Source organism: Microbacterium sp. NPDC077184 (assembly GCF_040687055.1).
Lineage (GTDB): Bacteria > Actinomycetota > Actinomycetes > Actinomycetales > Microbacteriaceae > Microbacterium.
Genome location: NZ_JBFBMM010000001.1, coordinates 171,812 through 401,958, shown reverse-complemented (window position 1 = coordinate 401,958; position 230,147 = coordinate 171,812). Strand labels below are relative to the sequence as shown.

Annotated in this window: 211 protein-coding genes, 4 tRNA genes and 2 pseudogenes (2 of these 217 running past the window's edge); 89 read left to right on the top strand and 128 right to left on the bottom strand. The window is 70.2% G+C overall.

Translation table 11 applies throughout. The annotated features are described in order from the left end of the window. The 5 genes from AB0O93_RS01835 to AB0O93_RS01815 all read right to left on the bottom strand — a co-directional run. Positions 1–718, bottom strand: the 5' end (the start) of a protein-coding gene (locus tag AB0O93_RS01835; protein WP_363339952.1) for a dipeptide/oligopeptide/nickel ABC transporter permease/ATP-binding protein. 962 nt of this gene lie to the left of the window's left edge; the window shows 718 of its 1,680 coding nt (coding positions 1–718); its start codon is at positions 716–718; its stop codon lies off the left edge, out of view. Next, positions 711–1,718 (bottom strand): ABC transporter permease, encoded by a 1,008-nt coding sequence (locus AB0O93_RS01830; protein WP_363339950.1) that lies wholly within the window; start codon positions 1,716–1,718, stop codon positions 711–713. The genes AB0O93_RS01835 and AB0O93_RS01830 overlap by 8 nt, the downstream gene beginning before the upstream one ends. A 2-nt stretch (positions 1,719–1,720) precedes the next feature. Beyond that, on the bottom strand, positions 1,721–3,148 hold the full coding sequence (locus AB0O93_RS01825) for an amidase (RefSeq protein WP_363339948.1): 1,428 nt from the start codon (positions 3,146–3,148) through the stop codon (positions 1,721–1,723). 66 nt (positions 3,149–3,214) lie between these two features. After that, positions 3,215–4,765 (bottom strand): ABC transporter substrate-binding protein, encoded by a 1,551-nt coding sequence (locus tag AB0O93_RS01820; RefSeq protein ID WP_363339946.1) that lies wholly within the window; start codon positions 4,763–4,765, stop codon positions 3,215–3,217. 33 nt (positions 4,766–4,798) lie between these two features. Continuing rightward, the gene (locus AB0O93_RS01815; protein ID WP_363339944.1) at positions 4,799–5,245 is read right to left on the bottom strand and encodes a DUF3237 family protein; all 447 of its coding nucleotides are present in this window, start codon (positions 5,243–5,245) and stop codon (positions 4,799–4,801) included. Positions 5,246–5,411: 166 nt separating this feature from the next. On the opposite strand from AB0O93_RS01815, the gene AB0O93_RS01810 reads away from it, so the two are divergent. Beyond that, positions 5,412–6,095, top strand: coding sequence for a TetR/AcrR family transcriptional regulator (locus AB0O93_RS01810; protein WP_363339942.1), 684 nt, complete (start codon positions 5,412–5,414; stop codon positions 6,093–6,095). Between the two features lie 24 nt (positions 6,096–6,119). Here the strand turns inward: AB0O93_RS01810 and AB0O93_RS01805 are convergent, their stop codons facing one another. Together AB0O93_RS01805 and AB0O93_RS01800 are read right to left on the bottom strand one after the other, a co-directional pair. Then, entirely contained in the window at positions 6,120–6,881 is a 762-nt protein-coding gene (locus AB0O93_RS01805) for a sulfite exporter TauE/SafE family protein (RefSeq protein WP_363339940.1), read from the bottom strand. A 42-nt stretch (positions 6,882–6,923) separates the two neighbouring features. Further along, positions 6,924–7,709, bottom strand: coding sequence for a DUF2510 domain-containing protein (locus AB0O93_RS01800; RefSeq protein WP_363339939.1), 786 nt, complete (start codon positions 7,707–7,709; stop codon positions 6,924–6,926). Positions 7,710–7,784: 75 nt separating this feature from the next. Here AB0O93_RS01800 and AB0O93_RS01795 point away from each other — a divergent pair, with 75 nt between their 5' ends. Further along, a complete protein-coding gene (locus AB0O93_RS01795) occupies positions 7,785–8,615 on the top strand; it encodes an oxidoreductase (RefSeq protein WP_363339937.1) in 831 nt (276 codons plus the stop codon). Here AB0O93_RS01795 and AB0O93_RS01790 read toward each other — a convergent pair. The 6 genes from AB0O93_RS01790 to AB0O93_RS01765 all read right to left on the bottom strand — a co-directional run bounded on the left by AB0O93_RS01790 (position 8,581) and on the right by AB0O93_RS01765 (position 13,830). Then, on the bottom strand, positions 8,581–10,065 hold the full coding sequence (locus AB0O93_RS01790; protein ID WP_363339935.1) for a PepSY domain-containing protein: 1,485 nt from the start codon (positions 10,063–10,065) through the stop codon (positions 8,581–8,583). The genes AB0O93_RS01795 and AB0O93_RS01790 overlap by 35 nt on opposite strands. Continuing rightward, the gene (locus tag AB0O93_RS01785) at positions 10,062–11,312 is read right to left on the bottom strand and encodes a Dyp-type peroxidase (RefSeq protein ID WP_363339933.1); all 1,251 of its coding nucleotides are present in this window, start codon (positions 11,310–11,312) and stop codon (positions 10,062–10,064) included. Before AB0O93_RS01785 ends, AB0O93_RS01790 begins: the two co-directional genes overlap by 4 nt. Next, positions 11,312–11,869 carry a copper chaperone PCu(A)C gene (locus tag AB0O93_RS01780; RefSeq protein ID WP_363339931.1) on the bottom strand — a complete coding sequence of 186 codons (558 nt, stop codon included), beginning with the start codon at positions 11,867–11,869 and terminating at the stop codon, positions 11,312–11,314. The genes AB0O93_RS01785 and AB0O93_RS01780 overlap by 1 nt, the downstream gene beginning before the upstream one ends. After that, the gene (locus AB0O93_RS01775) at positions 11,866–12,483 is read right to left on the bottom strand and encodes a copper resistance CopC family protein (RefSeq protein WP_363339929.1); all 618 of its coding nucleotides are present in this window, start codon (positions 12,481–12,483) and stop codon (positions 11,866–11,868) included. Before AB0O93_RS01775 ends, AB0O93_RS01780 begins: the two co-directional genes overlap by 4 nt. A 100-nt stretch (positions 12,484–12,583) precedes the next feature. Further along, positions 12,584–13,222 (bottom strand): hypothetical protein, encoded by a 639-nt coding sequence (locus AB0O93_RS01770; RefSeq protein ID WP_363339927.1) that lies wholly within the window; start codon positions 13,220–13,222, stop codon positions 12,584–12,586. 35 nt (positions 13,223–13,257) lie between these two features. Continuing rightward, positions 13,258–13,830: a TetR/AcrR family transcriptional regulator C-terminal domain-containing protein gene (locus AB0O93_RS01765; protein ID WP_363339925.1), complete on the bottom strand. Its 573-nt coding sequence runs from the start codon at positions 13,828–13,830 to the stop codon at positions 13,258–13,260. A gap of 152 nt (positions 13,831–13,982) precedes the next feature. Here AB0O93_RS01765 and AB0O93_RS01760 point away from each other — a divergent pair. From AB0O93_RS01760 to AB0O93_RS01745, 4 genes and pseudogenes are all read left to right on the top strand, one after another. Then, a pseudogene (locus tag AB0O93_RS01760) lies at positions 13,983–15,656 on the top strand (amidase); the annotation flags it as partial. A 347-nt stretch (positions 15,657–16,003) separates the two neighbouring features. Beyond that, the gene (locus tag AB0O93_RS01755) at positions 16,004–18,934 is read left to right on the top strand and encodes an aminotransferase (protein ID WP_363339923.1); all 2,931 of its coding nucleotides are present in this window, start codon (positions 16,004–16,006) and stop codon (positions 18,932–18,934) included. A gap of 32 nt (positions 18,935–18,966) precedes the next feature. Further along, complete coding sequence (locus tag AB0O93_RS01750; RefSeq protein ID WP_363340966.1) at positions 18,967–19,986, top strand: agmatine deiminase family protein; 1,020 nt, start codon at positions 18,967–18,969, stop codon at positions 19,984–19,986. Positions 19,987–20,029: 43 nt separating this feature from the next. Beyond that, positions 20,030–20,788 carry a LysM domain-containing protein gene (locus tag AB0O93_RS01745; RefSeq protein ID WP_363339921.1) on the top strand — a complete coding sequence of 253 codons (759 nt, stop codon included), beginning with the start codon at positions 20,030–20,032 and terminating at the stop codon, positions 20,786–20,788. 356 nt (positions 20,789–21,144) lie between these two features. On the opposite strand, the gene AB0O93_RS01740 is transcribed toward AB0O93_RS01745, so the two are convergent. The 4 genes from AB0O93_RS01740 to AB0O93_RS01725 all read right to left on the bottom strand — a co-directional run bounded on the left by AB0O93_RS01740 (position 21,145) and on the right by AB0O93_RS01725 (position 23,701). After that, positions 21,145–21,218 (bottom strand) — tRNA-Met (locus AB0O93_RS01740). Positions 21,219–21,252: 34 nt separating this feature from the next. After that, positions 21,253–21,324: transfer RNA gene (locus tag AB0O93_RS01735), tRNA-Thr, on the bottom strand. A 63-nt stretch (positions 21,325–21,387) separates the two neighbouring features. Then, positions 21,388–22,626, bottom strand: a complete 1,239-nt coding sequence (locus tag AB0O93_RS01730; protein WP_363339919.1) for a peptidoglycan DD-metalloendopeptidase family protein — start codon at positions 22,624–22,626, stop codon at positions 21,388–21,390. Between the two features lie 280 nt (positions 22,627–22,906). Next, positions 22,907–23,701, bottom strand: a complete 795-nt coding sequence (locus AB0O93_RS01725; RefSeq protein WP_363339917.1) for an inositol monophosphatase family protein — start codon at positions 23,699–23,701, stop codon at positions 22,907–22,909. A 51-nt stretch (positions 23,702–23,752) separates the two neighbouring features. On the opposite strand from AB0O93_RS01725, the gene AB0O93_RS01720 reads away from it, so the two are divergent. Next, a complete protein-coding gene (locus AB0O93_RS01720; RefSeq protein WP_363339915.1) occupies positions 23,753–25,354 on the top strand; it encodes an NAD(P)/FAD-dependent oxidoreductase in 1,602 nt (533 codons plus the stop codon). Positions 25,355–25,366: 12 nt separating this feature from the next. On the opposite strand, the gene AB0O93_RS01715 is transcribed toward AB0O93_RS01720, so the two are convergent. Then, entirely contained in the window at positions 25,367–26,695 is a 1,329-nt protein-coding gene (locus tag AB0O93_RS01715; RefSeq protein WP_363339913.1) for a DUF2304 domain-containing protein, read from the bottom strand. A gap of 97 nt (positions 26,696–26,792) precedes the next feature. Between AB0O93_RS01715 and AB0O93_RS01710 the strand changes: the two genes are divergently transcribed. Continuing rightward, entirely contained in the window at positions 26,793–27,929 is a 1,137-nt protein-coding gene (locus AB0O93_RS01710; protein WP_363339911.1) for a calcium/sodium antiporter, read from the top strand. Between the two features lie 139 nt (positions 27,930–28,068). On the opposite strand, the gene AB0O93_RS01705 is transcribed toward AB0O93_RS01710, so the two are convergent. The 7 genes from AB0O93_RS01705 to AB0O93_RS01675 all read right to left on the bottom strand — a co-directional run bounded on the left by AB0O93_RS01705 (position 28,069) and on the right by AB0O93_RS01675 (position 35,563). Beyond that, positions 28,069–28,153 (bottom strand) — tRNA-Tyr (locus tag AB0O93_RS01705). A 98-nt stretch (positions 28,154–28,251) separates the two neighbouring features. Then, entirely contained in the window at positions 28,252–29,169 is a 918-nt protein-coding gene (locus AB0O93_RS01700; RefSeq protein WP_363339909.1) for a PfkB family carbohydrate kinase, read from the bottom strand. Then, positions 29,166–29,666, bottom strand: a complete 501-nt coding sequence (locus tag AB0O93_RS01695; protein WP_053548131.1) for an FBP domain-containing protein — start codon at positions 29,664–29,666, stop codon at positions 29,166–29,168. Before AB0O93_RS01695 ends, AB0O93_RS01700 begins: the two co-directional genes overlap by 4 nt. 70 nt (positions 29,667–29,736) lie before the next feature. Then, complete coding sequence (locus AB0O93_RS01690) at positions 29,737–31,638, bottom strand: alpha-amylase family glycosyl hydrolase (RefSeq protein ID WP_363339906.1); 1,902 nt, start codon at positions 31,636–31,638, stop codon at positions 29,737–29,739. Beyond that, on the bottom strand, positions 31,635–32,609 hold the full coding sequence (locus AB0O93_RS01685; RefSeq protein WP_363339904.1) for a sugar ABC transporter permease: 975 nt from the start codon (positions 32,607–32,609) through the stop codon (positions 31,635–31,637). The genes AB0O93_RS01690 and AB0O93_RS01685 overlap by 4 nt, the downstream gene beginning before the upstream one ends. Further along, positions 32,609–34,216: an ABC transporter permease subunit gene (locus AB0O93_RS01680; protein ID WP_363339902.1), complete on the bottom strand. Its 1,608-nt coding sequence runs from the start codon at positions 34,214–34,216 to the stop codon at positions 32,609–32,611. Before AB0O93_RS01680 ends, AB0O93_RS01685 begins: the two co-directional genes overlap by 1 nt. Positions 34,217–34,306: 90 nt before the next feature. Next, on the bottom strand, positions 34,307–35,563 hold the full coding sequence (locus AB0O93_RS01675) for a maltose ABC transporter substrate-binding protein (protein ID WP_363339900.1): 1,257 nt from the start codon (positions 35,561–35,563) through the stop codon (positions 34,307–34,309). 280 nt (positions 35,564–35,843) lie between these two features. Between AB0O93_RS01675 and AB0O93_RS01670 the strand changes: the two genes are divergently transcribed. Then, on the top strand, positions 35,844–36,332 hold the full coding sequence (locus AB0O93_RS01670; protein ID WP_363339898.1) for a YajQ family cyclic di-GMP-binding protein: 489 nt from the start codon (positions 35,844–35,846) through the stop codon (positions 36,330–36,332). 7 nt (positions 36,333–36,339) lie between these two features. Continuing rightward, on the top strand, positions 36,340–37,569 hold the full coding sequence (locus AB0O93_RS01665) for a GAF domain-containing sensor histidine kinase (protein ID WP_363339896.1): 1,230 nt from the start codon (positions 36,340–36,342) through the stop codon (positions 37,567–37,569). Here AB0O93_RS01665 and AB0O93_RS01660 read toward each other — a convergent pair. Beyond that, complete coding sequence (locus tag AB0O93_RS01660) at positions 37,563–39,086, bottom strand: SulP family inorganic anion transporter (RefSeq protein WP_363339895.1); 1,524 nt, start codon at positions 39,084–39,086, stop codon at positions 37,563–37,565. The genes AB0O93_RS01665 and AB0O93_RS01660 overlap by 7 nt on opposite strands. 166 nt (positions 39,087–39,252) lie before the next feature. Between AB0O93_RS01660 and AB0O93_RS01655 the strand changes: the two genes are divergently transcribed. Further along, positions 39,253–39,621 carry a MerR family transcriptional regulator gene (locus AB0O93_RS01655; RefSeq protein WP_363339893.1) on the top strand — a complete coding sequence of 123 codons (369 nt, stop codon included), beginning with the start codon at positions 39,253–39,255 and terminating at the stop codon, positions 39,619–39,621. A gap of 11 nt (positions 39,622–39,632) precedes the next feature. Here AB0O93_RS01655 and AB0O93_RS01650 read toward each other — a convergent pair whose 3' ends face one another. Genes AB0O93_RS01650 through AB0O93_RS01625 form a run of 6 tightly spaced genes read right to left on the bottom strand, consistent with a single transcriptional unit; the run spans position 39,633 to position 44,785 of the window. Next, on the bottom strand, positions 39,633–39,932 hold the full coding sequence (locus tag AB0O93_RS01650) for a hypothetical protein (protein WP_363339891.1): 300 nt from the start codon (positions 39,930–39,932) through the stop codon (positions 39,633–39,635). A gap of 9 nt (positions 39,933–39,941) precedes the next feature. Beyond that, complete coding sequence (locus tag AB0O93_RS01645) at positions 39,942–40,970, bottom strand: alpha/beta hydrolase (protein ID WP_363339890.1); 1,029 nt, start codon at positions 40,968–40,970, stop codon at positions 39,942–39,944. Positions 40,971–40,979: 9 nt separating this feature from the next. Further along, positions 40,980–42,353, bottom strand: a complete 1,374-nt coding sequence (locus tag AB0O93_RS01640) for an FAD-dependent oxidoreductase (protein ID WP_363339888.1) — start codon at positions 42,351–42,353, stop codon at positions 40,980–40,982. Between the two features lie 17 nt (positions 42,354–42,370). Further along, a complete protein-coding gene (locus AB0O93_RS01635) occupies positions 42,371–43,423 on the bottom strand; it encodes a polyprenyl synthetase family protein (RefSeq protein ID WP_363339886.1) in 1,053 nt (350 codons plus the stop codon). A 9-nt stretch (positions 43,424–43,432) separates the two neighbouring features. Then, positions 43,433–44,227: a demethylmenaquinone methyltransferase gene (locus AB0O93_RS01630; protein WP_363339884.1), complete on the bottom strand. Its 795-nt coding sequence runs from the start codon at positions 44,225–44,227 to the stop codon at positions 43,433–43,435. Between the two features lie 9 nt (positions 44,228–44,236). Then, a complete protein-coding gene (locus tag AB0O93_RS01625; RefSeq protein WP_363339882.1) occupies positions 44,237–44,785 on the bottom strand; it encodes a DUF402 domain-containing protein in 549 nt (182 codons plus the stop codon). Between the two features lie 67 nt (positions 44,786–44,852). Between AB0O93_RS01625 and AB0O93_RS01620 the strand changes: the two genes are divergently transcribed. The 10 genes from AB0O93_RS01620 to AB0O93_RS01575 all read left to right on the top strand — a co-directional run bounded on the left by AB0O93_RS01620 (position 44,853) and on the right by AB0O93_RS01575 (position 56,825). Continuing rightward, positions 44,853–46,169 carry an isochorismate synthase gene (locus AB0O93_RS01620; protein ID WP_363339880.1) on the top strand — a complete coding sequence of 439 codons (1,317 nt, stop codon included), beginning with the start codon at positions 44,853–44,855 and terminating at the stop codon, positions 46,167–46,169. A 242-nt stretch (positions 46,170–46,411) separates the two neighbouring features. Continuing rightward, positions 46,412–46,501, top strand: coding sequence for a potassium-transporting ATPase subunit F (locus AB0O93_RS01615; protein WP_363339878.1), 90 nt, complete (start codon positions 46,412–46,414; stop codon positions 46,499–46,501). Position 46,502: 1 nt separating this feature from the next. Further along, positions 46,503–48,185, top strand: a complete 1,683-nt coding sequence (kdpA, locus tag AB0O93_RS01610; protein WP_363339876.1) for a potassium-transporting ATPase subunit KdpA — start codon at positions 46,503–46,505, stop codon at positions 48,183–48,185. 2 nt (positions 48,186–48,187) lie between these two features. Then, a complete protein-coding gene (gene kdpB / locus AB0O93_RS01605) occupies positions 48,188–50,344 on the top strand; it encodes a potassium-transporting ATPase subunit KdpB (protein ID WP_363339874.1) in 2,157 nt (718 codons plus the stop codon). Between the two features lie 21 nt (positions 50,345–50,365). Further along, positions 50,366–50,971: a potassium-transporting ATPase subunit KdpC gene (gene kdpC, locus AB0O93_RS01600; RefSeq protein WP_363339872.1), complete on the top strand. Its 606-nt coding sequence runs from the start codon at positions 50,366–50,368 to the stop codon at positions 50,969–50,971. A 10-nt stretch (positions 50,972–50,981) separates the two neighbouring features. Then, positions 50,982–53,507 carry a DUF4118 domain-containing protein gene (locus AB0O93_RS01595; protein WP_363339870.1) on the top strand — a complete coding sequence of 842 codons (2,526 nt, stop codon included), beginning with the start codon at positions 50,982–50,984 and terminating at the stop codon, positions 53,505–53,507. Continuing rightward, positions 53,504–54,181 carry a response regulator transcription factor gene (locus AB0O93_RS01590; RefSeq protein ID WP_363339868.1) on the top strand — a complete coding sequence of 226 codons (678 nt, stop codon included), beginning with the start codon at positions 53,504–53,506 and terminating at the stop codon, positions 54,179–54,181. Before AB0O93_RS01595 ends, AB0O93_RS01590 begins: the two co-directional genes overlap by 4 nt. Positions 54,182–54,238: 57 nt before the next feature. After that, positions 54,239–55,483, top strand: a complete 1,245-nt coding sequence (locus tag AB0O93_RS01585; protein ID WP_363339866.1) for an amidohydrolase family protein — start codon at positions 54,239–54,241, stop codon at positions 55,481–55,483. After that, positions 55,480–55,809 carry a TIGR04076 family protein gene (locus AB0O93_RS01580; protein ID WP_363339864.1) on the top strand — a complete coding sequence of 110 codons (330 nt, stop codon included), beginning with the start codon at positions 55,480–55,482 and terminating at the stop codon, positions 55,807–55,809. Before AB0O93_RS01585 ends, AB0O93_RS01580 begins: the two co-directional genes overlap by 4 nt. Further along, positions 55,806–56,825, top strand: a complete 1,020-nt coding sequence (locus AB0O93_RS01575) for an LLM class flavin-dependent oxidoreductase (protein WP_363339862.1) — start codon at positions 55,806–55,808, stop codon at positions 56,823–56,825. Before AB0O93_RS01580 ends, AB0O93_RS01575 begins: the two co-directional genes overlap by 4 nt. A 32-nt stretch (positions 56,826–56,857) precedes the next feature. Here the strand turns inward: AB0O93_RS01575 and AB0O93_RS01570 are convergent, their stop codons facing one another. From AB0O93_RS01570 to AB0O93_RS01555, 4 genes are read right to left on the bottom strand one after another with little or no spacing between them, the layout of a single operon-like run. Continuing rightward, positions 56,858–58,543: a DUF885 domain-containing protein gene (locus AB0O93_RS01570; protein WP_363339859.1), complete on the bottom strand. Its 1,686-nt coding sequence runs from the start codon at positions 58,541–58,543 to the stop codon at positions 56,858–56,860. Between the two features lie 42 nt (positions 58,544–58,585). Continuing rightward, complete coding sequence (locus AB0O93_RS01565; RefSeq protein WP_363339857.1) at positions 58,586–59,449, bottom strand: polyphosphate kinase 2 family protein; 864 nt, start codon at positions 59,447–59,449, stop codon at positions 58,586–58,588. Positions 59,450–59,467: 18 nt separating this feature from the next. Then, the gene (gene menD, locus AB0O93_RS01560; RefSeq protein ID WP_363339855.1) at positions 59,468–61,345 is read right to left on the bottom strand and encodes a 2-succinyl-5-enolpyruvyl-6-hydroxy-3-cyclohexene-1-carboxylic-acid synthase; all 1,878 of its coding nucleotides are present in this window, start codon (positions 61,343–61,345) and stop codon (positions 59,468–59,470) included. Then, complete coding sequence (locus AB0O93_RS01555) at positions 61,284–61,748, bottom strand: PLD nuclease N-terminal domain-containing protein (RefSeq protein ID WP_363339853.1); 465 nt, start codon at positions 61,746–61,748, stop codon at positions 61,284–61,286. The genes menD and AB0O93_RS01555 overlap by 62 nt, the downstream gene beginning before the upstream one ends. 65 nt (positions 61,749–61,813) lie before the next feature. Here AB0O93_RS01555 and AB0O93_RS01550 point away from each other — a divergent pair, with 65 nt between their 5' ends. Continuing rightward, positions 61,814–62,170: a DUF4229 domain-containing protein gene (locus AB0O93_RS01550; protein WP_363339851.1), complete on the top strand. Its 357-nt coding sequence runs from the start codon at positions 61,814–61,816 to the stop codon at positions 62,168–62,170. On the opposite strand, the gene AB0O93_RS01545 is transcribed toward AB0O93_RS01550, so the two are convergent. The 5 genes from AB0O93_RS01545 to AB0O93_RS01525 form a co-directional block, all read right to left on the bottom strand. Beyond that, on the bottom strand, positions 62,117–63,094 hold the full coding sequence (locus tag AB0O93_RS01545) for a 1,4-dihydroxy-2-naphthoate polyprenyltransferase (protein ID WP_363339849.1): 978 nt from the start codon (positions 63,092–63,094) through the stop codon (positions 62,117–62,119). The two genes, AB0O93_RS01550 and AB0O93_RS01545, sit on opposite strands and share 54 nt — an antisense overlap. Before the next feature lie 86 nt (positions 63,095–63,180). Then, complete coding sequence (locus AB0O93_RS01540) at positions 63,181–64,335, bottom strand: AMP-binding protein (RefSeq protein WP_363339847.1); 1,155 nt, start codon at positions 64,333–64,335, stop codon at positions 63,181–63,183. Between the two features lie 349 nt (positions 64,336–64,684). Next, positions 64,685–65,593: a 1,4-dihydroxy-2-naphthoyl-CoA synthase gene (locus tag AB0O93_RS01535; protein ID WP_363339845.1), complete on the bottom strand. Its 909-nt coding sequence runs from the start codon at positions 65,591–65,593 to the stop codon at positions 64,685–64,687. Positions 65,594–65,634: 41 nt separating this feature from the next. Continuing rightward, positions 65,635–66,342 (bottom strand): SUMF1/EgtB/PvdO family nonheme iron enzyme, encoded by a 708-nt coding sequence (locus tag AB0O93_RS01530; RefSeq protein ID WP_363339843.1) that lies wholly within the window; start codon positions 66,340–66,342, stop codon positions 65,635–65,637. Positions 66,343–66,378: 36 nt separating this feature from the next. Further along, entirely contained in the window at positions 66,379–66,792 is a 414-nt protein-coding gene (locus AB0O93_RS01525) for a glucose-6-phosphate dehydrogenase (protein WP_363339841.1), read from the bottom strand. A 108-nt stretch (positions 66,793–66,900) separates the two neighbouring features. On the opposite strand from AB0O93_RS01525, the gene AB0O93_RS01520 reads away from it, so the two are divergent. Together AB0O93_RS01520 and AB0O93_RS01515 are read left to right on the top strand one after the other, a co-directional pair. After that, positions 66,901–67,122 carry a hypothetical protein gene (locus AB0O93_RS01520; RefSeq protein WP_363339839.1) on the top strand — a complete coding sequence of 74 codons (222 nt, stop codon included), beginning with the start codon at positions 66,901–66,903 and terminating at the stop codon, positions 67,120–67,122. Between the two features lie 137 nt (positions 67,123–67,259). Further along, positions 67,260–67,643, top strand: a complete 384-nt coding sequence (locus AB0O93_RS01515; RefSeq protein WP_363339837.1) for a hypothetical protein — start codon at positions 67,260–67,262, stop codon at positions 67,641–67,643. A gap of 195 nt (positions 67,644–67,838) precedes the next feature. Here AB0O93_RS01515 and AB0O93_RS01510 read toward each other — a convergent pair whose 3' ends face one another. From AB0O93_RS01510 to AB0O93_RS01500, 3 genes are read right to left on the bottom strand one after another with little or no spacing between them, the layout of a single operon-like run. Further along, positions 67,839–68,639, bottom strand: a complete 801-nt coding sequence (locus AB0O93_RS01510) for an LLM class F420-dependent oxidoreductase (protein WP_363339835.1) — start codon at positions 68,637–68,639, stop codon at positions 67,839–67,841. 59 nt (positions 68,640–68,698) lie between these two features. After that, positions 68,699–69,673 (bottom strand): permease prefix domain 1-containing protein, encoded by a 975-nt coding sequence (locus AB0O93_RS01505; RefSeq protein ID WP_363339833.1) that lies wholly within the window; start codon positions 69,671–69,673, stop codon positions 68,699–68,701. 1 nt (position 69,674) lies between these two features. Beyond that, positions 69,675–70,010 carry a helix-turn-helix transcriptional regulator gene (locus tag AB0O93_RS01500; RefSeq protein WP_363339831.1) on the bottom strand — a complete coding sequence of 112 codons (336 nt, stop codon included), beginning with the start codon at positions 70,008–70,010 and terminating at the stop codon, positions 69,675–69,677. Positions 70,011–70,088: 78 nt separating this feature from the next. Here AB0O93_RS01500 and AB0O93_RS01495 point away from each other — a divergent pair, with 78 nt between their 5' ends. Next, a complete protein-coding gene (locus AB0O93_RS01495; protein ID WP_363339829.1) occupies positions 70,089–71,078 on the top strand; it encodes an o-succinylbenzoate synthase in 990 nt (329 codons plus the stop codon). A 6-nt stretch (positions 71,079–71,084) separates the two neighbouring features. Here AB0O93_RS01495 and AB0O93_RS01490 read toward each other — a convergent pair whose 3' ends face one another. Next, complete coding sequence (locus AB0O93_RS01490) at positions 71,085–71,729, bottom strand: helix-turn-helix domain-containing protein (protein ID WP_363339827.1); 645 nt, start codon at positions 71,727–71,729, stop codon at positions 71,085–71,087. A 151-nt stretch (positions 71,730–71,880) separates the two neighbouring features. Between AB0O93_RS01490 and AB0O93_RS01485 the strand changes: the two genes are divergently transcribed. From AB0O93_RS01485 to AB0O93_RS01475, 3 genes are all read left to right on the top strand, one after another. After that, complete coding sequence (locus AB0O93_RS01485; protein ID WP_363339825.1) at positions 71,881–74,640, top strand: MMPL family transporter; 2,760 nt, start codon at positions 71,881–71,883, stop codon at positions 74,638–74,640. Then, on the top strand, positions 74,637–76,766 hold the full coding sequence (locus tag AB0O93_RS01480) for a YhgE/Pip family protein (protein WP_363339823.1): 2,130 nt from the start codon (positions 74,637–74,639) through the stop codon (positions 76,764–76,766). The genes AB0O93_RS01485 and AB0O93_RS01480 overlap by 4 nt, the downstream gene beginning before the upstream one ends. A 77-nt stretch (positions 76,767–76,843) precedes the next feature. Beyond that, on the top strand, positions 76,844–77,488 hold the full coding sequence (locus tag AB0O93_RS01475) for a methyltransferase domain-containing protein (RefSeq protein WP_363339822.1): 645 nt from the start codon (positions 76,844–76,846) through the stop codon (positions 77,486–77,488). A 9-nt stretch (positions 77,489–77,497) separates the two neighbouring features. Here the strand turns inward: AB0O93_RS01475 and ccsB are convergent, their stop codons facing one another. Genes ccsB through AB0O93_RS01445 form a run of 6 tightly spaced genes read right to left on the bottom strand, consistent with a single transcriptional unit; the run spans position 77,498 to position 83,407 of the window. After that, positions 77,498–78,580, bottom strand: coding sequence for a c-type cytochrome biogenesis protein CcsB (gene ccsB, locus AB0O93_RS01470; RefSeq protein ID WP_363339820.1), 1,083 nt, complete (start codon positions 78,578–78,580; stop codon positions 77,498–77,500). 10 nt (positions 78,581–78,590) lie between these two features. Continuing rightward, positions 78,591–80,330: a cytochrome c biogenesis protein ResB gene (locus tag AB0O93_RS01465; protein ID WP_363339818.1), complete on the bottom strand. Its 1,740-nt coding sequence runs from the start codon at positions 80,328–80,330 to the stop codon at positions 78,591–78,593. Beyond that, on the bottom strand, positions 80,311–81,156 hold the full coding sequence (locus AB0O93_RS01460; RefSeq protein WP_363339816.1) for a cytochrome c biogenesis protein CcdA: 846 nt from the start codon (positions 81,154–81,156) through the stop codon (positions 80,311–80,313). The genes AB0O93_RS01465 and AB0O93_RS01460 overlap by 20 nt, the downstream gene beginning before the upstream one ends. Continuing rightward, entirely contained in the window at positions 81,153–81,758 is a 606-nt protein-coding gene (locus AB0O93_RS01455; protein WP_053548166.1) for a TlpA disulfide reductase family protein, read from the bottom strand. The genes AB0O93_RS01460 and AB0O93_RS01455 overlap by 4 nt, the downstream gene beginning before the upstream one ends. Further along, positions 81,758–82,387 carry a histidine phosphatase family protein gene (locus AB0O93_RS01450; RefSeq protein WP_363339814.1) on the bottom strand — a complete coding sequence of 210 codons (630 nt, stop codon included), beginning with the start codon at positions 82,385–82,387 and terminating at the stop codon, positions 81,758–81,760. The genes AB0O93_RS01455 and AB0O93_RS01450 overlap by 1 nt, the downstream gene beginning before the upstream one ends. Positions 82,388–82,396: 9 nt before the next feature. Next, positions 82,397–83,407 (bottom strand): DUF368 domain-containing protein, encoded by a 1,011-nt coding sequence (locus AB0O93_RS01445; protein WP_363339812.1) that lies wholly within the window; start codon positions 83,405–83,407, stop codon positions 82,397–82,399. 69 nt (positions 83,408–83,476) lie between these two features. On the opposite strand from AB0O93_RS01445, the gene aspS reads away from it, so the two are divergent. Further along, entirely contained in the window at positions 83,477–84,817 is a 1,341-nt protein-coding gene (aspS, locus tag AB0O93_RS01440; protein ID WP_363339810.1) for an aspartate--tRNA(Asn) ligase, read from the top strand. Between the two features lie 21 nt (positions 84,818–84,838). Here the strand turns inward: aspS and AB0O93_RS01435 are convergent, their stop codons facing one another. From AB0O93_RS01435 to AB0O93_RS01415, 5 genes are all read right to left on the bottom strand, one after another. Continuing rightward, positions 84,839–85,090, bottom strand: coding sequence for a glutaredoxin family protein (locus AB0O93_RS01435; RefSeq protein ID WP_363339808.1), 252 nt, complete (start codon positions 85,088–85,090; stop codon positions 84,839–84,841). Next, a complete protein-coding gene (locus AB0O93_RS01430) occupies positions 85,087–85,383 on the bottom strand; it encodes a rhodanese-like domain-containing protein (protein WP_363339806.1) in 297 nt (98 codons plus the stop codon). The genes AB0O93_RS01435 and AB0O93_RS01430 overlap by 4 nt, the downstream gene beginning before the upstream one ends. 113 nt (positions 85,384–85,496) lie before the next feature. Then, positions 85,497–85,595: an AURKAIP1/COX24 domain-containing protein gene (locus AB0O93_RS01425; RefSeq protein ID WP_003792170.1), complete on the bottom strand. Its 99-nt coding sequence runs from the start codon at positions 85,593–85,595 to the stop codon at positions 85,497–85,499. An 82-nt stretch (positions 85,596–85,677) separates the two neighbouring features. Next, on the bottom strand, positions 85,678–85,869 hold the full coding sequence (locus AB0O93_RS01420) for a helix-turn-helix domain-containing protein (RefSeq protein ID WP_053548174.1): 192 nt from the start codon (positions 85,867–85,869) through the stop codon (positions 85,678–85,680). Between the two features lie 101 nt (positions 85,870–85,970). Beyond that, a complete protein-coding gene (locus AB0O93_RS01415; protein ID WP_363339804.1) occupies positions 85,971–86,378 on the bottom strand; it encodes a metalloregulator ArsR/SmtB family transcription factor in 408 nt (135 codons plus the stop codon). A 69-nt stretch (positions 86,379–86,447) separates the two neighbouring features. On the opposite strand from AB0O93_RS01415, the gene AB0O93_RS01410 reads away from it, so the two are divergent. Next, positions 86,448–87,887, top strand: a complete 1,440-nt coding sequence (locus tag AB0O93_RS01410; protein WP_363339802.1) for a potassium transporter TrkG — start codon at positions 86,448–86,450, stop codon at positions 87,885–87,887. Further along, positions 87,880–88,551, top strand: a complete 672-nt coding sequence (locus AB0O93_RS01405; protein ID WP_053548177.1) for a TrkA family potassium uptake protein — start codon at positions 87,880–87,882, stop codon at positions 88,549–88,551. Before AB0O93_RS01410 ends, AB0O93_RS01405 begins: the two co-directional genes overlap by 8 nt. A 10-nt stretch (positions 88,552–88,561) precedes the next feature. Here AB0O93_RS01405 and AB0O93_RS01400 read toward each other — a convergent pair whose 3' ends face one another. Then, complete coding sequence (locus tag AB0O93_RS01400; protein WP_363339799.1) at positions 88,562–89,257, bottom strand: TrkA family potassium uptake protein; 696 nt, start codon at positions 89,255–89,257, stop codon at positions 88,562–88,564. Continuing rightward, a complete protein-coding gene (locus AB0O93_RS01395) occupies positions 89,250–90,614 on the bottom strand; it encodes a potassium transporter TrkG (RefSeq protein ID WP_363339797.1) in 1,365 nt (454 codons plus the stop codon). Before AB0O93_RS01395 ends, AB0O93_RS01400 begins: the two co-directional genes overlap by 8 nt. 171 nt (positions 90,615–90,785) lie before the next feature. Here AB0O93_RS01395 and AB0O93_RS01390 point away from each other — a divergent pair, with 171 nt between their 5' ends. Next, positions 90,786–95,135 carry a family 43 glycosylhydrolase gene (locus AB0O93_RS01390; protein ID WP_363339795.1) on the top strand — a complete coding sequence of 1,450 codons (4,350 nt, stop codon included), beginning with the start codon at positions 90,786–90,788 and terminating at the stop codon, positions 95,133–95,135. A 99-nt stretch (positions 95,136–95,234) separates the two neighbouring features. On the opposite strand, the gene proC is transcribed toward AB0O93_RS01390, so the two are convergent. Continuing rightward, positions 95,235–96,083: a pyrroline-5-carboxylate reductase gene (gene proC / locus AB0O93_RS01385; RefSeq protein WP_363339793.1), complete on the bottom strand. Its 849-nt coding sequence runs from the start codon at positions 96,081–96,083 to the stop codon at positions 95,235–95,237. Between the two features lie 133 nt (positions 96,084–96,216). Between proC and AB0O93_RS01380 the strand changes: the two genes are divergently transcribed. Next, complete coding sequence (locus AB0O93_RS01380) at positions 96,217–97,329, top strand: alpha/beta hydrolase (protein WP_363339791.1); 1,113 nt, start codon at positions 96,217–96,219, stop codon at positions 97,327–97,329. Positions 97,330–97,383: 54 nt separating this feature from the next. After that, a complete protein-coding gene (locus AB0O93_RS01375) occupies positions 97,384–98,313 on the top strand; it encodes a TIGR03560 family F420-dependent LLM class oxidoreductase (RefSeq protein WP_363339789.1) in 930 nt (309 codons plus the stop codon). A gap of 30 nt (positions 98,314–98,343) precedes the next feature. Here the strand turns inward: AB0O93_RS01375 and tadA are convergent, their stop codons facing one another. Continuing rightward, on the bottom strand, positions 98,344–98,805 hold the full coding sequence (gene tadA, locus AB0O93_RS01370) for a tRNA adenosine(34) deaminase TadA (protein WP_363339787.1): 462 nt from the start codon (positions 98,803–98,805) through the stop codon (positions 98,344–98,346). A 78-nt stretch (positions 98,806–98,883) separates the two neighbouring features. Here tadA and upp point away from each other — a divergent pair, with 78 nt between their 5' ends. Continuing rightward, on the top strand, positions 98,884–99,516 hold the full coding sequence (upp, locus tag AB0O93_RS01365) for a uracil phosphoribosyltransferase (protein ID WP_053548181.1): 633 nt from the start codon (positions 98,884–98,886) through the stop codon (positions 99,514–99,516). A 249-nt stretch (positions 99,517–99,765) separates the two neighbouring features. Here upp and AB0O93_RS01360 read toward each other — a convergent pair whose 3' ends face one another. Continuing rightward, positions 99,766–100,089, bottom strand: coding sequence for a DUF3467 domain-containing protein (locus tag AB0O93_RS01360; RefSeq protein WP_363339785.1), 324 nt, complete (start codon positions 100,087–100,089; stop codon positions 99,766–99,768). A 40-nt stretch (positions 100,090–100,129) separates the two neighbouring features. Beyond that, positions 100,130–103,612 carry a TM0106 family RecB-like putative nuclease gene (locus AB0O93_RS01355; protein ID WP_363339783.1) on the bottom strand — a complete coding sequence of 1,161 codons (3,483 nt, stop codon included), beginning with the start codon at positions 103,610–103,612 and terminating at the stop codon, positions 100,130–100,132. A 101-nt stretch (positions 103,613–103,713) separates the two neighbouring features. Between AB0O93_RS01355 and AB0O93_RS01350 the strand changes: the two genes are divergently transcribed. Further along, positions 103,714–104,325, top strand: a complete 612-nt coding sequence (locus tag AB0O93_RS01350; RefSeq protein WP_363339781.1) for a rhomboid family intramembrane serine protease — start codon at positions 103,714–103,716, stop codon at positions 104,323–104,325. Between the two features lie 16 nt (positions 104,326–104,341). Here the strand turns inward: AB0O93_RS01350 and AB0O93_RS01345 are convergent, their stop codons facing one another. After that, complete coding sequence (locus tag AB0O93_RS01345) at positions 104,342–105,424, bottom strand: FUSC family protein (RefSeq protein ID WP_363339779.1); 1,083 nt, start codon at positions 105,422–105,424, stop codon at positions 104,342–104,344. Positions 105,425–105,543: 119 nt separating this feature from the next. Here AB0O93_RS01345 and AB0O93_RS01340 point away from each other — a divergent pair, with 119 nt between their 5' ends. Both AB0O93_RS01340 and AB0O93_RS01335 read left to right on the top strand, forming a co-directional pair. Beyond that, positions 105,544–105,939 carry a hypothetical protein gene (locus AB0O93_RS01340; protein ID WP_363339777.1) on the top strand — a complete coding sequence of 132 codons (396 nt, stop codon included), beginning with the start codon at positions 105,544–105,546 and terminating at the stop codon, positions 105,937–105,939. Between the two features lie 54 nt (positions 105,940–105,993). Beyond that, positions 105,994–106,362, top strand: coding sequence for a hypothetical protein (locus tag AB0O93_RS01335; RefSeq protein WP_363339776.1), 369 nt, complete (start codon positions 105,994–105,996; stop codon positions 106,360–106,362). 94 nt (positions 106,363–106,456) lie between these two features. On the opposite strand, the gene AB0O93_RS01330 is transcribed toward AB0O93_RS01335, so the two are convergent. Continuing rightward, on the bottom strand, positions 106,457–107,062 hold the full coding sequence (locus AB0O93_RS01330) for a hypothetical protein (RefSeq protein ID WP_363339773.1): 606 nt from the start codon (positions 107,060–107,062) through the stop codon (positions 106,457–106,459). Between the two features lie 42 nt (positions 107,063–107,104). Here AB0O93_RS01330 and AB0O93_RS01325 point away from each other — a divergent pair, with 42 nt between their 5' ends. Further along, a complete protein-coding gene (locus AB0O93_RS01325) occupies positions 107,105–107,509 on the top strand; it encodes a hypothetical protein (RefSeq protein ID WP_363339771.1) in 405 nt (134 codons plus the stop codon). Between the two features lie 18 nt (positions 107,510–107,527). Here the strand turns inward: AB0O93_RS01325 and AB0O93_RS01320 are convergent, their stop codons facing one another. Together AB0O93_RS01320 and AB0O93_RS01315 are read right to left on the bottom strand one after the other, a co-directional pair. Continuing rightward, a complete protein-coding gene (locus AB0O93_RS01320) occupies positions 107,528–108,199 on the bottom strand; it encodes an HAD family hydrolase (RefSeq protein WP_363339769.1) in 672 nt (223 codons plus the stop codon). Between the two features lie 113 nt (positions 108,200–108,312). Then, positions 108,313–109,131 carry a YrhB domain-containing protein gene (locus tag AB0O93_RS01315; RefSeq protein WP_363339767.1) on the bottom strand — a complete coding sequence of 273 codons (819 nt, stop codon included), beginning with the start codon at positions 109,129–109,131 and terminating at the stop codon, positions 108,313–108,315. Positions 109,132–109,205: 74 nt separating this feature from the next. Between AB0O93_RS01315 and AB0O93_RS01310 the strand changes: the two genes are divergently transcribed. Both AB0O93_RS01310 and AB0O93_RS01305 read left to right on the top strand, forming a co-directional pair. Continuing rightward, a complete protein-coding gene (locus tag AB0O93_RS01310) occupies positions 109,206–109,622 on the top strand; it encodes a pyridoxamine 5'-phosphate oxidase family protein (RefSeq protein WP_363339765.1) in 417 nt (138 codons plus the stop codon). Positions 109,623–109,659: 37 nt separating this feature from the next. After that, a complete protein-coding gene (locus tag AB0O93_RS01305; RefSeq protein WP_363339764.1) occupies positions 109,660–110,145 on the top strand; it encodes a tetratricopeptide repeat protein in 486 nt (161 codons plus the stop codon). 3 nt (positions 110,146–110,148) lie between these two features. Here the strand turns inward: AB0O93_RS01305 and yidC are convergent, their stop codons facing one another. From yidC to AB0O93_RS01290, 3 genes are all read right to left on the bottom strand, one after another. Beyond that, complete coding sequence (gene yidC, locus AB0O93_RS01300) at positions 110,149–110,901, bottom strand: membrane protein insertase YidC (protein WP_363339762.1); 753 nt, start codon at positions 110,899–110,901, stop codon at positions 110,149–110,151. 98 nt (positions 110,902–110,999) lie between these two features. Further along, positions 111,000–111,437 carry a DUF6412 domain-containing protein gene (locus AB0O93_RS01295; protein ID WP_363339760.1) on the bottom strand — a complete coding sequence of 146 codons (438 nt, stop codon included), beginning with the start codon at positions 111,435–111,437 and terminating at the stop codon, positions 111,000–111,002. A 20-nt stretch (positions 111,438–111,457) separates the two neighbouring features. Next, on the bottom strand, positions 111,458–111,616 hold the full coding sequence (locus tag AB0O93_RS01290; protein WP_363339758.1) for a hypothetical protein: 159 nt from the start codon (positions 111,614–111,616) through the stop codon (positions 111,458–111,460). 231 nt (positions 111,617–111,847) lie between these two features. Here AB0O93_RS01290 and AB0O93_RS01285 point away from each other — a divergent pair, with 231 nt between their 5' ends. Continuing rightward, the gene (locus AB0O93_RS01285) at positions 111,848–112,150 is read left to right on the top strand and encodes a hypothetical protein (RefSeq protein ID WP_363339756.1); all 303 of its coding nucleotides are present in this window, start codon (positions 111,848–111,850) and stop codon (positions 112,148–112,150) included. Positions 112,151–112,226: 76 nt separating this feature from the next. Beyond that, a complete protein-coding gene (locus AB0O93_RS01280; RefSeq protein ID WP_363339755.1) occupies positions 112,227–112,811 on the top strand; it encodes a TetR/AcrR family transcriptional regulator in 585 nt (194 codons plus the stop codon). A gap of 51 nt (positions 112,812–112,862) precedes the next feature. Here AB0O93_RS01280 and AB0O93_RS01275 read toward each other — a convergent pair whose 3' ends face one another. Further along, positions 112,863–113,513 carry a hypothetical protein gene (locus AB0O93_RS01275; RefSeq protein WP_363339753.1) on the bottom strand — a complete coding sequence of 217 codons (651 nt, stop codon included), beginning with the start codon at positions 113,511–113,513 and terminating at the stop codon, positions 112,863–112,865. A gap of 159 nt (positions 113,514–113,672) precedes the next feature. Between AB0O93_RS01275 and AB0O93_RS01270 the strand changes: the two genes are divergently transcribed. Beyond that, a complete protein-coding gene (locus tag AB0O93_RS01270; RefSeq protein ID WP_053548193.1) occupies positions 113,673–113,882 on the top strand; it encodes a hypothetical protein in 210 nt (69 codons plus the stop codon). Between the two features lie 68 nt (positions 113,883–113,950). After that, a complete protein-coding gene (locus tag AB0O93_RS01265) occupies positions 113,951–116,029 on the top strand; it encodes an NAD(+) synthase (protein WP_363339751.1) in 2,079 nt (692 codons plus the stop codon). 15 nt (positions 116,030–116,044) lie between these two features. On the opposite strand, the gene AB0O93_RS01260 is transcribed toward AB0O93_RS01265, so the two are convergent. Then, positions 116,045–116,632 (bottom strand): hypothetical protein, encoded by a 588-nt coding sequence (locus tag AB0O93_RS01260; protein WP_363339749.1) that lies wholly within the window; start codon positions 116,630–116,632, stop codon positions 116,045–116,047. A gap of 64 nt (positions 116,633–116,696) precedes the next feature. Between AB0O93_RS01260 and AB0O93_RS01255 the strand changes: the two genes are divergently transcribed. Continuing rightward, the gene (locus AB0O93_RS01255) at positions 116,697–117,254 is read left to right on the top strand and encodes a nucleoside phosphorylase (RefSeq protein WP_363339748.1); all 558 of its coding nucleotides are present in this window, start codon (positions 116,697–116,699) and stop codon (positions 117,252–117,254) included. A gap of 85 nt (positions 117,255–117,339) precedes the next feature. Here the strand turns inward: AB0O93_RS01255 and AB0O93_RS01250 are convergent, their stop codons facing one another. Beyond that, positions 117,340–117,762 (bottom strand): hypothetical protein, encoded by a 423-nt coding sequence (locus AB0O93_RS01250; RefSeq protein WP_363339746.1) that lies wholly within the window; start codon positions 117,760–117,762, stop codon positions 117,340–117,342. 65 nt (positions 117,763–117,827) lie between these two features. Beyond that, positions 117,828–118,997 (bottom strand): phosphotransferase, encoded by a 1,170-nt coding sequence (locus tag AB0O93_RS01245; protein WP_363339745.1) that lies wholly within the window; start codon positions 118,995–118,997, stop codon positions 117,828–117,830. A gap of 91 nt (positions 118,998–119,088) precedes the next feature. Here AB0O93_RS01245 and AB0O93_RS01240 point away from each other — a divergent pair, with 91 nt between their 5' ends. Then, the gene (locus tag AB0O93_RS01240; protein WP_363339743.1) at positions 119,089–120,621 is read left to right on the top strand and encodes a HAMP domain-containing sensor histidine kinase; all 1,533 of its coding nucleotides are present in this window, start codon (positions 119,089–119,091) and stop codon (positions 120,619–120,621) included. A gap of 10 nt (positions 120,622–120,631) precedes the next feature. Next, positions 120,632–121,288, top strand: coding sequence for a response regulator transcription factor (locus tag AB0O93_RS01235; protein ID WP_363339741.1), 657 nt, complete (start codon positions 120,632–120,634; stop codon positions 121,286–121,288). 3 nt (positions 121,289–121,291) lie between these two features. On the opposite strand, the gene AB0O93_RS01230 is transcribed toward AB0O93_RS01235, so the two are convergent. From AB0O93_RS01230 to AB0O93_RS01190, 9 genes are all read right to left on the bottom strand, one after another. After that, complete coding sequence (locus AB0O93_RS01230) at positions 121,292–121,468, bottom strand: hypothetical protein (protein WP_363339739.1); 177 nt, start codon at positions 121,466–121,468, stop codon at positions 121,292–121,294. A 10-nt stretch (positions 121,469–121,478) separates the two neighbouring features. Next, positions 121,479–124,535 (bottom strand): SMC family ATPase, encoded by a 3,057-nt coding sequence (locus AB0O93_RS01225; RefSeq protein WP_363339736.1) that lies wholly within the window; start codon positions 124,533–124,535, stop codon positions 121,479–121,481. Continuing rightward, complete coding sequence (locus AB0O93_RS01220; protein WP_363339734.1) at positions 124,532–125,686, bottom strand: exonuclease SbcCD subunit D; 1,155 nt, start codon at positions 125,684–125,686, stop codon at positions 124,532–124,534. The genes AB0O93_RS01225 and AB0O93_RS01220 overlap by 4 nt, the downstream gene beginning before the upstream one ends. A gap of 68 nt (positions 125,687–125,754) precedes the next feature. Further along, entirely contained in the window at positions 125,755–127,251 is a 1,497-nt protein-coding gene (locus AB0O93_RS01215) for an MFS transporter (RefSeq protein ID WP_363339732.1), read from the bottom strand. A gap of 225 nt (positions 127,252–127,476) precedes the next feature. After that, positions 127,477–128,865, bottom strand: a complete 1,389-nt coding sequence (locus AB0O93_RS01210) for a DUF222 domain-containing protein (protein ID WP_363339730.1) — start codon at positions 128,863–128,865, stop codon at positions 127,477–127,479. 122 nt (positions 128,866–128,987) lie between these two features. Then, positions 128,988–129,587: a cadmium resistance transporter gene (locus tag AB0O93_RS01205; protein ID WP_053548203.1), complete on the bottom strand. Its 600-nt coding sequence runs from the start codon at positions 129,585–129,587 to the stop codon at positions 128,988–128,990. Continuing rightward, a complete protein-coding gene (locus AB0O93_RS01200) occupies positions 129,584–130,135 on the bottom strand; it encodes a signal peptidase II (RefSeq protein ID WP_082334722.1) in 552 nt (183 codons plus the stop codon). The genes AB0O93_RS01205 and AB0O93_RS01200 overlap by 4 nt, the downstream gene beginning before the upstream one ends. Next, on the bottom strand, positions 130,132–132,036 hold the full coding sequence (locus tag AB0O93_RS01195; protein ID WP_363339727.1) for a cation-translocating P-type ATPase: 1,905 nt from the start codon (positions 132,034–132,036) through the stop codon (positions 130,132–130,134). Before AB0O93_RS01195 ends, AB0O93_RS01200 begins: the two co-directional genes overlap by 4 nt. Then, positions 132,033–132,392 carry a metalloregulator ArsR/SmtB family transcription factor gene (locus tag AB0O93_RS01190; protein ID WP_363339725.1) on the bottom strand — a complete coding sequence of 120 codons (360 nt, stop codon included), beginning with the start codon at positions 132,390–132,392 and terminating at the stop codon, positions 132,033–132,035. The genes AB0O93_RS01195 and AB0O93_RS01190 overlap by 4 nt, the downstream gene beginning before the upstream one ends. A gap of 217 nt (positions 132,393–132,609) precedes the next feature. Between AB0O93_RS01190 and AB0O93_RS01185 the strand changes: the two genes are divergently transcribed. The 11 genes from AB0O93_RS01185 to AB0O93_RS01135 all read left to right on the top strand — a co-directional run bounded on the left by AB0O93_RS01185 (position 132,610) and on the right by AB0O93_RS01135 (position 140,584). Next, entirely contained in the window at positions 132,610–132,891 is a 282-nt protein-coding gene (locus tag AB0O93_RS01185; protein WP_053548254.1) for a metal-sensitive transcriptional regulator, read from the top strand. Between the two features lie 32 nt (positions 132,892–132,923). Further along, a complete protein-coding gene (locus tag AB0O93_RS01180) occupies positions 132,924–133,247 on the top strand; it encodes a cation transporter (protein ID WP_155048972.1) in 324 nt (107 codons plus the stop codon). A 56-nt stretch (positions 133,248–133,303) separates the two neighbouring features. Next, entirely contained in the window at positions 133,304–135,433 is a 2,130-nt protein-coding gene (locus AB0O93_RS01175; RefSeq protein WP_053548205.1) for a heavy metal translocating P-type ATPase, read from the top strand. Between the two features lie 62 nt (positions 135,434–135,495). Beyond that, complete coding sequence (locus tag AB0O93_RS01170; protein WP_053548206.1) at positions 135,496–135,927, top strand: DUF6153 family protein; 432 nt, start codon at positions 135,496–135,498, stop codon at positions 135,925–135,927. Positions 135,928–136,017: 90 nt separating this feature from the next. Then, on the top strand, positions 136,018–136,626 hold the full coding sequence (locus tag AB0O93_RS01165) for a DUF305 domain-containing protein (protein WP_053548207.1): 609 nt from the start codon (positions 136,018–136,020) through the stop codon (positions 136,624–136,626). A gap of 145 nt (positions 136,627–136,771) precedes the next feature. Continuing rightward, complete coding sequence (locus tag AB0O93_RS01160) at positions 136,772–137,611, top strand: F510_1955 family glycosylhydrolase (protein ID WP_053548208.1); 840 nt, start codon at positions 136,772–136,774, stop codon at positions 137,609–137,611. A 153-nt stretch (positions 137,612–137,764) separates the two neighbouring features. Continuing rightward, positions 137,765–138,025 carry a hypothetical protein gene (locus AB0O93_RS01155; protein WP_053548209.1) on the top strand — a complete coding sequence of 87 codons (261 nt, stop codon included), beginning with the start codon at positions 137,765–137,767 and terminating at the stop codon, positions 138,023–138,025. A 117-nt stretch (positions 138,026–138,142) separates the two neighbouring features. Beyond that, a complete protein-coding gene (locus AB0O93_RS01150; RefSeq protein ID WP_053548210.1) occupies positions 138,143–138,544 on the top strand; it encodes a four-helix bundle copper-binding protein in 402 nt (133 codons plus the stop codon). A 57-nt stretch (positions 138,545–138,601) separates the two neighbouring features. Then, complete coding sequence (locus AB0O93_RS01145; protein ID WP_188700523.1) at positions 138,602–139,198, top strand: DUF305 domain-containing protein; 597 nt, start codon at positions 138,602–138,604, stop codon at positions 139,196–139,198. 242 nt (positions 139,199–139,440) lie between these two features. Then, entirely contained in the window at positions 139,441–140,001 is a 561-nt protein-coding gene (locus tag AB0O93_RS01140; protein ID WP_363339720.1) for a hypothetical protein, read from the top strand. Positions 140,002–140,020: 19 nt separating this feature from the next. Further along, positions 140,021–140,584 carry an alpha/beta fold hydrolase gene (locus AB0O93_RS01135; protein WP_363339718.1) on the top strand — a complete coding sequence of 188 codons (564 nt, stop codon included), beginning with the start codon at positions 140,021–140,023 and terminating at the stop codon, positions 140,582–140,584. Here the strand turns inward: AB0O93_RS01135 and AB0O93_RS01130 are convergent. The 5 genes from AB0O93_RS01130 to AB0O93_RS01110 form a co-directional block, all read right to left on the bottom strand. Next, positions 140,542–140,928, bottom strand: coding sequence for a hypothetical protein (locus AB0O93_RS01130; RefSeq protein ID WP_363339716.1), 387 nt, complete (start codon positions 140,926–140,928; stop codon positions 140,542–140,544). The genes AB0O93_RS01135 and AB0O93_RS01130 overlap by 43 nt on opposite strands. A 71-nt stretch (positions 140,929–140,999) precedes the next feature. After that, entirely contained in the window at positions 141,000–141,431 is a 432-nt protein-coding gene (locus AB0O93_RS01125) for a DUF1622 domain-containing protein (RefSeq protein ID WP_301134737.1), read from the bottom strand. A gap of 26 nt (positions 141,432–141,457) precedes the next feature. Beyond that, on the bottom strand, positions 141,458–141,757 hold the full coding sequence (locus tag AB0O93_RS01120; protein WP_363339714.1) for a GNAT family N-acetyltransferase: 300 nt from the start codon (positions 141,755–141,757) through the stop codon (positions 141,458–141,460). 69 nt (positions 141,758–141,826) lie between these two features. After that, positions 141,827–143,272, bottom strand: coding sequence for a GH1 family beta-glucosidase (locus AB0O93_RS01115; protein ID WP_363339712.1), 1,446 nt, complete (start codon positions 143,270–143,272; stop codon positions 141,827–141,829). After that, positions 143,269–143,727: an alpha-D-xyloside xylohydrolase gene (locus AB0O93_RS01110; protein WP_363339710.1), complete on the bottom strand. Its 459-nt coding sequence runs from the start codon at positions 143,725–143,727 to the stop codon at positions 143,269–143,271. The genes AB0O93_RS01115 and AB0O93_RS01110 overlap by 4 nt, the downstream gene beginning before the upstream one ends. Positions 143,728–144,218: 491 nt before the next feature. Between AB0O93_RS01110 and AB0O93_RS01105 the strand changes: the two genes are divergently transcribed. The 10 genes from AB0O93_RS01105 to mgtE all read left to right on the top strand — a co-directional run bounded on the left by AB0O93_RS01105 (position 144,219) and on the right by mgtE (position 152,903). Next, positions 144,219–145,016, top strand: a complete 798-nt coding sequence (locus tag AB0O93_RS01105) for a winged helix-turn-helix domain-containing protein (protein ID WP_363339708.1) — start codon at positions 144,219–144,221, stop codon at positions 145,014–145,016. A gap of 150 nt (positions 145,017–145,166) precedes the next feature. Then, positions 145,167–146,165: a DNA-3-methyladenine glycosylase 2 family protein gene (locus AB0O93_RS01100; RefSeq protein ID WP_363339706.1), complete on the top strand. Its 999-nt coding sequence runs from the start codon at positions 145,167–145,169 to the stop codon at positions 146,163–146,165. Between the two features lie 115 nt (positions 146,166–146,280). Then, on the top strand, positions 146,281–146,679 hold the full coding sequence (locus tag AB0O93_RS01095; RefSeq protein WP_363339705.1) for an STAS/SEC14 domain-containing protein: 399 nt from the start codon (positions 146,281–146,283) through the stop codon (positions 146,677–146,679). 144 nt (positions 146,680–146,823) lie between these two features. Next, positions 146,824–148,356, top strand: coding sequence for an amidase (locus AB0O93_RS01090; RefSeq protein ID WP_363339703.1), 1,533 nt, complete (start codon positions 146,824–146,826; stop codon positions 148,354–148,356). Positions 148,357–148,373: 17 nt separating this feature from the next. Then, the gene (locus AB0O93_RS01085) at positions 148,374–148,742 is read left to right on the top strand and encodes a metalloregulator ArsR/SmtB family transcription factor (protein ID WP_363339701.1); all 369 of its coding nucleotides are present in this window, start codon (positions 148,374–148,376) and stop codon (positions 148,740–148,742) included. A gap of 200 nt (positions 148,743–148,942) precedes the next feature. Continuing rightward, entirely contained in the window at positions 148,943–150,178 is a 1,236-nt protein-coding gene (locus AB0O93_RS01080; RefSeq protein ID WP_363339699.1) for an ABC transporter substrate-binding protein, read from the top strand. Between the two features lie 60 nt (positions 150,179–150,238). Beyond that, positions 150,239–150,463, top strand: a complete 225-nt coding sequence (locus tag AB0O93_RS01075; protein WP_363339697.1) for a hypothetical protein — start codon at positions 150,239–150,241, stop codon at positions 150,461–150,463. A gap of 23 nt (positions 150,464–150,486) precedes the next feature. Further along, positions 150,487–151,248 (top strand): SDR family oxidoreductase, encoded by a 762-nt coding sequence (locus AB0O93_RS01070; protein WP_363339695.1) that lies wholly within the window; start codon positions 150,487–150,489, stop codon positions 151,246–151,248. A gap of 132 nt (positions 151,249–151,380) precedes the next feature. Next, complete coding sequence (locus AB0O93_RS01065; RefSeq protein ID WP_363339693.1) at positions 151,381–151,536, top strand: hypothetical protein; 156 nt, start codon at positions 151,381–151,383, stop codon at positions 151,534–151,536. An 8-nt stretch (positions 151,537–151,544) separates the two neighbouring features. Further along, complete coding sequence (mgtE, locus tag AB0O93_RS01060) at positions 151,545–152,903, top strand: magnesium transporter (RefSeq protein ID WP_363339692.1); 1,359 nt, start codon at positions 151,545–151,547, stop codon at positions 152,901–152,903. 4 nt (positions 152,904–152,907) lie between these two features. On the opposite strand, the gene AB0O93_RS01055 is transcribed toward mgtE, so the two are convergent. After that, positions 152,908–153,741 carry an aldo/keto reductase gene (locus tag AB0O93_RS01055; RefSeq protein ID WP_363339690.1) on the bottom strand — a complete coding sequence of 278 codons (834 nt, stop codon included), beginning with the start codon at positions 153,739–153,741 and terminating at the stop codon, positions 152,908–152,910. A gap of 6 nt (positions 153,742–153,747) precedes the next feature. On the opposite strand from AB0O93_RS01055, the gene panC reads away from it, so the two are divergent. Next, a complete protein-coding gene (gene panC / locus AB0O93_RS01050) occupies positions 153,748–154,683 on the top strand; it encodes a pantoate--beta-alanine ligase (RefSeq protein ID WP_363339688.1) in 936 nt (311 codons plus the stop codon). A 13-nt stretch (positions 154,684–154,696) separates the two neighbouring features. Here panC and AB0O93_RS01045 read toward each other — a convergent pair whose 3' ends face one another. The 3 genes from AB0O93_RS01045 to AB0O93_RS01035 form a co-directional block, all read right to left on the bottom strand. Then, a complete protein-coding gene (locus AB0O93_RS01045) occupies positions 154,697–155,491 on the bottom strand; it encodes an SDR family oxidoreductase (RefSeq protein ID WP_363339686.1) in 795 nt (264 codons plus the stop codon). Beyond that, positions 155,488–156,357, bottom strand: a complete 870-nt coding sequence (gene panB / locus AB0O93_RS01040; RefSeq protein ID WP_363339684.1) for a 3-methyl-2-oxobutanoate hydroxymethyltransferase — start codon at positions 156,355–156,357, stop codon at positions 155,488–155,490. The genes AB0O93_RS01045 and panB overlap by 4 nt, the downstream gene beginning before the upstream one ends. Before the next feature lie 108 nt (positions 156,358–156,465). After that, entirely contained in the window at positions 156,466–157,293 is an 828-nt protein-coding gene (locus AB0O93_RS01035; protein ID WP_363339682.1) for a Cof-type HAD-IIB family hydrolase, read from the bottom strand. 61 nt (positions 157,294–157,354) lie between these two features. On the opposite strand from AB0O93_RS01035, the gene pgi reads away from it, so the two are divergent. Both pgi and AB0O93_RS01025 read left to right on the top strand, forming a co-directional pair. Then, complete coding sequence (gene pgi, locus AB0O93_RS01030) at positions 157,355–159,034, top strand: glucose-6-phosphate isomerase (protein WP_363339680.1); 1,680 nt, start codon at positions 157,355–157,357, stop codon at positions 159,032–159,034. A gap of 24 nt (positions 159,035–159,058) precedes the next feature. Then, positions 159,059–159,730, top strand: a complete 672-nt coding sequence (locus AB0O93_RS01025; protein ID WP_363339678.1) for an NAD(P)-binding domain-containing protein — start codon at positions 159,059–159,061, stop codon at positions 159,728–159,730. A 62-nt stretch (positions 159,731–159,792) separates the two neighbouring features. Here AB0O93_RS01025 and AB0O93_RS01020 read toward each other — a convergent pair whose 3' ends face one another. The 4 genes from AB0O93_RS01020 to AB0O93_RS01005 all read right to left on the bottom strand — a co-directional run bounded on the left by AB0O93_RS01020 (position 159,793) and on the right by AB0O93_RS01005 (position 161,709). Further along, positions 159,793–159,963, bottom strand: coding sequence for a CsbD family protein (locus tag AB0O93_RS01020; protein ID WP_363339676.1), 171 nt, complete (start codon positions 159,961–159,963; stop codon positions 159,793–159,795). A gap of 158 nt (positions 159,964–160,121) precedes the next feature. Next, positions 160,122–160,547 carry a GIY-YIG nuclease family protein gene (locus AB0O93_RS01015; protein ID WP_363339674.1) on the bottom strand — a complete coding sequence of 142 codons (426 nt, stop codon included), beginning with the start codon at positions 160,545–160,547 and terminating at the stop codon, positions 160,122–160,124. Between the two features lie 33 nt (positions 160,548–160,580). After that, positions 160,581–160,856, bottom strand: coding sequence for an HD domain-containing protein (locus tag AB0O93_RS01010; RefSeq protein WP_363339672.1), 276 nt, complete (start codon positions 160,854–160,856; stop codon positions 160,581–160,583). A 244-nt stretch (positions 160,857–161,100) separates the two neighbouring features. Further along, complete coding sequence (locus tag AB0O93_RS01005; RefSeq protein WP_363339670.1) at positions 161,101–161,709, bottom strand: helix-turn-helix domain-containing protein; 609 nt, start codon at positions 161,707–161,709, stop codon at positions 161,101–161,103. A gap of 62 nt (positions 161,710–161,771) precedes the next feature. Between AB0O93_RS01005 and AB0O93_RS01000 the strand changes: the two genes are divergently transcribed. Then, positions 161,772–162,389 (top strand): GNAT family N-acetyltransferase, encoded by a 618-nt coding sequence (locus AB0O93_RS01000; protein WP_363339668.1) that lies wholly within the window; start codon positions 161,772–161,774, stop codon positions 162,387–162,389. Here the strand turns inward: AB0O93_RS01000 and AB0O93_RS00995 are convergent. Further along, a complete protein-coding gene (locus AB0O93_RS00995; RefSeq protein ID WP_363339666.1) occupies positions 162,377–162,793 on the bottom strand; it encodes a helix-turn-helix domain-containing protein in 417 nt (138 codons plus the stop codon). The two genes, AB0O93_RS01000 and AB0O93_RS00995, sit on opposite strands and share 13 nt — an antisense overlap. Before the next feature lie 106 nt (positions 162,794–162,899). Between AB0O93_RS00995 and AB0O93_RS00990 the strand changes: the two genes are divergently transcribed. After that, a complete protein-coding gene (locus AB0O93_RS00990) occupies positions 162,900–163,769 on the top strand; it encodes an SDR family oxidoreductase (protein WP_363339664.1) in 870 nt (289 codons plus the stop codon). A 20-nt stretch (positions 163,770–163,789) separates the two neighbouring features. Here AB0O93_RS00990 and AB0O93_RS00985 read toward each other — a convergent pair whose 3' ends face one another. Then, a complete protein-coding gene (locus tag AB0O93_RS00985; protein ID WP_363339662.1) occupies positions 163,790–165,508 on the bottom strand; it encodes a long-chain-fatty-acid--CoA ligase in 1,719 nt (572 codons plus the stop codon). Between the two features lie 305 nt (positions 165,509–165,813). Here AB0O93_RS00985 and AB0O93_RS00980 point away from each other — a divergent pair, with 305 nt between their 5' ends. The 3 genes from AB0O93_RS00980 (at position 165,814) to AB0O93_RS00970 (ending at position 170,935) form a co-directional block, all read left to right on the top strand. Further along, a complete protein-coding gene (locus tag AB0O93_RS00980) occupies positions 165,814–168,768 on the top strand; it encodes an endo-1,4-beta-xylanase (RefSeq protein ID WP_363339660.1) in 2,955 nt (984 codons plus the stop codon). Positions 168,769–169,047: 279 nt separating this feature from the next. Continuing rightward, positions 169,048–169,884, top strand: coding sequence for a helix-turn-helix transcriptional regulator (locus tag AB0O93_RS00975; RefSeq protein WP_363339658.1), 837 nt, complete (start codon positions 169,048–169,050; stop codon positions 169,882–169,884). Positions 169,885–170,011: 127 nt separating this feature from the next. After that, positions 170,012–170,935, top strand: a complete 924-nt coding sequence (locus tag AB0O93_RS00970) for an SDR family oxidoreductase (RefSeq protein ID WP_363339656.1) — start codon at positions 170,012–170,014, stop codon at positions 170,933–170,935. A gap of 74 nt (positions 170,936–171,009) precedes the next feature. On the opposite strand, the gene AB0O93_RS00965 is transcribed toward AB0O93_RS00970, so the two are convergent. Next, positions 171,010–171,441 carry an SRPBCC family protein gene (locus AB0O93_RS00965; RefSeq protein WP_363339654.1) on the bottom strand — a complete coding sequence of 144 codons (432 nt, stop codon included), beginning with the start codon at positions 171,439–171,441 and terminating at the stop codon, positions 171,010–171,012. Between the two features lie 115 nt (positions 171,442–171,556). Between AB0O93_RS00965 and AB0O93_RS00960 the strand changes: the two genes are divergently transcribed. The 4 genes from AB0O93_RS00960 to AB0O93_RS00945 all read left to right on the top strand — a co-directional run bounded on the left by AB0O93_RS00960 (position 171,557) and on the right by AB0O93_RS00945 (position 175,660). Then, a complete protein-coding gene (locus AB0O93_RS00960) occupies positions 171,557–172,456 on the top strand; it encodes an SDR family oxidoreductase (protein WP_363339652.1) in 900 nt (299 codons plus the stop codon). After that, positions 172,453–173,829, top strand: a complete 1,377-nt coding sequence (locus tag AB0O93_RS00955; protein WP_363339650.1) for an alpha/beta hydrolase — start codon at positions 172,453–172,455, stop codon at positions 173,827–173,829. The genes AB0O93_RS00960 and AB0O93_RS00955 overlap by 4 nt, the downstream gene beginning before the upstream one ends. Further along, on the top strand, positions 173,826–175,379 hold the full coding sequence (locus AB0O93_RS00950; protein ID WP_363339648.1) for a GMC family oxidoreductase: 1,554 nt from the start codon (positions 173,826–173,828) through the stop codon (positions 175,377–175,379). The genes AB0O93_RS00955 and AB0O93_RS00950 overlap by 4 nt, the downstream gene beginning before the upstream one ends. Positions 175,380–175,519: 140 nt before the next feature. Beyond that, complete coding sequence (locus AB0O93_RS00945) at positions 175,520–175,660, top strand: Vmc-like lipoprotein signal peptide domain-containing protein (protein ID WP_363340964.1); 141 nt, start codon at positions 175,520–175,522, stop codon at positions 175,658–175,660. A 62-nt stretch (positions 175,661–175,722) separates the two neighbouring features. Here AB0O93_RS00945 and AB0O93_RS00940 read toward each other — a convergent pair. Next, a pseudogene (locus AB0O93_RS00940) lies at positions 175,723–177,195 on the bottom strand (glycoside hydrolase family 15 protein); the annotation flags it as partial. 151 nt (positions 177,196–177,346) lie between these two features. Here AB0O93_RS00940 and AB0O93_RS00935 point away from each other — a divergent pair. Together AB0O93_RS00935 and AB0O93_RS00930 are read left to right on the top strand one after the other, a co-directional pair. Continuing rightward, positions 177,347–178,732 carry a DUF222 domain-containing protein gene (locus tag AB0O93_RS00935; RefSeq protein ID WP_363339646.1) on the top strand — a complete coding sequence of 462 codons (1,386 nt, stop codon included), beginning with the start codon at positions 177,347–177,349 and terminating at the stop codon, positions 178,730–178,732. A gap of 116 nt (positions 178,733–178,848) precedes the next feature. Next, the gene (locus AB0O93_RS00930) at positions 178,849–179,730 is read left to right on the top strand and encodes an SDR family oxidoreductase (protein WP_363340962.1); all 882 of its coding nucleotides are present in this window, start codon (positions 178,849–178,851) and stop codon (positions 179,728–179,730) included. 58 nt (positions 179,731–179,788) lie between these two features. Here the strand turns inward: AB0O93_RS00930 and AB0O93_RS00925 are convergent, their stop codons facing one another. Together AB0O93_RS00925 and AB0O93_RS00920 are read right to left on the bottom strand one after the other, a co-directional pair. Beyond that, the gene (locus AB0O93_RS00925) at positions 179,789–183,283 is read right to left on the bottom strand and encodes an alpha-L-fucosidase (protein ID WP_363339644.1); all 3,495 of its coding nucleotides are present in this window, start codon (positions 183,281–183,283) and stop codon (positions 179,789–179,791) included. A 321-nt stretch (positions 183,284–183,604) separates the two neighbouring features. Beyond that, complete coding sequence (locus AB0O93_RS00920) at positions 183,605–185,455, bottom strand: DUF2207 domain-containing protein (RefSeq protein ID WP_363339642.1); 1,851 nt, start codon at positions 185,453–185,455, stop codon at positions 183,605–183,607. Between the two features lie 45 nt (positions 185,456–185,500). Here AB0O93_RS00920 and AB0O93_RS00915 point away from each other — a divergent pair, with 45 nt between their 5' ends. Continuing rightward, on the top strand, positions 185,501–185,938 hold the full coding sequence (locus AB0O93_RS00915; protein WP_363339640.1) for a MarR family transcriptional regulator: 438 nt from the start codon (positions 185,501–185,503) through the stop codon (positions 185,936–185,938). Between the two features lie 70 nt (positions 185,939–186,008). On the opposite strand, the gene AB0O93_RS00910 is transcribed toward AB0O93_RS00915, so the two are convergent. Next, positions 186,009–186,464, bottom strand: a complete 456-nt coding sequence (locus tag AB0O93_RS00910; protein WP_363339638.1) for an Hsp20/alpha crystallin family protein — start codon at positions 186,462–186,464, stop codon at positions 186,009–186,011. 326 nt (positions 186,465–186,790) lie between these two features. Here AB0O93_RS00910 and AB0O93_RS00905 point away from each other — a divergent pair, with 326 nt between their 5' ends. Further along, entirely contained in the window at positions 186,791–187,777 is a 987-nt protein-coding gene (locus AB0O93_RS00905) for a hypothetical protein (protein ID WP_363339636.1), read from the top strand. A gap of 102 nt (positions 187,778–187,879) precedes the next feature. On the opposite strand, the gene AB0O93_RS00900 is transcribed toward AB0O93_RS00905, so the two are convergent. The 5 genes from AB0O93_RS00900 to AB0O93_RS00880 form a co-directional block, all read right to left on the bottom strand. After that, the gene (locus tag AB0O93_RS00900; protein WP_363339634.1) at positions 187,880–189,379 is read right to left on the bottom strand and encodes an L-serine ammonia-lyase, iron-sulfur-dependent, subunit alpha; all 1,500 of its coding nucleotides are present in this window, start codon (positions 189,377–189,379) and stop codon (positions 187,880–187,882) included. 67 nt (positions 189,380–189,446) lie between these two features. Beyond that, a complete protein-coding gene (locus AB0O93_RS00895; protein WP_363339631.1) occupies positions 189,447–191,132 on the bottom strand; it encodes a glycoside hydrolase family 13 protein in 1,686 nt (561 codons plus the stop codon). Positions 191,133–191,218: 86 nt separating this feature from the next. Continuing rightward, a complete protein-coding gene (locus tag AB0O93_RS00890) occupies positions 191,219–192,127 on the bottom strand; it encodes a carbohydrate ABC transporter permease (RefSeq protein WP_363340960.1) in 909 nt (302 codons plus the stop codon). Between the two features lie 8 nt (positions 192,128–192,135). After that, positions 192,136–193,062 (bottom strand): sugar ABC transporter permease, encoded by a 927-nt coding sequence (locus AB0O93_RS00885; protein WP_363339629.1) that lies wholly within the window; start codon positions 193,060–193,062, stop codon positions 192,136–192,138. A 32-nt stretch (positions 193,063–193,094) separates the two neighbouring features. Further along, on the bottom strand, positions 193,095–194,339 hold the full coding sequence (locus AB0O93_RS00880) for an extracellular solute-binding protein (RefSeq protein ID WP_363340958.1): 1,245 nt from the start codon (positions 194,337–194,339) through the stop codon (positions 193,095–193,097). A 140-nt stretch (positions 194,340–194,479) separates the two neighbouring features. Here AB0O93_RS00880 and AB0O93_RS00875 point away from each other — a divergent pair, with 140 nt between their 5' ends. Beyond that, positions 194,480–195,706 (top strand): ROK family protein, encoded by a 1,227-nt coding sequence (locus AB0O93_RS00875; RefSeq protein WP_363339626.1) that lies wholly within the window; start codon positions 194,480–194,482, stop codon positions 195,704–195,706. 21 nt (positions 195,707–195,727) lie between these two features. Next, positions 195,728–197,638 (top strand): alpha-amylase family protein, encoded by a 1,911-nt coding sequence (locus tag AB0O93_RS00870; protein WP_363339624.1) that lies wholly within the window; start codon positions 195,728–195,730, stop codon positions 197,636–197,638. Between the two features lie 15 nt (positions 197,639–197,653). Here AB0O93_RS00870 and AB0O93_RS00865 read toward each other — a convergent pair whose 3' ends face one another. Together AB0O93_RS00865 and AB0O93_RS00860 are read right to left on the bottom strand one after the other, a co-directional pair. Then, positions 197,654–199,570, bottom strand: coding sequence for a beta-L-arabinofuranosidase domain-containing protein (locus tag AB0O93_RS00865; protein ID WP_363339622.1), 1,917 nt, complete (start codon positions 199,568–199,570; stop codon positions 197,654–197,656). Between the two features lie 37 nt (positions 199,571–199,607). Further along, a complete protein-coding gene (locus AB0O93_RS00860) occupies positions 199,608–201,752 on the bottom strand; it encodes an MMPL family transporter (protein WP_363339620.1) in 2,145 nt (714 codons plus the stop codon). A gap of 121 nt (positions 201,753–201,873) precedes the next feature. On the opposite strand from AB0O93_RS00860, the gene AB0O93_RS00855 reads away from it, so the two are divergent. Beyond that, positions 201,874–202,368 carry a MarR family transcriptional regulator gene (locus AB0O93_RS00855; protein WP_363339618.1) on the top strand — a complete coding sequence of 165 codons (495 nt, stop codon included), beginning with the start codon at positions 201,874–201,876 and terminating at the stop codon, positions 202,366–202,368. Between the two features lie 75 nt (positions 202,369–202,443). Here the strand turns inward: AB0O93_RS00855 and AB0O93_RS00850 are convergent. Both AB0O93_RS00850 and AB0O93_RS00845 read right to left on the bottom strand, forming a co-directional pair. Continuing rightward, a tRNA-Arg gene (locus AB0O93_RS00850) sits at positions 202,444–202,516 on the bottom strand. A gap of 71 nt (positions 202,517–202,587) precedes the next feature. Next, positions 202,588–203,166 (bottom strand): asparagine synthase, encoded by a 579-nt coding sequence (locus AB0O93_RS00845; protein ID WP_363339616.1) that lies wholly within the window; start codon positions 203,164–203,166, stop codon positions 202,588–202,590. A 173-nt stretch (positions 203,167–203,339) separates the two neighbouring features. Between AB0O93_RS00845 and AB0O93_RS00840 the strand changes: the two genes are divergently transcribed. Further along, positions 203,340–203,546, top strand: a complete 207-nt coding sequence (locus AB0O93_RS00840) for a hypothetical protein (protein WP_363339614.1) — start codon at positions 203,340–203,342, stop codon at positions 203,544–203,546. Positions 203,547–203,848: 302 nt separating this feature from the next. Here AB0O93_RS00840 and AB0O93_RS00835 read toward each other — a convergent pair whose 3' ends face one another. The 17 genes from AB0O93_RS00835 to AB0O93_RS00755 all read right to left on the bottom strand — a co-directional run. Then, positions 203,849–204,799, bottom strand: a complete 951-nt coding sequence (locus AB0O93_RS00835; protein WP_363339612.1) for an aldose 1-epimerase family protein — start codon at positions 204,797–204,799, stop codon at positions 203,849–203,851. A 107-nt stretch (positions 204,800–204,906) separates the two neighbouring features. Continuing rightward, the gene (locus AB0O93_RS00830) at positions 204,907–207,879 is read right to left on the bottom strand and encodes an immunoglobulin-like domain-containing protein (RefSeq protein WP_363339610.1); all 2,973 of its coding nucleotides are present in this window, start codon (positions 207,877–207,879) and stop codon (positions 204,907–204,909) included. A gap of 71 nt (positions 207,880–207,950) precedes the next feature. Then, positions 207,951–209,462, bottom strand: coding sequence for an L-arabinose isomerase (araA, locus tag AB0O93_RS00825; RefSeq protein WP_363339608.1), 1,512 nt, complete (start codon positions 209,460–209,462; stop codon positions 207,951–207,953). Positions 209,463–209,498: 36 nt separating this feature from the next. After that, positions 209,499–211,097, bottom strand: a complete 1,599-nt coding sequence (locus AB0O93_RS00820; RefSeq protein WP_363339606.1) for an FGGY-family carbohydrate kinase — start codon at positions 211,095–211,097, stop codon at positions 209,499–209,501. After that, a complete protein-coding gene (locus tag AB0O93_RS00815) occupies positions 211,094–211,813 on the bottom strand; it encodes an L-ribulose-5-phosphate 4-epimerase (RefSeq protein WP_363339604.1) in 720 nt (239 codons plus the stop codon). Before AB0O93_RS00815 ends, AB0O93_RS00820 begins: the two co-directional genes overlap by 4 nt. A gap of 38 nt (positions 211,814–211,851) precedes the next feature. Beyond that, positions 211,852–212,895, bottom strand: coding sequence for a sugar ABC transporter permease (locus AB0O93_RS00810; RefSeq protein ID WP_363339602.1), 1,044 nt, complete (start codon positions 212,893–212,895; stop codon positions 211,852–211,854). Further along, a complete protein-coding gene (locus tag AB0O93_RS00805; protein ID WP_363339600.1) occupies positions 212,892–213,929 on the bottom strand; it encodes an ABC transporter permease in 1,038 nt (345 codons plus the stop codon). Before AB0O93_RS00805 ends, AB0O93_RS00810 begins: the two co-directional genes overlap by 4 nt. 1 nt (position 213,930) lies before the next feature. Then, complete coding sequence (locus tag AB0O93_RS00800) at positions 213,931–215,502, bottom strand: sugar ABC transporter ATP-binding protein (protein WP_363339598.1); 1,572 nt, start codon at positions 215,500–215,502, stop codon at positions 213,931–213,933. 117 nt (positions 215,503–215,619) lie between these two features. Then, the gene (locus AB0O93_RS00795) at positions 215,620–216,636 is read right to left on the bottom strand and encodes an ABC transporter substrate-binding protein (protein ID WP_363339596.1); all 1,017 of its coding nucleotides are present in this window, start codon (positions 216,634–216,636) and stop codon (positions 215,620–215,622) included. A gap of 167 nt (positions 216,637–216,803) precedes the next feature. Continuing rightward, positions 216,804–217,823 (bottom strand): LacI family DNA-binding transcriptional regulator, encoded by a 1,020-nt coding sequence (locus AB0O93_RS00790; RefSeq protein ID WP_363339594.1) that lies wholly within the window; start codon positions 217,821–217,823, stop codon positions 216,804–216,806. Positions 217,824–217,867: 44 nt separating this feature from the next. After that, complete coding sequence (locus AB0O93_RS00785; protein ID WP_272877634.1) at positions 217,868–218,173, bottom strand: hypothetical protein; 306 nt, start codon at positions 218,171–218,173, stop codon at positions 217,868–217,870. An 8-nt stretch (positions 218,174–218,181) separates the two neighbouring features. Further along, a complete protein-coding gene (locus tag AB0O93_RS00780; RefSeq protein WP_363339592.1) occupies positions 218,182–219,282 on the bottom strand; it encodes a DUF916 domain-containing protein in 1,101 nt (366 codons plus the stop codon). Between the two features lie 106 nt (positions 219,283–219,388). Further along, the gene (locus tag AB0O93_RS00775; protein ID WP_363339590.1) at positions 219,389–220,027 is read right to left on the bottom strand and encodes a hypothetical protein; all 639 of its coding nucleotides are present in this window, start codon (positions 220,025–220,027) and stop codon (positions 219,389–219,391) included. 201 nt (positions 220,028–220,228) lie between these two features. Continuing rightward, positions 220,229–222,655, bottom strand: a complete 2,427-nt coding sequence (locus AB0O93_RS00770; RefSeq protein ID WP_363339588.1) for a family 43 glycosylhydrolase — start codon at positions 222,653–222,655, stop codon at positions 220,229–220,231. A gap of 49 nt (positions 222,656–222,704) precedes the next feature. Continuing rightward, positions 222,705–225,629 (bottom strand): family 43 glycosylhydrolase, encoded by a 2,925-nt coding sequence (locus AB0O93_RS00765; RefSeq protein WP_363339586.1) that lies wholly within the window; start codon positions 225,627–225,629, stop codon positions 222,705–222,707. A 121-nt stretch (positions 225,630–225,750) separates the two neighbouring features. Continuing rightward, entirely contained in the window at positions 225,751–228,660 is a 2,910-nt protein-coding gene (locus tag AB0O93_RS00760) for an immunoglobulin-like domain-containing protein (RefSeq protein WP_363339584.1), read from the bottom strand. A 303-nt stretch (positions 228,661–228,963) separates the two neighbouring features. Beyond that, positions 228,964–230,147: the 3' end of a family 43 glycosylhydrolase gene (locus AB0O93_RS00755; RefSeq protein WP_363339582.1), read on the bottom strand. Its footprint extends 2,329 nt past the window's final position; 1,184 of the gene's 3,513 nt are visible here — the last part of the coding sequence; its start codon lies beyond the right edge, outside the window; the stop codon is at positions 228,964–228,966.

The window sequence follows — 230,147 nt, the reverse complement described above, 5'->3', positions numbered from 1 at the left end:
GCTGGCTGTAGATCTGCGGCAGCGCCTCGTTCAGGAGGCGTCCCCAGTCGTAGTCCGGGCTCTGCACACCGAGTCCGACGAAGGAGAGGCTGGAGATCTCCAGCAGGGACAGGGCGAAGCTCGAGGCGATGAGGACGAGGAGCGGTCCGCCGATGTTCGGGAGCAGGTGCCGCCCGAACAGCAGCGGCGCCGGGACGCCGAGCAGGCGCGCGGTCCCGACGTAGTCCTTGTGCGCGATCGCGGCGGTCATGTTCGAAGTGATGCGCGCGAAGGAGGGGATGCCGGCGACGCCGATCGCGACGACCGCCGACCACGCCCCCGCGCCGAGGATGGCCGCGATGACGAGGGCGAGGACGAGGGAGGGGAAGGCGACCGTGGAATCGATCACGCGGAGGACCGCGTCGCGCAGGCGCCGCGGTCCGACCCAGATGAGCCCGCCGATGAGGACGCCCGCGGTCACCGCGACCGCGGTGGCGCCGAGCGACATCAGCAGCGTCAGCCGAGTGGCCACGAGCGTCCGCGCGAGGATGTCGCGGCCGAGCTCGTCGGTGCCCAGCGGATGATCCGCGGACGGCGCCGCACGGGTGTCTGAGGTGAGGGTGTTCGCGGCATCGGAGAGGAAGAGCGGGGCGAGCACGGCGATCACGACGAGGACCGCGAGCATGCTCACCCCGGCGACGAGGGATGCCGGGATGTGGCGACGGCGCGGTTCAGACATGTGCGGGTCCTCCGAGGGTGCGCGGATCGATGAGCCCGAGCACGACGTCGATGAGCAGATTGATGAGGATCGCGATGACGCCGATCGTGAGGATGATCCCCTGGATGACCGGATAGTCCTTGAAGATGATCGCCTGGACCACTTCGCTGCCGAGACCGGGGATGCTGAAGACGGTCTCGATGATGATCGCGCCCCCGAGGAGCCCCGCGAGGATCAGGCCGGTCAGGGTGAGGGTGCTCGCCATGAGGTTCGGCAGCGCATGGCGGACATAGAGTCGCGCCGAACGGAGCCGGCGGCCGCGCGCGGTCCGCATGTAGTCCTGATGGAGGACCGAGTAGGTCTCCTGGCGCACCACCCGCGCGACGGCGAAGGTGGGTCCGAGCGCGAGCGCGGCGATCGGAAGGACGAACCATCCCGGCGCCGTGACCCCGCCCGGCGGCAGCAGGCGCCACCAGATGGAGACGACGACGATGAGGAGGGTCGCCGCGACGTAGGCGGGAAAGGACGCGAGAAATCCGGCGAGCACGCCGAAGCCGACCGCGAGACCCGGACGACGTCCGCCCCGGGTCAGGACGCCGATCGTCATGCCGAGCGGGATCGAGACGACGACCACGACCGCGATCGCCCCGAACGCCAGGGCCGCCGTGTACGGCAGCTTCGTGACGATGGTGGTGAGCACGGGCGTGGAGTAGCGGAAGCTGTCGCCCAGATCGAACGCGGCGAGCGACTGGAGATAGATCGCGAACTGCTGCCACAGCGGCAGATCGAGGTTGAGCCTCTCGCGGAGCGCGGCCACGGCATCCGGTGTCGCGTCGGTCCCGAGGATCGCGACCGCCGGATCGCCCGGGATGAGCGGGACGATGAGGAAGGTCATCAGCACCAGCAGGGCGAGGGAGAGCAGGAGGCCGCCGCCCCGACGCAGCGCGAACGAACCCCACGTCGTCCGGTGCCACCGCATGCGCGGTCGCGCCTGCGTCGGGGCGGCGAGTTCGATGGTCATCATCACACCGCCGGAGCCGCCGCGAGCGGTGCGTGCTGTCCGGCCCAGTCGAAGGCGGGCTCGACCTCGGCGGCGACGCGGATGAGCGTGGCCTCGTCGAACGGCGCCCCGACGAGCTGCGCACCCTGCGGCAGCCCGTCGGCGGTCCGGTGCACCGGGAGGGAGACGGCCGGAAGACCGGCGATGTTGACCCAGCTGGTGAACGAGATCGTGCGTCCCTCGGTCAGGCGCGGCCCGTCCGGGTGGTCGTTCGCCTCGTCGTAGACCTCCCCGACGCGCGGCGTCGTCGTCGCGGTGGTGGGCGTGAGGAGGAGATCGAAGTCGCTCCCCCACTGCCCGACGACCTGGCGCGTCTCCCACTGGAGCTGGTTGGCGAGGGCGACGTACTGACCGGCGTGGAAGCTCGTCGCGCGGTCGAAGCGGTAGCGGATGTACGGGTCGAGGTCGTCCGCGCGCGCGTGATCGAACGGCGTCCCCCACACCGAGGCGCTGATGACGAGGTCGGCGAATCCTCGCAGGGACGCCGGGGAGTAGAGGAAGGGCGAGACGGGCACGATGTCGTGGCCGAGGTGCGCGAGGGCGTCGGCGAGGACCCGCGCGGCGGTGACGCATTCGGGATCCACCTCGAGGCCGGTGGGCGGGGTCAGCAGGAGTCCGATGCGCAGGCGGGGCTGCGGCGCGCCGACCTCCTCTCGATACGGGCGCGCGGGCGTCGGTGCCGAGTACCACGCCAGAGGGTCGAACCCGCTGAGGACGTCGAGCATGGCTGCGGCGTCGACCACCGTGCGCGTGACCGCCCCCTCCGTGGTCGACTGCTCCCACCCGCGGACGTCGTTGGGAACGCGCCCTCGGCTGGGCTTGAGTCCCACGAGTCCGGTCGCCGACGACGGGACGCGGATCGATCCGCCGCCGTCCGACGCGTGCGCGGCGGGGGCGAGCCCTGCGGCCACGGCCGCGGTGGCGCCGCCGGATGACCCGCCGGAGGTGTGGTCGAGGTTCCACGGGTTGCGCGTCTTCCCCCACCGGCGGTTCTCCGACACCGTCAGAGGTCCGAACTCCGGGCTGTTGGTCCGCCCGAACAGCACGAATCCGGCATCCTCGATCAGATCGACGGTGACCTCGTTCGCGGGCGCGGGATCAGGGTCGATCGCCAGCGACGACGCCGTGTAGGGCTGGCCCTCGACGGGAGTGAGGTCTTTGATCGGAAGCGGCACGCCTTCGAACGGCCGAGCCGTGCCGTCGGCGAGGCGACGATCGGCCTCCCGCGCGCGACGGAGGACGTCATCGCGGTCCATCCAGACGATGGCGTTGACGAGCGGGTTCACGGCATCCACCCGGTCGAGGTAGAACTGCGCGGTTTCGATCGCCGAGACCTGGCGCGTGCGCAGCAGCTCGGCGAGATCGGTGACGGTGAGGAAGGGGTGCAACATGTCGCTCCGAGGAGTTCGGGCCCCTGGCGGCCGGGGATGAGCGCCGGCCGCCAGGGACGAGGGGGATCAGCCGGCGATGCGGAAGATCGGGTCGTCGAGGGCGCCACCGAGCATCTGCACGGTGAAGCCGGGTCGCTGGACGTAGATGAATGCGTCGTTGATGAGGGGGAAGGCGTCGACGCGTTCGAAGAGCGCGTCGGCGGCGGCGTTCAGCGCGGCGCACTGGGCGTCGGCATCCGTGGCGACGAGGGCCTCGGCGAGAGCAGCCTCGGCGTCGGGGTTGACCACGCCGCCGACGTTGCCGCCTCCATCGAAGATCTGCGGGCCGGTGAACGCCGTCAGGGGACTGACGAGCGATCCGAGGAAGTTGAGATCGGCGAACATCGTGACGTCCCACGCCCCGGGTTCGGTGAAGACCGTGGACACCCACGTGCCGACATCCGTGTTCGTCAGCTCGACCTCGGCTCCGGCGGCGCGCAGCGCTTCGGCGAGATACTCGTTGCCCGCACCGTTGGGTCCGGCGATGGTCGGGCCGACGAGTCGGATCGAGACTCCCTCGAGGGCGGATGCCGCAGCCTCCGGGTCGTGGGCCGGGATGGTCGGGTTCTCCGTCGGGACGCACGGCGTCTCGCTGGACACGAGCGTCGTCGCGATCTCCCCCGTCCCGAGTGACGTGACGCTCTCGAACATCTCCCTGTCGATCGCCTGCGCGGCCGCGCGCCGCAGGGATTCGTCCGCGAAGACGCTCCCCTCGCGCTCGTTGAAGAGGAGGTAGAAGTCGGAGAAGCGGTTCACCGCGACGTCGTACCCCTCCATGCCGTCGAAGCGCTCGATGGTCTGCGCCTGGATCTTCGCGATGTCCAGCTGATCGCCGAGCACCAGGTTCGCCGTCGCGGTGGAGTCCGGCGACACCACGTATTCGAGGGTCGCGGCGGGGGTGCCCTCCACCGGCGTGCTCCATTCCGGCCACGCCGCGTAGTCCTCGCGGAGCGTGTACTCGTAGCGGACGCCCGGCTCGTAGGAGCCGAGCACGTACGGGCCGGACTCGCTGCCCTCGGCCGTACCCGCGGCGAGCGCCTCGGGGTCGGCGAGGCCGGCGGGACACACGATCCCGGTCGTCGCGATGGTCAGGCCCGTCACGAGGAAGGGCCACGGGTTCTCCAGATCGATCGTCACAGTGCCCGCCGCGTCGTCGGCGGTGATGACGGGGGTGTTCGGGCCGAAGACCTGGGGCACCACGATCGAACCGGTCTCGGGACGGGCGAAGTACTCCAGAGAGTCCTTGACGATCGTCGGGGTGATCGCTGTCCCGTCCGCGCACGTCGCATCGGTCCGGATGGTGAAGACGGCCTGCGTCGGCGTCTCGGTCCACTCGGTCGCGAGTCCGGGGACCAGTCCCCCGGCATCCTTTCGCACGAGGGTGTCGTACGAGGTGCGCGCGAGGACGTAGTCGGGAAGAGACTGGGTGAGGGTGGGGTCGAACGACGCGGGGATGTCGATGGTCGTTCGGATGGTGTCCGTGGTGGTGCCGGGACTGTCCCCACCACCGGCGCAGGCGGTGAGTGCGAGGGCCGCGGCCGCGAGTGCTGCGGCCGGGACCAGGTGTCGACGGTTCATGATTGCCTCTCGGGTGTTCGGGTCGGGTGCGGGTCAGGACAGGACTTCGAAGACGTCGATGACGGTCGCGCCGTCGCGCGCGTCGGCGCGACCGATGAAGACGGAGCGCGTCAACCACTGAAGGGATGCCGCCGTCGTGCGGAAGACCGGCGTCGTGAGGAAGTAGCGCATCTCCTTCGAGCTCCCGGTCTCCCCCTCGAGGTGGCGGAGGATGCCGACGTTCACGACGTCGACGACGTGCCCCTCGAGGGTGCGGAACAGGTATCGGGCCTCCACGCGATAGGCATCGTCGGCGCGGGTGAGGCACCAGTCCCCTCCGCCGGGGATGATCTCACCGGTCACGTCCCCCTCCACAGTGCCCCCGGTGATCGGGATGAATTCGAGCAGCTCGGGTCCCCGCTGCTCCAGCGGCAGGTATTCGCCGACGAGTGCGGTGATGCGGAACGCGAAGCGCAGCGCGGGTGGGGCGGTGGACGTCATCAGTTCCCTCTGTTCTCGTGGACGCACCATTGCGTTGGAGAAGACTATGAACCCTAGTGAACGCCATAGTCAACGTGGTTCACTAAGTTGTAACACACCGAACACACGAACGGAATGGGCCGCGAGGATTCCGCGACACGATGGGAAGGGCGAGAGGATGGGCACCGTGATCGAGAGCCGAGAACGTCAACGACGCAAGCGGGGGTCCCTGTCCGCCGAGGAGATCGTCGACGCAGCGCTGAGGATCCTCGACGATCAGGGCGAGGACTCGCTGACGTTCGCGCGACTGGGAACGACGCTCGGGTCGGCGCCGACCGCCGTGTATCGGCACTTCGCGAGTCGAGACGATCTCCTCAACGCCCTCGGAGACAGACTCGACGCGATCTCCCTCGCCGGATACGCACCCACCGACGAGTGGCGCACCGACCTCGAAGATCTGGCCTGGCGTGCATGGCGCGTGGCCATCGCGCACCCCGCCGCAAGCGCTCTGGCGATGTCCCGCATCACCAACGGCGTGAACGAGCTGCGCGCCGTCGACGCGATCCTCCGCGCCCTGGAGCGGGCGGGCATCCGTGGGCGCGAGGCGGTCCTGCAGTACCAGGTCTACGCGAACATCGTCGTCGGTTCCGCCGCCGGCCACGGCGCGCGCCTCTCCGGCCGCGGAGAGCCGCGCACACCGGAAGGCTGGGTGCAGGCGTACACCCCCACCGACCCGACACTGTACCCGTACGCCGAAGCCCTCAAGAGCGAACTGCGCCTGATCGACTACGAGACGGTCTTCGCCAAGCACATCGAGATGTACCTCGATGCACTCGCCGTCCTGGCCGACCGCGCGGACGCGGCGGACTGATCCGGCCGCGCGACGACCTCGAGGTCAGCGGGCGCTCTTCCGACCCCGGATCGCCTTCATCGCCATCTGGACGGCGATGAAGACCAGGAAGGCGGCGAACAGGATGTTGCCGACCTGAGGGTCGACCCGCACGGCGATCCATGCGCCGAGGGCGGTCGTGGTGATCGCGGCGAGACCGACGATCCCGGCGGCGACGAGATCGATGTTGTGCCGGCGGATGTTGCCGATCGTGCCGGAGATGGCGGTCGGGATCATCATGAGCAGGGACGTCCCTTTGGCCACGAGATCGCTCGTGCCGAAGAGGAAGATCAGCGCCGGCACGACGATGATGCCGCCACCCACGCCGAGGAGTCCCGCGAGCACTCCGGTCACGAGACCCAGCGCGATGAGCCCGAGGCCCGTCCACCAGGTGAGCTCCAGGACGGCATCCCGCGAGGGGATGACGATGAACAGCATCACGATGACGACGCCGAGGAAGCCCACGAAGCCCCACCGCAGGACGGTCTGCGAGAGCTTCGCGAGGAGGGCGGTTCCGATCTGCGCGCCGATCACCGCGCCGCCGGCGAGGATCAGCGCGGGGATCCATGCGACCGAGTCGTTGAGCGCGTAGGAGATCACCCCCACGGATGCCGTGGGCACGATCGCGCCGAGGGACGTGCCCGCAGCCAGCCGCTGATCGAATCCGAGGACGAGGACCAGCAGCGGCACGATGACCGTGCCCCCGCCGACGCCGAACAACCCGGACATGAGGCCGGCGAGGAGCCCGACCCCGATGCACGTGATCACGTAGCGCGCCCCGCGGGCGCGCGTCACCTCTTCCGCCACCGGTTACTCGAGGAAGTCGATCGCCCAGCCGCCGTCGGCGGGGACGAGGGTGTAGAGGAACACGTTGTCGTAGGTGACCGCCTCGTCGAGGGGGTTCCCCTCTTCGTCGAAGAAGCTCTCGAAGGTCTCCGTGGTGGTGACGAGGATCTGCTCCGCGTCGCCCTCGATGGAGGTGACCTCGATGCGGTAGTCCTCGACGGATGCCGAGAACTCGCTCGCGGTCGCCTCGAACGTGGCGCAGTCCCCCAGGCCGCCGGCGGTGCGGAAAGACTCGGTGGTGCTCGCGAGGAACAGGTCGCAGTCCACGTTCTGCCACGCATCGTCGTAGTCCATGACGACCTCGACCGCGGCCTGCTCGTCGTCGCCGGCCGGAGCGCCGCTGCCACCGGACCCGCCGGAGGATCCCGACGTCGCGGCGTTGACCAGCAGCAGCGGGATGAGGACCGCCGCGGCGATGACCACGCCGAGCATCACGACACCGAGGACGACCCAGAGGATCCAGAGCTTCGACTTCGGCTGCGTGGCCGCGGAGAACCCGCCGCCTCCGCCGGAGTACCCCTCGGGGAGCGCGGCGCCGTCGACGGGCTGCGGGTCGAAGCCCACCGTCTGCAGCGAGGCGTCGGTCGCATCGGCGCTCGCGGGCGTCGCGTCATCGGGCGCCGGCGGGGTGGCACCGTCCGCCGCGCCCTCGGCGTCGGGCTCGGCGACGTGGGTGGTCCACTGCGTGCCGTCCCACCAGCGCAGCGCGCCGTTTCCGTCGTCGTACCAGCCGGGAGGGGTCGCAGTCATGATCGCAACCCTATCCCTCAGCCGCCCTCGACCCCACCCGATCCCACCCCGGAGAATTCGTGATGAACTGGGGCGATGTCAGACAAGACCCGCCCCGTCGTCCTCATCACCGGCGCGTCCTCCGGAATCGGCTACGCCACCGCCCTCGCGCTGATCGCGCGCGGCTGGGTGGTCTACGCCGCTGCGCGTCGGGTGGACCGGATGGCGCACCTCGCCGCATCCGGGTGCGAGGTGCTCGAGATGGACGTCACCGACGACGCCTCGATGCAGGCGGGTGTCGATCGGATCGTGCATCAGCAGGGGCGCATCGACGTGCTCGTCAACAACGCCGGATACGGCTCGTACGGTGCTCTGGAGGACGTCCCGATCGAGGAGGCACGTCGCCAGTTCGAGGTGAACGTGTTCGGCCTGGCCCGGCTGACGCAGCTGGTGCTCCCGACGATGCGCGCGCTCGGTCGCGGACGCATCGTGAACATCTCCTCCGTCGGCGGCCGCATCTACGAGCCGATCGGCAGCTGGTACCACGCGACCAAGTTCGCGGTGGAGGGGCTGTCCGACTCGCTGCGCCTCGAGCTCGCACCGCACGGCATCGACGTCGTCATCATCCAGCCCGGGCCCATCCGCACCGAGTGGAACGCGATCTCGCGCGAGAGTGCGCTCGAGCGCTCCGGTGACGGCCCCTACGCCGCGCAGGCCGCAGCCCTCGTGGCGAACTATGAGAACGTCGACTCGTCCCCGCTGTCCGGCACCGCCGAGGGCGTCGCCCGCACGATCGTGAAGGCCGTCACCGTGCGCTATCCGCGCTCGCGCTACGCCACCCCCGCCTCGGCGAAGGTCATCGTCGGGCTCCGGCGCCTGCTCCCCGACGTCCTCATGGACGGGATGCTGTCGCGTCTGGCGACGTAGCCGTCGCAGCCGCGCGGGCGCGTCGAGACCGCACCGCGCCGATCGCCACGTCGATCACGACGAACGCCGCCAGGGTGACCCCGATGAGGGGCAGCCACACGCCGATCGCGAGCGCCGCGATTCCGACCGCGCCGATGCCCCACCACGGCGCCCCGCGCAGCGCACCACGGGCGGGCGGTGACCCGACGAGAGCGTCGCTCCGCGTCGGGCGACGCTTCCACCACATCGCGTAGCCGAGGACGACGAGCGCGGCGATCCCGAGGGCGAGGGCGAACATCACGACCTGGTTCAGCAGCCCGAACATCGTGCCCATGTGGATGGCGATCCCCCACGTCGCGAGCTTGGCGGCAAGCGAATAGTCGGCGAAGTCGACGCGGTCGACGACCTCCATCGTGGTGCCGTCGATCGCGACGGCGTCCATCTGCGTCGGGTACCCGCGCTGGATCTCCCGCACGGTCCACGCGGTGCCCGCTTCGGCAGGCGGCGTGATCTGCACGAGTCCGGTATCGACATTCACCCGCTGGGCGATCGCGAGCACGGCGTCGAACGTCGCCGGGTTCGCCTCGCCCGTCGGCGCAGCGGCCGGACCGTCGTGGCCGGCGTGATCATCACCGGCGGAGGCACCGGCGTCCGCGTCGAGCACGGTGTTCACGCTCGGCGTGCCCCAATCCAGAGCCGTCCGCGCCTGCGAGACGTTCGCCCCGCCGTAGGTCGACCACGTGATCCCGGTCGCGGCGAGGAACAGCGCGCCGACGGCCACCCAGACGCCGATCGAGGTGTGCCAGCTGAACAGACGCCGGTAGCCCTTCGCGCGGGTGTTCGGGCGCAGCATGTCGCGCCGCGATCGGGCTCTGCGCGCGCGGATGACCCACAGCCCCACGCCCGCCAGCACGACGACACCGAGCCACGATGCGGCCAGCTCGCTGTACAGGCGCCCGGCATCCCCGAGATGAAGGCTCCGGTGGGTGTTGCTGATCCATGTGCGCAGCGGAAGGGAACCGCTCGTGCCGTAGACGATCTCGTCGCCGCGGATCTCGGCGGTGCCGGGGTCGACGAACACCGCGCGGGACTCGCTCGCTCCCAATCCCTCCTGGGTGAACATCACCCGCGTGGTGTCGCCGGGCTCGGGCGCGGGGCGGACGGCGGAGAGGACCGCGCCGTCACCGTCGCCGCTCGCGGCGAGGTGAGCCTCGGCCGCCTCGATCTGCGCCGCGAGCGGCACGGTCGTGGCCGTCACCGGTGCACGCAGCTCGCGCGCATAAACGGCCTGCTCGATCGTCGGCGACAGCGCGTAGAGCGCACCGCTGAGCGCTGCGATGAGGATGAACGGGCCGACGAGGATGCCGGCGTAGAAGTGCAGACGCAGGAGCAGCTGCCCGAACCAGCCGGAGCGGGAGCGCGGTCGGGGCGCCTGCGCGGGACGAGGGGGTCTGTCGAGGGTGGAGGTCATGAGGTTCTTCCGATGAGAAGGGTGTCGCCGATGAATCCGCCCTCGGAGCAGCCCGGGGGCACCGCGAAGACCGCGGATCCGATCGGCGTGGTCCACTCGTTGAGGAGGTCGAGTTCGTCGAGGCGCCGCTGGAGGGGGACGAACTGCGCCCCGACGTCGGCTTGGAACGAGACGAAGACGAGGCCCGCGTTGGAGATCGCGCCGGAGACGGGTGTGTCGTCGTAGTTGTACGCGCGCCGGAAGATCCGCTCGCGCGGGTCGTCGCTGCGCGAGCGCCGCACGTGCGAGAACTCCGGGATCACCGGGAACCCGATCGCCGTGGTGGCCTCGAAGTCCGGTTCGTCGAACTCGTCGGTCCCCGTCAGAGGCGCACCGGTGGACTGGAACCGCCCCAGGGACTGGTCGCGTCCCGGACGGTCGAGGCGATCCCAGGTGTCGAGGTCCATGGCGATGCGCCGGACGACGAGCCCGGTGCCACCGTCGAGCCAGCCCTGCCCGCGGGTCCAGACGACCTCGTCGAAGTCCGCCGTCCCCGGTTGCGGGTTGGAGGTACCGTCCACCTGGCCGAACAGGTTCCGCATCGTGGTCCCGGCACGCACCGAGCCGTGCGCGCGCCGAAAGCCCTGCTGGGTCCAGCGGAGCTCTGCGAAGGTGCGCGCATCCTTCAGCAGCATGCGCGAGGCGTGTGCGACGGTCAGCGGGTCGTCGGCGGCGACCTGGATCAGCAGATCGCCGTCGCTGTATGCGGACTCGAGCCGATCGATTCCGAACGCCGGGAGCGGAGCGAGCCACGCGGGCGCGGCCCCTCCCGCGCGCCGCACGAGCTCGGGACCGAAGCCGAAGGTGACCGTCAGCCGGGCGGGTGCGACCGCGAGCTCCGGCTCGGAGTCGGCGAGGGCCGGCTGCCCCTGCGTCATGCGCGCCGCGTCATCGCTCAGGATGCGCATCATGCGGGTGAGCGCGTCGCGGTCGGTCTCGGGGCGGAGGTCGAGGGCGAGGAAGACGCCGTGGGCCTGGGCGTCCGTGTCGATGCCGGCCTGATGCGCGCCGTGGAAGGGCACCGTCACGTCGCCGTTCAACGGCACGGATGCCGGGGGTGCGGGCTCAGCCGCCCGGGCGGCGCCGAGCGCCGCGTCGACGCCGATCGCGGTGGCGGCGCCCACGCCGGCGACAGCTCCTCCGAGGAGGAACTGCCGCCGGGTGGCGCCGCTGCGATCGGGTCGTTGCCGCCGATCGCGCGGCGACATCAGTGGTCCATGTCCGAGTGCTCGTCCATGTCCATGTCCATGTCCATGTCGCCCTCGTAGTTCTCGTTCGCACCGGCGTAGTCCTTCACCGGAGCGGCGAACTCGAGGGTGCTGTCGTCCGAGAACGTGAGAGTGAAGGTGGTCTCCGCACCCGCCGTCAGCGGGTCGGTGAGATCCATCAGCATGATGTGGTCACCGCCGGGCGAGAGCAGGAGACTCCCGTCGGCGGGGATGACGAATCCGCCTTCGATCTCGCGCATGACCATCTGTCCGCTCTCGTTCTCGACGGTCTCGTGGAGCTCGAGCATCGACGAGGCGGGCGAGGAGACCGAGACGACGGTGATGTCGGCATCCGAGTCGTTGGTCAGTTCGCCGAAGGCGGCGGACATCCCGGTCTCGGCGGACTTGACCCAGGCGTCGCTGATCGAGACCGCCTCGGCCGCGGGGAGCGACGTCTCGGCAGGAGATTCCGCCGGGGTCGTGGCGCAGCCGGCCAGGGCGAAGAGGGAGACGGTGAGGAGCGCGCCGAGACGGACGCGGGTGGTGCGGGTGTTCACAGGGTGTGCCTTTCGGAGGTGTCGGCGGTGTCTTTCCGCCGACGGAGGAAGTGGATGCCGGCGAGGAGGGCGACGGCCGCAGCCGCACCCCCGCCACCGAGGAGGGCGACGCGTGCGGCCCCTCCGCTGTCCTGTGTGCCCTGACTGTCCTGCGTGTCCTGCGCTCGTGGCGAGTCCGACGCCGGGGGCGGCGTGGCAGCCTCCGACGGCGTCCGTTCGTACGGTTCGGCGTCGCCCACGGTGAAGGGGATGACCCCGGAGATCGGATGCCCGTCCGAGGACACCACCCGCCAACGGATCTCATACCCGCCGGTCGGCATCCCCGCGGGAAGCGGCACCGAGACCGTGGTCCCGTCGACCACCGGCTCCTCTTGGACCCAGTCGTCGCGGGTCGCGTCGGCGACGATCACCATCGCCCCGAGCTCCATCACCTCGGCGGAGTACTCCAGGGTGAGGGCGGCCGGAGCGCTGTCGAGGCGCTCTCCGGCGGCGGGATCGCTGCCGGTGAGTTGATCGTGGGCGGCTGCGGGCGCGGCCGGAGCGAGGAGGACGACGAGTGCCGTCGCCATCCCGAGCGCTGCCGCGCGCAACCGCGTCGTCGTGACCGATGACACGGGGAAACCTTTCGCACATGCACCCCTGCGGGTGCGCAGAACATCGACGCGCGCACCACGGCACGCGGTCGCACCGACGTTCCGGCGGAACGCGGTGGTGTCAGAGCACGGTGGCGACAGGGGGTCCGCGACGGCGGACGGCGGAGAGGACGACGTCGGCGACCGCGCCGAGCGGGGCTGCGGCGGCGATCGCGGGCGTGCGCGTCGGGGCGACGGGCACGAAGACCAGGGCGACCAGAACGAGGCGGCGCGCCCACCGGGCGACATCCGCCGCGGTCTGGCGGAGGATCGCGCACGCGCGCTCGCCGCGGTGGAGCGCGGCGATGGTGACGACGGCCGCCAGCGCGTGCAGCACCCACATGATCGCGTCGCCGTGCAGCATCGCCCCCGTGACGGCGGGCTCGGCGGCCGACAGCGCCGAGGTCATGCCGCTGTGGTCATGCCCGTGGGCGTGGGTCGTCGCGGCTGCGCCGACACCCGCGACGGGGGCCGCCCCGAGCACGAAGAGGACGTGGAAGAGGGCCTGACTCAGCACCACGGCGAGACTCAAGCGCCAGACCGACAGACGACGGCCGACGAGGAGGGTGCTCGCGGCGGCCGCGAGGACCAGCGGGAGGAGGATGCCGAGCCACCCGGGCATCGCTCCACCGGCGGCGACGTGCGAGAGGAGGGCGACGAAGGTCGCGACTCCGGCGGCGAGCAATCCGCGAGAGACGCGGGACGCTCGGGACGGACGCATACCCCCAATCTGCCACTCGCGGCGAGCGCGCGCGGTCAGCTGCCGGGGTTCGTCCCCGGTCGCGCCGACGCGATCAGCATCCGGAGGCCCATCTCGAACGCACGCGTGGCGATCGGATCGGTGGGGTCCTCGTCGGCGAGCGTCGCGAAGGCGGCGGAGAAGGCGGGGAGGTCGGCTTCCTGTCCGCGTGGATCGAACACGATCGCCGGGCCCGACATGTCCAGCACGCTCCCGAGGATGAACGACTCGAACGCCGTGAGCAACGGGAGGATGTCGCGATCCGACCATCCGACCGCGCGCGCCGCGACGGCGAAGTCCTCGTACTCCGCCAGGAGCACGGGCGCCTTGACCGCGTTGGTCATCAGGAGCGGCACCACGCGTGGATGCCCGGCGAACGCGTGCCGGTAGGACCGCGCCCACTCCCGGAGGCCCTCCTCCCACGCCATCTCGCGCAGCGGCCGCGAGTCGATCCGCGCCGACACCAGCGAGCGGACGTCCTCGATCATGGCCGCGAGGTTCGGAACATGGTTGTAGAGGGACGTGGGATTCACGCCGAGCTTCGTCGCCACCCGGCGGATGCTCGCGCCCTCGACGCCGTGACGGTCCACGAGGGCGAGCGCCGTCTGCGCGATCAGCTCGCGGCTGAGCAGCGGGCGGGGCGGTCTGGCGATGACGGACTCCTCGAGGTCGCGGCCGAGCTTACGCGTCGTCTCGAAAACGGTGTGGCGGCGCGGAAAACATACGGTGTATGTTTACCCCCATGATCGCACCTCTGCCGACGGTCGTCGAGGCGTCCCTCGCCGAGCTGAGTGCCGCCCTCCGGCGCGGCGCGGCCACGAGCGTCGAGCTCGTCGCCCGCTACCTCAACCGAATCGCGTTCTACGACCGATCAGGGATCGCGCTGACCTCCGTCATCGTGCTGAACCCCGGGGCCTTCGCCGAAGCGCGGGCCGCCGACGAGCGTCAGGCGCGCGGCGAATCCCGCGGCATCCTGGACGGCATCCCCTTCACCGCGAAGGACAGCTACTGCGTGGCGGGCCTCCCGGTCGCCTCCGGTTCCCCCGCCTTCGCCGACCTCATCGCCCAGGACGACGCGTTCGCGGTCGCGCGTCTGCGCGAGGCGGGCGCCGTGTTCCTGGGCCTGACGAACATGCCCCCGATGGCGGCGGGCGGCATGCAGCGAGGGCTCTACGGGCGCGCGGAATCCCCCTACAACGCCGAGTACCTCACCTCCGCCTTCGGCTCGGGGTCGTCGAACGGATCGGGCACGGCCACTGCCGCGAGCTTCGCGGCATTCGGCCTCGGCGAGGAGACTTGGTCGTCGGGCCGCGCCCCGGCCTCGCACAACGCGCTGACGGCGTACACCCCGTCGCGCGGCATGATCTCGGTGCGCGGCAACTGGCCGCTCGTTCCGACAATGGACGTGGTCGTCCCACATGCTCGCACGATCGAGGACCTCGCGCACATCCTCGACGCCGTGGTCGTCGACGACCCGATCACCGACGGCGACCTGTGGCGGTCGCAGCCGTGGATCCCGCTGCCGGCGCCGTCGGATGTCCGTCCGCCCTCGTTCGCCGAGCTCCCCGCCGCCGACCTCACCGGCATCCGCCTCGCCGTCCCCCGCATCTACGTCAACGCCGACCGCGACACCGCGCTCCCGATCGACACCCGGCCCTCCGTGATGGCGCTCTGGGAGGGCCTGCGTGCCCAGCTCGAGGGCGCGGGCGCCGAGGTGGTCGAGGTGGATCTCCCCGCCGTGGACAGGTACGAGAAGCTCCGCGCCGACAGCCGCGACATGGTCGACCGGGGTTTCGTGCCGCGGGAGTTCCTCGCCGACGAGGTGGGCGCGCTCTCGGTGTGGGCGTTCGACGCCTTCCTCCGCCTGAACGGCGATCCTCGCCTGAACCGCCTCGCCGACGTCGACGCGGCGAAGATCTTCCCCCACCCCACCGGCGCCCTCCCGGACCGCTACGGGATCTTCCCCTTCGACATCGCCTACGACCTCGGCGACTACGTCGACGCCGCGCGGTCCGGGGTACGCACCCCGCCCGAGATCCCGAGTGTCGAGCAGGGACTCCGCGGCCTGGAGCACACGCGCGCGGTCGACCTCGAGGAGTGGATGGCGGCGGAAGGGTTCGACGCCGTGATCTTCCCGACCCAGTCCGACGTCGGTCCCGCCGACGCCGACGTGAACGAGGCGTCCGCCGACGTCGCGTGGCGGAACGGTGTCTGGGTCTCCAACGGCAACCTCGTCCCGCGCCACCTGGGCATCCCGACGGTCACCGTGCCGATGGGGACGTTGGCGGACACCGGGATGCCGGTCGGCGTCACCCTCGCCGGCCCCGCCTACGCCGACGCGCGTCTGCTGCAGCTCGCCGCAGCCGTCACGGCGCTCGGGGCACGTCGCACCTCACCGCCGCGCACGCCGGTGCTCCCGGACGAAGCGGTCTTCCCCGCCGGGATGCCCGTCGCCACGAGCGGACTCGACATCCGTCTCGATTCGGTCCGGGTCGACCGGGACGTCGATCACACGGTGGTGTCCTTCTCCGGCACCCTCAGCGGCGCCACCGCCGCGGATGTGATCGCGTACGTCGACGGCGTCCGGGCGGCGGTGACCGTGGACGGCGAGCGCATCACGGGCTCGCATCCCCTCGACCCCGACGCGCATACCGTCGCGTTCAGCGAATGGCTACCTCCCTTCGGACCGCTCGTCGTCCTCGTCGCCCGCGACGCCGACGGTGCCGTTGCGGGGGCGTTCGGATCGACGGAAGGCGCACCGCTGTGACCGACACCACCCCGGCATCCGCCGCGCCGTTCGACTACTTCGCGCACGTCGAGCTGCCGACGCCCTCGCTCGGCGACGACGAGGTGCGGCGCCTGTTCACCCAGGCATTCGGCGTCGAAATCGACCTCCGCTCGCTCGGCAGCCAGCAGGACCAGAACTTCCGGGTCTTCGCGCGCGGCTCGGACGAGCCGCTCGGGGTGCTGAAGATCAGCAACCCCGCCTTCAGCGAGGCCGAGATCGACCTCCAGGACCGTGCCGCGGCCCGCGTCGCCGTCCACGACCCGACGCTCCGCGTCCCCCGGATCGTCGCCGGGCCCCGCGGCCCGATGAGCGCCTGGTGGGACTCCTCGCGCGGCCGCGTCCACGCGCGGGTGCTCGAGAACATCGCCGGATCGACCCTGATGGGCTCGGGCTACCTCTCCCCCGCCGTCGTCGGACGCCTGGGCGAGCTGGCCGCGCGGGTGAGCGTCGCCCTCGACGGCTTCACCCACCCCGCGACGTCCCGGGTGCTGCAGTGGGACGCGCGGCACGCCCTCCGCGTCATCGACGCGCTCCTCCCCGGCGAGACCGACGAGGCCGTGCGGGAAACCCTGCGGGCGGCGACGACGGATGCCGCGGCGGCGCTGACCCCGATCGCCGACCGGCTCCCGGTGCAGGCCGGACACTTCGACATCACGGACGACAACGTGCTGCGGCCTGAGCCGGGGGCGCTTCCGGATGCCGTCATCGACTTCGGCGACGTGACCGCATCGTGGCGGGTCGGCGAGATCGCCACCACCGTCTCCTCGGTCCTCCACCACGACGGCGCCGATGCGCTGTCGCCCCTCCCGGCCCTTCGGGCGTTCCACGTCCGTCGGCCGCTCACCTCCGACGAGATCGCCGCGGTGTGGCCGCTCGTCGTGCTCCGCGGTGTCGTCCTCGTGCTGAGCGGACGGGCGCAGGTGCGCATCGACGACGCCAACGACTACGCGGCGAGCGCCCTCGATCGCGAATACCGGATCTTCGAGACCGCGACGGCGGTGCCGATCCCCGTCATGACGGCGGCGATCCGCGCCGCGCTCGGGGAGGCGCCCGATGAGGAGGCGCCCGATGGCGGCGTCGCAGATCGCGGCTGGCACGGTACACCGCTGGTGGCCCTCACCGGGGAGGTCGCGATCCTCGACGCGGGGACCATGTCGGAGCTGAACGACGAGGGCGCGTGGCTCGACGAGGGTGCGCTCGACCGTGCCGCGGTGGCGGCGCTCGATGCGGGCGCCACGTGCAGCGTGCTCCCGGCGTGGGAGGCGGTGCTCACCGGCGCGTCCCCGCGCACCCCCTCGGCCCCCGCGACCGTGCCGACCGGCGCGACGATCTGGCTGGCCGAGCCGACCCCGCTCACCGCGGCGGCTGCGGAAGGCGCGACCGTCGCCGCCGGCACGCTCACCTGGACCGACGGACGGGAGACGGTGACGATCACCGGCCTCCCCGCCGACGCGACAGCGGCAGAACTTCCCGCGCGGACGCGCCTGTTCGCCCGCCGATTCCGTTCGGGTACCCGGCAGCCGCCGGCGCGCGTCGTCCCGGCCCTCGCGTCCGCCTGGCGGGCGGTCACGGGTGATGTCGCTCCGGCGCTCGGCCTTCCCGAAAGCGCGGCGCCGCGGCATCCGTCCGGTGATCTGCTCGCGCGCCGATACCGGGTCGTCGCCGACGTGCAGGAGCACTACTACACCGCACCCCCGCAGATCGAGCGCGGGTGGCGCGAATACCTCGTCGACATCGACGGACGCGTGTACCTCGACATGGTCAACAACGTCGCGTCGGTCGGGCACGCCCACCCGCGGGTGGTGGCGGCGGCGACGCGGCAGATGCACCTGCTGAACACCAACTCACGCTTCCACTACCGCGGCATCACCGAGTACGGCGAGAAGCTCGCCGCGACCCTCCCCGACGAGCTCGACACGGTGTTCTTCGTCAACTCCGGATCCGAGGCGGTGGACCTCGCGCTGCGCCTCGCGATGGCCGCGACCGGCCGCCGCGACGTCGTCGCGATGCGCGAGGCGTACCACGGGTGGACATTCGCGAGCGATGCCGTCTCGACCTCGATCGCCGACAATCCGTTCGCGCTCGAGACGCGACCCGACTGGGTGCACACGGTCGCCGCCGCGAACTCGTACCGCGGCGAGCACCGGGATGCGGATGCCGCGCGGTACGCACCGGAAGCCGTCGCCGACATCGATCGGATGGTGGCGGACGGGGTCCTCCCCGCCGGGTTCGTCTGCGAGACGTACTTCGGCAACGCCGGCGGCGTCGCGCTGCCCGCCGGCTACCTGCGGGAGGTGTACGCGGCGGTGCGCCGGCACGGCGGCCTCGCGATCGCCGACGAGGTCCAGGTCGGCTTCGGGCGGCTGGGGCGCTGGTTCTGGGGCTTCCAGGAGCAGGGGGTGGTCCCCGACATCGTCGCCGTGGCGAAGTCGATCGGTGCCGGGCATCCGCTCGGAGCGGTCATCACCCGCCGCGAGATCGCCGAGCGCTATCGCACGCAGGGCTACTTCTTCTCCTCCACGGGGGGCTCGCCGGTCTCCGCCGCGATCGGCGGTGCCGTGCTCGACGTCATCCAGCAGGAGGGACTGCAGGACAACGCCCGCGACGTGGGAGCGCACCTCGCCGCACGTCTGGAAGACCTGGGGACACGGCATCCGATCATCGGTCGTGTCCACGGATCAGGCCTGTATCTCGGCGTCGAGTTCGTGCGGGACCGGGAGACCCGGGAACCCGCCACCGCCGAGACCGCCGCGATCTGCGACCGGCTGCTCGAGCTGGGTGTGATCATGCAGCCCACCGGCGACCACCAGAACGTCCTGAAGATCAAACCCCCGCTGTGCGTGACGAAGGACTCCGTCGACTTCTTCGCCGACGCGCTCGCCCGAACATTGGAGACCGGATGGTGACCTCGCGCCCCCTCGACACCCCGAACTGGCGGATGCCGGCCGAGACGGATCCGCACGAGCGGACGTGGATGGCCTTCCCCCGCGAGGGCTTCACGCTCGGTGAGGACGCACGGGAGCGCGAGGAGGGCTACGCCGCGTGGACGGCGGTCGCGCATGCGATCGTCGAGTTCGAGCCGGTGACGATGGTGGTCGACCCGACCGAGATGGCCCGCGCGCGGCGGATGCTGAGCGGCGAGGTCGAGATCATCGAAGCGCCGATCGACGAGTTCTGGATGCGCGACATGGGCCCGACGTTCGTCGTCGACGACGCGCGCCCCGGAACCCTCGGCGCGGTCGACTGGATCTTCAACGGCTGGGGGGCACCGAACTGGGCCGAATGGCGGAAGTCCGCCCTCATCGGCCGTTTCGTCGGCGAGCACCTCGGTATCGAGGTCATCGACTCGCTGCTGGTGAACGAGGGCGGCGGCATCCACGTGGACGGTGCGGGCACGGTGCTCCTGACCGAGACGGTGCAGCTCGATCCGCGCCGGAACCCGTTCGCCGACAGGGCGCGGGTCGAATCCGAGATGGCCCGGACGATCGGCGCGACCGACGCGATCTGGCTCTCCCGCGGCCTCACCCGCGACTACGACGACATGGGCACGAACGGTCACGTCGACATCGTCGCCACCCTCACCTCCCCCGATCACGTCCTGCTGCACGAGCAGCAGGATCCCGACCACCCCGATTTCGCGGTGTCGCGGCAGATCCGCGGCGAGCTGGAGGCGGCGTTCGCCGCCCGGGGTCGGGATGTCACCATCACCGGGCTCCCCGCCCCGGCCACCCTGCGGGACGACTCGGGGTGGGTCGATTGGAGCTACGTCAACCATCTCGCCGTCAACGGCGGTGTGATCGCCTGCGGATTCGGGGAGGACGCCGGCGACGCCCGTGCCCGCGACATCCTCGCCGCCGCCTACCCCGGTCGCCGCGTCGTGACCGTCGACGCGCGCCCGCTCTTCGACCGCGGCGGCGGCATCCACTGCATCACCCAGCAGCAGCCCGCCGTCGGCTGATCACCACTCGCGGGAAAACGGCATCCGTGGGAGGCTCGGTCCGATGGACCGGGCACAGAAGATCACGATCGCCGTCTCGGCGATGGTCGTCGCGGGCCTTATGGTGCTCGCCGCTCCGCCCGTGATGGACGCCGCGGGATGGGCGGCTGCCCGCCTCGCGTCGGTCGGTGCCGAGCCCGCGGCATCCCCCAGCCCGTCGGAGGGTGGAACGCTCGACGGCACGGAGCCCGGGACGGCGGCCGAGGAACTCGTGAGCGTGGGGAACGGCACCTCCATCCCCGCGGGAGGCCCGGGCGACTGCGACGAGGCCGCCTGGATCCATATGGGCGAGATGAACGCCTGGCTGTACGGCGAGCTCGCCGATCAGGGCGTCCGAGAGTTCGCCGCCGGTGAAGCCGGGCTGGACGAGGAGGGGCGCGTGGTGACGTACACAGTCGCGCCCGGCGACGCGCTGTACGCGATCAGCGACCGATTCTGCATCGCGAACCCGCACGCCATCGACACGCTCAACCACACCAGGATGATCCAGCCGGGGGACGTCCTTCTCCTGCGCCCGAACAAGGCACTGCCGTGGATCCCGTATTTCAGCCCGCCCCACGCGCCCGCGGGATATCAGCAGATCCCTTATCAGAATGCCGTGGAGGCGATGAGTGCGGCCGCGCAGGCCGGCGACATCGCCGCGATGCGCCGCATCTTCGAGGACGACCTCGCCGCCCTGTTCCCGAACCCCGACCACGCGAACGTCGTCGCCCGCGCGCTGGAGCTGGACAGGCTCGACGTCCTCCGCCACATGTTCGCGTAGCCGGCGCCGCACCGGGACCCGTCCCGCGCCGCCGGCGATCCCGAGCCGAACTCCGCACATCCGGGCCCGAACCCGCCCCGAGGCCCCGAAACCGGCCCGCGGCGCGCGGATCGAAGGAGTTCGGTACGCGGCGGGCAGCACAGGAGCCGCCTCATGGGTTCGGCGACAGGAGGCCCGGCCCGACCCCGGGCTCGCCGGAACCGCGGGCCCAACTCCGCAAACCCGGGCCCGAACCCGCCCCGAGGCCCCGAAACCGGCCCGCGGCGCGCGGATCGGAGGAGTTCGGTACGCGACGGGCGGCGCACGAGCCGCCCTGGAAACGAAAGAAGCGCCCCTCGGGGGGGGCGCTTTTCCTGTAGCGGGAGCGGGGCTTGAACCCGCGACCTCACGATTATGAGTCGTGCGCTCTCACCAACTGAGCTACCCCGCCGCGACGCATTCCGCCGGTCGGACGAGATGCTGCGAGCCCCGAGTCAGGATTGAACTGACGACCCCTTCCTTACCATGGAAGTGCTCTGCCACTGAGCTATCGGGGCATGTCACCTGCGCGCAGGCAACTCCACGAGGATACCAGAATCACGGCATCCTGCTGAATCGGCTCAGCCTCCCGCGTGCTCGCGCAACCAGGGAAGCGGATCGATCGCGGTCGTGCCGTTCATGAGGATCTCGAAGTGCAGGTGCGCACCGAACGAACGCCCGGTGTTGCCCGTCAGACCGATGATCGTGCCCGCCGTGACGGTGTCCCCGGGCTCGACCTGGAGCGAGTCGTACTGCATGTGCGCGTAGTGGCTCGAGACCAGCTGGCCGTCGATCTCGTGATCGATGATGACATGCACCCCGTAGGCGCCGCCGGCACTGGTGGCCACGCGGACGACACCGTCGGTGATCGCCTGAATGGGCGCACCGTCACCGGGGACGAAGTCGAGTCCCTCGTGCATGCTGCCCGACCGCATCCCGAAGCCGTAGCTGATGGACACGCCCACGGGGAAGGGCCACTGGATCTCGCCGTTGGGATCGTTGTAGAAGAAGTTCGAGAAGTTCTGGATGCCGGACTCGGAAGCCAACTCCGCGATCGTCTGCGTGGAGTAGCTCTCCGTGCGCTCCAACGAGTCGTTCTCGGCGGTGGACGGCGCGACGTAGGCCTGGATCTCGTCGGGGTCGATCGCGCTCGAGGACACCGTCATGTTCGCCGGGGCGACGGCGGACGTCGGGGTCGACGCCGCGGCGACCGCCTCGGCCGGGGTGGTCATACCGACCGCCATCAACCCCACGATGCCGAACACGCCGACGGAGAACGATGCCGTGGCCACGCGACGGAACGCCGAACGTCCGGAACGACGGCCCCGGGTCGGCACGACATGCGCGCCGGTGATGGTGAGCGGCGTCGAGCCAGCGGTCGCGGCGGCGGCGACGGGGGTTTCGCCGGTGAAGCAGAAGAGGCGCGCGGCCCGCTCGAACTCGTCCTCGACGGGACCGTCAGCCGGGGCATCCGCGTCGACGAGAGACTCAGCCGCGGCGGAATCCACGACGCTCTCCAGGAGCTCCGGATCGACGGCCGCAGGGTCGTGCGCGGTCGTCTGGGCGGCGGGTGCGGGGACCTCGTCGACGACGAGCTGCTCGACGGCGGGCTCGGACGTCCGCCTGGCGCGGCGCGCGCGCCGTGTCAGGGCGGGCTCGGCCTGGCGCTCGGGCACGGGCGCCGGAGTCGCGGGCTCGTCCTGGACGGCATCCGCCGGTTCCGCCGCGTGAGGGGCGACGTCGTCGACCGGGGCGACGTCGAGCTCGATGAGCACCGCGTCGCCGGGGAGCGAGACGGATGCCGTGGACTCGGCGGTCACGGCGCGACGACGCTCCGCGCGGGAGGGGACCGGAACGGCCGCGTCGGGGGTCGCAGGTGCCGCGGGGAGTCGGCGGGAGCGCCGCGTGGGCGCGGGCTCAGCCTGGGGTGAATCGAGGGGCAAACGAAAGGCTCTCAGTCGTGTCGCAGGCGCGACGGAGGTCATCTCAGATGGGGGGATGTCGTTTCGTTCCGCACGGGCACGGAAGGATAACGATCGGGTAAACACTACCCCCGGCGACCTGGGAATGCGATGTACACACGCCCGATCGCGCAGCCGCTCACGGCAGCAGCGCGGCCGCGAACAGGCGGTCGTAGAGCTCCGGTGCCGCCGCGACATTCAGGACACGCCCCGCCGCGTCGGCGTCACCGCGACCGAAGCGGCCCCCGGCCTCCCGGACGATGAGGGCACCGGCCGCGTGGTCCCACGGCTGCAGTCCGCGTTCGAAGTAGCCGTCGAGGCGCCCGGCGGCGACGTACGACAGATCGAGCGATGCCGCGCCGGCACGCCGGAGGTCCCGCGCGAGGGGCAGCACACGGCCCACCGCGGCGAGGTCGCCGGCGTGGGTGGACGGGTCGTAGCCGAAGCCGGTGGCGATGAGGCCGCCCGCATCCGTGACCTCCGCCACCCGCAGGCGCGCACCGTCGAGGTACGCCCCGCCCTGCCGGACGGCGTGGAACATCTCGTCGACCGCGGGCGCGTACACCGCGGCGGCCACGGCCTCCCATCGGTCGGGGTCGGGCTCACCCGCGACGACGGCGATGCTCACCGCGTACTGCGGCATACCGTACGCGTAGTTGACGGTGCCGTCGATGGGATCGACGACCCACGTCAGGCCGCTCTCGCCGACCTCCGCCCCCGTCTCCTCGCCGAGGAACCCGTCTCCGGGCGCCTCAGCGCCCAGTCGGCTGCGGACGAGCGCCTCGACTTCCCGGTCGGCCTCGGTGACGATGTCGGCGAGCGCGGACTTCGTCGCGGCGATCGCCACGCCCTCGGTGCGGCGCCGGAGCGCGAGAGCACCCGCCTCCCGCGCGATGTCGAGGGCGAGGTCGTGCAGATCGCGATCGGATGCCATGCCTCCACGCTACTGCGGGCGCGCGGTGGACCCCGGCGCTAGCGTGGGTCCATGACAGGCGGATTCGGCCACACCCACGATGTCGTCATCATCGGCGGCGGACACAACGCACTGACGGCCGCGGCGTATCTCGCCCGCGCGGGGCACAGCGTGGTGGTCCTCGAACGGCTCGCGCATGCCGGCGGCGCCGCGGTCTCGGAGCAGCCCTGGGCGGGGGTGGAGGCGCGGCTGTCGCGCTATTCCTACCTCGTGAGCCTCCTCCCCCGACGGATCATCGACGACCTGGGGCTCGCCCTCACGCTGAAGCGACGGCGCTACTCGTCCTACACGCCGGATCCGCTCGATCCCACACGCGGCATCCTCATCGACACGCAGGATGCCGCTGCCACCGCGTCCTCGTTCGCGCGCGTCACGGGGTCTGCCACGGAGGCCGAGCGGCACGCACGGTTCGGGGCGCGACTGGGTCCGTTCGCCGCATCCGTCTTCCCGACGATGACCGAGCCGCTCCGGCGACGTTCCGAGATCGCCCACCGCGTGACGGATGCCGCCCTGTGGGAGGGGATCGTGGAGCGACCGCTCGGCGAGTTCCTGCGGGCGTCCTACGACAGCGACATCGCCCGCGGGATCGCTTTGACGGACGGGCTGATCGGCACGTTCGCGGCATCCGATGGTCCCGGTCTCCGGCAGAACCGGTGCTTCCTCTACCACGTGATCGGCGGCGGCACCGGCGATTGGGACGTGCCCGTCGGTGGCATGGGGCAGGTCACGGACGCGCTGGAGCGGGCGGCCCGCGGAGCCGGTGCGGAGATCCGCACGCGCGCCGAGGTGGTCTCGGTCACTCCCGAGGGGGAGGTCGAGATCGCCGGGGAGCACCCTCGAACCGTCCGCGGACGGCTGGTGCTCAGCGGGGTCGGCCCGAGTGTCCTCGCGGCACTCCTCCGCGCGGGTGGGGCGCCGACGACGGATGCCGCCTCAGCGCCGTCCCCGGAGGGCGCGCAGGTGAAGGTCAACATGCTGCTGCGGCGCCTTCCGCGTCTGCGGGACGCCACGGTCGCCCCCGAGGCCGCGTTCGCGGGGACGTTCCACATCAATGAGACGCTGAGCCAGCTCGATGCGGCGCACGCGCGGGCGTCGGGTGGAGAGATCCCCGATCCGCTGCCGGCGGAGATCTACTGCCATTCGCTCACCGATCCGTCGATCCTCGGACCGGAGCTGCGCGCATCGGGGGCGCACACGCTGACCCTGTTCGGTCTGCACGTGCCGCACCGACTCGTGGCGGGACGCGATCGCGACACCGCGCGACGCGACCTGCTGGCCGCGGCGGAGCGATCTCTGGACGCGGTGCTGGCAGAGCCCATCGCGGACTGCGTCTTCGAGGCCCCGGACGGATCACCGTGCGTCGAGGCGAAGACCACCGCGGACCTCGAGGCGGGCCTCGGCATGACCGGTGGCGACATCTTCCACGGCGACCTCTCGTGGCCGTGGGCCGAAGACGACGAGGCCCTCGACACCCCCGCGGAACGATGGGGTGTCGCCACCGCCCACGACCGGATCCTGGTGTGCGGCTCCGCATCGCGTCGCGGCGGCGCCGTCAGCGGCCTCGGTGGCCACAGCGCGGCGCACGCAGCCCTCGAGATCCTCGCGGGCCGCTGACCGGCGGTCAGGTCAGCCGCGCGGCGGCAGCGGAGGCGGCGGCGGGAAGCCGTCGTACCCGGTTGCCGGCGGCGGGGTGTGCGCGGGAGCCTCCGGTGCGGGCGCCTCGGGCGGGGGCGGAGGCGATACGGGCGCGAACACGTGCGCGCCCGGGCTCGGGTGGCCGGTCTGGTAGGCGGCGAAGTCGGGCGAGCCGTCGGGCATCATCGGCAGCGGCGTGACCCCGTCGGCGAACATCGGCCACGGCAGCAGTTCCGACTCAGCGGATGCCGCGGGGGCGGCGGCCGGGGCGGAGGTCGGAGTCGATTCGGCCGGGGCGGACTCGGTCGGGGCGGGCTCGGACGAGGGTCCCGCGTCGGGTGCGGGTTGCTCCCCCGCCGCCTGCGCGGCCGCGGCCTGCGCCTGCTGGACCGCGGCGTGGGTCACGACGGAGCGGGCCGGATGCGGCTGCTCCCCCTGGGGCGCCGGCGGCACGGCATCCGTTCCCGCGGTCTGGTCGACCGGGGTGGCACCCGCCGGTCCACGATAGGGCTCGGGAGCCGCCGGGAGTTGCGCCGAGAACGACGGAGCGGCGGGCGCGGACGGCGCACCGGCGTAGGCCGCGCCCGCGGCGGGTGCACCGTACCCACCGGGCGCCCCGAACCCGGCGCCGTACGCCGGACCGCCGGGGTAGCCCGGCGCGGGCGCCGCGGCGACGCGCCGCGGCCTGCGCGGCGCGAACAGGGCGTTCACGAGCGGGAGAAGAGCGGTGCCGACGGCGCCGAGGATCGCCGTGGCCACCACGATGCGCCAGTAGATGTCGGCGAAGTCGACCCATTCCGAGAGCATGAGCGGGATGATCAGCAGCACCGCCAGGAGCGCGACGAGGCCGATGGTCGTGAACGCCACGATCTGCGTGAATCGCGTCACGTACCGCTCGAGCGCCTTCAGGTAGAGGCGCACGTGGAGGAGGGCGAGCTGGAGGATCAGCACGATGAAGAGGAACTGCAGGAAACGCCCGACCCCGCTCCACGAGTAGCGCTCGGGCATCCAGATCATCACGGCTCCGATGAGGAGGGTGACGATCCAGGTGGCCATGCTCGCCAGCGCGAACCACGCGGGACGGCGCGGGGCGAGGTGCGCGTCGAGGATCGCGACCCCCGCGAAGCCCGCCAGCAGCAGGATCGTGAGGAACGCCCGTCCGACGATGCCGTTCTGCTCGCCGATGAGGACCCACACGACGCAGACGAGCGCCGCGGCGATGAGCGCACCGATGGCGACCCAGATCGCCGCACGCAGCAGCGGGGAGGTCTGGGCGTCGGCGCGCGAGGGCTCGAGCACCTGCTGATCGGGCTGCGACATGGTCCGTCCTCTCGTCCGCGGGCCGCGACCCGCCGTCCCATCCTGACATGCGTGCTTCTCGGCGGCGACCCGCTCTTCCCGCCCCTAGAATCGCGACGTGGAGCTCCTCGACATCGGCCGGGTCCTGCTCGGATTGATCCTGCTCATCGGCGGCGGCGAGGTGCTGGTGCGCGGCGCCTCGACCCTGGCGACGAGACTCGGCATCCCCCCTCTCGTGGTGGGGCTCGTGATCGTGTCGGCGGCGACGAGCGCACCCGAGCTGGCGGTGACGATCGGCTCCGTCATCGACGAGGAACCGGGCCTCGCCGTCGGCAACGTCGTCGGCAGCAACATCGCCAACGTGCTGCTGATCCTCGGCCTCTCGGCGCTCTTCCTGCCGCTGGCGGTCAAGCGCCGCCTGGTGAAGTTCGACCTCCCGGTGATGGTCGGGATCAGCCTCCTGTTCCTCGTCCTCGCCCTCGACGGCGAGATCACGCAGATCGACGGGGTGATCCTCTTCGCCGCCGCCGTCGCTCACGTCGTGCTGAGCTTCACGATGAGCAAGAAGGACCCGGATGCCGCACCCGACGATGCCGCGGGAGCCACCGATCGCCTGGCGACCGGCCCGGTGCGGACACGGCGGGCCCCGGCATCCGGAGTCCTGTCGTACCTGATCCCGATCATCCTCATCCTCGCCGGCATCGGGCTGCTCGTGTTCGGAGCCGACCTGCTCGTGACCGGAGCCGTGGCGATCGCGACCGGGTTCGGCGTCTCGAGCCTGGTGATCGGCCTCACCGTCGTCGCGATCGGCACCTCCCTCCCGGAGCTCGCGACCTCGATCGCGGCCGTACGCCGCGGCGAGCGCGACCTGGCCGTCGGCAACATCGTCGGCAGCAACATCTTCAACATCGGGGTCGTGCTGGGCCTCCCCGCGATCTTCTTCCCCGCCGGCATCCCCGTGCCGGATGCCGCGATCTCGCTCGACGTCCCGCTGATGATCGCCGCCGCGGTCGCGCTCGTGCCGATCGCGTTCACCGGGTTCACCGTCGCGCGGTGGGAGGGGGCGGTGTTCGTCGCCCTCTACGTCGCGTACACGGCGTACCTGATCCTCGCCGCGGTGGAGCACGACGCCCTGCGCGGCTTCTCGATCGTGATGCTCTTCTTCGTGCTCCCGCTCCTCGCGGTCACCCTCATCGCCGTGACGGCCTACGAGGTGGGCCTCCGCCGAGGCCGCCGCGAGGCCCCCGCCCCCTGACCCGCTGCGTTCCGCGACACCCGGGCTTCAGTGGCGCCTTCACGCGGGTCGTCGGCCCGCGCACCCGCGTCAAGGCGCCACTGAAGCCCGTGAGGAGGGGGGAACGACGAAGGGCCCCGCGATGCGGAGCCCTTCGAAATGGTGGCGAGTGAGGGATTCGAACCCCCGAATGCTGAGCAGTCTGATTTACAGTCAGATCCCTTTGGCCGCTTGGGTAACTCGCCGGGTGCGCACCCGCCCGGCTTGTACAGTCGACCGGAGGCGCGATCACCGATCCTACTCTCCCGAGGCCGCTCTCGGGAAATCGGATGCGGTGCGGGGATCAGGTGCCGATGGCGTCGAGGTCGGTGTCCTCCAGCGCGGACGGCAGACGCAGCAGAGCCCCCTCGAACCGGCAGGTCGCCGCGGCGGCATCCATCGCCTTCTCGAGCACCTCACCCCACTCCTCCTCGGACTGCGGACGCCCGTGCGCGAGCGACGCAAGGGTCGACGCGAACGCGGCATCCCCCGCGCCCATCGTGTCGACGATCCGGCCCGGAAGGCTCGAGATCGGCCGCGTCGCGGTGACACCCGCCGCCTCGACCGACGCTCCGGCGGCGCCCTGGGTCGCGAGCACCGAGTGTGTCCCGAGCTCCAGGAGCCGGGTCCGCAGCGCGTCCAGCGGCTCCCCGTACAGCAGCGTCGCGTCGTCCTCGCCGACCTTCACGAGCGCGGCGTCGGCGGCAAGCGCCTCGAAACCGCGGACGAACGCGGCGCGGTCGTGCATCATGCCCTCGCGCGGGTTCGGATCGATCGCCAGCGGAGTCCCGGATGCCGCGACCGCCTCCGCGAACTCCCGGGTCTGCTCCGAGTCGTCGAACGCGAAGCAGCTGACGGCCACAAGGGCGGCATCCGCCATCGCGGAGCGCTCCGCGTCACCGAAGCGGATGCGGCGCTTCTGCGACGCTTCGTTGAAGACGTAGGTGGGCTCGCCGCCGCCGGATCGCGTGCTGACGGCGCGGGCGGTGCCGAGGAGAGACGGCGTCGCGACCAGGTCGACGCCGTAGTCGGCGAGGTACGCACGGATCCGAGAGCCGGGCTCGTCGTCCCCGACCATCGCGAGGAGCGTGGTGGGCACGCCGAGTCGCGACAGCCCCACGGCCACATTCAGCGCCGCGCCTCCCACGAACTCGCGCACGCCCGTGTCGTCGCGCAGCTCGTCGATCAGCGCGTCTCCGACGACGACGATCCGTTCCGTCATGCCCTGCTCCCCACACTCTCCAGCACTCGTCCGACGAAGGTCTCGGTGCGCCGACGCGTTCCGTCGATGCGCATGTCCACGCTCGCCCGCATCTCGCTCGGCGCGAGCGGCGCGGCAAGTCGCACGTTCTCGTGACACGACAGGTCGGCGCACATGTACGTTCCCACACTGTCTCCACGTTCGCCCGCAGCGCCCGCGCGCCGCGCGGAGAACATCACCACCTGATCGGCCGGCTGCATCGTGTGGCAGAGGTTGCACATCGCCGAGCGCGCGTGCGAGCTGCCCTCCGCGGCCCGCAGCACGATGCCGCGCGGCTCGTCGTCGATCTCGACGAAGAGGTATCCCCGACCGCGGGTGCGGGGGTCGCGCCACGCCAGGAAGTCCAGGTGGAACCAGTCGAGCAGCACGAAATCGGTCGGCAGGGCGACGATCCGCAGCTCATCGGGGGTGGCGTTGACGAAATGGGAACGCACGTCGTCTTCGGTCAGTGGGCGCATGGCACCTCCTCGCCCGACCCAGTCTACGAACCTCCCCGCGCCCCGGCGTCCGCGCCTTCCACCCGCAACGTCACCCGCCGGACGGCACCCGCACCCCGGGTAGAGCCCACGCGGCGAAGACCGGACCGCGGGCGGCGATCGTCACGACGTCGGATGCCGCGTCCAGCGCGGCCGTCCCGTACAGCGCCTGCGCCTGTTCGACATCCGGCACCGCGTCCGCCGGCACGGTCATCTCCACGTCGCCGCGCGCGGCGAGGACGAGGATGCACTCCTCGGCGGCCTCCCGGACGAAGAGCACCGCGTCCTCGTCCACGTGCACCCACCGCAGTCCGCCACCGGCGAGTGCGGGGTGCGCGCGGCGGAGGTGCACGAGGTCGCGGTACAGCCCCATGCGTGCGGCGACCTCGGGCTCGTCCTCGGTGCCCCACGGCATCGGCGTGCGACTGGCCTCGCCGTCGACCCCGACCGCGCCGAACTCGTCACCGGCGTAGACGACCGGAAGGCCGGGGAGCGTCATCGACAGCCCGACCGCAAGGGGAATCGTCCCCTCCCCCGCGTGCGTGGCGAAGCGCGCGGTGTCGTGGGTGTCGAGGGGCTGCATGGTGCCGAGCCGCACCCGCCAGGGGACGCCTGCCGCGAACCGCGTGACGGAATCGACGAACTGCGCCGCGGTGTAGCGCGGGATGCCGCCGATCGGCTGGCCGAAGAACCACGGCTCGGTGACCTCGTCGCCCTCGGCGTTCCGGTACGCCGTCGGCCGCGGATCGCTCAGCCACGCCCACAGCGGCCGGGTGAACGAGGGGTAGGTCATCGCGCCGTGCCACCCGTCGCCCTGCAGGTCGCTCACGGCGTCGTTCGTCGACTCCCCCAGCAGCAGGGTGTCGGGGTTGATCGCGATCATCGTCTCGCGCAGGAGCTGCCGCACCTCGGCGTTGAGATCGATGTCGCCGAGCCTCCCGGTCATGTTCGCGACGTCGATCCGCCAGCCGTCGGTGTTGTAGGGCGGCTTCAACCAGGTCGCGACGACCGAGTCGGGTCCGGAGATGAACCGTTCGCGGAGCTTCTCCGAGGCCCAGTTGAACTTCGGCAGCGTCGGATACCCGAGCCACGAGACGTATTCGGTGTTGCCCTCATCGGTGAAGTAGTAGAACTCCTCCGCGGGTGCTGCCGGCGTGCCGTACGCGGAGAGGAACCACTCGTGCCGGTCTCCGGAGTGGTTGCTGGTCAGATCTCCGATGACGCGGATGCCGCGGGCATGGGCCTCCTCGATGAGACGGACGTACGCGTCGTCTCCGCCGAGGAGCGGGTCGACCGTCAGGAAGCTCGACGCGTCGTAGCGGTGGTTCGAGGCGGCGGGGAAGACGGGGGTCAGGTACAGCAGGTTCACGCCCAGGTCGACGAGGTGGTCGAGCTTCTCGATGACGCCGGGAAGATCGCCTCCGTAGAGCTGCTGCGACCGCCCGGGGGCGAGGACGTCCACCGGGTCGTCCCAGGATGCCGGGATCGCCCACTCCGGCGTCGGGTGGGCGTCGGCCTCGGACGACCGGGCGAAGCGGTCGGGGAAGACCTGGTACATCACCGCGTCGTACATCCACTCCGGCGGCGCGGGGTGCGCCACGAGGGCGAAGTCCTCGGCGTCGAGCGTCTCGATCTCGTGGAGACCGGCCTGGTTCAGCCAGAACACGCGACCGTCGTCCCGACGGATCATGAAGCGGTAGCCGTGGCGCGGGTTGGCCACGGCGATCTCGGCCTCCCACCAGTCCCATCCCTCTCGGGCACCGAGGAGAACGGCATCCGTCCACGCCGGCTCGTGGTCCGGGTTCGATCGCGCGCGGACGATCGCGGCGCGTCCCCACGCGTGCGGGATCCGCATCCGCACCCGCACGGTCTCTCCGAGCGCGGGCGCGAGGGTCGACACGTACAGGGGCGATCCGTCGTGATGCGGGATCAGCAGGGATGCGGCATCCGTCACTTGACGCTGCCGGAGACCAGCCCGCCCGCGATGTAGCGCTGCGACAGCAGGAAGAGCACCATCACCGGGAGCGCCGCGAGGATCGCGCCCGCCGAGAACACACCCCAGTTCTGCGACTGGAAGCCCGACACGAGCTGGAACAGGCCGATCGCGACGGTCTGCGTGGCCGGATCGGTGAGGATGACGCTCGCGATGGCGAACTCGCCGATGATGCCGATGAAGGTGAGCAGGCCCACGACGATGAGGATCGGGGTGACCAGCGGCAGCATGATCGTGAAGAACACCCGCGCGTGGCCGGCGCCGTCGATCTTCGCCGCCTCGTCGATCGCCGACGGGACGGTGTTGAAGAATCCGTACATGAGGAAGGTGTTCACGCCCAGCGCGCCACCGAGGTACACCATGATGAGGCCCGCGTGGGTGCCGAGACCGATCGCCGGGAAGACGTCGCTGATCTGGATCATCAGGAGGAAGATCGCGGTGATCGCCAGGAGCTGCGGGAACATCTGCAGCACCAGCAGCGTCATCAGCCCGAACCGGCGCCCGCGGAAGCGCATGCGTGAGAACGCATATGCGCCGAGCGCGCACAGGAGCACCGTGACGACGCTGGTGACGATCGCGATGATCAGCGAGTTCACGTACCACGTGCCGTACGGGATCGCCGGATCGGTGAAGAGGCGCTCGTAGTTGCGCGGCGAGATCGCCGAGAACAGCTGGTTCGAGCCCGTCAGGGTGCCGATCGGGTTGAGGGATGCCGAGACGATGTACAGCAGCGGGAAGAGCGCGAAGGCGATCGCGATCCACGCCACGACGTGACGCCACCCCTTGTCGGCGAACCACCGGCGGAACGACTGGCGCCGGCGCGTCGGGGTGGGCGGCTGGTCGTCGGCGGGCAGGCCCGCGACGCCGCCGATGCGGCTGACGACCCCGACGCGGGCGGCGTCGGGAACGGACTGGTCGATGCGCTCGCTCATCAGTTCAGGTCCTCCAGTGCCTTGGTCTGCCGGAAGCTGATCACGGCGACGACGGTGACGATGATGAAGATCAGGATCGACAGCGCCGACGCGAGACCGAGGTCACGTCCTCCGCCGCCGCCGAAGGCGACCTTGTAGACCATCGTGATCATGATGTCCGTCGCACCGATGTCCAGCGTGGTGTCGGTGAAGCGGGGGTTTCCTCGCGTGAGCATGTAGATCACGCCGAAGTTGTTGAAGTTGTACGCGAAGGTGGCGATCAGCAGCGGCGCGACGGCGACGAACAGGAGCGGGAGCTTCACGGAGCGGAAGATCCGCCACGCGCCGGCGCCGTCCATCTTCCCGGCCTCGACGATGTCCTCCGGCAGCGACTGCAGGGCGCCCGTGCTCACGAGGAACATGTACCCGTATCCGAGCCACATGTTCACCACGAGCACGCTCAATCTCGCGAGCCACGGATCGGCGAGCCAGGGTATCGATGCACCGCCGAGGAGGATCTGGTTGATGAACCCGAACTCCTGGTTGAGCATGCCCGCCCAGACGAGACCCGTCAGGTACGCGGGGAAGGCGTAGGGCAGGATCACGAGGATCCGGTAGTACTTCTTCCCCTTGAGGGTCGGGTGGTTCAGGGCGACGGCGAGGAAGAGGCCGAGCGCGAAGCAGAGGAACGTCGAGCCCGCCGCGAAGACGAACGTCCATATCGTCACGCGCAGGAGCGGGTCGCGGATCTGATCGTTGGTGAAGGCGTAGGCGAAGTTGTCCCAGCCGATGACGACCCGCCAGCCGGGCGTCAGGATCGAACCGTCCTCGGCGCGGAAGTTGCCCTCGCCGTCGTCGACGTAGACGAGCCCGGTGTCGGTGTTGGTGAAGGTGTCGGCGACCTCGTCGTACTCGAGGTTCGAGGTGAAGATGAACGCGCGCTGACCGTCGGAGGTGCGCAGCGTCCCGTCGTTGATGTCGTCCGAGACCGGGACGTTCAGGGCCAGGACCTCGTCCTGGAAGCGGATCACCTGGTTGAGGTTCAGCTCGTCCCACCCGGAGGGGGCGGCGGTGACGTCCTCCAGCGGCTGCTCGTTCGTTCCGAAGGCGAGCGTTCCGCCCGGCTCGGCCACGAGAAGACCGAACTGGTCCGCCTGACGGAACACCTGCACGGTGTACTCGGGCGAGTCGGGCACGCGCGCCTGCGACGTGCTGATGATCTGGGCGACCGCGTCGTCCTTGGTGCTGTTGTGCTGGTCGCCGGCGTTGGTGAAGGCGATGTAGCCGGTGTAGAAGATGACGAAGACCTGGAAGATCGCCAGGAACGCCAGGCCCGGCGTGAGGTACTTGCCGGGGAGGAGCCCCGGACGCAGGTAGATCACATTCACCGCGATGACGACGAGCGTCAGGATGCCCGCGGCCACCCAGTCACCCGTGGCGATGAGGACCCACACGGCGAAGACGGTGAGGGCGTCGATGACGCCGAGGAGGACGACCTTCACCACGAGGGCGAGGATGCCGCCCGAGGTGAGGCGTCGCGACGGGGTGTGGAACGGGTTGTCACCCCACGGTCCGGAGGACGTGGTGCCGGACCGGCCGGCGGTTGTGGCGGGCTTGGCGTCGACCATCGATGGACGCTCCTTCATCGCAGTGTCGGGCTACAGAGTAGGGGCGGGTGGGGTTCGAGCAGAACCCCACCCGCCCTGTGACGGCAGGACTCAGCCGTCGATCTTGGTCTGGATGTTCGTCGCAGCGGTCTCCCAGACCTCCTGCGGGTCACCCTCGCCCTTGATGAGCTGGAGCTCGGCGTTGCCCCAGTCCGACCACACGGCACCCATCTCGGGGATCGCGGGCATCGGGGCACCGGTCTGGCCGATGGCGCCGAAGGCGGCGACGTCGGGGTCGGATGCCGCGGCGCTCTCGTACGCGGCGGTCAGTGCCGGCGGACGGCCGCCGACCTCGAACAGTGCGAGCTGCGCCTCTTCGGTGCTGAGGTAGTTGACGATGAAGTTCGTCGCGGCCAGCGCGTTGGCGGACTTGCTGGAGAGGAAGAAGCCGTTGACGCCGATGAACGGACGGGCCTCTTCGCCACCGGCGCTGGGCAGCGGGTCGATGACGTAGTTGATGCCGGCCTCGGCGATCGCGGGGGTGTTCCACGGCCCGGTCAGGTAGTAGGGCGACTCGCCGGCGAGGAAGAACTCGCGGGCGCGGTCTCCGTCGATGTTGGCGTTGAGGATGCCCTCGGCGCCCCACTGCTTCAGCGCGGTGGCGAACTCGACACCCGCCTCGTCACCGAGGACGAGGTTGGAGGAGTCGTAGCTGCCGTCGGCGTTCTGAGCGAACACCTGCGAACCGAACGAGGTCTGCAGCGGGTACAGGTGGTAGGGGTCGCCCTGCTCGGGCGACAGGCCCACGAGGAACGGGTAGGTGGTGCCGGCCTCGCGACCCTTCGCGATGACCTCGTCGAAGGTCTCGCTCGGCTCGGAGACGAGATCCGCGTTGCGGACGAGCGCGACGTTCTCGATCGAGTACGGGACGCCGTAGACGTTGCCGTCGTAGGTCATGGCCTGGATGGCCGACTCCGCGAAGCCCGAGGCGACGTCGCCGAGCTCGAGCGGGGCCACGACACCCGCGGCCACGTAGGCGCCGAGCTTGTCGTGGGGGCTGACGATGACGTCGGGGCCCTTGCCGGTGGGAACCTGCGAGATGAAGTCCTGGTCGACGGTGGCGAAGTCCTTGGTCACCAGCTCGACCTCGATGCCGGTGTCCTCGGTGAAGGATGCCGCGACGCCCTCCAGTGCGGGCTTGCGCTCGATGTCGACCCAGACGGTGATCGCGTTCGCGTCGCCGCTGCCCTCACCGGTGTCGCCGCCGTCGGCCGTGTCGCCGCCGCCGCTCGCGCAGCCGCTGAGCACGAGCGCGCTGCTCGCCACCAGCGCGCCGAGTGCGAGCACGCTCTTCCTGTTCACCTTCATCGGTGTGCCTCTCTTGAAGTGCTGATTCGTGGAGAACCGGCTTCTGCCGGCGCTGAGCACCGAGAAGACCGTTCTTCTGCTCGCCGTGATGCAAGCGCTTACATTGTCACCCGACACCCCCGATCCCGCAACTGCGGATTTCGGATCGATATCTCGCCGTGATCTGCAGGGTGTACTGGAACCGCTTGCAGATGAGACGCGGTGTCAGATGTGCGCGCTCACTTCCGCGCGATGCCGCGACCTCGGCGTCGATGCGGCCTCCCCCGGTAGACTCCCCGGCATGGCTGATTCCTCGTTCGACATCGTCTCCAAGGTGGACCGGCAAGAGGCGGACAACGCCCTGAACCAGGCGCGCAAGGAGGTCGAGCAGCGCTACGACTTCAAGGGCACGGACGCCTCGATCGCGTGGAGCGGCGAGTCGATCCTCATCAAGGCCAACAGCGAAGAGCGGGCCCAGGCGGTCCTCGACGTCTTCCAGACCAAGCTCATCAAGCGCGGCATCTCCCTGAAGAGCCTCGAGTCGGGTGAGCCCGTCGCGAGCGGTCGCGAGTACCGCATCGTGTCGACCCTGAAGGAAGGCATCTCGCAGGAGAACGCCAAGAAGATCGGCAAGCTCATCCGCGATGAGGGGCCGAAGTCCGTCAAGTCGCAGATCCAGGGCGACGAGCTCCGGGTGCAGTCCAAGAGCCGCGATGACCTGCAGGAGGTCATCCGCCTCCTCAAGGCCGCCGATCTCGACGTCGACCTGCAGTTCCTCAACTACCGCTGAGTCGTCGATGACATCCGTCGACGAGGCGATCCGTCGCGAGGCGATCGCGGACTACGGCGTGATCGGCGAGGCGCCCGCATCGAGCCTCGAAGGTCTCCTCCGGATCGCCGCGACCGTCTGCCGTGTCGACAAGGCGGTCGTCAACATCATCGACGACCGCTTCCAGCATCAGATCGCCGCCCACGGCTTCGACGCCGCGGTATGCGCCCGCGAGGACTCGATGTGCGCGGCGGTGTACCTCTCCGGGCAGCAGATCGTGCTGCCGGACGCCCGCGACGACGAACGCTTCACCGACAACCCCTTCGTCACCGGCGAACTCGGTCGGGTGCGCTTCTACGCGTCGAGCCCGTTGCGCACCCCGGACGGCGTCATCATCGGCACGCTCTGCGTCTTCGATGAGGACGTCGCGGAGCTGGATGCCGCACAGCGGTCGACGATGGACATCCTGGCCGGTCAGGTCGTCGACGTCCTCGAGCTGCGTCGTGCGGGCCGCGAACTGCGCTCCTCGAACGACCGGCTGAGCACGTTCGCCGGCCAGGTCAGCCACGACCTGCGCAATCCCCTCACCGCGCTCGTCGGCTACATCGAACTCGCCAGCGACAGCCTCGAGGTCGACGAAGCCGCGCAGGCCGTCACCTCCCTCGCTCGCGCGGAGGCCGCGGCCGGCCGCATGACGGACCTCGTCGGCGACCTGCTCTCCTACGCCCGGATCGGCGGCGCCGCGCGCCACTTCGGCCCGGTCTCGATCCGCGAGGCCGTCGTCGCCGCCGTCGACGATCTCGACACGGCGCTGCGCGAACGCGGAGCCCGCGTGAGCCTCGCCGTCGAGGGCACCGCGTTCGGCGACGCGACCCTCATCCGCCTCGTCCTGCAGAATCTCATCGCCAACGCCGTGAAGTTCACCGCCGCTGCCGGGATCCCGCCGATGATCGAGGTCAGCACGACGCGCACCGACAACGCGCTCGTCATCCGTGTCGAAGACAACGGCCCCGGTATCCCGGAGGACGAGCGGGGGCGCGTGGTGGGCCTGATGGAGCGCGGCGCCGGCGCGCAGGGCGTCGAGGGTCTCGGCCTCGGGCTGTCCGTGTGCCGCCGCATCGCGCAGGAGCACGGCGGACGCCTCGGGATCGACGCCTCCCCCGCGGGTGGCGCCGCCGTCTGGGTGACGCTGCCGCTCCTGGAGGGTCACGCGGCGGCCGCCACCACCCCGGCCGACGGAGTCGCATCCGGTCAGTGACCGGCGCCGAGCCCTCCGGACAGCCGCGCGTGCAGCTGGGTCGTGGCGTCGTTCATCCCCTCGAGGACGACCTCCTTGCCGCGCTGGCGGTACTTCGTCACCACGGCGTCGAGAGCCGCGACCGTGGAGGCGTCCCACACGTGCGAGCGTGACATGTCGATCACGATCCGGTCGGGATCGCCCGCGTAATCGAACAGCGTCGTCAGGTCGTTGCTGGAGGCGAAGAAGAGTTCACCCTCGACCTCGTACCGCACGATCGGCTCCGCCGCAGAGTCGTCCACCGTCCGCTGCACGCGGACGAAGTGGGCGACGCGACGGGCGAAGAGGACCATCGCTGCCAGCACCCCGACGCCCACGCCGATGGCGAGGTTGTGCGTCCACACCGTGAACACGACGGTGATGACCATCACGGCGGTCTCGCTCTTCGGCATCCGTCGCAGCGTCGACAGGCGGACGCTGTGCCAGTCGAACGTCGCGACGGAGACGATGATCATGACGGCCACGAGCGCGGCCATCGGGATGATCGCCACGATGTCGCCGAGGACGAGCACGAGGATCAGCAGGAAGACGCCGGCGAGGAACGTCGAGATGCGCGTGCGTGCGCCGGATGCCTTCACGTTGATCATGGTCTGGCCGATCATCGCGCACCCGCCCATGCCGCCGAAGAGGCCGGAGAGGATGTTCGCACCGCCCTGACCGAAGGCCTCCCGGGTCTTCCGCGAGTGGGTGTCGGTGATGTCGTCGACGAGCTTGGCGGTCATGAGCGACTCGAGGAGCCCGACGACAGCCACGGCGAGCGCGTACGGCGCGATGATCTGCAGCGTCTCCCACGTCAGGGGGACGTTCGGGATGAAGAGGAACGGAAGACTCTCCGGCAGGTCCCCCTGGTCCCCGACCGTCGGGATGTTCATCGCCAACACCACCGCGGCCGCCGTGAGCAGCACGATCGCCACGAGCGGTGCGGGGACGACCTTCGTCCAGCGCGGCATCAGGTACATGATCAGCAGGCCCGCCACGACCATCGGATACACCAGCCACGGGACGCCGATGAGCTGCGGGAACTGCGAGGTGAAGATGAGGATCGCGAGCGCGTTGACGAAGCCGACCATGACGCTGCGCGGAATGAAGCGCATGAGCTTCGCGATGCCGAGCGCGGCCATGACGACCTGGATGAGCCCGCCGAGGATCACGGTGGCGATGAGGTAGTCCACCCCGTACTCGCGCGCGACGGGGGCGATCACGAGCGCGATGGCACCGGTGGCGGCGGTGATCATGGCGGGGCGTCCGCCGAGGAAGGAGATCGCGACGGCCATCACGAACGAGGAGAACAGGCCGAGGCGCGGATCGACGCCGGCGATGATCGAGAACGCGATCGCCTCGGGGATGAGGGCGATCGCCACGACGAGACCGGCGAGCGCCTCGCGGGTGAGCAGCCGCGGGCTTCGCAGCGCCTGCATCACGGTGGGTTCGATGCGATACCGGCTCGGCGGATCGGGGACGGGGACGACACGGGTCATGGACGCTCCAGGGTGGAGGGCGGGATCGCGACGGCGATCGAGGAAGGACGCGACGATGCGTCGGGACCGCGAGCGCGGTCGGAGACAATGGGAGGATGCCGCAGAGCGCGGCACGCGAAGACTCTACCGTAACGTGAGGTTTACGGCGAGTCGGACGAGGAGTCCCATGGATGCCGAGCACCGCCACATCGGCGACGTCGCCGAGGAGACGTCGCTGTCGTTGCGGACGCTACGGCACTACGACGAGATCGGACTCATCGTGCCCTCCGCGCGGACCGAGGGCGGCTTCCGTCTCTACACCGACGCCGATGTCGCCCGGATCATGGTCGTGCGCCGCATGAAGCCGCTCGGGTACTCGCTGGAAGAGATGCGCGACGTCCTCGCCGTCTTGGATCGTCTGGCCGAGGACGCCGCCGACGACGGCGCCCGCACCCGCCTCGACGAGATCCGCACCGAGGCGACCGAACGCAAGTCGCAGCTCGAGGCGAAGGTCGCCATGGCCGACGAGTTCCTCACCCAGCTCGCCTCGAGCTGAGACGGGACGCCTCAGCGCGCCGCCGTGTCCCAGTCGACCTCGATCGCGTCCTCCTGGGAGGGCGAGATGCGCGCGGCGTGCACGTCGCCGGGCTTCGGCCATCGGCTCTTCGGGAACACCGCCTCCGTGGAGACCGTGCGCGGCGGGATGCCGGCCGCTTCGGCGCGGAGTTCGACGCGGCACTCCTGGTAGCGCGCCCGCCCCTCGGGCTCGGACACCGAGACGACGGTCACGCGGCCGCGGACGGCATCGGCCATCGGATCCTTCGTGGCCTTCTCCAGCCACTGCGCCATCTCGTCCCACTCGTCCACGCGGCCAGCCTAGTGCGGTGGGGCGGGCATCCCCTGCGGCGCTCGGCGGCGGGCGGCGCCGTCGACGAGCCACTCCCGCAGGCCCCGGTAGGCCTCGGCGCGGGCGGGTGCCGCCGAGAGGAAGACGTCGTGGAGGGCGCCGTCCACGCGGCGGAGGGTGACGTCCCTGCCGACGCGCGTGGCGGCACGGGCGATCTCGTCGACCACGAGGACGGAGTCGGAGGTCAGCGCCTGCTCGGACCACGACAGCGGTGAACTCGAGCGCGCCGAGAGGAGGACGAGGGTGGGACAGCCCGTCTCGATCCCCGCGGCGACGGTGGCGTGCCCGCGCACCACCGCTCGGAGCCACCCGGGGTGCGTCGGGAAGCCGCGCTCGGGCCGCCACGCGGCGGTGATCGCCTCTCCGGGGAGCGCGCCGATCTCGCGCTGCGCGCGCGTGTAGAAACCGAGGTCGACCTCCGGGTGCGCGCCCAGCGGATCCCAGCGTGCCCGCGCCTCGATGAGCGGCAGGAGAGCCTGACGCGCGAACGGCCCCGTCTGCAGCTCCAGCCACGGGCTGTTCAGCACGAGGGCGTCGGCGAATCCCGGATGCCGGGCGGCCCAGAGGGTGAGGGTCAGGCCCCCGGTGGAATGACCGAGGAGGACCAGCCGACGCCGGCGCGGGGCATCCGACGCCGGATCGTGACCGATCGCCGTCAAGGCCGCCGCGATGTCCTCGTCGTAGACGGTGAGGTCGGTGACGTACCCGGGGACCTGCCCCTCGCGGAGGCTCCGCCCGTACGCGCGGAGGTCGAGGGCATGGAAGCGGGCGCCGAGGTCGCACCAGAAGCGTGCGAGCTCGATCTGGAAGAAGCAGTCCGACCAGCCGTGGACGTACAGGACGTCGACATCGCGGAGCGCCCCGACCAGCGAGGCCCAGGCCGAGGGCTCCCGACGCACCAGCGTCGCGACGACCTCACCGTCGGAATCCCTCCCAAGGGGAAGGGTCCGCTGCGCGAACGGAGGCCCGAGGACGTCGGGCCTCCATTCAGCGGTCATCGCCGAAGGCTACTCGCCGCGCGAGACGGTCACCATCTCGTCGCGCGGGACGACCTTGATGCGCGCGCGCCCGTGCGGTGCGCCCAGGGCGATCTCGTGCTGGTCGAGCCGGTGCCAGCCCTCGAGGTCGGTCCAGGCCACGCCGCGCTCAGCGAGGAGGGCGGGGATCGCCTCATCCGACGGGTCGACGGGCTGCCACCACGACGCCTGGTCGTTGATGATGTGGCGGACGGTCTCCATCGCGTCGGACTTCGTGTGCCCGATGAGGCCCACCGGCCCGCGTTTGATCCATCCGGTCGCGTAGACACCGGGCACACGCTCGTTGGAATCCTTGTGCAGGACCTGGCCCTCGTGGTTCGGGATCACGCCGTGGCGCTTGTCGAAGGGCACGCCCGGCAGGGGCGACCCGAAGTAGCCCACCGCGCGGTAGATCGCCTGGATCGGGACTTCGCGCAGCTCCCCCGTGCCGACCACGCCGCCCTCGCCGTCGGGGCGCGTGCGCTCGTACACGAACGCGGTCGCACGCCCCTCGGCATCCGTCTTCACTTCGACGGGCTTGGCCCAGAAGTGCAGGTGCAGACGACGGGATGCCGTGCCTCCGGCGTTGTTGACCGAGTCGCGCTGGCGCCACTGCTGCAGCACCCGGTCGATGACCATGACCTGCTTGTTGCTGGCGATGGCGGCCTTGGACGCCTCGTCGTAGTCGAAGTCCTCGTCGTAGACGACCATGTCGACGTCGCGGAGCTCGCCGAGCTCGCGCAGCTCCAGCGGCGTGAACTTCACCTGGGCGGGTCCGCGCCGGCCGAACACGTGGACGTCCGTCACGGGGCTGGCCTTCAGACCCTCGTAGACGTTCTCGGGGATCTCAGTGGGCAGGAGGTCGTCGGCGTGCTTGGCGAGCATGCGCGAGACGTCGAGCGCGACGTTGCCGTTGCCGATGACGGCGACGGACTGCGCGTCCAGCGGCCATTCGCGTGGGACGTCCGGGTGGCCGTCGAACCAGCTGACGAAGTCGGCGGCTCCGTAGGAGCCCTTCGCGTCGATGCCGGGGATGTCGAGATCGGCGTCGCGGATCGCGCCGGTGGCGAAGATCACGGCGTTGTAGTGCTTCTTCAGGTCGTCGAGGGTCAGGTCCTCGCCGAAGCGCACGTTGCCGAAGATGCGGATGTCGCCGCGGTCGAGCACTTCCCGCAGCGCCGTGATGATGCCCTTGATGCGCGGGTGGTCGGGGGCGACCCCGTACCGGACCAGGCCGTACGGCGCGGGGAGCTGGTCGAACAGGTCGATCGACACGTCGAACGTGCGCTCGGCCTTCAGGATGATGTCGGCGGCGTAGATGCCTGCGGGGCCCGCCCCGACGATGGCCAGCCTGAGCTTGGTCAAGGAATGTCCTCCTGGAATCAGCGGGAGCGGTCGGCGACGGCGCGCGCGAACCGGGTGAGAGCCTCGCGGACCGCGCCGTCCGGCAGCGGTTCGAGGGCGTCGATGGCCTCCTGCGAGTACGAGCCCGCGAGGTCGCGGGTGGCCTGGGTGGCTTCGTGATCGCGGAGACGGGCGAGGGCGTGATCGAGGATCGCGGGATCGGCGCCGTCGGCGATCCGGGCGACGCCGTCGTCGATCTCTTCGCGCAGGCCCACCGAGTCCGCGTCGGTGCGGCGGGTGAGGACGAGGTACGGCATGGTGGGCACCCCTGCGCGCAGGTCGGTGCCGGGCACCTTCCCGGTCTCGGCGGGGTCGGCGGCGAGGTCGATCACGTCGTCGAGCAGCTGGAAGGCGACACCCGCCTTCTCGCCGAAGACCGCCAGCGGCTGCTCGAACTCCTCCGGGCCGTTGGCGAAGATGTTGCCCACCTGAGCGGATGCCGCGATCAGCGACCCGGTCTTGTCGGCGAGGACGTCGAGGGAGAACTGCACCGGATCGTCGCCCTCGGCGGGCCCGACCGTCTCGCGCATCTGACCGAGGACGAGACGCTCGAACGTGTCGGCCTGGATCCGGATCGCACGCTCGCCGTAGCGGGCCATGATCTGGCTCGCACGCGCGAAGAGCAGGTCGCCGGCGAGGATCGCGACGCTGTTGCCCCACACCTCGTGCGCGGCCGGGACGCCGCGGCGCTTGTCCGCGTCGTCCATGACGTCGTCGTGGTACAGCGAGCCGAGGTGGGTGAGCTCGAGCGCGGCCGCGCCTTCGACGACGGCGTCCGTCGTCCCGTCACCGAGCTGGGCGGTGAGGAGCGCGAGCATCGGCCGCACCCGCTTGCCGCCGGCCTCGTAGAGGTAGCGGCTGACGGCATCGACGACCGGCTGCGCCATGCGCAGCTCGTCACCGAGGGCGGCGTCGACGCGGAGCATGCCCTCATCGACCGTGGCGAGGAGCCGACGCGAACGGGCGCCGGCGAAGATGCGGTCGGTGAGGCCCAGCTTGCCGAGACGCGAATCGGACGCGGAGGGGGTCACCTGATCAGCCTACCGGGGTGCGGGGGCACCCTCGGCGGCGGAGCCGGAGGCGCGCGAGCGGACGGGCTTGACGCCGCGGTGGAGCGCGACGATCCCGAAGGACAGGTTGCGGTAGGCGACGTCCCCCCATCCCGCGGCGCGCATCCACGCCGCCAGCGTCGGCTGGTCGGGCCAGTCGCGGATCGACTCGTTGAGGTAGTCGTACGCGTCGGCGTTCGAGCTGACCGTCTTCGCGACGACCGGCAGGACGCGGTCGTTGTAGAACCGGTAGAGACCGGCGAAGGCCCGCGACGGCGGGTGCGAGAACTCGCACACCACGATCCGACCGCCGGGCTTGGTCACCCGCAGAAGTTCGGCGAGCGCCTTCTTCGGATCGTTGACGTTGCGCAGACCGAACGACATCGTGACCGCGTCGAACTCCTCGTCGGCGAACGGCAGGTCGGTGGCGTCGGCGTGGACGAAGGACAGATTCCGGATGCCGCCGCCCGGCGCGTCCGGTCCGTGCCGGCGCCGTCCCTCGGCGATCATCCCGGGCGAGAAGTCCGCGGCGACGACCTCCGCACCGCTGCGGGCGAGGGAGACCGAGGAGGCTCCGGTGCCGGCGGCGAGGTCGAGGATCCGCTCCCCCGGGCGCGGCGACACCGCGCGCGTGGTGGCGACCCGCCACAGCCGGTCGTTGCCCATGCTCAGCACCGTGTTCGTCCGGTCGTAGCCGCGCGCGACGCCGTCGAACATGCCGCTGACGCTCGCCGGGTCCTTGCCCAGATCGGCGCGGCGGGGCTGGTTCGCGGGGGTGTCGGTCACCCGTCGAGTCTAGGCGGCGCCCAGCGCCGCGAGGCGCTCGAGCCAGGCGTCCGCCGTGGCCTCGTCGAAGGGGGCTTCGGCCGCGCGCACCTTCCGCTCCAGGTCGACCGCGAGCGCCTCGAGGTGCGCGACGATGTCGGCGGGGTACCCGTAGTGGACGCGGTGCTCGTCCCACTCGTCGCGATCGTCGATGTAGATCCCGCCCACGGCGCGATCGACGACGTCGAGGTCCATGTCGATACCGGTCGGCTCGCCGCCGCGGAAGGTGACATCCCACCCGAGGTCGATGTAGGTGTGGGTGCGGTCCGGCCGAGCGTTACGGGTGAAGGCGTAGTCCCCGGTCGGGGGCAGCAGAGTGACGTTGTCGAACTCGGTGCGGTTGTCGCGCCCCGGACGGAAGCTGCGCCACCCCGCGCGCTGGCCGACCCAGTCGCCCCAGCGGTCGCTGCCGAGGTACACGCAGTCGTGCACCCAGTGCTCCCTGCCGTCCCACTTGCGCCAACGGAAGAGGATGCGCGACCCCACGGTGGGCCGGTCCGGCAGGGTGTTCTCGCTCACCCGCAGAGTCTAAGCCGCGGGGTCCGGGCGCGGATCCGCGGGGCGCGGCGGGCCATAGGCTGGGAAGGTGATCGAAACCTCCGGTGCGCCGTGGTTCGTGGCGCAGACGCAGGAGATCGACCCGATCGACGATCCCCTCCTCTTCGCCGACCCGGCGTCCCCCCTGGCGTGGCTCCGCCGCGGTGACGGCATCGTCGGCGTCGGCGGGATGGTCGCCGGATACGAGACCGGCGCCGGGGCGGGCACTCCCTTCGGGAGGTCCGAACCGACCGACCGACCGACGCCCGCCGAGGCCTGGCGCGACATCGTCGCCCGCAGCGAGGTCGACGATCCGCTCGGCATCCCCGGCACCGGGCTCGTGGCCTTCGGAGCGCTCGCGTTCGATGCGCGTTCGACCTCGACGAGCCGCCTCATCGTGCCGCGGGCGATCGTGGGGCGCCGGGACGGCCGCGCCTGGATCACCCGCATCCGGAACACCCGGACCGATCCCGTCGACGACACCCCGTTCCCCGTGTCGCGCCCGTACGGTCCGTACTGGTCGGCGACGCTCGGTCCGGGCGCGATGAACCCGGTCGCCTATCAGGAGGCGGTGCGCGCGGCCCTCGCCGCGATCGACGCGGGGACCGTCGAGAAGGTCGTCCTCGCGCGCGACCTCGTCGGCACCGTCCCCGCCGGCGCCGACCTCCGCCGCCTCGTCCGGGCCCTCTCGGGCAGCTACCCCGACACGTGGGCGTTCGCCGTCGACGGTCTCGTCGGCGCCAGCCCGGAAACCCTCGTCACCGTCTCCCGCGGCCGCATGACGGCGCGCGTGCTGGCCGGCACCGCCGCACGCGGAGCGGATGCCGCCGCCGATGCGCGGGCGGTGGCCGCCCTCGCGGCGAGCACGAAGGACCTCGAGGAGCACCGGTTCGCCGTCCAGAGTGTGTTGACCGCCGTCGATCCCTTCACGCAGGAGGTCGACGCGGGCACCGGGCCCTTCACCCTGGAACTGCCGAACGTGTGGCACCTCGCCACCGACATCTCCGGCGCGGTCCGCGGGTCCGCATCCGCCCTCGATCTCGTCGCGGCACTGCACCCGACGGCCGCCGTCGCCGGGACCCCGACGGATGCCGCGGTCGACCTCATCCGGCGCCTGGAGCCCTTCGATCGCGGTCGCTACGCCGGTCCCGTCGGGTGGGTCGACGGCAACGGCGACGGGGAATGGGCGATCGCCCTCCGCTGCGCGCAGATCGGATCCGAGCCCGCGCGCCGGTTCGCGGAGTACAGCGACACGATGCCGGTGACGGCCCACGCGGGCGCGGGGATCGTGGCGGGGAGCGACCCCGAGGCCGAGATGCTCGAAACGCGTGTGAAGTTCCGCCCCATCGTGGACGCGCTCGCCTGACCGAGCCGGGCGTTCGGCAACCGTAGGCATCGCCGGCATGGCCGTAGGGAAACCGTAAGGAAGCCGGGAGCCCGCGCCGCGACGGTGTTGTGTCGTCTCCTGTGCCGCACCGGCATGCATCCCGGATCTCCACGGGGTGCCGCACCCGCCGCAGGAGTAACCGTGCTCGATGTCCTCTACATCTCACTGACGATCGCGCTGTTCGCGCTGGTCGGCCTGGTCGCGAAGGGGGGCGAGCGAGGATGATCGTCTTCAGCGTCCTCGCCGCGATCCTCGCCGTCGCCGCGATCATCTACCTCGTCATCGCCCTGGTGAAGCCGGAGCGATTCTGACATGACCGCTGAAACCGTTTGGTTCGGCGTCCTCCAGGCCGCCACCGTCCTGCTCATCCTCGCCCTGATCTATCGCCCCCTCGGCGACTACATCGCGCGGATCTACACGTCCTCGAAGGACCTCGCCGTCGAGCGCGGCGTCTATCGGATCATCGGCGTGGACCCCCGCGCGGAACAGACCTGGCAGGCCTACCTGCGCGGCGTGCTCGTCTTCTCCGTCGTCGGCGTGCTGATCGTCTACACGCTGCAGCGGGTGCAGGCTCTGCTCCCGCTCTCGCTGGGGCTCCCCCCGGTCCCCGAAGGACTGGCCTTCAACACCGCCGTGTCGTTCGTGACGAACACGAACTGGCAGGCGTACTCCCCTGAACTCACCCTCGGCTACACCGCGCAGCTGGCCGGCCTCGCGGTCCAGAACTTCGTCTCGGCGGCCGTCGGGATCGCCGTGGCCGTCGCGCTGGTGCGTGGATTCGCCGCGCGCGGCACAGGGCTCCTCGGGAACTTCTGGGTGGATCTGGTCCGCGGTGTCGGGCGACTGCTCCTGCCCCTGTCGATCGTCGCCGCGCTCGCCTTGCTGGTCGGGGGTGTCGTGCAGAACGTCAACGGCTTCGTGGAGGTCACGACCCTCGGCGGCGGCACGCAGACGATTCCGGGCGGCCCGGTGGCCTCCCAGGAGGCGATCAAGGAACTCGGCACGAACGGGGGCGGCTTCTTCAACGCCAACTCGGCACACCCCTTCGAGAATCCCGCCCCGTGGACGAGCGTCCTGCAGATCCTGATGCTGCTCGCCATTCCCGTGGCGCTCCCCCGGGCCTTCGGGCGCATGGTCGGCGACAACCGCCAGGGATACGCGATCCTCGGCGCCATGGCGACGATCGCCGTCGTGTCCATCGCGGCCGGCTCCTGGCTGGAGGCACTGGGTGGGGGAACCGCACCGGAACTCGCCGGCGGACCGCTCGAGGGCAAGGAGGTGCGGTTCGGCATCCTCGGATCGACCCTGTACGCCGGGGCGACCACGCTCACCTCGACCGGCGCGGTCAACTCCATGCACGACAGCTACACGGCACTCGGCGGCATGTTCCCGCTGCTCGACATGATGCTCGGCGAGGTCGCCCCCGGTGGGGTCGGATCGGGACTCTACGGGATGCTGATCCTGGCGGTGCTGGCGGTGTTCGTCGGCGGCCTGCTCGTGGGCCGCAGCCCCGAGTACCTCGGCAAGCGGATCACGCCCCGGGAGATCACGCTCGCCAGCCTCTACATCCTCGTCACGCCCACCCTGGTGCTCACGGGCACGGCCCTGAGCTTCGGGATCCCCGCCATCGCCTCCGACGTCGAAGCGGTGTCGATCTGGAATCCAGGCGTGCACGGCATGACCGAAGTGCTCTACGCCTTCACGTCGGCCTCCAACAACAACGGCTCGGCCTTCGCGGGGCTCACCGCGAACACCCCGTGGCTGAACACCGCGCTCGGCGTGGCGATGGTCCTCGGCCGGTTCCTGCCCATGGTCCTCGTATTGGCCCTGGCCGGCTCGCTGGCCCGCCAGCAGCCCGCCCCCGTCACGGCGGGCACGCTGCCCACGAACCGGCCGCAGTTCACCGGCCTCCTCGTGGGAGTGACGGTCATCGTCACCGCTCTCACCTCTTTCCCCGTTCTCGCGCTGGGTCCCCTGGCGGAAGGGCTCGTCTAGTCATGTCATCCACCTCTTCTCTCACCGACACCGCACCGGACACCTCGTCGGCGCCGCGCACGACCCGGGTGTTCGATGGCGCGCAGCTGCGTGCTGCCGTCCCCGGCGCCTTGCGCAAGCTGAACCCTGCCGCCCTGTGGCGCAACCCCGTCATGCTCCTCGTGTGGGTCGGGGCGGCACTGACGAGCGCGATCGCCGTCGCCGAGCCGTTCCTCGGCGGACCCGAGCCGTCGGCGGGCACCGCCGTGCCCTCCGGCTTCACCTGGGGCATCGCAGTCTGGCTGTGGCTGACCGTCCTGTTCGCCAACCTCGCCGAGTCGGTCGCGGAGGGGCGCGGCAAGGCGCAGGCGGCGAGCCTCCGCAAGACTCGGACGAGCACCCTGGCCGCCCGGGTGGGTTCCTACGACGCCGCCACGGATGCCGCGGCCGAACGCGCCGACACCACGCAGGTGCCTTCCGCGGAGCTCCAGCTCGGAGACGTGGTGGTGGTCGCCGCGGGCGAGCTGATCCCCGGGGACGGAGACATCGTCTGGGGCATCGCGACCGTCGACGAGTCAGCGATCACGGGCGAGTCCGCCCCGGTGGTCCGGGAGTCCGGCGGCGACCGCAGCGCCGTCACCGGCGGTACCCGCGTCCTCAGCGACCGGATCGTGGTGCGCATCACCTCGCAGCCCGGTCAGACCTTCGTCGACCGCATGATCGCCCTGGTCGAGGGTGCGAGCCGGCAGAAGACGCCGAACGAGATCGCCCTGGGGATTCTCCTCTCGAGCCTCTCGATCGTCTTCGTCGTGGTCGTGCTGACCCTCAACCCGATCGCCTCCTACGCGGCGGCTCCCGCGAGCATCCCCGTTCTGATCGCGCTGCTCATCTGCCTCATCCCCACCACGATCGGCGCGCTGCTCTCGGCGATCGGCATCGCGGGAATGGATCGCCTCGTGCAGCGCAACGTCCTGGCCATGTCGGGCCGCGCCGTCGAGGCGGCGGGCGACGTCACGACGCTCCTGCTCGACAAGACCGGAACCATCACCTACGGCAACCGGCGCGCGACCGATTTCGTCCGCCTCGACGATGTCGATCAGGTCGAGCTCACGAGGTTCGCCGCGCTGTCCTCGCTCGCCGATCCCACCCCCGAGGGCACCTCGGTCGTCGAGCTCGCCGCTGCACGAGGCGTCGTTCCGGAACGGATCCCGGATGCCGTGTTCGAGCCCTTCACGGCGCAGACCCGGATGAGCGGTCTCGATCTCCCCGACGGCACCCTCGTGCGCAAAGGCGCGGGGTCCGCGGTGCTCGCGTGGCTCGAGACCAGCGGCGTCCAGGTCGCCACGCAGACCCGCGCGCAGCTGCTCTCGCACACGGACGCGATCGCAGGCTCGGGTGGGACGCCGCTCGTCGTCGCAACCCTCTCGCCCGACGGAATCGGGCGGATCCTCGGGGTGATCCACCTCAAAGACGTCGTCAAGGAGGGTCTGCGCGAACGATTCCAGGAGCTGCGCGAAATGGGGATCCGCACGGTGATGATCACCGGCGACAACCCTCTCACGGCCAAGGCCATCGCCGCCGAAGCCGGTGTGGACGACTACCTCGCCGAAGCGACGCCGGAGGACAAGCTGGCACTCATCACGCGGGAGCAGCAGGGCGGCAACCTCGTGGCGATGACCGGAGACGGGACGAACGATGCGCCCGCTCTGGCGCAGGCCGACGTCGGGGTGGCGATGAACACCGGCACCTCCGCCGCCAAGGAAGCCGGGAACATGGTCGACCTGGACAGCGACCCGACGAAGCTCATCGACATCGTGCGGATCGGGAAACAGCTGCTCATCACGCGCGGCGCTCTGACGACGTTCTCCCTCGCGAACGACATCGCCAAGTACTTCGCGATCATCCCCGCGATGTTCCTCGGCGTCTTCCCCGGGCTCGCCGCGCTCAACATCATGCAGCTCAGCTCGCCTGCGTCCGCGGTGACGAGCGCGATCATCTTCAACGCACTGGTGATCGTCGTCCTGATCCCCCTCGCTCTGCGCGGGGTCGCCTACCGGCCGGCGAGCGCCTCCCGCATCCTCAGCCGCAATCTCCTCGTCTACGGACTCGGCGGCGTCATCGCCCCCTTCATCGGCATCAAGCTCATCGACCTCGTCGTGAGCCTCATCCCGGGCTTCTGAGCTCGAAAGGACAGTCTTCCCATGCGCAATCCCCTCCTGCGTCCTCTCGGCGTCGCCGTGCGCGCCATGATCGTGTTCACCGTCGTCCTGGGGCTGGGGTACACCCTGCTGATCACGGGCGTCGGGCAACTGGTCGCCCCCGCTCAGGCGAACGGATCTCTCATCCGCGACGAGTCAGGAGACATCGTCGGCTCGACCCTGATCGGTCAGTCCTTCACGGATGCCGATGGGCTCCCGCTCCCGGAGTACTTCCAGTCCCGGCCGTCCGCGGCCGGCGACGGGTACGACGGCGGCGCGTCCTCCGGATCGAACTGGGGGCCGGAGAACGCCGACCTCGTCTCCGCCATCGAGGAGCGTCGCATCGCGATCGCGGACTTCGAGGGCGTGGACCCCGAGGAGATCCCCGCCGACGCGCTCACCGCTTCGGCTTCCGGCCTCGACCCGCACATCAGCCCCGCGTACGCGCTGCTGCAGGTCCCGCGCGTGGCCGCCGCGCGGGACATCCCGGCGGCGGAGGTGCGCGCGCTGGTCGAGTCTAGAATCCAGTCGAGAGACCTGGGATACCTCGGGGATCCCCGGGTGAACGTCCTCGAGCTCAACCTGGCTCTGGACGCGGTCGAGGACTGAGGGGACGACGATGAAGCGGGGGCAGCTGCGGGTTCTGCTCGGTGCCGCACCCGGCGTCGGCAAGACCTACGAGATGCTGCAGGAGGGGCGCCGGCTGCAGGAGCAGGGCAGAGACGTCGTGATCGGCATCCTGGAGACCCACGGGCGCGCCGCGACCGCGGCGCAGGCGGAGGGCCTCTCGATCCTGCCTCGTGCCGTCCATGCGCACCGGGGCGTGGAGCTCAGCGAGCTCGACGTCGACGGTCTCCTCCACCGCCGCCCGCAGGTGGCTCTCGTCGACGAGCTCGCGCACACCAACGCCCCCGGTTCGCGGCATCCGAAGCGCTGGCAGGACGTCGAGGAGATCCTGGATGCCGGGATCGACGTGATCACGACCGTCAACGTCCAGCACATCGAGTCCCTGCGTGACGTCGTCGAGCAGATCACCGGCACCTCCCAGCGCGAGACGATCCCCGACGCCGTCGTCCGTGGTGCCGATGAGATCGAGGTCGTCGACATCGCACCGCCGTCGCTGCGGGAACGTCTCTCGGCGGGCCTGGTCTATCCCCCCGAGCGGATCGACGCGGCCCTGTCGAACTACTTCCGACTGGGGAACCTCACCGCGCTCCGCGAGATCGCGCTCCTCTGGCTGGCCGATGAGGTCGACAGCGCGCTGAAGCTGTACCGCACCGAGCACCGCATCGAGGGCACGTGGCCGGCGCGCGAGCGGGTGGTGGTGGCGCTGACGGGCGGACCGGAGGGTGAGACGCTCATCCGGCGCGGCGCCCGCATCGCCGCGCGGTCCTCCGGGGGCGAGGTCGTCGCCGTCCACGTCTCGGCGCAGGACGGCCTACGCGCCTCCGCACCCGGTGCCCTCGCCGCGCAGCGCGCGCTCGTGGAGTCCCTGGGCGGCACGTACCACCAGGTCGTCGGAAACGACGTCCCGCGGACCCTGGTGGAGTTCGCCCGATCCGTGCACGCCACCCAGCTGGTGATCGGGGTGAGCCGCCGCAGTCGTCTGCAGGCGGCTCTCGCCGGTCCCGGGATCGGCGCCACCGTCATCCGCGAGTCCGGCGACATCGACGTGCACATCGTCACGCACGCCGCGGCCGGAGGACGCCTGACACTTCCGTCGCTCTCCGGCGGTGCGCTGAGCCGCCGTCGGGTGGTCCTCGGCTTCGTCGTCGCCCTCCTCGGCGGACCGCTGATGACCTGGCTGCTGTACTCGTCCCGCAGCACCGAGTCGATCACCTCCGACGTCCTCGCCTTCCAGCTCCTGGTCGTGGTGGTCGCGCTCGTCGGCGGAATCTGGCCCGCCTTCTTCGCCGCGGTGCTCTCCGGGCTGACGCTGGACTTCTTCTTCGTCGCGCCGCAGTTCACGGTGCAGATCGCCGACCCGCTCCACCTCTGGGCGCTGCTGTTGTACGTGATCATCGCGGCGCTGGTCAGCTACATCGTCGACCAGGCGGCGCGGCGCGCGCGGCTCGCACGGCGCGCCGCGGCCGAGGCCGAACTGCTCGCCACGGTGGCGGGCAGCATCCTGCGCGGGGAGAACGCCGTCGTCGCGCTGGTGAGCCGCGCCCGAGAAGCCTTCGGGATGACCGGCGTGCGCCTGGTCGCCGCGGACGGCGAGGTGCTGGCCACAGACGGCGAACCCGTGCCCGACGATCGCGCACTACGCCTCCCCGTCGGCGGGAGCGCGCGCCCCCGGGCGTTCCTGGAGCTGCACGGCGGCGAACTGCGGAGCTCCGAGCGACGTCTGCTGGAGGTGATCGTGGCTCAGCTCGGCGCCGCCCTGGAGCACAGCGACCTCGCCGAGACCGCCCGCGAGGCGGACGCGCTGGCCGAGACGGACGAGGTGCGCACGGCGCTGCTGTCCGCCGTGAGCCATGATCTGCGACGACCGCTGTCCGCGGCCGTCGCCGCCGTGGGCGGACTCCGCGCGGCCGGAGTGACCCTCAGCGCGGAGGACCGACGCGACCTGCTCGCCACCGCGGACGAGTCCCTCGCCACGCTATCGACGCTCGTGACCGACCTGCTGGACGTCAGTCGTGTCGAGGCCGGAGTCCTCGCCGTGTCGTTGCGGCCGGTGGACGCCGCCGACGTGATCCTCTCCGCGATCGACGAGCTCGGCGCCGGTCCCGAACGGGTCGAGCTCGCCCTGGACCCGGAGCTCCCGCTGATCACCGCGGACGCGGTCCTCCTCCAGCGGGTGATCGTGAATCTCCTCTCCAACGCGCTGCGTCATTCCCCGCCCTCGCGGCACGTCCGTGTCAGCACGAGCCATCTGGGCGGCAGCGCCGAGATCCGCATCGTCGATCGGGGCGCGGGCGTCTCGCCCGAACGATGGGACGACATCTTCGCGCCGTTCCAGCGACTCGGCGACGTCGACAACACCACCGGGCTCGGGTTGGGGCTGGCCCTCTCCCGCGGCTTCACCCGTGGCATGGGCGGCACACTGCGTCCCGAAGACACCCCCGGTGGCGGCCTGACGATGGTCGTCGCGCTCCCCGTCGCCGCGGCGGCCGCTGATGCTTCGTCGGCGTTGATCCGATGAAGATCCTGGTCGCCGACGACGATCCTCAGCTGGTGCGGGCGCTGCGGATCACCCTCTCCGCGCACGGGTACGACGTCGTGGCCGCGCCCGACGGCGCCGCGGCGGTGACGCTGGCTGCGCAGGCCCATCCCGACATCGTGCTCCTCGATCTCGGAATGCCGCGCCTGGACGGCGTCGAGGTGATCCACGCCCTCCGCGGGTGGACCTCCGCCCCGATCATCGTCGTGTCCGGACGGACGGGCTCGGCCGACAAGGTGGAGGCTCTGGATGCCGGCGCCGACGACTACGTCACCAAGCCGTTCCAGATCGACGAACTCCTCGCGCGCCTGCGCGCCCTCAGCCGCCGGACGGGCGCCGGGCCGGATGCTCCCGTGGTGACCTTCGGCGACGTCGCGATCGACCTCGCCACGAAGTCGGTGACCCGAGGCGGACAGCGCGTGCACCTGACACCCACGGAGTGGCGGATGCTGGAATTCCTGGCGCGGAACCCCGGAGCCCTGGTCACGCGTCAGACACTGCTGAAGGAGATCTGGGCCAGCGATCAGGTGAGTGATTCAGGGTACCTGCGGCTGTACATGTCGCAGCTGCGGAAGAAGCTCGAACCGGACCCCGCGCAGCCGCGCCACCTTCTCACCGAGTCCGGCATGGGATACCGGCTCGTCCGCGACGCCTGAGAGCGCCTAGCCTGGCACGGTGCGCCACCCCACCCTTCTCCCGATGACCGTGCCGGCATGAGCGGGCCGGTCCCCTCCCTGGCCCTCCGCGGCGACGCGGTGCTGACGAATCTCCGCCTCGTCGACGGCATCCGCCCGACACCGCAGGACGGGCTGGCGATCGTGATCGAGGCGGGGCGCGTCACGCGCATCGAGCCCGACACACTGTCGAGGACGGACGCCGGAACCGCTGTGCACGACCTCGGTGGCGCGGTGGTGATGCCGGGTCTGATCAACATGCACACCCACTTCTCGCTGTCGCTTCCCGGGCCGGGAGGGGACGCGGTGAGCGCGCTCGACCCGCACGAACTCGCGCTGTACATGGCCGACGGCGCGCGGCGCACCCTCCTCTCGGGCGTCACGACCGTCCGGTGCGTGTCCGAGAAGGGCGGGGCCGACTTCGCCCTCCGCCGCGCGATCGAGGCCGGCCACGTCGCGGGCCCGCGCATCTTCACCGCCGGGCGGGGGCTGTGCTGCACCGGAGGACACGGGCACGACACCGACGACACCCTCGAGTGCGACGGAGCGGATGCCGTCACCCGCGGCGTCCGGAGCCAGATCGCCGCCGGCGCCGACCTCGTCAAGCTGATGATCTCCGGCGGCATCGCCGGGGAGAACGAGCAGATCACGACGCCGCAGCTCACGCGGGAGGAAATGGCGGCGGCGATCTCGACGGCCCACGCATGGGGACGCAAGGTCACCGCGCACGCCGGTCCCGCGGCGATCATCGCCGAGGCGGTGGAGCTGGGACTCGATTGCGTCGAGCACGGCTACGAGCTGACCCCGGAGGTCGCCGCCCTCATGGCCGCGCACGACACGGCGCTCGTGCCGACCCTCGTGGTCACGCGGGCGAAGGCGTTCTTCGACGACCTCGGCGTGCCGGAGTGGATGCAGCAGCGCTCGCTCGAGGCGGGTCCTCGCCATCTGGACTCGTACCGGTACGCCCTCGACGCCGGCGTCGAGGTGCTCCTCGGCAGCGACATGCCTCCGTTCTGGGACTTCGAGGGCACGAGCGCCGTCGTCCGCGAGCTCGAGCACATGCAGGCCGGCGGCCTTCCCGCCCCGGACGTCGTCCGCGCCGCCACCTCCGCTCCCGCGCGCTGGCTCGGCGCCGCCGACCTCGGCATCCTCGCTCCCGGCGCGTGCGCCGATCTCGTCGCCATGCCCGACGACCCGACGACCGACATCTCGGCGCTCCGCGGGATCGACCTGGTGATGCGCGGCGGCGTGATCGTCCGCGACGACGCGGGGCGCACCCGATGAGCGCGGAAGAAGACGACCGGACGGAGCTGTACGACCTGCGCGTCGTCGTGGACCGTATCGAGGGCCGTTCGGTGTGCGGCATGAAGGTCGGCGATCACATCGACCTCGTCGAGAGCAGCCGCCTGTGCCTCCCGGACGGCGGCCACTTCTGCCTCTACGCCCTCCAGGCCGTTCTGCCGCTGCTCCCCGCCAAGCAGCGACGCCTTCCGCCGGGTGATTGGCTGGAACGCGACGACCTCGTCGCGTGCCCCGACCCGGAGGAACGCCTCATCATGCGGATCGAGCGCACCGGCATCCGTTCGATCCCCACCGAGGACCTCACGTGAGCGCCGGCGGCCGGCGCGAGCCCGTGCGGTTCTCCCTCGGCCTGCAGACCGACAAGGCCCCCGGCGACTACGCCGCGCTCGCCCGCCTCGCCGAGGACCTCGGGTTCGACGGCGTGAGCGTCTTCTCGGACCTCCTCTACCAGCCGCCGATCGCGGCCCTCCTCGAGATGGCGCAGGCGACGACGCGCATCCGTCTCGGGTGCGCGTGCTGGAACCCGTTCACCCTGCACCCGTACGAGATCGCCGGACAGTTCGCCGCGGTGGATGCCGCGTCCGCCGGCCGGGCCTACCTCGGCCTCGCACGCGGATCGTGGCTGGAGGCGATCGGGGTGGAGGCCTCGCGCCCGATCGCGGCCCTCCGCGAGGCCACCGGAATGATCCAGGCGCTGCTGTCGGGATCGGGCGACGGGTACGCCGGCGAGATCTTCCGGCTGCAGCCCGGTGTGCGGCTGCGCTACCCCGTCGTCCGCGAGCGCGCACCGATCCTGATCGGATCGTGGGGGCCGCTGGGCTCGGCGCTCGCGGGAGAGATCGCCGACGAGATCAAGGTCGGCGGCACCGCGAACCCCGCAATGGTCGGCGTCGTCCGCGGGCGCCTCCGCCGCGGCCTGGAGCGGGCCGGTCGCCCGGACGGGGCCGTCGGAGTCGTCGTGGGCGCCGTGACCGTCATCGATCGCGACGGCGACGCCGCACGCGCCCTCGCCCGGCGCGAGGTGGCGATGTACCTCGACGTGATCGCCGCGCTCGATCCGACCGTCGATCTTCCCGACGACCTGCTGCCCGGGATCCGTGCCCGCCTCGCGGACGGCGCCGAGGAGGCGGCGGGGAGGCTCATCCCCCGCGACGTGCTGGATCTCTTCGCGTTCTCGGGGACGCCCGACGACATCGCGGCTCAGGCGCGGCTCCTCATGGATGCCGGGGTCGACCGGATCGAGTTCGGAACGCCGCACGCGCGCGTCCCCGCCGAGGGCATCGCCCTCCTCGGGCGCGAGGTGCTCCCGCGCCTCCGCGACTGAGGGCGCGGGCGCGCTCCGCGCCGACGGCGGCGTCAGCCCAGGAGACGCTCGCGGAGCGGCTCGAGTCCCATGGGGCCGAGGCCCAGCGCGTCACGGTGGAAGGCGCGGAGCGAGAAGTCCGCACCGTCCGCCGCTTCGCGCGCGGTGCGGGCCTGCACCCACAGCCGCGCGCCGACCTTGAACGCGAGGGCCTGCCCCGGCCAGCCGAGGTAGCGGTCCACTTCGAACCCGGCGAGGTGCGGTTCGACCAGGGCGAGGTCGACCAGCATCCGTCGGGCGAGGTCCGGGGTCCACGGCTGCGGCGGGACGACCGCCCCGTCCGGGACCGCCCAGCCGGTGTGCAGGCCGATGTCGGCGACGATCCGCACCGACCGCCAGATCTGCCCGAGCACGAGCCCGAGGCGTTCCGCCGGGTCGCGGACGAGGCCGAGCTCGTCGGAGAGCTGTTCGGCGTAGTGCGCCCATCCCTCGGCGTATCCGTGGATGTGGCAGAGGTGCCGCTGCCACGGGTGCAGGTCGGGGTCGGAGGCGGTGACGACGAACTGGAGGTGGTGCCCCGGAAGACCCTCGTGGTGGACGCTCGTGACCTCCTGCCACGACGCGGCCACCGGCACCCCGCTCGGGATCGTCCAGACGATGCGGCTCGGCGCAGAACCGTCCGGCGGCGCGGGCGTGTAGTAGACCACGCCGTCCGTCGCCTCGGCGACGACGCACTCCACGCGACGGATGCCGGCGGGGAGGGCGAAGGCGTCCTCCAGCGCCGCCGTCGTCTCGTCGACCCGACGGGTGAGCCAGTCGCGGATGGCGTCCACCCCCTCGAGCCGGTAGCGCGAGTCGGCGTCGAGCAAGGCGGCGGCCGCGCGCACCGGATCGTCGCCGTCGGCGCCGAGCGCGCGGGCGAGCGTGCGAGCCTCGTCCGTCAGACGCGCGAGCTCGGCCCAGCCGTACGCGTACGTGTCGGCGAGGTCGATCCGGGCGCCCAGCATCGCCGCGGCGAGATCGGGGTAGACCTCCTCCCCCACGCCGTCCTGCTCCGGCGCGACGGCGCGGAGATCGCCGCGGAGGGCGGACACGAGGTCGGCGAGCGCGCCGTTCGTCTCGTCGGCGGCGGCGCGGACGCGCGCCCGCGTGACGTCGTCGACGCCCGGCGCGATCGGCACGCCGCCGAACCAGTCCGCGTCGATCCAGCGGTCGAGCTGGCCGGCGAGGGTGTCGAGCTGCCGGATCGGCGCGACGCCGCTGCCGGTGAAACGGTCGGCCTCCTCGCGCGCCCACCGGAGGGCGGCGAGGTACTGTCGGACGGCGACGGGCGCGGCCTCCAGGCGCGCGAGCAGGGCCTCACCCGCGGCATCCGGCGTCAGCGTCAGCCCCTCGATCGCGTAACGGACCAGGTGCACCGGTGTGGCGAGTCCGGCGACGAGCCGCGGGGTGAAGCCGGTGTCGAAGAGGAGGCGCTCGCGTTCGAGACGCTCGCGCAGCGCGGCGCGGAGCGCCTTGTCTCCGGCATCCGTCGGCAGGGCGTCGAGTCGCCGCACGGTCTCGCCCTGCAGGTCGTGCCGGCGCTGCAGCCACTCGGGCGAGAGATCGGGAAGCGCGGGGCCGTCCTGCCGGCCGAGCGCCTGCGCGGCATCCGGTTCGTGGCGGGCGAGCTCGGCGACGTAGCCGTCGGCGATCCGATGGACCGGATCCGCGGGGTGGGGCTGGGGGGGCTGGGGCACCGACTCAGCCTACGAGCCGTCCGCCGTCGAACCGGGTGCGGGTCAGCTGGCGGCGAGCCGCGCCTTCTCGGCTTCGACGTCGAAGGACGCCGCCGGCCACTGCGGATCGATGCGCTCGAGCACGTCGAGGAGGAGTGCCTGCACGGCCAGTCGCGCGTACCACTTCCGATCCGCGGGCACGACGTGCCAGGGGGCGTGCGGGGTGGACGTACGGTCGAGGACGACCTGGTATGCGCCCATGTAGTCGTCCCAGAGCCTCCTCTCGTCGATGTCGCCGGGGTTGAACTTCCAGTGCTTGTCGGGCCGCTCGAGCCGTTCGGTGAGACGCTCGCGCTGCTCGTCCTTCGAGATGTGGAGCATGACCTTCACGAGGTGGACGCCGGCGTCGGTGATGCGGCGCTCGAAGTCGTTGATGGCGTCGTAGCGGCGCTCGATCTCGTCGGGCGTCGCGAGGCTCCGGACCCGGCCGATGAGGACGTCCTCGTAGTGCGAGCGGTCGAAGACCCCGATGTAGCCGGCGCGCGGCACTTCGCGCTCGATCCGCCACAGGAAGTCGTGCTCGAGCTCCTCGGGTGTGGGCTTCTTGAACGCCTTCAGGTGGATGCCCTGGGGGTCGGTCGCGCCGATGACGTGGCGGACGATCCCGCCCTTGCCCGCCGTGTCCATCGCCTGGAGGACGAGGAGCACCGCGGGCGAATCCGGATTCTCACGGCTCTGGGCGTACAGCCGCTCCTGCAGCTCGTCGAACTCCTCCGCGCCCGCGGCGAGGTCGTCCTGGGCGTCGGACTTCGTCTGGCCGTACCCGGGGGTCGAGCGGGTGTCCACGTCCGCGAGGACGAACCCGTCCCGCACCCGGAGGAGGTCGCCGAGGTCGCCGTCGCTGTGTGTCTGACTCTTCGCCGTCATCGCCCCATCCTGTCCGGTTCAGCGCGCGAGGGGAACCTCGATGATCTGCCGACCGCCCACCGGCGAGGTGAGCACCTGGTCGAGCTCGGCGCGGGTCGTCACCCGCCGGTACTCCCACCCGTAGGCGAGGGCGAGCTGCTCGAAGCGGACCGAGTGCGGGGTGTACAGCACGCGGTCCATCGCCTCGTCATCGGCGACGGCGGCGACTTCGAGCGAGTCGAAGATCGTCCCCCCGGCGTCGTTGCCGACGATCACCTGGAGGCGCGGCTCGTCCTCCGCGGGCGGGAGGAGGAGGGCACCGACGTCATGGAGGGCGGCCAGATCGCCGAGCAGAAGCCGGGTGACGCCGGGCGCACCGCCGCGCTGGCTCGCGGCGGCCACACCGAAGGCCGTGGCGATCGTGCCGTCGATCCCGGCGAGGCCGCGGTTGGCGTGGACGGCGACCTTCTTGCCCCCGAGGACGGCGTCGGCGACGCGCACGAGGCGGGACGAGCCGAACACGAGGCGATCGTGCGGCCACGACGCGCGCCAGACGGCGTCGACCAGGATCTCGCGGTCCACGCGGTGGCGGGCGACGGCGAGCTCGGCCGACAGCGCGCCGAGGCGCTCGGACGGGACGGTCGAAGCGAGCGCGTCGGCGTCCGGGGCGGGGGGCGCGAGATCGACGGCGGCGTCGCGGGAGGCGCGGATCCACGCCCCGAGCCACTCGCGGTCGATCTCTCCCGCGGCGACCGCCACGGCATCCGCCGCCGCGGTCGTGCCGTTGAGGTTCAGCGGCTCGCCGGGGCCGCGGAGGGCGATGACCTCCACCGAAGTGTCGGAGAGGAGGCGCGCCACCTCGCGGCTGAGGGTCGGGTGCCCGAGGACGACGGCGCGCTGGATACGACCGCCGAGGGCGGGATCCGACAGCAGGGTCCGATACGCGTGCACGAGATTGCGTCCGAACCGTGCGCCGCTGACGATCTCCGCGATCAGCGGCCATCCGCCGAGATGGGCGAGATGCTCGGCATCCGCTCCGGCGTCGGCGCCGGCGATCACGACGGTCCGCGGGCCGCGCCCGAGCATGCAGGGGGTGGCGTCGGGGTCGCCGGGGAGGTCGGACACGCCGATGCCCCCGCCGCCCTGGTACAGCGCTCCGGAGCCGTCGGGGTCGGCGTCGGCCGCGTCGTCGTCGGGGGCGGTCGACCCACCGGTGTCGGAACCGGCCGGCGGCTCGTCGGCAGGAGCGAGCCAGGCGGGGAGGGCCCCGGCGAGGGGCTCGCGGTACGGGAGGTTGAGGTGAACGGGCCCGGCCGAGCGGAGTCCCACCCCGAGCGCGGCATCGATCGCCTCGTCCGCGAGACGGCGCAGCATGAGCGTCTGCGGGCCGTCACCGTTCGGGTCGGTCTCGTCCGGGGTCGGCACGTCGGTCTCCAGCCGCACGCTCGGGGCCAACATCCCCGGCTGCCGCGTGGTCTGGTTGGCGCCGACCCCCCGCAGCTCCGGCGGGCGATCGGCCGTGAGCAGCAGCATCGGGATGCCGGCATGGTGCGCCTCGAGGGCGGCGGGGAGGAGGTTCGCGACGGCGGTGCCGGAGGTGCAGAGGACGGCGGCGGGGATCCCGGTCTCGCGTCCGATGCCGAGGGCGGTGAACCCCGCGACCCGCTCGTCGATCCGGACGTGGAGGGCGATCCGGCCCGCGCGCTCGAGTTGGGCCGCCACGAGGGCGAGAGCCTGCGAGCGCGACCCGGGGCTGAGGACGACGTGGGTGACGCCCCGCTCGACGAGGCGCAGAAGGAGAGCGGCGGCCGCGTCGGTGGCCGGGGAGGCGGACTCCCGGGAAACGCCGCTCACGTCAGCCGCGGGCGCCGCGCTGGCCGCGCGCGTCGTCGTCGCCGTCCGCGGCGGGCGGCACATCGGTGGTTCCCGCACCGGTGGTGCCCGTGGCCCCCGTGGCGCCGGTCGTGCCGGCATCCGCTTCCGGGCGCCGCCAGCGGGGATCGTCGTCCTCCGCGTCGAGCTGCGCGAGCTCTTCTTCGAGTCGGCGGATGCGCTCGTCCTGGTCGCTGATCGAGCCGATCCGACCGAGGAAATCGGGGTCGTCGTCCGGGGCGCGAGAGGGACGAGCGGACGATGGGCGCGTGCGGCCGACCACGAACCACAGGATGCCACCGAGGACGGGGATGATCACGACGATCAGGATCCATATCGGCTTGCTCACGCCGCGATGGCGGGTGGGCGGCTGGAGGGCGCAATCGACGATGCTGTACACCCAGAACAGCGTGGCCACCAGCGCTCCGATGAGGAGTACCCTCGTCATCCCTCCATCCTAGGCGTCCCGTCGGACGCGGGGGCGGCGTCGTGACCGAACCGTAGGATGGCAGGGTGAAAGCGCGCTCTGTGATCCTCTACACGGTGCTGCGGCTGGCGGCGTTCCTGGTGCCGTTCGGCATCCTCATGCTCCTGCCGATCATGCGTGAGTACTACCTGCTCGCCGCGATCTTCGCCGCCCTCATCGGCCTCAGCCTGTCGATGCTGTTCCTGCGTCGTCCGCTCGAGGAGGTCACCGCCGGCCTCGCCGAGCGGCGATCCCGCGCGCGCGATCGCGTCAGCGACGAGGAGGCGGAGGATGCCGCGGCATCGGCATCCGCTCCGGCTCCGGCATCCGCCCCGGCTCCGGCTCCGGCGTCAGCCGACGAAGGCCCAGAAGAGGAATCCGGCGTACGCGATCGAGGTCAGTGAGCACAGGCCCAGCGCGACGATGAGCTCTCGCGGGTCTCGGTAGGTCCAGACGATGAGGATCGCCGGGAGCGCCGCCAGCAGCACCAGCAGGGTCAGCCACGCGATCGGGTAGAACAGCGCGAGGAAGACCGCGATCACGAACGGGATCAGCACGAAGATCGTGAAAAGCCAGCGCGTGGCGGTACGGCCGATGCGGACCGACAGGGTGCGCTTGCCCGCGGCGCGGTCCTGATCGAGGTCGCGCAGGTTGTTCGCCAGCAGCACCGCGCAGGCGAGGAAGCCGGCCGCGATCGCCCCGAACCAGGCCTCCTGCGGCAGGGCGAGGGCCTGCACCCAGGTCGTGCCGAGGGTCGCGACGAGGCCGAAGAAGACGAAGACGAAGAGCTCGCCGAGCCCGGCGTATCCGTAGGGGCGCTTCCCGCCGGTGTAGAACCATGCGGCCGCGATCGCCGCGGCGCCGACCGCGAGGAGCCACCACTGCTCGGTGCGGATGGTGATCGCGAGCCCCGCGACGGCGGCGATGCCGAAGAAGACCAGGGCGACCGTGAGGACGGTGCGGGGCTTCGCCTTCCCGGCGCCGGTCAGGCGGGCCGGCCCCACGCGGACGTCGTCGGTGCCGCGGATGCCGTCGCTGTAGTCGTTGGCGTAGTTCACGCCGATCTGCAGGGCGACCGCCACCACGAGGCACAGCAGCGCGATGACCCAGCGGAGCGAGTCGAGGACGAGCATCGCCGCGCCGGTGCCGATGACGACGGGGGCGACAGCGAGGGGCAGGGTGCGCAGACGTGCCGCGCCGATCCAGTCGCGGGGCCCCGCGGGCCGGACCGGTTCGCGGACGACCGGCGCGACCTTCTGCGGGTTGCCGCGGGATCCGCGTCGGTTCTTGGACGGGTGCGAGCGCTTCTTGCCGGAGGTGCGTGCCACGAGGGGACATCTTACGAGGAGCGGGGCACCGGTGGGGCACGCGGATGCGGGCGGGTGTGGGCGGGCGCTGCGGCTCCGGCGCGGGCTCAGTGGAGGGCGAGTACGGCGCGGCGGATCGCCTCGCGGTCGGGCTTCCCCGACGGGAGCTCGGCGATCTCGTCCACCAGCACCAGGCGCGCCGGACGCGCATGCCGGCCGACCTCGCTGGCGACCATGTCGCGGGCGCGGGCGAGCTGATCCGCCTCGCTCCGCCGCAGCGCCTCCCCGCGCGGCACCACGATGACCGATGCTTCGCCCCAGCGGTCATCCGGGACACCCACCACGACGGCATCCTGCAGTCCTGTCACGGCGCGGACGGCCTGCTCGACGCGGTCCAGCGAGATGTTGACCCCGCCGGAGACGATGACGTTGTCGATGCGGCCCTGCACGCGCAGGATGTCGTCCTCGATGAGCCCGGCGTCCCCGGTGCGGTACCACCGGGTGCCGTCCGGGTCGGTGGCGAAGACCGCGCGTGTGCGATCGGGCTCACCGAGGTAGCCGGACGCGAGCACCGGCCCGCTGAGCTGCACCTCGCCGTCGCGGATGCGCATCGCCACGCCCCGCAGGGGACGTCCGTCGTACACGCATCCGCCGCTGGTCTCGGTCGATCCGTAGGTGCGGACGATGCGGACCCCGGCCTCCTCGGCGCGTTCGCGAAGCGCGGCCGGGAGCGCCTGCCCGCCGATGAGGATGCGCTCGAACGACCCGAGAGCGGCGGCGACGGCGTGATCGTCGACGGCCGCGTCGAGGAGGCGCTGCAGCTGAGCCGGAACCAGCGATGTGAAGGTCGGGGTGCGCGCCCCGCCCTCGGACGACGCCATCATGAGCGCTGCCGCGGCGAAGGCCTGCGGCGAGAACGAACCCGAGATCACGGCGGGTTCCCGCCCGGCGACGATCGAGCGCACGAGCACCTGGATACCGGCGACGTAGGTGGCCGGGAGCGCGAGGAGCCACGCGCCCTCGCCGATGCGGTCGGCGGTCGCGAGGGCGGAGCTGATGAGGGCGTCCCGTCCGAGGACGACGCTCTTCGGGACGCCCGTGGAGCCGGACGTGGTGACGACCACCGCTGTCCCGGCCGGAACGTCGTCCGGCGGGTCGCCGACGAGCCCGACCCCGAGGGCCGGTCCCGGGCCGTGGATCGCGGCCTTCAGCGCACGGAGGATGTCGCGCGGGTCGTCCCCCACCGCCGCCTCGAGCCTCACGGCCGGCCCGCCCCGCGGTTCACCGGGCGCGTGGGCGCGGGCGCGGTCGCCCCGCCCGCCCGTGCCGAACTCCTCAACCCCGCCCCGAAACCGGGCGACACGCCGCGCGTGCCTCCCTCACGCCCCCGGATCGGAGGAGTTCGGCCCGCCGCCTCCGGCCGCCACCCGCCCCGCATCAGACCCGCCGGGGGCGACGTCGTCGCCGGGCGCGTGGGCGCGGTCGCCCCGCCCGCCGGTACCGAACTCCTCAACCCCGCCCGGAAACCGAGCGACACGCCGCGCGCGCCGCCCTCACGCCCCCGGATCGGAGGAGTTCGGCCCGCCGCCTCCGGCCGCCACCCGCCCCGCATCAGTAGTGCCAGGGGTACGGCGACCAGTCCGGGTCGCGTTTTTCGAGGAAGGAGTCGCGCCCCTCGACGGCCTCGTCGGTGCCGTAGGCCAGCCGCGTCGCCTCGCCGGCGAACACCTGCTGGCCGACCATCCCGTCGTCGACGGCGTTGAAGGCGAACTTCAGCATGCGGATCGCCGTCGGCGACTTCGTCAGGATCGTCCGCGCCATCGCGATCGCCTCCCGCTCGAGATCGGCGTGCGGAACCACACGGTTCACCGCGCCCATCTCGTACGCGCGCTCAGCGGAGTACTCCTCGGCGAGGAAGAAGACCTCGCGGGCGAACTTCTGCCCGATCTGGCGTGCGAAGTACGCGGACCCGTATCCGGCGTCGAACGAGCCGACGTCGGCATCCGTCTGCTTGAAGCGTCCGTGCTCGGCGCTCGCGATCGACATGTCGCACACGACATGCAGCGAGTGCCCTCCCCCGGCGGCCCAGCCCGGGATGACGGCGATGACGACCTTCGGCATGAACCGGATGAGCCGCTGCACCTCGAGGATGTGGAGGCGGCCGGCGCGCGCGGCATCCGGTGCCACCGCGTCATCGGCGGCGTAGGTGTAGCCGTCGCGGCCGCGGATGCGCTGATCGCCGCCCGAGCAGAACGCCCAGCCGCCGTCCTTCGGGCTCGGACCGTTTCCGGTGAGGAGGACGACCCCGATCTTCGGATCCTGACGTGCGATGTCGAGGGCGCGGAACAGCTCGTCGACGGTGTGCGGGCGGAAGGCGTTCCGCACCTCGGGACGGTCGAATGCGATGCGCGCGATGCGGCCGTCGAGCGACACGTGCGACGTGATGTCGGTGTATCCGCCGTCGGGGGCGCCGGGGGCCGGCATCCAGGAACTCTCGTCGAACAGGTCCGATACGCTCACCCGCCCAGACTACGCGCGCACCGATGCGCGCGGCCGGGCGGTCACTCCAGCGCGCGGTCGCGGTCTTCTCGGACCGACCAGCCCTGCGCCGCGTCGACCGCGTCGAACCCGCCTCGGGCGACGCGGAAGCCGACGTCGGGGTATCCCTCGCGCGGAGCGTCGCCGCGTCGGGTCGCCGCACGCGCGCTGCCGGCGTCATCGGCGAACGACCCGCCGCGGAGCACCCGCACCGCGCGATGCTGCGCCGGGTCGAAGAGATCCCAGCACCACTCCCAGACGTTCCCGAGCGTGTCGAAGAGACCGAAGAGGTTCGGATGCCGCGCCCCGACCTCTTGCGGTGCGCTGACCCCGTCGGCCGCCGTCCACGCGATTTCGCGAAGCGGTCCGTAGTGGGCGCCGGTGGATCCGGCGCGGCAGGCGTACTCCCACTCGGCCTCGGTGGGGAGCCGGTAGCCGTCGGAGTCGACATGCCACGTCACGTCTTCACCGTCGAACGTGTAGGCCGCGTCGAGCCCTTCCCACTCGGACAGGGCGTTGCAGAAACGGATCGCACGCAGCCAGCTCACCCCGACGGCGGGGCGGCGCGGGTGCGCCGCGGACTCGCCGATGACCTCCGCGAGCTGCTCCTCGGTGACGGGATACACGCCCAGCTCGAAGGCGTCGAGGGCGACGCGACGCCGGGGTCGCCCGCGGGCGGCGGCGAGGTCGATCGTTCCGGCGGGGATGCGCGCGAGCTCGACGTCGCTCACGCGGTCAGCCTCGCGTCAGGGTGCGCCGGCGTCGGCTCACGCCGCCGACCAGCCGCACATGCCGCACTCGCCGGCCGCCGAGACCTCGACGAAGCAGTTCGGGCACATCGCGCGCACGCGGTCGAAGTCCTGCGTGCGGCGCGGGGCGACGGTGCGCTCGGCGCGCGGCGCGGCCGGAGCACGGCGCGCGCGGACGGGGGCGGCGGCTGCGGGCGCGGGAGCCTTCACCGGCAGCGGCGGAACGTGCCGGATGCAGTAGAAGCGCACGAACCCGTCGTGGTTCTTCGGATGCCGGTGCTTGACCGCCCACAGCTCATCCCGCTCGCGCAGCGGCGAGTCGGTACCGCACGCGAAGCATTTGGTCGGCTCGCCGGGGATGACGTCGGAGACAAGAACCGGGATGTCGTACTCGAGTCCGTCCCGCCAATCGGCCGATGCGACGATCTTCATGAGTGCCTTCCGCTCTGCGCTCCCGGGGGCGAGCGCACCTTCCACGGTAAGCGACGATCCGCCCGCGCGGGTACCGGGGCACCGTCCCGGACTCGCTACGGTCGACGGGTGGGTGCGCGGCAGATCTCCGTGGAGACGGTCATCTCCGCGGACATGGATGCCGTCTGGACGGCGACGCAGGATCCGATCGCGCACGTGCGCTGGGATCTGCGGTTCTCGCGGATCGTCCCGACCGGGACGACGACGGACGGCGCGGTGACGTTCGACTGCATGCTCGCCGGCCCGGTGCCGCCGCACTTGCTCCCCCGTCGCCACGAGATACGCCCCTGAACCGGCGCTTTGCTGGATCGGCCGTGAAACCCTGGTGAGATCTGCGGTGTGTCGGCCCTCCCCGCGGCGTTTCGGGGCGATTTCTCCCGCGTTTTTCACAAGGGAACGCGGGAGACCGCATGGCTAGGGTGGGCGGCATGACCTCACCGAGGACTTCGGTCGCGGCCTCGACGGACCGCCGGCTGCACGCGATGGTCGCCGCGGTCATCGTGATCGCCGCGGTCGGGCTCGGCATCCTGTGGCTGGTGGTGGTGCCGATCGGCCCCGAGGCCTGCGCGTTGAGCATGCCCGGCCCGAGGCACTGCTTGAGCGACCGCGTGTCCGCCGCGCAGGAGGGAACCGCGGTGGTCGCCCTCTGCGCGATCGTCTCGGTCGCGCTGCCGCCGGTCGTGGCGCGATCGCGCCCCCGAGCGGCCCGCGTCATGGCCGGCGTCGGGCTGGTGCTCACCTCGGCGACCGCGGGCGGCGCCCTGTTCTCCTCCGCCTGGATCCCCGCCCCGGCCTTCGCCCACCTGACCTGACCGTTCATGTGTCGCGTGTTGCGGGTGCCGCGGCGTCCGCCCCGCAGGACGCGACAAGTGAACCGGGGGGATGCCGGACGCCTCGTCAAACGCTGGGGAGATTTGCGGCGTGTCGGGGCTCGCGGGGCCCGTTCTGGGCGATATCTCCCGCGTTTTTCACGCTGCGCGCGGCCCCGGCACGGGCCCCCGGCCGGGTCAGGCGTTCTTCGCGTCGCGCCAGCGGAGCCACGAGCGCACGACGTCGTAGTCCCACTCCGGACCCGAGAAACCGAGCGTGAACAACCGGGTCCCCGCGGCGTACAGAGCGTCGGCGTCGGCCTCGCTCCGGTCGCGCAGTTCGTTCGAGACGATGAGGCCCGAGGTGTCGCGCCCCTCCTTCTCGGACCACCGGGCGATGACGTCGAGCTTGTGCGCGACCTCGTCGGGCGCGACGAAGCTGTGCCAGATGTCGGCGTGGCGGGCGACGAGCCGGAGGGTCTTCTGCTCCCCCTTGCCGCCGATCATCACGGGGATCTCCCGCGTCGGGGTGGGGTTCAGCGCGGCCCAGCGCTTCTCGATCCGCGCGAGGCCCTCGGCGAGGTCGTCGAGGCGCGAGCCGGCGGTACCGAACTCGTATCCGTACTCCTCGTAGTCGCGCGCGAACCAGCCCGAGCCCGTTCCGAAGATGAAGCGTCCCGTACCGGTCCCGTGCGCGGAGATGTGGTCGATCGTCCGGGCCATGTCGGCCTGCAGGTCGGGGTTCCGGTACGAGTTGCAGTTCACGAGCGCCCCGAACTCGACCCGCTCGGTCTGCTCCGCCCACGCGGCGAGCATCGTCCACGACTCGAAGTGCGCACCGTCGGGTTCGCCGAACAGCGGGAAGAAGTGATCCCAGTTGAACAGGATGTCGACCCCCATCTCCTCCAGGCGTGCCACGGCATCGCGCAGCTGCGGGTAGGTGACGTGCTGGGGCTGAAGCTGCACGCCGAGGCGCACGGGGGTGTCGAGCTGAGGCATGCCGCAAGCCTAGAACGCGGACCGCGGGCTGGACCCGCGCGCGGGGCGATCTCGGCGGGTCACCGCGCGAGCATCGCCCCGCCGCGTCCGCGACGCGCTTTGAGGAAGGCATCGACGGTGTCCCATCCCGCGACCACGACGATCCCGAACCCGAAGATCACCGAGAGGATGCCGGCGACGTCGCCGCCCCTGTCCCCGATGACCGCGGGGAAGAACGCGGCATTCAACAGGCGCCCCTCGGCGAGGAGCCACCCCGCCACGGCGACGAACGCCGCGTTCAGGACGAGGTTCACCACGGCGAGAGCCGCGGTCCAGCGACCGGCGAGGTACACGACCATCGTGAGTGCGGCCTCCGCGACGGCGAGGACCACGAGTCCGATGAACCACGTGGGCCAGAGACCGGGGTCGAGGAAGGAGAGCCCCCGCTCGGACGGCACGAATCCGATTGCGAGGTCCCACAGCACGAGCCCGACTCCGAGGGCGAGGAAGACCAGCTGTCCCACCATGTCGCCGAAGCCCGCCCCGCGCTGATGCGGCTCGGGCAGCCGGTCGAGGGTCCACTCTCCGAATCCCGCGTCGGCGGGTCGCGGGACCGTACGCTCGAACAGCGCGAAGACCAGCACCGTCCAGAATCCGAGGTGCACGGTGACCTGGAGCAGCGTCACCACGACGGAACCGACGATCTCGCCGAAAGCCGCCCCGCTCAGGGTCTGCGCAAGCGCGACACCGAGGGCGGCGCACGGCAGCACGATCGCGAGCAGGAGCTTGAGCAGCCGCCACCACGAGAAGAAGTACCGCGGCCCGATGAGGAACGCGGGGCGATCGGCGTACTCCGCGGCGAGGCGGTCGGGGTCGCCGAGGGCGGTGAGGACGGCGCGCTCCGCCTCCGCCGGATCGACCCCGCCCTCGACGCGCGCCTCGATCTGGTCGGCGATCGAACTCCGCAACTCTGCGGAGAGATCATCCCGCTGCCGCTCGGGCACGCTCCGGACGGTGGCGTCGATGTACCTGTCGGTGAGAGTGACCTCGGTCATCTCAGTCCTCCTCGGGTAGGGCCGCGATCGACGATGCGATCGCCGCGAAATCTCTCGTGAGTGCGGCGGCCAGCCGCTCTCCGCTCACGGTGGTGCGGTAGAACTTCCGCGGTCGCGCCTCGTCGGTGTTCCAGACGCTCGTCAGGTGCCCCTGCTTCTCCAGCCGGCGCAGGAGCGGATAAAGGGTGTTCGCATCGGTGTCGAACCCTCGGGTCTGCAGGTCTTCGAGCAGGCCGTACCCGTACCCGTCGGCGCGCAGGAGGCGGAGGCATGCGAGCACGACCGTGCCCCGACGCAGTTCCTGCACGTGCGTCTCGAGCGCCTCGGTGTCATTCACGTTTCACACGTTACCGTGCAATACACACTATTGTCTATAGCGCATCGATGTTCGCCCGCCCTGTGTCAGGATGACGACGTGACGGCCATTCCCCCCCTCGCCGACCTCCTCGCCTCCGCCCACGTCGTGGCCCTGCCCCTCGCGACGCGCTTCCGCGGAATAGAGGTGCGCGAGGCCGTGCTCCTCGAAGGTCCCGAGGGTTGGACGGAGTTCTCCCCGTTCGTCGAGTACGACGACGCCGAGGCGGCGAACTGGCTCGCCGGCGCGATCGACTTCGGCTGGATGCCGGCGCCCCGGGCCCTCCGCACCGACATCCCCGTGAACGCCACCGTCCCCGCCGTCCGCGCCGAGCGGGTCGCGGAGGTCCTCGCCCGCTTCGACGGATGCCGCACCGCCAAGGTCAAGGTCGCCGAGGCCGGTCAGCGCCTGGGCGACGACGTCGCGCGGGTGCGGGCCGTCCGCGAGGCCCTCGGGCCGGAGGGCCGGATCCGCGTGGACGCGAACGCCGGCTGGAACGTCGACGAGGCCGAGCACGCCGTGCATGCGCTCGCCGAGTTCGACCTGGAGTACGTCGAACAGCCGTGCGCGAGCGTGGACGAGCTCGCGGAGCTGCGGCGCCGCATCCGCTACATGGACATCCCGATCGCCGCCGACGAGAGCGTCCGCAAGGCCGAGGATCCGATCGCGGTCGCACGGGCGGGCGCCGCCGACATCCTCGTGGTGAAGGCCCAGCCGCTCGGCGGCATCCGCCGCGCACTCGCGGTGATCGAGGAGGCGGGCCTTCCCGCCGTCGTCTCGAGCGCACTCGACACCTCCGTCGGGCTGTCGATGGGCGCGGCGCTGGCCGCCGCCCTCCCGGACCTCGACTTCGACTGCGGACTCGGCACCGCCTCACTCCTCACCGCGGATGTCGCGATTGCGCCTCTCCGTCCGAGCGGCGGCGTGATCCCCGCGGCCCGCGTGGCCGCCGATCCCGCGCTGCTCGCGCGCCACGCGGCTTCGCCGGAGCGCACCGCGTGGTGGCGGGCGCGCCTCACTCGGACCCACGCCGTCCTCGCGCAGGTCTGAGCCGCGTCAGACCGTCGGCCCAGCTTCGAGGAGCAGCTGCGCCACGCGCGCGACCTCCTCGTTGGAGCGACGGCAGAGCTCGTCCTGGTCGGCTCCGGCCATCACCGCACGCACCGATGCGCTCTCCCACGCCGTGATCAGCATCCGTGCGGCATGCTCCGGTTCCAGACGGAAGCGGAGCGCATCGCCGTCGGCGATCTCGGCGATGATCTGCGCGACGCCGGCGACCATCTCATCCTCCTGCGCGAGGTAGGCCGCGGCGAGTTCCGGCGAGCGCAGCGCGTGGATGCGGATCTCGCTCATGAGCAGCACACCGGCGCGGTCCTCATTCGAGGTGTCGACGATCCGCCCGACCACCTCGAGGGCCCGCCCGGAAGCCTCTGCGAGCACGCCCTCGCGCTGCAGCTCGGCCACGCGCTCCCGCACCACGCCCACGCGTTCGCGCGCCACTTCGCCGGCGAGATCGAGGAAGAGCTCTTCCTTCGTCTCGTAGTTCGAGTAGAAGGCACCTCGCGTGAACCCCGCGCGTTCGCAGATCGCCTCGACGGATGCCGCGTCCAGGCCCACCTCGGCGAACGTCTGCGCGGCGGCATCGCGGAGCTTCTGCCTGGTCGCCTCACGGCGGGGCGACGTGGTGGCGACATCCGTCATGGTTCCTCCGGTCTCGATCCTCACACGACGCACTCAGGTTGGCCCGGGGTGCAGCGCCCTACGATACACTCATGTATCCGATACAGCGCTGTATCGACATCCCGAGCTTTCACCCCCGAACCCGAAACCTGAACCCTGAGCCGGAGGCGCTGTGTCCACCGTTCTGTATGCCCTCGGGCGCTGGTCCTATCGTCACCCCTGGCGCGTCCTGGCGAGCTGGCTGCTGATCCTGGTCCTGAGCGGCGGGGGCGCCGTGCTGTTCAACCAGGGCACCGACAACTCCTTCTCGATCCCGGGAACGGAGGCCGAGGCGGGCCTCGAGCAGCTGAACCGCACCTTCCCGGAGGTGAGCGGCACGAGCGCGCAGATCGTGGTGGTCGCGGCCGAGGGTGACTCGATCGTGAACGAGCCCTACCGCGGCGCGATCGAGGATGCCGTGGCAGACCTCGGCGACCTCGATGGCGTGCTGGGTGTCACCGACCCGTTCGACGAGCTCGTCACCGGACTCGTGAACGAGGACGAGACCGCAGCGATCATCCGCCTCCAGTTCGAGGGCCAGGCCACCGAGGTCTCCGTGGAATCGACCCGGGCCCTCGAGCAGATCTCCGACGACCTCGCCGCCGCGCTCCCCGACGGCTCGCAGGTCGCCCTCGGCGGCGACCTCTTCGCCACCTCCGTGCCCGGACTCACCATCACCGAGGTCGTCGGCGTCATCATCGCCCTCCTCGTGCTGATGGTGACCTTCCGCTCGTTCCTCGTCGCGGGCCTGCCGCTTGCGACCGCGATCATCGGCGTCGGCATCTCGATGGCCCTGATCCTCCTGGCGACCCTCGTCGCGACCGTGTCGTCGACCACCCCGCTCCTCGCCCTCATGCTGGGTCTCGCGGTGGGCATCGACTACGCCCTGTTCATCGTCGCCCGGCACCAGGACCAGGTGCGCGCCGGCATGGACCCGGAGGAGTCCGTCGCGCGCGCCACGGGCACCGCCGGATCCGCGGTCGTCTTCGCCGGCGTCACGGTGCTCATCGCCCTCATCGGCCTGTCGTTCGCCAACATCCCCTTCCTCACGACGATGGGCATCGCGGCATCCGTCGCCGTCGCCATCGCCGTCGCGGTCGCCATCACCCTCACCCCCGCCCTCCTCGGTTTCGTCCGCGGGCGGGTCGTCGGGTGGAAGCGACGGACGCCGCGCCGCACGCGTCGCGTGCACAAGACGAACCGGTGGGTGATGACCGTCACCCGGCATCCGCTCGTCACGACGATCGCGGTGGTCCTGGGTCTCGGCATCCTCGCCATCCCGTCGACGAGCCTCGCCCTCGCCCTCCCGAACGGCGGCGTGCAGCCGGAGGGCACCGCCGTCCGCGAGAGCTACGATCTCGCCGCCGAGGAGTTCGGCCCCGGCTTCAACGGACCGCTCATCATGACGGGCACGATCGTCACCTCCACCGACCCGCTCGGGCTGATGGAGGATCTCGCCGCCGAGGTCGAGAAGGTGCCCGGCGTGAAGGAGGTCGCCCTCGCCACCCCGAACGCGACCGCCGACACGGGCATCATCCAGATCGTCCCCACGACCGCACCCGACGACCCGGCGACCGCCGACCTGGTCCGCGCCCTCCGCGACCTGGCCCCCGAGCTCGCCGACGAATACGGCGTCGATCTCGTCGTCACCGGCTTCACCGCCGTCGCGATCGACATCTCCGACCGCCTCGGCGCCGCGCTCCTCCCCTTCGGGATCTTCGTGGTCGGGCTGTCGTTCATTCTGCTGATGATCGTGTTCCGCTCCATCGCGGTGCCGCTGACGGCCGCCCTCGGCTACCTGCTGTCGGTCGTCGCCGCGTTCGGCATCGTCGCGGCGGTCTTCGAGTGGGGCTGGTTCGCCGATCTCCTCCACGTCGGCCGCGTGGGCCCGGTCATCAGCTTCATGCCGATCATCCTCATGGGTGTGCTCTTCGGGCTCGCCATGGACTACCAGGTCTTCCTCGTCTCCCGGATGCGGGAGGACTACGTCCACGCCCTCCGCGCGCGCCGCGGCCGCGCTCCCCGCGAGACCGCGATCGGCGCGGTGCGCTCCGGCTTCACCGCCTCCGCGCGCGTGGTGACCGCCGCGGCGCTGATCATGTTCGCCGTCTTCGCCGCGTTCGTCCCGGAGGGCGACTCGTCGATCAAGCCGATCGCTCTGGGACTCGCCGCCGGCATCGCGCTCGATGCGTTCGTGGTGCGGATGACGCTGATCCCGGCGCTCATGACCCTGCTCGGCGACAAGGCGTGGTGGATGCCGCGCTGGCTCGACCGGATCCTCCCGCACTTCGACATCGAGGGCGAGGCCGTCGAGCGCGAGCTCTCGCTCACCGACTGGCCGGAGCGAAACACCACCGCCACGGTGGTCGCCGACGGTCTCGGCGTCGCGGATGACGGTCGCCCCGTCTACACCGGCGCGAGCTTCCGCCTCGAGCCCGGCGAGGACCTCGTCGTGACCGCGGAGGCCCCGATCACCGCTCGGGCGTTGCTCCTCACCGTCGCCGGACGTCTCGCCCCGACGGACGGACGCCTCCGGGTGGCCGGCCACCTGCTCCCCGAGCGGGCGGCATGGGTCCGCGCCCACGTCGGCGTCGCCCTCCTCCGCGACGCGGAGGATCCGGTGGGCGAGATCGCCCGCGCCATGCGGGGACGCACCTCCGTGGTCGTCATCGACGGCCTCGATTCCCTGCCCCCGGGCCCGCACCTCGACCGGGTCGCCGCGCTGCTGCGCGACGCCGCCGGCATCTCCTTCGTGATCTCGGCGCGCGACACCCGCTTCGCCACGGCGCTCCTGAACGACGCCGGTCGCCGCGGAGCCACGATCCTCGACCTCTCGTCCGCCGGTTCCACCGCCCGCACGGCACCGCGCGATCTGAACGGAGTCCTCGCATGACCCTGCCCCTCGAACGCGCCCGCTCCCGCAGGCCCGTCACCTGGCTGACCGTCATCGGCGTCATGCTGCTGCCGGTCGTGATCGGCGGCATCCTCGTCGCCGCGCTCTACAACCCCACCGAGCGGCTCGACGCCATCACCGCCGCGGTCGTCAACGACGACGAACCGGTCACGATCGACGACCAGCTCGTCCCGCTCGGTCGCCAGCTGACGTCGGGACTTGTCGAGGGCTCGGATGAGCTCGACAGCAACCTCACCTGGGTCATCACGAACGACGAGGACGCCGCGTCCGGGCTCGTCGACGGCGAGTATGCCGCGGTCATCACGATCCCCGAGAACTTCTCCGCCGCCGCCACGTCGACCCAGCCGGGCGAGACGCCGCAGCGCGCGGTGATCGAGGTGCAGACGCCGCCGGACAGCCGTCTCGTCGACGACGCGATCACCGCCCAGGTCGCCCAGGCCGCCGCGGCGGCGACCGGCCAGCAGCTGTCGGAGATCTACCTCGAGAACGTCTTCCTCGGCTTCACGACGCTCGGCGACCAGCTGGGCGATGCCGCCGACGGCGCCGGAGAGCTCGCCGACGGTGCGGGCGACGCCGCCGACGGCGCGATCTCCCTCGCCGACGGCATCGCCGAGCTCGCGAGCGGCGCCGGCCAGCTGGCCGGGGCGGCGAACCAGATCGGTGGCGGGGCCTCCGAGATCGCGACCGGCGCGGGCGGCCTCGCCGACGGCGCCGGACAGCTCGCGAACGGCGCCGCGCTCTCGGCATCCGGCCTGCAGGAGCTCTCGACCGGCGCGAGCGATCTCGCCGCCGGGATGGTCCCGCTGAACAACGGGCTGACGCAGATTGCCGACGGGATCGCCGCGTCTCCGCAGCTGCCGTCGGAGGTCGTGGACGCGGCGAACCAGCTCGCGGCCAACAGCGCCGCCATCCAGCAGACGCTCGAGGCGAGTGTCGCGGAGCTGGAGCAGGCCGCGGCCGACTGCGCGGCATCCGGAACCGCGCCGGAGATCTGCGCGGCGCTGGACCAGGCGTCCCTCCGCGCGCAGGAAGCCCTCCCCGAAGCGATCGCGATCCTCGGGCAGTCCGACCAGATCGCCGCCGGTGTCGAGGGCATCGCGGCCCTCCCCCAGGTCGGGGCGAGCCTGCAGCAGATCGCCGGCGGATACGGGGCCATCACCGGCGGCATCAACGACCTCGCCGCCGGCGCGAACGACGCCGCGGGCGGACTCCAGCAGCTCTCGGGCGGCGCCCAGGAGCTCTCGTCCGGCGCCGGTGCGCTCGCCTCGGGAGCGGACACCTTCGCATCCGGCGCGAACGAGTGGGCCTACGGCGCGCAGACGTGGGCCGCGGGTGCGCGCACGGCAGCCACCGGAGCGGGTGACCTCGGCGACGGCGTCGGCCAGCTCGCCGACGGAACCGACACCCTGGCATCGGGTCTCGCCGAGGCAGCCGATGCCCTGCCCAGCTACACCGACAGCGAGGCGACCGATCTGGCCTCCGTGGTCGCCGACCCGGTCAGCGCGGAGGGCACCGGCACGTCGCTGTTCGGTGCCGCCGCGGTGCCTCTCCTGGCGACGCTCGCCCTGTGGTTCGGCGGTGTCGGCACGTTCATCGCCCTTCAGGCGGTGTCGCGTCGCGCGCTGACCTCTCGCGCACCCTCGGCGCTCCTCGCCGGACGCCAGTTCCTCCCGGCCGCCGGGATCGGCGCGGTGCAGGGCTTCCTGGTCGCCACGGTCGTCCAGACCGCCGCCTCGTACACGTGGGGCGAGTGGGCGGTGTTCGCGGGCGTGTGCGTCGTCGCCGGCATCGCCTTCGCCGCGGTCAACCAGGCCCTCGTCGCCGTCTTCGGGGGCGCCGGTCGCTGGGTCGCCGCGCTCGTGGGCGTCCTCGCCGTCGCCACCGGCATCGTCTCGACGATCCCGGGAGTGCTGGCGGATGTCGCGAGCCTCCTCCCGACGGCTCCCGCTTACGCCGCGATGCTGTCGGCCCTCACCCCCGCCGAGGGCCTCGGTGCCGGGATCGCGGGTCTGGTGATCTGGGCGGTCCTCGCCTTCACCGCCAGCACCCTCGCCGTGGTCCGCAAGCGCACCACATCCGCCCGCGCGGTCCTCGCCGAGGCGTAGCCCGCACGCGCTGAACGAGAAGAGGGCCCCGGGCGTCACGCTCGGGGCCCTCTCTCCTTCACCCGTAGGCTCCGCTCATGGACGAACACCGCGATGCGACCCGCACCGCCTACGACTCCCTCGCGGTCGCCTACGCATCGGCTCTGCCCGATCTGTCCTACGAGGCTCCGCTCGATCGCGCGATGATCGCTGAGGTCACGCGTGACCTCCCGGAGGGAGCGTCGCTCCTCGACGCCGGCTGCGGCACGGGCCGTCTCCTCGCACACCTGCGCGAGCAGCGCCCGACGCTCCGCCTCGTCGGCGTCGATCTCTCGGACGGGATGCTGGCAGAGGCCTCGCGGGCGACCTCCGACGTCGAGCTTGTGCGCGCCGATCTGGCCGCCCTCCCGTTCGAGGATGCCCGTTTCGACGCGGTGGTCGCGTGGTACTCCGTGATCCACACGCCGACCGACGGTTTGGATGAGATCTTCCGTGAGCTCGCGCGGGTGTCGATCCCGGGCGCCGTCATCCTCGTCGCGTTCCAGGTGGGGTCAGGCGAACGAACCGTTCGTCGGGCCTACGGTCGCGAGGTGTCCCTGACCGCGCACCTTCACGGGCCGTCGGACGTCGAATCCGTGCTGGACAGTGTCGGCTTCCAGCGGGAGACGAGCCTCATCCGCGCCCCATGGGCGACCGAGACGCACCGCCAGGCGATCCTGCTGTCGCGCAAGCGGACCAGCTGACGCCAGAACTCAGCTGAGGCCGGAGTAGGCGTGCAGGCCCTTGAAGAACATGTTCACGATCGTGAAGTTGAACAGCACGGCGGTGAAGCCGATGATCGACAGCCACGCCGACCGCGAGCCGCGCCAACCGCGGGTCGCACGGGCGTGGATGTAGCCGGCGTAAAGGACCCAGATGACGAAGGTCCAGACTTCCTTCGTGTCGAAGCCCCAGTAGCGGCCCCACGCGTCGTTGGCCCAGATGGACCCGGCGATGAGCGTGAAGGTCCAGAAGATGAACCCGACGATCGCGAACCGGTAGGCGAGGGACTCCAGCGCGTCCGCGCTCGGGAGCGTCCGAAGGAAGCGCGGCCCGGTCGACACGGCTCCGTCCGAGCCCACGGCACCGACCGCGGCGATCGCGCGACGCTCGCGCCGACCCTGCATGAGCTGCAGCACCGACAGGCCGAAGGCGAGGGCGAACAGCGCGGTCGCGAGGGTGGCGACGAAGACGTGGATGACGAGCCACACGCTCTTCAGCGGATCGGCGAGCGGGACGACCTCGACGTAGAACGACAGCGTCGCGCCGCCGAGGAGCAGCACCGTCATCCCGGTGATGAGGGAACCGAGGAAGCGCAGGTCGAAACGGAAGAGCACCGTGAGGTACACCGCAACGATGAGGAGGGTACCGGTGAGGGCGAACTCGTACATGTTCGACCACGGCACGCGCTCGGCGGCGACGCCGCGCCCGATGGTGGCGGCGAGGTGGAAGAGGAACCCGATGACGGTGAGCACGGTCCCGAGACGCGCCCACAGCTGCTTGGTCCGCGCCGAGACGGGAGCGTTCAGCGCCTTCTCGGCCGCCTGCTGGCTCTCCCGCACCTGCGCGAGGGTCTCCCCACCGGATGCCGCACCCGCCGACGCGGACGCCACACCGGCGCCGACGAGCTCACGCGCGCGTTCGCTCTCGCGGACGCGCGCGTCCTGCATCTCGATCGCGACGGCCGAGCGGCGCGCGAGGTCGATCGCGTACGCGATGAAGGCCAGGGCGTAGACGGCGATCGCCGTCCACACGAGGAGCACCGAGATCGAGTCGAGAGCGAGGGCGTCGGGCATGGTTCCCAGTCTACGTGCGGGTCGGAGCACCCTCTCCGGCGGAGAGGGACTGCCCGTGGGTGTCGGCGAACTGGTCCACGGCCTGGTTCAGACCGGGGTCCTCGCCGCGGGCGAGGCCGGCGTACTGCACGGTGACGCGGTCGCCGTCGATGGTCGCCTTCACCCACATGCGCCGGCGCGGGACGAACAGGGCGGCGAGCAGCCCGCCGGTGGCGAGCATCGCGAAGATCAGCACCCACGTCGCCGCGGCATCCCGGTGGATCGAGAGCGACACGTACCGCTTGACGGACTCCTCGTACCCCACCGCGTCCTCGGGCGCCTCGGATTCGAAGGTGACCGATCCCCGGCCGCCCGGGAGCTCGGCGGTCTGCCCCGGCGCGAGCTCGAGGGTCGGCGCCTCCGCCCCGGCGTCGCGACCGGCGATCGGGGTCATGTCCGACGGGTCGAGGGTGTACACCGAGCGGGGGGTGCCGTCGTCGATCCCGAGATCACCCTCGTAGACCTCGAGCGTCACGACGGGGTTGATCAGTGCGGGGTAGCTGGAGGTGAACGCGCCCGAAGCCAGCTGCACCTGGGTCGGATAGAAGAAGCCGACCATGCCGAGCTGCTCCGGCATCCCGTCGGGCACCTTGATGACCCCGAGCGAGGTCATGAAGCTGTCCTGCGGCAGGAACGGCACCGGCTCGGAGAAGACGACGTCGCCCTCGCCGTTGCGGATCGTGATGGTCGGCGCGTAACCGTTGCCCATCAGGTAGATCCGGTCGCCGTCGATGTCGAGCGGCTCGTTGACGCGCACTTCCGCGGGCTGGGTGGCCTCCCCCGGACGCTCGGTGGTGAGGTTCGCGACGAAGTCGCCAGCCTGACCCGCGCCCGGCTCGCCGAGCGGCTGATAGGTGACGTCGAAACGGTCGAGCGTGAGCGCGTAAGGGGCGAGCGCCTCCTCGTCGACGAACCGGCCGGGGTTGAACGAGGTGTAGTCGAGGAGTGTGTTGACGAACGAGCGGCCCTCGATGATGACCGTCTGCCCGGTATAGGTGAAGCCCCCGCCGAGGCCGACAGCGATCAAGACGCCGACGAGCGCGCCGTGGAAGACGAGGTTGCCGGTTTCGCGCAGGTAGCCACGCTCGGCCGAGACCGACACACTCCCCCGTGCGTCGTTCCGTTCGACGCGGTAGCCTGCGCGCCGCAGCTGACGCGTGGCGCTGTCGACGGCCGCCTCGGCGCGGGCCGCGGCATCCGTTCCCTCGGGCACCTCGATGGTCTCGGACCGGAACGCCGCCAGACGCTCCAAGCGCGCGGGCGTGCGCGGCGGGCGAGAGCGGAGCGCCTTCCAGTGATGCTTCGTGCGCGGAATGACGCAACCGATGAGCGAGATGAACAGCAGGATGTAGATCGCCGAGAACCACGGCGACGTGTACACGTCGAACAGGCTCAGGTCGTCCAGGATCGGGGCGAGATCCGGGTTGTCGGCGAAGTACTGCGTGACGCCGTTGGGGTCGGCCCCGCGCTGCGGCACCAGCGAACCCGGGACCGCGGCGATGGCGAGGAGGAGGAGGAGGAGCAGGGCCGTCCGCATCGACGTGAGCTGTCGCCAGCCCCAGCGGAGCCACCCGACGACGCCGAGACGCGGCTGGGTGATGTCGTCACCGTCGGATGCCGCGCTGTCGGCGTGGTCCGAGGGGCGACCCTCGAGCGTCTCGCGACGGCCGTCGAGGTCGGCGCCGTCGAGGTCAGATCGGGAGCGGGACACTGAGGAACACCCCCTGTAGCTGCGCCATGAGCGCGGTCCAGACCCCGGTCACCATGAGCAGGCCGAGGACGATGAGCAGGCCGCCGCCGAGGAGGTTCACGGTGCGGATGTGACGGCGGAGGAACGACACCGACCGCGTCGCCCAGCCGAAGCCGAGGGCCAGCAGCACGAACGGGATGCCGAGCCCGAGCGAATAGGCGAGGCCGAGCACCGCGCCGCGCGCGACCGAGCCGGAGTCGAACGACATCCCGAGGATCACCGCGAGGGTCGGCCCGATGCAGGGCGTCCACCCGATGCCGAGCGCGATCCCGAGGAGCGGCGCCCCCGCGAGTCCCACTCCCCCGCGCACCTGCGGACGCAGTGTGCGCTGGGCCATCCCGAACACGCCGATGAAGACGAGTCCGAGGGCGATGATGACGACGCCGAGGATGCGGGTGATGACGTCCTGGTACTCAATGAGGAAGCGCCCGAGCGTGCCGCCGAGCATCGCGATGCTGACGAAGACCAGCGTGAATCCGGCGATGAAGAGCACCACGCCCCACAGCAGCCGCCCGCGCGAGCCGTCGGCCTCGGGGGTGACCGTGCCGGGCGATCCCGCCGCTTCGGCGCCGGGCGCGGCATGGGTCGCGGCATCTGTCGCTCCGGAGCCCGTGCCGACGGCGATCCGGGCCCGCGGACGCGGGGCGACGGCGCCGCCGAGGAAGCCGAGGTACCCCGGCACGAGCGGGAGGACGCAGGGCGAGAGGAACGAGACGAGCCCGGCGAGGACGGCGATCGGAATCGCGAGCAGCAGGGTGCCGTCGGCGACGATCGCGGCGATGTTCACGCTTCGTCCCGGGTGTCGCGGACGAGGGTCTCGAGGATCGACGCGTCGCTGATCTGTCCGATGAGGCGCGCGGCGACCCGGCCGTCACGATCGAGGACGAGGGTGACCGGCACCGCGTTCAGCGGCGTCTCGCCCGCGAACGCGAGTTTGATGGAGCCGTCGACGGTGGTGAGCGCGCTCGGGTACTCGATGCCGTAGGTCTCGGCGAAGGCCTGGGACGCCTCGGCGCCGTCGTAGAGGTTCACGCCGAGGAAGTCGACGCCGTCGTCGCGGAAGCTCTCGTGCACCTCGGCGAGCTCGGGGGCCTCGACCCGGCACGGCGCGCAGGCGGCGTACCAGAAGTTCACGACGAGCACGTCGCCCGCGTAGTCGGCGCTCGTCGCGGTCTCGCCGTTGTCGAGCACCGCCTCGAACTCGATCGGGTTGGTCCGTTCGGCCTCGGGGATCTCGACGACGCGGAATCCGTCGGCGGCGATGAAGCCCTTGTTGTCACCCTCGCGGTACTGCTCGGCCAGGGGATCGCTCGTGCAGGCGGCGAGTCCCGCCGCGAGCGTCAGGGCGAGAACGGATGCCGCCGCCCGCCGCCACCGGTTCGTCGTCATCACACCGCTCCCACATCGACCGCGCCCGCGGTGGACGCGGGCTCGGCGTACGACACCTCGGTCCACTGTCCGGGACCGCCTTCGAAACTCGTCACGCTCGACAGCGCGCAGCGTCGCCGCCGCGGATCGTGCCGGAGCGGCTCGCCCTCCACCCACAGGTGGGTGATCCAGATCGGCAGCTGGTGGGAGACGATCACCACGTCGCCGCCGTCGGCGTCGTTCCAGGCATCCGTCATCGCCGCGTCCATGCGGGAGACGACCTTCGCATACGGCTCGCCCCACGACGGCAGGGCGGGACGGCTGAGGTGCCGCCAGTTCAGCGGGTTCATCATCGCCCGCTTCATGCGGCGGCCCTCGAAGACGTTGGTCGGCTCGATCACGCGCTCATCGACGCGCGGCGCGATTCCGAAGGTCGCGGTGAACGGCTCCGCCGACTCGCGGGTGCGCTGCAGCGGCGAGCAGACCAGCGTCGTCACGGGGCGGTCGAGCTCCTTCACCCAGGCCGCGGCATCCGCCGCCATGCGGCGTCCGTCCTCGCTCAGGCCGAATCCGGGAAGGCGACCGTAGAGCACGCGCCCGGGATTGAAGACCTCCCCGTGGCGTACGAGATGGAGGCGTTCGGCGGGCACGCGTCCAGTCTACGTCGGCGTGTTCTGGGGGTCGCCTGAGCGGACGGCATCCGTGCGCCTCTGGAGACCCCGCTCGACGAAGAGGAGTGCGACGACCGCCGCGGCACCGACCAGCGCGAGGAGGATGGGGCCGGCGACCGGGTCATACGGGACGACCAGCTCGCCGACGCCGTGGTCCTCGCCGGGCGGGAGCGCCTGCCAGGGCCAGAGGGCGCGGAGCGAGCCGAGCATGAGGCCGGCCATCGCGAGCAGTGTGAAGCGGCGGTAGTTCTCCAACATCCACTTCATGACGCGGACGATCGTCACAAGGCCCACGAGCGCGCCCAGCGCGAACACGGCGAGGTACCCCCAGTCGCGGTCGGCCACGGCGCGCAGCGTCGGCGAGTACAGCCCGATCGCGAGGAGGAAGAAGGATCCCGAGACACCGGGGACGACGAGCGCGCACACGGCGATCGCGGCGGCGATGAACACCAGCCAGACCGGGGGGTCGACCACGAGCCCCCCGCCGGCGAAGTCGATCGAGGCGTAAGCGACGAAGGCGGAGCCGAGGAACACGATGATGCCGCGTGCGTGCGAAGCGACCGTGCGCCGGACCCGTGGGATCAGCTGCAGCGGCACGACGATGCTCGCCGCGACGAGGCCGAAGAAGAGACCGCGCGACAGCTCGGCATTCCCCGAGACGAAGGCTTCGACGAACCCGGCGAGGGTCAGCACCGTCGCCGCCATACCGCCGACGACGGGGATGATGAGCCACAGGTCGACCGCGCGCATCTCGGCGACGAACCCGGCGCGACGGTCGGGTCCGAAGACGAGCCGCTTCACCGCCGACACGACGTGCGCGGCGGCGTCGATGAGGCGCTCGTAGACGCCGGTGATGAGCGCGACGGTTCCGCCGGAGATCCCCGGGATCAGCTCCGCCATCCCGATGAGCGCACCGCGGAGGGCGTTCAGCAGGACAGTGGGGAGGGCGACCAGGAAGGAAGGGGAGGTCCGAGGCGGCGTCGCAGCAGGCGTCGTCATGCGTCCAGGGTACGGCCTGCGCCTGCGCGGACCGGGCGCGCGGCATCCGCACACGTAGACTGTGGCCTCGTGAGTGAACGCGTTCTGGTCAAGCAGCTGCAGTCGCGGGCCGATGGCCCGGTGTCCGTGTCGGGATGGGTCGAGACCGTCCGCGACCAGAAGAAGGTGCAGTTCGTCATCCTGCGCGATGAGACCGGCGCCGTACAGCTGGTCAATCCGGCGACGCGGCCGGCCGAGGACGGCACTGAACAGGATGCCGCAGCTCTCGCCCTCACCGACATCATCTCGAACCTCGCGACGGGGACCTTCCTCACCGTCCAGGGCGAGCTCAAGCACGATGAGCGCGTGAAGCTCGGCGGCGTCGAGATCAAGATCGGCGGACTCGACATCGCCGCCGCGGCCCTCCCCGAGACCCCGATCGCGGCCGACTCGGGCCTGGACAAGCGCATGGACTGGCGCTTCCTCGACCTGCGTCAGCGTCGCAACAACCTCATCTTCCGCGTGCAGACGACTCTCGAGCACGCGATGCGCTCGTATTGGATCGAGCGCGACTACATCGAGGTACACTCCCCCAAGCTCATGGCGAGCCCCTCGGAGTCCAACGCCGAGCTGTTCGAGGTGCCCTACTTCGAGGAGAAGACGGCCTACCTCGCGCAGAGCCCGCAGTTCTTCAAGCAGATGGCGCAGGTCGCCGGCTTCGGGAAGATCTTCGAGATCGCCCCCGCCTTCCGCGCGGACCCCTCGTTCACCTCGCGTCACGCGACGGAGTTCACCTCCATCGACGCCGAGATCAGCTGGGTCGAGTCGCACGAGGACGTCGCGCGCATGCAGGAGGAGCTCCTGCAGACCGCCATCCGCGCGGTGAAGGACAAGCACGGCGACGAGATCCAGGAGCTCTTCGGGCTCGAGGTCGTCGTCCCCGAGGTCCCCTTCCCCCGCATCCCCCTCGCCGAGGCGCGCGAGATCGTCGCCGCCCGCGGGTACGACATCCCGCGCACCGACGGCGACCTCGACCCCGAGGGCGAGCGCCAGATCGCCGCGCACGTGCAGGAGACCTTCGGTCACCAGTTCGTCTTCATCACCGACTACCACCCCGAGATCCGCGCGTTCTACCACATGCGCGACGAGGAGACCGGGCTGACGAAGTCGTACGACCTGCTCTTCAACGGCGTCGAGATCACCACGGGCGCGCAGCGCGAGCACCGCGTGGACGTCCTCATCGAGCAGGCCAAGGAGAAGGGTCTCGACCCCGAGCACCTGGACTTCTACCTCGACTTCTTCCGCTATGGCGCCCCGCCGCACGGCGGATTCGGCATGGGCCTCGCCCGCGTGCTGATGCTGCTGCTGGGCCAGGACTCGATCCGCGAGGTCACCTACCTCTTCCGCGGACCGACGCGCCTCGCGCCCTGACGCCCGCCGGGCGGACGCCGGTCAGCCGGCGTCTTCGAGGGCGGCGCGCAGGCGGTCCGGCGAGACGCGCCAGTGCGCGTGGAGGCGATCATCGATCAGCACGACGGGGATCTTCTCCCACCACTGCGCGTAGAGCGCGGGATCGTCGTGGATCGACAGTTCGACGATCTCGACGTCGTTCTCATCGAGGTCGGAGACGACGGTCTCGACGACCTCCCGCGCCACGTCGCAGAGGTGGCAGTCGGGCTTGCCGATGAGGGTGACAGTGGTCACGGCCGGTCGAGGGGGTAGCCCTCTGCGGCCCACCCGTTGGTGCCGCCCTCGACGTTGGTCGCGTCGTGGCCCCGTGCCTCCAGCGCCTCCACGACCCGCGCGGAGCGTCCGCCCATCGCGCAGATGACGTCGAAGGGACCTTCCGGCAGCTCGTCGAGATGCTCCCCGATCGTCGACATCGGCAGGTTCACCGCGCCGGGGACGTGACCTGCGGCGTATTCGTCGGTCTCGCGGACGTCGATGAGCGGGGTGTCGACCCGCTCGCGCAGCTGCTGGACGGTGATGGATTTCATCGTGTGCTCCCGGAGAGACAGAGGACGCGGGCGACAGGAACGTGCTGAGGGGACAGACACGAAGCGCCCCACTGATGGCGGATGCCGATCGGGGGCGCTTGGTGCGATGCCGCTTACTTCTTGTTGCGGCGCTGGTGGCGAGTCTTCCGAAGCAGCTTGCGGTGCTTCTTCTTCGCCATGCGCTTGCGGCGCTTCTTGATGACTGAACCCACGGGAAACCTCACTAAGTCAGGGGTCTGGACGTGTGTCGATCACGTCCGGGAACGGGCAGATGGAAAAATGCCTCGGATCAGTCTAGCCGACGTCGGCGATCGGCCGCTGCAAGGCCTCTGTGACCGCGGCCTCGGGCACGCGATACGAGCGTCCGAAGCGCACGGCGGGCAACTCCCCCGAGTGGACGAGTCGATACACCGTCATCTTCGATACGCGCATGATGTCCGCGACTTCGGCGACGGTGAGAAAGCGCACGTCGGGCATGTCCGCCATCACCGATTCCCTTTCCCCAGGATTGTTCACCACACTCTAGGGGCTGGGTGGGACGCGTGTAAACACGCGTGACCCGTGTGACGCGAGGGCGCGGGAAGCGCTCAGCGACCGTTCCGCTTCCACCACGCGTTCTCCCACGCGTGCTTGGCGGATGCCGCCGCTCGACCGACCACGTCGGCGGCGTGCGCGGCCGAATCCGGGAGTCCGGCGACGGTCTCCTCATCGGCGGCGGCGACGTCGTCCAGGAACGGCACGAGCCACTCGTCGACCTCGTCCAGCGGACCGGCGGACAGGCTGTAGAAGCGGTGCTGCCCCTCTTCGCGAACGGACACCAGGTGCGCCTCACGCAGCACCTTGAGGTGCTTGGACACCGTCGGCTGGCTCGCGCCGAGCTCCTGCACGATCTGCGAGACGCTCGTCCCGCGCTCGCCCGCACTCGAGCGATCGAGCAGAATCTGCAGGATGTCGCGGCGCGTGCCGTCCGCGATCACGTCGAAGATGTCCGCCATGACCCCAGCGTAGTCGCGCCCCGGGGCGGAGTACCATGACGCACGGCCGAACGTCGGAAGGGGCGGTGGATGGCGAAGAGATCGTCGGGCTCCGGCGGCACCCGGACGCCGCTGACCCTTCGGCGCCTGTGGGACGGATTCCGCCACCTGACGACCTCCTCGCCCTCCCGCTTCGCCGTCCTCGTCTTCGCCTCGCTGATCCTGCTCTTCACGGGCCTGCTCTCGCTCCCGGCCGCCACGACCACCGGTCAGTCCGCGCCACTGGTCGACGCCGTGTTCATGGCCGTCTCCACGATCTGCGTGACCGGCCTCACGACCGTCGACGTCGCGACCTTCTTCTCCCCCCTGGGGAAGGTCTTCATCTTCATCGGTGTGAACATCGGCGGCATGGGCGTGCTGACCCTCGCCTCGATCCTCGGCCTCGTGATCTCCAAGCGCCTCGGACTCCGCGCGAAGCTCATCGCCGCGAGCGACAGCAACCCGCTGCGGACCCACGGCGGACCGGTGAACGAGGGACAGACGGTGCGCCTCGGCGAGGTGGGTCAACTCCTGCGCACGGTCGCGCTGTCGACGCTCCTGATCGAGCTGATCCTCGCGGTCCTTCTCTACCCGTCCCTGATCTTCGCCGGGATCGCGCCGCTCGATGCCCTGTGGGAGGCGCCGTTCTACGCGGCGATGGCGTTCACCAACACCGGATTCACCCCGAATCCGGGAGGCCTCGTGCCGTTCGCCGACGACTATTTCCTCCTCACCGTCCTCATGGCCGGCGTGTTCCTCGGCAGCATCGGCTTCCCCGTCATCTACGCCCTGTGGAAGAACGTGTGGCACGTCCGCCTGTGGCCGCTGCACACGAAGCTCACGCTCATCACGACCGTCGCGCTGTTCTTCGCCGGCGCGGCCGCGTTCCTCGCTCTGGAGTACAACAACCCCGCCACGTTCGGCTCGATGAATGCCGGAGACACCACCTTCCAGGCGTTCTTCCTCTCCGCCATGACACGCTCCGGCGGGTTCTCCGTCGTCGAGGTCGGCGAACTCTACGGCTCTTCGCTCGTCGTGGGGAGCATGCTGATGTTCGTCGGCGGCGGATCGGCTTCCACCGCCGGAGGCATCAAGGTGACGACCCTCGCCGTCCTCGCTCTCGCGGTGCTGTCGGAGGCGAAGGGCCGTCCCTCCGTGCAGGCGTTCGGTCGCCGTATCCCGAGCGACGTCCAGCGCGTCGCGCTCTCGGTCGTCGCGTGGGGCGCGACGATCGTGGCGCTGTCGACGATCATCGTGGCCCAGATCAGTCAGGAGCCGGTCTCCGACGTGCTCTTCGACGTCATCTCCGCCTTCGGCACCGTGGGCCTGTCGACGGGCCTGACGGCGTCGGCGCCCGAGGCCGCGCAATACGTCCTGGCCGCGACCATCTTCATGGGTCGCATTGGTACAGTGACACTCGCCGCGGCGGTGGCCGCGACGAGTCGTTCGCAGCTGTACTCGCTGCCCGTGGAGAGGCCCATCGTTGGTTGAGCGGATCAGAAGCGACGCCCCCGTCCTCGTGATCGGCCTGGGGCGCTTCGGCGCCGCCTGCGCCGGCGAGCTCGACCGACTCGAGCGCGAGGTGCTCGCGATCGACGAGAGCCTCGAACTCGTGCAGAAGTGGTCGGACCGGGTCACCCACACCGTCCAGGCCGACGCGCGCAACATCGACGCACTCAAACAGATCGGTGCGCAGGATTTCCAGGTCGCCGTGGTTGCGGTCGGATCCCTCATCGAGGCATCCGTCCTCATCACAGCCAACCTCGTCGACCTCAAGGTCCCGCAGATCTGGGCGAAGGCGGTCTCCCAGTCGCACGGCAAGATCCTCGCCCGCGTGGGCGCGAACCACGTCATCTATCCCGAGCGCGAGGCCGGCGAGCGCGTCGCGCACCTCGTGAGCGGACGGATGCTGGACTTCATCCGCTTCGACGACGATTTCGTGCTGGCCAAGATGTACCCGCCGAAGTTCATCCGCGGCGTCGGCCTGAACGAGTCCGGCGTCCGCACGAAGTACCACGTCACCGTGGTCGGCGTGAAGAGCCCGGGCCGGCCGTTCCGCTACGCCGAAGCGAACACGGTGGTCACCAACCACGACCTCATCATCGTGTCGGGCACGAACTCCGACATCGAGCGCTTCGCCGCCCTCGACCGCTGAGCGGACGGCGTCAGCGCAACTGCGCGAAGGCCTCCACCTGGGCGGTGGGCCCGACGATGAGGATGGTGTCGCCGTCGTTCACGACGGTCTGGTTGTCGGCGTTCCGCCACTGCTCCTCGAGGGTCCTGTACGCCGTGATCGTGATGCCGTGGGACTTCCGGATGCCGGTCTGCCCGAGCGGGATTCCGCGGATGATCTGCGGGGGCGCGATCTTGGCCATGGCGTAGCCGCGCTCGACCTCGAGGTAGTCCATCGCGGCGCCCCGGACGAGATGCGCCACGCGGCGCCCCATGTCCTTCTCCGGGAAGATCACGTGGTGCACACCCAACTGCTCGAGGATGCGTCCGTGCTGCTCGCCGATGGCTTTGGCCCAGATGACGGGGACGTTCAGGTGCAGCAGGACCGACGCGGTCAGGATCGACGCTTGGACGTCGTCGCCGATCGCCACGACGACGCGGTCGAACTGATCGACCGCGAGCTGACGGAGCACTTCCTCCTTCGTCGCGTCGGCGCGCACGACCTGGGTCAGCGTGCCGTTGAACGACTGGACGATCTCTTCGTTCGCATCGATGCCGAGGACCTCGGTGCCGGACGCCATGAGCTCCTCGGCGAGGGCGCTGCCGAATCGGCCGAGACCGATCACCGCGACCGAGTCGGCCTCCGCGATGCGTCGGGACTTCTCGGAGAACACAGAGAACTTAGCCAATGGCGGGCCTCTCCTTCGGGAGTTCGTAGAGGATTCGACGCTGCTTCAGGGCGAGCGCGGAGCCCAGGGTGAGCGGGCCGATCCGGCCGAGGAACATGAGCGCGGCGAGGATGACCTCGGCGGCCGGCGGCAACTCGTAGGTGATGCCGGTCGACAGACCCACCGTGCCGAACGCCGACACCGCCTCGAAGAGCACCCGGTCGAAGGGGTAGCCGGTGACGAGCATGAGCGCGATGGTCGCCGCCATCACCGCTCCCATCGCCATAAGGACGACGGCGATCGCCTGGCGGTGCACCGCGCGCGACAGGCGCTTGCCGAAGATGTTCACGGCGCCCTCGCCGCGGAGCTCGGTGATGAGGATGAACAGCAGCACCGCGAACGTGGTGACCTTGATGCCACCCGCGGTGCCCGCGGGGCCGCCGCCGATGAACATCAGCACGTCCATGCCGACCCAGGTCTCGTCGCGCATCTGCCCGATGTCGACCGAGTTGAAGCCGGCGGTGCGGGTCTGCACCGAATGGAAGAAGCCGATCAGGATTCGGGAGGCCGGGTCGTAGGCGCCGAGGGTGGCGGGGTTGTCCCATTCGAGCACGGTGATGTACACCGAGCCGCCGAGGAGCAGCATCACCGTCATCACGAGGACCAGGCGGGTGTTCATCGTCCACCGCCGCGGCACCCGCCACTCCGTGCGCAGCTGCATGATGACCGGGAAACCGAGGCCGCCGAGGATGATCGCGGCGCAGATGGGGAGGCAGATCCACGGGTCGGCCGCGAAGGGGATGAGGTTGTCGCTGAACAGGGCGAACCCGGCGTTGTTGAACGACGACACCGCGTGGAAGAGCCCGTTCCATGCCGCTCGCAGCGGATCGAATCCGTACCCCCAGGCGAAGCGGGCGGTGAGCAGCACCGCGACGACCGCCTCGATCAGCAGGGAGATGGTCAGGATGCCACGCACGACGCGACGGACATCGGCCGATCCGACGGCATCCGTCTCCGCCGCGGTGTTCAGTCGCGAGCGGACGCTGACCCGGCGCACGATCACGAGCCCGATGAGAGTCGCGAACACCATGATGCCGAGGCCGCCGAGCTGAATGAGGACCAGGATGACGGCGAGACCGAACCCGCTCCAATGCGTGGCGGTGTCGAGGGTCACGAGGCCGGTGACGCAGACGGCCGAGACCGCGGTGAACAGCGCGTCGACCAGGTCGGTCGGGCGGCGGTCGGCGGCGGAGATCGGGAGGGCGAGGAGCGCGGTCCCGACGAGGACGGCGGAGGCGAAGCCGAAGACGACGGCCTGGGCGGGATGCAGTCGGAGAACGCGCCGCCGGCGCGTGCCGGCGACGACGCGAGGAAGCACGATCGAGAACACTACGCCTGTTTCCGCCGCGCGCAAGAGGCGATGCGCGCGGAGGTCGCGTGCGCGGTAACAACTCTTGCGACGATCGAACTGTGAGCGATAACATCGCTCCGGACCGGCCAACGACGGCCGCTGACGCCCGCCCGGGGGTCGGATGCGGAAGGACATGCGATGACGCAACCACGCTGGAGAAGAACGTTCGCGGGAATCACCGCGATCGCACTCAGCCTGACCGGAGCGGTGGTGGCGGCCCAGCCCGCTGCGGCTGCCCCCGATGACGGGCTGCTGCTGCACTATGCCCTGAACGACACCGCGGGGACGACCGCGGTGGACGCTTCGGGGAACGGCAACGACGGCACGTACGTCGGTGGCCCCACCTTGACCGGCGCCGAGGGCGTTCGGCTCGACGGCAGCGACGACCACGTCAAGCTGCCGGACAACATCCTGACGGGGCTGAACTCCGTCACCGTCAGCGCCGAGGTCCTCATCCGCCCGGAGCAGGCGACCCCGTACTTCATCTGGGGCCTCGGCACCCCGGCGACCTCCAACTCGGGGAACGGCTACCTGTTCACCACCGGCAACGCCTACCGCGGAACGATCTCCCCCAACAACTGGCAGGGCGAGCAGAACGCCACGAGCGGTCAGAACCTGCAGCGCGGCGTCTGGAAGACGCTGACCTACACGCTCGACGACGACACGAACACCGCCCGCCTGTACCTCGACGGCGTGCAGGTCGCGCAGAACACCAACGTCACGATCACGCCCGGCTCCCTCGGCGGCGGTGTGACGACCGCCAACTACATCGGCCGCTCCAACTACGACGCCGACCGGCGCCTCGCCGGCAGCGTCCGCGATTTCCGCATCTACGACACCGCGCTCAGCGCCGCCGATGTCGCCTCGCTCCACCCCGACGACGCCACCAAGCTGGCACGGGATGCCGCGGCGATCTCCCTCGGCGACGTCTCGGGCCTGACCGCGAACCTCACACTCCCCACCACGGGTGTGAACGGCGCGAGCATCGCGTGGGCCACGAGCGACGCCGGTGTGATCAGCGCCACGGGTGCGGTCACCCGCCCCGCGAGCGGTCAGCCGAACGCCACGGCCACCCTCACGGCCACCCTCACCCGCGGCGGCGCGACCGAGACCCGTTCCTTCGACGTGACCGTTCGCGCCATGCCGGGTGACGACGCGCTCGCGCAGGAGGACCTCGATGCGATCGAGATCCCGAACGCCGACGACGTCCGGGGGAACATCACGCTCCCCGCGACCGGCTCGGTCAACGGCACCACGATCGCCTGGTCCGCCTCTCCCGCGGGTGTCATCACCACCACGGAGCAGGACGGCAAGGCCGCCGGCGTCGTGACGCGCGGAGCCGAGGACACCACGGTGACCCTCACCGCGACGGTGCCGAACACCAACGCCACGCGCCAGATCCCGGTCACGGTCGTCGCTGCCCCCGAAGGCCTCGACACCGACTACACCGCCGGATACCTGTGGACGCACTTCGCCGCGGAAGGCGGGTACGAGAAGATCTTCTTCGGCCACAGCGAAGACGGCCTGCAGTGGTCGAAGCTCAACGACAACGAGCCGATCCTCGCCAACCTCGGCGGCGACCTCGGCGTGCGCGACCCGCACCTGATCCGCTCCCCCGAGGGCGACAAGTACTGGATCATCGGCACCGACCTCCACGCGGAGGGCGGCGGCCCCGGCGGGTCCGGCTGGGACCAGCTGAACGCGAGCCAGAACATCGTGGTGTGGGAGTCCACCGACCTGGTGAACTGGAGCGACCAGCGCATCGTGTTCGCAGGCTTCGAGCACGCCGGCAACGTCTGGGCGCCTGAGGCGATCTACAACGAGGAGACCGGCGAGTACTACGTGTACTGGTCCGCGCGTGATCAGCGCGAGAACAACACGCCCGACTGGGCGCTGCGCGTCTACCTCACCAAGACCCGCGACTTCGTGACCTTCACCGAGCCCCAGGTCTGGGCATCCCTCAACGAGCAAGGCGACGGACAGCCGGGCACGAACATCATCGACTCGTCGATCGCAAAGGAGGGCGACACCTACTACCGGTTCTCCACGTCGGACTGGTGGACGGTCATCGACACCGCCCCGAGCCTCGACGGCCCGTGGACCACGGTGGTCGCACGCGACGAGGCCGCGCAGTTCGGTCTGCGCACCCGCATGGAAGGTCACACCGTCTACCAGCTGCCCGACGGACGATGGGCGATCATGGGCGACGACGGCGGCTACTACGGCCACATCGCCGACACGCTCGAGAGTCTCGAGTTCCGTCAGCTGAGCGTGGGCACCGGCCCCCACCAGTACTCGTTCGACCAGCGTTTCCGCCACGGTTCGGTGCTGCGCCTGTCGGCGGCGGAGGAGGCGCGCCTCCTCGAGGCGTACGGCGACTCTCCGGTCGACCCGGAGGAGCCGGAAGAGCCTCAGGAGGGCCCGATCGCGGAGTACACCTTCGACGACGGAACTCTGACGGACTCCGTCGGGGATGCCGACCTCACCGCCTTCGGCACGGCCGCCGTCGGCACCGAGGCCACCCAGGGCAGTGCACTGCGTCTGACCGGGGCCTCCGGCGGATACGCCGCCTTCCCGACCGGGTTCTTCGACGGTCGGAGCACGATGACGGTGTCGATGGACATCCGTTCCGAGCGGACGAGCGGGAACTTCTTCACCTTCGCCTTCGGAAAGGACACCACGGACTACTACTTCCTCCGCGTCCGCGGCGGCGATGTGCGCAGCGCCATCACCACCGAATCGTGGCAGAACGAGTCCGCGGCCACGGGCAACGTGGCGTCCGGAGAATGGCACCGGTACGACGTGGTGTTCGAGGGCACCACGATGATCCTCTACATCGACGGCGTGAAGGCGGGCGAGAACACGTCCCTCAGCACCACCGTCGGCGGCCTGGGTGACGACCTGCTCGGATACCTCGGGCGGTCGATGTTCAGCGGCGACGCTTTCTTCCAGGGCTGGTACGACAACGTCCGGGTCTACAACCGGGCGCTGTCCTCCACCGAGATCCTGGCGAACGCCGGGGTCGACGACCAGCTCATCGACGTGTCGCTCAGCGACCCGTCGGCGCTGAAGATCGCTCCGATCGCGAACAGCGCCGCGCGCACGGTGGTGCTGCCGGTCAACCGGGGCACGGACCTCACCGCGCTCGCGCCGACCTTCACCACGGTGGAGGGCGTGACGGTCTCGCCCGCCAGCGGAACGACGGTGGACCTCTCCTCGCCGGTCACCTACACCCTCACCACCGGCGGTGGCGAGACGGTGACCTGGACCATCGAGGCCCGCGAGATGAAGAGCCCGATCCTTCCGGGCCTGTACGCCGACCCGAACATCGCGGTGTTCGGCGACACGTACTACATCTACGCGACCTCCGACGGCTTCCCCGGCTGGGGCGGCAAGGAGTTCTACGTCTGGAAGTCGAAGAACCTCGTGGACTGGGAGCGCTCGGAAGAGCCGTTCCTGACCCTCGACGGGGATAACGGCAACGTGCCGTGGGCCACCGGCAACGCGTGGGCGCCGACGATCATCGAGCGGGACGGGAAGTACTACTTCTACTTCTCGGGTCACAACCCGACCTACAACCGCAAGACGCTCGGTGTCGCCGTCGCTGACAGCCCGGAGGGTCCGTTCGTCGCGCAGCCGCTCCCGATGATCGTCAACAACGAGGCGGTGACCTCGGGCCAGGCGATCGACCCGGCGGCGTTCCACGACCCGGTGAGCGGTAAGTGGTACCTCGGCTGGGGTAACGGCAGCCCGGTCCTCGCCGAGCTGAACGACGACATGGTGTCGATCAAGCCCGGCACCTACCAGCGGATCAACGGTCTGACCGACTTCCGCGAAGGGGTGTTCTTCAACTACCGCAACGGTCTGTACCACCTGACCTACGCGATCGACGACACCGGGTCGGAGAACTACCGCGTCGGCTACGCCACCGCCACGAGCATGAACGGCCCGTGGACCTACCGCGGCGTGATCCTCGAGAAGGACCTGTCCCTCGGCATCAAGGGACCGGGCCACAGCTCGATCATCAACGTCCCCGGCACGGACGACTGGTACATCGCCTACCACCGGTTCGCGATGCCCGGCGGCAACGGCAACAACCGCGAGACGACGATCGACAAGCTCGAGTTCGATGAGAACGGGCTGATGAAGAAGGTCATCCCGACCCTCGAGAGCGTCGACCCGCAGACGGTGCCGCCGGTCGCCCCGGCCGGACCCGAGGTGGATACCGAGGTGACCACCCGGTGCCTGGCAGGCAAGGTCCTCCTGTCGGTCAAGGTGACGAGTGCCGAGACCCAGCCCGTCGCGGTGCGGATCCAGACCGCGTTCGGTTCGAAGACGTTGACCCTCGCGGCCGGAAAGGCGTCGGCGTACGCATTCACCACCCGCATGGCGAACGTCGAGCCGACCACGGTGACGGTGACCGCCACCGACGGTGACGATGTCAGCGCGACCGAGGAGGTGAGCGTCGGAGCGCGCTCCTGCAGCTGATCGCGGACTGACACCCGACTGATCCCCCCCACACAGCGGAACGGCCGTCGACGCACTCGCGTCGGCGGCCGTTCCGCTGTTCTCGATGCGGGCGGAGCCTCAGGCGCCGGCGGCGAGCTCCTTCGCGCGCGCGAGGGCGGCATCCGTCGCCCGCCCGAAGATCTCGGCGAGGTCGGCGTCCTGCAACACCGCCACCGCGCGTTCGGTCGTGCCCTTCGGGCTGGTCACGCGGCGACGGAGCTCGGCGGGATCCTCCCCCGTGGCATCGAGGAGAGCGGCGGCGCCGATGAAGGTCTGCTCGGCCATGAGCCGCGCGTCGGCCTCACCGAAGCCCTTCGCCACCGCGGCCTTCGTCAGCTCTTCGACGAGCAGGAAGACGTAGGCGGGACCCGAACCCGAGATGGTCGACAGCGCGTCGATCTGCTCTTCGCCCACCTCGATGACCGCGCCGCACGTCTCGAACACCGCCCGCACGGTCGCGACATCCTCCGGCGTCGCCCCCGATCCGGGCGCGAGTCCGGTCACGGCCTTGCCGACGACGGCGGGGGTGTTCGGCATCGACCGCAGCACGACGGCACCGGCCGGGAGATGCGCCTCGAACGTGGCGATCGTGACGCCGGCGGCGAGGCTCACAACGCGTGCGCCGGGACGAAGGTGCGGCGCGATCTCATCCAGGAGGTCGGGCACCATCCCCGGCTTCACTCCGATGAGGACGATGTCGGCGGATGCCGCGGCCCGGGCGTTCCCCTCGGGCTCGGTCTCCAGAGCAATGCTCTCCAGACCGACGGAGGCCGAGGCTGCGGCATCCGTCAGCGCCTCGGCCTTCGCGCTTGTGCGGTTGGTGACCGTCACGCGGGACGCTCGCCCCGAGGCGAGCAGCCCCTGGAGGATCGCACCCCCCATCGAGCCGGCACCGAGGATCGCGATCGAGGGAAGGGAATCAGCCATTCCCTCATCGTAGGAGGGCCGGTACGCCGCAGCACGGTGGCGCCGCGGGGCGCGCACTGCGGGCACAGGCACCGAGGGTTATAGTCGAAAACGCCGCGGCGTCGACGCCCGGCGCGGCAGACCGGAGGATCGCATGACCCTGTTCGACGGCATCACGTCTCGCATCGTCGACACCGACCGCCTGACCGTGAACATCCTGGAGCGGGCCGGCGACGACCCGCAGACACCGCCGGACCGCACGGTCGTGTTCGTCCACGGGAATGTGTCCTCCGCGCTGTTCTGGCAAGAGATCATGCAGGACCTCCCGAGCGACCTGCGTGCCGTCGCGGTCGACCTGCGCGGCTTCGGCGGTTCGGAGCACGCGCCCGTCGACGCCACGCGCGGCGTCCGCGACTTCAGCGACGATCTGCACGCGACCCTCGAGGCGCTCGGCATCCCGGTCGCGCATCTGGTCGGCTGGTCGATGGGCGGCGGCGTGGTCATGCAGTACGCCCTCGACCACCCGGTGCTGAGCCTTACCCTGCAGTCGCCCGTGTCGCCCTACGGCTTCGGCGGCACCCGCCGCGACGGCTCACGTCTCACCGACGACGATGCCGGCTGTGGTGGTGGCGGTGCGAACCCCGACTTCGTCCAGCGCCTCATCGACCACGACACCTCCGACGATGCGCAGACGTCGCCCCGGAGCGTCTTCCGCGCCGGCTACGTCGCCTCGGACTACACCACCGAGCACGAAGACGTGTGGGTCGCGTCGATGCTCACCACCTCCACCGCCGACGGGAACTACCCCGGCGATGCGGTACCGAGTGACAACTGGCCGGGCTTCGCCGCCGGCCGCCACGGCGTGCTGAACACGATGGCCCCGCAGTACTTCGACGTGTCGGGGATCGTCGACCTGGCCGAGAAGCCCCCGATCCTGTGGATCCACGGCACCGCGGACGCGATCGTCTCGGACGCGTCGTTCTACGACCTCAACTACCTCGGGCAGCTCGGCATCGTCCCCGGCTGGCCCGGAGAGGAGGTCGCCCCCGCGCAGGAGATGGTGTCGCAGACCCGAGATGTCCTCGGCCGCTACGCCGCGGGCGGCGGAACGGTCACCGAGGTCGCCGTCGAGGGCGCGGGTCACTCCGCGCACCTGGAGCGTCCCGCGGTGTTCCGCCACGCGCTGCTCGAGATCATCGGCTACGTCGGCGCGCCTGCCGACCCCGCACCGCCGACCGAGGCGATCATCATCCGCTCCGCCGACTGAGGCGTTACGCGGCGGTCGCCACGGCGACGTCGCCGCGGCGGGCAGAGTAGACGCATGGAGTACTGCGTCTTCACCGAGCCCCATCTCGGCGCCACCTACGACGACCAGCTCGCCTACGCGCGCGCCGCGGAGACGCACGGGTTCACCGGCTACTTCCGCTCGGACCACTACGTCACGGGCGGCGGCCGCGACGGGATGCCGGGGCCGACCGACGCCTGGATCACCCTTGCCGGGCTCGCGCGCGAGACCTCGACGATCCGGCTGGGCACGCTGGTGTCGCCGGTGACCTTTCGACTCCCGGGACCCCTTGCGATCCAGGTCGCGCAGGTGGACCGGATGTCGGGCGGCCGCGTAGAGCTCGGGCTCGGCGCCGGGTGGTTCGCCCGCGAGCACGAGGCCTACGGCATCCCGTTCCCGTCGCGCCGGTTCGACTTGCTCGAGGAGCAGCTGGAGATCGTGACCGGCCTGTGGCGGACTCCGGTGGGCGAGTCGTACAGGTTCGAGGGCGGCGAGTATCGCCTGATCGATGCCCCGGCACTGCCGAAGCCGGTGCAGGATGCCGTGCCGATCATCGTCGGCGGCGGCGGACCGCGCCGCACGCCCGACCTGGTGGCGCGGTACGCCTCGGAGTACAACCTCGGCTTCCCGGAGGACCACGAGATCGCCCCCCGCATCGCGAATCTGCTCGCGGCGTGCGAGCGGGCTGGACGCGATCCCGGAACCGTGAAGCTGTCCATCGCCATGTCGACGATCGCGGGTCCCGACGATGCGACCGTCGCCCGGCGCGCGGCGCGGATCGACCGAACGCTGGAGCAGGTGCGCGACGGCGTGAACATCGTCGGCGGACCTGACGAGATCGCCGAGCGGATCGAGGTGTACCGGTCGTTCGGGATCGAGCGGGTGTACTTCCAGCTGCTGGATCTGCAGGACGTCGATCACGTCCACTACCTCGGCGGCGAGGTGCTCCCCCACCTGCCGCGCTGAGGTGGGGGCGGCCGGCGACGCGGACCTCGCTCAGCGCTGGGCGTCGAAGAAGCCGCGGAGCTGCGCGGCGGCCTCGTCGGCCTCGACGCCGGCGACGACCTCGACCCGGTGCGGGAGGCGGCGGTCGCGGAGCACGTCGTAGACAGAGCCGGCGGCACCCGCCTTGTCATCCCACGCACCGTAGACGACACGAGAGACGCGAGCCTGAAGGATCGCCCCCGCGCACATGAGGCACGGCTCGAGGGTCACGACCAGCGTGCAGCCGGCGAGGTTCCACGATCCGATCGCCCGCGCCGCAGCGCGAAGCGCGACGACCTCGGCGTGCGCGGTCGGGTCGGCCGTCGCCTCGCGGAGGTTGCGCCCCTCGCCGATGACCGTGCCCGCGGCATCCGTCACCACCGCCCCGACGGGGACGTCGTCGTGCCCGGCGGCCTCTGCGGCGAGCTCGCGCGCGCGGCGCATGGCTGCGCGGTCGGTCTCGGCGACGATCATGTGCCGAGGATACGCGGCGGTGACGGTCCCGCCGGATCTCGCCTCGGCAGCGGGGCTCGACGCATTACCCTGGGGACTATGCGCCTGCACGTCGCGGACCACCCGCTCATCACCCACAAGCTCACGGTCCTGCGGGACGCCGCGACCCCGTCGCCGGTCTTCCGCCAGCTGACCGAGGAGCTCGTGACGCTCCTCGCCTACGAGGCGACCCGCAACGTCCGCGTCGCGCCGCTGGAGATCCAGACCCCCGTGACCACCACGGTCGGCGTCAAGATCGACGACCCGCGTCCGCTCGTCGTACCGATCCTGCGCGCCGGCCTCGGCATGCTCGAGGGCATGGTGAAGCTCATCCCGACCGCCGAGGTCGGCTTCCTCGGGATGGTGCGCAACGAAGAGACCCTCGAGCCCTCGACCTACGCCGAGCGTCTTCCGGACGACCTCAGCGACCGTCAGTGCTTCGTGCTCGACCCGATGCTCGCCACCGGCGGCTCGCTCGGCGCAGCGATCGACTTCCTCTTCCAGCGCGGCGCGAAGGACATCACCGCGATCTGCCTCCTCGGCGCACCCGAGGGGGTCGCAGCGATCGAGAAGCAGGTCGACGGACGCGATGTGACCCTCGTGCTCGGCGCGATGGATGAGCGTCTGGACGAGAACGGCTACATCGTCCCCGGTCTCGGTGACGCGGGCGACCGCCTCTACGGCACCGTCTGAGCCGGGCGGCGCGCGTCGGCGCCTGCCCGCCTCCGTTCGGGTGGCACTCGCGGCCCCCTCACGCGCGCCGAAGCGGCGACGACCGCCACCCGAACGCGCGCACCCGCCGGATACACGACGTGCGGCATCCGCCCCTCGCCGAACGGATGCCGCACTTGCGCCGTGAAGACGCTTGGTCAGCGTACGCAGGGCCCCCGACGCGCAGAACGGGGTTGACACGGAGCCGGTCGGAGGGCTAGCCGATACCGCTCACGCGGTGGGGAGATCGCCGGACGGCGGCATCCGTCGACCGGTCTCGCGCTCCCAGATTTCGAGCTGCTGCGTGAGGGCTTTCGCGAGTTCGAACACCTGCTCCGGGGGAATCCGGATGCGGCTCACGACGCGCGCCGGGACCACCGTCATCGCCTCGCCGGTGTCGGGATGAGTCTCGTCACGCAGAGGCTGCGCGAGGGTGAGGAAGTCCATCACGAAGACGTTGGGGGTGTGCCAGACGTTGGCGAAGTCGGCGAAGGCTCCGCCGATCAGATCCTGCGGCAGGTCGATCTCGAACTGCTTCGGTGCATCGTCCGCCATGCCGCCCCCTCGGTGTCGTTGGCGCGAGTCTACGCGCCGGTCATGCGCGCCCGACCAGTCGCGCGAATCCGCTGAGACGGGCGACGCCCTCGGGGGTGCGCGGGAGGTCGTCGAGCAGTCCCGGCGAGTACACGAGGTAGGCGGTGTGCATCGCGCGCGAGATGGCGACGTTGAGACGGTTGCGGAGGAGGAGGAACTCCAGTCCGCGCGGAGCGTCTCTCCCGGAGGATGCCGCGAGCGACACGATCGCGACCGCCGCCTCCTGCCCCTGGAACTTGTCGACGGTGCCGACGGGGATGTCGCCGAATCCGGCGGCGGTGAGCGCCTCTTCGACGAGCACCTGCTGGGCGTTGTAAGGGGTGACGACGATGATGTCCTTCGCCGTGAGGGGGCGAGCCGCCGTCGGCGTCGCGCCCCCCGACTCGTCGATGTCGATCCCCGTCCACGCGCGGCCGATGAGGTCGCGGACGATCTCCGCGACGCGAGCGGCCTCCTCGGGTGACCGGGTGGCGTTGCCGGTGTGACGGAGGGCCACCGGGTGGAGCCCGGGTGCCACGCCGTCGAGTGCGCGCATCGCCGTGGCCGGCTGCGCGGCGAGCTCACCGCGGTACGACAGCTCCGACACGGAGCGGGCGACGGCGGGGTGCATGCGCCACGACCGGGCGAGGAAGTAGCCGAAGGCGGGCGGGATGACGTCGGCGCCGTCCATGACCCAGCCGAGCGCGGAGGTGTCGACGGGTTCGGGATGGGTGCCCTGGCTCACCTGCGGCAGCTGCTGCGGGTCGCCGAGAAGCAGCAGGCGCGAGGAGGCGAGCGAGACGGCGATGGTGGAGGCCAGCGAGAACTGGCCGGCCTCGTCGATGACGAGGAGGTCGAGACTCCCCCGTGGGATGCGGCCTTCGTGGGCGAAGTCCCACGCGGTGCCGCCGACGACGAAGCCGGATGCCGCGTGCTCGCCGGCGAAGGCGGCGACGCCGTTCTTCGGGATGGGCGTGAAGCGCACACGATCGGCATCCTCCGGCTTCTTCAGCGCCTTGCCGACCCGCTGCGGCGGCGCTCCCGCCGCGACGATCCGGTCGAGCATGTGCTCGACGACGGCGTGCGACTGGGCGACCACGCCGACCTTGTAGCCGTGGTCGGCGACGAGGCGGGCGATGACGTGCGAACCGACGAACGTCTTCCCTGTCCCCGGAGGGCCCTGCACGGCGAGGTAGCTGCGGTCGAGGTCGAGGAGGGCGGCGGCGATGTCGGCGACGTCGTCTCCGGTCTGCGGCGGGAGCCCGCCCGACCGGGTGCGCGGCGGACGACGGAGCAGGATGTCGGTCGCCGGGTCGTACGGCAGCTTCGGCGCGGCGGCGACCAGGGCGTCGGCCCACGCATCGATCGCGGTCTGCTGGTTCATCGCCCGTGGCGGAGCGGCCGGAGTCAGGGCGATCGGAAGCTCTGCCCACGTCTCGCCGTCGATGGCGGTCTCTTCGACGATCGCGCCGTCGTCGAGGGTCTCGATGACGGCCACGCGGTGGTCGGCGTGGATCCAGCGGGGCTTGTCGGCGAAGGGGAACGATACGGGCAGTTCGTAGAGGGCGAAGGGCTCGTTGCCTTCGCTGATACGGGTGCCGGGGGCGAGTTCGCCGCGCAGCTCGAGGCGGCGACGGAGGGTGCGCTTGCCCTCCTCCTGATGCCAGTCGGCGACGACGCGGCAGCGGGAGGAGTCGAGCGTGACGACGTCGCGCGTCTCTTCCCAGAGCGAGGCGGGTTCGCGCAGGCGCAGGAAATGGGTGGCCCAGAACGACTTCGCTTCGCGCGGGTAGTAGTCGATCGCGGCGGCACCGAGGCGGAGCGCCCGCGCCTCGGCAGAGTCGGGGTCGCGCTCGGCGGCGAGGGCGTTGAGGCGGTCGGCGCGGTCGGAGGGCGTGTACCCGTTCTCGTCCGGGTCGGGGTTCGGCGTGGGGCGGAGCTGTGCGTCGCGGGCGCGGTCGACGAGCCAGTCACGCAGGCGCAGTGTCGAGACGCAGTCGTATCGGTTGTAGTCGGCGAGGTCGTCGAGGATGCGAGCGGCCTCGGCGGCGGCATCCGGTCCGTCCTGTTGGAGGGCGCGCGCCTGGACGTACCTGACGATCGAGTCGTCGCCCTTCTGGACGTCGCTGGTGCGCACGTCGTCGCCCATGTAGAGGGGCTCGAGCTTCTTGATCGAGTAGGAGCGGGAGCCCACGCGCAGGGCACGCCGGACGATCGGGTAGAGGTCGACGAAGACGCCGTCGCGCAGAAGCCGGTCGACGTCGGCTTCGCGTACGCCGTAGCGGGCGGCCATGGCGAGCAGGTGCGTGGGCTCGTAGGGGGCGTAATGGTAGATGTGCAGGTCGGGGTGGGTCTGACGGCGCAGGGCCACCATGTCGAGGAAGCGTTCGAGCGCCTCCTTCTCTTCGGCGAAGGAGTGCGCCCAGAGCGCCGAGTACTGCTCGCTCAGGTCGATCCAGCCGAAGAGGTAGTCGATGCCCCAGACGGTGCCTTCGCCTTCGGTGTAGAGCGGGTCGCCTTCGAAGTCGAAGAAGATGTCGCCCTGGCTCGGACGCGGGAGAGCTGCGAGCGCCTGCGGCTGGACGACTTCGTACTGCGGGATGTCGGGCGGCGAGCTCAGCTGCAGCGTCGCCTGGGTGCGCAGCAGCGCGACGGTGTCGGGGTTCATCCCCGCCGGAGCCGTATCGAGCCGGGCGAGGTCGTCGATGGTCTCGACGCCGGCGGCGCGGAGTCGCTCGCGCTGGACGAGCCGCATCCCGGCGACGAGGAGGAGGTCGCCGGCGGCGACGACCTCGAGGTCGCAGGTGGCGCAGCGTCCGCAGGCGACGACTCCGAGGTCGCCGCGCGGGTCGCCCCACGCGAGGGGGTCGCCGGTGGCCCCGAGGTCGAGTCGGCGATCGGCGATGAGGGCCTGCAGGCGGTCGCGGCGCAGCTGGAAGACCGGGAGGAGGTCGTCGATCTCATGGGTGCTGGTGGTGCCGTCGCCGAGGAGCAGCTCGACCCGGTCGGAGCGCGGGATGCCGAGCCGGTCGAGCTGAACGACGTATGCCGCGAGCTGCATCAACGCGGTGACGCGCGCGTGGCGGGCGAGTTTGGTGTCTTGCACGACCCACGCGCCGGCGTCGTCGCGGACGAGGAAATCGGCGAACCCCACGAAGTCGTGCGTCGCGAACGTCGCCTGGTAGATGACGTCGGCGTCGGAGTTCAGCGCCGCATCGGTCAGGCGCACCGCTTCGGCGAGCGCCACGGCGTCGGAGGAGCGGGTCTCGGGGATCTCAACGACCCCGTCGCCGTACTGCTCGCGGTAGCGGGCGAGCACGCGAAGCTCGTGCTCGCCGCCGAGCTCCCCCGCACGGCGCAGGGTCGGGTCGTCGGGCTCGTCGACGGGGGCGACGCGACCGAGCTTCGCGTCGATGGCCCGCAGCCACGCGAACTCGCATTCGGCAGCCGCCTTCAGGTCGCTCGCGCTCCAGACGATCCGCCCCTCGTCCTCGATGTACCGCAACGTGCCCTTCCCGACCGCCCGCCGCTCGGACCGTCCCCCCGACCCTAACCGGGGGCGCCGACGTCGCCCGGCCGGGGGCGCACAGATGCGACGATGTGACCATGCACTCGACCTCCGCTCCGCCGCGATCGCGGAGCGACTGGGGCCTGCGCGTCCTCCAGCCGCTGATCCTGCTCGCCGCAATGTGGGTCATCCAAGTTCTGGACGCGGTGCTGCCCGGCAGCTGGGTCACTGCCTTCGGCATCCAGTCGTGGGTCGTCGACGGCCTCGACGGCATCCTGCTCTCGCACGGCCTGCACACCGGATGGCCGCACCTGCTTGCCAATACGATCCCCTTCGTCGTTCTCGGGGTGATCGTCGCTCTCGACGGCATCGGCCGGTTCTGGGCGGTGACCGCCATCGCAGGGGTGATCGCGGGTGTCGGCACCTGGCTCTTCAACGCGCCCGGCACCGTCACGGTGGGGGCTTCCGGTCTGGTCTTCGGCTACTTCGGCTACATCTTCGCCCGCGCGTTCGTCGCCCGATCCCTTGGCCACGGCATCCTGTACGCGCTGATCGCCGTGGCGGTGGTCGCCGTGTACGGCGGCAGCATGCTGGCCGGCATCTTCCGCGCCGCGGACGGCATCTCGTGGCAGGCGCACCTCTTCGGTGCGATCGGAGGCGCGGTCGCGGCACTCATCCTCCGCCCCGCGCGCCCCGCGGAGAGGTCCTGAGCGGATACCCCGGCGGTCAGACGAAAGGTCGCGTCGCGTCGTTGATCCGCCGGAGGCACAGATCGATCGCGGCAGCGGCGGCCGTCTCGCGGAACAGGCCGGAGTCGGGCACGACGATGCCGGCTTCGTAGGCATCGAGGGCGCGCGAGGCCGCCTCCAGGCGTGATGGAGCATCGGGGTGCCCCACAGGCGTCGCCACGAGATCCGACACCTGTGTGATCGCGTGCGCGAGGGCCTCGCGATCCGACGGAGCGAGCGCGGGGTCGGCATCCTGCACGTCGACGAGGAGATCGACCAGCTCGTGCGCGAGATACCCCAACCGCTCCATCGCCGCCATCCGGCGCACGTTCTCGTCGCGTTCGTCGATGTGGCGCCGCCGACGCGGGTTGGCGCGGGCGCTCTCCTCCGCCTCCCTGACCTCCTCGCTGACGGTGGCGCTGACCTCGTCGACACGAGCCAATGCCGGGGCGAGCCCGTCGCGGTCGACGTCGCCGCGCGCGAGCGCATCGGCCGCCTCGTCGAGAAGGGTCGTCAACTCGTCCCGCAGGAGCGACAGCTGCTCGCCGGCGCGCCGGATGTAGAGCGGCGGGACCACGAGCAGGTTCACCGCGATCCCGATGACGATGCCGAACGCGACGGTGCCGAGATACGAGACGGAGAAGCCCTCGGGATCGCCGCCCGCCGCGAGCAGCACGAACAGCCCGGCGAGTGCGACCCAGTCGCCACCCGTCCCCAGGAAGCGCCACCCTCCGAGGAGCACCGCAACACCGATCACCACGCCGAGCACGAGCCCTCCGGGAACGCCGGCACGGAGCGCGGCGACGCCGCACAGGCTGAGCGCGATGCCGAGCGCGAGTCCCATGAGCACCTCGCCGCCGACGCGCGCGGACCGTGCCACGGTCGGGTGCATCGTCACGAGGGCGCCGAGGGCGCCGTAGTAGGAGTACTGGTCCTCGGCGAACGGGATCATCGGCGCCAGGTACCAGGCGAGCACCGCCGCGACGGCGGTCTTCACGGCGAGAAGCAGCCGCGGTTGCGCAGCAAGGCGCGCGGCGTAGGTCACGGCGCCTCGCACGCGGGGGACGCGGGTTTCAGGCACGACGTGATCATGACATGAGCCGCCGTGCGCGGCCATCCCGTGGCGGGTGCGACGGATGCCGCGGTTCATCCCGGGATCGCGCTGATCGATCATCGGATCAGGTCACTACGATCACTGCCATGGCCCCGCGCGTGATCGTCGACCCGACGACCTTCGTGGAGGTCGAAGTGCCGCCGTTCGCCTCCGACGAGCGGGCGCTTCGACGCTCTCGCCGAGCCGCGAACGGCGAGCTGGGCTGGCTTCGACTGGAGCCCGACTTCGGGTGCATCCTTCCTTTGTGGAGCCGCGACGGGCAGGCGAGTGAACTGGCCGAAGAACTTCTTCCGGCGGGGCTCCGCACCGACCTCGTGGCATGGCAGCGGGAGTGGGAGTTTAGCTACATCTATCCCCGCGGATGGTCGGCCGAAGACGCGCGCATCACCTGGTCGCGTCATGGCGAGGAGCTGTACACGCGCCTTCTCGAGGAGGTCTGGGACGATTACGAGGTCGAGCCCGGGTTCCGGCGGCTGACGTGACGGCGACGGGGTGCGCAGTGGCGCGGTCAGTCCCGCCCTCATAGGCTCCCGTACATGACCGAGACGCACACCGCAGCACCCGCCGTCTCGCAGCCGAGACTCCCGTTCGGCTCGCTGACGGATGGAATCGTCCTCGTCATGGGCGTCCTCGTCGTGCCGTTCACCATCGCGGCCGTGTTCGGAGTCTCGAACACGGCGCCGGATGCCGCAGCCTACGTGCGGATGGCGTTCGCCGAGGTCATCGCCTCGACGGTCGCGATCATGACCGTCCTCGGTCTTGCCGTGCATCGGATTGTCTGGCGCCGCCCCTCGCGGTCGATCACCCGCCTCGCGTTGATCGCCGTCCTCGTCACCTGGTGGCAGGTCGGCGCAATCATCGCCGCGGCAGCCACGCTCGTCGACAGGCTCGCATCGCTCGGCTGATGGGTGAGTTTCGCGTGCGAGCAGGCGCCGCGCGATGTCGTCACGGCTCGTCCCGGACTGCTCCATCCGAACGGCCCACCCGTGGAGTCGCTCGCTAGGCGGAACCGTCGAGCGTCCCGGCCTCGATCCATTCATTGATTCTGCCGCAGGCGGCTTCGACCGCCTCGAATGATCCCGTGGTCACACCCAGCGGAAAGGGTCGCGCGTGATCGCTCGGGAAGAGCCAGATCGCCGCAGGGGCGGCAACCGTTCCCTGCCCGGAGAAGAATCCATCGCGGAAGCGCATCTGGGCAGGCCCCGACATGGCGGACCTCACGGCGCCTCGCTCGTATCTCCGCGTCCGCCACCACGACTCGACGACGACGGCTTCTTCGGTCAGTGTCACGCCGTAGCGGCGGGAACGAAGGACAGCCGACCAGACGATGGGCATGACGAAGACCATGGCGATGAGGAAGAGGAAGAACGGCCGCACGGGGGTATCGGCGCTGAAGGTGACGCTGACGCCGTCTCTGACGATCGAGTCCGCGATGAAGAGAATGCAGACTGTCGCCACTCCGCCGACTCCTGCTGCGGCGCGTCGCATTCGGGTCCGCTGGAAGGCCCCGATCTCGGCGATCGGACCGAGGGTCTCGGCGGCGAGGGAACGGCCCTCCTGAGCCTCCGCCGTGACACGCCCCGCTCCCGCGGGCCCGCCTGGCACGCCATCCTGCGGATCGGCGGACGATCCCTCTTCCTGCTCGTCATGGCGCTGGTGCTGGCCGTGTCGCTCACCCTCAGTGTCGGCGGAGCGATGAGCGCGAACGAGGAGGTCATCTGGGGGACGTTCTACGAACGCTACTGCGAGCCCAAGCCTCGCGGCGGATGCCGCAGCGTCGGCACCTGGATCAGCGACGACGGAAGCATCCGCAAGACCGGAATCCACCTCGACGGATGGCCCGGTGACGGCGGCACCGTCCGTGCCGGCTACCGCCCGACCGGCTTCAACAACGACGACCAGAACAACGTCGTCCATGTCGAGTCGCTCGCGCACGGATGGATCTGGTTCCCCTGGATCATGACCGTGTACGTGATCGGCGTCATCGTCTATTACCTTGCGAAATGGTGGCCCGGTCTCTTCGCATCGGTGCTGCGAAAACGGCGTCGATGACGATCTCTCGTCGAGCACTCAACCCGCGTCCGATGACGGACGGGCCAGCGGAGTCGCCTCCAGTCCGGCGTGCAGCTCGGGCAGTGATTCGAAGACGGCGACGGCACCGGCGTCCTGCAGCTCCGCCCTGGAGAATCCTCCCGTTCGGATGCCGATCGAGGGGACATCGATGCGCCCGGCCGCGATGACGTCCCAGACGGAGTCACCGATCATGACGGCGGACGCGCCGTTCACGCGCGAGAGCGCTGTCTGCACGAGATCGGGCTGCGGTTTGCTCGCCTCGACGTCGTCGGACGTGGTCCGGGCGTCTGTGATGTCCTTGCCGCCGATGAGATCGAGGAATTGATCGACGTGCTCGGCTTTGCCGGAACTGGCGAGCACCAGCCGGAAGCCCCGCCGCTTCACCTCCACAAGCAGTTCTCGCGCGCCCTCCAGTGGGCGGATCTCGTCGATCATGGGGGCGAATTCTTCGGTCCACGCGTCCCGCAACGCGTCGCCGTGGGCGGCCTCGGTCTCCTCATCGGCGACGTGCGCGACGAGCTGGTCACCTCCCATACCGATCGCGCGGTGGATACGCCAGATCGGCAGAGTGATGTCGAAGCGGCGGAACGCGCGGTACCAGGCGAGCGCGTGCTGATAGTTGGTGTCGACCAGAGTGCCGTCGACGTCGAAGATCGCTGTGTCGGCCATGCTCGAGTGTCACCCGCGCCGCGGGATCCGCGTATCGGGTTGCGCTTCCGCCACGACTCTGCTGACTCCCACGGAGCCGCCCGAGCCTCGTCACCCCGGTGCCGAACAAAACCTCAGCGCAGCGCGTCGTACCGGATGAGGGGTGTGCCCGCGGGCGAGGAGAACGACGCGTCGATGTCGTCCAGAGATGCACGAACGAACGGCAGGAACCGCTCGCGATACCCGCTTCGCAGGAAGACCGCATCGCGGCCGTCCCAGCGGAGGGCGGGATGACCATCGAACTCTCCCGACTCCACGTCGCTCAGCGGATGCCGCGGCTCGTACGCGCCGGGGTACGGGGGCCGCACGAGCTGAATGAGGAGCATCTTCCGCGCGTCAACCTCGTGACTGAAAAGCGCCTCGTCGCGAAAGGTTCCGCGATTCCACCACCGAAACACCCACCCCTCGCCGTGCGGCTCGATGAGATAGCCGACCTCCATGTCCGACCAGCCGGTGGCGCCTTCTTGGATGAACGGAAGCAGCATCCCCTGCGACCGCGCGTGACGCTGCAGAAGTCGGCCGTCGGCGCCGGCGGGGTCGACCACGTCGAATACGTTGGCGTCACCGGCGAATCGGCGCGCGCGCCAACGCTCGAACGTCTCGACGTCGTCGAGCACACTCCACCCCGGGGCCTCGTCGGTGCCGTAGTAGGCGAGCGGCGACGAACTCGTCGCCCAGACTTCGCCCGATTCTCCGTCGACGATGTACGGACCGCCTCCCACCAGCATGGTCAGCTCATCGCCGGTGTCAAGGAACGCGCGTGACTGCGTGGAGACCGTGAACCCCCACGGTCGCTCCTCCACGCGCTCGTGCGCTTCCTCACCCTCCTCGAACCTGGCGCGCGTCCACTGATCGACGACATCGCGGGGAACGCGGACCTCGAAGCCTGCCATCCGAAAAGGGTACCCAGCTCGTCGCGGCGCTGTTCTGAGCCACGGCCCCACCAGGGAATGCGAGACTGTCGCCCGTGACCCACTTCACGACATCCGATCGAGAGCTTCTATCGCGTCCCCTGCAGGCGATGATCACCGTCGCACCGAAGGGTGATCGGTGGCCCGCACCGCGGCCGGTGTGGTTCGAACTGACGGATGCCGACGAGATCCAGCTCTTCTCGTTCGCGTCGACGCCGCGGGTGGCGCGGGTGCGCGAGACTCCGCGGGCCTCGATCGTCGTGACCGCACCCGTGGGCGAGCCCGAGCAGTGGGTCTCGATCGAAGGGGCCGTGACGGTGCACGATGACGGCGCGTTCGACCTCGCCGACCGGCTGGCGCGGCTGTACTACGCGGGTGAGCCGGAGAAGCTCGCCGTCTTGGACGAGTGGCGCGACGCCGATCTGGTGCGCCTCGTGATCACGCCCGAACGCGTGCAGCGGTACTCGATCTGACCGTGTCCCTGCACTGCACGCTGGAGGGGGTTCAGGCATGAGCGCGGATGCCGAGTGGAACTCCCGGGTCGCGAGGTTCTGGGAGTCGTTCGACGACACCAGACCGCAGGAGATGCTGGCCGCCATGCGGGCGCTCGTCGACGAGCGACCCGAGGGGGACGCGCGGGCGCTGGCCGAGTGGGGCGGCGTCCACGATGCGCTCGATCTCGGCGCCGACGCCGTAGGTCCGTATCGCCGCGCGCTGGCGGCCGGCCTCGACACGGAGGAGCAGCATCGGGTCACGCTCCAGCTCGCGAGCACGCTGCGGAATCTCGGCCAGATCGACGAAGCGATCGCATTGCTCGCGCACCTCGATGCACCCGAACTCGGGGATGCGCCCGCGGCGTTCCTCGCTCTCGCGCTGCACAGCTCGGGTCGCCCGAACGAGGCGCTGCGGGTGACCCTGACGGCGCTCGCTCCGCACCTGCCGGCGTACGGCCGCGCGGCGACCGCGTATGCCGCAGAGCTCCCGACCGACGTCTGACTCTCACCCACTCACCGGTCCCGCCGGGAACCGCCGCCGCAGCACGATCCGCTGCACGAGCGTCCACGCGACGGTGACCACGAGGTAGAGCGCCGCGGCGAGGGGCACGAGGATCGCGACGACGGCCGTTCCGAACTGCAGGAAACCCGCCATCCGCGCCACGCTTTCGACGCCCGGCCCGGCGTCGGACACACCGACGACGGGCCGGAACACCCGACGCGTCACTTCGGCGACCACGACGATCACCAGCAGCAGGATGCCGAACACGAGCGCCGTCGCGCCGGTCGCCGTTCCGCCCGCGATCGAACCGACCAGACTCGCGCCGAGCGGCACGCCGAGGAGCTGATCGGTGAGCAGCGCATTCGGGTGCCCCGCGATCACCGGATACAGGAACAGCGCGTAGACGACGCCGACGATCGGTGCCTGGATCAGCACCGGTGCGCAGCCCGCCAGCGGCGAGGTCTTCTCGTCGGCGTAGAGCTTCATCGTCTCGCGCGACATCCGCTCGCGGTCGTTCTTGTAGCGGCGCTGCAGCGCCTGCAGCTTCGGCGCGAGCCGGGCGCGCGTCTGCTCGGCCTTGGCTTGGGCGATACCGGCGGGGATGAGGACCGTGCGCACCAGCAGCGTCAGCACGATGACGGCGAGCGCGGCGGATGCCGAGCCCGCGAGCGGGTGGAGGAGGTCGGCGAGGCCCATGAGCAGCGCGTACGCCGCGTCGAGGACGGCCGCGATGGGAGGGAAGGAGAGGAGGTCCACAGAGGTGTCCGTTCGTCGATGAGGAGGGTCGCGGAACGGCCACGACAGTCATCGACGAAGACAGAGATCGCCCAGAGGAGGGCGGAGGGCGTCGAGTGCTACGCGGCCGAAGCCGCGACACCCGGTGCACGGGAACGGGGGTGCCCCGCGGCATCCGGATCGCTCTGCGCCACCACGACGGAGACGTCGATGGCGCGCGCCGCTCCGTCGAGCGACAACCCTCGAGGAGGAAGCGACGCGGTCGTCAGGAGAAGGGCGACGAGGAGAACGGATGCCGCAACCAGCGCCCAGACCGCCGAGGAGTCCGATGAACTCAGCGCGATCGCACCCGACAGCGACAGGAGCACGGAGAAGAAGGACATCACGGCGTCGACCACGGCGCGGCTCCTCCCTCCGGTTGCGCCCACGGTAGCACCGGCGGTCGACTGGCCGCAGGCGTAGCGGTCGTTGCCGCAGGCGTAGCGGTCGTTGCCGCGGGCGTCGTCGCATACGCGCTTCTGGCGAAGGATCGTTCGCCCACCCGATGAACGACCCATGGGCGGGAACGCGAGGCGACCTATTCCAGCTGGGTCTGAGTGGTCCTGCGGTCACCGGAATCGATCATGTAGCCGGTGAACGCGAAGAAGCCGAGCGCCAAGGTGATCGTCACGACGAAGAATCCGAGGACGATCAGCCACGCCGTACGACCGTCCCGTGACGTGGGAGCGACGCTCATCCGCCGAGCATATCCGCGAGCTCCCGGCGGGCTTTCCGTTGATCGACTCTCGTAGGAAAGCCCGCCGGTGCGTTCCGCGCAGTGAACCCGCCGAGCCGATTCGGGCATCGACGTCCGTGACTCCGCAGGCACCCTTGGCTATTCGAGGTCCGTTGTACGGCACGCGCAGGAGGCGGCCGCTGCCGTCACGACACCAGGCCGACGGCGCGAAGGACGGGGACCAGGACGGGGGTGCCGGCGATCTCGCCGAAGCCGCCCGCGGAGCCGATCGAGAGGATCGAGCCGAAAGAGCCGATCGACAGCAGCGAACCCGCCGAGCCTATCGAGAAGGCGGAGGCGAAGGACCCCGCCGATGCGAAAGACAGGCCGCTGAGGAATGACAGCACGGAGGCGCCGCTCGCGGCTGATCCCGCACTGAAGAGCGACCCGAAGGATGCCGTCGAGAACAGAGACCATCGCGATCGACTGCTGGTGGCGTCGAAGCGAGCAGGCAGTGAGGCGACGAATGCGGACAAGATGACCTCCCGTGGTTGATTGCTTGACAGTGTCAAGTCGCACCATCATGATGAATGCGCTTGACACTGTCAAGCCCCTTCGAGAAGATCGCCTCATGTCTGCTTCATCCGCCCCTTCCACGCGTCGGACGCTCCTCAGCGCTGCCCTCGACGAACTCGCCGATCACGGGCACGCCGGGGTCGGCCTGCGCGCGGTCGCGCGCCGAGCAGGCGTATCCCACGCTGCGCCCGCGCACTTCTTCGGTGACCGCGCGGGCTTGCTCACCGCCGTGGCCGTCGAGGGTTTCACGGATCTCACTGCTGCTCTCGTTGCGGTCGACGCGAAGGATCCCGCCGAGAAGGTCGCGGCGCTGGGGCGGACCTACGTCGCTTTCGGCAGTCGGTATCCCGCGCTGATGGAGCTGATGTTCCGCAGCACCGAACTGCACCCCGACGACCCCGACCTCCGAGCATCTCGGCAGAGCGCCATCGGCATCCTGGCCACAGCGGTCGCGCAGACAGGCGCGGAAGACGTGCGCGAAGTGACCCTCATCAGCTGGGCACTCGTCCACGGCCTCGTCGTGCTGTCCCGCGAGGGCGTGATCGCCCCGTTGATCGGGCCGAATGCCGATGATCTCACGGTCGCGTCGAGCCTCGTCGACCGCTACGTCACTGGTCTGCTGGCGTCATCCGTCGACTGAACGGGTGCGCCGAGAAGCGTCAGCTTCGGGCAATAGGCAGTCCATGCTCTCTCAGGCCGAGCGGTAGACATCCACGCTGTCGCTGCGAAGACGAGCCGCGAGCACCAGGGCGAGGATGCCGAGACCGAGGGTTCGCGCGAGGAATCCGACGGCGCCGAGTAGCAGTGCCACTTCGGCGAAGGCCTGTGCGCCCGATGAGCCGGCCGCCGCGAAGAGGATTTGCGGAACGACCGCGGCCACGACCGAGACGATGAGTGCCCAGAGCGGTGCCCACCTCCACGGCGCCGGGACCACGGCGGCGCGCGCGATCTGCAGGGACGCCAGCAACGCCGCGGCGAGCGATACGAGGAGGTTCACGAAGAACACGGCGGTCAGGATGGTCTCGGCCTCCCGATACGCGTCGAGGCCCGCGTCGAACGTCGCGGCGTCCATGGTCGGCAGGATCGGCTGAATAGCCCGCACGAGGAGCGGCAACAGCGCGACGACGGCAAGCGCGGCGACGCCGAGCGGCCTCCGCGCCACGACGCTGGCCGCTCGAGACAACCCGATCGCGAACAGCAGGACCGCGGCCGCGAAGACGACGTCGACCAGGATTCCGATGACCGGACCAAGACCGGGGACGGAAAACTGCAGCATTCCGAGCATGCCGCACAACACGAGCCCGGTGCCGCCGATCATGAAGGTCCGGCGTCGCTGTCGCATCCTTCGACCCTAACGATGACCCGCGGGGCACCCTGACGAAAGGGCATCGGAATCTACACGTCGCTTTGTTGTAACGCCAGAGGAATACCATCCGTTCTGGCGGCTCTATTCTGAGCTTCCCGAACCGATTCCTGCCCACCGAGAGGAGGTGACTGCGCCGTGACCACACCGCAGTTCGAGGCCGGCGTCTGGGAGCGCTACGCGACCGAGTTCGCCCTGGCCCTCGGAGACACCCCGACCCGCATCCGCGCGATACGCGAGGCGTACTTCGTGCACGGGTTCGACGTCGACCTCATTGAAGAACTGAGCGGCTTCCCGATCTGGCGGATCCGCCAGGCGATCCAAGCCGGCCTCACCCGCAGCGACTGAGTCCCCCGCGCCGGCCCTCTCCCACAGGGGCGCGCGCCCGGCGGACGCTCCCTGACAGACTGGGATCCATGAGCCTGCCGTTCGAGAGCGCCTACCGGCACGGGTTCGCCCGGATCGCCGCCTGCACTCTGCCCGTGGCGATCGCCGACCCCGCGACCAACGCCGACGCGATCCTCGACGCCGCCCGTCGCTGCCACGACGAGTCCGTCGCCGTCGCGGTCTTCCCGGAGCTGTCGCTCACCGGGTACGCGATCGAGGACCTCGTGATGCAGGACGCCCTCCTCGATGCCGTTGTCGCCGCGGTCGAACGTCTCGTCGCGACATCCGCGGATCTCATGCCGGTGCTCGTCGTCGGCGCTCCGCTCCGCCATCGCAACCGCCTCTACAACTGCGCTCTCGTCATCCATCGCGGACGGCTCCTCGGCATCGCCCCGAAGTCGTATCTGCCGACCTACCGCGAGTTCTACGAGCGTCGCTGGTACGCGCCGGGCGACGACCAGCGAGGCCAGCAGATCCGCGTCGGCGCACTCGAGGCGCCCTTCGGCCCCGACCTCCTCTTCGAGGCATCCGACGTGCCGGGTCTCGTCGTGCATGCCGAGGTGTGCGAGGACGTCTGGGTCCCGGTTCCGCCGTCCTCGCTCGCCGCTCTCGCCGGGGCGAGCGTGCTGGTGAATCTCTCCGGCAGCCCCATCACCATCGCGCGCGCCGACGACCGCAAAGACCTGTGCCAGTCGCAGTCGCTCCGTTGCCTCGCCGCCTACGCGTACGCCGCGGCGGGTCAGGGCGAGTCCACGAACGACGTGTCGTGGGACGGGCAGACGATGATCTACGAGGCCGGGGCCCTCCTCGCCGAGACCGAGCGCTTCCCCGACGGGCCGCGGATCTCGATCGCCGACGTCGACCTCGACCGCCTCCGCCAGGACCGCCTGCGGCAGGGCACGTTCGACGACAACCGGCGGACGATGACGGATGCCGCGCCCCACCGCTCGATCCCGTTCACGCTCGCCCCGCCCGCGACCGATATCGGCCTCCGGCGTCCGCTCGACCGCTTCCCGTTCGTCCCCGACGACCCCGCGCGGCTCGCACAGGACTGCTACGAGGCGTTCAACATCCAGGTCTCGGGGCTCGTGCAGCGCCTGCAGGCGATCGGCAACCCGCACCCGGTGATCGGTGTCAGCGGCGGGCTCGACTCCACCCACGCCCTCCTCGTCGTCGCGCGGGCGATGGATCGCCTCGGCCGGCCGCGCAGCGACATCCTCGCCTACACGATGCCCGGATTCGCCACGAGCGACCACACGAAGTCCAACGCCATCTCCCTCGCCGAGGCGATCGGCGCCTCGATCGAGACGATCGACATCCGCCCGGCGGCGACCGAGATCCTCCGCGGCATCGACCACCCGTTCGCGGGCGGCGAGCCGGTGTACGACGTGACGTTCGAGAACGTGCAGGCCGGCATCCGCACCGACTTCCTGTTCCGGCTGGCGAACCAGACGAACGGCATCGTGATCGGCACGTCCGACCTCTCCGAGCTCGCCCTGGGCTGGGCGACCTACGGCGTCGGCGACCAGATGAGCCACTACGCGGTGAACCCCGGTGTGCCGAAGACCCTGATCCAGCACCTCATCCGCTGGGTGATCGCGCACCGCGGCGGCAGCGACGGGGCCGCCGAGCTCAGCGACCGCGCCCGCGAGGTGCTGCAGTCCGTGCTCGACACCGAGATCTCGCCCGAGCTCGTGCCCGCAGGCCAAGACGGCAAGATGCAGTCGACCGAAGACCGCATCGGGCCCTACGCGCTGCACGATCTGACGCTCTTCCACGTGCTGCGTTTCGGCTTCCGCCCGTCCAAGATCGCGTTTGTCGCGTGGCATGCCTGGCGGGACGCGGATGCCGGCGCCTGGCCCCCCGGATTCCCCGACGCCGATCGATACGCCTACGCCCTGCCCGAGATCGTCCGCTGGCTGCGGGTGTTTCTGCGACGCTACTTCGCGTTCGCGCAGTTCAAGCGGTCGGCGATCCCGAACGGCCCCAAGGTCTCCCCCGCCGGGTCGCTCTCACCGCGCGGAGACTGGCGCGCACCGTCGGACGGCAACGCCCGGGTGTGGCTCGAGGAGCTCCGGTCGGCGCTCCCCGACCTGGTCGAGGACTGACCCGGGCGGCACCGCTCAGTCCTCGTCGGATGCCGGGCGAGCCGTCGCGAGGGTGATGACCCACCCGTCCCGCGACAGGTCGACGACGTCGTAGCGCGCCCGGCGGTCGGGGATCCAGCCGCGCCGGCCCCCGGCATGCAGTCGGACGTGCTCCGCCGCGACCCGCGTGCCTCGCCCGTCCGCGTCGCGCACGGCCTGCACACGGGTCCAGTGCCGGACGAGGGCAGCGGTGTCGTCCTCATTGAAGAGGTGCGAGTGGCGACGAATCTCGGCGAGCGTCTCCGGGTCGGGCTGGGCGTCGCGAAGATCGAGCCCGAAGATCCGGCCCGCGTCGCCGACGGCCACGACCGTCGCCGCGCGGAAGCTGATGTTGCGGATCGTGAGGGGCACGACCTCGCCGTCGATCTCGGCGATGAGTTGGGTGTGGAACCCGAACGAGCCCGGCGCCTCACGGTTGATGAGAACGTCCCGCTCATCCACCCCCAGGCGTGCAGCGACGATCTCGCGAGCAAGCGCCCGCTTGCGATCGTGGGCTTCGACCTTCGGATCCCATCCCAGGCGGGCGTCGATCCCCACGGGGGCATCCAGGGCGATTGATGACATGGGCGTTCCTCCTCGCGAACCCATCCTGCCCCAGAACCCCGGGCCCGCAGAGGACAATGGGAGGGTGAAGTTACTCGTTGCCGCCCTTGATGCCGAACTGTCCGCCTTCCCCGACGAGATCCCCGGCTTCGACCGGCTCGTCACCGGCCCCGGGAAGCTCCAGGCCACCTACGCGCTCACCCGCGCACTGGATGCCGGCGACTACGACGAGATCGTCGTCGTCGGAACGGCCGGCGCGATCGATCCGCGCATCGACTACGGCGTGTACGAGATCTCCGCAGCCGTCCAGCACGATGTCACCGACATCGACGGGATCGTGGGCCAGCACGTGTCCCTCCCTCAGCGCCTGGAGACCGCCGGGGGCGACGCGGTGATCGCGACCGGCGACCACTTCGTCGACGACGTCGAGGCGGTCGGGGTGATCCGGCCGCTCGGTGCAGGTCTGGTCGACATGGAGACCTACGCCTACATCTGGGTCGCCAGCCACTTCGAGGTGCCGATCCGCGTCTTCAAAGCGGTCTCGGACCGCGCGCAGGACGACGCGATCACCGACTGGCGCACCGCCGTGACCGCGTGCAGCGCCCAGCTGTATTCGCACCTCAGCGAGACGCACCCGCACTGACGTCGGACGCGTCTCCCACGCGCAGACAACCGAAAACCCCGGAGCCTTCGCGGGCTCCGGGGTTCCGGTGGGGGTCAGGTGAGCGTCAGTTCGACGCGGCCGAGGGGGCCGAGGCCGGCGACGGGACGGATGCCGGGGTGGGCGGCGTCATGGGCGACGGCGGCGTCACGGGCGAGGGCGGGCTCACGGGCGACGGGGGCGTCACGGGCGACGGGACACTCTGCGGAGTCACCGGCGACGGCGAGCTCTGCGGGGTCGGTGCGCTCATCGTCGGCGACGGGGTCGGCGAGGGCGACGACTGGATGGAGGCCGACGTGAGGGTCGCGCGGATCTGCACGGTGTCGCCGAGCTGACCGGAGGTGCCCTGGATCGAGCCGCCCGGAACCACGGTTCCGTCGGTGGTGCGCATGGTCATGTTGGCGGCGGTGGCGGCGGCCGCACCGCCGGCGATCGTGAGTCCCAGGGCGCCGGCGACGCCGTAGGCGATCCACTTCTTCTTGGTGTTCATGATGCTGTCCTTTCTCTGCCGCAGTCCGGGGGGAACCGGCGGTGATTCCACTCTGGGGGTCTTCGCTAAGGCGTATCGAAGCCGTCCATGAGACCGTCCTTAGGTACGTCCTCATCCGCCAGCAGGGCATCCGCGGTCGTCAGCAGCACGTCGCGTCGCGCGACGTCGTCGAGATCATCCGCCCCCAGGGCGTGACCCCACAGGTGCACCGCGACGCGCTCGCGCACGTGGGCCGTCGGGTCGTCCCAGCGCTCGAGCGCCGCGACACCGACCGCGTACGCCCATCCGCCGCGCGCCCCGGGATCGAGGGCGGCGCTCGCCAGGGCGTGCGAGATGAACGCGGCACTGTCGTCAGCGGCGGCCCCGCGGCCGGCGGTGTCGACGTCGATGACGCCCGACATCCGTCCGGCGTCGTCGAGGAAGAGCTGCCCGAAATGCAGATCACCGTGGATGACGGTGCGTTCCCCGCCATCCCCGACAACGGGCCTCACGCGTGCCGCATCGGCCCGCAGGCGCTCGGCCGCCCCGGGCGCGAGACGGGCGGCCAGCCGCGAGGTGTACCACTCGGCACGTTCGGGGAGCTCGGACCGCGCGCGGTTCTCCAGCGGCGCGCCCGCCATGATCGCACGCCACCGGTCGACCTCATCGAGGAGGGCGGATGCCGGCGGCGTGACGTCCACGGCGGCGCGCCCCGGCGCCTGCGGGAGCACGAGGAGCCCGGCGTCGGCCCACGCCTCGATCTGGGGAACGTGCAGCGCGGCATCCGCGAGGCGCGCGTGCAGCCCCACGATGCGCTCGACCCGCTCGGGACGGATGACTTTCACCCAGCGGATACCGTCGTCGCAGACGACGCGGAACACCGCGCGCCGGCCCGGTCGGTACGCCACGAGATCGGGCGGATCGACCACCTCGCGGCCGATGCGGTGAAGGAGGGTCCGCGCGGCGTCGCCGAACGCGACGGCGGCGAGGGCGGGGAGGTGCGGATCCTGTGGGTGCAGCCAGATCCGTTCCTCCGGGGCCTCCGGGGTTCCGGTGGCAAGACCCGTCTCCTGCGCGACGCGGCGCCCGGATGTGTCGACGAAATAGGTCACGGCGTGACCGTCGGCGCCGACGACCTCGAACCCGGTCACGGTGCCGGCACCGAGGGGTTCGCGGGTGCGGAGAGCGACGGGCACGGCATCCGGAATCTCCAGCGCCTCGCGCAGGAGCATCTCATCGGGCAGCGGGGCGAGCACCCTTCGATTCCAGCACGCGGGCGAGCCCGATGGGATGAGACCTCTCTTAGGCTTGCCCGCCCCGCGGACACGCGGCTCCATACTGAATGGCGTGACGCGCACGAAGACCGCACGCCGCCGGCGTCTGCCGGCGTTCTCCGTGCGCACGCGTCTCATCGCCGTCATCACGATCGTCGCCGCGCTGGGGGTGACCGCCGTCGGCTTCGCGGTGTTCCTGCAGGAACGCGCGCGCACGCTGCAACAGGTCGACGCGCTCCTGCAGGGCGGCCTCGACACCGCCCGCTTCCTCGTCGAGCAGGGCGACCCCCGGGCGGGCACGTGGGAGTCGACCTCGGAGGCCCTCGCGGCCGTCGTGCAGCGGACCGCGCCGGATGACAACACCGGCACCGTCGGCCTTCTCAACGGCGCCCCGCGGCTGGTTCCGGGCGTCGCGCTGGACGTCGACCTGCTGACTCAGCCGGGGTTCATCCTCCACGCCGAGGAGGTGACCGCCGACGGCGACCCCGTGATCGGCACCTACGCCGAGAACGGTGTCGTCTGGCGGTACCTCGCGACCCCGATTGCGGTCGGAGACGGCGACGACGGAACGTTCGTGCTCGCCTACGACCTCAATGCCGAGCTCGCGGAGGTCCAGCAGTCGGCGCAGGTCTGGGTGATCGCCTCGGCCATCACGATCGCCGTCATCGCCGGGGCCGCCGCGCTCGTGACGACCCGCCTCCTCCGCCCCATCCGGCAGATGCGCGACACCGCCGAACGCGTCTCCGGGCAGTCGGTGTCCGAGCGCATTCCGATCCAGGGGCGCGATGACGTCTCCGAGCTCGCCGAGACGATGAACGCCATGCTCGACCGCATCGACGATGCCCTCGAGTCTCAGCGGCGCCTCCTCAGCGACGTCGGTCACGAGCTGAAGACGCCGCTGACGATCGTGCGCGGAAACCTCGAGGTGCTCGATCCCGACGATCCCCGCGATGTGCGCGAGACCCGGGCGCTGGTCGTCGATGAGGTCGAGCGCATGGAGCGGCTCGTGCAGGATCTCGCGGCCTCGGCCGCGCTCCACGGACCTGCCCCGGTGAAGCCCGAGGAGGTCGACGCCGCCGATCTCGTGCGGCAGATCATCCGCAAGAGCGAGGGCATCACCGGCGCCACCGTCGAGACGGGTCCGATCGCGGAGGTCGTCACCGCCCTCGATCCGGCCCGCATCACCCAGGCGGCGCTGCAGCTCGCGCAGAACGCGGTCACCCACGGCGGGGGTCGCGTTGTGATCTCCAGCGCTGTCGTCGACGACCGCTGGGAGCTGTCGGTGCGCGATTTCGGACCGGGTGTCCCCGAGGCCGAGAAGGAGCGCGTGTTCGACCGGTTCCACCGCGGCCCCGACACGGATGCCGCGGGTAGCGGCCTCGGGCTGAACATCGTCCAGGTCATCACGCGTGCCCACGGCGGCACCGCGCGGGTGACCGATGCGCTCGGCGGCGGTGCGGTGTTCACCATCTCGATTCCCCTCTCGACGAGCCGCCTCAGCGTGCCGGAGGGCCTCGTCATCCCGCCCCGCCCCGATCTGCCCCTCTCGCCGCCCTCATCGTCTCCGACCCCGCCCGCATCCGTCTCCGCCCCCGCGTCGCCCTGAAAGAGCATCCATGGCATCGATCCTCATCGCCGAAGACGAGGCCCGGATCTCGGGCTTCATCGACAAGGGCCTGCGATCCGCGGGCTTCGCCACCCGCGTGGCCGCGACCGGACCCGACGCGCTGGATCTGGCGCTGACCGGCGAGTTCGACCTCCTCGTCCTCGACGTGAACCTCCCCGGTATGGACGGCTTCGCCGTCCTCGAGCACCTTCGCGGGTCGGGATCGCGGATGCCGGTGATCATGCTGACCGCCCGCGTCGAGCTCGAGGACACCGTCGCGGGCCTCGAGGGCGGCGCGGACGACTACCTCGGCAAGCCCTTCCGTTTCGACGAGCTCGTGGCGCGCATCCGTCTGCGGATGCGCCGGGACGACGCCACGCCGAAGGACGAGCTCGTGCACGGCGACATCGCCCTCGACATCCGCACCCGTCGCGCGCACGTGGCGGGGCAATCGGTGGAGCTGTCGGCGCGCGAGTTCGCCCTCGCGGAGGAGTTCGTGCGGCATGCCGGGCAGGTGCTCAGCCGCGAGCAACTGCTCAGTCGCGTGTGGGGCTACGACTTCGACCCGGGCTCGAACGTCGCCGACGTGTACGTCGGATATCTCCGCCAGAAGCTCGGCAGCGACGTCATCGAGACGGTGCGCGGCGTCGGCTACCGCATGACCTGAGGGTCATTCGCGGCGGGAGAACACCCCGCGGATGACGAAGAAGACGATCGCCGCGACGATGGCGACGATCACGAGTTTGCCGATGAACCACAGCACGGAGAAGAGCACGTCGACGAGCACCCACGCGATGATGACGGCCACGATGACCCCGACGATCGTCCACAGCGTGCTCTTGTTCATGCGTTCGAGCCTAGCCGGGGGTCGGAACGGCGACGTCTTGACGGATGACGCTCGGCCCCTGCGCGGAGGCCTCGACGAGCAGCTGCGCGGGGATCTGCTCCTTCATCGCGGCGACGTGGCTGATGAGGCCGACGGTGCGACCGCCCTGACGCAGCTCGTCAAGGGTGCGCATCGCGAGGTCGAGGGTTTCGTCGTCGAGTGACCCGAAGCCCTCGTCGATGAACAGGGTGTCCAGCCTCACACCGCCGGCGCGGGCGGTGACGACCTCGGCGAGCCCCAGCGCGAGGGCGAGCGAGGCGAGGAACGTCTCCCCACCGGAGAGCGACGACGCCGGGCGCGGTCGTCCCGTGTGCGCGTCGAGGATCTGGAGCCCGAGACCGGATGCCGCGCCGCGCGCCGCGAGCGCGTCGCTGTGCTGCAGGCGATACCGGCCCGCGGACATCTCGTCGAGGCGCAGGTTGGCTGCGGCGACGATCTCTTCGAGCTCGGCGGCGAGGACGAAGGACTCCAGCGTCATCCGGTGCGTGTTCGGCGCGCGCCCCGCGACCGTGTGGGCGAGGCGCGTGACGGCGGCGGCTTCGGCCGCGAGGTCGCCGATCTTCCGTTGCGCATCCTCGGCACGTTCAGCGAGTTCGCGGAGATGCGCCGCGCGCTGCGCGGCTCGGGAGGCGGCATCCAGCGCCGCACTCCACGCGTCCCGCGCCGCGGCGGCCGTGGCCGCGGCGGCGTCGACGTCGACCGGCTCGTCGGCGATGCCGGCGAGCTTCAGTTCCCACTCGCGGACGCGGTCGCGCTCCGTCCGGAGAGCCACCTCGTGGTCGGTGATGCGGGACTCGAGTTGCGCACGCGCTGCACGGTCGCGAAGAGCAGCGGCCGCGTCGACCGGGCCGTCGAAGCGTGTCGATTCCAGCGCCGCCGCGGTGAGCGCGATCGCTTCGTCCCGCGCCGCGTGGGCGCGCGCGCTCTCGTCGCGGGCGCGGCGGAGGGCCTCGGCCGCCGCTCGCCGGGTTTCGGCGGCCTCCTGACAGGCGGCGACGGTCGCATAATCCCCTCGGGCTCGGTCGACGGTCTGCTCGGCCGCACCGATCTCCGCGCGGAGGGATGCCGCCCGCTCGCGTTCCGCCGACAGCCGCAGCCGTACCTGGTCGCGTTCGGCGGCGACCTCGGTCACGGTCTCGGCCAAGCGGGAGCGTCGGGCGACGAGCTCGTCGCGACGGGCGGCGGCGGCGTCCGCGGCGGCGGCGGCGGCGCGGGCCTCGGTGAGCGCCGCGGTCAGCGCCTCCTCGGTCTCGCCTCCGGAACGCTCGCGCATCGCGGCGACCCGGTCACGCGCTTCGTTCGCGTGTCGTGCCGCCTGCTGTTCGGCGGTCGCCGCGGCATCCCGCGCGCGCTCGGCCGCGTGCATCTCGTCGTCGGTGACCGGCTCGCCGTCGTGACGCGCGGGTGCAGGGTGTTCGGTGGAACCGCACACGTCGCACGGCTCTCCGGGGGCGAGCGCGGCGGCGAGCTCCCCGGCATAACCTGCGAGTCGGCGACGCAGCAGGTCGGTGACCGCGGTGCGTGCGCTGTCGTGCTCCGTCGTGCGCGCAAGGTACAGCGCTTCGGCGTCACGGAGCCCCGCCTCCTCCCGGATGACCTCCTGCGCGGCGGTGCGGCGCGACTCGAGGTCGGCCACCCGCTGGAGGGCGGCGTCTCGTCCTCCAGCGGCGTCGCGAGCGACCGCCAGGTCGTGATCAAGGGCGGCGAGTTCGAGCGGCACGGCGGCAGCCTGCGCCTCGAGCTCCGCCTGCGCGGCCTCGGACGCCGCGATGCGCGCCTGGGTGCCCTCGAGTTCGCCCCGCCACCGCTCGAGGTCGCGCTCGGCATCGCGGGCGGCTTCGGCGACGGCGGCCGTCGCTGCCGCGGCGTCGATGATCGCGACGAGGTCGTCGGCGTCCGGCTCGTGCGGGTGGTCGGCCTCGATCGCGACGACGACGGTCTGCCACTGCGCGAGGGCGCGCTCTTCCGTCGCCAGCGCGCTCGACAGCGCGATCTCCGCGGCCGCCTCCGCCTCGAGCACCGGTCGGAGTTCTTCCGCTTCGCGCGCGGCGTCGAGGATGCTGCGGTCGGCGTCGACAGCGGGCTGCTCCGCTTCGCGCGCGGCGAGCGCGTCACGCGCGCGGGCGCGTGCGGTCTGCGCGTCGCGCAGGGCGACGAGGTCGGTGTGGGCGCGGTCGGCGGCCCGATGGGTCGCCTCGGCCTCGTCGCTCTCGCGCCGGAGGCTGTCGGCCCGGTAGGCGGCGCGCTGGACTCCGCGGGCGACCGCGGCGATGCGATCCTCGAGCGACGTTCCCGCACCGGCGTCGACGGCTGCCGCCCCGGGGTCGGTCGCCTCCGCGTCGATTCCTTCGAGTCCATCGGCCGCGAGCATGGCCTCGGCTTCGGCGAGGAGCATCTGCACGCCCTCGCCGGCCGACGTGACGTGCGCCTCGGCGGCACGACGCCGTTCGTCGAGCGCGGTCTGGTAGCCCTCGTAGGTGCGCGTGCCGAACAGGCGACGCAGGAGGCGCTGGCGGTCGTCGTTCTTGGCGAGGAGGAACTCCGCGAAGCGGTTCTGCGCGAGGAGGATGACCTGGAGGAACTGCTGCTGGTTGAGGCCGAGGATCTCGTCGAGGTCGCGCGCGACGTCGACCGGACGTGCGGCGCGACCGACCCACTCGCCGTCGATCCACTCGTCGAGCTGGGCGCGGTGGGGTTCCGTGGTCATCCCGGTGCCGCGCTGCTTGGGCCGGTCGTACTCCGGAGAGCGGGTCACGCGCCAGCGGGTGTCACCGGCGGTGAACTCCACGACCACCCGAGTGGGGTCGGCGGGGTCGCAGTGGTCGCTCCGCAACCGCCGCTCGGAACCCTCGTACCGCGGGACACCGCCGTAGAGCCCGAAACACACACCGTCGAGCACGCTCGACTTGCCCGCGCCGGTGCGACCGGCGATGAGGAAGATCCCGTCGGTCTCGAAGGCGTCGAAGTCGACGATCTGGGTGTTGCGGAACGGACCGAAGCCGGTCAGCTCGAGCCGATGCAGCTTCACGAGCGAGCCTCGGTCAGGGCGTGGTCGTCGAGGACGTCGCGGATGAGTTCCCGCTCGCGCTCGTCGGCCCCCTCGCCCTCGCGGACGTGAACCAGGAAAGCGTCGATGAGCTCGGCATCCGACCGGGCATGACGGACGCGCTGGGCGTAGGAGCGCTCGTCGCTGACCCGCGGGGCGTCGGGGGTGTGCATGACCGTCGCGCAGTGGGGGAAGCGCTGCTGCAGACGCCGCATCGGGTCGATCTGAGGAGTGGTGTCGGTGTACTGCGCGCAGACCCACGCGTCTTCGGCATCCGCGAACCGCTCATCGGTGAGGAGATCGTCAAGGGCCCCGCGCACCGTCACGAGGCGGCGAGGGACCGGCAGCTCGAGCCACTCCGCCTTCTCGAACCCGTTCTCGTCGAGGTCGACGAGCCAGGAGCCGCGCGGCTTGTCCTGCTCGCCGAAGCTGTAGTGGAGCGGCGCACCCGCGTACCGCACGCGCTCGGCAAGCGTCTGGCGGCCGTGGATGTGGCCGAGGGCGACGTAGTCGAGGTCGTCGAAGACCGACACCGGCACCACGTCGAGGCTGCCCTGGCGGATCTCGCGCTCGACTCCGGGGGTCGCCTCGACGCCGGCGGCGAAGCAGTGCGACATCACGACCGCGCGGCCGCCGCGCGCGGTGTGGTCGGCGCGGATCAGTGACACCGCGTGGGTAAGCGCGTCGTGCTGGGAGCGCATCGGCACCCCGGGCCACACGTGACGCACCAGCGCCGGCTCGAGGTACGGGATGCCGTAAACATGCACGGGTCCGGCCGCGTCGTCGATCGTGACCGGGGTGCCGACCGCGGCCGGGTCGGTGAGGACGAGGATGCCGTCGCGCAACAGTGCCGACTGGAAGCCGAGCCGCGCCGCGGAGTCGTGATTGCCGCTCGTGACGACGACCGTCGCGCCCGTCTCGCGGAGGGCGAGGAGGGTGTCGCTCAGGACCGGGTAGCAGGCCGCGGACGGCGCGGCGGAGTCGAAGACGTCACCGGCGACCAGCACGAGGTCGACGTCGTTCTCGCGCACCTGCGCGACGAGACGCTCGAGCACCCCGCGCAGCGCCTCCAGCGTCGAGTGCCCGTGGAACGAGCGCCCGATGTGCCAGTCGGAGGTGTGCAGGATGCGCATGCTTCCACGGTAGACGCGCCCTCCGACATCGTCGGTCCGGCAGGCCGCGTCGGTGTGGGCTGCGTCGTTCAGGACACGGCGGGCTCGGCATCAGTTTCGCGGCGGCGGGAGAAGATGTCGAGGATGCCGAGCACGAGGGCGATGAGGAGGAACAGCACGACCGCCCCCATGCCGAACGCGTACGCGTCATGATAGGTCGACAGGGTCGGGGTGCCGTTGCCGACCTCGCGGTAGATCGTCGAATAGAACAGCGAGAGGCCGACGGCCGTGCCGATCGCGGATCCGATCCGCTGGCCGAGCTGGCCGACGGATCCGGCGAGACCGCCGTCGCGGACGGGGATGTCGGCGAGGGCGAGTGTCTGGTTCGGGGCGATGACGAGGCCCCCGCCGAGACCGCCGACGGCCATGACCCCCGCCATCGCGTACGGCGCGATCTCGGGAGGAAGGAAGAACGCCACCGCGGTGAGCGCGATCACCGCCACGAGGATGATCGCCAGACCGATGACGACGAGCGGGCGCCCGAATCGGTTCACGAGGTTGCCGCCGACCCAGGATCCGACCGCGCTGATGACGGCGAATCCGATGCCGACCATGCCGGCGAAGACGGGTTCGAGGCCGAGGCCGAGCTGGAGGAACAGAGTGGTGAGGAGGAACAGCGCCGGCGCGGCGGTGAAGTACGACGCGGCGATGAGGGTGCCGTTGCGATAGGACGCGATGCGGAAGAGCCCGAAGGGCACGAGCGGCGCGCGACCGCTTGCGGCGTACCGGCGCTCCCACAGGAAGAAGAGCACCCCGAAGACGGCGAAGAGCGCGAGTGCCCACCATCGCGCCGGGTTGTCGTCGGGCGAGCCGGTCGTGAAGAGGAACGGCCACATCAGCGAGATGACGACGATGGCGAAGAGGAAGACGCCGACCGGGTCGAGCTCGATGCGCGTGCCGTCGCGTTTGCGGACGCTGGGAAGCACCCAGATCGCCAGTCCGATCGCAGCGAGGCACAGCGGCACGTTCATCCAGAAGATCCAGCGCCAGCCGTCTTCGGGGCCGCCGAGGGCGATCAGGAGTCCTCCGAGGGTCGGACCGAATGCCGTGGAGATGCCGATGGTGGCGCCGAAGAGGCCGAATGCCCGCCCGCGCTCTTTGCCCTGGAACAGCTGCTGGATCGTGCCGATGACCTGCGGCATCTGGATGCCCGCGGCGATGCCCTGCACCAGTCGCCCGATCATGAGCGTCGTCGGATCGGGCGCGAGGGCGCACATCGCGCTTGCGAGCGTGAAGAGGGCCAGGCCGATGATGAACAGGCCGCGACGCGACCACTGGTCGCCGATGCGGCCGAACGGCACGAGCGCCAGACCGAAGGTCAGCACGTAGCCCGAGACCACCAGTTGCAGAGCCGTCGGAGATGCGCCGAGGGAGGCCTCGATCGAGGGGACGGCGACGTTGACCTTCGTCAGGTCGAGGATCGTGATGGCAGCGACGGAGACGCACACCCAGAATGCCCGCCATCGCTGGGGGTTTGTCAGCGGAAGCGACAGGGTCGAGGGGGCGGTGGAGGCGGACGGGGACATCGGGTCCAACCTAGACCCGTTCGACGAGGTGGGGATCGGATGCCGCCCTCATCGACGAGCATGCCCGACGGTCGCCGCCGGCGCAGCGCCCGTCCTTATCGGGATTCGGATCGCTGGCACTCACCGTTGATCTCGATGTCTCCGATCGGCGGCGCGACCGACGTCCGTGATCGGCTCTGGTCGTCGGGTCGTCGGCGCGAGGCCTTGAGAGATTGAAGCTTCGCGTCAGAAGGGTGCAGGGTCGGGCGGCGGTGCGCCGCCGCTCCCCTCCGGGGGTGGTGCCCCACCTCCCGACGGCATGAATCTCACCAGCGGTGCCGGTGGGTGGTCGATGTAGACCCTCCCCGTCGGTGAGGTCCATTCCAGGACTCCGCCGCCGAGTTGCTGGACACCCCACGAGGTGAATTGCTTCATCGAATGGTGCCGTTGACATAAGTGGCAGAGGTTTCGGATGTCGGTGGGGCCGCCGAGGGCGAAATCGAGGGTGTGGTCCAGCTCGCAGCGGATCGCGGGGCGTCGGCATCCGGGGAACCGGCAGTGTCGGTCGCGGGCCTTCAAGAATCGCGCCATCGAGGCGGTGCGCCGGTACGAGTCGGTGAACAGCACCTGCCCCGACACGGGGTGCACGACCATCCGCTCCCACGAGGCAACAGCCCCGGCGAGAGCGCGCGCGGTGGCGGGGTCGATCGGGGACGAGCCGACGAGGTCGACGGTGGTGGTGTCGTTCGCGGGGTCATCGTCTTTCCCCAGAAGAGCGAGGGCGGGGACGACGACCTGGACTTTCGCGCGGATCATCCCGAGGGTGCCGTTTCCGTCGCCGTCGATGGTGGGGTCTGCCAGGGGTGAGCCTGTGACGAGCATGTCGCAGAAGATGTCCGCACGGAGCTGGTCCCGCGTCCGACAGTCCGGCGTCGCGTCGGTGTCCGCGTCGGCGTCCGCCCCGCCGTCGCCGGGTGTGTTGCGGGCGTCGATGATCGAGGAGGCCTGCTCGTTGAGGCGGTCGCTGATTCCTTCCGCAAGCAGGGTCGGGAGGGTCGCGACGAGTTCCGACATCCCATCCGGCAACGGCGTGACACTCACCCGACGTTCCTCGCGAGCCTTCGCGTGCCGCTCCGCGAGCGTCCGCGGGTGCAACTCCTGCGCGAGGTGGTCGAGGCGGTCCTTCACACGCCCGACGGCTTGACCCACACACAGCTCCGCGGCCCGAGCGTCGAACTCCGCCCGCGCATCGCGGGGCAGCACCGTCCCGCACCGCAACACCGCGGTCGCGTGCGCCCGGGTGATGCGCCCTGCTTCCCACGCGGTCAAGGTGGCGGGGTAGCACTCGACCCATTCCATCGCCTGGTTGATCTGCGCTTGCATCGACCGGTCGGTGGTGAACGTCACCCCGGCAAGTTCCGCGGCGACGGAGCGGTAGACCATCTCCTGCGACCGTACTGACGCCGGCTGACGACGCGCCACCCGCTCCGCGACCGCCCCCGCACGGGCCTGGTTGCGAACGTTGCCGACTTCCATCGCCCCCAACGCCGGCGTCATCGCCTCGGCGTAGCGCGCGACCTCGTCCAGCTCGGCGAGGTCTTCCTCGCGGAACTCGATCAGGAAGCTCGTATTCATGTTCGAAGACTAGCGATAGCCTCCGACATTCAAAGCGGATATCTCAACGACGTGGAAAGAAATTCTGAAGCGATCGTTTACGGCAGGGGGCAGTCAGCCTGTTTGACGTTGTTGCGCCGGTCTCAGAGCCCGAATGCTCCTCCGCTGATCAGGATGAATACACCGAGCCCGATGAGGACGAGGGGGAACAGGACGTGTTCCCAACGTTCCAAGATCTCGGCGATCGGACGTCGCGTGGCGATGAACTTGGCCACGATGACGAGCACAGCAACGAGCGCGAGGAACACGACGCAGTATGCGACCACCGCCGCGGGTCCGACGTTGAGGAAAACGGGGACGTAGACGCCGATGTTGTCACCGCCGTTAGCGAAGGTGACCCCAGCTACGGCCCAGACAGCAACCTTCTTGCCTTCGATCTTCGCCTCATCGTCGTCATCGTCGTGCCGGCGGCGCCATGCTTGCCAAGCTGCCCATAGTCCTAACGCCAGCGGGATGAGGCCGAAGTATGGAATGACCTCGGGCGGAAGGAAGGCTCCGGCGCCGAGGGAAACGAGTACGGCAGCGCCGAGAATGCCGACGAATCCCAGGTACTGACCCGCCAGGATTCGAGTTGTCGTGCCGCGTTGCCCCGCGCCGCGGGCGAAGAATAGGGACAACACGATGATGTCGTCGATGTTCGTGGCTAGGAACAGACCGATCGCTTGGAGGACAGAGAGAATCATGTGTTCGCTTTCCGGAGATAGAGCAACAAGCCAAGTCCCACGCCGACGCCGAGGATGACGTCGGCAAGGTTGCCGATGAAGAGGTTGCCGTAGGCCAGGAAGTCGGTGACGTGACCGCGACCGAATCCGGGCGGAGCGAGCAAGCGGTCCAGCAGGTTGCCAACCGCGCCTCCCCACAGGAGTCCGATCGCGATCGCCCACCCAGCCGTTCGGGCGCGCGTCGCGGCGATGAGCAGCGCGATGGATGCGGCAGCGGCCAAGACGGTCAGGAGCCAGGTCGCGTCGGCGCCGAGAGACATCACGGTGCCAGGGTTGAACGCGAGCTGCAGCCCGAGCCAGTCTCCGAGGATGGGGACTCGGTCGGCCTCGCTGAGCCGTGCAAGGGCGAGTGCCTTCGTGCCTTGGTCGACCCAGACGGCGACCGCTGCGACACCTACTGCGAGTAGGAACCGCAGCAATCGGCTTCGCGCGGACGCTCGGTCGGGCGAACTCGTCGCGTCCCCACGAGTGGCTCTGCCGAGAGTGATTCCGTCATCGGGCCGGGTCATGCCTTTCTCCGTCGCGCCGCTCGGAGCCCGTTGAGGATAACGACAACCTCTGCGACCTCGTGAACAAGGACGACGGCTGCCAGACCTAGGTATCCGGTAATCGCCAAGGGCAACAGCACCGCGATGATCGCGATGGACAGCACAACGTTCTGATTGATGATGTTGCGGCCACGGCGTGCGTGTTCCAGTGCCTGCGGGATAAGGCGCAGGTCATGTCCAGTGAACGCAACATCGGCCGACTCGATCGCGGCATCCGCGCCCTTCACTCCCATCGCGATTCCCAAGTCCGCGGAAGCCAGCGCGGGGGCGTCGTTGATGCCGTCCCCGATCATGGCCGTGGGTTGCGACTTCGACAGTGCTGCGACAGCGGCAGCTTTATCCTCGGGGCGTAGCTCGGCGCGCACATCGCTGATCCCGGCCTGTGCGGCCAGAGCTGCGGCGGTGCGAGCGTTGTCGCCGGTGAGCATTGTCACCGCGATTCCACGTCGGGTGAGGGTTGCGATGACATCGGGAACTTCAGGGCGCAGCTCATCACGCACTCCTACCGCGCCAACAGGCTGGTCGTTGCGGTGCACGATAACCACAGTCATCCCCTCGGATTCCATTGCCTGCACCTCGCCGTCCAGCGAACCGGCGTCCAGCCAGCGCGGGCTACCCACCGCGATACGGGCACCGTCGAGCGTGCCAGAGATGCCGTGTCCGGCAGTCTCACTGACGGCCTCCGCGGTTCGGGCCTCGGAAACGGCGGTGGTGATCGCAGCAGCCAGGGGGTGCGTACTGTGACCCTCCAAGCTCGCCGCCCACGCGAGCACATCGTCCTCGGTCGTCCCCGCGACGGTGACGACGCGGGCCACGGTGGGCTCATTGCGGGTCAGGGTGCCGGTCTTGTCGACAGCGAGATGGCGGATCCCACCAAACCTCTCGAACGCGGCCCCGGACTTCACCACCACACCAAACTTCGATGCTGCACCGATCGCGGCTACGACGGTGAGCGGAACAGCGATCGCCAGGGCGCACGGGGACGCGGCGACCAGCACGACCAAGGCGCGGGTGATCCACAGCTCAGGATCGCCAGTCAGGAGCGAACCGAGCACACCGACCAGAACCGCGAGGATCATCACTCCGGGAACGAGAGGACGGGCGATCCGGTCAGCCAGTCGCGCCCGGTCGCCCTTCTCAGCTTGCGCCTGCTCGACCAGCTCGACGATCGTCGTCAGCGAGTTGTCGGTGCCAGCAGCGGTCGCCTCGATTTCGAGAACGCCTGTGGTGTTGATCGACCCGGCAGAGACTTCGTTGCCGGGATCGACGTCGACCGGGATCGACTCGCCCGTGATCGCTGAGGTATCCAGGCTGCTCCGCCCAGTCCGCACAATGCCGTCTGTGGCTACCCGTTCACCCGGGCGCACCACGAGCACGTCTCCCACGCGCAGATCCTTCGCCTCCACTTCGGACGTCGCGTCGCCTCTCTTGACGAGTGCGGTTTCGGGTACGAGCTTCAACAACGCCCGCAAGCCCGCGCGTGCACGGTCCATGGCCCTGTCCTCCAGCGCTTCCGCGATGGAGTACAGGAACGCCAACGCCGCGGCTTCCTCGACGTAGCCGAGGATGACTGCACCGGTAGCGCTGATCGTCATCAACAGTCCGATCCCGAGCTTTCGCTTCGCGAACAGCTTGCGCAGCGCACCCGGAACGAAAGTCGACGCACCCAACAACAGAGCCACCCAGAACAGCACCGGGCCCGCGGCCTCTGCGCCGGTCCACTCGCACACCAGGCCGGCGCCGAACACCACGCCGGAGAAAATCGGGATCAGAACGCCCGGGCTCCGGTACCACGGCCGGTCATCGTCATCATCGTCGTCGAGGTCGACATGCTCGACGTGCGAACCCGTGACCGAGCTCACGCCCGCAACTCCCCCGCCACGCATCCTTCGACCCCACAGTCCGGGTCCATGCACGGCACACTCTCATCGACCGCGAGCGTCACGTCAACCAGCGCCGTCAAGGCGCGGGCAAGGTGTGGGTCTGCGACCTCGTAGCGAGTCTGCCGCCCCTCGGGCTCAGCCACCACGATCCCGCACCCGCGCAAACACGTCAGGTGATTCGAGACGTTGGAACGAGACAGCCCCAGCTCCCGAGACAACACCGCCGGGTAGCTCGGTCCGTCAAGAAGGGTCAGCAGGATGCGCGAACGAGTATGGTCAGCCATCGCCCGCCCGAGCCGGTTCATCACGTCAAGTCGATCTGAAATAGTCAGCATACGATGACTATACATTGTGCGATGTACAGTTTACCGCCGTCTTCATGCATCCTCAAACGGCTTCCACCGGTTCGAGACGCTCGCCTGGGCGGGCATCACTTCCGGCATCGTCGACGCCTGGCCGGCGGCGCCAAAGACGACCCGGGTATCAAGGCTGCCTTTCGGGAATAGACCGGCACCCGTTGAGTTGGATACCCATAGGGGGTATCTTGTGAGCATGAACGGTTACACCGACAACAAGGCGGATCTGCGTAAGCGATTGAGTCGGGTTGAGGGTCAGGTGCGGGGTATCTCTCGGATGGTCGATGAGGACAAGTACTGCATCGACATCCTGACGCAGGTCGCTGCGGCCACGAAGGCGCTTGAAACTGTGGCGTTGTCGCTTCTCAGCGACCATCTGAGTCATTGCGTCGCCCAGGCAAGCGCTGAGGGTGGCGAGGTTGCCGCGGAGAAGGTCCGCGAAGCAAACGATGCCATCGCTCGCCTGGTCCGTTCATAACCACTCGTCAAACTACTTGGGAGGAACTCACCATGACTGACCGCATCGAACTTGGACTGAAGGACGCGAACGCTGGTTGCGCGTGCTGCGCCGCTCCATCGAACACCGAAGCATCCACTCCTGTCACGACCCCGGTCTCGGAGGATGTCCTGGTCACCGGGATGACGTGCTCACACTGTGTGTCGAGCGTCAGTGAGGAACTGAGCGCCCTGGACGGTGTCGCGTCCGTCACCGTCGACCTGAACACTGGCGGCCCGTCCCGAGTGACGATCCACAGCGCATCCCCTGTCGATCCCGCTGCCGTGAGGGCTGCGGTCGAAGAGGCCGGCTACAGCCTCGCGACCGGTCACGCCTGACCCACTATCCGTCCGCGCCCGGGTCATCCCCGGGCGCATCCGAGCAAGGGTTTCCGATGAGCCAGCACGACGAACACACCCATCACACTGGACACGAGAATCACGGCGGCGCGCCGACAGCGCAGCATGACCACGCGGCGATGAGCCACGATCACGGCGCTCCTCAAGAACACGCCGGTCACAGCGGTCACGAGGGCCACGCCCGCCACGCCGGCCACGGCGATCACGTGGGCCAGTTCCGGCGATTGTTCTGGATCATGCTGATCCTCGCGGTCCCTGTTGTCGGGTTCTCGATGATGTTCTCGATGCTGCTCGGGTACCCGCTGCCGGAGGCCGCGTGGATCGGGTGGGTATCCCCGGTTCTCGGGACGGTCATGTACGTGTGGGGTGGTGCCCCGTTCCTCACCGGCGCGGTGAGTGAGCTGCGTGCCCGTAAGCCCGGCATGATGCTGCTGATCGCCCTGGCGATCACTGTGGCGTTCCTCGCATCCTGGGGTGCGAGCCTCGGGCTGCTGCATCACGAGCTGGACTTCTGGTGGGAGCTGGCGCTGCTAATCGTGATCATGCTGCTCGGTCACTGGATAGAAATGCGTTCGCTCGCACAGACGACCTCAGCGTTGGATTCCCTGGCTGCGTTGCTGCCCGACGAGGCGGAGAAGATCGAGGGAGATACGACCGTGACGGTCGCCCCGTCTGATCTGCAGGTGGGTGACATCGTGGTGGTGCGCCCGGGTGGGCGGGTGCCCGCGGACGGGAGGATCGTGCAGGGCTCGGCCAGCATGGACGAGTCGATGATCACCGGCGAATCGCGCCCGGTACGTCGCAGCGACGGCGACCAAGTCATCGCCGGCACCGTCGCCACCGATTCCGGGGTCCGGGTCGAGATCACCGCAATCGGTGAAGACACTGCTCTCGCCGGGATCCAGAAACTGGTGACCGAGGCGCAGAACTCATCCTCACGAGCGCAGCGACTCGCAGACAAGGCGGCAGGGTGGCTGTTCTGGTTCGCACTCGGCGCTGCCGCCATCACCGCGATCGTCTGGACGGTCGTCGGCCTGCCCGACGCCGCAGTGATCCGCACGATCACCGTGCTGGTAATCGCCTGCCCGCACGCTCTGGGCCTGGCGATTCCGCTCGTCGTGTCGATCGCGACCGAGAGGGCCGCGCGTGGAGGCGTTCTGATCAAGGATCGTCTCGCGCTGGAGAGCATGCGCACCGTCGATACCGTCCTGTTCGACAAGACCGGCACGCTCACCAAGGGCACTCCCGCTGTGACCGCGATCGACCCCGTCTCCGGAACCGACCCTGATCAGTTGCTGGCGTGGGCGGCGGCCGCGGAAGCAGACTCCGAGCACCCGCTCGCTCGCGCGATCGTGAACGCGGCGAAGGAGAAGACTCTCACGGTCTATTCCTCCTCCGACTTCGAATCTTCCCCGGCGGTTGGGGTGCGTGCACGTGTCGATCGACGCATCGTGCAGGTCGGTGGCCCGTACATGCTCGAGCAGGAGCACGCCTCCGAGCTGCCGGTCGCCGACGAATGGCGCGATGAGGGGGCGATCATCCTCCACGTGCTCGTCGACGGCCAGGTCGCCGGAGCGCTGCGTTTGGCGGATGAGATCCGCTCGGAGTCGCGTCACGCCGTCGACGCCCTCCATGAGCGCGGCGTGCAGGTGGTCATGATCACCGGTGACGCCGACGCGGTTGCCGCCTCGGTCGCGAGCGAACTCAGCATCGACCGCTACTTCGCCGGGGTCCGACCGGAGGACAAGGCCTCGAAGGTGAAAGAGCTTCAGGGCGAAGGCCGCAAGGTCGCGATGGTTGGAGACGGTGTCAACGATGCCCCCGCGCTCGCGCAGGCCGACGTCGGTATCGCCATCGGCGCGGGAACGGATGTCGCGATCGCGTCCGCGGGCGTCATCCTCGCCAGCGACGACCCCCGTTCGGTGCTGTCGGTGATCGAGCTGTCGCGGGCCAGCTACCGGAAGATGAAACAGAACCTCTGGTGGGCCGCCGGCTACAACCTGCTCTCCGTCCCCCTCGCGGCCGGCGTGCTCGCCCCGATCGGGTTCGTGTTGCCCATGTCAGTGGGTGCGCTGCTGATGTCTCTGTCGACCATCGTGGTCGCCCTCAATGCACAGCTGCTGCGCCGACTGGATCTGCGCCCGGACGCGGTGACGGGCACGTAGCCGGGAATCAGAGGCGCATAGTCTGCGGTGTTAGCATCCTGAGCAGAGTGGAGGGTCCCCGCATGCATGTCGCGTTTCGCAGCGCACGCCCGCAGCTGTCGCTGCGCGCGCTGTTGATGCTCGGCGCGGCCACGCTCATGGTCATCGTCGGGCTGCTGGCCATGCACACCTTCACCGCCGAACCAGCCGGGCACGGATCGCCCGGGCTCACCCACTCAACATCCGCAGCCGGCGATGAGCACGCCCCTGACGTGATGGGCACCGCCTGCGATGGGCCCTGTCACGTAAGCACCGGGCCCGACCAGGGCCACAACGACATGCTGACGGCCTGCGTGCTCGCGCTACTCGCCGGCCTCCTGCTGCTGCTTCCTCCGACGCTGATCCACGGTCGCGGCCTGCCCCTTCACCGAGCGATGAGCCTGGTGAGATGGGGTGCGACCGGTGTTTTTCCGCGGGCTCCCTCGCTCACGTTCCTTTCGATAAGTCGCACCTGAGTAGTCGCCGCCGACCCGAGCGGTCGGTTTCGTGGCGCCGCCTGGCGCCGTTATTTGCGAACCCTCATACGACTTATCGAAGGAACAATCATGAACAAGAAGATCGCCCTCGCTGTCAGCACCGGCATTCTGACACTCGCGCTGGCGCTCAGCGGCTGCGCGGACAGCGGCACCGCGCCGTCCAGCGAGACCACCTCCCCGTCGCAGTCGTCGTCGACCTCACAGGCGACTGAGGCGGATGAGATGTTCGTCACGATGATGATCCCGCATCACCAGCAGGCCATCGAGATGGCCGACATCCTGCTCGCCAAGGACGGGGCAGACCCACGCGTGGTCGAGCTCGCCGAACAGATCAAAGCAGCGCAGGGTCCCGAAATCGACAAGATGCTCGGATGGCTCGAAGACTGGGGCGTGGACTACGACCCTGACTCCATGGGCGGCATGGACCATGGGTCAATGGGCGGTGACGACAGCATGATGTCCGAAGAAGACATGACCCTGCTGGAGAACGCAGACGCCGCCGAGGCCAGCCGTCTGTTCCTCGAACAGATGATCGTGCACCACGAAGGTGCCGTCGACATGGCGCAAACTGCCCTTGACGACGCGCAGAGCCCGGACGTCCTCGACCTCGCCCAGCAAGTGATCGACGATCAGACCGCAGAGATCGCCACAATGCAGGAACTCCTGGAACAGCTCTAGGACCCGACTCGGGCGGGCCCAGAAACGTTCGGCCCGCCCTCACCGGCCACCTCTTTGCCACGCCCTCGACATCCATTACATGTCGGTGCGCTCCTGCCGCGCGCCGCGAAGCCAGGCCGTCCCGCGGCCGCCACCGGAAGCCATCATGAAACGCTCACTCCTTCTCGCCACTGCCACGGTGACCGCCCTCGCCGTCATCGCCACCGGCTGCACCGCAACACCGCTCGGAAACCCCGACTCGGCACCCCGCATCGACCACATCCACGGCATCGCCGAAGACCCACGTGGCGATGACCTGCTCATCGCCACGCACAACGGCATCTTCACCCTCGACCCCGGCGGGAAGATCTCCGGCCCGATCGGCGGACACGATTTCGACGCCATGGGATTCACCGCCTGGAAAGACACGCTGTTCGCGTCCGGACACCCCGGGGAAGACACCCCGCCTGAACTGGGAGCCCCGAACCTCGGCATCATCCGCAGCGACGACTACGGGAACTCCTGGTCCCCGATCGCCCTCAACGGGACCACCGACTTCCACGTCCTGACCGCAGGACCCGACGGCGTCCTGTACGGCATCCCTTCCAGTCAGGTGAACCTACTCACCAGCACCGACGAGGGAAGCACCTGGACAGAGCGTGCACCCCTCGGCGCCGCTGATCTCGCCGCCACCGAATCCGGCGTGTACGCCGCCGCCGAAGAAGGCCTCCTCCTCAGCACCGACGGCGGCAACACCTTCACGCCCGTCGATGCGGCCCCTGTCCTGTACGCCCTGGAGGCGCGCACGGACGGCACCCTTCTTGGTGCTGGTACGGACGGCGTCCTGTGGTCACAGGACGAAAGCGGTGCCTGGCAGCAGCTGGAATCGCTGCGCGGCGCCGTGCAAGCCCTCTCCGTCATCGACGAGCGCATCATCCTCGTTGACGACCGTGGCATCGTCGAGATCTCCACAAACGGCACGACCGTCCTCAGCCCCGCCCAATAGGGGGCGGATACCGACAAAGCCCCGCGCTCCAAGACTTCTCATGAACAAGCCCAAGAACCCATTGCGGAATCTCACGTTCTTCATCACAGCCGCGACGATCGCCGTCGCCCTCCTCGCCATCGCCAGTTTCCTCACGATCGGAGCGATCTTCCAATGACCCGCGCCGGAACCCACCCGCTCGATCCTGTGCGAACGCATCGACGCCTCGTTCGCCTCGGGTACGTGCTCCTGGCCACGGGCCCGGTCCTCGCACTCGCGCACTTGCTGAGCGACACGCAATCGACCGATGCCGCCTGGTGGACCTACACAGTCGCCAGCTACGACATCGCGCTGATCATCGTCATGGCTGCCGTGGCATTGATCCTGCGGGATCCCCCGCCTGGGGGAACGGATCAGCGAGACACTGCGCCCTGAGCGTTGAGGCCGCATCACGGCTGGGGTTACCATGCCCTCCCGGGGTATTCAACGGGGTGCCGCAGGCGACACCGTGATCGTAGTTTGAGAGTTCCAGGACGACGAGAGGATTCGATCATGACTGTCGTGGCAGAAATGCTCCGCTCCTATCCGAAGGACCTCGGACAGGTCGACCAGAAGGCGCTCGTGGACTGTATCGAGGCCTGCATGGACTGCGCCCAATCGTGCACCGCATGCGCGGATGCGTGCCTGAGCGAGGAGATGGTCTCAGAGCTCACGAAGTGCATCCGCACGAACCTGGACTGCGCCGACCTCTGCGACACCACCGCGCGCATCCTGTCCCGACACACCGGCTACGACACCAACCTCACCCGGGCAGCCCTGGAAGCGTGCCGCACCGCGTGCGCGAGCTGCGCCGACGAGTGCGAGAAGCACACCATGCACGAACACTGCACCGTGTGTGCCGCGGCCTGCCGGCGATGCGAAGACGCGTGCGCCACGCTCCTCGCAACCCTCTGAACCGGACGCTCGTCAACCGCGCGACGCGCAACCAATCCAGACGAACAGGTGAATCACATGTCACAGGATGCCCATGAAGGAAGCGAACGACAAGCAAAGGACAAGAAGCACGGCTCGCTGAAGATGTACCTGCGTTTCGCGGCGATGATCCTCACCGGCATGGTCGTGATGTACTGGACGATGTTCGCCGGAGTGTGGGAATGGGGACACATCCGCTTCAGCGAGAGCCGCATATTCATGGCTCTCACCATGGGCGGCGCCATGGGCCTCGTTATGCTCGCCTGGATGCTGAACATGTACAAGAACACCAAAGCGAACATCGCCGTCGTCATCGTCAGCGTCCTCCTGCTCGGAGGCGGCGTCGCGCTCGACCGTAGCCAGATCACCGTCGACGACACCGCATACATGCGGGCCATGATTCCCCACCACTCCCTTGCGATCACCAGATCTGAACGAGCGCAGATTCAGGACATCCGGGTCTGCGAGCTCGCCGTCGGGATCAGCGAAGCTCAGCGGCGAGAGATCCTAGAAATGGACTGGCTGATCGACGATATTGAACGCAACGGACTCGCCACGACACCCGAGGACGCGCAGAACCGGCCCGTTCCCGACTTCGACCGGGCTGCCGACCGTGAATGCACCGACGACGAGTAGCGACGCCCGGGCGTGGCCAAGATGTCTGCGACGAGATAGTCACCGAGGTCCGCTGAAAGTCCCCACCACCGAATGAGTTTCGGAGAGCCACTGCGGCAGCTCGCCGTGAGACTCTAACCGAATCAGTCAGAAACGATGAAATTCGAGGCCCTCCGCAACGCCCCAAAAGCCCGCCCGGGGCAGCTCGCGGATCGTCGCCGAGTCGATACCCGGGCGAAACACCCGCCGTCCTATCGTGGACCATGGCGCCTTCTTCCGATTCCGCAGCCCGATCCACCGTCGTCGCCCTCGTCGGATGCGACAGCGACGAGCTCCTCGAGGGGATCTCCGACCTCCCCGCCGTCGCCGCCCTGTCTCTGCGCGGACAGGATCCGACCGACGCGGCGCTCGCGATCGCGACGCGTCCGCAGCCCTACGTCGTGCATGACGCCGACCCGCTCGAACACGTCGCCGCCGCGTGGGTGGAGCTCTTCCAAGAGCGCACCACCCTCGGCACGCTCGAGGTCGAGGTGGAGGCGCTTCTGGCGCTGTTCGCGTCCGGCGCGGCGTTCATGCCCGACTACTACGTCGTCGCCTCCCCCGGCGCGGTCGAGGGCGAGTGGCGGCACTGGTGGTTCGGAGCCCTCGCCCATCACGCCCCGGCGCGCGTGCTCCCGATCGAGGGGTCGGCCACCGCCATCCGCCAGCGACTCCGGAGCCTCCCGGCGTCTCGCCCGTGGCCGGACCCGGCGTCGTGGCTTCCGGCGGTGCACTTCGACATCCCGGACCGCGTAGGGCTCTACGGCGCACGCGGCGCCGCCTGAGTCCGCGGTACCCTCGCCCGTGGCCTCGATCCTGTCCTACACGCACGCCGGCGCGACGCTCGTCGCCGAACTGCGCAACGAAGGAACCGGCGTCGGCCCCGGTCCGTTCCTCCTCATCCATGGGATCGGCATGGGCCGGAGCGTGTTCACGGACCTCATCTCGCACCTCGACGATGCGGCCCCCGTCGTCGCCGTCGACCTGCCGGGATACGGCGAAGCGCCACCGCCCGTCCGGGTCCTGACGATGGAGCGCACCGCCGACCTGCTCGCGGCGTTCCTCGAGCATCACATCCGGGTCCCCGTCGTGGCGATCGGCCACTCGATGGGGTCTCAGATCGTCGTGGAGCTCGCGGCCCGGCATCGGCGAGCACGACCTCGTCGCCCCGCGCCGCTGGTGCACCCGCATCACCGAGCTCATCCCCGCCGCGAAGCTGACCGAGATTTCGCATCACGGTCACGAGACGATGATCCGGGATGCCGCACCCGCCGTCGCCCGCATCCTCCCGTTCGTGGCGAGATGAGCGGGCGAGGCGGAAGGCGTCAGGGGCGATCGGGAGCTGCGGCGTCGCCCGTAGAGATCTGACGCACGAGTTCATCGATCTCGTCGTCGGGGAGCGCGATGCCGGTCTGCTCGAGACGCTGCGCGAGCACGTGGCGAATCTCGTCGAACGTTCGGGTGCCGACATCCGATCGGGTCTGCGCGACGATGCCGGCGACCTTCGCGACGTCATCGGCGTTGTTCTGCGACATCGCGGGAAGTCGCTGCTCGGTGGCATCCCCGAGGCCGTTCTTCCGCTGCGCCTCTCCGACGGTGAGGGTGTCGCGCTCGGCGTCCTGACCGTGGTGGTCGGCGCTGCCGACCACACCGATGCCGACCGCCTCGTGGCTCACGCCGTTGTCGCCGGTGTTCTCGCCTGTCGTGCTCATGGCGCACTCCTCTCGTCCGTGCACCAGCCTCACACCGCGACGCCGCCGATCCACGGGCTTGACAACACCCCTCAGGTGCGCTTCGGCTCCGTACGCGCGGCCGCGGCCTGGTCGCGGTCGCGCGCGATCTCGCGGCCGACGACCGCCGCCCCCGAGGTCAGGAGCGCACGACGCCAGGGCAGCGTGCCCTCGATCTCGATCTGGATCGACATCGACAGCACCGTCCGGATGACCACGATGATGCCGAGGATCAGGGCGTCTTCCATCGACGGCTTCGACGTGATCGTGCGGATGAGGTCGGCGGCGACGAGCACCTCGAGGCCTAGGAGGATCGCTCCCCCGAGCGTCGTGCGGAGCGTCGTGAACGCGGCCTGCCCTCCGTCGCCGCGGGCGAGAGAACGGATGCCGAGCACCACGGCGACGACGAATCCGATCACCATGGCCGTCGCGCCGATCAGTTCGAACGCGATCGCGACGGCGACGAAGACCTCTTCCAGGTTCACGCCGCCAGCATAGGGTGCGGGAGGCGTCAGGCCGAACGCCGATCGGCGAGGATCGCGGCACGCTCGGGGTGGTCGGCGAACCAGTCGGCGACGTACCAGCACACCGGGGAGACCCGTCGGTCGCCCCGCCCCTCGATGTCGGCGACGGCACGCTCGACGACCTCGGCGGCGTATCCGTGGCCGCGGAAGGTCGGAACGGTGTACGCGCGCGTCAGGGCGACGGTACGGCCATCGTCGCGGTAGTCCAGGACACTGACGAGGTCGTCACCGTCGTGGAGGGTGTAGCGCGACGCGTCGTGTTCATGGGAGAAACGCAGATCGGTCACCACGACAGGCTACGCCTGCGGCGCCCGGCCAGCCGCCGCTCGCACCCGGTCGCGGCGACTTCACGGGCGTCAGGGCGTGACGCCCGTGCGCGCGAGCTTCCCGTACCAGCGCCCGGAGTCCTTCACCGTGCGCTCGAGGGTGTCGAAGTCGACGCGGACGATCCCGAAGCGCTTGGCGTAGCCGTAGCCCCACTCGAAGTTGTCGAGGAGCGACCACACGAAGTAGCCGCGCAGGTCGACCCCGCGCTCCATCGCGCGATGAGCGGCGGTGAAGTGGCGTCGCAGGTAGTCCCGACGCTCAGGGTCGGGGACCGTGCCGTCCTCCGCGACGACGTCGTCGAAGGCGGCGCCGTTCTCGGTGACCATGAGCGGCTGGTCGGGGAACTCCTCCCCCAGCGCGACGAGGAGTTCCTCGAGCCCTTCGGGCGCGATGTTCCACCCCATGGCCGTGTACGGCCCCGGCTGCTCGACGAACTCCACGACGGTGTCGCTCCCCGGCCACGCGGTCGCACCGGGGACGCCCTTGTGTCCGTCGTTCGTCTGCTTCGGCGAGACGCCGTCCCACATCCGCACGGTGGCCGTGGAGTAGTAGTTGACGCCCAGCACATCGATCGGCTGACGGATGTCGGCGAGGTCGCCGTCGCGCACGAACGACCAGTCGGTGACCTCGCGGGTGTCGGCGAGGAGGTCCTCGGGGTACGCGCCGTGCAGCATAGGACCGGTGAACGCGCGGTTCGCCAGGGCGTCGATGCGCCGCATCGCCTCCGCCGCACCGTCCCCCTCGCCCCGCAGGACGTGGAAGTTGAGGGTGACCGAGTAGTCGGGGTCGCCGGCGGAGGTCGCCCGGAGCGCCTGGACGGCCCGCCCGTGCGCGAGGTTCAGGTGGTGGACGGCGGCGAGCGCGGCATCCGGTTCGTGCCGCCCCGGCGCGTGCCCGCCCTGCCCGTAGCCGAGGTAGGCCGAGCACCACGGCTCGTTGAGCGTGGTCCAGGTGTGCACGCGGTCGCCGAGCGCCGCACCCATGACCTCCGCGTAGCGCTCGAACGCATCGGCCGTCGTGCGGACGGGCCACCCGCCGGCATCCTCCAGCGCCTGCGGAAGATCCCAGTGGTACAGCGTCGCCACGGGACGGATGCCGCGCTCGAGCAGCCCGTCGACCAGGCGGGAGTAGAAGTCGATGCCCGCCTGATTGACCTCGCCGGTTCCGGTGGGCATGATGCGGGGCCACGCGATCGAGAAGCGATACGCCCCGAGACCGAGGTCGTCCATGAGGTCGAGGTCGGCCTCCGCCCGGTGGTAGTGATCGCAGGCGACGTCGCCGGTATCCCCGTTCCACACCTTCCCGGGGGTCTTGGAGAACGTGTCCCAGATCGACGGCCCGCGGCCGTCTTCGTCGAACGCGCCCTCCACCTGGTACGCGGCGGTCGCCGACCCGAAGGTGAAGCCCGCGGGGAAGACGAGTCCGCTGTCTCGGTAGTCGGCGCGGCCGGTCGTCGTGGTCGTGGTCGTGGTCATTCGGTCACTCCCGTGCGGTCGATGGTGAAGGTGGCGGTGCGGCCGTCGGGCGTCACGATCCGGCGCTCGATGGTACCGCTCCCACCCGGGTAGACCTGCCACGTCAAACCGTCGAGATAGTCGTAATCGGGCCGGTCCTCGCGCGCACCCCAGGGCAGCACGGCGCCCGGGCGGACGTAGAGCGGCAGGCTGAACACGTCGTGCCGCTCCTCGATCCAGCGGCCGCCGAACACCCGCGCGCCGGTGAGGAGGTGCGTCCACTCCCCCGCGGGAAGGTAGAACGGCACCCGCCCGTCGGCGCGGAAGACGGGCGCGACCAGCAGGTCGGGGCCGAGCATGTACTGGCGATCGAGGTAGGCGGCGGCGGGGTCGTCCGGGAACTCCAGCACCATCGGACGCATGAGCGGCACACCGGATGCAGCGGCCTCCTCACCGAGACCGAAGAGGTAGGGCATGAGCCGCATCTTCAGACGTTTGCGGGGAGAAGCAACAAAAAAGTTCCCGCCTCTCCGATTGCGAACCCCGCCGGCATCCACATGGGCGATCTGTCACATTTCGTCACACGTCGCGGGGCACCTTTTCCGCAATTTGACCGTCACGGAAACACTCGGTCATAATCAGCCGCATGACTGACAACGCACGCTCTCTGTCCGCCTGGGAGGCGAACGGGACTGCCGGCATGATGATGGCCGGCCGCGTGGCGCTGTGTTGTCGAATGTGCCACTAGCACGGTGATCCCCGCCGGATCCGCCCGTTGGAGCGAGCCTTCGACGCGCATCGGATCCCCCGAGGCGCCGCGCGGACGCGTCGATCACGCGCCGTCGGAGTCCTCGCACACCGCCCCGCCCGGGCATCCGTCGCCTCAGAGCGATCGAAACGCAGAACCCTCTCCCGGCCACCCACGCCGACGACCTCCCGGGGTTCACCTCCTTCAAGGACCATCATCATGTCGAACACCGCACTCCTCGAGCGTCCCGCCGCCCCCGTCCGTCGCCTCCGCCCCGTGAACCGCCCGACCGTGCCCGCAGAGGCATCCGCCGAGACCGCGTCGGCCCCGACTCCCGCCGCGTCCGGCGATCCCGCCGCGTCCGGCGACACCGGCGCACCCGGCAGCGCCGCCGCGCGCAGCCTCCCGCCCGGCACCGCACCGCGCGGCTTCGCGCTGTACGTCGGCATCGACGAGGCCAAGGCCTCCGCAGCCGGGGTGAACCTCGGCGTCCTCGTCGACGCGCTGCGCCGCACGCTCGCCGACCTCGCCCCCTCGGCCGAGACCTACGCCACCGTCGCCCTCGCGCCCGTCGGCGCCGGCGGACGTGACGTCGACGTCGTGCGGCTCGCGCTCCACGAGCCGTCCGCGGTCGCCCGCACGAAGCAGGACGAGCCGCTCGAGGAGGACGCCGTCGCCGGCGGCGTCGTGGTCGACATCTCCCGCAAGCGCGTGCTGATCGACGGCGAATCGGCAGCCTTCACGTTCAAGGAGTTCGAGCTCCTGCAGTACCTGGTGCTGCGCGAGGGCCGCACGATCGAGCGCACCGAGCTGGTCACGTCGCTCTGGCAGGCCGCCAGCGACGAGGAGGCGCCCGGCGAGCGGACGATCGACGTGCACGTGCGGCGTCTGCGCGCCAAGCTCGGCCGGTACGAAGACATCGTGCGCACCGTCCGGGGCGTCGGATACCGCTTCGATCGCCACGCCGACGTCGTGATCCACTACGGCCACGGCACGCCGTCGCCCGACCGCTTCTGACCGCCGCGCCCGTCTCGCACGGCATCCGTCGTCGGTTCGTGTGGCGCATGTGGCCCCCTCGTGCTCGGTGAGGCGGCCGCGACCGCCACACGAACGCGCTCACCGCGAGCGCGCGGGGCGACGTCGGCGGTGCGACGTAGGGTCGAGGGCATGACGATCGTCGAGCGCACGCGCGAGCAGGTCCGCACGCGCCCGGCGACGCCGGCGCGACCCGAGACGCAGCCGCGACCCGAGGCGCCGCTGCAGACCGAGTACCGGCCGCGCCATCCGCTCGATCTCCGCCGCACCGTCATGTTCCAGCGCCGCGGCGCGAACGACCCGACGATGACGATGGCGGGCGCCGTCATCTGGCGGGCGAGCCGCACCCCCGAGGGCGTCGCGACGCTCGCTCTGACGGATGCCGGATCGGGCGTCGTCCGCGCGGCGGCCTGGGGTCCGGGGCGCGAGTGGGCGATCGCCCACGTCCCCGATCTCTGCGGCGCGCGCGACGATGCCACCGGGTTCGCCGCGGAGCGGCATCCGCTGGTCGCGGAGCTTTTCCGCCGGATGCCGGGGCTTCGCCTCGGACGCACCGACGGGGTGTTCGACGCCCTCGCCTGCGCGATCTTCGAGCAGAAGGTCACGGGGATGCAGGCCTTCGCCGCGTGGCGGCGGATCGTCTCCGCGTTCGGCGAGACGGCACCGGGTCCGACGCCGCGCGCGATGGTGGCGCCTCCTGACATCGACGGCTGGCGGGACATCCCCTCGTGGGCGTGGCACCGCGCCGGTCTCGAACCCCCGCAGTCCAAGACCGTGGTGCGTGCCGCGCGGCGGGGCCGCTCGATCGTCCGCGCCGTCGAGGCCGCGAGCGACGGCGAAGCGGTCGACCGTGTCCTCGTCTCGCAACACGGGATCGGCCCGTGGACGTCGGCCGAGACGCGCATCCGCGCCCTCGGCGACGCCGACGCCGTGAGCGTGGGCGACTTCCACCTCGCACATGAGATCGGCTACGCGCTCGCCGGAGCGCGCACCGACGACGACGGGATGCTGGCCCTGCTCGAACCCTGGAGCGGACAGCGGCAGCGCGTCATCCGCCTGCTCGCCGCCGGCGGGGTCCGCGAGCCGCGGCGGGGGCCGCGCCTCCACCCCGAGGACCACCGCGACCGCTGACGCGTCTGCGCAACCGAAGGCGGGTTGCGTGTCGAAGCCTCTGCCGCGCGCGGCGCGTGCGCGCTATCCTGGCGCGCAAGGATCGCGATGCCGCGACCCTCGGAGGAGTACCCGAATGCTCGCCACCCTGCCCGATGCACCCGCCAACGTGCTCGCGTTCCGCGCCGTGGGTTCCGTCCACGCGGACGACTACCGCACGGTCCTCGACCCTGCGATCGACCGGGTGATCGCCGCCGGCGACGTGGTCAACCTGGCCCTCGTCTTCGGCGACGACTTCGACGGCTACTCCTTCGGCGCGCTGTGGCAGGACGCCCGCCTCGAGAGCAAGCCGGCGAGCGCATGGGGCCGCATCGCCCTCATCACCGACCACACGGCCGTCGCCGAGATCATCCACGCGATCGCCTTCCTCTTCCCCTGCGAGCTGCAGATCTTCCGGACGTCGGCGAAGGACAAGGCGATGGTCTGGGCCTCGCGCGCGCCGCAGCGACCGACGATGACGGATGCCGCTCCCTAAAGCACTCCTTTCCCCGACTCCATCGCGGCCATGGAGGATTCGTCGCTGTAAACGTCTCGTTACAGCTGTTCGCCGATGCCTTGAGTGCGCCTGTCACAATGCGAGCATGTGTGCACACTCATCGACATATCGAAGGATGCGCCCATGAACCTCCCCCGCCCCAGTTCCGAAGAGATCGCGGCCGCGGCCGCCCACTACGGCTTCCACCTCTCAGACGGCGAAACCGCCGAACACGTCGCGCTCACATCCGCCGCTCTCAATTCCTACGACACCGTCGCCCGCCTCTACGCTGGCATCGCGCCGGTATCCCCTCCCCGCGCATGGACTCGTCCGCAGAGCGAGGAAAACCCGTACAACGCCTGGTACGTCACCAGCGACATCTCGACCGGCGCCGAGGGGCCCCTGAGCGGCAAACGAATCGCCGTCAAAGACAACGTGGCCGTAGCCGGCATCCCGATGATGAATGGATCCCGCAGCCTCGAAGGTTTCGTGCCCTCGGAGGATGCCACCGTGGTGACGCGACTGCTGGACGCGGGAGCGACCATCGCCGGCAAGGCCGTCTGCGAAGATCTCTGCTTCTCGGGCAGCAGCTTCACAGCTGCAACCGGCCCGCTGCCAAACCCATGGAACCCGGAGTATGCCAACAGCGGCTCATCGAGCGGAAGCGCGGCTCTGCTAGCCGGGGGCGTCGTCGACCTCGCGATCGGCTGCGATCAGGGCGGTTCGATCAGGATGCCGGCGGCCTGGGGCGGTGTCGTCGGACACAAGCCGACGTGGGGACTGGTTCCCTACAGCGGGTGCTTCCCCATCGAGCGCACCATCGATCACGTCGGACCGATGGGAACCAGTGTGAGCGACGTCGCCGCGATGCTCCACGTCATGGCGGGGCGCGACGGCCTGGACCCGCGGCAGCCGGACGACCTCGTTCCGCAGGACTTCGTAGCCGCCGTCTCCCAAGACGTCACGGGCCTGCGTGTCGGAGTGCTGCGCGAAGGCTTCGGGATACCTGGGATGTCCGACGACCGGGTGGACGACCTCGTGCGCGCGTCGGTCGCCACTCTGGAGGCCGTCGGTGCCGTCGTTTCGGATGTCAGCGTGCCGATCCACGGTGACGGCGCCTTCGACATCTGGGCGGTCATCGCTACGGATGGCGCCGCGTACCAGATGTTCGATGGCAACGGATACGGCCTCAATTCGCTCGGCTACACAGATCCCGAGGCAATGGAGTTCTTCTCATCAGGACGCCGAGCGCATGCGGACGAGATCGCGGCCAACGTGCGGCACATCGCGCTCTCCGGGCACTACGGGCTGACCCGTTTCGGTGGCTCCTACTACGCGCGCGCACGACGCCTGGTACCAGGACTCATCGCCGCCTACGATGCGGCGCTGGCAGATGTCGACGTGCTGGTAATGCCGACGATCCCGTTCCTGCCCGGCCGATTGCTCGACGCGGGAGCTGCCTCGATCTCCGAGACCGTCGGAGCCGCGCTCGGCACCCTCTTCAACACCGCTCCCTTCGACGCCACCGGGCACCCGGGGATTTCGGTTCCGGCAGGGCTCGTCGATGGCTTGCCTGTGGGGATGATGATGGTTGGCCGTCGCTTCGATGACGCGACAGTTCTGCGGGCAGCGGCCGGCTACGAGCGCGCTGCGGGCCCGTTTCTGACAGCCGCCTGACGCGTTACGGTGTGTCGATGGGCCTGGCGCCGTCGACACGATCGGAGCATGACGTGGATGTGGAATCTGCCTTCGAAGCACTCTCTCATCAGGTGCGCCGTGAGATCGCGGCGCACCTGGCCGAGTCCGGCGAACTGTCGGCGGGAGATATCGCGGATCGAGTCCCGCAAGTCGGACGAACCACGGTCTCGAGTCATCTGCGGATTCTGCGTACGGCGGGCATTGTGATCGAACGACAAGATGGGCGATACCGTTACTACCGCTTGGACCAGGATGGCATCGTTCGGGAGGTCCTCTCCTTCATGCAGCAGATTCTGCGCCAGCCGGTCACGGATCTCGCGGAGACTGCGACGGCGCTCGACCGTACAGAGCGCCGGACGGGCTGATGGAGGCTTCTTCCCTCGTGCTGACGACGTCGGAGGACGTGCCGCTTTCTCCCGCCGAGGTCTTCGGTTCGTTCGGGCGTGCGGGAACGGGGAACTGGCTGTTCTCCGCGTCATTCGATGACCTGCGGGTCGGTCAAGCGATCTCCCTCCTCCTCCCCGAGGAACTCACCGGACTGGGTGAACGCGCCTGCATCATCGGTGTGCTCTCCGTGGTCAGCCCCGGCCGCCGCATCGAGGTCCAGCACACCCAACCGTGGCGCGGACGACTGGTCATCGCGCTGAAGCGAACCGGGCCGCGCGCGACGCGGGTCCGCGTGAGCGAGCACTTCGACGAACGCGGCCTGCGATGGATGATGCGGGCGAGGGGCTGGCCAAGTGCGGAGGCCAACCCCTCTCGTACCCACCGCATCGGTCTGCTGACAAGCAAGTCGGGCACAGTAGCGATGTTCACCGCTGGATGCGAGAACCTTGCCGAACTGGCGGTGGAACAGCTCAACCTCGACGGCGGCGTGGGCAATCTTCCCTTCGAACTGCTCGTCGGCGACGATGGCTCGGCCCCTCGCCAGGGCGTGAGCGAGGTGCGCCGGCTGGCGCGCCTCGGATGCAGCGTCATCATCGCTAGCGTCTCCTCCGCGACGTATCGGGCCGTGGAGGCGGCGATGGCGCACGAGGACGTGCTGCTCATCCAGCCGATCATGAATGAGGGCGGTCTAGGGGCAAACCCGCTGTCTTTCCGCCTGGGGGAGCGTCCGCGATCGCAATTCCGCCGCTCCCTGCAATCCGTCCCCGACGCAGCGCGAGCCGCGTGGTTTCTGGTCGGAAACTCGTACGCCTGGTCCGAGGGCGCGCACCGAGCCGTTCGGGAAGACCTTCGTCGGAGGCGAGCTCTCGTTCGCGGAGAGCACCTGCTTCCGCTCGGCGCCCAGGATTTCGCCCCCGTCATCGACAAGATCCAGCAGTCCGGGGCGGATTTCGTCCTCTCTTCACTGGTCGGACACGATGAGGTGGCTTTTCAGCGCACCTTATGGGCGTCTGGTCTCCGCCACACCGTGACGACCGTGTCCCTGACAGCCGACGATCTCACTGTCGATCACATCGGTCGCGCGGCTGCCGAAGGCGTGTGGGCAGTGTCGGGCTACTTCTCCGGCCTCGGCTGCGCGGACGACGGCCCGCTGCAGGCGCACAACACGCAGCGCTATGGTCCGTGGGCGCCGGCGATCACCACCTATTCAGAATCCACGTACACCGCCATTCAGGTATACGCGCGGGCTCTCGCTGCCGCCGGTCGCGACGCTTCCCGCCGCGAGATCGCGACGGCCCTGTCCTCGATCGCGTATCGAGCGCCGCGCGGCGCGATCCGGGTCGATGGGCGCCAGCATCTGCACGGCCCGCTGCACGTCGTCCAGGCACGACAGGGCACATGGCGATCCGCATGAGCCGAGGGAGCGCGGACACCATCGATGGTGACTCGTCAGCGCCGCCCCTAGGCTGAGCGCATGACTACCCCTCGCTCGCGCTGGACGCGCGGCCGCTCCGGCTGGGCCTTCGGCACCGCCCTGGTCTTCGCGCTCGGCATCATCTTCGGCCTCATCTGGGAGAACCTGCTGCTGGGCCTCGTGATCGCCGCCGCGGTCTCGATCGGCTGGCTCATCGCCTACGAGTCCTGGCGCGGTCGCAACGTCGGGCTCGAGAACCGCGACGACGACGGAGCTCAGCTCTAGCCGCCCCGACGGAGACCGGAACCATGCGGATCGCGATCGCGGGAGCAACAGGACGCGTCGGCGTACCGGCGAGCGAGATCGCCCGCGCGCGCGGTCACGACGTCGTCGCGCTCACCCGCACGGATGGCGTCGATCTTGTCACCGGCGCCGGCACGGACGCGGCGCTGACGGGCGTGGACGTCGTCATCGACGTGACCCACCACGAGACCCGCAGCACCCGCCGGTCGGTGGACTTCTTCACCGCGGTCACCGCCACGCTGCTCGATGCCGAAGTCCGGGCGGGTGTCCGACACCACGTCGCCCTGTCGATCGTCGGCATCGACGGCCAGACCTCCGGGTATTACGCCGGCAAACTGGCCCAGGAGGCGGCGGTGCAGGCGGGACCGGTCCCCTGGACCCTTCTCCGCGCCACGCAGTTCCACGAGTTCGCGGGGCAGATCTGGGAGGTCGCCTCCGTCGGTCCCCTCCACCTGGCGCCCCGGATGCGCACGCAGCCGATCGCGGCACGGGAGGTCGCCTCCCACCTCATCGACCTCGCCGAAGGACGCCCGCGCGGACGCGCCCGCGACCTCGCCGGTCCGCACGAGGAGAGCCTCGTCGCCATGGTCCGCGCCTACGGCCGGGCGATCGGGCGCCCGGCGACGCGCTGGCGCGTGCCCGCCATCTCACTCCCGGGCGATTTCGGCCGATGGCAACGCGACGGTTCCGCCCTTCCGGGTGCGGGTGCGACCCTCGGCGAGCAGACCTTCGCCGACTGGGTCGAGGAGACCCGCGCCGCGCGGTGATCCCCGCCCGCGGTGAACGCCGACTGAACAACCCCTGAGTCGCCTTGCCGCGGATCGACGCGGCCGACTACGGTAACCGAGGGCGCCCTGCGCCCGAACCGAACCGCGAGAGCGAGGTGATCTTGATGCCCAGTGACAGTTGCAGTCCTCGGCCGGACGCCGCGCACCCTCGCGATCTCTCCTCCTGAGCGCGACACCCGCGCGTCCGGCGATCATCCGGATGCCGCTCCCGTCGGCATCCGGCATCCGTTCGCCCTCGCGCGAGCCGTTCGCGCGCGACAGGAGTGAGATCCGTCATGACCCCCGAGCAGACCCGCGCCCTCGATGACCGTGTACTGGCGATCGAACAGGCCCTCAGCGCCGACGATCTGGCCGCGACGTCGTCGCTGATCGCCGACGCCCCCACCCACGAGGTGGTGGCCGTGATCGAGCGGCTGGACGCCCGCCGGCGCGCGGTGGTCTACCGTCTGCTGCCGAAGCAGCGCGCCCTCGAGGTCTTCGAGGACCTCCCCGCGTCGCTCCAGGGCGATCTCGTCGACGCGCTGCAGGACTCCGAAGTCGCCGCCGTGTTCGCCGACCTCGATCCGGACGACCGCGTGCGCCTCCTCGACGAGCTCCCGGCCTCCGTCGCCCCACGGCTCCTGCGGGGGCTCCCCGTCGACGAGCGCACGCTCACCGCCGCGGTGCTGGGCTACCCGCAGGATTCGATCGGGCGCCGCATGAGTCCCGAGTACGTCACGCTCCGCCCGACGGTCCGGGTCTCCGACGCGCTCGCCCGCGTGCGTTCCCGCGTCCGCGATGCCGAGACGGTCTACACGATCCCGGTCATCGACGACGCGCGCACGGTCGTCGGCGTCATCAGCCTGCGCGACCTGCTCGGCGGCGCCGACGACGACACCGTGGGCGCGCTCATGAGCGAGCCCCACACCGCGACCGCCACCGACGACGCCGAGGACGCCGCGCGCCTGTGCGCCGACCTCGGCGTGCTCGCGCTTCCCGTCGTCGACAGCGAAGGGCGCCTCGTCGGCATCCTCACCATCGACGACGCCGTCCGCATCCTCGAGCAGGAGGAGAGCGAGGATGCCGCACGCCAGGGTGGTGCCGAGCCGCTCCGTCGACCGTACCTGTCGACGCCGATCCTCCGAATCGTCCGCTCGCGCGTGGTGTGGCTGTTCGTGCTCGCGGTCGGCGCGACCCTGACGGTGCAGGTGCTGTCGGTGTTCGAAGACACCCTGGCGCAGCTCACCGTGCTGGCGCTGTTCGTACCGCTGCTCATCGGAACGGGCGGAAACACCGGCAACCAGGCCGCGACGACCGTGACCCGGGCCCTGGCGCTCAGCGAGGTACGCACGCGGGACGTGTGGCGGGTGCTGTCGCGCGAGGTCCGCGTCGGCGCGCTCCTCGGGCTGCTGCTTGGCGTCCTCGGGTTCGCGATCACCAGCGTCGTGTTCGACCTGCAGGTGGGACTGGTGATCGGACTCACCCTGCTGTCGATCTGCACGGTCGCGGCATCCGTCGGCGGTGTCATGCCGCTCCTCGCCCGCGCGATCCGGGTCGACCCGGCCGTGTTCTCGAACCCGTTCATCACGACGTTCGTCGACGCGACCGGGCTCGTCATCTACTTCCTGATCGCCCGCGCGGTGCTGCAGATCTGACCGTTCACATCTCTTCGTGCGTCTCGGGGTCGCCGTCCCACAGCCGACCGCGCTCCAGCGCGGCGACGGCGGCGACCTGGTCGTCGGTGAGGGTGAACCCGAACACGTCGGCGTTCTCGCGCTGCCGGTCGGCGTCGGCGGACTTCGGAATGGGGGTGCTCTGCAGCTGGGTGTGCCAGCGCAGCACGACCTGTGTCGGGGTCGCGTCGTGGACCGCGGCGAGGTCGGTGATGAGCTGCTCGGCGAGCAGATCGCTGCGGCGGGCGAGCGGGCTCCAGCTCTCGGTACGGATGCCGTGCTCCGCGTGGAAGGCACGGAGCGCGCCCTGGGGGAAGTAGGGGTGGAGCTCGACCTGGTTCACCGCCGGGACGACACCGGTCTCGTCGATCAGCTCGGTGAGCATCGCCTCGGTGAAGTTCGAGACACCGATCGAGCGGACGAGTCCCTGCTCGCGCGCGTCGATCATGCCTCGCCACGTGTCGAGGTACTTCCCGACGCTCGGGTTCGGCCAGTGGATGAGCTGGAGGTCGATGCGCTCGAGGCCGAGCCGGTCGAGCGAACCGCGGATGCTGTCGACGGCTTCGGCGCGGCCGTGGTGACGGCCCGGGATCTTCGAGGTGACGATGAGGTCGTCGCGATCGACGTCCGACCGGCGGATCGCCTCACCCACCTCGCGCTCGTTCTCGTAGTTCACTGCGGTGTCCAGCAGCCGGTAGCCGGAGGCGATGGCCGAGACGATCGCCTCGATCCCCTCCTCGCCCCGGAGGTTGTAGGTTCCGAGCCCGAGTTCGGCGAAGGGGTGACCGTCGTTCAGGGTGAGCGCAGGGATCGTCAGCATCCCCCCATGATGCCCGAGGGATCCGACGCGGGGGCGGAGGCGGCGCAGAGCCGGGCGGCGGCGACGTCGAGCGCGTCGACGAAGTACGCTCGGCGGATGCGCGTGATCGATTCCGTGGCGCAGCTGCGGGCCGCCCTCGACCCCGTTCGTCGCCGCGGGGGTCGAATCGGCCTCGTCCCCACGATGGGCGCCCTCCACGAGGGACACCTGACCCTCATCCGCGAGGCCGCGCGGGTCTCGGACGAGGTCGTCGTGTCGGTCTTTGTCAACCCGATGCAGTTCACCGATGCCGCCGACCTCGCCGCCTACCCGCGCGATCCCGAGACGGATGCCGCGATGGCCGCCGCCGCGGGAGCCACCGTGGTCTTCACCCCGAGTCCCGGCGAGGTCTACCCCGCGGGCTTCTCCACCGGCATCCGCGTCGGAGGGGTGAGCGAGCCATGGGAGGGAGCGGCGCGCGGCGCGGCCCACTTCGACGGGGTGGCGCTGGTGGTCACCAAGCTCTTCTTCATGGTGGGCGCCGACGCCGCCTGGTTCGGCCGGAAGGACGCGCAGCAGGTCGCCGTGGTGCGCCGGCTCGTGCGCGACCTGAACATCCCGATCGAGATCCACGCCGTCCCGACCGTCCGCGACACCGACGGGCTGGCGCTGTCGAGTCGGAACGTCCGGCTGAGCGCCGCCGATCGCGACCAGGCCCTCGCGATCCCGCGTTCGCTCGCCACGGCCCGTGCCGCCGTCGCCGACGGCGAGACGGATGCCGCTTCCCTCACCGCACGGGCGATCGCGTCGTTGCGCACGGCCGGGATCGAGCCGGAGTACTGGGCGATCGTCGACCCGGACTCGTTCGCCCCGCTCACCCGGATCGAGGCGGAGGCGCTCGCGATCGTCGCCGCGCCGGTCGGGGGCGTGCGGCTCATCGACAACGAGCTGCTGCGCCCCTGACGTCCGTCGCGGATCAGAAGAGCGTGGAGAGCCCACCGTCGACCACCACGGTCTGACCGGTGAGGTAGGACGCCTCGTCCGATGCGAGGAACGCCACCAGCGCCCCGACCTCGGCGGGGGTCCCCCAGCGGCCGAGCGCGGTGCGGGTCGCGACGACGTCGGCGATCCGCACGTCGACGAGCAGGTCGGCGTTGGAGTCGGTGACGATGGTGCCGGGCGCGACGGAGTTGACGCGGCATCCGAGGGGTCCCAATTCGGACGCGAGGGACCGCGTGAGCCCGTCGAGTCCCGCTTTCGCCGCGGCATACCCGGGATCGCCCGCGCGCCCACGGAGGGCCGCCACCGACGACACCGTGACAATCGACCGGAGCGCTCCGCCGGCGGCCTCGGCTCCGGCCAGGCACCGACGGATCACGTCGTAGACCGCGACGAGGTCCGCCCCCACGAGCGCCGAGAAGGCCGCCGTGTCGAGATCGCGCACGCCGCGACGGTCGCGGATGCCGACGTTGTTGACGAGGATGTCGGGCACGAGGCCCCCCTGCGCCGCCGCGGCGAACGCGGCGTCCAGCTCACCGGGATCGGTGACGTCCGCGGCGAACGCGTGCGCGTCGACGCCGCCCGCCCGCAGCTCCGCGATCCGCGGAGCGAGGGTCACGGCGTCCCGTCCGCCGACGAGGACCCGGGCACCGCGGTCGGCGAGCGCATCCACGATCGCGCGGCCGATCCCCACGCGGCCACCGGTGACGAGCGCCGTGCGACCGGCGAGGCTTCGCGGACGGACCGCGCCGTCGTCGACGGGGATGCTCACCCGAAGCCCTCGGAACCGTCGACCTCGCCGAGGTCGTCGACGCCGTCGAGCGCTGCGGCAACCTCCGCCGCGTCCCACGACGACGCGTTCGACGCCGCGGGGAACGAGCCGTCACGGACGGCCGCGGCGTACTCGTCGAGGGCCGCGACCGTCTCGCCGCCGAGTGAGCGGAACCGGCGCGCGTGGCGCGGCACGAAGTCGTCGTAGAGTCCGAGGAGATCGTGCCAGACCTGCACCTGTCCGTCGCACCCGGCGCCCGCACCGATCCCCACCGTGGGGATGTCGAGCCGTGCGGTGATGGCCGCGGCGAGCTCGGCGGGCACGAGCTCGAGCACGACGCCCCACGCTCCGGCGGCCTGCACCGCGAGCGCGTCGCGCAGCACGCGCCGCGCCTGATCGCGCCCGCGCCCCTGGACGCGGAGGCCGAGCGCATGGACCGACTGCGGCGTGAAGCCGATGTGGGCGAGGACCGGGATGCCGATCTCGACGAGGCGACGGATCGTCGACGCCTGCGCGACCCCGCCCTCGAGCTTGACCGACTGGCATCCGCCCTCGGCCATGAGACGGGTGGCGGCGCGGACGGCGTCGTCCTCGATCGCGTAAGTGCCGAAGGGAAGGTCGGCGACGATCATCGGGCGGGAGGCTCCGCGGGCCACCATGCGCGTGTGGTAGATCATGTCGTCGAGGGTCACCGGCAGGGTGCTGTCGTGCCCCTGCACGACCATTCCGACCGAGTCGCCGACGAGGATCGTGTCGACGGCGCTGCGTTCGACCAGGCGCGCCGAGGTGTAGTCGTACGCGGTGACCATGGTGAACCGCTCCCCCGCATCGCGCATCGCACGGATCCGCTCGATGGTGGTGCGCATGTCGCGCCTCCTCTCCGAGCCGCTCGACGCCGGGCTCACACGCGAGTCCGCGGGCCGGCGGGCATCCTCCAGCCTGTCAGACTCCCGCGCGACGTGGGGCCCGGCCGCTCACGCGAAGGATGCCGGATCCTCCGCGTCCAGCAATCCGCGGATGGTCGTGATGACCCCCTCCTCGGTGTGCGAGGGCGCGCGGAAGCGGGCGCGGTCGACCACCTCGGGATGCGCGCCCGCCATCGCGGACGACAGATGCGCGGCATCCAGCATCTCGAGGTCATTCAGATAGTCCCCGAACGCGGCGGTGTTCTCGGGGCCCACCCCCAGGGCGCGCTGCAGCGCGGTGAGGGCGACGCCCTTGTTGACGCCCCGGTTCATGACGTCGACCCAGTGGGCGCCCGAGACCACGACCTGGTGGGTCTCGCGCACGTCGGCGAGCGCCGCGGCGACCCGTTCACCGCCCGCGAAGCCGTAGACGGCGATCTTGAGGATCTGATCGTCCACGTCGGCGAGCGCGGACACGTGCGAGAGACGCGCGTAGTACGTCGCGGCCTCGTCGGCGAACGCGGCATCCGTCCGCTCGATGTACGCGGAGGCCTTGCCGCACAGCACCACCCCGAGATCCTCGTGGGCAGCGAGGTCGGTCAGGCGCGCGAGCACGGCGTCGACGACGTCCCGGTCCATCGCGACGGAGCTGACCTCCTCGCCCGCCCGCACGACGTACCCGCCGTTCTCGGCGATGAAGACGAGCTCGTCGCGGTGATCGGGGAACGCCTCCTGCAGCGTGGCGAGCTGGCGACCGCTCGCGGGGGCGAAGTGGATGTCGCGCGCCCGCAGCTCCTCCAGGAGCGGCCACAGCGCATCCGGCACCCGGCCTTGCGCATCCAGCAGCGTGCCGTCCATGTCGACGGCGATCAGGCGCAGGTCCTCGGCGGAAGTCACGCCTTCCAGCGTCGCACACCGCACGGATGCCGCCCGCGGGCGGGGCCGCTACGGTAGCGGTGTGACTGCACCCATCGACCCCACCGGCACGTCCGCCTGGGCGGAGCTCGCACGGCTCCGCGACGGCTTCACCCCCGATCTGCGCGCCTGGTTCGCGGCAGACCCCGACCGCGTGAGCGCGCTGACGTTCGATCTGGACGACCTGCGCGTCGACCTGTCGAAGAACCTCGTCGACGCCGAGATCGTCGCCGCCCTCGTACGCCTGGCCGAAGAGACCGGCGTCGCCGACCGCTACGCGGCGATGCGCGCGGGCGCGCACATCAACACCACCGAAGACCGCGCGGTTCTGCACACCGCCCTCCGCCGCCCCGCGGGCGCGTCGCCGGCGCTCGTCGTGGACGGGCAGGACGTCGACGCCGACGTGCAGTCGGTGCTCGAGGCGATGTCGGCCTTCGCCGAGCGCGTGCGCTCGGGCGAGTGGCAGGGGGTGACGGGCAAGAAGGTCACGCACGTCGTCAACATCGGCATCGGAGGCTCCGACCTCGGTCCGGTGATGATCTCCACCGCCCTCCAGCCGTATGCGGATGCCGGCATCCAGGCCCGGTTCGTGTCGAACATCGACCCGACCGACCTCGCGCAGAAGACCGCCGACCTCGACCCCGAGACGACGCTGTTCATCGTCGCGTCGAAGACCTTCACGACGCTGGAGACGCTCACCAACGCCCGTCTCGCCCGCGACTGGCTGTGGGCGGGACTCGCCGCCGCCGGCGCGATCGACGACTCCGACGACGCCCGGACGGATGCCGTGGCGCACCACTTCGTCGCCGTCTCGACGGCGCTGGAGAAGGTCGCCGAGTTCGGCATCGATCCGGTGAACGCGTTCGGCTTCTGGGACTGGGTCGGCGGGCGTTACTCGGTGGACTCGGCGATCGGCGTGTCGCTCGTGATCGAGTTCGGCCCCGAGGTCTTCCGCGATCTCCTCGCCGGCTTCCACGCGGTCGACGAGCACGTGGGATCGACGCCGCTGGCCGAGAACGTCCCGGTCCTCATGGGGCTGCTGAACGTCTGGTACGTGAACTTCCTCGGCGCGCAGTCGCACGCCGTCCTCCCCTACGCCCAGCAGCTGAGCCGCTTCCCCGCGTACCTCCAGCAGCTGACGATGGAGTCCAACGGCAAGTCGGTGCGCTGGGACGGTTCCCCCGTCACCACCGACACCGGCGAGGTCTTCTGGGGCGAACCGGGGACGAACGGGCAGCACGCGTTCTACCAGCTCATCCACCAGGGCACGCGCCTGATCCCGGCCGACTTCATCGCGTTCGTGAACCCCGCCTACCCCCTCGAGGACGGCGGCCGCGACGTGCACGGCCTGTTCCTGTCGAACTTCCTCGCCCAGACCAAGGCGCTGGCGTTCGGCAAGACCGCCGAGGAGGTCGAAGCCGAGGGCACCACCGGCGCACTTGTCGCCGCGCGCACGTTCGCCGGCAACCGCCCGACGACGTCGATCTTCGCTCCGGCGCTGACCCCCCGCGTGCTCGGCGAGCTCATCGCCCTGTACGAGCACATCACCTTCACGCAGGGCACCGTCTGGGGTATCAATTCCTTCGACCAGTGGGGCGTCGAGCTCGGCAAGCAGCTCGCGCTGCAGATCGCGCCCGCGATCGAGGGCGACGAGGACGCGATCGCCGCACAGGATGCCTCGACGCAGGCACTCCTGGAGTACTACCGCACGCACCGGGGCTGAGCCTCGACACATCAGCGCGGCCGGATGGGAATTCCCACCCGGCCGCGCTGCGTTGGGCCCCACATGACCACGGTAGGAATCATCGGAGCAGGACACATCGGCAGCACCCTCGCGGAGGCGCTCTCCGCCCACGGCTACGACGTCGTGATCAGCAACTCGCGCGGCCCGGAGACGCTCGCCCCGCTCGTGGAGCGCCTCGGCGACCGCGTGCGCGCCGCCACGGCGGACGAGGCGGCGGAGGCCGGCGAGTGGGTCGTCGTCACCGTGCCGCTGAAGAACGTCACCGACATCCCCGCGGCACCGCTCTCGGGGAAGATCGTCGTGGACACGAACAACTACTACTGGGAGCGCGACGGCCGCATCGACGCTCTCGAGCAGAAGCAGACGACCACGACGCGGATGGTGCAGGACCACTTCGCCGACGCGAAGGTCGTCAAGGGCTTCAACCACATCCCGTCTGCGGAGATCCTCACGGATGCCGCCGAAGCCGGCGCCCCGGATCGCCGCGCGCTCGTCGCGGCGAGCGACCACCCCGAGGCGACGGCGTTCCTCACGGCGCTGTACGACGAACTCGGCTTCGACACCGTCGCACTGGAGGTCGCCGAGAGCTGGCGGATCGAGCGCGACCAGCCGGGATACGGCATCCGTCTGACGGCCGACCAGCTGCGCGAGAAGCTCACCGCCGCCGAGCGCTGAGCGCCCGCACGAGAACGACGAAGGGCGCCCCCTCCCGGGGGGCGCCCTTCGTCATCAGCGGCTTACTTGAAGGTGTCCTTGACGTCCTCGCCGGCCTTCTTCGCGTCGGCCTTGACCTGGTCGGCCTTGCCCTCCGCGGCGAGCTTGTCGTTGTCGGTCGCGTTGCCGATCGCTTCCTTCGCCTTGCCGGTGAGGTCCTGCGCGGCGTTCTTGATCTTGTCGTCGAGGCCCATGAGGCGTCCCTTCTCTCGGTGGATGTGTCTCGGTGAAGAGGTTCGGAGAACCGCCTTCACGAATGAGAGGCGCACGCGGCACGATTCGTCACAAAAAAGATTGGGGCCGGTTTCGGGCGGGTGGTGCGCTTCGGCCGATGCGGCGCGAGACCGAGGGCTCAGCCCGCGAGGGCCTCCGCCACCCAGCGCGCGTACGCCTGCCACGGCGGAACGCCCCCGGTGACGGCATCGATGTGCGCCCGCAGCTCCGGGGTGTCGCGGAACCACTCCCCGCCCTCGCGCACGGTCGCGAACTCACGGTGTCGTCGCTGTTCGAGCGAGCGCCCGCCCCGCTCGAACCCGAGCAGCTCGTCGTGCCAGATCGCCCGCACCCGCCGGCGCGGATGCCGGGAGGTCCCGATCTTGATCCGCTCGGCGAACCGCAGGTAGTAGACGACCTCGATCGTCGGCATCGGCAGGTCGGAGTCGGGAGCGTCGCCGACGCGCCAGCCGCAGTCCGCGCACCTCCAGCCGTCCGCCGCGCGGATGCCGGCGTCGCTTCCGCACAGCGTGCAGGGTCCCGGCATCCCTCCGACGATCGTCATGAGGAGACGGTAGAGGAGGGCACCGACGTTCGATCAGCCGAGCGCGACGGCGACGTGGCCGCCGGCGTGCTCGTACGAGAGGGTGTGGTCGTCGTATTCGACGACGGTTCCGATGTCGTGCAGGACGGCGGCGACATAGAGCAGTTCATGATCGACGCGGTCGACTCCGTCGATCTGTGCGAAGCCCTCCGCCCAGAGCCAGGATCGCATCGCGTGAGCGGTGAGGGCGGGAGACTGATAGGCGCGGGCGAGCTCGAGCGCGGCCCGCGCCGCGGGGGTCTCGGGGACGGAGAAGTCGGAGATCTGCACACCCGACTATCGCCGCGCGGCACCGCTCGCCGCCGTCCTTCGCCGGGCAGTCCGCGACGGTTTCCTGCCAGAAGCGCGAGCGCTGGCCGACTGACCGCACGTCCTTCCGGAAAAGGTCTTCCCTTCCGTTACATCACCGTTATAGAGTGCTCGCACGGTAACCGTTTGCTGTGGCGGGAACCGGACATGTGATTACTCTCGGTGCAAGGGTTGCGGGCCGGTCGGATGCCTCTCCGACCGGCCTTCACCGTCTCGCGGCGGCCGCGATCCCGGCCGTGAACGCGCGGATGACGTCGGGAAGCCGATCATCGTCCCGCGTCGCGAGCCACCACCCGGTGATCCCCTCGGCCGCGGCGTGGATCCCGGTCACCGCCCGGTCGACGTCGATCTCCGAGCCCGGGTTCGCCCCCGCCCAGTCCGTCACGAGCGCGTGGACGCGGTCGCGCGCCAGCGCAGCCTCGCTCTGCGCCGCCTCGCGGAGCTCCGGCGACAGGCGCGCCGACGCCGTGAGCGCGGCGAGGCTCTCCGTCAGGCGCGGGTCCGCTCGGATCACTGCCGCGTACGCCGTGAGCGCCACCTCCACGGAGGGTTCGAACCCCGGGTCCGCCATCGGCGCCGTCCACGCGGCATCCACGGCGGACGACGTCTCGCGCAGGAGCAGCGCCGCGACCAGCTCGGCCTTGGATCCGAAGGCGTACGACACCACGCGGTGGGCGACGCCGGCCCGATCGGCGACGGTCCGCAGCGACAGCGCCTCCACGCCCCCGTCGCGCAGGACCGCGACCGCCGCGTCGAGCAGGACCGCGCGGCGCTCTGTCACCGACAGATAAGGGCGGGCGCGACCGTCGCTCACAGAGTTCTCCGAGACATGTCCGCCATCCTACTTTTATCCACTCGGACCAAAAGGAGCCTTCGATGACCACCGTGACGATCACCCCCGCCCGCATCGACGACCTCGACGACGCCGCTCGCGTTCTCGCACGGGCCTTCGCCGACGACCCCGCGCTGCTCGCCGTGGTCCCCGCGGGGCCGGACCGCGCACGCCGGCTCACCGCGCTCTTCCGCACCACCCTCGCCGCCGGCCCGTTCCCGACCGGCACGGTCGACCTCGCGCGCGACGAGTCCGGGCGGATCCTCGGGGTCGCCGCGTGGGAGGGGCCGGCCGCGCGGCGGGGCGGCATCCTCCGCCGTCTCGCACAGCTCCCTCAGCTCCTACGCGCCCTCGGCCCCGCGGCACTCCTGCGCGCGGCCCGGGTCTCTGCGATCTTCGCCGCGCGACGTCCGCGCGAGCCGCACTGGTATCTGGCCGAGATCGGCGTCGCACCCGAGGCCCGGGGACTCGGCATCGGCCGACGACTGCTGACGACACACCTCGCCGCCCTCGACCGGATGCGGCAGGCGGCCTACCTCGAATCGTCGACCTCGATCAACCGTCGCCTCTACACGCGGCTCGGCTTCGTGGAGCTCGGTGCGATCGACGGCCTCGACGGCGCGCGCCCCATGGCGATGCTCCGCCCTCCTCAGGTCGCCTGATCCGCTTCCCGCCCGACGCGGCCCTCCGCCCGGCGCGCGTCGGGGGTGGCGACGATACCGTCCGCATGGGCGGCGACCCACTCCATGAGCGGGCCGAGCTTCTCCATCAGCGCATCCCCGAGATCCGTCAGGGCGTAGTCCACACGGGGCGGGACCTCGGGGTAGGACGTGCGGACGACGAGGCCGTCCGACTCGAGCGTGCGCAGCGTGCTGGAGAGCATCTTCTCGCTGATGCCGTCGATCCTGCGGCGGAGGTCACCCCAGCGGATCGCGCCATCGGTGAGGGCGAACAGGATGAGGACCCCCCACTTCGACATGACGTGGTCGAGAACCGTCCGGGTGGGGCAGCTCTCGCGGAAGACACCGGCGTGCTGCTCCCGCAGATCCGAGAAACTCACCTTCACGTGGGTACCTTACCTCAAAGTGGGTACCCACGAATTGGAATGCGGTCCGGATGCGCCCCGTTGGCGAGAGGGCGCGCACACGCCCGCACTCGCGAAAGGACCTCCCATGAGCATTCTCGTCACCGGTGCATCCGGTCACCTCGGTCGCCACGTCGTCGACTCCCTCCTCGCCCGCGGGGTCGCCCCCGCCGACATCGTCGCGGGCGTCTTCACCGCGGAGAAGGGCGCCCCGCTCCGCGACCTCGGCGTCACCGTCGTGCCGCTGGACGTCAACGACCCCGCGACCGTGACCGCCGCCCTCGCGGGCGTGAGCCGCGTGCTTCTCATCTCCGGTCCGGACGTCGCGAACCGCGTGGACGGCCACCGCACGGTCATCGAGGCGGCCGCCGCGGCGGGCGTCGAGCTCCTGGTGTACACGAGCGTCGCACGCGCGACGTCGTTCGTGTGGCCGCTGGGAGAGAGCCACCGCATCACCGAGGAGATCATCGCCGCCTCCGGCGTTCCCGCGGTCGTGCTCCGCAACAACTGGTACCACGAGAACCAGACCCAGGACGTCCTGGGCGCGGCCGAGTCCGGCGTCATCGCGGCGGCGACGGGCGACGCCCGCGTGGCGAGCGCGAGCCGGAAGGACTACGCCGAGGCCGCCGCCGCCGTCCTGACCGAGGACGGCCACGCCGGCCGGATCTACGAGCTCGGTGGCGACACGGCCTGGACCTACGACGAGCTCGCCGCCACCGCGGGCGAGATCCTCGGCCGGGAGGTGCGCTTCGTCGCCCAGACCCCCGCCGAGAGGACGGCGACCCTGGAGGGCTTCGGCCTGCCCGCGGACGTCGCGCCCTTCGTCGCGAGCATCGACGAGGGCATCGCCGGCGGGGTGCTGGCCGAATCCGACGGCACCCTCGCGCGCCTCATCGGGCGCGCGACGACGCCCCTCGCCGAGACGCTTCGTGCCGAGGTCGCCGCCGCCCGGGCGTGAGAGCGCGGGTCCTGCGCGGCTCAGTCGGCGAGGAGCTCCTCGCGGACGCGGCGGCGCAGGACCTTGCCGATCTGCGAGCGCGGCAGGTCATCGACCTGCACCACCCGGCGGGGCACCTTGTACGCGGTGAGGTGCGACCGGCAGAAATCACGCAGTGCGTTGGCGTCGAAGGCTGCGCCGTCCGCCAGCACCACCGCGGCGACGACCTCCTCGCCGCCCGAGGGACGCGGAAGCCCGACGACCGCGGCATCCGCGACATCCGGATGCTGGATGAGCACCTGCTCGACCTCGCTCGGGCTGACGTTGAAGCCGCCCGTGATGATGAGCTCCTTGACCCGGTCGATGACGGTGACGAAGCCGTCCTCGGAGACGGTGACGATGTCGCCGGTGCGCAGCCAGCCGCCCTCGAGCATCACCGCGGCCGTCTCGTCGGGCCGGCGCCAGTAGCCGCCGAACACCTGCGGGCCGCGGATGAGGAGCTCGCCGGCGTCACCGATCGCGCGGTCGCTCGCCGGATCCTCGGGGTCGACGACGCGGATCTCGGTGCTGGGGAACGGAACACCGACGGTGCCCGGGCGCCGCGACGGGCCGATCGGGTTGCCGAGGGCGACGGGCGAGGTCTCGGTCATTCCGTATCCCTCGACGAGAAGGCCGCCGGTGGCCTCCTCCCAGCGCGCGACGGTCGCCACCGGGAGGCTCATCGCGCCCGAGATCGCGAAGCGGATCGTCGAGAGGTCGACGCCCTTGCGCGAGGTCGCACGGGCCAGGGCGTCGTAGATCGGAGGGACGCCGGGGAGGAACGTCGGCGGCGACGACTTCGCCGCGGTGACGACCATGTCGACGTCGAACTTGGGGAAGAGCACCACTCGGGCGCCGATCGACATCGCGAAGGTGAGGCAGAGGGTCAGCCCGTACGCGTGGAACATGGGCAGCACCGCGTAGAAGGTCTCCTCCCCCTCGCGGAGCCCCGGCACCCACGCGCGACCCTGCGCGGCGTTCGAGCGGAGGTTCCGATGCGACAGGATCGCCGCCTTCGGGGTCCCCGTGGTTCCGCTGGTCAGCTGCAGCAGCGCCGTGTCGTCGAGCGTGGGAGCGGGCCACTTCTTCGGCAGCCTCCGCTCCTTCACCCAGCTCTTCCACGAGCGGATGCCGCGTGCCGACGGCTTCGCGGTCATCGCCTCGCGCGAGGCCCGCGCCGCGGGCACCGGCAGACGCAGCGCCACCCGCTTGAGCCAGGGCAGGGCATCCGGGAGGCGGACGGCGACGATCGCGCGCGGCGCGATGTCGCTCGGGAAGTCGGCGACGAGGTCGGCGACCTTGTCCCACACGATCGCGACGACCGCCTCGTGCACCTCGAACTGGTGGCGGAGCTCGCGAGCGGTGTACAGCGGATTGTGCTCGACGACGATGGCTCCGATGCGGAGAGCGGCGTAGAACGCAACCACGTGCTGCGGGCAGTTGGGGAGGATCAGCGCGACCCGGTCCCCCGCCTTGACGCCGAGCTTCCGCAGCGCACTCGCCGCCCGCAACACCTGGTCCTCGAGCTCGGCGTACGTGGTCTCCGCGCCGAAGAACTCCAGGGCGACGTGATCGCCGAACCGCGCGACCGCTCCCTCGAGCATCGCCACGAGGGTGTCGCGGACGGGCTCGATCTCGTGCGGCACGCCCTCGGCGTAGGCCGAGAGCCACGGGCGGTCGCGGAGGGGGGATTCGGATGCCGGAGCGTCGCTGTTCGTCACCCGTTCAGCGTAGGACGCCCCGACCGTGCGGGGCCTGACAGCGGCGCCGCACCGCGGCATCCGTCATCGCGCGAGCGGTTCGTGTGGCAGTTGCGGCCCTCTCCTCGCATCTGAGGCGGCCACACGGGCCACACGAACGCGCACTCGAACACCCGCGACGGAAACCTTTCGAAATTTGTTGTTAGCGGCACCATTCTGTGGAAGCGTGGCCGGCGCCGCGCCTGCATCCGTCGTCGCATGGAGATCCCCCGGGCGCGCGCGCCCCCGCCGCCGGGTGGCGCGTCAGTGAAGTGCAAAGGAGCATTATGCGAACGTCCGGCCTGCGCCCGAGAGGCGGGAAGCGCCTCGGCGCCGCCCTCGCCACGGTCGCCCTCCTTCTCGGCGCCGCGGCCCCTTCCGCCGCATCCGCCGCGGAGGAAGACCTGAGTCCGTACACCATCTGGTTCAACAACTTCGAGTCCGGGCGCCTGGCGCCGTGGGCGCCGAGCGGCGGCTCCGTCACGGTGGAACGGCAGACCATCCCCGAAAGCATCGGCCTCAGCCACGCAACCTCGATGCGGGTCACCGGCCGTGCCGACGCCGGCGAGGGCGCCGCCCTCCCCCTGGCCGATTACCTCACCGCGGGTGAGCGGTCCACGATCTCGGTGTGGACGCGCCTGCACCCGGGGACTCCCGCCACGACCGTCCGGGTCGGGGTCGAGCAGGGCGGCACCGTCGTCCCGGTGGCCTCGGGCGCTGCGACCGCCGACGGCTGGATCGAGATCGTCGGCGACTACACACCCGCCGCCGGCGCCGAGCTCGGCCGCCTCCTCATCACCGCCGACGCCGCGGATGCCGGATTCTGGGTCGACGACACCCTGCTCACCGGATACGCCCCGCGCACGGTCGTCATCGACGACTCCACTCCGCTGAAGTCGACGCTGCCCTTCCCGATCGGCGCCGCGGGCGACTCCCGCATCGCCGCGGGTTCCGGCGAGCCGACGCTCTCCACCCATTTCGACTCCGTCTCGGCGGAGAACCACATGAAGCCCGAGGCCTGGTACAACGCCGACGGTTCGTTCGTCTCCACCAACCCCCAGGCGGACTCGCTCGCCGAGTGGGCCGTCGAGAACGACGGTCGGGTCTTCGGTCACGTCCTGCTCTGGCACAGCCAGATCCCCGCGTGGTTCTTCCGCGAGACCGCGGGGGACAACACATCGCGCGAGCTGACGAACTCGGATGCCGACAAGGCGATCCTCACCGAGCGCATCCGCACCCACATCGACAACGTGGCGGCGTACTTCGCCGAGCGCTACGGCCCCTACGGAAGCGCCGGCAACCCGATGAAGGCGTGGGAGGTCGTCAACGAGGTCATCAACGACGGACAGAACCCGCAGCTGCGCAACTCGCGCTTCTTCCAGATCCTCGGCGAGGAGTTCATCGACATCGCGTTCCGCGCGGCCGACGAGAGCTTCAACGAGACCTACGCCGCGGAGGGCGTCGCTCACCCCGTCGAGCTCTTCATCAACGAGTACGGCACCGAGGGCGGCGCGAGCGCGACGTCGAAGCTGCAGCGCTACTACGACCTCGTGGTGCGTCTGCTCGAGCGCGACGTCCCGATCACCGGTGTCGGTCACCAGTTCCACACCACCATGTCGTCGCTGAACCTGGCCAACATGGAAGCGGCGCTGGAGAAGTTCGCGGGCCTCGGGCTCGTGCACGCCGTCACCGAGTTCGACATCGCGATCGGCACGGTCACCGAGCGGAACCTCATCCGCCAGGGCCACGTCACCGCTCAGGCGTTCGACATCTTCAAGGAGTTCCACGCCGGCCCCGAGACGATGTACTCGGTGACCGTGTGGGGCCTCCGCGACATGGGCTCGTGGCGGTACTACGACGGCGCCCCGCTGCTGTTCGACGACTACTTCAACGGCAAGTGGGCCTACCGCGGTGCCGCAGGGCTCTCGATCCCAGCCGAGCCTCGCGCGATGAACGCCTTCGGCGGCACCGTGGAGCTCACCGAGGACGCCGTCACCGACGTCGCGTGGGATCAGCTCGCCCCCACCCCGATCGCCGATCGGCACGCCTTCGGTCTGCGCTGGTCGCCGGACCACGTCACCGCGCTCGTCGAGGTCGCCGACACCGACGCCGACGCGACCGATGCCGTCACCTTCACCCTCGGCGGCGACACCTACACGGTCGGACGCGACGGCAGCGGTGACATCGACGCCGTCGTCGGCGAAACAGCGGACGGCTGGCGCCTCGTCGCCCACGTCCCCGCTGCGGGCCTCGCCGAGGGCGACATCGTTCGCTTCGACGTCGCGGTCGACGACGGCGACGCCGTGCTCGGGTGGAACGACGCCGGCGTGCTCGGCGAGGTCACCCTCCGCGAGCCCCTGTCGTTCGCCGCGATCACCGAGATCGCGGACGTTCCGACGATCGACGGCGACATCGACGCGGCGTGGGCCGACGCGGTGGGCATCACCACCGGCAAGCAGATCAACGGCACGGACTCGGCATCCGCGGACGTCCGTCTCGCCTGGAACGGCGACGGCGACACGCTGTTCCTCCTCGCCGAGGTGCAGGACGACGTGATCGACACCTCCGCCGGCGCCGCGCACGAGCGGGATTCGATCGAGGTCTTCCTCGACCTCGGCAACCGCAAGAACGGCACCTACCTGGCCACCGACATGCAGCTGCGCATCAACGCCGAGAACGAGCTGAGCTTCGGCTCGGGTGACGCCGCGGCCCAGCAGGCGCGCGTGACGTCTGCGGTCCAGGTCGTGGACGGCGGATACGTCGTCGAGGCGGCCATCAGCCTCCTGGATGCCGGGGGCGAGGAGTCGCTGCACGGCTTCGACGTGCAGGTCAACGACGCCCGGGACGGCACCCGCGTGGGCGTGCGCAACTGGGCCGACCCGACCGGATCGAGCTGGAACAACACCTCCCGGTGGGGCGTCATCCAACTCGCGGTCGACGAGGGCGACGTGGCGCCGAGCCCCGAGCCGACGCCGGACCCGGACCCGGACCCGGACCCGACGCCGACGCCGACGCCCGACCCCGAGCCGACGACCCCGGCACCGGTCCCCGGTGACGGCGGATCCGACGGCGATGACGCGGCATCCGGCGGAACGGGCGGTCATGAGGGAGACGGCGCACTCGCGGTCACCGGTCTCGCCGGGTCGTTCCTCCTGCCGCTCCTCGCGGGCGGGGCCCTTCTGGCTGCGGGTGGCGCGTTCGTCGTCCGCGGCATCCGACGCTCGCGGGCCGGTCTGAGCTAGCGAGCAGCTCTCGCGCGGCTCCGGGCCTCCGCGGCGAGAGCACCCCCGCCACCCCCGCGCCGCGGACGTCACTCCGTCGGCGCGGGGGTGGTCTGGTTTCCGGCGGGCGGAGTATCGCCGCGGGCGCGTTCGGGTGGCGCTCGTCGCCCCCTCCGCGCACTTGAGGCGGCGACACCTGCCACCCGAAACCGCCCCCGCACCCGCGAGGGGTGGATCAATGGGCCGTGGCTCCGCACACCGCCCCGAGGTAGAAAGGAACTCCTCGAGAAGGGCGCGTACGTGATCGATCGACCCGGCCTGGCGGCGTTCCTCCGGCATCGCCGCGAAGCGCTCCAGCCCGAGGACGTCGGCCTCCCGCGCGGACCGCGACGGCGCACCGACGGGCTCCGCCGCGAAGAGGTCGCGGCGCTCAGTCACATGTCGACCGACTACTACGCCCGACTCGAGCGCGGGACGGGACCGCATCCGTCCGAGCAGATGGTCACCGCGATCGCGCAGGGGCTGCACCTCAGCCTCGACGAGCGGGACCACCTCTTCCGTCTCGCCGGCCACAACCCTCCCTCCCGCGGCCCGGCGAGCGACTTCGTCGCCCCCGGGTTGCTGCGCATCCTCGACCGCCTCACGGACACTCCCGCCGAGATCATCACCGAGCTCGGCGAGACGCTGCGCCAGACGCCGCTCGGCATCGCTCTGACCGGCGACGCCTCCACACGGCGCGGACCGGAACGCAGCGTCGGATACCGCTGGTTCACCGACCCGCGGATGCGCGCGCCGTATCCGCCCGAGGAGCGGGAGCAGCTCTCCCGCGTGTACGCCGCGGGGCTCCGTGAGCTCCTCGCCCTGCGCGGTCCGCGCTCACGCGCCGCCGAACTGGTGGCCGCACTGGAGGACCACGCCGAGTTCCGTCGCGTGTGGGACGCGCAGGAGATCGGCATCCGTCCGACCGAGCTCAAGCGCTTCGCGCACCCGGTCGTCGGTGACCTCGCGCTGCACTGCCAGACGCTCCTCGATCCCGATCAGTCGCATCGCCTGCTGGTGTACACCGCGGTGCCCGGCAGCGAGAGCGACGAGAAGCTCCGCCTCCTCGCCGTCGTCGGGGCGGATCTACAGCGCTGAGGATGCCGCGGCCGCGCGTGACGCGGACCGCGCAGCCGTGGATCGACAGGCCCTGGATGGGCGTCAGCACGGCCCCGAGCATGGATGCACGCGAGCCGAACGACGGCCCGCGACCGAGGAGGATCCCATGACCCGCGCTCTCGACATCCCCGACCAGTCCGGAACCCTCGCCGTCGTCACCGGCGCCACCGACGGCATCGGGCTCGTCATCGCCACCCGCCTCGCCGGCGCGGGGGCCGACCTGGTGCTGCCCGCGCGGTCAGCCGAGAAGGGGGAGCGCGCCGTAGCCCGGATTCGCGAGGCCACGCCGGGGGCGCGCGTGACCGTCCCGACGCTGGACCTGTCGTCCCTCGCCTCGGTCCGCGGGCTGGTCGCGCACCTGTCGTCCGAAGGGCGCCCGATCGGCATCCTGATCAACAACGCCGGCGTCATGCGCCCGCCTCAGCGGACGGAGACCGCCGACGGATTCGAGCTGCAGTGGGGCACCAACCACCTCGGCCACGTCGCTCTGACTCTCGGCCTGTTGCCGCTGCTGCGCGCCGGACGCGCCCGCGTCACGCACCAGACGAGCATCGCCGCACGGTCGGGATCGATCCTCTGGGACGACATCGACAGCGCGCGGGAGTACGACGCGATGCGGGCGTACTCGGCATCGAAGATCGCGGTCGGGCTCTTCGCCCGCGAGCTCGACGCCCGCAGCCGCGCGGGCGGGTGGGGCATCTCGAGCAACCTGTCGCACCCTGGCGTCTCCCCGACGAACCTTCTCGCCGCTCAGCCGGGAATGGGCCGCGCCCGTGTGACCCCCGAACGCCGGATCATCGGGGCTCTCTCGCGCGTCGGCGTGACCGGCACACCGCAGTCGGCGGCGCTTCCGGCACTGCGGGCGGCGACGGCGACGGATGCCGCGGGCGACGAGTTCTACGGACCGAAGCGGATCATCGCCGGACCGCCGACGCGGGTGGAGCTGTGGGAGCCGTTGCGCTCGATGGCCGACGCCCGGCGGGTGTGGGACATCTCCGAAGCGCAGATCGCTGTCGGCGCGCGCGGATAGCGTCGCTCATGTGGCGCTCGCGGCCCCCTCCACGCGCGCGAGGCGGCCACACCTGCCACATGAACGGGCGCGGCCTACGCCTCGAGCTGCGCCTTCGCGCGGGCGAGCCCCTGCGCGAGGGTCGAGCGCACCGTGTCGGCCACGACCGGTTCGACGAAGCGCAGCATCCCGCCGGGGCTCGCCTCGATCTCGGCGCGGACGTGGCACGCCTCGCCGCGCTCGGAGAAGTCGAACCGCAGGGTCGTCGGCATGATGCCGGCGCTGCTGCGCGCGGCCATGACGACCGGCGGCTCGAAGTGCGTCACGCGCCAGTCGTACTCGACCTCACGGCCCATGACCCGCATGCGCGTGCGGAGGGTCGTACCGGGACGCACCGGCGGGTCCGAGGTGATCTCCTCCGAGATCACCGACGTGTCCCAGCGCGAGCGGTTCGCCGGGTCGGTCAGATACGCGAACACCGCGGCGGGGTCGCGCTCGATCAGGATCGTCTCGGCCACGGTGAACATGCCCTCATCCTCCCCCACGCCTGCGCTCCCCGGGCCATGGCGACGTTCTGATTGCGCATCGGCGACATTTCCGCAACCCCGAGTTCGAACGGAACCGCCGACCTATCGTGACGGCATGAGCACTTCGGACCAGTACACGTTCGACGACCCGGTACGCCGCTACGCCCGGGTCGAGCCGCCCCTCCAGCATCAGCCCGAACCGGGCGTGCAGGCGCGGATGCAGCCGGTCCCCGACCTCGGCGAGAAGACCTACCGCGGCACGGGTCGACTGGCGGGTCGCAAGGCGCTCATCACCGGCGGCGACTCGGGAATCGGCGGCGCCACGGCGATCGCATTCGCGCGAGAGGGCGCCGATGTGGTGATCGTGCACCTGCCCGACGAGACCGAGGACGCCGCGCACATCCTCGAACTCATCGCGGATGCCGGAGCCCAGGGTCACGCGATCATCGCCGACATCGCCGATGCGACCCGGTGCCGCGAGATCATCGACGAGGCAGTGGGGATGCTCGGCGGCCTCGACATCCTCGTCAACAACGCCGGCCGGCAGATCGCGGTGGACCGCGTGGAGGACCTCAGCGACGAGCAGTTCGAGCTCACCTTCCGCACCAACCTCTTCGCGCCGTTCTGGCTCACCAAGGCCGCCCTCGCTCACCTCCCGGCCGGTTCCAGCATCATCAACACCGCATCCCTCGAGGCGTACAAGCCCGCTCCGGATCGACTCGACTACGCCGCGACGAAGGCGGCGATCAACAACCTCTCCAAGGGTCTCGCCGTTCAGCTCGCCGATCGCGGCATCCGTGTGAACGTGGTCGCCCCCGGCCCGGTGTGGACCGCCCTCCAGGTCTCGGACGGCGTCTCGGACGAGCAGATGCAGGCCTTCGACGACGAGAACACCTACCAGCGCTCCGGCCAGCCGGCCGAGCTCGCGCCGGCATACGTCTTCCTCGCCTCGTCGGAGTCGAGCTACGTCTCGGGCGAGACGCTCAACGTCAACGGCGGGATGATCACCCCGTGAGACCCGTCTGCACGGTCTACGTGCTCCCCGGCCTCGGCTTCGCAGGCGAGGCGGCCGCACCGATCGCCGCGCACCTGCCCGAGGGCTTCGACGTCGTCGGTATCGACCTGCCCGGCCACGGCGACGCACCGGATGCCGCCGACGCCGGTGTCGCCGCCCTCGCCGACGCGGTGGTCACAGCGATCGCCGCGCGCGCGACGGGTGGCCCGTGGATCCTCTGCGGCCACAGCATGGGTGGAAAGATCGCCGCCGTCGTCGCCGATCGCGTCCTCCGCGGGGCCGCCCCGCTGTTCGGGCTCGCCGGGCTCGTCCTCCTCGCCCCGTCGCCGACCACGCCCGAACCGATGGACGAGGAACGACGCGCGCGCATGCTCGCGTGGGTGGCGGACGGTCCGATCTCTCCGCAGCACGCCCGAGACTTCGTCTCCGAGAACGTCGCCGCGCCGCTCGACCCCGACACCGAGTCGACCGCGATCGCTCAGGTGCAGCGGATGTCGCCCCTCTCCTGGCGCCGATGGCTCGAGACCGGAAGCCGCGAGGACGTCCGGGACGGTCTCGACATCGCCGATCTTCCCGCCGTGGTCCTCGCCGGCGACGCGGACGAAGACCTCGGAGCCGACGCCCAGCCGGGCCTGATCGCAGACCTGCTCCCCCGCGGCGAGGTGGTCGCACTCTCCGACACCGGGCATCTGCTCCCCTACGAGCGACCGCGCGAGGTCGCCGCCGCGATCGCGCGCCTGTGGGAGCGCATCCTCGCGGCATCCGCGCCCGTTCCCGCGGACTGGGGTCGGATCATCGCGTCCGAGCGGACCGATCCCGAGACCCGCGGCATCCTCTCCCGCCGGGCTCTCGCCGACGATGTCGACGCGGGCCCGCAGGCTCTCACACCACCGCAGCTGACGATGCTGCGCGCGCTGGCCGCGCGCCTCGTCCCGCGCGCCGCAGACGACCGCTTCGACCTCGCGCTCCGCATCGACCGCGACCTCGCCGCGGGCCGCGGAGACGGCTGGCGGCCGCCGGGGCTGCCGTCGGATGCCGACGCCGCCCGCGCGGGGCTCGACGCCCTGATCGCGGTGTGGCCGGGCTCCGCCACCGAACAGGACGCCCTCATCGCGCAGATCATCGCCGGCGACGGGTTCGACGGATCCGCGTGGGATGCCGACACCACGCGCCGCTGGTTCGAGGACCTCCGCGTGGATCTCGCACAGGCGTGGGTCTCGCACCCCGCGTCCTCGGCGCGGATCGCCTTCGACGGATTCGTCACGGGCGTCGGCACGTCGGATCCCGGATTCTCGGAGCTGCGCGCCGATCACCGCGACGCGTGGGAGCCCTCTTCGCTCGGCATCCTCTCCTCCACGGAAGACCCCTCATGAACCTCACCGGCATGCGCACCTATCCCACCGACGAGACCGTGGACGTCGTGGTGGTCGGCACCGGCGCCGGCGGCGGTCCCCTTCTTGCGCGGCTCGCAGGGGCGGGTCTTCGCGTCGTCGCGCTCGAGGCCGGGCCGAACTTCGACGTCACCGACTTCGTCCCCGACGAGCCCGAGGGCACCCGCGTGAACTGGATGTCGGAGCGGATCAGCGGTGGCGAAGCGCCCACCGCATTCGGGCCCAACAACAGCGGGCGCGGAGTCGGCGGCGGCACCCTGCACTGGGGTGCGTTCACGCCGCGTCCCGACGCGCGCGATCTGCGGCTGCGGTCGGAGTTCGGCGTCGGCGCCGACTGGCCCGTCGATCCCGAGGAGCTCAGCCGCTACATCGAAGAGGTCGAGCGCGCCGTCGGCGTCTCCGGCCCGACGCCGTATCCGTGGGACGAGGGGCGCGAGTACCACTGGCCGGCGGTCGCGCGAAACGCCCCCGCGGACGTCGTCGCGGACGGTTGCGCGCGCGAGGGCATCCGCACAGCCACCGCGCCCGCCGCGATCCTCACCCGCGACCACGACCAGCCCCACTACGGACACCGGTCGCGGAACCGGAACTTCGGGAGCATCCACCAGGGAGACCGGAGCGACGCGAAGGCCACCACCGCGAACACCTACCTCCCGGCCGCCGTCGCCGCCGGCGCGGAGATCCGCCCGGACAGCACCGTGCACGGGATCGAGCTCGACGCCCGCGGACGCGTGTCAGCCGTCCTCTACACGCGCGACGGTCAGGAGGTGCGGCAGCGGTGCGCATCCCTGGTCCTCGCGGCGGGGGGCGTGGAGACTCCGCGCCTGCTTCTGCACACCGGGCTTGCGAATTCGAGCGGCGCGGTGGGGCGGAACTTCCTCGCCCATGGCGCGCTGCAGGTGTGGGGACGCTTCGACGCGCAGATCCGCGGCTACCGCGGCTACCCGTCGGCGCTCATCAGCGAGGACTTCGCCCGTCCCGCAGGCGTCGATTTCGCGGGCGGCTATCTGATCCAGAGTCTCGGCGTCATGCCCGTCACCTACGCCACCACCCTCGTCCGCGGCGGCGGCCTGTGGGGACAGGAGCTCATGGACGCCCTCGATGAGTGGCAGTACTCCGTCGGTGTCGGGATAAACGGCGAATGCCTTCCCGCCGAGCAGAACCGCCTCGTCCTCACCGACGAGGTGGACGAGTTCGGGGTCCCGAGGGCCGAGATCACGTTCACCCCGGGGGCGAACGAAGAGGCGCTCGACCGCCACGCTGCGCGGACGCTCACGGGCATCCTCGAAGCGGCCGGGGCGAAGGAGACGCGTGTGCTCGCCCGGACCGCGCACACCCTCGGCACGTGCCGCATGAGCACCGACCCCGCGGACGGCGTCGTCGACGCGGACGGGCGCAGCCACGACATCCCGAACCTGTGGGTGTGCGACAACTCGACCTTCCCGAGCGCGCTGTCGGCGAACCCGTGTCTCGCGCAGATGGCCCTGTCGCTGCGGACCGCGGATCGGATGCTGGCCTCTCGGGCGGCCTGAGCGGTCAGCGACCGCCGAGCGTCTTCTCGGGGACGAGCTCGCGGATCGTCAGCGCGGCGCTGACGAGCGCGAGGTGACTGAGCGCCTGCGGGATGTTCCCCCAGAAGGAGCCGTCTTCGGCGGAGATCATCTCGGTGTAGATGCCGACGTCGTTCGCCACGGCCACAAGCGCGTCCATCGCCGCGATCGCCTCCTCATGCCGGCCGACGCAGGCGAGTGCCCCCGCGCACCAGAAGGCGGACGAGACGAACGTGTGCTCCTCGGCATCCATCCCGGTGTAGCGGTAAAGAAGACTGTCGCCGGCGCCGAGCTCGCGTCTGAGCGCATCGATGGTGGCCGACATCCGTTCCCCGCGGTCGAAACCGCTCTCGGCATGGAGGAGCACCGAGGTGTCGAGGTCAGACGAGCCGGGGTACATCACGTAGCTGCGGGCATCCTCCGACCAGCCGAACTCGTGCACCCACTCGGCGATGCGCTCGCGCTCGGCGCGCCACCGGTCGGCGTTGCCGGGGATCGCGCCCTGATCAGCGAGCCATGCGGCGTCGTTGAGAGCCTGCCAGCACCCCATCTTCGACGAGGTGTAGTGCCGGATCTCGGGGAGCTCCCACATGCCCGAGTCGGGGTTGCGCCACAGATCGCACGTGCGGTCGGCCATGTCGGCGAGCATGCGGCCGGTGGCGACGTCGAGGATGTTGCCGGCGTCGACGTAGGTGCGGCAGATGGCGAAGAGGTCGCCGTAAACACCGAGCTGCAGCTGATCGCGGGCGGGATTTCCGGACACGACCGGGCCGATGCCCTTCCACCCGTCGACGTCGAACTTCTCGACACCGGCGGTGACCCCGCCGCGCAGCGAATAGAGGACGTGCAGCTCGGGCCCGTTCTCGCGAATCGTCCGCAGCAGCCACGAGATCGCAGCGTGGGTCTCCTCGCGGAGCCCGAAGCGGACGAGCGCGTGCGCGGTGTAGGCGAGATCCCGCACCCACGCGAAGCGGTAGTCCCAGTTCTTCCCCCCGCGCGGATTCTCGGGGAGGGACGTCGTCGCCGCGGCGGCGATCGCCCCGGTCGGTGAGTAGACGAGGAGCTTCAGCGCCAGGGCGCTGCGCTGCACGGCATCCGCCCAGGGGCCTTCGTAGGAGAACTCCCTCGACCACGCGCGCCAGCCGTCGATCGTGCGGTCGACGCTCCGATCGACGTTCACCGGGTCCGGGAGATGGAGGGGCTCCCCGTCGGTGGCGACGACGACGAGCAGATGACGGGAGTCGGCGGACGTCGTGAAGCGGCCGCGCAGGAGCGGGCCTCGGGGGCCGTCCGGGTCGGGCGCATCGGGTCCGTGGTCGCTGCCGACGACGGCGAGAGAGATCCCGCCGACGCGGAGGATCGAGGCCCCGGCGTGCTGCTCGATCCATGGAGCGGCGGTCTGGAGGCGCGACCCGGGCTGCACCACCCACTGGAACTCGACTGTGCCCTCGATGCCCTCGATCCGGCGGGCAAGCTCTGCCCAGGGCAGGCGCCCCGCGACGCCGGTCACCATCGCGTCGACCACGCGCGCCCGGCCGGTCGGCGTCGTGAACGTGGTCTGGAGCACATTCGTGCGCGAGATGTAGCGACGGCGGACGGTGTACTCACCGATGGGCTCGAGCTCGATGCAGCCCCCGGTGGCGTCGTCGAGGACGCGCGCGAACACCGGCGCCGAATCCAGGTTGGGGAGCGGAAGCCAGTCGATCTGGCCTCGACGACCGATCAACGCGATCGTCCGGCCGTCGCCGATGGGCGCGTAGTCGCGGAGATCGCCATGAGAAGAGGATGCAGGAGCCACGTGCTCAGGCTAGGCACCGGAGGGAGGGGGCGGGGCGGCTTGCGCAGGCGGACGGGGAGGGGTACGAGCAGCCTGAGGATCCGTTCGGAGAGTTTTCCACATCGGTGCGATCTTCGTCTTGAATGTCGGAGGCTGTCGCTAGTCTTCGAACATGAATACGAGCCGGTTAATCGAGTTCAGCGACGAAGACCTCGCCGAGCTGGATGAGGTCGCGCAGTACGCGGAGGCCATGACCCCGGCCCTCGGCGCCATGGAAGTCGGCAACGTCCGTAACCAGGCCCGTGCCGGGGCGATCGCGGAGCGGGTGTCGCGGCGGCAGTCGGCGTCGGTGCGGTCGCAGGAGATGGTCTACCGTTCCGTCGCCGCGGAGCTTGCCGGGGTGACGTTCACGACCGACCGGTCGATGCAGGCGCAGATCACTCAGGCGGTGGAGTGGGTCGAGTGCTATCCCGCGACGTTGGCGGCGTGGGAGGCAGGGCGGATCACCCGCGGACACGCCACCGCGGTGCTCCGGTGCGGAACCGTGCTCCCCCGGGACGCGCGGGCGGAGTTCGACGCTCAGGCCGCGGAGATGTGTGTGGGCCAGAGCGTCGGGCGGGTGAAGGACCGTCTGGACCATCTCGCGCAGGAACTGCACCCGCGGACCCTCGCGGAACGACACAAGGAGGCCCGCGAGGAGCGTCGGGTGAGCGTCACCCCATTGCGGGACGGCATGTCGGAACTGGTCGCGACTCTCCCGACGCTTCTGGCAGAGGGAATCAGCGACCGACTCAACGAACAAGCCTCTTCCGTCATCGACGCCCGCAACACACCCCGCGACGGCGGCGCAGGTGCCGATGAAGACGCCGGTGAGCCGGATTGCCGGACGCGGGATCAGATCCGGGCGGACATCCTCTGCGACATGCTGTTGAGCGCCTCACCTCTGGTCGATCCCACCGTCGACGGAGACGGCAACGGCACCCTCGGCATGATCCGCGCGAAAGTGCAGGTCGTCGTCCCCGCCCTCACGCTGCTCGGTCGGGATGACGACCCGGCGAACGACGCCACCACCGCTGACCTCGTCGGATCCGCCCCCATCGACCCGGCCACCGCAAGGGCCCTCGCGGGCGCCGTCGCGACCTGGGAGCGCTTGGTGGTGCACCCGGTGTCGGGGCAGGTGCTGTTCACCGACTCGTACCGGCGGACGGCGTCGATGGCGCGATTCTTGAACGCCCGCGATCGGCACTGCCGGTTCCCCGGATGCCGACGCCCCGCCGTCCGCTGTGAGCTCGACCACACCTTCGACTGGGCCCAAGGCGGCCCCACGGACGTCCGGAATCTCTGCCACCTGTGTCAGAGGCACCATTCGATGAAGCAATTCACGTCCTGGGGTGTCCGACAACTCGGCGGCGGGGTTCTGGAATGGACCTCACCGACCGGGCGGGTCTACATCGACCACCCCCCAGCACCACTCGTGAGATTCATGCCATCCGGAGGTGGGGCACCACCTCCGGACGGAAACGGCGGCGCACCACCACCCGACCCTGCACCCTTCTGACACCCTCGCACCCCTGAGCAGCATTGACCCGTCACGCGCGTAGCGCGCGCGGGCGCTCCGCGCAACCCGGGGTGGCGGCATCCGCCCTCGGGCTTAGCGTGGCCGGCATGCCGAACATGTACACGCCCCAGGACCCCACCACCCAGTTCCCGCGTCCGCCCTTTCCGCCGCAGCAGCAGAAGGGCCCGGGCGACATCCACAAGATGGATCCGGCTCCCGATCACGGCGAGACCTCCTACGTCGGCTTCGGCCGCCTCCCGGGTCGCAAGGCGCTCGTCACCGGCGCCGACTCCGGCATCGGCCGCGCCGTGGCCATCGCGTTCGCGCGCGAGGGCGCCGACGTCGCCCTCAGCTACCTGCCCGAAGAGCAGGGACAGGCCGAAGAGGTCGCCGCCCTCATCGAGAAGGAAGGCCGCGTCGCCGTCCTGCTCCCCGGCGACCTCCAGGAGGAGTCGACCAACAACGAGGTCGTCGCCCAGGCGGTCGAGGGCCTCGGCGGCCTCGACATCCTCGTCATCAACGCCGGCACCATGCCGACCGTCGACAGCATCGACGACTTCGAGACGAAGACGCTGGACCACGTCGTCCAGGCCAACATCTACCCGCTGTTCTGGCTCACCAAGGCGGCCTCGCCCCACCTGAAGCCGGGCGCGTCCATCATCACGACCTCGAGCATCCAGGGCTTCGTCCCCTCCCCCTCGCTCGCCGAGTACGCGGTGTCGAAGGCCGGTATCGCCAATTGGACCCGCGCCATGGCCCAGCAGCTCATCGAGCGCGGCATCCGCGTGAACGGCGTCGCCCCCGGCCCCATCTGGACGCCGCTGCAGCCCGCGTTCGTGCCGAACGAGAAGATCGAGGAATTCGGTTCGCAGACCCCGATCGGTCGTGCCGGACAGCCGGTGGAACTCGCTCCGGCGTTCGTCTTCCTCGCCTCGCAGGAATCCAGCTACGTCATCGGCGAGACCATCGCCGTCACGGGCGGCATGCCGACCCACTGACGTACGCACCGACGGGGGCGCAGAGAGGATCCGACCTCCCTGCGCCCCCGTCGGGTGATCAGCCGCAACTATGCGGCGCGAACGGGACCGACACCTCCGACTCCCTCTCCTGACCGTCGAGAATGCCGCGCACGGTCACGTCGACGTCGCCGCCCGACGCACTCGCCGCACGGGTCGTGAACGCCACCGATGTCGCCTTGTCCGGAGCCAGCGACGTCACCGTCTTCTTCCCGAACGACGTGCGGATCTCGACGCCGTAAGGGCTGTCGCCGGTATTCCTCACGGTGACGGCAAGCAGCACTTTCCCCGCGAGACAGCGCGTCGACGCGGTCACATCCACATCGAATTCGGGAGCGGGCTCCTCGACCCGCAACAGCCGGAATGACAGGTTGGGGCTGCCATCACGGTTCCACTGCTTGAGGAACGACCCGGACGGAACCACCCCACCGCTGTCGAGAGCAAGATCCACTGCCCGGTTGACCAGGGTGTACCCGCCCTCCGCGCCGGCGACGAGCCGGAACTGCTGACTGAGCACGTCCGCCGGTGTCTGCAGCTCGACGAACGTCCCGCTGCCCCGCCCCATCCCGTCGATGGCAAGGCCACTGTCGCGGTGGATGACCTGATAGAACACGCCGTCCGAGGTCTCCGCCGCCTGCCTCAGCTCGAAGATCTGACCGGATTCCCCGTCCGCTACCGGTCGCTGGCTCACTCGCGCACCGGCCACCGGCTCCCCCTCCACGTCGAGGGCGAAGCCGTTCACCACGCTGGTGATCACATGCGCGCCGGACCGATCGACAGCGGTGCTGATCGAGCCGACCGAGCCGGCGGTGACGGCGTGGACTCCGGGGCCGAAGGAGCGGGATTCGCCCGTGAGATCCGCTGACCCGTACACCCGGACAGTCGTGTCCGGCGACACTCGCAAGGAACGGATCTCCGACGCCGAGACTCCGGCCTCGTCCAGATAGACCGCGTCGAAAGCGCCCTCGCCGACGGCCGCGCCGTTACCTGTGGCGTCGGTCGAGGAGAAGACCGAAACGCCCGTGACGAGCTGGGGCGTCGGGATGTGGTCGGCGAATCGCAGCTTGAGGACGTAGGCGAGCGACTCGGCCGGGCGGGCGGGAAGCTCGACCGTCAGTGCCTCGCTGTCCTGCGCATAGTCGGTGAGGCTGATGACCTCGTCGCCGTCACCGGCGCCGATGAGCTCGATCGACTCGAGCCCGGCGAGGTCGACGGTGTCCGCGCCGAGGCTGGCGATGGACACCGTCTCGCCGGGCCATCCGAGCATCGTGGCGTAAAGAGTGGATTCGCTCTTGTCGCGCGTGAACCGGATGTCGCGCCCGTCACCCGAGAGCGGAGCCGTGAACGATCCGCCACCGGCGGTGTTCGGTCCCTCGCCATAGACGTCCCAGGCGCGGGTGTCGTAGATCGACTCGCCGTAGCGGTCCAGGTACTCCCCGATCGCACGCAGGACCGCCTCCTGCTGCGCCGGGAGGACCCCCGCCGCCGTCGGCGAGATGTTCAGGAGCATGTTGCCGTTCTTGCTGACCCGGTCGATGAGGGAATGCACCATCTGCTTCGAGCTGTAGTACCCGATGCCGTCGGTGTAGCTCCAGCTGGAGGCGCTGATCGCGTCGTCGGTGAGCCAGTACGGTCTCGAGATGTCCGCAGGTCCACCGCGCTCCCAGTCCGCCACCGCGGAATCGTCGCGGAAACCCGAGTCGAAGTGCTTGTAGGTGGTGACGACCTCCGTCCCCCACTCCTCGGCGCGGTTGAAGTAGTAGGCGAGGAACTTCAGACGCTGCTCCTCGTCGATCGCGCAGATATCACTGCCTCCGACGCACCACCCGGGAGAGTCGAGGCCGAAGTCGTTCCAGATGATGTCGGGCTGAACGTGGTCGATGACCTCTCGCTGCTTGTCGAACCAGAGCTGATCCGACTCCTCCTTGGGCAGTTGCCCATAGAGCTTCTGCAAACTGGGATCGGTCTGCCGCGGCGCGTCCTTGAAGAACCCGTTGGTGTTGAACGCCTGGTGCATGGCGACGACGAGCTTGAGATCCCGCTCCCGCACCTCATCGGCGAAGATCTTCAGCAGGTCGAGTTGGGGTCCGCGATCGACCGAGTTCCACTCATTGACCTCGCTGTCCCACATCGAAAAGCCGTCGTGATGCTCGGCGACAGGACCGGCGAATCGGGCGCCGGAGGCTTCGACCGCGTCCAGCCACGCGGACGGGTCGAAATCGCCACCCTCGGAGGCGAGCACGGGATCGAACTGCACCATGTCGCCCGCGAGATTCGGCGCTCCGTCGATGAAGTTCTCGTAGCCCCAGACTTCGGGCGCCCCGTATGTCCGCGTGTGGAAGTCGCGTACCGGATGCTGCCCGTAGACGTATCGCCCGTACCACTCCGAGCCATGCTGCGGCGTCGTGAACGCACCCCAGTGCCAGTAGACGCCGAACTTCGCGTCGCGGAACCATTCGGGGGATGCGTCGTGCGCGGCGAGCGACTCCCATGACGCCTCGTACGGCCCCTCGGGCTCGTCCCCTTCCGCCTGGGGCAGCACCGTGACCTCGAACTCGCGCTCGGTCACGCTCCCCCGGACATCGACGGACGCGGCAAGCGTCACCGTCTCAGGACTCTCCCCGACCGCGGGGCGGATGACACGGCCCGTCGAGCTGACGACGCCCTCGTCGCTGGACGACCACGTGGCGAAAGCCGGCAGCACGATGTGTCCCGTGACTGCGGAGGTGTCGCCGAGGTCCAGGCTGGACGTGAGCGAAGCGCTGGTGGACTGGGCATCGATGTCGGAGAGTTCTGCGACCTCGGACGCATCGAGCGCGCGCTCATATACCCGTGCTTCGGCGAACTCTCCCGCGAAGCCGAGGCTGTCGGCGTACGCGGCACCACCGAGAACGGTGTTCATGTGATCGGTCAGGTCTCCCAGACCGGTGGTCACGTTCTGCCGCATGGCCACTTCCGCACCGTCGACGAACAGCCTCATCGTGGAGGTCCCGTTGACCTGCTCCTGGATGGTCGCGGTCACGTTGTGCCATGCGTTCGGCGTGAGCGTCCGTCCCCATCCCGCGCTCTGTTCACCCGACCAGTTCGTCGGGGTGATGGCCGTGCGCAGGTTCGCGCGCGGGGCGACGAACCAGCTGCCCGTTCCCGCGGAGCCGGTGCTCGTGCCGCCCACATTCCAGAGGAAGTTGTCGCGCGCCAGAGTGGATGCCGTCGCCTTGACTTCGACGCTGACCGTCGCCGCGGTGCGCCCGGCGAGGAGTCCGTCCGGCAGGCGCACGATGTTCCCGTTGTCGCCCACACCGGAGAGCCGCAGGGAGGCCCCGGTCCACTCCGGCTCACCCGCCACGGTGGCCGCCTGGGCGTTTCCGCTGACATCGGCCACCGCCGTACCCGTCGTCTGATCGAACTCGTAGTGCGCCAGCAGCCCCTCCGCAAGCGGCTCCGCCGCGACCGGGGCGGCAGTGACCACCGACCCGGAAAGAGCCAGAGCACATGCCGCGGCGACCAGAGCCGGCCGTCGTCGAGATCTCTTCATCGAGAACCCTTTCGTTGGAGGCCGCCGTGGCCTTCGAAATTGTTAGCGTTAACGTAGCCAGTTTTCGAAGCCCTGGGAAGGGCGGGCGAGCCGGACGCCTGTCCTCTCGTCGGCGTCTCGGACGCCCGAGATCACAAAAAGATAACGAGACCCCTTGCCACCGTTATCTCACCGTTATATAGTTCAGGAACGGTAGTTGTTTTGCTGTGGCAGCTGCCGACATGTGATTGCAGGACACTCTTGGTGCAGGGAAAAGGGCCGGTCGGACGCCTCTCCGACCGGCCCTTACTCTTGCCCTGGCTCCGGGGCCGGTGCCGGGCGTCAGACGCCGCCCCCACCACCGCCGCCGCCTCCGCCACCGGCTGACCCGCCACCGCTCGAGCCTCCCGACGTGGATGCACTGGCGGTCGCGGAGAGACTCGAGATCCCCGACGAGAACGCGGCGGCGTTGAACCCGGTCGTCCCGACATACCAGCCGGGCGTGCCCGTCCGGTCGTAGAGGACGGCCAGCCGATCAGCCCACTCCTTCTCCTGGCCGAACACCACCGCGTAGGGGAGGAGCTTCTCGTACAGCACGAGCATCTGCGCGGGGTTCTCCGGATCGATCGCGCCCCCGGCGGCGTCCACCGCGCGACGCTCCGCCCCCCGAGGTGATTGCAGCATCCGGATCCGGTCCGCCTCGGCCCACTCGATGAACGTCTTCAGCCCCGCGAGGTGATCGCGCGTCTCGGCCCCGACCGACGTCAGGGGCCGACGCGAGATGAGCCCGGCGACGAGGAACACCAGAAGGAACGACCCGATGAGGACGGGCACGGTCACCGCCGGGGTCAGGTAGGCGTCGAGCGCGAGCACGCCGAACAACGTCGCGCCGATCGCCGCGATGATCGACAGGACCATCGGCCACGCCCGCTTACCGGCGGGAACCGGCTGGCGAAGCCCTCGCGTCGTGAGTTCCTTGTCGGCGAGGCTGAGGATCTTCCGCGCCGCCGTCGAGAACCGTGTGTCGGTGGAGCCGAACTCGTACTCCGCACCCGGGACCGGCTGCGGGAAGAGCCCGTCGAGCAGCATCCGTCCGTCGCCGTCCGCCCGCGACGGATCGATCAGCACCGCCTTCAGCTTCACCCCGCCGAACATCTTCCTCCCGGCTTCCTCGATGCGGATGCTGCCGACGACGGCCTGTTCGAGCACCTCGGCCGGGATCGCCTTCGCGGTCTTGCCGAGCAGGACCGCGCTCTCCAGTGCGTCGATGTTCGGCGGCGGCGCGTACTCGGCGATGACCGTTGGTCGACCCGGCGCGTCGCGGAGGTGTCGGCGCCGCACAGCGATCGCCCATCCCAGCGCCCCGAGGCCCAGCGCGCCGAACGCCGCCTGCAGCCACCCGAGCGGCGAGGCGGCGTAGTTGCCGTCGAACGGGGTGAAGGTCTCGGGGGCGAAACCGACGGCGATCGTCATCGTCTCGTAGGGCGCCAGATCCCGCGCGGAGGCCTCGATGAGCACCGCGCCGAGCTGCCCCGGCTGCACCGAGATATCGCACGTCTGCGTCGACCCCTGGGTTCCGACGTAGCAGGCCTGATCGCCGGTGAGGGAATCGGCGAGCTCCGCAGGCACCCGCAGGGTCGCGGACACCTCCCCGAACGGCTGCGCCCAGTCGACGCCATTGACGTCCCAGTAGAACTCCTGCATGCCGGTGTCCTCGAAGAAGCGCACGACGTTGTCGAGCGTGTAGGTGAAGACGTAGGACTGCTCGCCGCGCACGAAGTCGTCGGCGCGAGAGGTCATCGCGTAGGCGCCGTCGTCGCTGTCGGTCTCGCTCGCGCGGGGGTTCCCCTCGGCATCCGTGATCGAGATCAGCCGAGGATTCAGCGGGGCGCCGAGGTAGGAGTCCGGAACGATCCGCCGCATGCCGCGGTTCTGGTCGTACTCGGGGAAGCGGGCGACGAAGGTCTCCGCCACGGTCAGGGCGCTCGCGCCGTCTTCACCGCGACCGATGGAGTAGTCGACATCCATGCTGTCGAACGTGAAGTCGTCGACATCCGTCGACACCGCACTCACCGGTTCCGCGGATGCCGCGCCCGCACCGATCATGCCCGTCCCCGCGGTGAGGGCCGCGGCGAACACGACCGCCCCCGCCGCTCGAACACCGAAAAGTGACCGAAGTCTGCGCGTCGCCATGCGGCCAGCCTACGGCGAGGCCTTCTCGGTCGTACCCTGGTCTGCATGACTGATCGCCGCCTCGCCATCGACGCCTGGGAAAGCCTCTTCCGGGCGCAGCACGAGGTGTTCCACGAGATCAGCAGCGACTTCGACGACGAGCTCGGCCAGGCCGAGTACGACGTGCTCCTCACCGTCACCCGCGGGCCGGAGATGACCGCCCGCCTCCGCGACGTGACGGCCAACATGCTCATCAGCCAGCCGAGCGTCTCGCGGCTCGTCGACCGCATGGTCTCGCGCGGACTGCTGACGAAGTGCGCCGATCCCGGCGACCGACGCGGCTCACTCGTCACCGCGACGGATGCCGGAGCCGCGGTCTTCCGCCGCGTCGCCTCCGCGCACGGGAAGGCGATCGCGGAACGGATGTCCCACCTCGACGACGCCGAGCTCGCCCAGCTGCGTGACCTGACGGCGAAGCTCCGCCGCCGGCCCGCGTCGGCCTGACACCCCCGAACGCCGAAGGAGCCCGCCCGCGGGATGCGGACGGGCTCCTCTCACGGAGTCGGGGAAGCGATCACTGCTCGACGGGCTGCGGACCGTCGGCGTTCTCGTGCGCCTGGATGACGGGGCTCGTGCCGTCGGCCATCACCTCGATCTTCCGGGGCTTGGCCTTCTCGCTCACGGGGATCGTGACGCTCAGGACACCGTTGCTGTAGTTCGCCGAGATGCGCTCGGTGTCGATTCCCTGGCCGAGGTTCAGCTGGCGCAGGAAGCTCGCCGCCTCGCGCTCGCGCGTGATCCACTTCACGCCGTCGCCGGAGGGCAGCGTGCGCTCGGCGCGGATCGTGAGCAGCTGGCCGTCGACGTCGACGTCGACCGAACCGGGGTCGATACCGGGGAGGTCGGCGGTCAGGACGTAGTGGTCGCCGTCGCGGTAGAGGTCCATCGGCATGCGGCGCGGGCCGCGGCGCGTGTCGAAGAGGCTCGTGGCGAGGCGGTCGAGGTCACGGAAGGGGTCGTACGTGGCCATGGTGTTCTCCTCTCGAGTGAATTCAAGAGTTGAGTCAACTCGACTCAACTACGACGAGATTAGCACTCTCCGGTGTCGAGTGCCAGATTCGCGCGACCTCGCCGCCGTTCGCCGTCGGCGAACACGCCGGCGGAAGGATGCGTTCACGTGGCGCGTGTCGCCCCCTCGCGCCGGGCGAAGGGGCCACGACTGCCACTCGGAGGCGGGGGGGGGACCGCCGCTCGACCCTCCTCCCCAGGGAGGGCGCGGAGGCGGGGTGGAGCGCGCCATCCACGGGTGGCGCTGCGTCGTGCCGCGGGGCGGGAGCCGCGCGGCAGGGTGAGGCGATGCCCGTCGCACCACGCCCCCTCCCCGACGGTCTCGGCCCCGCCTTCTCCTGCGGTGACGCCCGCGCCGCCGGCGTCTCGCCGAAGCGGCTTCGGGCGAAGGACCTCGCCGCGCCGTTCCGCGGCGTGCGCACCGTCCCGGATGCGGAGGCCCCGGCATCCGGAATCGACCCGCTCGCGCGACAGCGCGAGGTCCGCGAGCGCACCCGTCGCCTCGCGAGCGCGTACGCCGAGATCATGCCGGCGCACGCGGTGTTCGCGGGGCGGACCGCGGCCGTCCTGCTCGGGGCTCCCGTCGATCCCGGTCCCGACCTCGTCGTCGCCGTCCCCGACCCGATGCGGGCACCGCGCCGGCGCGGCATCCGCGGCGTGAAGGTCTCCCGCGACCTCGCCCGCACCGCGACGGTCGATCACCTGCGCGTGACCGACCCGCCCTCGACGTGGGCGATGCTGGGCGCCGAACTCGACGTCCGGGAGCTCATCATCGTCGGCGATGCGTTCGTGCGCGTCCCGCGCGACCTCTCCGGACACCGGATGCCGCACGCGCGGCTCGCGACGATCGACGACCTCGGTGCCGCCCTGGCGGCCGGCCGGCGCATCGGCGCGCGAAAGCTCCGCACCGCGCTCGCACTCATCCGGGAGGGCAGCGCATCACCGCTCGAGACCGATTACCGTCTCGATGCGACCGCCGCCGGCCTTCCGGATGCCGATCTCGACGTCGACGTCCGTGATCACCGGGGACGCCTCGTCGGGATCAGCGAGTTCGTCTACCCCGACTTCCGGACGATCGTCGAGATCGAGGGCGATCACCACCGGGTGGATCGAGCACAGTGGGATCGCGACATCGAGAAGTACGCGGCGTACGCGGCGCTGGGCTGGGAGGTGGTCCGCCTCACCGCGCGGCACGTCCGCCACCGCCGCACCGCGGTCGCCATCGTGGACGACGTCCTGCGGCGTCGGGGCTGGGACGGCACGCGCCCGCGATGAGGTGCGTTCAGGTGGCGGTCGTGGCCGCGTCGAGCGCGCGGAGAGGGCCACGAGCGCCACACGAACAGGCATCGACGCGCCAGATGTACGCGCCGCGCACGCTCAGCACTCGATGACGTTGACCGCGAGACCGCCCTCGCTCGTCTCCTTGTACTTCGTCGACATGTCGATGCCGGTCTGCCGCATGGTCTCCACGACGGCGTCCAGCGAGACGTAGTGGCTCCCGTCGCCGCGGAGTGCCAGCCGCGCGGCGGTCACCGCCGTCGAGGCCGCGATGGCGTTCCGCTCGATGCACGGGATCTGCACCAGCCCGCCGACCGGATCGCACGTGAGCCCGAGGTGGTGCTCCATCGCGATCTCGGCCGCATTCTCGATCTGACGATTCGTCCCGCCCATGACCGCCGTCAGCCCGCCCGCCGCCATCGCGCACGCCGACCCGACCTCGGCCTGACACCCGCCTTCGGCGCCCGAGATCGACGCGTTCGCCTTGAAGAGCGATCCGAGCGCCGTCGCGGTCAGCAGGAACCGACGGATGCCGCGCCGCCGGTTCGCGTCGGCCACGGCATCCTCGTCCGCGAGCTCCCCCTCCCCCGACCGGCCGCCGGCGTGCGCACCGAACCCGAGGAGCGCGCTGCCGACGAGCTCCCCGTAGGGCGTCACGGCGTTCCCCGCCCCGAGCCCCGAGTCGGCGAGGAAGCGCCACCAGTACATCGCCACCGCGGGGAGGATCCCGGCAGCCCCGTTGGTCGGCGCCGTCACGACCCGCCCACCGGCCGCATTCTCCTCATTCACGGCGAGCGCGAACGCACCGAGCCACTCCCCCGGCAGCTCGCGATATCCGCCGGCTTCGGCCTCCTCCAGCTGCGCGCGGATCGCCGCCGCCCGCCGGCGGACCCGGAGCATCCCCGGGAGCACCCCGTCCGCGCGGAGTCCCGCCTCGACGCACGACGACATCGCCGCCCAGATCGCGTCGAGGCCTTCGGCGAGCTCCTCCTCGCCGCGCAGCGCCTGTTCGTTGAGCCGTGCGGCCTCGGCGATGCTGATCCCGCGCTCGTCGCACACCGCCAGCAGCTCTTCGGCGCTGGCGAAATCGAGGGGGAACTGCACCGCGCGCACCGCGGGCGGCTCCCCGTCGCGCCGGATGAACCCGCCGCCGACGGAGTAATACGTCTCATCGCCGACGACCGCGCCGCCGGCATCCGTCGCCCGCAGCGTCATGGCGTTGGGGTGCCCGGGCAGCCGGGTGCGGGGCGAGAGGACGACATCGTCCTTGGAGAAGCGGATGCCGCGCCGCCCGCCGAGCGACAGCTCCGCGCCGTCCGGCCACGTGGTCCAGGCTCCGCGCACGAGCGCGGGGTCGACGGTCTCGGGCACGTGCCCCTGCAGCCCCGCCACGACCGCGTCGGGGGTGCCGTGGCCGATGCCGGTCGCCCCGAGCGATCCGAAGAGCTCGCATGTGACGCGATCCACGCGGTAGAGCGCCCCGGCGCCATCGAGCCGCGAGACGAAGTCGGCGGCCGCCCGCAACGGACCGACCGTATGGGAGCTCGAGGGTCCTACACCGATGGAGAACAGCTCGAACGCCGAGATGTAGGCGCTCATCGCTCCAGGCTATGCGGGGTCCCGGAAATCCGCGCCCCCCAGCGGGCGGGACCCCGCACAGCCGTCCTCAGTCGGCGAGGAGCCAGACGGTGCTCTCCCCCGCGGCGCGTCGCCCCTCGGGCGCGGCACTCGCGAGCACGATGCGCCCGGTGTCGCCGAGGTCGTACGGCTCCGACCCGAAGACCGTGACGATCTCCCACCCACCGGGACGCGCGATGCGCAGCACATCGTCGCGACCGGTGTCGATCCACCGCAGGTCTTCGGCATCCTGGAGCTCCCGCCGCAGGCGCAGCGCCCGGCGGTAGAGCGCGAGGGTGGAGCCCTCGTCCTCGGCCTGGCGATCCGCCGCCACGTCGGCGAACCACGCCGGCTGCGGCAGGTGCGCGGACCCGTCGCCGAACCCGAAGGACGACCCCTCGGCCGACCACGGCAGGGGGACGCGGCATCCGTCGCGGCCGATCTCTTCACCCTGCGTCCGGAAGAACGTGGGGTCCTGACGGTCGGCAGCCGGGATGTCGCCGACCTCGTGAAGACCCAACTCCTCGCCCTGGTACAGGTAGGTCGAACCGGGCAGCCCCAGCAGGAACAGCGTCGCCGCGGTCGCGCGCCTCAGCCCTCCGGCGCGATCGACCTCGGCGTCGTCTCCCCCGCGCCGCAGCCACGCCGACCCGTGCTTCTCGGCTCCGCGCCCGCGGTGCTCCTCGCCGAGCGGCGGCAGCCCGTAGCGCGTGGCGTGGCGGACGACGTCGTGGTTCGACAGCACCCAGGTGCTCGACGATCCGGATGCCGCGGCGAGCTCGAGGTTGTGCGTGACGACCCGTCGGAACTCGCCCGCGTCGAAGTCGGCCTGCAGCAACTGGAAGTTGAACGCCTGGCCGAGGCTCTGCGGGTTGGCGTAGCGCGGCACGCGCGCGGCATCCACCCACGCCTCGGCGACGGCGGTGCGCGGCGGGTCGTACTCGTTGAAGACCGCGCGCCACTCGGCGTAGATCTCCTGCACGTCGTCGCGGTCGATGAGGGGGTGATGCCCGTCGAAGGGCAGCACCTCCAGCTCGGCGCGCGTGGGGAGCGGCTCGCTGAGATCCTTCGTCAGCATGTGCGCGACGTCCACGCGGAAGCCGTCGACGCCCCGATCCGACCAGAAGCGCAGCGTTCGCAGGAAGTCCTCGCGCACCTCGGGGTGGTCCCAGTTGAAGTCGGGCTGCTCGGGCGCGAAATTGTGGAAGTACCACTGGCCGTCGGCGACGCGATGCCACGCCGGCCCCCCGAACACCGACTCCCAGTCGGTGGGCGGCTCCGCACCGTCCGGCCCCTGTCCTTCGCGGAAGATGTACCGCTCGCGGGCGGCAGACCCGCGCCCGGCGGCGAGCGCCTCCTGGAACCACTCGTGCTGGTCGGAGCTGTGGTTCGGCACGATGTCGACGATCACCCGGATGCCGCGGGCGTGGAGCGCGTCGACCATCTCGTCGAAGTCCTCGAGGGTGCCCAGCCGCGGGTCCACGTCGCGGTAGTCGGCGACGTCGTAGCCGCCGTCGGCGAGCGCCGAGGGGTAGAACGGGCTCAGCCACACCGCATCGATGCCGAGCTCGGCCAGGTGGTCGGCGCGGGAGATCAGACCCGGCAGGTCGCCGATGCCGTCGCCGTCCGCGTCGGCGAAGCTGCGCGGGTAGACCTGGTAGACCACGGCCTGGCGCCACCAGGTCTCGGTCTCGTCGGCGGCGATGCGGGGGTGCGCGGGGGCGAGCGTGTTCACAGGGGAGGATGCCTTTCTTTCGAGCGAGGTGAGCGGTTCGAGCGGGGCGCGGGTTGCGCGGGGCGGTACGGGGATGGGCGGGCCGGTCAGCCCTTGACCGCCCCCTGGGTGACGCCCTCCATCACCCAGCGCTGGGTGAAGAGGTAGACGATGATCGCGGGCGCCATCGCCATCAGGTACGAGGCGAACGAGACGTTGTAGTTGTTGCTGAACTGGGTCTGGAAGATGCTCTGGACCACCGGCAGCGTCTGGATCGCCGGGTCCGAGATGATCAGCGACGGCATCATGAAGTCATTCCAGGAGGCGAGGAAGGCGAAGATGCCGACCGTCGCGCTCATCGGAGCGAGCAGCGGGAAGGTCAGGCGCCAGAACGTCTGCCACGTCGAGGCGCCGTCGATGCGGGCGGCCTCCTCGAGCTCGGCCGGGATCGAGCGCAGGAACGCCGTGAACAGCAGGATGCTGAAGCTCAGCTGGAACATGATGTGGAGGATCGTGACCCCCACCGGGTTGTCGAGCCCCGCAAGCCCCGTCAGCTGGATCTGCGGGAGCGCCAGCACCGGGAACGGGATGAACATCGCCGCGAGCAGGTAGAAGAACGACCACCGGAACAGGCGCTTGTCCCAGTTGCGCGAGATGGCGAAGGAGGCCCACGCGGCGAGGATGATCGTGCCGGCGACGGTGAAGGCGGTGACGAGCACCGAGACGGTGAAGGCCGCGGGGAAATTCGTCAGCGTCCAAGCGGTGATGAACCCGTCGAGGCTGAACGGCGCGGGCAGCGCGAAGGCGTTGCCGTCCACCGCCTGCCCCTGCGTCTTGAACGCCATCGAGACGGTGACGTAGAGCGGGATGATGACGGTGATGGCGCAGAGGATCAGGACGATCGTGAGCGGCCAGCTGCCGCGGTCGCGACCCCCGCTCCGACGGGGCCGGCGAGGACTGTCGCCCTCGAGGACCCGGGTGGCGTCGACGTCTTCGGCGACGAGGGCGGGTTGCATGACGGACATCAGAGGGCGTTCCTTCCGCGGGCGATGCGCAGCTGCACCAGGGAGATGACGATGATGATGACGAAGAAGAAGGCCGCATTGGCCATCTGGTAGGCGTAGTCGCCGCCGGTGAATCCGGTGACGATCGTCATGGCGATCGAACGGGTCGCCGTGCCCGGTCCGCCGTTGGTGAGGCCCACGATGATGTCGTAGGCGTTGAGGAAGTTCTTGAAGCCGAGGATGACGTTGATCACGACATAGCCGGCCACGAGCGGCAGCGTGATCCGCAGGAGCTGCTGACGCTTGGAGGCTCCGTCGATGTCGGCGGCTTCGTAGACGTCGCCGGGGATGGAGAGGAGACCGGCGATGTAGATCAGCAGCGTTCCGGGGATCGCCTGCCACGCGGTGACGAGCACGATCGCCAGCCAGGCCAGGTCGGCGTTGGCGAGGATGCTCTCGCTCAGCCACGGGATGCCGAGCGCCTGGCCGGCGGAGGGCACCGAGGTCGAGAAGAGGAAGTTGAAGACGTAGGCGATGATGATGCCCGAGACGACCATCGGGATGACGAACACGGTGCGCAGCCCCGTCTTCAGCCGGATCTTCGCCGTGAGCCCCACCGCGAGGAGGAAGGCGACCACGTTGACCACGAGGACGGTCACGGCGGCGAATCCGAACGTGAACAGGTAGCTCTGCAGCACCGCGGGGTCGGAGAAGAGGGCGATGTAGTTGATCAGTCCGATGAACTCCCACTCCCCGAACCCGATGGAGTTGGTGAAGCTGAAGAGGATCCCGATGATCGCCGGCAGGGTGATCGCCAGCGTGAAGATGATCAGGCTCGGCAGCAGGAACAGGTAGTAGATCGGCTCGACCCGGCGCCGGGATCGGCGGGGGACAGCGGCGGCGCGGCCCGCGGGTGGCGCCGTGACGGTGGCTGTGGTGGTGGCCATGAGGTGTCGACTCCTTCGTCTGGTGAGGCCGTCTACTGCCGGAGGGCCAGGCGCGCCCAGTCGGCGTCCATGGTCGCGAGCGTGGATTCGGGATTCGCACCGAGGACGATGCCCTGGAGGTAGTTCTCGGCGGGGATCGTCAGCGGGATCGCCTTCGAGGCGCCCTGGTAGAACCGGGCCTCGTCGAAGTACTCCTTCATGCCGAGGATGCGGGGATCGGTCACGGGCGCGGCGTCCACCGTCGTGCCGTATCCGAGTTGCGCGGCGTTGTAGGCGTCCATCACCTCGGGCTGGAAGAGGTAAGCGAGGAACTCCCGTGCCCCCTCCTGGTTGCGCGAGGCCTCCGGGATCCATGCCGCGAGGTCGATGTTGACGCGCACCTCGAGGTCGTCGGGGTCGTCGGTCATCGGGAGCGGGAAGGTCCCGAGCTCCAGGTCCGGCGAGGTCTTGGCGATCTCGCCGAAGGCCCACGGGCCCTGGAAGTACATCGCCGCCTGACCCTGAGCGAACGCGAGGTTTCCGTCGCCGTAACCCCGGCTGGCGGCATCCGCATTGGTGTACTCGTCCGCGAGGAGGGTCATCCGCTCGACGGGATCGAGGAGGGTCTTCTGGAACGACACCTCCGAGTCGGGACCGACGTCCGTACCCTCGGCGTTCAGCGCGTCATAGAACTCCGCGACGTCGACGGTGCCGCCGACGGTGTAGTCGAAGGATCCCTGCGCGACCGTCCACGGGTCTTTGAAGGTGCCGTAGATCGGGGTGATCCCGGCCTCGGTGAGGGCGTCGCACACGGCGATGAACTCGTCCCACGTCTGCGGGACCTCCAGGCCCTGCTCGGCGAAGATCTCCTTGTTGTAGATGACGGATGCCGCCATCACCGAGTACGGCAGGACGCTGGTGCGCCCGGGATAGGTCGCGTACTGGTCGACGAGGTCCTGCACCTCGGGGCGGATGCGCTGCGCCTCCGGCATGTCGGAGAGGTCGCTCAGCGCACCGCGCTCCATGAAGCGCGCCATCTCCATGTTGTAGTTCAGCAGCCCGAGGTCCGGCGGGTTGCCGCGGAGGAAGCCGGCCTGCAGGTTGCTGGAGCTGTCGAGGATCACCTCGACGTCGTCCTGGGAGGCGTTGTACTCGCGGATGAGGTCGCGGAAGTACGGGATCGCCTCGGGCTTGCTGAGGTGGAACCGCACGACCTCCGGGCCGGAGGCTCCGGCGCAGCCGGCGAGCAGCACGCCGGCGATCGCGGTCGCGAGCACGGACGCCGCGGTGCGCCGCATCCGGGTGCGCAGGGGTGAGTGGGATCGGTCGAGCACGTCGTTGTCCTTCCGAGGGCCGTGTTGATGCGGATATTATATTTTTTACCCGAATCAATGTGACGTGGACAATAATGCAGGAGAAGGACGGGGAGGTCAAGGGCATGTCCGACATCGATGCGACAGGGGTCCCGCGCGCGGCCCGCGCCTCCGTTGAGACCGTCCTCGCCGCCGTGTGGGACGACGCGACGTTCACGAGCAACGACGTGATGCCCCGCGTCGGGCTCACCCGCTCGACGACGATCGAGGCCATCGACGAACTCATCCGCTACGGCGTGGTCGAAGAGCTCCCCAACGCCCGCGTCGGCGGCGACTACCGCAAGGGACGCCCGGCGCGTCGGTTCGCGTTCCGACCGGACGCGGCATCCGTCGTCGGCGTGGATGCCGGCAGGACGCACGTCATCGCCACCGTGGCCGATCTGCGCGGGCGCCCGCTCACGCGCGTGTCGCGGGAGCTCACCACCGACCTCGACGATCCGGTCCGGCGGCAGGAGGTCGTGGCCGCCGTCATCGACGAAGCTCTGGCCGACGCCGGGATCGCCCGCGAGCACGTCGTGGCGGTGTGCGTGGGCGTGCCCGCACCCGTCGACGGGTCCGGACGCTCGCCCGCGCGGCACAACGACTTCTGGTATCGGATGAATCCCGATCTCGCCGACACCGCGGCACCGTGGGCACCGCTCGTGCGCGTGGAGAACGACGCCTCCCTCGCCGCCGTCGCCGAGAGCGTCCACGGCGCGGCGATCGGGTGCCGGAACTTCGTCGCGATCCTCGCCGGCGACCGCCTCGGATCCGGCGTCGTGATCGACGGCCACCTCCTCCGCGGTGCCCACGGCGGTGCCGGCGAGCTCATCCCCTTCGATCACGTCACGGGCGTCGGCAGCGTCGACGGGATCGGCGTCCACGTGGCCACGTGGGCCCGCCAGGCCGCGGAGCAGGGGCGCATCGGTTCCCGCAGCCGCCTGGCCGGGCTGCCGCCTTCGGAGCTCACCGCACCCGCCGTCTTCGCCGCGGCGCGGGAGGGCGACCCGGACGCCGTCGACATCATCACCCGCTCTGCGCGGGTCATCACGCGGATCGCGTCCGTCTTCGGCGGCTTCTTCGATCCCGAGCGCATCATCTTCTGCGGCGCCGTCGCCGAGAGCATCGAGTCGGCACTCGCGCCCGCGCGGACGATGATCCAGGACGAGATGCACCTCCCCGCACCGGACCTCGTCGCCTCCCCGCTCGGTGCGGAGGTGGTGGCCGCCGGCGCCGTCGCCGCGGCCACGGAATCCGCCCGCACCCATCTGCTCGCCTTCGCCTCCACCCCCCTGACCGCACCGTCGCGCTAGCATCGCGGCGACAGGAGAACCATGACCCACCTCGCCCCCGACGTCGCCGTCGACCGCACCGCCGCCCTCGCTGCGGCGGAAGACCTCGCCGGCACTCTGGATCCCGCGTTCCGTCGACGCTTCGACGCGCATTTCCCGACCCTCCACGGGCTGTTCCGCCGCCTGTACGGCGAGCGCCTCGACGCGCAGGAGCAGCTGAGCGCCGTGGTCGCGGAGGCGGCCGCCTCCTGGAGCGCCCGCCCACTCGAACTCAAGGCCCTGGACGAACGGCGCGAAGAGGATCCGGAGTGGTTCCAGTCCGAACGCATGCTCGGCGGCGTCTGCTACGTCGACCGGTACGCGGGGTCACTCGCCGGCATTCGCGAGAAGATCCCCTACTTCCAGGAGCTGGGGCTGACCTACCTGCACCTGATGCCGCTGTTCGAGAGCCCCGAGGGCAACAGCGACGGCGGGTACGCGGTGTCGAGCTACCGGCGCGTGAACCCGGCCCTCGGCTCGATGGCCGAGCTCACCGAGCTGGCCGCCGAACTGCGGCTCGCGGGGATCTCCCTCGTGGTCGACTTCATCTTCAACCACACGTCCAACGAGCACGAGTGGGCGCGGAAGGCGATCGCGGGCGAACCCGGGTACGAGGACTTCTACCTGATCTTCCCCGACCGGGAGATGCCGGACGCGTACGAGCAGACCGTCCGCGAGATCTTCCCCGACGACCACCCCGGCGCGTTCGTGCAGCTGGACGACGGCCGGTGGATCTGGGCGACGTTCTACCACTTCCAGTGGGATCTGAACTATGCCAACCCGGCCGTCTTCCGCGCGATGGCGGGCGAGATGCTCTTCCTCGCCAACCGCGGCGTCGAGATCCTCCGGATGGACGCCGTCGCCTTCATCTGGAAGCAGCTCGGCACCACGTGCGAGTCGCTCCCCGAGGCGCACCTGCTCCTCCAGGCGTTCAACGAGGTGCTCCGGATGGCGGCTCCGAGCCTGCTGTTCAAGTCCGAAGCGATCGTCCACCCCGACGAGGTGATCCAGTACATCTCCCCCGGAGAATGCCAGATCTCCTACAACCCGCTGCAGATGGCGCTCACGTGGGAGGCTCTGGCGACCCGGGACGCCCGCCTCCTGCAGCAGGCGCTGGAGCGGCGCCACGCCCTGCCCGACGGGACCGCGTGGGTCAACTACGTCCGCAGTCACGACGACATCGGCTGGACCTTCGCCGATGAGGACGCCGCGGAGCTCGGCATCGACGGCTTCGGCCACCGCCGGTTCCTGAACGACTTCTACGTCGGGCGCTTCCCGGGCACGTTCGCGCGCGGGGTGCCGTTCCAGGAGAACCCCAAGACCGGCGATGCGCGCGTGACCGGCACGACCGCCTCCCTCGCCGGGATCGAAGCCGGAGACGCCGGCGGGATCGACCGCGTCATCCTCGCGCACGCGATCGCGATGTCGACGGGCGGGATCCCGCTGCTGTACCTCGGCGACGAGGTCGCCCAGCTCAACGACTACGGATTCCGCGACGATCCCGCGACGGCCGACGACAGCCGGTGGGTGAACCGTCCGGCCTACCCGGCCGACCGCTACGCCGAGAGCGCGGACCCGACCACGATCGCGGGCACGGTCTTCGCGCGGATGTCCGAGCTGGTGCGGGTGCGCGCCGCCACGCCCGAGCTCGCCGGCAACGCCCTGGTGGGCTTCGACGCGCATCTGCCCTCGGTACTGGGATTCCAGCGCAGCGGCGAGGACGAGGGGGCATCGGTCGTGCTGGTGCTCGCCAACGTCGGCGACGACCTCGTCCTCGTCGATCCGGTGACCCTCGGCGGATTCCTCCCGGAGGCATGGGACCTCATCAGTCTGGAGATGCGCGACCTCACCCAGGGCCTCGCCCTCCCGCCGCACGGCTTCGTGTGGCTGCGGGTGATCCCCGCCCACGCCTGAGCGGGGCGGGGCGCGTCAGTCCCGAATGAGCGGGAAGACCGTCCGGCGGAGCGTCGTCGCGCCGATCGGTACGAGGTCGATGCGTCGATCCTCCGCGCCGGTGGTCCCCTTCGCCCGGGGCGACGGATCCATCACGTCGATGCGGACGACCACACCCGGCTGGGCGTAGTCGCGTCGCGCGGGCATCCGGACCACCCGTGCGTCACGGACATTCGATGCGCGGAGAACCGGACCCCGGCGCGACGAATCCTCCGCCGAGGTCACATCCAGATCCGCCAGGGTGCTGCCCGCGTAGGTCCTCGTCGACGTGTCACGATGCGGGATCTCCTGCGCGAAGACAAGCGGACCGGCGGCCACGGCCGCGCGACCGTCCCGGGTCTCGATCAGTCGGACGCGATGCGGCAGGCGAAGGCGCACCCGCGCAGTCCCCGCCCACCTCCCGCTGATACGGAGATACGCCCCCGTGCGGGCGAGTGCGACATCGTCATCCCCGTCGACGTCCACACCGGGCTCTGCGCACCATCCCGGAACCCGGAGCTCGATGACCAGCGGCCCCGGCTCGGCCTCGACGAGCAGATCGACCTCCTCCGCGAAGGGGAAGTCGGTGCGCTGCGTCACCCGCACCTCTCCGCGCGGCCCCGGCACACGCACAGAGAGCGGGCCGTAAAGATCCACGCGCACTCCGTCGGGAAGCGGAATCACGGATCGCGTCGCGACGATCTCGATCATCCGGCCGGCGTTGGGGGCGCAGCACACGGCCGCGTCGTCGTGGGTGGGCGAGTAGTCCCAGCGGGTGCCCTGCGCGCGGGACGCGGCATCCTGGTTCTCGGCATGGAGATATGCGACGGCAGTGCCGTCCGGTCGGACGCCGGCGGGATGCGCGTTGAGGAAGACCGCCTCGACGCGATCGAGCCATGCCGGATCACCGGTCGCATCCGCGGCGACCACCGCGGTCGCGGCGAGCTCGGTGAGTGCGCACATCTCCTCGCCCGCCTCCGCGAGGTGGACCGGCTCCCGGCCCGGGGCGCCGAGGGTCTCATCGGAACGCAGGCCCCCCGACGCACCGAGCGCAGGAGCGAGCTTGCGCGCACTGCGATCGAAGAGGGCTCGCCACGGATCCGCGTCCGCCCTGTCGGACTGCATCACCGAGATCAGCAAGGGCACACGGGCGTGCTCGGCGACATGCGCGCCGTGGCCGGAGAAGGGCTCGTCCGATTCGAGCCGCGCGCGTTGATGGTCCCCGAAGGGCGCATCGAGCTCCCCGCGCGAGTAGGCCTCGTACACCTCGGCGGCCAGGACTCGGTGACGCACGTCGCCGGAGCGCACGAACGCGTCCGCGAGCAGATCCACGACCATCAGGTCGTGCCCGGTCCCACGGACGTGCGCGAACGCCGAGCCGTCGGCGACCTGCCGCTCCAGCTGTCGGGCGATCGCGGAGACCGCCCGGTCGATCGCCGCGTGGACCTCGCTGTCACCGGTCGCATCGGCCCAGGTGCGCAGCGCACGCAGGAGGCAGGTCCGCGTCCAGAGATCGCCGGCGACGAAGCCGTGAGACGTGCGCACCTCGCGCGTGAACATCCCGAGGTAGCCGTCGTCGTCTTGGGATCCGACGATCCGCCGCACCCGTTCCGCGGCATCCCGGCGCTCGGCGTCCGTGCCGACGAGCAGGACATGGGCGAGCCACGCCGACAGCCAGTTGCCCTCGCTCTCCCCGTTCCACCAGGCCACCTGCTCCGCGTTGGCCGCCTCCGCGCCGCGCCCGAGGCGCCCTGACACGAAGACGTCCCCGCCTACCTCGGGGACCAACCGAGGGAGCTGACCCACGTATCCGTCGAGGGCTGCCCGTGCGCCGGCGCGCATCCAGCCGCTGAGTTCCACGGACGACAGCGGGACGCGTGGCAACGGGCGCGGAGAGGGGAACACACCCGCCATGGTGGCAGACTCGCTCTTCGCCGCGCCCGGCGCCCGCTCAGACGGCAGCGGTCTCCTTCCGGCGCCGTGTCACGCCGTTCTCGTCGTCGACCTCCAGGACGGTGAAGGCGTCGATTCCGGCCTCGACGGCAGCGGCATCCGTCGTCTCCGGACGACGCGGCCACCAGAATCTGTCGCCCGTCCGGAACGCCAGGGCCGGCACGATCACCGTCCGCACGAGGAGGGTGTCGATGAGCACGCCGATGCAGACGATGACGCCGATCTGGGTGAGGGTGATCAGCGGCAGCACGCCGAGCACGGCGAACACGGCCGCGAGCAGGATACCGGCGCTCGTGATCACCGCGCCGGTGGCGGCGAGCGCGCGGATCATGCCCTGGGTCGTCCCCCGCGTGCGCGCCTCCTCCAGAGCGCGCGTGACGAGGAAGATGCTGTAGTCCACGCCGAGCGCCACGAGGAACAGGAAGCTGAACAGCAGCACGTTGGTGTCGATCGCGGGGAATCCGAACAGCGGCGTCTGGAACAGCCACCAGCTGGCGCCGACGGCCGAGAAGAAGCTCGCCACCACGGCCAGGAGCAGGAGGATCGGCGCGACGAACCCGCGGAGCAGGATCACCAGCACGATGAACACCAGCACCAGGATCAGCGGGATCACCAGCGCCTGGTCACGGGCCTGGGCGTCGGCGACATCGAGGGCGCGGGCGTCGAGACCGCCCACGAGCCCCTCGCCGGAGCCGACATCGTCCAGCGCCGACCGCATCCGCTCTACGGTCGCCAGCGCCTCCTCCGTCTCCGCCGCCGACGACAGGGTCACGTCGATGCGGGCGATGTCGTCGTTCTGCTCGCCGACCGTGGCGCTGTCGACGCCGTCGAGGTCGGCGAGCGCCGCGGCGGCCTCCTCAGCCTCGTCGACGGGCACGACCACGACCGAGGGCGACGTCGAACCGGCCGAGAACGCCTCCGCGAGCACCTCCTGACCGACGACGGCCTCGGGCTTCTGCAGGAACCGGTCGTTCTGCGACAAGCCGGTCTGCACGAAGAAGACACCGCTGGCGAGGATGCCGAGCAGGACGAAGCCGCTCGTGGCCACGACGACGGGGCGACGGGCGACGGCGCGGCCGAGCTTCCCCCACGGGCTGCGCGACAGCGCATCGGCCGAGCCGAAGCGCGGGATGTAGGGCCAGAAGATCCAGCGCCCGAAGAGGACGAGCGCGGCCGGCAGGACGGAGAGCGCGAAGATCATCGCCACCACGATCCCCACGGCGCACGCGAGACCGAGCGCGCGGTTGCCCGACAGCTCGCCGAACAGGAGGGTCGCCAGCGCGAGGGCCACCGTCGAACCGCTCGCGATGATCGCCGGGCCGGCGCCGCGGAGCGCCCTGCGCATCGCGGCGCGACGGTCGGCGTAGCTGCGCAGCTCATCCCGGTATCGGGCGATGAGCAGCAGGGCGTAGTTCGTGCCCGCACCGAAGACGAGCACCGACAGGATGCCGGTGGTGGAGGCATCCAGCTGGATTCCGACCGCGGCCGCCACCCGGGCGGCGATGATGCCTGCCAGGACGTCCGAGACACCCACGACGATCAGCGGGACGATCCACAGCGTGGGGCTCCGGTAGGTCACGAGGAGGAGGATCGCCACGACGACGACGGTCGTGAGGATCAGAGTGAAGTCCGCACCTTCGAAGACCGCGGCGATGTCGACCTCGAAGCCCTCGGCGCCGGTGAAGTACACCGTGACCCCGTCGAGGTCCGTCGCGGCCGCGGCGCGGATCTCGACAGCGCGCTCGGTCTGCTCCTCGACGTTGGTCAGCGGTTCCAACGGCACCACGACCAGCGCCACGGTGCCGTCGTCGGAGACCTGAGCGGGCGGGACGAACCCGTCGGGCGTGAACTCGGCGAGGTCGCCCATGGCGTTCTGGTTGATCTGCGCGAGTCGCTCTTCGTCGAGCTCCTCCCCACCGCCGGAGAAGACCAGGAGCGCCGAGGTGGTGTCGGCGCTCGGCAGCTCCTCCAGGAGCGCGTCGACCTGACGGGACTCCGCCGTGTCGGGGAGACCGACCGGTGGCGCGGTGTCGCCGTCCGAGCCGGAGCCCAGGGCGAAGATCCCGCCGGCGGCGGCGATCGCGAGGACCAGGACGATCCACGAAGTTCGGGCGGAGGTGATGAAGCGGAGCAGAGCGGCCATGACGACTCCTCGGGAGGGAAGGAAGGGGGTGCGGGTACAGGCGTCGAGCTGATCAGATCACAAAGTAGTTAGATTGCCTAGATACTAGCCGAGGGATGGTACTTGCGGGTACGCTTTCTCCATGGACGCCCCTCCTCCCCCCGCGGGCGCAGCCGCGGGCATGATGCCGCGCCGTCCGACCGTGCTCCTGCGGGAGCTCATCCAGACCTCTGCCGACTTCGAAGCGGCATTCGGGGAGAAGCTCTCCGTCAATGCCACGGATCTCGACGCGATGGAACACCTCCTGCAGGAGGGACCACTGGGGCCGAGCGAGCTCGCCCGCCGGCTCGGGATCACCACCGCGGCGATGACCACCGCGGTCGATCGCCTGGTCGACCTCGGGCACGTCACCCGAGAGCCTCACCCGTCGGATCGCCGCGCCGTGCGCGTGGTCCCGACAGACTCGTCGCGGGCCAAGGCGATGTCGATCCTCATGCCGATGGTGCGCGGACTGGATGCCGAACTCGACCATTTCGACGAGGACGAGCAGCGGATCATCACCGAGTACCTCGAGCGGATCCTCACCGCATACCGGTCGCACACACCGGAGCCCTCGCGGGCACGCCGCGTCCGCTGACGGGAAGGGCTCCGCGGGCAAGAAAGAAGCCCCGCCGGCGAACCGGCGGGGCTTTCTCACTGTCTCAACACAGTGTGCGCCCGAAGGGACTCGAACCCCTAACCTTCTGATCCGTAGTCAGATGCTCTATCCATTGAGCTACGGGCGCCCGGCCCGCGATCTCCCGCGGGCCAGCGACCAGAATACATGACCCCCGCCGCGCTCGCGAATCGACACGGGTCACTCGGGCGCGTCGCCCGCACCCTCCGCCGCGACTGTCGTGACGTGTCGGCGATGGGCGGCGAGTCGCGGCAGATCCACGAGGCGGAGGGACTGCATCCGCGCCGCGCGCATACGCTCGTAATCGGGGTCGAGGTCCGGCCGCATGCCCTCGACGGTGAGCCGTCGCTGCAGGTTCGCTTCGACGTCCCCCCACGCCGCGTCCCGCGCGTCCTCCACGAGTTCTCGCACCGCCTCGGCATCCTCGGCCCGGCGGCGGAGCTCCTTGGCGACGCCGACGTACTGACGGCGTCGCTTACGGAGGTTGCGGGTGTCGCGGTCGCGGTAATCGTGCGTGCCGTCCGGATCGCTGAACCGACCCCACGCCTTCTTCACCTGTCGCCGTGCGAGGTCCCCCGCCTGCTGCTGCTCGTCGGCGAGGGCGATCAGCGTGTCGTGCGCGAACGGCGCGAAGGCGTCGGGATCGAACGGCGCACCGTGAGCGATCGTCTTGACGAGGATGTGGTTGCGTACGGTGAGCCGGGCGGCGGCCGTCGCGATGGCGACACCTTCCGCGATCGCGTCCGCTGTCTTGCCCATGCGACCTCGCGCCTCCTCCGTCTAGAGAAGGCTATCCGAGAGCCGGACTCGACGGCCGCCCGCTCGGGCCGTGCGTATCAAGTCGCCGACATCCGTGCAACCCCCCGGAATCGGCCGGCTCCGCGGTTAGCGTCGAAGACACAATCCTTCGAGAGGAGCGGTTCATGGGATTCATGGAAGACGCCAAGAAGACGGCCGAGGCCGTCGGCGAGAAGATCTCGGACGAGTGGGACAAGACCACGGACCGTCTCAGCGACAAGGCCGACGAGATGAAGGCCGACGCCGAAGTGAGGAAGGCTGAAGCGGAGGTCGACAAGGCCGAAGCAGAACGGGACTCGGTGCACACGCGCAACGAGATCCGGGAGGAACTCCGCGACTGACACGCGGACCTGTCGCGGCGACACCGCGACGACCCAATCGGGGGGCCTCGGAGAATACTCCGGGGCCTTCTATGTTCCTCCCATCCGATCGCCCCGGCGCTCCGAACAAAGGATGAGCGCACCCTCTCCTCCCCGCCTGGGGTGAGGTCGGAGGTCGGCGCTCAGCCGCCTGGGGTGCGGCAACGCTCGGGCTCGCCTACCAGCGGGGGAGGCGGGGACGGCGGAACATCGTCTGGGGAGGATGTCCGCCGACCCTCTTCCGCGGGGCGGGCCCGAGTCGTCCGTGGAGCAGGATCGAAGGCTCAGGCGATGGCTGCGATGGCTGCGATGGTCCAGGATGCCGAGACCTCGGCCCCGGGCTCGATGACGATGAGGCCGGCGTCGAAGTCGTACTGATCGGCGTTGAAGGCGTCCGGCGCGCAGGTCATCGGCTCGACGGCGAGACCAAGCCGTGAGTCCTCCTGACGCGGCTTGTCGGCTGTGTGGATCTGCACCCACGGGCACGCGGCGTCCCAGCGCATCTGCACACCTCGCCCGGCGGCATCCGTGAGCCGCACGGCGGCGATCCCGTCGTCGTCGCGTGTCAGGGCGGTGTAGGCGTGGTCGATCTCGACCGCACCGATCGTGCGCGCCCGGCGGAAGTCGAACCGGTCGGCATCGATGTCGACGCTCTCGAGCGAGGTCGGGATGAGGCGGTCCTCGGTCACGGCCAGCACCTGGGCCGCCGGAAGCGCGAGGGTCCAGTCGTCGACCGTCCCCGCACCCGCCACGAGGTAGGGGTGAGGTCCGGTCCCCCACGGCGCGGCCTCATCGCCGTCGTTGCGCGCCGTGACCGTCTGAGTGAGCCCATCGGGCCCGAGCACGAACGTCGTCGTGACGACGATCCGCCACGGGTAGCCTGTCTGGGCCGAGATGACCTGGGCCAGCGTGACGTGGTCGGATCCCTTGTCGACGGCTTCGTAGTCGAGCCACGCGGCGAGGCCGTGCAGGGCGTGTCCGCGAGCCGGCTCGGTGAGGGCGAGACGGCGCTCCTCCCCGCCGAAGGTGTACGTTCCGTCGACGACGCGGTTGGGCCAAGGCACCAGCGTCGCACCCCGGTAGGACGGGCGCACCTCGTCCGCGTCGAAGGGGACGACCAGATCGCGACCGGCGACGGTCAGCGAGCGCAGGGTCGCCCCGACGCTGGAGATGATCGCCTCGTAATCGCCGGAGCGGAGGGAGTGCTGGATGCCGGACAGGGGCGTACGGGCCATGAGTGGGTGATCCTCGGGTCGGGTTGGGGGGATGAATCTGACGTTTCAGTATCGCGGCAGACGGTGGGGGTCGACGGATGCACCGCCGACCCCCACCGTGTCGGTGTTCAGCTGCAGCTGCGCGCTGCCAGCGACACCTCCGTCTGGACGGAGCGTCCGTCGGCGGTCGAGGCGGAGACCTCGATCACGCCGGCGGTGTAGGCCGCCGTGCGGGTGGTGAAGGTGTACGTCGCCTTCTTGCCGGGGGCCACCACAGCGGTCTTCGACCCGTAGCGGCTCTGGATGACCACCGTCGCCGCGGCGTCCGCGTCGTTGGCGATCGTCACCGACTCGAGCACCTTGCCCGCGAGGCAGCGCGTGACCGCCGTCGCGGTGACGGCGAGACCGGCCACATCGACCTCCTCCGAGACCGACGTCGCGACCAGACCGTCGCGGTACCCGTCGTAGGTCGCCGTGACGGCGGTGACGCCGGCCGGCGCGGTCGCCGTTGCGGTTCCGTCGACGAGCGCGACGGTCTCCGACCAGGCGCCGCCGGCGAAGGTGACGGTGCCGACGACGTCGCCCTCATCCTCCGCGCTGACGGATGCCGTGAGCTCGCGGCCGTCGGCGTCGAGCGTCGTGGTGGAGGCGACCGCCTCGACGTCGCTCCAGCTGTTGACCGCATCGAGGACCTGACCCGAGACGTTCACGAACGAGCCGTGACGCGGGCTGGCGGGAAGCCCGCCGCGCTGACGCACGACCCACGAGCTCCGCTGCGACAGCCGATCGGCCTGCGAGCTCGAGGCGATCTCGTCGCCCGTCGTCACGAACGCCCGGTAGCCGCCGTCGCCGTAGTTGTCCACGAGGAAGACGTAGCCGTCCCCGGTGTTGTTCGGGTCACCCTCGTTGAGCTTGATCACCTGCGGACCCTCGCCCGCCTGGTTGGTCTCCAGCGTGGTCATCCGCGTGTCGGTGAGCTGCCACGTCTGCGCCGGATCGGCCGACCAGTTCGACCGGGCGGTCGGAGCAGTGAGGACCTGCGACTTCTCCAGGAAGATGTCCTTGCCCGCCTCCAGTCCGTCGGCTGCGCCACCCTCTTCGTTCTTCGTGAAGCGGTAGTAGAAGTCGTCGATCTTGATGACGGTCGAGTCGATGCGGGCGTACCCGGTGTCCTGCCAGCTCTGCGGCGGGTAGGTGAAGGTACGGAAATCGCGCGTCAGCACGTAGAACATCCGGGCGTAGAGGTTGTCGCTGTTGCTCTTGCTGGCGTCGGAGTACAGACGCGAAGCGAAGAACAGCACGTACGACTGCAGCTCGTCATCCCAGTACGCTTCCGGCGCCCACGTCATGCCCGCGGCGGGCTGGTTGACGGTGATGCCGGAGTTCTCGTCGTTGGTGCGCTCCCAGTTGACGAGGTCGGTCGACTCCCAGATGTGCACCTTCAGGCTGCCGTCGGACTGCGCGGGGCCCCAGCCGGTGCCGCATCCGATGCAGAGGTCGGTGGCGATCATGTAGTACTTGTCGCCCTCGGCCGAGCGGAGGATGTACGGGTCGCGGAGACCGGTGGTGTCGGCGGTGTTCTCGACCGTGGGCTGCCCGCCGTTGACCGGCGCGAAGCTGAAGAAGTCGTTGCCGGAGGTGGCCGCCTGGTAGATCCGCTCGTCCGAGTCCGACTTGAAGTACGCCGCGACGTAGCCCTCGTCCGGAGCCGTACGGGCCTTCTCGGCGACGTCCAGCGTGAACGTGCGCGTCGCCGTCTGACCGTTGAGGGTCGCCGTCGCGGTGAGCGTGACCTCGCGGTCGCCCTCACCGTACGCGGGACGCATGACCAGACCGCCGCCCTCGAACGGGTCGGCCGCACCCACGGCCGGCGCGACGTAGGCCGGGTCGGTGGCGGTGACGAGCGCCGGGTCGGAGGACTCCCACGTGATGTCGGCGCCGTTGACGGAGCCCTTCACCGCGAGAGGCAGGTTCTCCGTGGTCCGCTCCTCCAGCACGATGGCGTCGAGGTCGGCGCCGACGGTGGGGGCGATGACGGTCGCGTCGAAGGTCAGGGTCGACCCGAGCGAGGTCGTGGCGGTGAGCGTGACCGGGGTGTTCTCGGTGATCGCCCGCGACACGACGCCGGTGGTCGAGATGACGGCGGGGTTCGACGACGCCCAGGTGAGGTTCACGCCGTTGACGCTCGCGCCGAGCGTGAGGTCGGAGGTGACGCTGTCGAGCGACGGGTTGGCGCCCAGCATGTTCGCGAGCACCTCGCCGCGAAGGAGCGCTGCGGTCGCCGCGGTCTTCTCCTCGGCGTCGGGCATGCTCGCCGTCACCTCGTCGGCGGTGAGGGCGACGTCCCAGAACTTCATGTCGGAGACGTCCGCGCGCAGCAGCGCGTCGCCCTGGTAGAGGGAGCGACCGATGTAGCCGAGCGTGTTCCCGGCCGGGATGATCGAGCTCATCGAGCGGTTGTGCGTGAGCGTCGAGATCACCGCGCCGTCGCGGTAGAGGGTGAGCGTGTTGCCCGAACCGACCATTGTCAGGGTCGTGAAGCCCGGGTTGAGGCCTCCGCCCGCGGGCATCCGGCTCTCGCCGTTGTTGCCGTCGGTCTTGACGCGGATCGCGGCCAGCACCTGGTTCGTGTAGCCGCCCTGAGCGGATCGGGGGCTCAGGAAGATGTGGTTTCCGAGCTGCGTGGTGTTCCAGGGGCCGACGCCGTCGCCGATGACCCACCCGAAGTTGTTCCCGGCGGTCTGGGTCGCCACGGTGAACTCCACCGTGAAGTCGTTGTCGGTCCCCGTCACGAGACCCTTGGGCAGCGAAGCGTATCCGTCCGCGCGGAAGCGCAGGACGTCGTCGCCTCCGGCATCCGCGAAGGATGCCGAGGTGAGTCCCGTCAGCGTCGCGTGACGGGCGTTGCCGGACACGTCGAGCAGCTGCGAACCGCTGTGCGACATGTCGTAGTGTGCCGTGGGCGCCGGCAGCTCGGCGGCCGTCGCGACCGCCGGGGCCAGGCCCACGCCGGTCAGCGCCATGACGCCGGCCACGGTGCCGGCGAGTCCGCGGCGGAACGCGGAACGCCGGCGCTGCGGCTGGATGGTGGATCGTCTCATCAGTGAGACCTTCCTCTCTTTTTCGGGTGGGGGGCCACGCTCGCGGGCGAGCGCTCATACACCTCGTGAGCTCAGAAACCCTGGGCGAGGCGGTAGTAGGCCTGGTTCCAGCGGACTTCGTGCTGGAATCGGCGGAGGGTGGTGTCTTCGTCGATGACGAGGAGTTCGGTGCCGGCCATGTCGGCGAAGTCGCGGAACACCTCGATGCCCACCGCGGTCGTCATCACCGTGTGGTGGGCAGCGCCGGCGGTCAGCCAGCACGCCGCGGAGGTGGCGAAGTCCGGCGCGGGACGCCAGACGGCGCGACCGACGGGGAGGTTGGGAAGGTCGGGCGCGGTGATGTTCTCCACCACGTTGGCGACCAGGCGGAACCGGTCGCGCATGTCGCTCATCGCCACCACGAGCGCAGGTCCCGGGTCGGCGGTGAACACCAGCCGCACCGGGTCGTCCTTCCCTCCGATGCCGAGGGGATGGATCTCCAGCCGCGCCTTCTGCGACGACAGCGTCGGAGAGACCTCCAGCATGTGCGCGCCGAGGATCTTCTCGTCGCCCGGAACCAGGTCGTACGTGTAGTCCTCCATGAGGCTCGCCCCACCGGGGAGCCCAGCGCCCATGACGTTGGCGACACGCACGAGGATCGCGGTCTTCCAGTCGCCCTCCGCACCGAACCCGTATCCGTCGGCCATGAGACGCTGCACCGCAAGGCCCGGCAGCTGCGTCAGGGCACCCAGGTCTTCGAAGCTCGTGGTGAACGCCCCGAACCCGCCCTCCTCCAGGAACGACCGCAGACCGATCTCGATCGCCGCGCCGTCGCGGAGGGACTGGTGACGCTCCGCGCCGGGCCGCAGCTCCGACGCCACGTCGTACTCGTCGAGATAGACCTGCACGAGCGCGTCGATCTCGGACGCGGATGCCGCAGCCACCGCCTCCGCGAGCTCGTTCACGCCCCACGTGTTGACCTGCACGCCCAGGCGCAGCTCCGCCTCGGTCTTGTCCCCCTCGGTGACCGCGACGTAACGCATGTTGTCACCGAACCGGGCGAGCTTCAGCGTCCGCGCCGCCGTCCACCCCGCCGCCGCCCGCTGCCAGTCCTCGACCTGCTGACGAACCGCCGGGTTCGACACGTGCCCCACGACGGTCTTCCGCGTGATACCCAGACGCGTCTGGATGTACCCGAACTCCCGGTCACCGTGCGCCGCCTGATTCAGATTCATGAAATCGAAGTCGATCTCGCTCCACGGCAGCTCCACATTCGCCTGCGTGTGCAGGTGCAGCAGCGGCTTCCGCAGCGCATCCAGACCCGCGATCCACATCTTCGCCGGGCTGAACGTGTGCATCCACGCGATCACTCCGATCACGTCATCCCGGCCGTTCACCTCGAGCGCGAGGCGACGGATGCTGTCGGCATCCTTCAGCACGGGCTTCCACACCACCCGCACCGGCAACCCGGCGAGGCCCTCCGCCACGGCCTGCGACTGCTCCGCCACCTGCCGCAGCGTCTCCTCCCCATAGAGGTTCTGGCTGCCGGTGACGAACCACACCTCGTAGCCGTCGAGGGAGGTGGTGAGCGGAGAGCGGGTCATGCGAAAAGTCCTTCGAGAGTGGGATGGATAACGAGATCAGAGGGCCGCGACGGCCGCGGTTTCGACGGCCAGTCCCGCGCGATACCGGGTCAGGTACGCCGCGAAACCGGGAACGTCTTCGGGGTCGGGTTCGAGCGTGCGGAAGGTCGCGTCGGCGAACACACGCTCGCGCAGGTAGGCGTCGAGGCTCATGTCCGCGGGGGCCGAGAGGTACGCGGCGAGGACCGCGATCCCCCACGCCCCGCCTTCGGAGGCGGTCTCGGCGACCACGACCGGCGCGTCGAGCGCTCCGGCCAGGAAGCGCTGCGCGACGCCGGCGGTACGGAAGATGCCCCCGTGCGCGAACATGCGGTCGAGGGCCACGCCCTCGTTCTCCAACACGCGCATCCCGAGGGCGAGGGTGCCGAAGGCGCCGTAGAGCTGGGCGCGCATGAAGTTCGCGAGCGTGAAGCGGCTGTCGGGCGTGCGGACCACGAGCGGGCGCCCCTCGGCGAGCCCGGCGATGGGCTCGCCGGCGAGGTGGTTGTACGCCAGGATGCCTCCGGCGTCCGGATCGCCGTCGAGCGCCTCGCGGAAGAGGACCTCGAACACCTCGTCCGGGTCGAGGTCTCCCCCGCCGACGGTCGCGAATCGGCCGAACAGACCGACCCACGCGGCGAGCTCGCTCGCGCCGTTGTTGCAGTGCACCATCGCGACGGGGTCTCCGACCGGGGTGGTGACGACGTCGAGCTCGGCGTGCGCGGTGGCGAGGGGCTTCTCCAGGACGACCATCGCGAAGATGCTCGTGCCGGCGGAGACGTTGCCCGTGCGCGGTGCGACCGAGCACGTCGCGACCATTCCTGTGCCCGCATCGCCCTCCGGCGGACAGAGCGGAATGCCCGGACGGAGCACCCCCGAGACGTCGAGCAGCGCCGCGCCCTCCGGGGTGAGGGAACCGGCATCCTGGCCGGCGACGAGCACCTCGGGCAGCACATCGGCGATACGGAGCCCGAAGGCGCGCTCCGAGACCAGCCGGTCGAACTTCTTCATGAGCCCGCGATCGTAGTCCCGACGCGCCGGGTCGATCGGGAACATGCCGGAGGCGTCGCCGATGCCGAGTGCCGAACGCCCCGTGAGCTTCCAGTGGACGTACCCGGCGAGGGTCGTGATGAGGCGCACGTCCGGGACGTGCGGCTCCTCGTCGAGGACCGCCTGGTAGAGGTGGGCGATCGACCAGCGGAGCGGGATGTTCACGCCGAACAGCTCCGTCAGCACGGATGCCGCACGGTCGGTGTTGGTGTTGCGCCAGGTGCGGAACTCGGCCAGCAGATCTCCGCGCTCGTCGAGGGCGAGGTATCCGTGCATCATGGCCGAGACGCCGATGGCGGCGAGGTTCTCGAGCGGGACGCCGTACCGTCGAGCGACGTCGGCGGCGAGGTCGGCGTAGGCGCCCTGGACGCCCGCCCAGACGTCGGCCAGGGTGTACGTCCACACCCGATCGACGAAGCGGTTCTCCCAGGCGTGGGATCCCACAGCGAGGACCGTGGCCGGATCGTCCGCGAGGACGAGGCACGCCTTGATACGGGTCGAGCCGAGCTCGATGCCCAGCACCGCCCGCCCGTCGCGGATCGCCGCGGTGGCGTCGTGGGTGCTCATCGGCGCTCGTCCCCCGCCTGCCCGTAGACGTTCTGGTAGCGGTTGTAGAGACTGTCGATCGCCTCCTGCGGGATCGGGATCAGCGGCCCCGCCTCCCGCGCGTGATGCACCGTGCGCGCGACGTCCTCGACCATCACCGCCGCCTTCACGGCATCCTTCGCCGACACCCCGATCGTGAACGGACCGTGGTTCTGCATCAGCACCGCCCGCGAGCGGTGCCCCGACAGCGTCTCCACGATGCCGCGACCGATCGAGTCGTCACCGATGATCGCGAACGGACCGATCGGGATCGGACCGCCGAACTCATCCGCCATCGCCGTGATCACACACGGGATCTCCTCGCCCCGCGCCGCCCACGCCACCGCGAACGTGGAATGCGTGTGCACCACACCCCCGACATCCGGCATGTTCCGATACACGTACGCGTGCGCCGCGGTGTCGCTCGACGGGCTCCGCTCGCTCCCCGGCGTCCCCGGAACGACGTTGCCGTCCAGGTCGCACAGGATCATGTTCTCCGGCGCGAGATCGTCGTAGGACACCCCCGACGGCTTGATCACGAACAGCTCTGCACCCGGCACGCGACCGGAGACATTGCCACCGGTCCACACGATCAGGTTGTAACGGACGAGCTCGCCGTGCAGCGCCGCGACATCGGCACGCACCGCATCGATCGCGTCCTGGACCTCGGGGGTGAATCGGGGGGCTTCCACGGCCATGGACGTCTCCTTCGGGGCCTCGGGGGTAAGGGCGGCGCTCATCGTCGACGCCGCGCGGTGAGGACGCGCTGCAGGAGGACGAACACGAGCAGGATGCCGCCGGTGATGATCGTCAGGTACTCGGGCCGGATCGTGCCGTCCTTCGTGATGATCATCCACAGCGACGCCAGCACGAGCGAGCCCACCACCGAGCCGAGGACGTAGCCGGCGCCGCCGGTGAGAAGCGTGCCACCGATGACGACCGCTGCGATCGCGTCGAGCTCCCACCCGATGCCGGTCACGTTCTGCGCCTTGCCGCCGACCTCGGCGGTGTAGACGACGGCAGCCAGCCCCGCGAGCGCACCGCTGAGCACGTAGATCCATACCCGGGTCCGCGCGACGGGAAGCCCCATGAGCTGCGCCGAGGACTCCGCCCCGCCGATGCCGTAGACGGTGCGACCCATCCGCGTGCGGTGAAGGAAGACATAGGCGCCGATGACGACGAGGATGGCGATGAAGAATCCCGGCGTGAGCACGAGGTCGTTGACCCGCTCGCCGTCGATGATCTTGAAGTCCGTCGCGATCAGCAGGATCGGGGCGTTCTCGGGGGCCTGGACCGGGACCGTCGACAGGATCGAGGCGAGACCGCGCGCGAGGAACATCATCGCCAGCGTGGCGATGAAGGGCTGCACGTTGAAGTACTGGATCAGGACGCCCGAGACCAGACCGAAGAGCGCGCCGAATCCGATCATGAGGAGGATCGACAGCCAGCCGTTGACCCCGATGTTCATGAGCATGACGCCGGCGACCGAGGTGAAGGCGACCACCGCCCCGACGGAGAGGTCGATGCCTCCGGAGAGGATGACGATCGTCATCCCGACGGCGAGGATGATCGTCGGCGCGAAGCTGACGAGGAGACTCGACATCGTTCCGGCGTGGAAGACGCGCCCGTAGGCGATCTCGGCGTACACCAGCATGGCGACCAGCAGGACGACGGCCGCGAGGGTCGGGATGATCGACTGGCTGCGGCCCCAGACCCGCTGAAGGGCGGTCTGGGCGGCGCTCTCGGCGCCGAGGGCGGGGGACGTGACGGGCGCGCTCACGCGACGACCTCCTTACGGGAGCGACGGCGTCCGAGTTGGAGGACGTAGTTCCGCACGCGTTCGGATTGCAGCAGGACGAGGAGGACGATGACGATCGCCTTGAAGGCGGGCGTCGCCGCCGCCGAGACGCCCAGGAACAGCACGGTCTTGTTCAGCGTCGCGATGAGGAGCGCGCCGATGGTGGAGCCGAGGATGGAGAACTTGCCGCCCGCGAGGGAGGTGCCGCCGATCACGACCGCGAGGATCGCGTCGAGCTCCATCTGGTACCCGGTTCCCGACACGTCGACCGTCATCACCTCCGACACCGTGAACAGACCACCGGTGGCCGCGAGGACGGCGGAGAGGACGTAGACGGTGATGAGGATCGGGCGGGGACGGATGCCGGCGAGGCGGCTGGCCGCGGGGTTCACCCCGATCGACTCGATCATGAGACCGAGAGCCGTCCGGCGCATGATGAGCGAGACGACCACGACGATCGCGATCGCGAGGACGAAGCTCGTCGGGAGTCCCAGGATCTGACCGTTGGAGATCTCACGGAAGGGCGCGTTCGTGGCGTTGGTGTTCTGACCACCGGTGATCACTCGGGCGATGCCTCGCGCGGCGAGCATCATCACGAGGGTGCTGATGAAGGGCTGGAGCCCCACGACCGCGACGAGCAGACCGTTGACCACACCGAGGAGCGCACCGATGAGGAGCGCCACGGCGATCGCGATGAACATCGCGCCGAACGGGCTCTGGCCGTCCACGGCGCGCAGCGTCTCCATCGCCGCCGCCCCGCCGACCGCCATGATCGAGCCGACCGAGAGGTCGATGCCCTTCGTGGCGATGACGAACGTCATGCCGAGGGCGATCATGATGATCGGCGCCGACACACGCAGGATGTCCAGGACGTTTCCGGCGAGGAGGCCGGTCGTGGAATTGATACCGATCGCGAGGTAGGTCGGATCCTTGAGCGTGTTCAGGGTCAGGAGGAGCGCGATGCCCACCAGGCCCCAGAACCACGGAGTGCGGATGAGCGTCTTGACGATCGCCATGTCAGATCTCTCCTTCGGCGATCTTCTCGCCCTGCTCTTCTGAACGCGCCGCGCTGTCGTCGGCGGCGATGATCGACACGATGCTCTCCGCGGTCACGTCGGGGCCGTTCACGACCTCGCCGACCTTCTCGTGGTCCTTCAGGATCACGATGCGCTCGGACAGCCGCACGACCTCCTCCAGCTCGGACGAGATGAAGACGACGCTCATGCCGCCTTCGGCGAGCTCGGCGACCGCTTCCTGGATGTCGGCCTTGGCACCGACGTCGATGCCGCGGGTCGGCTCGTCGAGGAGGAGCAGGTCGGGCTCGGTGGCCAGCCAGCGGCCGAGGAGGACCTTCTGCTGGTTGCCGCCGGACAGGAGCCGGATCGGACGGTTGGGGTCGTTGGGGCGCACGCTGAAGCGCTCCATGTAGGTCTTCACGAGCTGGTCGACCTCGCGCGCGGGGACGCGGCGCAGCCACCCGCGCTTCGCCTGGACGGCGAGCATGATGTTCTCGCGGACGCTGAGATCGCCGATGATGCCGTCGTCGCGTCGGTTCTCGGTCGAGTAGGCGATGTGCTGGGCGAGACCGTTGACCGGGGACGTGATGGACGCCTTCTTGCCCTTGACGCGGACGGCGCCGGAGTCGGCGCGGTCGGCACCGAAGATGAGGCGGGCGAGCTCGGTCCGGCCGGCGCCGAGGAGGCCGGCGAACCCGACGACCTCGCCGCGGTGGATCTCGATGTCGGTCGGCGCCAGCGCGCCCTTGCGGCCGAGGTCCTCGGCGGCGTAGACCGGCGTCTCGGTGCGGTCGCGCACGTCGACCTGGCGGTTCGAGCCGAGCGCGCGGAGCGTCTCGAAGTCCTTGCCGATCATCTTGGAGATGAGCGCGCTGCGGTCGAGATCCCGCTTGAGGTACTCCCCGACGAACTGACCGTTGCGCAGGACCGTGATGCGGTCGCTGATCGCGTAGACCTGGTCGAGGAAGTGCGAGACGAAGAGGATCGCGACGCCCTGGTCGCGCAGCCGTCGCATCACCGTGAAGAGGACCTCCACCTCGGCGGCGTCCAGGCTCGAGGTCGGCTCGTCGAGGATGAGGACCTTGGAGTCGGTGACCATCGCACGGCTGATCGCGACGAGCTGCTGGAGCGCGATCGAGATGGACGAGAGGGGCGCGCGGGTGTCGAGGTGGCCGAGTCCCATGCGGGAGAGGGCGTCCTTGGCCTGCGCGTGGGTCTTCCGCCAGTTGATGCCGAGGGGTCCGCGGACCTCGTGCCCGAGCATCACGTTCTCACCGATGGTGAGGTTCGTGCAGAGATTGACCTCCTGGTACACGGTGGAGATGCCGGCGGCCTGCGCGGACGCCGTCCCCGTGAGGTGGCGCTTCTCGCCGAAGACGAGGATGTCGCCCGAGTCGATCTGATAGACGCCGGTCAGCGCCTTGATCAGGGTCGACTTCCCCGCGCCGTTCTCACCCATGAGGGTGTGCACCTCGCCGGGGAGGAGTCGGAAGTCGACCCCGTCGAGTGCCTTGACGCCGGGGAACGTGATCGATGCGCCGCGGACTTCGACGATCGGGGGGGATTCGGTCATCTCTGACGAACTTCCTCGTGTAGTGCTGGTTTCGGGTGTGAGCCGACAGGAGCGGGGATCGCCTTGTGCGGCGATCCCCGCTCCGTCAGGTGGTGGTGCTGGTCAGACGATCCGAGCTCAGAAGCCCTGGCCGTCGGCGAGCGCCGTCTCGCCGGCCTCCGGCGAGTCGAACGTCGCGCTGTCGACGATGATGGTCGACTCGACGGTCTCACCGGCGAGCGCCTTCTCGACGACGTCGACGGCGATGTCGCCGAAGAACGGGTTGTACTGGGCGACGAAGCTCAGCTGACCCGCGGCGAGCGCCTCGAGGGCACCGGTGGTGCCGTCGATCGTGGCGATCTTGACGTCCTCACCGGGGACGAGACCGGCGGCCTCGACGGCCTGTGCGGCGCCGATGCCCATCTCGTCGTTCTGGGCGAAGATGAACTGGATGTCGTTGTTGTTGGCGCGGAGCACCGTCTCGGTGACGGACTTGCCCTCGTCGGTCTTCCAGTTGGCGGTCTGCGCGCCGACCTTGGTGAAGCCCTCGGCACCCTCGACCTCGGAGTCGAAGCCCTCGTTGCGCTCGTTGACGACCGAGAGACCGGGGACGCCCTCGAGCACGTAGTAGTTCGCACCCTCCGGGAAGGTCTCCACGGCCCATGCGCCGACGGAGGCCGCGACCTGGAAGTTGTCGGGGGCGATGCGGGTGACGTAGAGGTCCTCGCTGGCGTCGACACCGCGGTCGAGCAGGATGACGGGGATCTCGGCCTCCTGGGCGAGCTCGAGCGAGTCCTCCCAGCCGGACGCCTCGGTCGCGGTGAGGAGGATGACGTCGACCTCGTCGTTGACGAAGGTCGAGAACGCGTCGAGCTGCGACTTCTGGTCGCTCGGGCTGGCGGCCGGAGCGTACTTGAGCTCGTAGCCGGCCTCCTCCGTGAAGGCGTCCTTGACAGCCTGCTCGTTCGCGTTGCGCCAGCCGCCCTCGGGGCCGACCGCGACGAAGCCGACGGTGATGAGCTCGCCGTCGCCACCGGTGTCGCCACCGGCAGTGCCGCCGTTGTCGCCGCCGGATGCACAGCCGGCGAGGCCCAGTGCCAGCGCCCCAGCGCCGACGAAACCGATGACGCCGAGCAGGCGCTTCTTCTGTGACATGTGTCTCCTCCTTGAGATCGACGCTCCGTCGTGGAGTCGGGTCGGATCACTCTGGTGCAGCTGCCTGTCGCAGCCGCGTGCATCAGTATTGTGCGCGCTAACAAGAATTGCAAGCAAGAGTTGCGCGTTTCCGTTACGGAGTCGTTACGCCCGCCTGCGAACGGCGCTCAGGCCCGCGGCGGCGCTGTGGATTCGCGGACGATGAGCTCGGGCAGGATCATCGCGCTGTCCGCCGGCTCCTCGCCCGCGATACGGCTGACGAGCAGCTCCAGGCCCAGGCGTCCGAGCTCGGCGAAGTCCTGTCGCACCGTCGTGAGCGGCGGCAGGAAGTGGCGCGCGTCGGGCAGATCGTCGAAGCCGACGACGCTGATGTCCTCGGGGACGCGCAGCCCGCGCTTCGCGAGTCCGTGGATGAGACCGAGCGCCATCTGGTCGTTCGATGCGAACACCGCGGTGACGTCGTCGATGGCGGGCGCGTCGCGGCCGATCGCGAAGCCGGCATCCGAGGTCCAGTCGCCGACCAGCGCGTCGCGGATCGTGAGCCCCCGATCGGCGAGATCCTCCTCCCACGCCGTATGACGGGCGCGGGCGTCGAGCCAGTCGAGCGGGCCCGAGATGTGCAGGATCTCGCGGTGTCCGAGATCGACGAGATGCGCGACGGCCGCGTGCGCCCCCGCGCGCTGGTCGACCGCGACGGTCATCATCTCCGGGTCGGGGTCGGCTTTGACCACGAGCACCGGCACACGGATGGGCTGCTCGCGCAGCGTGTCGAGGGACGACGAGCGAGGGGCGATGACACACAGGGCGTCCACGCCCTGCGACATCAGGTCGGCCACGCCGACATCCACGCCCAGATCGGGGTCGTCCGAGATCGAGAAGGCGCTCACCGAGTAGCCTCTGTCGCGTGCAGCACGCTCGAGCGCGCGCAGCGTGCTGTTCGGGCCGTACTCGACCGGCCCGTCGACCATCACCCCGATCCGCATGGCTTTGCGCGTCGCGAGCGCCCGGGCGATCGAGCTCCGCGTGTAGTTCATCTCGTCGATCGCCTGCATCACCCGCTCGCGCGTCGAGTCACGGATGTTGGGATGCCCGTTGAGCACCCGGGATACGGTCATGTGCGAGACTCCGGCGTGGGCGGCCACGTCGTAGATGCTCGGACGCTGCCACGCGCGATTCTGATCGCTCATCGGCGTCCCCCCTTTGTTCATTTCCAGCATGGGGTGCCGAGCGCTCAGTCGCTACCGGCGCGTGCCCCCCTGCGTCGCAGAGCGTACGCGATGACTCCGGCCCCGACCAATGCGACCGCGCCGATGATGAGCCAGGTGGGGTCGATGCCGGTGCCCGCGAGCCAGTCCGGAACGGAGGGGACGCCGGTGGGACTCGGGGACGGAAGGGGCGTGTCGGTGGGGACCGGCGTCGGCGAGGGGATCACCGTCTCGGTCGGCGTCGGGGTGGGGGTCGGGGTGGGCAGAGGGGTGATCTCGACGTCGACGCTGACGCCGTCGCTCTGGTCCGTCTCGGTGGAGAAGATGTTCAAGGCAGGCCTCACTGGTGTGGGGACGAGCCGCCGCTGGGGAGTGGGACGTCGTCGGATGGGTGGTTCTGAGCGGCCGCGGCGCGGCCTTCCTCTCGGGCCGCGGCGAGAGCCGCCGCCATGCGGTCCCGCGAGCGTCGGCGCCCCCAGAACAGCGCGCCGATGACGAGCACGAGACCGAAGAGGATGAGAAGTTGGGGAACGGGGATGGCCCACGCCGTCGCCGACGCGGTGATGGGCTCGACGGGAACGGCGTCCCCGCCGAGGTCGAAGCCCTCGGGGACGAGGGTGATCTCGACCGGCACGTAGAACGTCGGCCACACCCCCGGCACGACGACCTCGACACGGCGCGTCTCGCCGGGGAGCAGCGTCTGCCGGGCGCCGTCGTCTCCGCCGACGGCGGCGACTCCGGTGCCTGCGCCGACCTGACCGGCGACGGTCACGTTGGCGTTGCCGGTGTTGGTGACGTCGAAGGATGCCGTCATGGCGCCCGGCCGGATCGGGTTCCACGCGAGGGTGTAGTCGGTGACCACTCCCCCGATCTCCGCCGACGCGACGATGTCGCCGGTGACGCGGGTGAGGACACGGAAGCCGACACGACTCTCGACCCCCACCTGCGATCCGGTGTCGTCGGTGCCGGTGGACAGCACCGAAGCGGCGATGCCCGCCACATGGTCGCCCGGGACGGCGTCCTCGGGCACGGTCGTCGTGAACGGCACGACGACCGTGGCGTTCGGCTCGACGGTCACCGAGTCCGGAAGGTCGATCCAGGTTCCCGCATCGACGGACTCCCGATCGGACGGGAGCATGTTGAACCGGCCGTTGTCGTTGTAGTAGCCGTCCGCCGCGTTGAGCTGGAACGTGACCGGGATCCGGCTGGAGTTGCGGACCGCGAAGAAGTCCTCCGCCGTCTGGCCGGGATCGAGTTCCTGCTCGATCACGCCGCGCTGATCCGGACCGGAGGCATCGGCGGGAGTGACGGACCACGTGATCCGGTCGTCGTCGTCTTGCGCGTGAGCCGGCACGGCTCCGACGACGCACGCGCCGAGGGCGAAGGCCAGAGCCGTCACCCAGGCCGCCGCGATCGAGACGCGGGTGGAGATTGTTCGCATGGACATCCATCCTGACGCACGCCGACGGGTGAGAACCGGGGCCGAACACCGACCCCGGTCCTCACGCACGCCGTCACGACTGCGGAGCGCTACCGCGCGGGGACCCTCACTCCTCGAAGAGCGAGAGCGTCAGAGTGGAGCTGTACGAACCCGGGGCGACCTCGAGCGGGGTCTTCAGCATCAGACCGGCGGTCGCGGACCAGGAGTTGGTCTCGCCGTCCCGGGCCGCAGCCGTGTCGGCGAGGTACAGGAACTCGCCCTCGACGAGGCCGACCGCCGGGTTGTCCACGCCATCGTCGAGGATCGTCTCGATCTCCTGGCCCGCCTCGACGACGCCGTCGACGTTGTCGCCGACGATCTCCGGCACCCAGCCGAGGTGACCGGGAGCGAGGGGGTCCTGTCCGGCGTCTCCGACGAACTCGGATGCCTGCCCGAGCACGTACCAGAACGCCCCCTCGGGGACCTCTTCGGGCGCGCGGGTGTCGGTGACGGTCACGACCGGAAGAGTTCCGTCGAACTGGCGGATCTCCGCGTCGCCCGAAGCGACCTCGGAGAGCATCGACGACGTGCCCTCGACGCTCAGGCTCAGCGCGCCCGGCTCTTCGAGCGGCGCGATCTCGACGTTGACGTCGACATCTTCGTTGCCGAACTCCTCGGCGAACGCGGTGCCGGCCGCACCGGCGAGCACGAGGCCGCCGGCGGCGGCCACGGCGATACGGGCCGAAAGCCCACGAGAAAACTTCATTGCTTACTCCGTTTCTTCGACCGACGACCACGTCGATCGAGCGTGCAAAGACCACCGGACTTTCCGGTCGTCGCTCGTCAGGCCCGGGGTATCCCTGTCTCGCGACTCGTTCATGTTACCGAGAACAAATCGAGGGGACAAGTCTTTCCGGAGGGGATTTCCCGGGGGCGGACACGCGGTCCGCCCCCGGGGCTTTTCGGGTCAGCCGCAGCTGCGCGCGCCGTACGACGCGTCGAGCTCGACCTCGACGGTCTCGCCGTCGACGACGGCCGTGGCCGTCACGGCGGCGGAGCCGGCGACGACGCTCGTCGAGCGCGTGTTGAACGCCGTCGAGGCGGTCTTCCCCGGCTCGATGGAGGCGTACGTCTTCGTGCCGAAGTCCGTCACGATCGTGGCGCGGACCGGAACCTCATCCTGGTTCGCGACCGACACCGAGGTCACGACCTTGCCGGCGAGGCACCGGGTCGTCACCGCAGCCGTCACGTCGAGGGACGCAGCGGCATCCGCGGCCGTGAACGACCACGTGTCGAGCTCGAACAGGTCGCCGCTCGGTCCCGCGAAGGTGAAGAACACGTCCTGCGTGCCCGTCGCCCCCGTGAGCTCGGCCGAGAGCTCGGTCCACTGGCCGACCTCGCCCGTCACCGGGATGGTGCCGAGGACGGTGCCGGTCGCGCTGCCCTGACGGACCTGGATCTCGCCACCCTCCTGGAGCGGCTTGACCTTCACCGAGACGGACGCCGCGCCGTCGTCCCCGAAGGCGACGGAGGACAGGGCGGTGTAGTCGCCGCTGTCGATGTCGGTCACGGCGAGGTTCGGCGACGTGCCGCCGAACTCCGCCGAGCCGCCGTCGATCTTCGCCGTGGCGATGCCCTTGCTCCAGCCGAGGGTCTCGGCTTCGAACGTCCGGAACGGGTCGAAGTCGCGCACCTGCTCGACACCGGCGTAGTCGCCCACGACCTGGTTGACGGTGCCGTCCTCCTTGAAGGTCAGCTCCTGGATGTGGGGGCTCCGGTAGCCCTGCGTGGTGTCGCCGTTGATGCGCTTGTTGAGGGTGGGGGCGTGGTACGTGAAGTAGTACTTGCCCTCGTACTCGAACACCGACTGGTGGTTGTTGCCACCGGTCCCCGCACCGAAGAACTGCGACTGGTTCGGGAACATGACGCCCGCGTACGTCTCCTTCGGCCACGACATCGGGTCGTCGGAGATCATGTAGCCGATCTCGCCGCCACCGGGGTAGCCCGGAACCCGGGTCTGGTTGCCGCCGAAGTCGTTGCCGCCGAAGTGCGACGAGTAGGACAGGTAGTACTTCTCACCGCGCTTGAACACCTGTGCCGCCTCGAAGGCGACCGGAGCGTCGACGACGGCCGCGGTGCCCTGCGTGGAGACCATGTCGTCACCGAGCTCGATGACGCGGATGTTCTTCGGGTTGTTGAAGCGCTCCGCCGCGGGGAAGCTCGTCGAGGCGGGGCCGCCACCGAACCACAGATAGGCCTGACCGTCGTCGTCGACGAACGGCGCCGGGTCGAACAACCACTGCACACCCTGCGCACCCGGGGTGCTGCTGTTGATCAGCGTCGAGGTGCGCTGGCTCGACCAGGGACCGAGAGGCGAGTCGCCGGTGATGACATTGCTCGATCCGCCACCGTTCGCGTAGTAGAGGAAGAACTTCTCCTCGCCGTTGACGACCTTCTTCTCGATGCCCGGAGCCCACGAGTTGTTCGTGAACGGGGCGATGCCGTTCTGGCCGGCGACCTGGATCTCACCGTGGTCGACCCAGTTGACCATGTCGGTGGTCGAGATGAGCGTCAGCTGGTTGATGTTGCCGTAGTTGATCTGCGGCGACACACCGGTCGACGGGTTCGGGGCGTAGCCCTGGGTGTCGTTGGTCATGTACATGTACACGCGACCCTCGTGCACGAACCCGTAGCCGTCGGCGCCGAACTTGTGGCCGATCAGGGGGTTGTGCTCGCCCGGCAGCTTCCCGGCGACCTCGATGGTCTTCGACGGCGCGGCCGGCGGCGGGGGCGGCGGGGCGCCCACGAGCGAGATGTCGTCCACGACGAAGTCCATGAGGTGGGTGTCCGGCGCCGTCGAGGGGTTGGCGTTGAACGGCGTCTCGATGAACAGGCGCGTCGTGGTGGTGTTCTGCCCCTCGGGGATCGTGAAGGTGGAGTTGATGTACCCCCACTCGCCCCGCGCCGGGGTCACGCTTCCGAGGTTGGTGTACGTGAACCCGCCGTAGTGCATCGTCGCGAAGAACTGCTTCGTCGCAGGGCTGTTGGGGTTGTCGTACTTCACCCGCGCCTTCACCGTGTAGGTCTGGCCCGCCTGCAGCTTGCCGGACAGATCGTGCATCGGACCGGAGCCGGTCGTCTGCCGGGCACTCGCGCGCAGAGCGCTCGTGCCGCTGAAGGCGTCGTCGGTGAGGGTCAGGGTGGCACCGTCGGTGGAGTTGCCGTTGTTGGCGAACCACCCCTGTGTGCCGCTTTCGAACCCACCGTTGACGATGAGTTCCTCCTCGGCCGCGTAGACGGGTGCGGTGACAGCGAGGCTCGCTGCCAACAGCACACCGGCCGCGGCCATCGCTGCGATCCGGAATCGGGATCGCGTGAGGCCATGCTCGTGCAAGAGATTTCTCCTCTGTGTGTACAAGGTGTCCCTATTCAGTTGTGGTGTCTCACGACGTGCAGCTGCGCGCCGTGAAGCTCTCGGTGAGGTCGGTGGAGATCTCGCCGGAGGTGGCGGTCATCCGCACCTCCCCCGCGGGGATCGCAGCCTGACGCGACGTGAAGGCGTGCGAGCTGGCCTTCCCGGGCGCGAGGGATGCGATCTTCTTCGTGCCGTACGGGGTCACGATCTCCACGGACACGGGGGCGTCCTCGTCGTTGCGCACGGTCGCGGAGACGAGCACCGAGCCGGCGAGGCAGCGCGTCGACGCGGTGAGCGTGACGTCGAGCTTCGGCGCCTCGTCGACCAGGACTCCCAGTCGGGCGAGCTCCAGGCTCAGGGCGCGCTCGGGAGCGTCGATCTGGTTCTGGGTCCCGAGCGTCCCCGCGCGTGCGGCGACCGCCTTGTCGAGCGTCCGTTCCATCGCCGACCACGCATCTGCCGGGTAGTCCGCGGCGTCCAGTTCCTCGGCATGCGCGATCGCGGCATCCAACGCGGTGGTGTCGAGCGGGAGATTCTGCGCCGAACGGACGTCGCTCAGCAGGAAGTGGTCGACGTCGACCCATCCGCCCGCTTCCTCGGTCGCGTAGGTGAAGAGACCGACACGGTGCCCCATGAAGTGGGTCAGGGCTCCGTCGAGGTTCTGCGGCCCCACCCGGTTGCCCAGCTGCGTCCACGTGACCCCGTCGAGGCTGTAGAGGAACGTCGTCCACAGCTGCCCGGTCGGGTTGGCGAAGTCCAGGTCGGCCTTCAGGTGCACCTCGGTGGCGTCACCGAGCGCGGCGGTGGTGCCGGGCACGAAGCTCTCGACGGCGGCGTGGTCGATCGTCGCGGTGAAGGGCGTCGTGCGGTTGACGACACCGATCGTGTTGACCCCGTCGACCCGTTTGACAGCGACGTAGGAGAAGTTCCGCGCGTAGGCGGCGAGCCCCGCGACGTCACCGTCCTTCATCGCGGAGATGTCGAATTTCGTCTCCACCGACTGGCTCGGCGCGAACGTCCGCTGCGACAGGGTGTTGCGCGTCTCCTCGAGCCACGTGACCTGATCGTCGTTCGCGAGCTTGACGTGTCGGAAGTCCCCGGTGACCGTCTTGCCGTTGGTCAGGCGCAGCCAGCCCTCCCGGTCCGTGAGGGACCAGTAGCGGTTGTCGGGCGCGTGGTTCCACTGCCATTGGATGTCCAGTCGCGAATCCGTCGGGGCGATCTCATCCGGATGCGGATCCTCCCGCGTGATCGGCCGTCCGGTGAGCGTGATGTCGTCCACCTGGAAGTCCATGAGGTGCGTGGCCGGCGCCGACTGGGGGTTCTGCGTCCACGGCGTCTCGACGAACAGCCTCACGGCGTCGACGTTCTGAGAGGCCGGGACGGTGAACGATCCGGTGATCGTCGCCCACTGCCCGCGCTGCGCGGTGACGGTGGCGAGGTTCGTGAACGTGCCGGATCCGTACCGCGCCGTCACGAAGAACTGCTTGGTGGCCGGGCTCGCGGCGTCGGTGTACTTGACCTTCGCCGTGACGTCGTAGGTGATGCCCGCCTGGATCTTGCCGGACAGGTCCTGCGCGGGGCCGGAACCCGTCGTCTGGCGACCGGTCACCGCCATCGATCCGGCGCCGGTGGCGGCATCCGTCGACGCCGAGAGGGTCGCGGTGTCGTTGGCGAACCAGCCCGTCGCGCCGTTCTCGAAGCCGCCGTTCTGGATGAGGTCGACGCCGAGGAGCGTGTCGTCGTACTCGGGGGATGCGGGGATGTCCCACATCTCGTCCATGTAGGCGCGGTGCGGTGCGTCATTGTCGAAGTCGTCGGAGGTGACGATGCTCTTCTGGCGTTCGAGCGTCTGCTCCGCCGGACTCAGCTCGATGGGCTTGGCGAATGAGCCGTTCACCGGCACGCTGCCGTTGTTCCCGAACACCGGCCAGCCGTCCTCGCCCCACGTCGCCGGGATGAGGGCGGGGATACGGCCGGTGGGGAACGTGTCGCGGAAGAACATCCCCCAGTAGTTCAGGTCACCGCTCTCGTCCTCGATCGGCACGAGGCTCCCCTGCGCGAAGCCGTTGGAGTTGAGGACCCCCTTCGCCTCGTACGGGTTCGAACCGTCCTCGGTGGCATAGCGGCCGAGGAGGTGATCGGAGCGGAACAGCACCACCTGGCGCCCCTGGCCGGAGGGCCAGGTGATGATGACGATGTAGTACTTCCCGTCGATGTAGGTGACCTGCGCGCCCTCGAAGAGACCGCCCACCGGTGCCCCCGGGTAGTCGGCGGGGCGGATGATCTGGTTGTAGGTCTGCAGCACCTGCGTGAAATCCGCGCTCAGACGCACCGCGCTCGTGGAGCCCGAGCCGTAGAAGATGTACGGCGTTCCGTCGACATCGAAGAACAGGGACGGGTCGTGGTAGGACCCGGGCAGCTTCGTACGCTCCCAGACCCCGTCGTCGATGTCATCGGTCGTGTAGAGGTACGACCCCCCGAGGTTGTTCGTGTTGAACGCCACGTACCAGGTGCCGTCGTGGTACCGGATCGACGAGGCCCACTGGCCCTGACCGTAGGAGGTCTGGCCGTTTCGGAGCGAGAAGTCATCGCCGATGTCGGCGCGGTTGAAGACGTAGTTGACGATCTCCCAGTTGACGAGGTCGTACGACTTCATCACCGGCGCCCCGGGGCTCAAGTGCATGGTCGTGCTGATCATGTAATAGATGTCGCGCCCCTCGTCGTTCTCCGACGCGGGGATCCGCTCCACCGACACGTCCGGCACATCGGCGTTCATCAACGGCACGCGGTAGGTGCCGTCGCCGTTGTCGGTCGAGGTGTAGGCGGAGTCGGGGTTCCACGGCTCCGCCGCCGCGGCGGCGGGGACCGGCATCAGCAGTGCTCCGAACAGCGCGCCCGCCGTGAGCGCGGAGACCGCTCCGCGAGACAGTGTGGACAGGGATGGGGACATCGGTGGCTCCTTCGCCGTGCGCAGTCGGCACCGACTGCGGGGTTCTTTCGGGGAATGCGGGGGTACAGGGGCAAAGCGGGGGTCCTGCGGGAGCGGAAAGACGTCTCCGCGCCCGCAGCATTCATCGGGCGCAGGACAGCGCGGCGTGGTCGTACGTCGCCGCCGACTCCTCGGTGACGGGCGAGAAGGGCGTCGATGCCGTCACGGTGACCTCTCCCGCGGGGAGTCCGGCGTGACGCGTCGAGAACGCGTAGGAGCTGGCACGGCCGCCCTCCAGGCGCGCGATCGTCTTGTCGCCGTACGCCGTGTCGATCTCGACGGCGACCGGGTGGTCCTCGTCGTTCGTCACGGTGACCGAGAGGAGCGCCTTCCCCGCGAGGCACCGAGTGCTCAGAGCGACCGAGACGGCGACGACCGGCGCGACGGTGAACTCCGCGGTGACGTCGGAGGCGAGCAGGATGTCGTGCCCGAGGAACGCCGCGCTGATCTGCTGCTCCCCCTCGGCCAGATCCGCCGGGAGGTCGACCGACGCGGTGCCGTCCTCGAGGTAGGCGGTCTCGCTCCACTCCCCGACCTGGAACCGCACGATGCCACCGGTTTGGAAGGTGTCCGCGGCGGTCACGGTGGCCGTGGCGACGCCGTCGATCACCGCGACCGCGGTGGTCGTCTCGACATCGGGGTTCTCGATCCCGCGGATGCTGTTCCACTCGCGCAGGGTGATCGGGATCACCGTGCCGTGCCGTGGGCGGGCGACTCCGGCGTTGGTCATCGTGATGGCCTTCGCCTCCCACGTCTCCGCCTCGATGTCGGACTCGCACGCCGCCTGGTAGCCGCCGCCGTTCGTGTACCGGTCGCCCCAGAGATAGAACTGACCGGGGCACGCGGTGTCACCCGGGTTGGCCTCGAAGATGACCGGCCCCTCGTAACCGGCGTCGGCCTGCCACGTGGTGCGACCGAGTGCGGGTGCCAGGAGCTCCCAGTTGTCGATGTCGCTGTCGAGGAAGTCGGTGTGCTTCTCGGAGAACAGGTCCGATCCGGCGTTCCCGGCTTCGTTCTTCGTGACGCGGTAGTAGTGGTCGCCGACCTTGATGGCCGTCGTGTCGATGCGCGACAGCGGCGCCGGGTCCTGCCACACCTGCGGCTCGGAGAACGTCTGGAAGTCGCGCGTGATGTTGTACCACATCTGCGCGTTCCCCTGACCGGTGCGGTTCACCGGGTCGTTCCACAGCGACTGCGCCCAGAAGACGGCGTAGGCGCCGATCTCGTCGACCCAGAGAGACTCCGGCGCGAACGCATTGCCCGCGTCATCCGGCGCGACCTTCACGTGGCGCTGAGGAGTCCAGGTGACCAGGTCGTTCGACTCGAAGACCTCGATGTATTGGGTGTCGTTGATGGCGTATCCGCCCTGGTCGTACCAGTTCAGGTCGGTGGCGATCATGTAGAACGTGTCGCCGTCGGGGGACCGGACGATGTGCGGGTCGCGCAGGCCCTGGTCGCCGAGCTGCGACACGAGAGAGGGCATCCCTCCGGTGAGGCCGGTCCAGTCCAGCGCCGTGTTGCCGTTGGAGGTGGCGAACATGATCTGCTCGCCATCGGCCTGGTTCTCGCCCTTGAAGTACCCGAGGAAGTAGCGCTCGTTCTCCTCCTCGCGCGGCAGCGGTGCGACGACGACGTCGAACGACTTCTGCTGCGACTGCCCGTCCTGCGCGATGGTCGCCGTCAGGGTGCCGGCGACCTCGTCGCGCCCGTAGGCGGGCCGGGTGACCTCACCCGTGGCGGTGATGTTCTCGATCGAGGACTCCCACGTGATCGTCGAGCCCCATGTGCCGGCATCCGGCAGCTCGATGTTGCCGCGGACGTCGTCCGTCGCGTACAGCTCGAGCTCGAGCGCATCGCGGGCGACCGACGAGGTGGCGTCGAACTCCGCCTCGACGGTGATCGGGATCTCCCGCACCGTCAAGGCATCCGTGCCCTTGCGGAGCGTGGCCGTCAGAACCGCCGTCGCATCGGACTCGCCGAGGGCCGGACGCGTGATCACTCCGCGAACCGGGACCTTCCGTGCGCTGGCGACAGCCGGCGGGCTGACCACCTCGACCACGGACGGGTCGGAAGAGGTCCAGGTGATCGACGATCCGGCGACTCCGCCTGCGGTGGGCAGCACGAGGTCGTCGACGATGGCCTCGGTGAGTCCGAGGTCGATCGCGGCCGCGTCCGAGACGACGCCCGCGTCGTTCGCGGCGGCCGTCCGCTGGGCGACCTCGGACGGGCTCAGAGCCCGGTCGTACACGCGGAAGTCGGCCAGGGTGCCGCGGAAGGAGTAGTTGCCCGGCACCTGGGAGCGCCCGAGGAAGTTGCAGTTGGTGCCGGCGGCGTTGACGGACGGCGGCGTGGTGATGTTCGCGGCCTGGGCGTGCTGGACGCCGTCGACGTAGAGCGTCCCGGTCCACGTGGAGCCGCCGGAGTTCGGGGCCTGGGTGTAGGTGACGTGCTTCCAGACGCCCTCGGCGAGGCGCACGCGGTTCTGCTGGACGTTGACGTTCCCCGCAGCGACGCGCAGCCGCTGGGTGTTCGAGCCGAAGAGCTGCCCCTGCTGGCCTCCGGCGACGTCGCACGAGGTCTTGTTGCCCAGACTGAAGATCTGGTGCTCTCCGACGTTCGCGGGGTCGATCCACACGGCGTAGTCGATCGTGATCGCGTCCATTCCCGCGGTCAGATCGGCGGGGAGACGCACGTGTCCGCCGTCGAGGGAGTACGCGTAGTCGTCGGGGTTGAGCCGCACGCCGTCGCCGGTCAGCTCGGCACGCTCGGCATTGACAAGCTCCGCGTTCGCGGCGCTCCCGGCCGAGCCGGTGTTGGCAAGCACCGTGCCCGAGGTCTCGTTCAGCAGGAACCGGTGGACGAGACCGTCGGTGATGTCGTCGTCGGCCGCCGTCGCCGGCGCGGCCGCCAGCAGACCGGCGCAGAGCGCGGCGGCGGTGACCGAGCCGGCGAGGCGCATGCGCCGGAGCCGATGGGGGGAAGCGGGGACCATTCGGATACTCCTTCGTACCTGTCGTCACGCCGATGCCGGGCTACGCGATGTGGGGACCGCAGCCCGAGTCTGTGAACGCCCTTAAGTGTTACCGTTAACAGTCCGAAAGGCACAACCCCCTACGCGAAACTTTCTCCCGCTCGTTCTTCTTGCGGAACGTATGCGCCGACCGCGACCGGGCAGGCCGACGAGGGGGCGCAGCCACCTCCTCCTCGGCTGCGTCCCCTCGACGGCGCACACCCGTCGCTATCGCGGAACGAGTAGGCGGAAAAAGCTTTCCATCTGCGGTTCCCTCTCGGTTTTTCAGCGCGCGCCACAGAGGGTCGCCGCGTGTGTGAGATCGAAGCCCACCGTCGTCGGAACGCCCTCGACGGTTGCCGACGCGGTGACGGTCACCGTCGCCGCGGGGACGGCGCTCTGGCGCGTCGTGAAGGTGTACGACGCTCTCTTCCCCGGCGCCAAGGCCGCGATTGTTTTCGAACCATACGACCCTCGGATGGTGACGGCGGCGGGCACGTCGTCATCGTTCGCGACGGTCACTGCTTGAAGCACCGTGCCGGCCAGGCAGCGTGTCGACAACACGGCGGTGACGTCCAGTTCCGGCTCCGCGGCGGGACGCACGACGATCTCGATCTCCACGTCGCGATTGCCCGGCGCGACCTCCTCCTCGGCCTCCATGTCGAAGATCGGCAGCCCGTCGGCGGCGAAGTGCACGCGCCGCACGAACGTGTCGCGGCCGCTCAGACCGTTGTTGTCGGTCCGGGCGTGGAAGACGTAGAGCAGGTTGTCGTTCTCGTCCCGCGACCACATCCCGTGCCCCGTCCCGCGCTGCCATTCCCCGTTGAAGAGGCCGGACTTCTGGATGGGATAGCCGAGCTTGGTCCACAGAGACGGGTCGGTGAGGTCGGCTCCGGCTCCGGCCGGCGCGGTCAGCAGACCGGTCGTGTAGGAGTCCCCCACGAGGGACCCCGAGTAGATCATGAAGAGCGTGCCGTCCTGCGCGTGGACGTTCGGCCCCTCCGCGATGAGGTTGTCCCACGCGTACTCGGGCGGCGTCAGCCGCACCGCGGGCGAGGTCAGCCGCGTGGGATCCGCCGGATCCATCTCGGCGACGAAGAGCGACCCGAGCATCTGCCACGCGTAGTACGACGTCCCCGAATCCTCGAAGTAGGTCATGTCGAGCGAGATGCCCTGGATGGGGTTGAGGATCGCGCCCTCGGCGGTGCGCACCTCGCGCGGCTTGCTCCAGTTGCCGGGGACGGCCGGATCGAGGTCGTTGCCCTCCGCGTCCTGCTGGAGCTGCATGATGCTCGCGCGACCGGTGAACATGTCCGGCCGGCCGTTCGAGCCGTCGTAGCAGGGCATGAACAGGATCGACAGGCGTCCGCCGATCACGTGGTACTCGGGGGCCCAGAAGCACCCCGTCATCACGCGCCCCTCCGCGTCGGTGTCGCCGCGACGGAGGAGGTCGACCTCGACGTTGCGGC

Coding starts and splice junctions, on each gene's coding strand:
- AB0O93_RS01830 (WP_363339950.1), bottom strand. CDS start 1,718: ATGACCATCGAACTCGCCGCCCCGACGCAGGCGCGACCGCGCATGCGG.
- AB0O93_RS01825 (WP_363339948.1), bottom strand. CDS start 3,148: ATGTTGCACCCCTTCCTCACCGTCACCGATCTCGCCGAGCTGCTGCGC.
- AB0O93_RS01820 (WP_363339946.1), bottom strand. CDS start 4,765: ATGAACCGTCGACACCTGGTCCCGGCCGCAGCACTCGCGGCCGCGGCC.
- AB0O93_RS01815 (WP_363339944.1), bottom strand. CDS start 5,245: ATGACGTCCACCGCCCCACCCGCGCTGCGCTTCGCGTTCCGCATCACC.
- AB0O93_RS01800 (WP_363339939.1), bottom strand. CDS start 7,709: ATGACTGCGACCCCTCCCGGCTGGTACGACGACGGAAACGGCGCGCTG.
- AB0O93_RS01795 (WP_363339937.1), top strand. CDS start 7,785: ATGTCAGACAAGACCCGCCCCGTCGTCCTCATCACCGGCGCGTCCTCC.
- AB0O93_RS01790 (WP_363339935.1), bottom strand. CDS start 10,065: ATGACCTCCACCCTCGACAGACCCCCTCGTCCCGCGCAGGCGCCCCGA.
- AB0O93_RS01785 (WP_363339933.1), bottom strand. CDS start 11,312: ATGTCGCCGCGCGATCGGCGGCAACGACCCGATCGCAGCGGCGCCACC.
- AB0O93_RS01770 (WP_363339927.1), bottom strand. CDS start 13,222: ATGCGTCCGTCCCGAGCGTCCCGCGTCTCTCGCGGATTGCTCGCCGCC.
- AB0O93_RS01750 (WP_363340966.1), top strand. CDS start 18,967: ATGCCGGCCGAGACGGATCCGCACGAGCGGACGTGGATGGCCTTCCCC.
- AB0O93_RS01745 (WP_363339921.1), top strand. CDS start 20,030: ATGGACCGGGCACAGAAGATCACGATCGCCGTCTCGGCGATGGTCGTC.
- AB0O93_RS01725 (WP_363339917.1), bottom strand. CDS start 23,701: ATGGCATCCGATCGCGATCTGCACGACCTCGCCCTCGACATCGCGCGG.
- AB0O93_RS01720 (WP_363339915.1), top strand. CDS start 23,753: ATGACAGGCGGATTCGGCCACACCCACGATGTCGTCATCATCGGCGGC.
- AB0O93_RS01715 (WP_363339913.1), bottom strand. CDS start 26,695: ATGTCGCAGCCCGATCAGCAGGTGCTCGAGCCCTCGCGCGCCGACGCC.
- AB0O93_RS01700 (WP_363339909.1), bottom strand. CDS start 29,169: ATGACGGAACGGATCGTCGTCGTCGGAGACGCGCTGATCGACGAGCTG.
- AB0O93_RS01695 (WP_053548131.1), bottom strand. CDS start 29,666: ATGCGCCCACTGACCGAAGACGACGTGCGTTCCCATTTCGTCAACGCC.
- AB0O93_RS01685 (WP_363339904.1), bottom strand. CDS start 32,609: ATGAGCGAGCGCATCGACCAGTCCGTTCCCGACGCCGCCCGCGTCGGG.
- AB0O93_RS01680 (WP_363339902.1), bottom strand. CDS start 34,216: ATGGTCGACGCCAAGCCCGCCACAACCGCCGGCCGGTCCGGCACCACG.
- AB0O93_RS01675 (WP_363339900.1), bottom strand. CDS start 35,563: ATGAAGGTGAACAGGAAGAGCGTGCTCGCACTCGGCGCGCTGGTGGCG.
- AB0O93_RS01670 (WP_363339898.1), top strand. CDS start 35,844: ATGGCTGATTCCTCGTTCGACATCGTCTCCAAGGTGGACCGGCAAGAG.
- AB0O93_RS01665 (WP_363339896.1), top strand. CDS start 36,340: ATGACATCCGTCGACGAGGCGATCCGTCGCGAGGCGATCGCGGACTAC.
- AB0O93_RS01660 (WP_363339895.1), bottom strand. CDS start 39,086: ATGACCCGTGTCGTCCCCGTCCCCGATCCGCCGAGCCGGTATCGCATC.
- AB0O93_RS01655 (WP_363339893.1), top strand. CDS start 39,253: ATGGATGCCGAGCACCGCCACATCGGCGACGTCGCCGAGGAGACGTCG.
- AB0O93_RS01645 (WP_363339890.1), bottom strand. CDS start 40,970: ATGACCGCTGAATGGAGGCCCGACGTCCTCGGGCCTCCGTTCGCGCAG.
- AB0O93_RS01615 (WP_363339878.1), top strand. CDS start 46,412: ATGATCGTCTTCAGCGTCCTCGCCGCGATCCTCGCCGTCGCCGCGATC.
- kdpA (WP_363339876.1), top strand. CDS start 46,503: ATGACCGCTGAAACCGTTTGGTTCGGCGTCCTCCAGGCCGCCACCGTC.
- kdpB (WP_363339874.1), top strand. CDS start 48,188: ATGTCATCCACCTCTTCTCTCACCGACACCGCACCGGACACCTCGTCG.
- kdpC (WP_363339872.1), top strand. CDS start 50,366: ATGCGCAATCCCCTCCTGCGTCCTCTCGGCGTCGCCGTGCGCGCCATG.
- AB0O93_RS01595 (WP_363339870.1), top strand. CDS start 50,982: ATGAAGCGGGGGCAGCTGCGGGTTCTGCTCGGTGCCGCACCCGGCGTC.
- AB0O93_RS01590 (WP_363339868.1), top strand. CDS start 53,504: ATGAAGATCCTGGTCGCCGACGACGATCCTCAGCTGGTGCGGGCGCTG.
- AB0O93_RS01585 (WP_363339866.1), top strand. CDS start 54,239: ATGAGCGGGCCGGTCCCCTCCCTGGCCCTCCGCGGCGACGCGGTGCTG.
- AB0O93_RS01580 (WP_363339864.1), top strand. CDS start 55,480: ATGAGCGCGGAAGAAGACGACCGGACGGAGCTGTACGACCTGCGCGTC.
- AB0O93_RS01565 (WP_363339857.1), bottom strand. CDS start 59,449: ATGACGGCGAAGAGTCAGACACACAGCGACGGCGACCTCGGCGACCTC.
- menD (WP_363339855.1), bottom strand. CDS start 61,345: ATGTGCCGCCCGCCGCGGACGGCGACGACGACGCGCGCGGCCAGCGCG.
- AB0O93_RS01555 (WP_363339853.1), bottom strand. CDS start 61,748: ATGACGAGGGTACTCCTCATCGGAGCGCTGGTGGCCACGCTGTTCTGG.
- AB0O93_RS01525 (WP_363339841.1), bottom strand. CDS start 66,792: ATGAAGATCGTCGCATCGGCCGATTGGCGGGACGGACTCGAGTACGAC.
- AB0O93_RS01515 (WP_363339837.1), top strand. CDS start 67,260: ATGACCTCACCGAGGACTTCGGTCGCGGCCTCGACGGACCGCCGGCTG.
- AB0O93_RS01510 (WP_363339835.1), bottom strand. CDS start 68,639: ATGCCTCAGCTCGACACCCCCGTGCGCCTCGGCGTGCAGCTTCAGCCC.
- AB0O93_RS01505 (WP_363339833.1), bottom strand. CDS start 69,673: ATGACCGAGGTCACTCTCACCGACAGGTACATCGACGCCACCGTCCGG.
- AB0O93_RS01490 (WP_363339827.1), bottom strand. CDS start 71,729: ATGACGGATGTCGCCACCACGTCGCCCCGCCGTGAGGCGACCAGGCAG.
- AB0O93_RS01480 (WP_363339823.1), top strand. CDS start 74,637: ATGACCCTGCCCCTCGAACGCGCCCGCTCCCGCAGGCCCGTCACCTGG.
- AB0O93_RS01475 (WP_363339822.1), top strand. CDS start 76,844: ATGGACGAACACCGCGATGCGACCCGCACCGCCTACGACTCCCTCGCG.
- ccsB (WP_363339820.1), bottom strand. CDS start 78,580: ATGCCCGACGCCCTCGCTCTCGACTCGATCTCGGTGCTCCTCGTGTGG.
- AB0O93_RS01455 (WP_053548166.1), bottom strand. CDS start 81,758: ATGACGACGAACCGGTGGCGGCGGGCGGCGGCATCCGTTCTCGCCCTG.
- AB0O93_RS01445 (WP_363339812.1), bottom strand. CDS start 83,407: ATGACGACGCCTGCTGCGACGCCGCCTCGGACCTCCCCTTCCTTCCTG.
- AB0O93_RS01430 (WP_363339806.1), bottom strand. CDS start 85,383: ATGAAATCCATCACCGTCCAGCAGCTGCGCGAGCGGGTCGACACCCCG.
- AB0O93_RS01420 (WP_053548174.1), bottom strand. CDS start 85,869: ATGGCGGACATGCCCGACGTGCGCTTTCTCACCGTCGCCGAAGTCGCG.
- AB0O93_RS01415 (WP_363339804.1), bottom strand. CDS start 86,378: ATGGCGGACATCTTCGACGTGATCGCGGACGGCACGCGCCGCGACATC.
- AB0O93_RS01410 (WP_363339802.1), top strand. CDS start 86,448: ATGGCGAAGAGATCGTCGGGCTCCGGCGGCACCCGGACGCCGCTGACC.
- AB0O93_RS01390 (WP_363339795.1), top strand. CDS start 90,786: ATGACGCAACCACGCTGGAGAAGAACGTTCGCGGGAATCACCGCGATC.
- proC (WP_363339793.1), bottom strand. CDS start 96,083: ATGGCTGATTCCCTTCCCTCGATCGCGATCCTCGGTGCCGGCTCGATG.
- AB0O93_RS01380 (WP_363339791.1), top strand. CDS start 96,217: ATGACCCTGTTCGACGGCATCACGTCTCGCATCGTCGACACCGACCGC.
- AB0O93_RS01375 (WP_363339789.1), top strand. CDS start 97,384: ATGGAGTACTGCGTCTTCACCGAGCCCCATCTCGGCGCCACCTACGAC.
- tadA (WP_363339787.1), bottom strand. CDS start 98,805: ATGATCGTCGCCGAGACCGACCGCGCAGCCATGCGCCGCGCGCGCGAG.
- upp (WP_053548181.1), top strand. CDS start 98,884: ATGCGCCTGCACGTCGCGGACCACCCGCTCATCACCCACAAGCTCACG.
- AB0O93_RS01360 (WP_363339785.1), bottom strand. CDS start 100,089: ATGGCGGACGATGCACCGAAGCAGTTCGAGATCGACCTGCCGCAGGAT.
- AB0O93_RS01350 (WP_363339781.1), top strand. CDS start 103,714: ATGCACTCGACCTCCGCTCCGCCGCGATCGCGGAGCGACTGGGGCCTG.
- AB0O93_RS01340 (WP_363339777.1), top strand. CDS start 105,544: ATGGCCCCGCGCGTGATCGTCGACCCGACGACCTTCGTGGAGGTCGAA.
- AB0O93_RS01335 (WP_363339776.1), top strand. CDS start 105,994: ATGACCGAGACGCACACCGCAGCACCCGCCGTCTCGCAGCCGAGACTC.
- AB0O93_RS01325 (WP_363339771.1), top strand. CDS start 107,105: ATGGCGCTGGTGCTGGCCGTGTCGCTCACCCTCAGTGTCGGCGGAGCG.
- AB0O93_RS01320 (WP_363339769.1), bottom strand. CDS start 108,199: ATGGCCGACACAGCGATCTTCGACGTCGACGGCACTCTGGTCGACACC.
- AB0O93_RS01315 (WP_363339767.1), bottom strand. CDS start 109,131: ATGGCAGGCTTCGAGGTCCGCGTTCCCCGCGATGTCGTCGATCAGTGG.
- AB0O93_RS01305 (WP_363339764.1), top strand. CDS start 109,660: ATGAGCGCGGATGCCGAGTGGAACTCCCGGGTCGCGAGGTTCTGGGAG.
- AB0O93_RS01295 (WP_363339760.1), bottom strand. CDS start 111,437: ATGGGTCGTTCATCGGGTGGGCGAACGATCCTTCGCCAGAAGCGCGTA.
- AB0O93_RS01290 (WP_363339758.1), bottom strand. CDS start 111,616: ATGAGCGTCGCTCCCACGTCACGGGACGGTCGTACGGCGTGGCTGATC.
- AB0O93_RS01280 (WP_363339755.1), top strand. CDS start 112,227: ATGTCTGCTTCATCCGCCCCTTCCACGCGTCGGACGCTCCTCAGCGCT.
- AB0O93_RS01275 (WP_363339753.1), bottom strand. CDS start 113,513: ATGCGACAGCGACGCCGGACCTTCATGATCGGCGGCACCGGGCTCGTG.
- AB0O93_RS01265 (WP_363339751.1), top strand. CDS start 113,951: ATGAGCCTGCCGTTCGAGAGCGCCTACCGGCACGGGTTCGCCCGGATC.
- AB0O93_RS01260 (WP_363339749.1), bottom strand. CDS start 116,632: ATGTCATCAATCGCCCTGGATGCCCCCGTGGGGATCGACGCCCGCCTG.
- AB0O93_RS01250 (WP_363339746.1), bottom strand. CDS start 117,762: ATGAACACCAAGAAGAAGTGGATCGCCTACGGCGTCGCCGGCGCCCTG.
- AB0O93_RS01235 (WP_363339741.1), top strand. CDS start 120,632: ATGGCATCGATCCTCATCGCCGAAGACGAGGCCCGGATCTCGGGCTTC.
- AB0O93_RS01230 (WP_363339739.1), bottom strand. CDS start 121,468: ATGAACAAGAGCACGCTGTGGACGATCGTCGGGGTCATCGTGGCCGTC.
- AB0O93_RS01220 (WP_363339734.1), bottom strand. CDS start 125,686: ATGCGCATCCTGCACACCTCCGACTGGCACATCGGGCGCTCGTTCCAC.
- AB0O93_RS01215 (WP_363339732.1), bottom strand. CDS start 127,251: ATGTCCCCGTCCGCCTCCACCGCCCCCTCGACCCTGTCGCTTCCGCTG.
- AB0O93_RS01210 (WP_363339730.1), bottom strand. CDS start 128,865: ATGAATACGAGCTTCCTGATCGAGTTCCGCGAGGAAGACCTCGCCGAG.
- AB0O93_RS01205 (WP_053548203.1), bottom strand. CDS start 129,587: ATGATTCTCTCTGTCCTCCAAGCGATCGGTCTGTTCCTAGCCACGAAC.
- AB0O93_RS01200 (WP_082334722.1), bottom strand. CDS start 130,135: ATGACCCGGCCCGATGACGGAATCACTCTCGGCAGAGCCACTCGTGGG.
- AB0O93_RS01190 (WP_363339725.1), bottom strand. CDS start 132,392: ATGCTGACTATTTCAGATCGACTTGACGTGATGAACCGGCTCGGGCGG.
- AB0O93_RS01185 (WP_053548254.1), top strand. CDS start 132,610: ATGAACGGTTACACCGACAACAAGGCGGATCTGCGTAAGCGATTGAGT.
- AB0O93_RS01180 (WP_155048972.1), top strand. CDS start 132,924: ATGACTGACCGCATCGAACTTGGACTGAAGGACGCGAACGCTGGTTGC.
- AB0O93_RS01175 (WP_053548205.1), top strand. CDS start 133,304: ATGAGCCAGCACGACGAACACACCCATCACACTGGACACGAGAATCAC.
- AB0O93_RS01170 (WP_053548206.1), top strand. CDS start 135,496: ATGCATGTCGCGTTTCGCAGCGCACGCCCGCAGCTGTCGCTGCGCGCG.
- AB0O93_RS01165 (WP_053548207.1), top strand. CDS start 136,018: ATGAACAAGAAGATCGCCCTCGCTGTCAGCACCGGCATTCTGACACTC.
- AB0O93_RS01160 (WP_053548208.1), top strand. CDS start 136,772: ATGAAACGCTCACTCCTTCTCGCCACTGCCACGGTGACCGCCCTCGCC.
- AB0O93_RS01155 (WP_053548209.1), top strand. CDS start 137,765: ATGACCCGCGCCGGAACCCACCCGCTCGATCCTGTGCGAACGCATCGA.
- AB0O93_RS01150 (WP_053548210.1), top strand. CDS start 138,143: ATGACTGTCGTGGCAGAAATGCTCCGCTCCTATCCGAAGGACCTCGGA.
- AB0O93_RS01145 (WP_188700523.1), top strand. CDS start 138,602: ATGTCACAGGATGCCCATGAAGGAAGCGAACGACAAGCAAAGGACAAG.
- AB0O93_RS01140 (WP_363339720.1), top strand. CDS start 139,441: ATGGCGCCTTCTTCCGATTCCGCAGCCCGATCCACCGTCGTCGCCCTC.
- AB0O93_RS01130 (WP_363339716.1), bottom strand. CDS start 140,928: ATGAGCACGACAGGCGAGAACACCGGCGACAACGGCGTGAGCCACGAG.
- AB0O93_RS01115 (WP_363339712.1), bottom strand. CDS start 143,272: ATGACCACGACCACGACCACGACGACCGGCCGCGCCGACTACCGAGAC.
- AB0O93_RS01110 (WP_363339710.1), bottom strand. CDS start 143,727: ATGCCCTACCTCTTCGGTCTCGGTGAGGAGGCCGCTGCATCCGGTGTG.
- AB0O93_RS01105 (WP_363339708.1), top strand. CDS start 144,219: ATGTCGAACACCGCACTCCTCGAGCGTCCCGCCGCCCCCGTCCGTCGC.
- AB0O93_RS01100 (WP_363339706.1), top strand. CDS start 145,167: ATGACGATCGTCGAGCGCACGCGCGAGCAGGTCCGCACGCGCCCGGCG.
- AB0O93_RS01095 (WP_363339705.1), top strand. CDS start 146,281: ATGCTCGCCACCCTGCCCGATGCACCCGCCAACGTGCTCGCGTTCCGC.
- AB0O93_RS01090 (WP_363339703.1), top strand. CDS start 146,824: ATGAACCTCCCCCGCCCCAGTTCCGAAGAGATCGCGGCCGCGGCCGCC.
- AB0O93_RS01085 (WP_363339701.1), top strand. CDS start 148,374: ATGGGCCTGGCGCCGTCGACACGATCGGAGCATGACGTGGATGTGGAA.
- AB0O93_RS01075 (WP_363339697.1), top strand. CDS start 150,239: ATGACTACCCCTCGCTCGCGCTGGACGCGCGGCCGCTCCGGCTGGGCC.
- AB0O93_RS01070 (WP_363339695.1), top strand. CDS start 150,487: ATGCGGATCGCGATCGCGGGAGCAACAGGACGCGTCGGCGTACCGGCG.
- mgtE (WP_363339692.1), top strand. CDS start 151,545: ATGACCCCCGAGCAGACCCGCGCCCTCGATGACCGTGTACTGGCGATC.
- AB0O93_RS01055 (WP_363339690.1), bottom strand. CDS start 153,741: ATGCTGACGATCCCTGCGCTCACCCTGAACGACGGTCACCCCTTCGCC.
- panC (WP_363339688.1), top strand. CDS start 153,748: ATGATGCCCGAGGGATCCGACGCGGGGGCGGAGGCGGCGCAGAGCCGG.
- panB (WP_363339684.1), bottom strand. CDS start 156,357: ATGCGCACCACCATCGAGCGGATCCGTGCGATGCGCGATGCGGGGGAG.
- AB0O93_RS01025 (WP_363339678.1), top strand. CDS start 159,059: ATGGGAATTCCCACCCGGCCGCGCTGCGTTGGGCCCCACATGACCACG.
- AB0O93_RS01020 (WP_363339676.1), bottom strand. CDS start 159,963: ATGGGCCTCGACGACAAGATCAAGAACGCCGCGCAGGACCTCACCGGC.
- AB0O93_RS01015 (WP_363339674.1), bottom strand. CDS start 160,547: ATGACGATCGTCGGAGGGATGCCGGGACCCTGCACGCTGTGCGGAAGC.
- AB0O93_RS01000 (WP_363339668.1), top strand. CDS start 161,772: ATGACCACCGTGACGATCACCCCCGCCCGCATCGACGACCTCGACGAC.
- AB0O93_RS00990 (WP_363339664.1), top strand. CDS start 162,900: ATGAGCATTCTCGTCACCGGTGCATCCGGTCACCTCGGTCGCCACGTC.
- AB0O93_RS00980 (WP_363339660.1), top strand. CDS start 165,814: ATGCGAACGTCCGGCCTGCGCCCGAGAGGCGGGAAGCGCCTCGGCGCC.
- AB0O93_RS00970 (WP_363339656.1), top strand. CDS start 170,012: ATGACCCGCGCTCTCGACATCCCCGACCAGTCCGGAACCCTCGCCGTC.
- AB0O93_RS00965 (WP_363339654.1), bottom strand. CDS start 171,441: ATGTTCACCGTGGCCGAGACGATCCTGATCGAGCGCGACCCCGCCGCG.
- AB0O93_RS00960 (WP_363339652.1), top strand. CDS start 171,557: ATGAGCACTTCGGACCAGTACACGTTCGACGACCCGGTACGCCGCTAC.
- AB0O93_RS00950 (WP_363339648.1), top strand. CDS start 173,826: ATGAACCTCACCGGCATGCGCACCTATCCCACCGACGAGACCGTGGAC.
- AB0O93_RS00945 (WP_363340964.1), top strand. CDS start 175,520: ATGCCGACGTCGTTCGCCACGGCCACAAGCGCGTCCATCGCCGCGATC.
- AB0O93_RS00935 (WP_363339646.1), top strand. CDS start 177,347: ATGAATACGAGCCGGTTAATCGAGTTCAGCGACGAAGACCTCGCCGAG.
- AB0O93_RS00930 (WP_363340962.1), top strand. CDS start 178,849: ATGTACACGCCCCAGGACCCCACCACCCAGTTCCCGCGTCCGCCCTTT.
- AB0O93_RS00925 (WP_363339644.1), bottom strand. CDS start 183,283: ATGAAGAGATCTCGACGACGGCCGGCTCTGGTCGCCGCGGCATGTGCT.
- AB0O93_RS00920 (WP_363339642.1), bottom strand. CDS start 185,455: ATGGCGACGCGCAGACTTCGGTCACTTTTCGGTGTTCGAGCGGCGGGG.
- AB0O93_RS00915 (WP_363339640.1), top strand. CDS start 185,501: ATGACTGATCGCCGCCTCGCCATCGACGCCTGGGAAAGCCTCTTCCGG.
- AB0O93_RS00910 (WP_363339638.1), bottom strand. CDS start 186,464: ATGGCCACGTACGACCCCTTCCGTGACCTCGACCGCCTCGCCACGAGC.
- AB0O93_RS00905 (WP_363339636.1), top strand. CDS start 186,791: ATGCCCGTCGCACCACGCCCCCTCCCCGACGGTCTCGGCCCCGCCTTC.
- AB0O93_RS00900 (WP_363339634.1), bottom strand. CDS start 189,379: ATGAGCGCCTACATCTCGGCGTTCGAGCTGTTCTCCATCGGTGTAGGA.
- AB0O93_RS00890 (WP_363340960.1), bottom strand. CDS start 192,127: ATGCAACCCGCCCTCGTCGCCGAAGACGTCGACGCCACCCGGGTCCTC.
- AB0O93_RS00885 (WP_363339629.1), bottom strand. CDS start 193,062: ATGGCCACCACCACAGCCACCGTCACGGCGCCACCCGCGGGCCGCGCC.
- AB0O93_RS00880 (WP_363340958.1), bottom strand. CDS start 194,339: ATGCGGCGCACCGCGGCGTCCGTGCTCGCGACCGCGATCGCCGGCGTG.
- AB0O93_RS00875 (WP_363339626.1), top strand. CDS start 194,480: ATGTCCGACATCGATGCGACAGGGGTCCCGCGCGCGGCCCGCGCCTCC.
- AB0O93_RS00870 (WP_363339624.1), top strand. CDS start 195,728: ATGACCCACCTCGCCCCCGACGTCGCCGTCGACCGCACCGCCGCCCTC.
- AB0O93_RS00865 (WP_363339622.1), bottom strand. CDS start 199,570: ATGGCGGGTGTGTTCCCCTCTCCGCGCCCGTTGCCACGCGTCCCGCTG.
- AB0O93_RS00860 (WP_363339620.1), bottom strand. CDS start 201,752: ATGGCCGCTCTGCTCCGCTTCATCACCTCCGCCCGAACTTCGTGGATC.
- AB0O93_RS00855 (WP_363339618.1), top strand. CDS start 201,874: ATGGACGCCCCTCCTCCCCCCGCGGGCGCAGCCGCGGGCATGATGCCG.
- AB0O93_RS00845 (WP_363339616.1), bottom strand. CDS start 203,166: ATGGGCAAGACAGCGGACGCGATCGCGGAAGGTGTCGCCATCGCGACG.
- AB0O93_RS00840 (WP_363339614.1), top strand. CDS start 203,340: ATGGAAGACGCCAAGAAGACGGCCGAGGCCGTCGGCGAGAAGATCTCG.
- AB0O93_RS00835 (WP_363339612.1), bottom strand. CDS start 204,799: ATGGCCCGTACGCCCCTGTCCGGCATCCAGCACTCCCTCCGCTCCGGC.
- AB0O93_RS00830 (WP_363339610.1), bottom strand. CDS start 207,879: ATGAGACGATCCACCATCCAGCCGCAGCGCCGGCGTTCCGCGTTCCGC.
- araA (WP_363339608.1), bottom strand. CDS start 209,462: ATGACCCGCTCTCCGCTCACCACCTCCCTCGACGGCTACGAGGTGTGG.
- AB0O93_RS00820 (WP_363339606.1), bottom strand. CDS start 211,097: ATGAGCACCCACGACGCCACCGCGGCGATCCGCGACGGGCGGGCGGTG.
- AB0O93_RS00815 (WP_363339604.1), bottom strand. CDS start 211,813: ATGGCCGTGGAAGCCCCCCGATTCACCCCCGAGGTCCAGGACGCGATC.
- AB0O93_RS00805 (WP_363339600.1), bottom strand. CDS start 213,929: ATGGCGATCGTCAAGACGCTCATCCGCACTCCGTGGTTCTGGGGCCTG.
- AB0O93_RS00800 (WP_363339598.1), bottom strand. CDS start 215,502: ATGACCGAATCCCCCCCGATCGTCGAAGTCCGCGGCGCATCGATCACG.
- AB0O93_RS00795 (WP_363339596.1), bottom strand. CDS start 216,636: ATGTCACAGAAGAAGCGCCTGCTCGGCGTCATCGGTTTCGTCGGCGCT.
- AB0O93_RS00790 (WP_363339594.1), bottom strand. CDS start 217,823: ATGAGCGATCAGAATCGCGCGTGGCAGCGTCCGAGCATCTACGACGTG.
- AB0O93_RS00780 (WP_363339592.1), bottom strand. CDS start 219,282: ATGCGAACAATCTCCACCCGCGTCTCGATCGCGGCGGCCTGGGTGACG.
- AB0O93_RS00775 (WP_363339590.1), bottom strand. CDS start 220,027: ATGAAGTTTTCTCGTGGGCTTTCGGCCCGTATCGCCGTGGCCGCCGCC.
- AB0O93_RS00765 (WP_363339586.1), bottom strand. CDS start 225,629: ATGTCCCCATCCCTGTCCACACTGTCTCGCGGAGCGGTCTCCGCGCTC.
- AB0O93_RS00760 (WP_363339584.1), bottom strand. CDS start 228,660: ATGGTCCCCGCTTCCCCCCATCGGCTCCGGCGCATGCGCCTCGCCGGC.